The organism is Streptomyces zaomyceticus, from assembly GCF_014656215.1.
In the GTDB taxonomy this organism is placed as follows: domain Bacteria; phylum Actinomycetota; class Actinomycetes; order Streptomycetales; family Streptomycetaceae; genus Streptomyces; species Streptomyces zaomyceticus.
The window spans coordinates 1-230686 of record NZ_BNBZ01000002.1 but is presented as its reverse complement, the minus strand read 5'-3'; the positions used below and the strand labels follow the sequence as shown (position 1 = coordinate 230686).

General features: G+C 73.1%; 165 protein-coding genes, 1 tRNA gene and 2 pseudogenes. 88 read left to right on the top strand and 80 right to left on the bottom strand.

Features of this window, described 5'->3' with window-relative positions; genetic code table 11:
* Nucleotides 1-80 precede the first annotated feature (80 nt).
* Nucleotides 81-1082, top strand: coding sequence for an adenosine kinase (locus IE311_RS03875; RefSeq protein WP_189830090.1), 1002 nt, complete (start codon nucleotides 81-83; stop codon nucleotides 1080-1082).
* 44 nt (nucleotides 1083-1126) lie between these two features.
* Here IE311_RS03875 and IE311_RS03870 read toward each other — a convergent pair whose 3' ends face one another.
* The 3 genes from IE311_RS03870 to IE311_RS03860 form a co-directional block, all read right to left on the bottom strand.
* Nucleotides 1127-2023, bottom strand: a complete 897-nt coding sequence (locus tag IE311_RS03870; RefSeq protein ID WP_189830089.1) for a geranyl diphosphate 2-C-methyltransferase — start codon at nucleotides 2021-2023, stop codon at nucleotides 1127-1129.
* A 3-nt stretch (nucleotides 2024-2026) separates the two neighbouring features.
* Nucleotides 2027-3325, bottom strand: coding sequence for a family 2 encapsulin nanocompartment cargo protein terpene cyclase (locus tag IE311_RS03865; RefSeq protein ID WP_189830088.1), 1299 nt, complete (start codon nucleotides 3323-3325; stop codon nucleotides 2027-2029).
* Nucleotides 3326-3451: 126 nt separating this feature from the next.
* Nucleotides 3452-4861 (bottom strand): family 2B encapsulin nanocompartment shell protein, encoded by a 1410-nt coding sequence (locus IE311_RS03860; protein ID WP_189830087.1) that lies wholly within the window; start codon nucleotides 4859-4861, stop codon nucleotides 3452-3454.
* Nucleotides 4862-5246: 385 nt separating this feature from the next.
* On the opposite strand from IE311_RS03860, the gene IE311_RS03855 reads away from it, so the two are divergent.
* Together IE311_RS03855 and IE311_RS03850 are read left to right on the top strand one after the other, a co-directional pair.
* A complete protein-coding gene (locus tag IE311_RS03855) occupies nucleotides 5247-6707 on the top strand; it encodes a basic amino acid/polyamine antiporter (RefSeq protein WP_189830086.1) in 1461 nt (486 codons plus the stop codon).
* Nucleotides 6708-6831: 124 nt separating this feature from the next.
* Complete coding sequence (locus IE311_RS03850) at nucleotides 6832-8094, top strand: arginine deiminase (RefSeq protein ID WP_189830085.1); 1263 nt, start codon at nucleotides 6832-6834, stop codon at nucleotides 8092-8094.
* A gap of 89 nt (nucleotides 8095-8183) precedes the next feature.
* Here IE311_RS03850 and IE311_RS03845 read toward each other — a convergent pair whose 3' ends face one another.
* The 13 genes from IE311_RS03845 to IE311_RS03785 form a co-directional block, all read right to left on the bottom strand.
* A complete protein-coding gene (locus IE311_RS03845) occupies nucleotides 8184-8687 on the bottom strand; it encodes a DUF1269 domain-containing protein (protein ID WP_189830084.1) in 504 nt (167 codons plus the stop codon).
* Between the two features lie 16 nt (nucleotides 8688-8703).
* On the bottom strand, nucleotides 8704-9345 hold the full coding sequence (locus IE311_RS03840; protein WP_189830083.1) for an FxLYD domain-containing protein: 642 nt from the start codon (nucleotides 9343-9345) through the stop codon (nucleotides 8704-8706).
* Nucleotides 9346-9457: 112 nt separating this feature from the next.
* Nucleotides 9458-10552, bottom strand: a complete 1095-nt coding sequence (locus tag IE311_RS03835; RefSeq protein WP_189830082.1) for a baeRF3 domain-containing protein — start codon at nucleotides 10550-10552, stop codon at nucleotides 9458-9460.
* A 61-nt stretch (nucleotides 10553-10613) separates the two neighbouring features.
* A complete protein-coding gene (locus IE311_RS03830; protein WP_189830081.1) occupies nucleotides 10614-11102 on the bottom strand; it encodes a DUF1269 domain-containing protein in 489 nt (162 codons plus the stop codon).
* 280 nt (nucleotides 11103-11382) lie between these two features.
* Entirely contained in the window at nucleotides 11383-12546 is a 1164-nt protein-coding gene (locus IE311_RS03825) for an agmatine deiminase family protein (RefSeq protein WP_189830080.1), read from the bottom strand.
* Nucleotides 12533-13384 carry an ABC transporter ATP-binding protein gene (locus IE311_RS03820; RefSeq protein WP_189830079.1) on the bottom strand — a complete coding sequence of 284 codons (852 nt, stop codon included), beginning with the start codon at nucleotides 13382-13384 and terminating at the stop codon, nucleotides 12533-12535. The genes IE311_RS03825 and IE311_RS03820 overlap by 14 nt, the downstream gene beginning before the upstream one ends.
* Nucleotides 13377-14456, bottom strand: coding sequence for an ABC transporter ATP-binding protein (locus IE311_RS03815; RefSeq protein ID WP_229901703.1), 1080 nt, complete (start codon nucleotides 14454-14456; stop codon nucleotides 13377-13379). The genes IE311_RS03820 and IE311_RS03815 overlap by 8 nt, the downstream gene beginning before the upstream one ends.
* A complete protein-coding gene (locus IE311_RS03810; RefSeq protein WP_189830078.1) occupies nucleotides 14453-15313 on the bottom strand; it encodes an ABC transporter permease in 861 nt (286 codons plus the stop codon). Before IE311_RS03810 ends, IE311_RS03815 begins: the two co-directional genes overlap by 4 nt.
* Nucleotides 15310-16269, bottom strand: coding sequence for an ABC transporter permease (locus IE311_RS03805; protein WP_189830077.1), 960 nt, complete (start codon nucleotides 16267-16269; stop codon nucleotides 15310-15312). Before IE311_RS03805 ends, IE311_RS03810 begins: the two co-directional genes overlap by 4 nt.
* Nucleotides 16266-17930 carry an ABC transporter substrate-binding protein gene (locus tag IE311_RS03800; RefSeq protein ID WP_229901702.1) on the bottom strand — a complete coding sequence of 555 codons (1665 nt, stop codon included), beginning with the start codon at nucleotides 17928-17930 and terminating at the stop codon, nucleotides 16266-16268. The genes IE311_RS03805 and IE311_RS03800 overlap by 4 nt, the downstream gene beginning before the upstream one ends.
* A gap of 231 nt (nucleotides 17931-18161) precedes the next feature.
* Nucleotides 18162-19175, bottom strand: a complete 1014-nt coding sequence (locus tag IE311_RS03795; protein WP_189830075.1) for an agmatine deiminase family protein — start codon at nucleotides 19173-19175, stop codon at nucleotides 18162-18164.
* Nucleotides 19176-19808: 633 nt separating this feature from the next.
* Nucleotides 19809-20390 carry a TetR/AcrR family transcriptional regulator gene (locus tag IE311_RS03790; protein ID WP_189830074.1) on the bottom strand — a complete coding sequence of 194 codons (582 nt, stop codon included), beginning with the start codon at nucleotides 20388-20390 and terminating at the stop codon, nucleotides 19809-19811.
* 123 nt (nucleotides 20391-20513) lie between these two features.
* Complete coding sequence (locus tag IE311_RS03785; protein ID WP_189830073.1) at nucleotides 20514-22196, bottom strand: serine/threonine-protein kinase; 1683 nt, start codon at nucleotides 22194-22196, stop codon at nucleotides 20514-20516.
* A 177-nt stretch (nucleotides 22197-22373) separates the two neighbouring features.
* Between IE311_RS03785 and IE311_RS37190 the strand changes: the two are divergent.
* The 8 genes and pseudogenes from IE311_RS37190 to IE311_RS03745 all read left to right on the top strand — a co-directional run.
* Nucleotides 22374-22580, top strand: a pseudogene (locus IE311_RS37190) (helix-turn-helix domain-containing protein); the annotation flags it as partial.
* A gap of 30 nt (nucleotides 22581-22610) precedes the next feature.
* Nucleotides 22611-23180, top strand: coding sequence for a TetR family transcriptional regulator C-terminal domain-containing protein (locus IE311_RS03775; protein WP_189830329.1), 570 nt, complete (start codon nucleotides 22611-22613; stop codon nucleotides 23178-23180).
* Nucleotides 23181-23497: 317 nt separating this feature from the next.
* On the top strand, nucleotides 23498-24679 hold the full coding sequence (locus IE311_RS03770) for an agmatine deiminase family protein (protein WP_189830072.1): 1182 nt from the start codon (nucleotides 23498-23500) through the stop codon (nucleotides 24677-24679).
* 53 nt (nucleotides 24680-24732) lie between these two features.
* The gene (locus IE311_RS03765) at nucleotides 24733-25614 is read left to right on the top strand and encodes a DUF4436 domain-containing protein (protein ID WP_189830071.1); all 882 of its coding nucleotides are present in this window, start codon (nucleotides 24733-24735) and stop codon (nucleotides 25612-25614) included.
* 103 nt (nucleotides 25615-25717) lie between these two features.
* Nucleotides 25718-26968: a serine hydrolase domain-containing protein gene (locus tag IE311_RS03760; protein ID WP_189830070.1), complete on the top strand. Its 1251-nt coding sequence runs from the start codon at nucleotides 25718-25720 to the stop codon at nucleotides 26966-26968.
* A 132-nt stretch (nucleotides 26969-27100) separates the two neighbouring features.
* Nucleotides 27101-27559: an Lrp/AsnC family transcriptional regulator gene (locus IE311_RS03755; RefSeq protein WP_229901700.1), complete on the top strand. Its 459-nt coding sequence runs from the start codon at nucleotides 27101-27103 to the stop codon at nucleotides 27557-27559.
* 167 nt (nucleotides 27560-27726) lie between these two features.
* Nucleotides 27727-28518, top strand: a complete 792-nt coding sequence (locus IE311_RS03750) for a hypothetical protein (RefSeq protein WP_189830069.1) — start codon at nucleotides 27727-27729, stop codon at nucleotides 28516-28518.
* A 231-nt stretch (nucleotides 28519-28749) separates the two neighbouring features.
* Entirely contained in the window at nucleotides 28750-32883 is a 4134-nt protein-coding gene (locus IE311_RS03745; RefSeq protein WP_229901738.1) for a molybdopterin-dependent oxidoreductase, read from the top strand.
* A gap of 57 nt (nucleotides 32884-32940) precedes the next feature.
* Here the strand turns inward: IE311_RS03745 and IE311_RS03740 are convergent, their stop codons facing one another.
* Nucleotides 32941-33705, bottom strand: a complete 765-nt coding sequence (locus tag IE311_RS03740; RefSeq protein ID WP_189830067.1) for an ankyrin repeat domain-containing protein — start codon at nucleotides 33703-33705, stop codon at nucleotides 32941-32943.
* A gap of 256 nt (nucleotides 33706-33961) precedes the next feature.
* On the opposite strand from IE311_RS03740, the gene IE311_RS03735 reads away from it, so the two are divergent.
* The 3 genes from IE311_RS03735 (at nucleotide 33962) to IE311_RS03725 (ending at nucleotide 37225) form a co-directional block, all read left to right on the top strand.
* Complete coding sequence (locus tag IE311_RS03735; RefSeq protein ID WP_189830066.1) at nucleotides 33962-35047, top strand: substrate-binding domain-containing protein; 1086 nt, start codon at nucleotides 33962-33964, stop codon at nucleotides 35045-35047.
* Between the two features lie 112 nt (nucleotides 35048-35159).
* Nucleotides 35160-35939, top strand: coding sequence for an ATP-binding cassette domain-containing protein (locus IE311_RS03730; RefSeq protein WP_189830065.1), 780 nt, complete (start codon nucleotides 35160-35162; stop codon nucleotides 35937-35939).
* Nucleotides 35936-37225, top strand: coding sequence for a sugar ABC transporter permease (locus IE311_RS03725; protein WP_189830064.1), 1290 nt, complete (start codon nucleotides 35936-35938; stop codon nucleotides 37223-37225). Before IE311_RS03730 ends, IE311_RS03725 begins: the two co-directional genes overlap by 4 nt.
* A 31-nt stretch (nucleotides 37226-37256) precedes the next feature.
* On the opposite strand, the gene IE311_RS03720 is transcribed toward IE311_RS03725, so the two are convergent.
* Entirely contained in the window at nucleotides 37257-38924 is a 1668-nt protein-coding gene (locus IE311_RS03720; protein ID WP_189830327.1) for a BCCT family transporter, read from the bottom strand.
* Between the two features lie 361 nt (nucleotides 38925-39285).
* Between IE311_RS03720 and IE311_RS03715 the strand changes: the two genes are divergently transcribed.
* The 3 genes from IE311_RS03715 (at nucleotide 39286) to IE311_RS03705 (ending at nucleotide 42914) form a co-directional block, all read left to right on the top strand.
* A complete protein-coding gene (locus tag IE311_RS03715) occupies nucleotides 39286-39927 on the top strand; it encodes a GntR family transcriptional regulator (protein WP_189830063.1) in 642 nt (213 codons plus the stop codon).
* A 160-nt stretch (nucleotides 39928-40087) separates the two neighbouring features.
* Complete coding sequence (locus IE311_RS03710) at nucleotides 40088-41380, top strand: amidohydrolase family protein (protein ID WP_189830062.1); 1293 nt, start codon at nucleotides 40088-40090, stop codon at nucleotides 41378-41380.
* 139 nt (nucleotides 41381-41519) lie between these two features.
* Nucleotides 41520-42914, top strand: a complete 1395-nt coding sequence (locus IE311_RS03705; RefSeq protein ID WP_189830061.1) for an amidohydrolase — start codon at nucleotides 41520-41522, stop codon at nucleotides 42912-42914.
* Nucleotides 42915-42987: 73 nt separating this feature from the next.
* Here IE311_RS03705 and IE311_RS03700 read toward each other — a convergent pair whose 3' ends face one another.
* The gene (locus IE311_RS03700; protein WP_327165746.1) at nucleotides 42988-43362 is read right to left on the bottom strand and encodes a VOC family protein; all 375 of its coding nucleotides are present in this window, start codon (nucleotides 43360-43362) and stop codon (nucleotides 42988-42990) included.
* A gap of 444 nt (nucleotides 43363-43806) precedes the next feature.
* Between IE311_RS03700 and IE311_RS03695 the strand changes: the two genes are divergently transcribed.
* The gene (locus IE311_RS03695; RefSeq protein WP_189830060.1) at nucleotides 43807-45375 is read left to right on the top strand and encodes a pectate lyase family protein; all 1569 of its coding nucleotides are present in this window, start codon (nucleotides 43807-43809) and stop codon (nucleotides 45373-45375) included.
* Between the two features lie 227 nt (nucleotides 45376-45602).
* On the opposite strand, the gene IE311_RS03690 is transcribed toward IE311_RS03695, so the two are convergent.
* Together IE311_RS03690 and IE311_RS03685 are read right to left on the bottom strand one after the other, a co-directional pair.
* Complete coding sequence (locus tag IE311_RS03690) at nucleotides 45603-46325, bottom strand: TetR/AcrR family transcriptional regulator (protein ID WP_189830059.1); 723 nt, start codon at nucleotides 46323-46325, stop codon at nucleotides 45603-45605.
* Between the two features lie 16 nt (nucleotides 46326-46341).
* Entirely contained in the window at nucleotides 46342-48051 is a 1710-nt protein-coding gene (locus tag IE311_RS03685) for an FAD-dependent monooxygenase (protein WP_229901698.1), read from the bottom strand.
* 332 nt (nucleotides 48052-48383) lie between these two features.
* Between IE311_RS03685 and IE311_RS03680 the strand changes: the two genes are divergently transcribed.
* The 6 genes from IE311_RS03680 (at nucleotide 48384) to IE311_RS03655 (ending at nucleotide 54767) form a co-directional block, all read left to right on the top strand.
* Nucleotides 48384-49025, top strand: a complete 642-nt coding sequence (locus tag IE311_RS03680) for a LamG domain-containing protein (protein ID WP_229901737.1) — start codon at nucleotides 48384-48386, stop codon at nucleotides 49023-49025.
* A 269-nt stretch (nucleotides 49026-49294) separates the two neighbouring features.
* On the top strand, nucleotides 49295-50032 hold the full coding sequence (locus IE311_RS03675) for a hypothetical protein (protein ID WP_189830058.1): 738 nt from the start codon (nucleotides 49295-49297) through the stop codon (nucleotides 50030-50032).
* 301 nt (nucleotides 50033-50333) lie between these two features.
* Nucleotides 50334-51374, top strand: a complete 1041-nt coding sequence (argC, locus tag IE311_RS03670; protein WP_189830057.1) for an N-acetyl-gamma-glutamyl-phosphate reductase — start codon at nucleotides 50334-50336, stop codon at nucleotides 51372-51374.
* The gene (gene argJ, locus IE311_RS03665) at nucleotides 51371-52522 is read left to right on the top strand and encodes a bifunctional glutamate N-acetyltransferase/amino-acid acetyltransferase ArgJ (RefSeq protein ID WP_189830056.1); all 1152 of its coding nucleotides are present in this window, start codon (nucleotides 51371-51373) and stop codon (nucleotides 52520-52522) included. Before argC ends, argJ begins: the two co-directional genes overlap by 4 nt.
* A 17-nt stretch (nucleotides 52523-52539) precedes the next feature.
* Complete coding sequence (argB, locus tag IE311_RS03660) at nucleotides 52540-53499, top strand: acetylglutamate kinase (RefSeq protein ID WP_229901697.1); 960 nt, start codon at nucleotides 52540-52542, stop codon at nucleotides 53497-53499.
* Nucleotides 53496-54767 (top strand): acetylornithine transaminase, encoded by a 1272-nt coding sequence (locus IE311_RS03655; RefSeq protein WP_189830055.1) that lies wholly within the window; start codon nucleotides 53496-53498, stop codon nucleotides 54765-54767. The genes argB and IE311_RS03655 overlap by 4 nt, the downstream gene beginning before the upstream one ends.
* Nucleotides 54768-54849: 82 nt before the next feature.
* Here IE311_RS03655 and IE311_RS03650 read toward each other — a convergent pair whose 3' ends face one another.
* From IE311_RS03650 to IE311_RS03630, 5 genes are all read right to left on the bottom strand, one after another.
* Nucleotides 54850-55077 carry a hypothetical protein gene (locus tag IE311_RS03650; RefSeq protein WP_189830054.1) on the bottom strand — a complete coding sequence of 76 codons (228 nt, stop codon included), beginning with the start codon at nucleotides 55075-55077 and terminating at the stop codon, nucleotides 54850-54852.
* Nucleotides 55074-56648, bottom strand: coding sequence for an amidohydrolase (locus IE311_RS03645; RefSeq protein ID WP_189830053.1), 1575 nt, complete (start codon nucleotides 56646-56648; stop codon nucleotides 55074-55076). Before IE311_RS03645 ends, IE311_RS03650 begins: the two co-directional genes overlap by 4 nt.
* A gap of 67 nt (nucleotides 56649-56715) precedes the next feature.
* Entirely contained in the window at nucleotides 56716-57642 is a 927-nt protein-coding gene (locus IE311_RS03640) for an ABC transporter ATP-binding protein (RefSeq protein ID WP_229901696.1), read from the bottom strand.
* Nucleotides 57639-58769: a FecCD family ABC transporter permease gene (locus IE311_RS03635; protein WP_189830052.1), complete on the bottom strand. Its 1131-nt coding sequence runs from the start codon at nucleotides 58767-58769 to the stop codon at nucleotides 57639-57641. Before IE311_RS03635 ends, IE311_RS03640 begins: the two co-directional genes overlap by 4 nt.
* Complete coding sequence (locus IE311_RS03630) at nucleotides 58766-59863, bottom strand: FecCD family ABC transporter permease (protein WP_189830051.1); 1098 nt, start codon at nucleotides 59861-59863, stop codon at nucleotides 58766-58768. Before IE311_RS03630 ends, IE311_RS03635 begins: the two co-directional genes overlap by 4 nt.
* A gap of 238 nt (nucleotides 59864-60101) precedes the next feature.
* On the opposite strand from IE311_RS03630, the gene IE311_RS03625 reads away from it, so the two are divergent.
* Both IE311_RS03625 and IE311_RS03620 read left to right on the top strand, forming a co-directional pair.
* Nucleotides 60102-61799, top strand: a complete 1698-nt coding sequence (locus IE311_RS03625) for an ABC transporter ATP-binding protein (RefSeq protein ID WP_189830050.1) — start codon at nucleotides 60102-60104, stop codon at nucleotides 61797-61799.
* Between the two features lie 74 nt (nucleotides 61800-61873).
* The gene (locus IE311_RS03620; RefSeq protein ID WP_229901695.1) at nucleotides 61874-63703 is read left to right on the top strand and encodes an ABC transporter ATP-binding protein; all 1830 of its coding nucleotides are present in this window, start codon (nucleotides 61874-61876) and stop codon (nucleotides 63701-63703) included.
* A gap of 218 nt (nucleotides 63704-63921) precedes the next feature.
* Here the strand turns inward: IE311_RS03620 and IE311_RS03615 are convergent, their stop codons facing one another.
* From IE311_RS03615 to IE311_RS03600, 4 genes are all read right to left on the bottom strand, one after another.
* Nucleotides 63922-64131: an MbtH family protein gene (locus IE311_RS03615; RefSeq protein WP_189830048.1), complete on the bottom strand. Its 210-nt coding sequence runs from the start codon at nucleotides 64129-64131 to the stop codon at nucleotides 63922-63924.
* Nucleotides 64128-78425, bottom strand: a complete 14298-nt coding sequence (locus tag IE311_RS03610) for a non-ribosomal peptide synthetase (RefSeq protein ID WP_189830047.1) — start codon at nucleotides 78423-78425, stop codon at nucleotides 64128-64130. The genes IE311_RS03615 and IE311_RS03610 overlap by 4 nt, the downstream gene beginning before the upstream one ends.
* A gap of 131 nt (nucleotides 78426-78556) precedes the next feature.
* Nucleotides 78557-79618 carry an iron-siderophore ABC transporter substrate-binding protein gene (locus IE311_RS03605; RefSeq protein ID WP_229901694.1) on the bottom strand — a complete coding sequence of 354 codons (1062 nt, stop codon included), beginning with the start codon at nucleotides 79616-79618 and terminating at the stop codon, nucleotides 78557-78559.
* 111 nt (nucleotides 79619-79729) lie between these two features.
* Entirely contained in the window at nucleotides 79730-81127 is a 1398-nt protein-coding gene (locus tag IE311_RS03600) for a lysine N(6)-hydroxylase/L-ornithine N(5)-oxygenase family protein (RefSeq protein ID WP_189830046.1), read from the bottom strand.
* 240 nt (nucleotides 81128-81367) lie between these two features.
* On the opposite strand from IE311_RS03600, the gene IE311_RS03595 reads away from it, so the two are divergent.
* Nucleotides 81368-82315, top strand: coding sequence for a methionyl-tRNA formyltransferase (locus IE311_RS03595; RefSeq protein ID WP_189830045.1), 948 nt, complete (start codon nucleotides 81368-81370; stop codon nucleotides 82313-82315).
* A 145-nt stretch (nucleotides 82316-82460) separates the two neighbouring features.
* Entirely contained in the window at nucleotides 82461-83555 is a 1095-nt protein-coding gene (locus IE311_RS03590; RefSeq protein WP_189830044.1) for a winged helix DNA-binding protein, read from the top strand.
* A 68-nt stretch (nucleotides 83556-83623) separates the two neighbouring features.
* Here the strand turns inward: IE311_RS03590 and IE311_RS03585 are convergent, their stop codons facing one another.
* From IE311_RS03585 to IE311_RS03565, 5 genes are all read right to left on the bottom strand, one after another.
* The gene (locus IE311_RS03585; protein WP_189830043.1) at nucleotides 83624-85492 is read right to left on the bottom strand and encodes an SIP domain-containing protein; all 1869 of its coding nucleotides are present in this window, start codon (nucleotides 85490-85492) and stop codon (nucleotides 83624-83626) included.
* A 133-nt stretch (nucleotides 85493-85625) separates the two neighbouring features.
* Nucleotides 85626-86708, bottom strand: coding sequence for an ABC transporter substrate-binding protein (locus IE311_RS03580; protein WP_229901693.1), 1083 nt, complete (start codon nucleotides 86706-86708; stop codon nucleotides 85626-85628).
* Nucleotides 86709-86710: 2 nt separating this feature from the next.
* Nucleotides 86711-87514, bottom strand: a complete 804-nt coding sequence (locus IE311_RS03575) for an ABC transporter ATP-binding protein (protein WP_189830321.1) — start codon at nucleotides 87512-87514, stop codon at nucleotides 86711-86713.
* Between the two features lie 38 nt (nucleotides 87515-87552).
* Nucleotides 87553-88629, bottom strand: coding sequence for a FecCD family ABC transporter permease (locus IE311_RS03570; protein WP_189830042.1), 1077 nt, complete (start codon nucleotides 88627-88629; stop codon nucleotides 87553-87555).
* A complete protein-coding gene (locus IE311_RS03565; protein ID WP_189830041.1) occupies nucleotides 88629-89675 on the bottom strand; it encodes a FecCD family ABC transporter permease in 1047 nt (348 codons plus the stop codon). The genes IE311_RS03570 and IE311_RS03565 overlap by 1 nt, the downstream gene beginning before the upstream one ends.
* Nucleotides 89676-89814: 139 nt before the next feature.
* On the opposite strand from IE311_RS03565, the gene IE311_RS03560 reads away from it, so the two are divergent.
* Nucleotides 89815-90606, top strand: coding sequence for a helix-turn-helix transcriptional regulator (locus tag IE311_RS03560; RefSeq protein ID WP_189830040.1), 792 nt, complete (start codon nucleotides 89815-89817; stop codon nucleotides 90604-90606).
* Between the two features lie 200 nt (nucleotides 90607-90806).
* A complete protein-coding gene (locus tag IE311_RS03555) occupies nucleotides 90807-91016 on the top strand; it encodes an MbtH family protein (RefSeq protein ID WP_189830039.1) in 210 nt (69 codons plus the stop codon).
* 110 nt (nucleotides 91017-91126) lie between these two features.
* Here the strand turns inward: IE311_RS03555 and IE311_RS03550 are convergent, their stop codons facing one another.
* On the bottom strand, nucleotides 91127-91630 hold the full coding sequence (locus IE311_RS03550; RefSeq protein ID WP_229901692.1) for a GNAT family N-acetyltransferase: 504 nt from the start codon (nucleotides 91628-91630) through the stop codon (nucleotides 91127-91129).
* A gap of 147 nt (nucleotides 91631-91777) precedes the next feature.
* Here IE311_RS03550 and IE311_RS03545 point away from each other — a divergent pair, with 147 nt between their 5' ends.
* The 9 genes from IE311_RS03545 to IE311_RS03505 all read left to right on the top strand — a co-directional run bounded on the left by IE311_RS03545 (nucleotide 91778) and on the right by IE311_RS03505 (nucleotide 120491).
* Entirely contained in the window at nucleotides 91778-92047 is a 270-nt protein-coding gene (locus IE311_RS03545) for a phosphopantetheine-binding protein (protein WP_189830038.1), read from the top strand.
* Nucleotides 92034-93452 carry an enterobactin transporter EntS gene (gene entS, locus IE311_RS03540; protein ID WP_189830037.1) on the top strand — a complete coding sequence of 473 codons (1419 nt, stop codon included), beginning with the start codon at nucleotides 92034-92036 and terminating at the stop codon, nucleotides 93450-93452. The genes IE311_RS03545 and entS overlap by 14 nt, the downstream gene beginning before the upstream one ends.
* 169 nt (nucleotides 93453-93621) lie before the next feature.
* Complete coding sequence (locus IE311_RS03535) at nucleotides 93622-107931, top strand: non-ribosomal peptide synthetase (RefSeq protein ID WP_189830036.1); 14310 nt, start codon at nucleotides 93622-93624, stop codon at nucleotides 107929-107931.
* Between the two features lie 20 nt (nucleotides 107932-107951).
* The gene (locus IE311_RS03530; protein WP_189830319.1) at nucleotides 107952-115172 is read left to right on the top strand and encodes an amino acid adenylation domain-containing protein; all 7221 of its coding nucleotides are present in this window, start codon (nucleotides 107952-107954) and stop codon (nucleotides 115170-115172) included.
* A 113-nt stretch (nucleotides 115173-115285) separates the two neighbouring features.
* Nucleotides 115286-116095, top strand: a complete 810-nt coding sequence (locus IE311_RS03525) for a 2,3-dihydro-2,3-dihydroxybenzoate dehydrogenase (RefSeq protein WP_189830035.1) — start codon at nucleotides 115286-115288, stop codon at nucleotides 116093-116095.
* Nucleotides 116096-116178: 83 nt separating this feature from the next.
* Nucleotides 116179-117384 carry an isochorismate synthase DhbC gene (gene dhbC / locus IE311_RS03520; RefSeq protein WP_189830034.1) on the top strand — a complete coding sequence of 402 codons (1206 nt, stop codon included), beginning with the start codon at nucleotides 116179-116181 and terminating at the stop codon, nucleotides 117382-117384.
* Complete coding sequence (locus IE311_RS03515) at nucleotides 117381-119033, top strand: (2,3-dihydroxybenzoyl)adenylate synthase (RefSeq protein WP_189830033.1); 1653 nt, start codon at nucleotides 117381-117383, stop codon at nucleotides 119031-119033. Before dhbC ends, IE311_RS03515 begins: the two co-directional genes overlap by 4 nt.
* Nucleotides 119034-119124: 91 nt before the next feature.
* Complete coding sequence (locus IE311_RS03510; protein ID WP_189830032.1) at nucleotides 119125-119748, top strand: isochorismatase family protein; 624 nt, start codon at nucleotides 119125-119127, stop codon at nucleotides 119746-119748.
* An 8-nt stretch (nucleotides 119749-119756) separates the two neighbouring features.
* Nucleotides 119757-120491 carry a 4'-phosphopantetheinyl transferase family protein gene (locus IE311_RS03505; RefSeq protein WP_229901690.1) on the top strand — a complete coding sequence of 245 codons (735 nt, stop codon included), beginning with the start codon at nucleotides 119757-119759 and terminating at the stop codon, nucleotides 120489-120491.
* Here IE311_RS03505 and IE311_RS03500 read toward each other — a convergent pair.
* Nucleotides 120425-122188, bottom strand: a complete 1764-nt coding sequence (locus IE311_RS03500) for an ABC transporter ATP-binding protein (protein ID WP_189830031.1) — start codon at nucleotides 122186-122188, stop codon at nucleotides 120425-120427. The genes IE311_RS03505 and IE311_RS03500 overlap by 67 nt on opposite strands.
* A gap of 74 nt (nucleotides 122189-122262) precedes the next feature.
* Between IE311_RS03500 and IE311_RS03495 the strand changes: the two genes are divergently transcribed.
* The 4 genes from IE311_RS03495 to IE311_RS03480 all read left to right on the top strand — a co-directional run bounded on the left by IE311_RS03495 (nucleotide 122263) and on the right by IE311_RS03480 (nucleotide 126235).
* Nucleotides 122263-122853 carry a TetR/AcrR family transcriptional regulator gene (locus IE311_RS03495; RefSeq protein ID WP_189830030.1) on the top strand — a complete coding sequence of 197 codons (591 nt, stop codon included), beginning with the start codon at nucleotides 122263-122265 and terminating at the stop codon, nucleotides 122851-122853.
* 172 nt (nucleotides 122854-123025) lie between these two features.
* A complete protein-coding gene (locus IE311_RS03490) occupies nucleotides 123026-124078 on the top strand; it encodes an iron-siderophore ABC transporter substrate-binding protein (protein ID WP_189830029.1) in 1053 nt (350 codons plus the stop codon).
* A gap of 13 nt (nucleotides 124079-124091) precedes the next feature.
* Nucleotides 124092-125126, top strand: a complete 1035-nt coding sequence (locus tag IE311_RS03485; protein ID WP_189830028.1) for a FecCD family ABC transporter permease — start codon at nucleotides 124092-124094, stop codon at nucleotides 125124-125126.
* Nucleotides 125123-126235, top strand: coding sequence for a FecCD family ABC transporter permease (locus IE311_RS03480; protein WP_229901688.1), 1113 nt, complete (start codon nucleotides 125123-125125; stop codon nucleotides 126233-126235). Before IE311_RS03485 ends, IE311_RS03480 begins: the two co-directional genes overlap by 4 nt.
* A 64-nt stretch (nucleotides 126236-126299) precedes the next feature.
* Here the strand turns inward: IE311_RS03480 and IE311_RS03475 are convergent, their stop codons facing one another.
* Nucleotides 126300-126872 carry a histidine phosphatase family protein gene (locus IE311_RS03475; RefSeq protein WP_189830027.1) on the bottom strand — a complete coding sequence of 191 codons (573 nt, stop codon included), beginning with the start codon at nucleotides 126870-126872 and terminating at the stop codon, nucleotides 126300-126302.
* A gap of 309 nt (nucleotides 126873-127181) precedes the next feature.
* Here IE311_RS03475 and IE311_RS03470 point away from each other — a divergent pair, with 309 nt between their 5' ends.
* From IE311_RS03470 to IE311_RS03390, 17 genes are all read left to right on the top strand, one after another.
* Entirely contained in the window at nucleotides 127182-127409 is a 228-nt protein-coding gene (locus tag IE311_RS03470) for a CbtB domain-containing protein (RefSeq protein ID WP_189830026.1), read from the top strand.
* 14 nt (nucleotides 127410-127423) lie between these two features.
* Nucleotides 127424-128236, top strand: coding sequence for a CbtA family protein (locus IE311_RS03465; protein WP_189830025.1), 813 nt, complete (start codon nucleotides 127424-127426; stop codon nucleotides 128234-128236).
* A 169-nt stretch (nucleotides 128237-128405) separates the two neighbouring features.
* Entirely contained in the window at nucleotides 128406-132614 is a 4209-nt protein-coding gene (locus tag IE311_RS03460; RefSeq protein WP_189830024.1) for a DEAD/DEAH box helicase, read from the top strand.
* Nucleotides 132611-133351: a hypothetical protein gene (locus IE311_RS03455; protein WP_189830023.1), complete on the top strand. Its 741-nt coding sequence runs from the start codon at nucleotides 132611-132613 to the stop codon at nucleotides 133349-133351. Before IE311_RS03460 ends, IE311_RS03455 begins: the two co-directional genes overlap by 4 nt.
* 258 nt (nucleotides 133352-133609) lie before the next feature.
* A complete protein-coding gene (locus tag IE311_RS03450) occupies nucleotides 133610-134764 on the top strand; it encodes a DUF6421 family protein (RefSeq protein ID WP_229901687.1) in 1155 nt (384 codons plus the stop codon).
* Nucleotides 134757-135884 (top strand): branched-chain amino acid aminotransferase, encoded by a 1128-nt coding sequence (locus IE311_RS03445; RefSeq protein ID WP_189830021.1) that lies wholly within the window; start codon nucleotides 134757-134759, stop codon nucleotides 135882-135884. Before IE311_RS03450 ends, IE311_RS03445 begins: the two co-directional genes overlap by 8 nt.
* The gene (locus IE311_RS03440) at nucleotides 135881-136465 is read left to right on the top strand and encodes a type 2 periplasmic-binding domain-containing protein (protein ID WP_189830020.1); all 585 of its coding nucleotides are present in this window, start codon (nucleotides 135881-135883) and stop codon (nucleotides 136463-136465) included. Before IE311_RS03445 ends, IE311_RS03440 begins: the two co-directional genes overlap by 4 nt.
* Nucleotides 136465-137721: an MFS transporter gene (locus IE311_RS03435; RefSeq protein WP_189830019.1), complete on the top strand. Its 1257-nt coding sequence runs from the start codon at nucleotides 136465-136467 to the stop codon at nucleotides 137719-137721. The genes IE311_RS03440 and IE311_RS03435 overlap by 1 nt, the downstream gene beginning before the upstream one ends.
* Nucleotides 137706-138866 (top strand): GNAT family N-acetyltransferase, encoded by a 1161-nt coding sequence (locus IE311_RS03430; protein ID WP_189830018.1) that lies wholly within the window; start codon nucleotides 137706-137708, stop codon nucleotides 138864-138866. Before IE311_RS03435 ends, IE311_RS03430 begins: the two co-directional genes overlap by 16 nt.
* Nucleotides 138860-140098: an ATP-grasp domain-containing protein gene (locus IE311_RS03425; protein WP_189830017.1), complete on the top strand. Its 1239-nt coding sequence runs from the start codon at nucleotides 138860-138862 to the stop codon at nucleotides 140096-140098. The genes IE311_RS03430 and IE311_RS03425 overlap by 7 nt, the downstream gene beginning before the upstream one ends.
* Entirely contained in the window at nucleotides 140095-141183 is a 1089-nt protein-coding gene (locus tag IE311_RS03420; protein WP_189830016.1) for an aminotransferase class IV, read from the top strand. Before IE311_RS03425 ends, IE311_RS03420 begins: the two co-directional genes overlap by 4 nt.
* 81 nt (nucleotides 141184-141264) lie before the next feature.
* Nucleotides 141265-141558 carry a ferredoxin family protein gene (locus IE311_RS03415; RefSeq protein WP_189830015.1) on the top strand — a complete coding sequence of 98 codons (294 nt, stop codon included), beginning with the start codon at nucleotides 141265-141267 and terminating at the stop codon, nucleotides 141556-141558.
* Nucleotides 141559-141580: 22 nt separating this feature from the next.
* On the top strand, nucleotides 141581-143128 hold the full coding sequence (locus tag IE311_RS03410) for a coproporphyrinogen-III oxidase family protein (RefSeq protein ID WP_189830014.1): 1548 nt from the start codon (nucleotides 141581-141583) through the stop codon (nucleotides 143126-143128).
* A gap of 7 nt (nucleotides 143129-143135) precedes the next feature.
* Nucleotides 143136-143417 (top strand): acyl carrier protein, encoded by a 282-nt coding sequence (locus IE311_RS03405; RefSeq protein ID WP_189830013.1) that lies wholly within the window; start codon nucleotides 143136-143138, stop codon nucleotides 143415-143417.
* A 1-nt stretch (nucleotide 143418) separates the two neighbouring features.
* Entirely contained in the window at nucleotides 143419-144054 is a 636-nt protein-coding gene (locus IE311_RS03400) for an RBBP9/YdeN family alpha/beta hydrolase (RefSeq protein WP_308439794.1), read from the top strand.
* Nucleotides 144051-145622 carry an amino acid adenylation domain-containing protein gene (locus tag IE311_RS03395; RefSeq protein WP_189830012.1) on the top strand — a complete coding sequence of 524 codons (1572 nt, stop codon included), beginning with the start codon at nucleotides 144051-144053 and terminating at the stop codon, nucleotides 145620-145622. Before IE311_RS03400 ends, IE311_RS03395 begins: the two co-directional genes overlap by 4 nt.
* Before the next feature lie 14 nt (nucleotides 145623-145636).
* Nucleotides 145637-147010 carry a S8 family serine peptidase gene (locus IE311_RS03390; protein WP_189830011.1) on the top strand — a complete coding sequence of 458 codons (1374 nt, stop codon included), beginning with the start codon at nucleotides 145637-145639 and terminating at the stop codon, nucleotides 147008-147010.
* Nucleotides 147011-147229: 219 nt separating this feature from the next.
* Here IE311_RS03390 and IE311_RS03385 read toward each other — a convergent pair whose 3' ends face one another.
* Nucleotides 147230-148315, bottom strand: a complete 1086-nt coding sequence (locus IE311_RS03385) for a branched-chain amino acid aminotransferase (RefSeq protein WP_189830010.1) — start codon at nucleotides 148313-148315, stop codon at nucleotides 147230-147232.
* Nucleotides 148316-148430: 115 nt separating this feature from the next.
* On the opposite strand from IE311_RS03385, the gene acpS reads away from it, so the two are divergent.
* Nucleotides 148431-148928 carry a holo-ACP synthase gene (gene acpS / locus IE311_RS03380; RefSeq protein ID WP_229901686.1) on the top strand — a complete coding sequence of 166 codons (498 nt, stop codon included), beginning with the start codon at nucleotides 148431-148433 and terminating at the stop codon, nucleotides 148926-148928.
* Nucleotides 148929-149039: 111 nt separating this feature from the next.
* On the opposite strand, the gene IE311_RS03375 is transcribed toward acpS, so the two are convergent.
* The 3 genes from IE311_RS03375 to IE311_RS03365 all read right to left on the bottom strand — a co-directional run bounded on the left by IE311_RS03375 (nucleotide 149040) and on the right by IE311_RS03365 (nucleotide 156495).
* On the bottom strand, nucleotides 149040-153905 hold the full coding sequence (locus tag IE311_RS03375; RefSeq protein WP_189830009.1) for a hypothetical protein: 4866 nt from the start codon (nucleotides 153903-153905) through the stop codon (nucleotides 149040-149042).
* A 187-nt stretch (nucleotides 153906-154092) separates the two neighbouring features.
* The gene (locus tag IE311_RS03370) at nucleotides 154093-156420 is read right to left on the bottom strand and encodes a hypothetical protein (protein WP_189830008.1); all 2328 of its coding nucleotides are present in this window, start codon (nucleotides 156418-156420) and stop codon (nucleotides 154093-154095) included.
* Between the two features lie 3 nt (nucleotides 156421-156423).
* Nucleotides 156424-156495 (bottom strand) — tRNA-Pro (locus IE311_RS03365).
* A gap of 233 nt (nucleotides 156496-156728) precedes the next feature.
* Between IE311_RS03365 and IE311_RS03360 the strand changes: the two genes are divergently transcribed.
* Complete coding sequence (locus tag IE311_RS03360; RefSeq protein ID WP_189830007.1) at nucleotides 156729-157754, top strand: LacI family DNA-binding transcriptional regulator; 1026 nt, start codon at nucleotides 156729-156731, stop codon at nucleotides 157752-157754.
* Between the two features lie 138 nt (nucleotides 157755-157892).
* Here the strand turns inward: IE311_RS03360 and IE311_RS03355 are convergent, their stop codons facing one another.
* The gene (locus tag IE311_RS03355) at nucleotides 157893-160670 is read right to left on the bottom strand and encodes a glycosyl hydrolase (protein ID WP_189830006.1); all 2778 of its coding nucleotides are present in this window, start codon (nucleotides 160668-160670) and stop codon (nucleotides 157893-157895) included.
* Nucleotides 160671-160950: 280 nt separating this feature from the next.
* Between IE311_RS03355 and IE311_RS03350 the strand changes: the two genes are divergently transcribed.
* The 4 genes from IE311_RS03350 to IE311_RS03335 all read left to right on the top strand — a co-directional run bounded on the left by IE311_RS03350 (nucleotide 160951) and on the right by IE311_RS03335 (nucleotide 165732).
* Nucleotides 160951-162273 (top strand): ABC transporter substrate-binding protein, encoded by a 1323-nt coding sequence (locus IE311_RS03350; protein ID WP_189830005.1) that lies wholly within the window; start codon nucleotides 160951-160953, stop codon nucleotides 162271-162273.
* 99 nt (nucleotides 162274-162372) lie between these two features.
* Nucleotides 162373-163338: a carbohydrate ABC transporter permease gene (locus IE311_RS03345; RefSeq protein WP_189830004.1), complete on the top strand. Its 966-nt coding sequence runs from the start codon at nucleotides 162373-162375 to the stop codon at nucleotides 163336-163338.
* A complete protein-coding gene (locus IE311_RS03340; protein ID WP_189830003.1) occupies nucleotides 163335-164273 on the top strand; it encodes a carbohydrate ABC transporter permease in 939 nt (312 codons plus the stop codon). Before IE311_RS03345 ends, IE311_RS03340 begins: the two co-directional genes overlap by 4 nt.
* A gap of 52 nt (nucleotides 164274-164325) precedes the next feature.
* Nucleotides 164326-165732, top strand: a complete 1407-nt coding sequence (locus IE311_RS03335; RefSeq protein WP_189830002.1) for a GH1 family beta-glucosidase — start codon at nucleotides 164326-164328, stop codon at nucleotides 165730-165732.
* Between the two features lie 183 nt (nucleotides 165733-165915).
* Here IE311_RS03335 and IE311_RS03330 read toward each other — a convergent pair whose 3' ends face one another.
* Nucleotides 165916-167286 carry a carbohydrate-binding protein gene (locus IE311_RS03330; RefSeq protein ID WP_189830001.1) on the bottom strand — a complete coding sequence of 457 codons (1371 nt, stop codon included), beginning with the start codon at nucleotides 167284-167286 and terminating at the stop codon, nucleotides 165916-165918.
* Between the two features lie 207 nt (nucleotides 167287-167493).
* Nucleotides 167494-168480, bottom strand: coding sequence for a LysR family transcriptional regulator (locus IE311_RS03325; RefSeq protein WP_229901685.1), 987 nt, complete (start codon nucleotides 168478-168480; stop codon nucleotides 167494-167496).
* Between the two features lie 258 nt (nucleotides 168481-168738).
* On the opposite strand from IE311_RS03325, the gene IE311_RS03320 reads away from it, so the two are divergent.
* The 3 genes from IE311_RS03320 to IE311_RS03310 all read left to right on the top strand — a co-directional run bounded on the left by IE311_RS03320 (nucleotide 168739) and on the right by IE311_RS03310 (nucleotide 171242).
* Nucleotides 168739-169404, top strand: coding sequence for a GOLPH3/VPS74 family protein (locus IE311_RS03320; protein ID WP_189830000.1), 666 nt, complete (start codon nucleotides 168739-168741; stop codon nucleotides 169402-169404).
* A gap of 252 nt (nucleotides 169405-169656) precedes the next feature.
* Nucleotides 169657-170379, top strand: coding sequence for a hypothetical protein (locus IE311_RS03315; protein ID WP_189829999.1), 723 nt, complete (start codon nucleotides 169657-169659; stop codon nucleotides 170377-170379).
* A 191-nt stretch (nucleotides 170380-170570) separates the two neighbouring features.
* Complete coding sequence (locus tag IE311_RS03310) at nucleotides 170571-171242, top strand: hypothetical protein (RefSeq protein WP_189829998.1); 672 nt, start codon at nucleotides 170571-170573, stop codon at nucleotides 171240-171242.
* A 94-nt stretch (nucleotides 171243-171336) separates the two neighbouring features.
* On the opposite strand, the gene IE311_RS03305 is transcribed toward IE311_RS03310, so the two are convergent.
* Together IE311_RS03305 and IE311_RS03300 are read right to left on the bottom strand one after the other, a co-directional pair.
* A complete protein-coding gene (locus IE311_RS03305; protein ID WP_189829997.1) occupies nucleotides 171337-172104 on the bottom strand; it encodes a TetR/AcrR family transcriptional regulator in 768 nt (255 codons plus the stop codon).
* A gap of 99 nt (nucleotides 172105-172203) precedes the next feature.
* Nucleotides 172204-173868: an alpha/beta hydrolase gene (locus IE311_RS03300; protein WP_189829996.1), complete on the bottom strand. Its 1665-nt coding sequence runs from the start codon at nucleotides 173866-173868 to the stop codon at nucleotides 172204-172206.
* Between the two features lie 104 nt (nucleotides 173869-173972).
* On the opposite strand from IE311_RS03300, the gene IE311_RS03295 reads away from it, so the two are divergent.
* The 7 genes from IE311_RS03295 (at nucleotide 173973) to IE311_RS03265 (ending at nucleotide 182204) form a co-directional block, all read left to right on the top strand.
* The gene (locus IE311_RS03295) at nucleotides 173973-174893 is read left to right on the top strand and encodes a helix-turn-helix domain-containing protein (RefSeq protein ID WP_189829995.1); all 921 of its coding nucleotides are present in this window, start codon (nucleotides 173973-173975) and stop codon (nucleotides 174891-174893) included.
* A 340-nt stretch (nucleotides 174894-175233) separates the two neighbouring features.
* Nucleotides 175234-176001, top strand: a complete 768-nt coding sequence (locus IE311_RS03290) for a GntR family transcriptional regulator (protein WP_189829994.1) — start codon at nucleotides 175234-175236, stop codon at nucleotides 175999-176001.
* Nucleotides 176002-176078: 77 nt separating this feature from the next.
* A complete protein-coding gene (locus tag IE311_RS03285) occupies nucleotides 176079-176306 on the top strand; it encodes an indolepyruvate ferredoxin oxidoreductase subunit alpha (RefSeq protein WP_189829993.1) in 228 nt (75 codons plus the stop codon).
* Nucleotides 176307-176320: 14 nt separating this feature from the next.
* Entirely contained in the window at nucleotides 176321-177688 is a 1368-nt protein-coding gene (locus tag IE311_RS03280) for an ABC transporter substrate-binding protein (protein ID WP_189829992.1), read from the top strand.
* Nucleotides 177685-178593 (top strand): ABC transporter permease, encoded by a 909-nt coding sequence (locus IE311_RS03275; protein WP_189829991.1) that lies wholly within the window; start codon nucleotides 177685-177687, stop codon nucleotides 178591-178593. The genes IE311_RS03280 and IE311_RS03275 overlap by 4 nt, the downstream gene beginning before the upstream one ends.
* Nucleotides 178590-179411 carry an ABC transporter ATP-binding protein gene (locus IE311_RS03270; RefSeq protein ID WP_189829990.1) on the top strand — a complete coding sequence of 274 codons (822 nt, stop codon included), beginning with the start codon at nucleotides 178590-178592 and terminating at the stop codon, nucleotides 179409-179411. The genes IE311_RS03275 and IE311_RS03270 overlap by 4 nt, the downstream gene beginning before the upstream one ends.
* Nucleotides 179412-179462: 51 nt before the next feature.
* The gene (locus IE311_RS03265; protein WP_189829989.1) at nucleotides 179463-182204 is read left to right on the top strand and encodes a fumarate reductase/succinate dehydrogenase flavoprotein subunit; all 2742 of its coding nucleotides are present in this window, start codon (nucleotides 179463-179465) and stop codon (nucleotides 182202-182204) included.
* Here IE311_RS03265 and IE311_RS03260 read toward each other — a convergent pair.
* Complete coding sequence (locus IE311_RS03260) at nucleotides 182180-182788, bottom strand: GNAT family N-acetyltransferase (RefSeq protein WP_189829988.1); 609 nt, start codon at nucleotides 182786-182788, stop codon at nucleotides 182180-182182. The two genes, IE311_RS03265 and IE311_RS03260, sit on opposite strands and share 25 nt — an antisense overlap.
* A gap of 151 nt (nucleotides 182789-182939) precedes the next feature.
* On the opposite strand from IE311_RS03260, the gene IE311_RS03255 reads away from it, so the two are divergent.
* Nucleotides 182940-183758 (top strand): VOC family protein, encoded by an 819-nt coding sequence (locus IE311_RS03255; RefSeq protein WP_308439788.1) that lies wholly within the window; start codon nucleotides 182940-182942, stop codon nucleotides 183756-183758.
* Nucleotides 183759-184038: 280 nt separating this feature from the next.
* Here IE311_RS03255 and IE311_RS03250 read toward each other — a convergent pair whose 3' ends face one another.
* Complete coding sequence (locus tag IE311_RS03250; protein WP_189829986.1) at nucleotides 184039-185505, bottom strand: MFS transporter; 1467 nt, start codon at nucleotides 185503-185505, stop codon at nucleotides 184039-184041.
* Between the two features lie 123 nt (nucleotides 185506-185628).
* Between IE311_RS03250 and IE311_RS03245 the strand changes: the two genes are divergently transcribed.
* Nucleotides 185629-186096, top strand: a complete 468-nt coding sequence (locus IE311_RS03245; RefSeq protein WP_189829985.1) for a MarR family winged helix-turn-helix transcriptional regulator — start codon at nucleotides 185629-185631, stop codon at nucleotides 186094-186096.
* A gap of 7 nt (nucleotides 186097-186103) precedes the next feature.
* On the opposite strand, the gene IE311_RS03240 is transcribed toward IE311_RS03245, so the two are convergent.
* A complete protein-coding gene (locus tag IE311_RS03240) occupies nucleotides 186104-186478 on the bottom strand; it encodes a YrdB family protein (protein ID WP_189829984.1) in 375 nt (124 codons plus the stop codon).
* Nucleotides 186479-186702: 224 nt separating this feature from the next.
* Here IE311_RS03240 and IE311_RS03235 point away from each other — a divergent pair, with 224 nt between their 5' ends.
* Nucleotides 186703-189714: a carbohydrate binding domain-containing protein gene (locus tag IE311_RS03235; protein WP_189829983.1), complete on the top strand. Its 3012-nt coding sequence runs from the start codon at nucleotides 186703-186705 to the stop codon at nucleotides 189712-189714.
* A 72-nt stretch (nucleotides 189715-189786) separates the two neighbouring features.
* Here the strand turns inward: IE311_RS03235 and IE311_RS03230 are convergent, their stop codons facing one another.
* Both IE311_RS03230 and IE311_RS03225 read right to left on the bottom strand, forming a co-directional pair.
* Nucleotides 189787-190353 carry a TetR/AcrR family transcriptional regulator gene (locus tag IE311_RS03230; RefSeq protein ID WP_189829982.1) on the bottom strand — a complete coding sequence of 189 codons (567 nt, stop codon included), beginning with the start codon at nucleotides 190351-190353 and terminating at the stop codon, nucleotides 189787-189789.
* A gap of 7 nt (nucleotides 190354-190360) precedes the next feature.
* Nucleotides 190361-190723: a DUF1304 domain-containing protein gene (locus IE311_RS03225; RefSeq protein ID WP_189830314.1), complete on the bottom strand. Its 363-nt coding sequence runs from the start codon at nucleotides 190721-190723 to the stop codon at nucleotides 190361-190363.
* A 266-nt stretch (nucleotides 190724-190989) separates the two neighbouring features.
* Here IE311_RS03225 and IE311_RS03220 point away from each other — a divergent pair, with 266 nt between their 5' ends.
* The 3 genes from IE311_RS03220 to IE311_RS03210 all read left to right on the top strand — a co-directional run bounded on the left by IE311_RS03220 (nucleotide 190990) and on the right by IE311_RS03210 (nucleotide 195578).
* Nucleotides 190990-192777, top strand: coding sequence for a S8 family peptidase (locus IE311_RS03220; protein ID WP_373313749.1), 1788 nt, complete (start codon nucleotides 190990-190992; stop codon nucleotides 192775-192777).
* A 206-nt stretch (nucleotides 192778-192983) separates the two neighbouring features.
* Nucleotides 192984-193886, top strand: a complete 903-nt coding sequence (locus IE311_RS03215) for an AurF N-oxygenase family protein (protein ID WP_189829980.1) — start codon at nucleotides 192984-192986, stop codon at nucleotides 193884-193886.
* 33 nt (nucleotides 193887-193919) lie between these two features.
* The gene (locus tag IE311_RS03210; RefSeq protein WP_189829979.1) at nucleotides 193920-195578 is read left to right on the top strand and encodes an FAD-dependent oxidoreductase; all 1659 of its coding nucleotides are present in this window, start codon (nucleotides 193920-193922) and stop codon (nucleotides 195576-195578) included.
* 66 nt (nucleotides 195579-195644) lie between these two features.
* Here IE311_RS03210 and IE311_RS03205 read toward each other — a convergent pair whose 3' ends face one another.
* Nucleotides 195645-196223, bottom strand: coding sequence for a Type-2Aa cytolytic delta-endotoxin (locus IE311_RS03205; RefSeq protein WP_189829978.1), 579 nt, complete (start codon nucleotides 196221-196223; stop codon nucleotides 195645-195647).
* A 217-nt stretch (nucleotides 196224-196440) separates the two neighbouring features.
* Nucleotides 196441-197259, bottom strand: coding sequence for a LysR family substrate-binding domain-containing protein (locus IE311_RS03200; protein ID WP_189829977.1), 819 nt, complete (start codon nucleotides 197257-197259; stop codon nucleotides 196441-196443).
* 64 nt (nucleotides 197260-197323) lie between these two features.
* Here IE311_RS03200 and IE311_RS03195 point away from each other — a divergent pair, with 64 nt between their 5' ends.
* Both IE311_RS03195 and IE311_RS03190 read left to right on the top strand, forming a co-directional pair.
* A complete protein-coding gene (locus IE311_RS03195; RefSeq protein WP_189829976.1) occupies nucleotides 197324-197722 on the top strand; it encodes a DUF5997 family protein in 399 nt (132 codons plus the stop codon).
* Between the two features lie 162 nt (nucleotides 197723-197884).
* A complete protein-coding gene (locus IE311_RS03190) occupies nucleotides 197885-198826 on the top strand; it encodes a universal stress protein (RefSeq protein ID WP_189829975.1) in 942 nt (313 codons plus the stop codon).
* A 127-nt stretch (nucleotides 198827-198953) separates the two neighbouring features.
* On the opposite strand, the gene IE311_RS03185 is transcribed toward IE311_RS03190, so the two are convergent.
* On the bottom strand, nucleotides 198954-199631 hold the full coding sequence (locus IE311_RS03185) for a formylglycine-generating enzyme family protein (RefSeq protein ID WP_189829974.1): 678 nt from the start codon (nucleotides 199629-199631) through the stop codon (nucleotides 198954-198956).
* 119 nt (nucleotides 199632-199750) lie between these two features.
* Here IE311_RS03185 and IE311_RS03180 point away from each other — a divergent pair, with 119 nt between their 5' ends.
* Nucleotides 199751-200548 (top strand): VOC family protein, encoded by a 798-nt coding sequence (locus IE311_RS03180; RefSeq protein ID WP_189829973.1) that lies wholly within the window; start codon nucleotides 199751-199753, stop codon nucleotides 200546-200548.
* Between the two features lie 59 nt (nucleotides 200549-200607).
* On the opposite strand, the gene IE311_RS03175 is transcribed toward IE311_RS03180, so the two are convergent.
* The 12 genes from IE311_RS03175 to IE311_RS03120 form a co-directional block, all read right to left on the bottom strand.
* Complete coding sequence (locus tag IE311_RS03175) at nucleotides 200608-202197, bottom strand: hypothetical protein (protein WP_189829972.1); 1590 nt, start codon at nucleotides 202195-202197, stop codon at nucleotides 200608-200610.
* Between the two features lie 116 nt (nucleotides 202198-202313).
* On the bottom strand, nucleotides 202314-202508 hold the full coding sequence (locus IE311_RS03170) for a hypothetical protein (RefSeq protein WP_189830313.1): 195 nt from the start codon (nucleotides 202506-202508) through the stop codon (nucleotides 202314-202316).
* Nucleotides 202509-202627: 119 nt separating this feature from the next.
* The gene (locus tag IE311_RS03165; protein ID WP_189829971.1) at nucleotides 202628-203260 is read right to left on the bottom strand and encodes a hypothetical protein; all 633 of its coding nucleotides are present in this window, start codon (nucleotides 203258-203260) and stop codon (nucleotides 202628-202630) included.
* Entirely contained in the window at nucleotides 203257-203928 is a 672-nt protein-coding gene (locus IE311_RS03160) for an ABC transporter ATP-binding protein (protein WP_189829970.1), read from the bottom strand. Before IE311_RS03160 ends, IE311_RS03165 begins: the two co-directional genes overlap by 4 nt.
* On the bottom strand, nucleotides 203921-204919 hold the full coding sequence (locus tag IE311_RS03155; RefSeq protein ID WP_189830312.1) for an ABC transporter ATP-binding protein: 999 nt from the start codon (nucleotides 204917-204919) through the stop codon (nucleotides 203921-203923). Before IE311_RS03155 ends, IE311_RS03160 begins: the two co-directional genes overlap by 8 nt.
* An 11-nt stretch (nucleotides 204920-204930) precedes the next feature.
* A complete protein-coding gene (locus IE311_RS03150) occupies nucleotides 204931-205767 on the bottom strand; it encodes an ABC transporter permease (protein ID WP_189829969.1) in 837 nt (278 codons plus the stop codon).
* Nucleotides 205760-206752: an ABC transporter permease gene (locus IE311_RS03145; RefSeq protein ID WP_189829968.1), complete on the bottom strand. Its 993-nt coding sequence runs from the start codon at nucleotides 206750-206752 to the stop codon at nucleotides 205760-205762. Before IE311_RS03145 ends, IE311_RS03150 begins: the two co-directional genes overlap by 8 nt.
* A complete protein-coding gene (locus IE311_RS03140; protein WP_189829967.1) occupies nucleotides 206749-208365 on the bottom strand; it encodes an ABC transporter substrate-binding protein in 1617 nt (538 codons plus the stop codon). Before IE311_RS03140 ends, IE311_RS03145 begins: the two co-directional genes overlap by 4 nt.
* Before the next feature lie 154 nt (nucleotides 208366-208519).
* Nucleotides 208520-209626, bottom strand: coding sequence for an acyl-CoA dehydrogenase family protein (locus IE311_RS03135; RefSeq protein ID WP_189829966.1), 1107 nt, complete (start codon nucleotides 209624-209626; stop codon nucleotides 208520-208522).
* On the bottom strand, nucleotides 209623-210804 hold the full coding sequence (locus tag IE311_RS03130; RefSeq protein WP_189829965.1) for an acyl-CoA dehydrogenase family protein: 1182 nt from the start codon (nucleotides 210802-210804) through the stop codon (nucleotides 209623-209625). Before IE311_RS03130 ends, IE311_RS03135 begins: the two co-directional genes overlap by 4 nt.
* A complete protein-coding gene (locus tag IE311_RS03125) occupies nucleotides 210801-211769 on the bottom strand; it encodes an NADPH:quinone oxidoreductase family protein (protein WP_189829964.1) in 969 nt (322 codons plus the stop codon). The genes IE311_RS03130 and IE311_RS03125 overlap by 4 nt, the downstream gene beginning before the upstream one ends.
* A 159-nt stretch (nucleotides 211770-211928) precedes the next feature.
* Nucleotides 211929-212519 carry a helix-turn-helix domain-containing protein gene (locus tag IE311_RS03120; RefSeq protein ID WP_189829963.1) on the bottom strand — a complete coding sequence of 197 codons (591 nt, stop codon included), beginning with the start codon at nucleotides 212517-212519 and terminating at the stop codon, nucleotides 211929-211931.
* A 67-nt stretch (nucleotides 212520-212586) separates the two neighbouring features.
* On the opposite strand from IE311_RS03120, the gene IE311_RS03115 reads away from it, so the two are divergent.
* The 3 genes from IE311_RS03115 (at nucleotide 212587) to IE311_RS03105 (ending at nucleotide 215055) form a co-directional block, all read left to right on the top strand.
* Nucleotides 212587-213555: an NAD(P)/FAD-dependent oxidoreductase gene (locus IE311_RS03115; protein WP_189829962.1), complete on the top strand. Its 969-nt coding sequence runs from the start codon at nucleotides 212587-212589 to the stop codon at nucleotides 213553-213555.
* Nucleotides 213556-213653: 98 nt separating this feature from the next.
* On the top strand, nucleotides 213654-214433 hold the full coding sequence (locus tag IE311_RS03110; protein WP_189829961.1) for a VOC family protein: 780 nt from the start codon (nucleotides 213654-213656) through the stop codon (nucleotides 214431-214433).
* 121 nt (nucleotides 214434-214554) lie between these two features.
* Complete coding sequence (locus IE311_RS03105) at nucleotides 214555-215055, top strand: GNAT family N-acetyltransferase (protein ID WP_189829960.1); 501 nt, start codon at nucleotides 214555-214557, stop codon at nucleotides 215053-215055.
* Between the two features lie 128 nt (nucleotides 215056-215183).
* Here IE311_RS03105 and IE311_RS03100 read toward each other — a convergent pair whose 3' ends face one another.
* From IE311_RS03100 to IE311_RS03040, 13 genes and pseudogenes are all read right to left on the bottom strand, one after another.
* Nucleotides 215184-215936, bottom strand: coding sequence for a PIG-L deacetylase family protein (locus IE311_RS03100; protein ID WP_189829959.1), 753 nt, complete (start codon nucleotides 215934-215936; stop codon nucleotides 215184-215186).
* Nucleotides 215933-216865, bottom strand: coding sequence for an SIS domain-containing protein (locus tag IE311_RS03095; RefSeq protein ID WP_189829958.1), 933 nt, complete (start codon nucleotides 216863-216865; stop codon nucleotides 215933-215935). Before IE311_RS03095 ends, IE311_RS03100 begins: the two co-directional genes overlap by 4 nt.
* A 91-nt stretch (nucleotides 216866-216956) precedes the next feature.
* Nucleotides 216957-218126 (bottom strand): GntR family transcriptional regulator, encoded by a 1170-nt coding sequence (locus IE311_RS03090; protein ID WP_189829957.1) that lies wholly within the window; start codon nucleotides 218124-218126, stop codon nucleotides 216957-216959.
* Between the two features lie 68 nt (nucleotides 218127-218194).
* Nucleotides 218195-219501 (bottom strand): annotated as a pseudogene (locus tag IE311_RS03085) (alpha/beta fold hydrolase).
* A gap of 77 nt (nucleotides 219502-219578) precedes the next feature.
* A complete protein-coding gene (locus tag IE311_RS03080) occupies nucleotides 219579-221048 on the bottom strand; it encodes a cellulase family glycosylhydrolase (protein ID WP_189829956.1) in 1470 nt (489 codons plus the stop codon).
* A gap of 198 nt (nucleotides 221049-221246) precedes the next feature.
* Nucleotides 221247-222164 (bottom strand): ABC transporter substrate-binding protein, encoded by a 918-nt coding sequence (locus tag IE311_RS03075; protein WP_189830311.1) that lies wholly within the window; start codon nucleotides 222162-222164, stop codon nucleotides 221247-221249.
* Between the two features lie 50 nt (nucleotides 222165-222214).
* The gene (locus IE311_RS03070; RefSeq protein WP_189829955.1) at nucleotides 222215-222889 is read right to left on the bottom strand and encodes an ABC transporter permease; all 675 of its coding nucleotides are present in this window, start codon (nucleotides 222887-222889) and stop codon (nucleotides 222215-222217) included.
* The gene (locus tag IE311_RS03065) at nucleotides 222886-223566 is read right to left on the bottom strand and encodes an ABC transporter permease (protein WP_189829954.1); all 681 of its coding nucleotides are present in this window, start codon (nucleotides 223564-223566) and stop codon (nucleotides 222886-222888) included. The genes IE311_RS03070 and IE311_RS03065 overlap by 4 nt, the downstream gene beginning before the upstream one ends.
* Before the next feature lie 191 nt (nucleotides 223567-223757).
* Nucleotides 223758-224144, bottom strand: a complete 387-nt coding sequence (locus IE311_RS03060; protein WP_189829953.1) for a VOC family protein — start codon at nucleotides 224142-224144, stop codon at nucleotides 223758-223760.
* A 130-nt stretch (nucleotides 224145-224274) separates the two neighbouring features.
* A complete protein-coding gene (gene nadE, locus IE311_RS03055) occupies nucleotides 224275-225105 on the bottom strand; it encodes an ammonia-dependent NAD(+) synthetase (RefSeq protein ID WP_189829952.1) in 831 nt (276 codons plus the stop codon).
* Between the two features lie 149 nt (nucleotides 225106-225254).
* Nucleotides 225255-226403 (bottom strand): sulfite oxidase, encoded by a 1149-nt coding sequence (locus IE311_RS03050; protein WP_189829951.1) that lies wholly within the window; start codon nucleotides 226401-226403, stop codon nucleotides 225255-225257.
* Between the two features lie 54 nt (nucleotides 226404-226457).
* Nucleotides 226458-228608, bottom strand: a complete 2151-nt coding sequence (locus IE311_RS03045) for an ATP-binding protein (RefSeq protein WP_229901683.1) — start codon at nucleotides 228606-228608, stop codon at nucleotides 226458-226460.
* A gap of 240 nt (nucleotides 228609-228848) precedes the next feature.
* Nucleotides 228849-230438 carry a molybdopterin-dependent oxidoreductase gene (locus IE311_RS03040; protein ID WP_189829949.1) on the bottom strand — a complete coding sequence of 530 codons (1590 nt, stop codon included), beginning with the start codon at nucleotides 230436-230438 and terminating at the stop codon, nucleotides 228849-228851.
* Between the last annotated feature and the right edge of the window lie 248 nt (nucleotides 230439-230686).

The window sequence follows — 230686 nt, the reverse complement described above, 5'->3', positions numbered from 1 at the left end:
GACTCACCAGCGGCCACAGGCAGTTGCCGGCCCACCGCTCAGCGGCCGGCCGCCCTCTTTCGCGCAGGAGAGGCACATCGATGAGCAGCAGGTACGACGTCCTCGTCCTGGGAGGATCGGGCGTCGACACGATCGTGTACGTGCCCGAGCTCCCCCTGCCGTACGCGGACAGCTACATGATCCGGCCCGGCATCGAGACCCGCGCCGGGCAGACCGGCGACTTCGTGACCCTGGGCCTGAGCACCCTCGGCCTGCGGACGCACCACCTCGACATGATCGGCGACGACCCCTCCGGCGACCTCGTCAGGGCCTTCCACCGCGACCGGGGCATCGACTTCACCGAAGTGCCCCTGCCCGGCGGGACGAAGCGGGCCGTCAATCTCGTCGGACCCGACGGCCGACGGCTCTCGCTCTACGACGACAGCCGCTCCCGGGAGTCCGACCGGCTGCCCGAGGAAGTGGTCCGCTCCCTTGCGTCGGCGAGTCGCCACGCGCATGTCTCCCTCACGTACCCCTGCGCGTTCACCCTCCCGCTGCTGCGCGAGGCGGGCCTCGGCATCTCCACGGACCTCCACGACTGGGACGGCGAGAACCCCTACCACGAGCCCTTCGCCCTCGGCTCGGACATCGTCTTCGTCTCGACGACGGCCCTGCCGGACCCGGAGCGGACCATGCGGCTGATCCTGGAGCGGGGCCGGGCCGAGATCGTCGTCGCCACCGCGGGAGCCGAGGGCGCGTACGTACTGACCGGCGACGGGCTCGTCCATGTCCCGGCCGTCGCGCCCCGCGCACCGGTCATCGACTCCAACGGCGCGGGCGACGCCTTCGCCGCCGGCTTCCTCTTCGGCCGGCTGACCGGAGAGAGCCTCGACCGCTGCGCCCTGTACGGCGCGGTGGCCGGAGCGTACGCGTGCACCGTGCCCGCCACCGGGAGCGACGCCATCGACCGCGCCGGGCTCCTCGACGAGGTCGCCGCACTCACGGGCTCCCCGGCGCCCGGCGGCGAAGCCGAGAGGGCCGGGTCCGTCGTACGACGGACCCGGCCCCTTGCCCGGCCACCGGCCGCGGACCCACGGCCCTGACCTGTCGGCCGTCGGACGTCAGCCGTCGGACGTGTGCGGGCGGATCAGACGCGGTCGGCCGCGATCAGCACGTACTGGAAGGAACCGTCCTTGTAGGAGTTGATGAACGCCTCCTCGATACCGGTGACCAGGGACGAGGTGGCGCGCAGCTCCCAGTAGGGCAGGGTGTCGGGCGTGAGGTCGATGACGGCCTGCGGCACGAGACGGTTGTCGGCCATCGCACGGAGGTACTCGCGACGCGAGTGGATGTTGCACTCGAAGTGGGCGTTGATCTGGGAGACCCACTTCGAGGGCTGGCCGTAACGCGGGTTCCAGCAGCCGGTGATGGTCACGTAGCGGCCGCCGACCTTGAGGAAGCGGGAGTGCTCGGCGAAGAGGTCGTCGAGGTCGACGTACATGCTCGACTCGTTGTTCCACGAGGCGGCGATGCTGCCCTTCTCGAACGGGGTGTCCAGCATGTTGCACACCTGGGCGTGGACGTGGTCGTCGATGCCGAGTTCCTTCGCGCGCCTGTTGCCGAAGTCGGCCTGCGTGGAGGAGAGGGTGACTCCCTCGACCTTGCAGCCGAAGCGCTGGTGGGCCATGACGCTCGAACCGCCGCGACCGCAGCCGGCGTCCACGAGCGTGTCCTCCCGCCCGATGGCTCCCAGGTTGTCCAGGAGGACCTCGGCCTGCGCGGACTCCAGCCGGTGCAGCTCCGCGATCAGCTTCTTCTCGTACGCGCTGTCCTCGGTGCTGCCGAGGGCCGCGTGGTCGACGTCGCCGATGCCGTAGTGGTGGTGGTAGAGCCCGTCGACGTCACCCAGGCGCAGGTTCACCGGCCTGGCCTCGTCGTTCCAGTAGCGGGCGATGTCGCCCTGGTACGGCGTCGCCGGGGACGGGACGAACGCGGAGGTGCCGTTGAGGGTGGTGAACTCGGTGCTGGTCACAGATAATTCCATTTCTTACCAGAAATCGGGCAGGCTGTAGCGATAGGTGTTGGTCTGGTGCCAGTAGTGGTTGCCGTCGACCCACACGGCCACTCCCTTGAGGAAGCGGAGCACGGTCGGGACGGGGCAGGCGGCGGCGAGGGCCGCGGCCTCGGCCTCGAAGTCACGCATCAGGTCGTTGTGGACCTCGACCGCCTTCAGATAGCCCTCGCGGTCGGATACGCCCTCCCGCTCGGCGAGCACCACGGGCAGGTTGAGGTGTTTGCCGGGGGTGGCGAGTTCCTTCGTGTACGAGTAGAGGTCGTTCACGATGGTGGTGGCGTTCCCGGCGAGCGCGAGGACGCGCTGCATGGCCGGCTGGGCGTGCAGGTCCGCCGGGAGTTCGTAGCCGCCGACGGTGTCGGTGATGGTCGGGCAGGGGCGGAAGTTGTTGAACTGCCGCATCGCCAGGTACTCCCAGACCTCCGGCACGTGGTCCGTCTCGGTCCAGGCGGCCTCGGCGAGGTAGCCCATGTGCAGCCGGGCCATGTCGTGCCGGAACCGGTCGGCCTGGGAGGGGGTGGCCTGGCCGACGAAGTACTCCATGGCGGAGCGGTAGGCGCGCCGCGGGGCGTCCGCGTGGAGCGACTCCGCCCACTGCGGCGCGTACTCCTTCGTCGTGTGCAGCGGGTCGAGGGCGGTGTGGGCGAGGAGGAGGCGGCCGCCGAGGCCGACGGGTGATCCGCCGTGGTTCTCGCAGTAGCAGTCGTCCACGGCGTTCTCGGCGACCATCAGACGCGTCGCGAGCATCAGGTGCTCGACGGTCGGCGCGTCCGGGTGGCAGGCCACCATGTAGCGCCCGACGGAGAAGCCGTCGAACTCGCCCTCCCAGTCCTCGGGGTACAGCTGGACCTCGTCGAGCGCCCAGGACTTGATCCTTCGGCTGACCTCGTCGACCCGCACGGGGTCGGGTTCGGGGACCGGGTGGAAGTAGAGGCCGGGGATCGGCCGGCCCTCCACCGGGGCGGGCGCCGTAGGTTCCGGCGTGGCGGGGACCTCCTCGCGCCGGGCCAGGGACAGGGCCGCCGTGCCGAGACCGGTGGGACCGCGAGGGATCCATCCGGGGTCGGGGCGGGGCGGCGCGGCCACGACGTCGGCGTGCGGCGGCGTGGCCACGACGTCGGCGTGCGGCGGCGCGGCCACGACGGCCGTTCCGACCCCGGCGGCCGGGGAGGTGGCGGCGGGGGCCGCGGCCCGGGCCAGGACATGGGTCCCGAAGTGGGCGGCGGCGGTGGGCAGGCTCGACTGCAGAGGGGAGAGCCCGGGTTCGGGCATCCGTGACTCCTCGGTGAGGGGGTGGGCCGTCCGGGGTCCCGGGCACGCTCGGCCGGCCCGGGAGGTTCCGGTCTCTTCGTGGCCGCCGCGGCGGCCGTGGGTCAGGCAGGATCCGGAAGAGACGGCCTAGTGCCTACGGGCGATCTCCACGTTCTCGAGCACGCCCAGCGCGTTGGGTACGAGGATGGCGGCGGAGTAGTACGTGGTGACGAGGTACGACATGATCGCCTGCTCGCTGATGCCCATGAACCGGACCGAGAGACCGGGCTCGTACTCCTCGGGCAGACCGGTCTGGCGCAGACCGATGACGCCCTGGTTGTCCTCGCCGAGACGCATGGCGAGGATCGAGCTGGTGTTCTCCTTGGTGATGGGGATCTTGTTGCAGGGCAGCAGCGGGACACCGCGCCAGCTCAGGACCTGCTGCCCGTCGAGGTCGACGGTGCCCGGGTTGAGCCCGCGGGCGTTCCACTCGCGCCCGATGGCCGCGATCGTCCTGGGGTGGGCGAGCAGGAGCCTGGTGCCGCGGCGGCGACAGAGCAGCTCGTCGAGGTCGTCCGGGGTGGGCGGGCCCGAGTGGGTCTGGATCCGCTGCTTGAAGTCGGCGTTGTGGAGGAGGCCGAACTCACGGTTGTTGATCAGCTCGTGCTCCTGGCGCTCGCGCAGCGCCTCGATGGTGAGCCTGAGCTGCTCCTCGGTCTGGTTCATTGGCCCGTTGTAGAGGTCGGCGACCCTGGTGTGGACCCGGAGGACGGTCTGCGCGACGGAGAGCTCGTACTCGCGCGGCTTGAGCTCGTAGTCGACGAAGGCGCCCGGCAGGGCGACCTCGCCGACATGGCCGGCCGACATCGCGATCTCGGCCTCGCCGTGCTTGTTCTGCCGCTGGAGCGGGAGCGAGCTGAACGCCTCGATGTGGGCCTGGAGGCCCGGCGCCGAGGCCATCACGGCGGCGAACTCGGCGCGCGAGAGGGTGAGCAGGGTGCCGGAGGTCTCGGCGGTGGCGGTGTAGTCCCATCGGGCGTCGGCGTCCAGAAGGGCGTTCTCACCGAACCGGTCGCCGTCGGCGAGCACCGCGACGGCCACGTCGTCACCGTACTTGCCGAGGGAGATCTGGTTGATCCGGCCGTGCGCGACCAGGTGGATCTCCCCGGCGGGGGTGCCGCGCTCCACCAGCACCTCGCCGGCGCTGAAGTCGCGCTGGACGCACCGCCCGGCCAGCGCGTTCAGCACCTCCTCGTCCTCGTAGCCCCGCAGCAGTGCGAGTTCGCCGAGCTCACGGGGGATCACCCGGACGTGGGCACCGTCCTGGACGAACTCGATGCGCCCGTCGCCGACGGTGTAGCTCAGCCGGCGGTTCACCCGGTAGGCACCGCCCTTGGTCTCCACCCAGGGGAGCATCCGCAGCAGCCAGCGGGAGCTGATCTCCTGCATCTGCGGGGCGGACTTGGTGGTGGTGGCGAGGTTCCGGGCAGCCGCGGTGCTCAGGCTGGACTGCTTCGGCTGGTCCAGCTGTGCGTCCGGGCTCGTGTCTACGGTCATGGGGCGGGCTCTCCTTCGCAGGGGGGTGGTGACCGGCGCACGGGTGCATCGGTCGGTGAAAGAGGAGAAAGAGGAAAAGGGAGGAGGAATCTCTGGGAATCCGTCCAGATCCCGGGGAACAGTAACGGCCGGTAGACCCGGCGCACCCCATCGGACCGGAGGCATTACCTCGAAACGGCGATCTTGGTTCGTACGAGGTTTAAGCGGGCTGAGGACGGTATTCGGTCGACCTGGCCGAGAGCCCATGGCCGCAGGACGCCGAGAGCGACGACCCCACGGGACGAAGCCCTTTCACCAATGCGACAAACCGTCAGATTCCGGTTAGATTCCGCTGGGGGTGCCGTGTCGCCCGAGGACCCCACCGAGTCGCAGCCGAGGTAGGTCAATGTCGAACGCCGATACCGGTAAGGACGCCGCCACGGCCGGGGCACCGCCCGCGGCCAAACTGACCCTCGTCACCCTCACCGCGATGGTCGTCGGATCCATGGTGGGCGCCGGCGTGTTCTCGCTGCCCCGGCGGTTCGCACAGGAGACAGGTGTCGCGGGAGCGCTGATCGCCTGGGCGATCGCCGGCTTCGGCATGCTGATGCTCGCGTTCGTCTTCCAGACCCTCGCGGTACGCCGCCCGGACCTGGACGCCGGTGTCTACGCGTACGCCAAGGCCGGTTTCGGCGAGTACCTCGGCTTCTTCTCCGCCTTCGGCTACTGGGCGAGCGCCTGCGTCGGCAACGTGACGTACTGGGTGCTCATCATGTCCACGATCGGCGCGATCGCCCCGGCGCTCGGCGACGGCGACACCGCGCTCTCGATCATCCTTTCCTCCGCCGGACTGTGGGCCTTCTTCCTGCTCATCCGGCGCGGGGTGAAGGAGGCCGCCGCGATCAACCGGATCGTGACCGTGGCCAAGGTCGTGCCCATCATCGTCTTCGTCATCCTGGCCCTCTTCTGCTTCGACGCGTCCGTCTTCGCCGACAACTGGGGCGGCGCCGACTACGCGGGCTCACTCTTCAACCAGGTCCGCGGCACCATGCTCGCCACCGTCTTCGTCTTCCTCGGCGTCGAGGGCGCCAGCGTCTACTCCCGGCACGCCAAGCGCCGCGAGGACGTGGGCCGGGCCACGATCCTGGGCTTCCTCAGCGTCTTCGCCGTCTTCGCCTCGGTGACCATCGTGTCGTACGGGATCCTCCCGATGAGCGAGATCGCCGAGCTGCGCCAGCCCTCCATGGCGGGCGTCCTCGAGGCCGCCGTCGGCACCTGGGGCAAGGTCTTCGTCAGCGTCGGTCTCATCATCTCCGTCCTCGGCGCCTACCTCGCCTGGACCCTGATGGCCGCCGAGGTGCTCTTCGTGGCGGCCAAGGACGACGACATGCCGCGGTTCCTGGGGCGCTCCACCGGCGACGACGTCCCCGTCCCGGCCCTGCTGATGACCACGGCCCTCAGCCAGATCGTCCTGGTCGTCACGGCCTTCTCCGACGACGCCTTCAACTTCGCCCTCGACCTGACCAGCGCGCTGAGCCTCATCCCGTTCCTGCTCGCCGCCGCTTTCGCGGTGAAGATCGCCCTGAGACCCGCGCGGGAGAACGTCACGGGCGAGAGCACCCGGCGGGAGCTGGCCTTCGGCGTCCTCGCCACCGTGTACACGGCGTTTCTGCTGTTCGCGGCCGGGCTCAAGTTCGTCCTGGTCTCGTTCATCATCTACGCGCCCGCGACCTTCCTGTTCGTCAAGGCGCGGCGAGAACAGGGCAGGCGGCTCTTCTCCCCGCGCGAGCTGGTGATCCTCGTGGTCTCGATCGCCGGCGCCGTCATGGGGATCGTGGCGCTCGCGGCCGGCTGGATCAGCCTCTGAGCCCTCCCCGTCCGGCGCTCCCGGTCGGCCCTCGAAGCCCTCCCCGTCCGGCGCTCCCGACCGGCCCCGAGCCGCTCCGCTCCCCCTCCCCCGCCCCTTCGCCCTCCGCACCGAAAGGCCCCGCATGACCAGCAACGACGCTTCCGTCGAGCCCGCGCTCGGCGTGTACTCCGAGGTCGGACGGCTCCGCAAGGTCCTTGTCTGCGCCCCGGGGCTCGCCCACCGCCGGCTGACCCCGACCAATTCGGACGACCTGCTCTTCGACGACGTGATGTGGGTGGAGAACGCGCAGCGCGACCACGCCGACTTCGTCAACAAGCTGACCCAGCGGGGCGTCGAGGTCGTGGAGCTGCACGAGCTGCTCGGCGAGACCATGGCGATCCCCGAGGCGCGGGCGTGGCTCCTCGACCGGAAGATCGTCGCCAACGAGGTCGGCCTCGGCCTCATCGAGGACACCCGTGCCTTCCTGGACGCCCTGGCACCGCGCGACCTGGCCGAGTACCTCATCGGCGGTCTCTCGACGGCCGACCTGCCCGAGGAGTTCCGCTCGGGGTACGTCGCCCTCGCCCGCGAGGCCACCGGGGCACGCGAGTACCTGATGCCCCCGCTGCCGAACACGCTCTACACCCGCGACACCACCTGCTGGCTGTACGGCGGCGTCACCCTGAACCCGCTGTACTGGCCCGCCCGGCACGGCGAGACCCTCCTCATGAAGGCGATCTACGGCTTCCACCCCGACTACCGGGACGCCACGGTCTGGTGGGGCGACCCGGAACAGGACTGGGGCCAGGCCACCTTCGAGGGCGGCGACATCATGCCCGTCGGCAACGGCGTCGTCCTGATGGGCATGAGCGAACGCACCTCCCGGCAGGCCATCACCCAGGTCGCGGCCTCCCTGTTCAGGCAGGGCGCCGCCGAGCGGGTCGTCGTCGCGGGCATGCCGAAGCTGCGCTCCGCCATGCACCTGGACACCGTCTTCACCTTCGCCGACCGCGACATCGTCACGCTCTACCCGAAGATCATGGACGCGGTCCACACCTTCACGCTGCGGCCCGGCGACAAGGCCCCCGGGGTCGAGATCACCGACGAGGGCGGCACTCCGTTCGTGGACGTGGTCGCCAAGAGCCTCGGCCTGCCGAAGCTCCGGGTAATCGAGACCGGCGGCGACGTGTACGCCTCCGAGCGGCAGCAGTGGGACAGCGGCAACAACGCCGTCGCCCTGGAGCCCGGCGTCGTCTTCACGTACGACCGGAACACCCAGACCAACACGCTGCTGCGCAAGGCGGGCGTCGAGGTCGTCACCATCGTCGGCGCCGAGCTCGGCCGGGGCCGCGGCGGCGGCCACTGCATGACCTGCCCGCTGATCCGCGACGCGGTCGAGTTCTGAGCCCTCGCGTACACATCGAACCGGCCCCCCCGTCACGGGGGGGCCGGTTCGATGTGTACGGGTCGCCCGGATCGGTCCGTGGAGCCCGCTCAGTCCGTGGAGTCCGCGCCCGCCAGCTGCTCGGCGAGCTCCCGCTCGCTCTCCTCGGGAAGCGAGGTCTTGAGCACGGTGCCGCCGAACTCCTCCATGGCGGCGGCGAACCTGTCCTCGGTGACCTTCGAGGCCATGATCACGACGGCCGACGAGCCGGGGGCGAGCAACGACCGGACCTTGTCGCGGAACTTGTTGTCGACGCCCATCTGGCTCAGCTTGCCGATGAGGCCGCCGACGGCCGCGCCCACCACGCCGATCCCCGGGGTGAGGATGATCATGCCGAAGACCATGCCCCAGAGGGCGCCGGCGGTGGCCGAGAGGGCGACCCTGCCCTCTCTCCGGGCCGGGGTGTCCACATGGGTCTCGCCGTCGGCGTCCACCGAGACGATGGCGATGCCGGTCAGTTCGACGACATGGTTGTCCTCGAGCTTCTGCACCGCGGCGAAGGCTCTGTTCGCGACGGCGCGATCCTCGTAGCCGATGACGATGAGTTCGGACATACCGCTCTCCTCCTTTTCAGTACCGCTGCGCCTTGGTGAGCCTCGGGGTGAGCACCGGCTCGGGAGGCTGTCTGCTGATGACCAAGGGCTGTTCGCGCTTGCCCGGTTCGAGGTCCTCGACGCCGACGTACTGCGTCTCGACGACCTTGCCCGAGGGGTCGAGGAAGTCGACCTGGACGGCGTAGGAGGCGTCCTCGTCCGTGTTGTTGGTGATGGTGAGGACCACGGCCAGCACGCCTCCGGTGTCGGCCCGGGGTTTACCGGTCATCGCGACGTCACCCCTCGCGTTGCCCTGGCCCTGCACGCCCTTCAGGACGTCCTCGGCCTGTTGGCGCGAGCGCTCGATCTCCGCCCCGATCGACGCCTTGCGCTCGGCCTCCCGCGCGGACGCCGAGGCGGCCGCGGAGGAGGCGGAGGCGCGGGCGGATTCGACGACCGCGGCCGCCGACGAGGCGACGGAGGAGGGGAGTTCGCCCGTGAAGCCGGACGCGTCGGGGGCCGTGGGGCGTTCGCTGAAGGTGGGGGCGCCGGTGTCGTCGTTCCCGGTGTCGCAGGACACGAGGGCCGTCGCGCCGAGAGCGGTGAGGACGACGGCGGCGGCCGCGCTCACGGCCCGTGTGCGGACCGGCCTCCTCGTCCGCGCCGATGTGGGGTTCACAGGATGTGTCCTCTTCCGTCTCTGTGGTGCGGTCGTGGTCGTCGGTCGCGGATGTGCGTCGCGGGCCGTGGGTCGTGGGGCGTGGGTCGTGGGTCGTGGGTCGTGGGTCGTGTCAGTAGCGCAGGACACCCGCGATGCGGTCCATGTCGAGGAGTGCGTCGTCGCGGACGAACTGGACCTCGGCCCCGGTGTCGAGGGCCCGCTCGACGATCTCGTCGACCATGTCGTCCCGCGACTCGGCCTCGGAGGGCTCCGCGGGTTCCAGGTGGCCGCCCACGTCCCGTACGACGGTCCGGTAGTGGTCCTCGACCGCGAGCAGCCGGACCCGGCCCTCCTTCACCGCCTGCCAGACCTCGTCGATGCCGCCGGCGAACTCACGGCGCCCGCGGGCGGCGTCGAGCTCGGCCAGGACGGTGGTCGCCGCCGCGGCCTCGCGGGCGGTCCGGGCGGGCTCGACGGCCTCCCGCACGGCCGCGGCCGGGCCCCGCGCGAGCCCTCCACGGTGGACGGGTGTCGAGCCCTGCCGGAGCGGGCCGGTCTCCTCCAGGAGGGCGAGGGCGGCGGGCTCTCCGATCACGTACAGCGGGCGCGGCTCGGAGGCGAGGACGGTGCGCAGGGCGGTGTGCGCCTCGCGCAGGAACTGGCGGGTGGCCTCGTCCTGGAAGGTGCTGGGCAGGTCGCCGACGCGTTCCTTGCGCTCCGCGTCGGGGTCTTCGAGGCTGCGCGTGAGGGGGAAGCCGTCCCCGGTGTGTTCGACGACCCGTTCGGGGCTGCCGCTCCACAGCGAGACCCGGTCGGCCGAGACCGCGAGCGCCCAGGAGGGCTGCTCGGCGGCGTGGGCGGCGACGAGGTTCCGGGTGAGGAAGGTGTCGGCGAGGACGATGCGTTCCGGCACCGTCCTGGCGACCGTCCACACATAGTGCTCCCCCGCGGCGACGAAGATCACCAGGCCGTCCTCGGCGTGCGCGAGGTCGATCTCGGACACCGCGCGGCGCAACTGGTCCAGGACGTCGTCCCGCCGCTCGCGGGTCACCGCCGGATCGTCCTGGAGGGCCTTCTCCGCCCCGGCCACGAGGTTGCGGAGGCGCACGGGGTCCTGGGCGTTGTCGGGTTCGCGGCGGTGTGTGGGCATCACGAGGGAGACGGCGGGGTACGGGCGGGGCTGTCGCAGCTTCGCGAGCACGTCGCTGCTGAGTGCGGGGTCCATGGAGAAGCCTTCCTGGCGGATTCCTGCGGTGCGGCGGGACGGGCCGCTGGTGGGGGGCCGGCTACTGGGGGCCGGCGAGCTGCTCGGCCAGCTCCTTCTCGTCCTCGTCGCTGAGCGAGGTCTTGAGGACGGTGCCGCCGTGCGGCTGCATGGCCAGGGTGAACTTGTCCTCGGTGACCTTCGAGGCCATGATCACGACGGCGGCCGAACCGGGTGTGAGGAGGTCCTCCACCTGCTGGCGGAAGCGGTCGTCGACGCCGGATTTGCTGAGCTTGCCGACGAGGCCGCCGAGGGCCGCCCCGGTAAGGAGTCCGACGCCGGGCAGCAGGAAGAGGATGCCGAAGATCGCTCCCCACAGGGCCCCGGAGGCGGCGGAGACGCCGACGACGCGGCTGCTGGTGTCGACATGCGTCCGGCCCTCGGCGTCCACGGAGACGACCGCGAGGCCGTTCAGGTGCACGACGTAGTCCCGTTGCAGATCCTGCACCGTCGCGAACGCCTGCTCGGCGACCCGGGGGTCGTCGTATCCGATGACGATCAGCTCAGCCATTCCCGCCTCCTCGGAGAAGGGACACCTCGAGGTCTCCCTTCCTGCGGAGAGTCCCGGACGGCCTCTCCGGGGCCATGGAATGTCATCTTGTCCCGATATATACCGGGTCGCGAATCGGTGGTCCCCTCAATGGGCGCACGGACGGCGTGCCCCGTGCGCGGGGCCCGCCGTGGCGGGCTCCGGCCCGGGACGTGAAAGCGCCCCGTACCGGCTGGACCGAAGCCCGGTACGGGGCGCCCGCGGCGGCACCTGGACGCAGGTGGACCGCCCTGCCTCTCGGCTACGCCACCGGCTGCTGCTGGGTGACGCAGTGGATACCGCCGCCGCCCGTGCCCAGGCGGTCGATGTTCAGCTGTTCGATGACCCGGTCCGGGTAGAGCCGGGCCAGGGTGGCCTTCGCCGCCTGGTCCGCACGGGTGTCGCCGAAGTGGGCGCTGATGACGGCACCGTTGCAGAGGTAGAAGTTGGCGTACGAGGCGAGGAACGCCTGGTTGGTGGAGCGGATCTTGTTGTAGTCCGGGCCCTGGAGCCGCATCGTGTCCATCGGGATGCCGGTGGAGGTGGTGGAGGCGGAGAGGATGCTGAACTGCTGACGCGCGTCCCGGGCGTAGGCGTCGTTCTCGGACGCGAGGGGCATCTGTACCAGGGCCTCGCCGGGCGAGAGGAAGCGGGACGTGGCGTCGACGTGGTCGTCGGTGATGTCCTGGCCCCGGACGCCGTCGAACCAGATGACCTTGGAGGCGCCGTAGGCCTCGCACATGGCCGACTCCAGCTGGCGCTCCGACATCCCGGGGTTGCGGTTGCGGTTCACGAGACTGCTGCGCGTGGCCATGAGGGTGCCCGCACCGTCCTGCTCGATCGCGCCGCCCTCGCCGACCAGGTCGGCGTAGGTGATCGGCACGCCCACGTAGGAGGCGATCCGGCCGGCGACGAGGGCGTCCTTCGCGTGGGCCTGCTTGTTGCCCCAGCCGTTGAAGTTGAGGCCGACGGCGTCCAGACCGCCCGCCCCGTCGGTACGGAAGACCGGACCGGTGTCACGCATCCAGCAGTCGTCGACGGGGATGGAGCCGATGACGGTGACCGTGGAACCGCACAGCTGGCGGGCCTTGGCGGCGCTTCCGGAGTTGGCGCACATCACGACCGGTTCGTACTTCGCGATCGTGCGGGCGATCAGGGCGATGTCCGCCTGGACGCCGCTCAGCTTGTTGCCCCAGATCGAGGTGCTGTCGGGCCAGGCCATCCAGGTCCGGGTGTGCCGGACGTCCTCGATCGGCGCCCGGAAGGTGCCCGCGTTCGCGGTGGCGCGTGCGTTGCCCTGGGTGGTCGTCGCGAGGGCCGCGCCCGCGGCCGTGGCACCGGCCGCGATGAGGAATGCCCGCCTGTTCAGGCCCGGTCGGGCGTGTCGCCGGTTGCTGCCGGCGGGGTTCGCCTCAGGTCGGTTCACTTCTGCCTCCTGTGTGCTGGGTGGGCTGTGCGAGAGGGGACGTGAGCTCCTGGCGGGCCGCCGCGATCCGGTCCGGGTTCCAGCCGGGGTGCGGGACGGAGTCCAGGAGCAGCCGGGTGTACGGGTGCTGCGGCGCGGCGAGCACCTCGGCGGTGGCGCCGGCCTCGACGACGCTGCCGTGGCGCATGACGATGACCTCGTCGGTGACGCACCGGACCACGCCGAGATCGTGGGTGATGAAGAGGTAGCCGATCGGGGTCTGCTCGCGGATGTCGGCGAGCAGGTTGAGGATCTGGGCCTGCACGGAGACGTCGAGGGCGGCGACGGCCTCGTCGAGGACGAGGACCGCCGGTTCCACGGCGAGGGCGCGGGCGATGGCGACGCGCTGTCGCTGGCCGCCGGAGAGCTGCCGGGGCAGGGCGTCGGCGGCACGCGTGCCGAGGCCCACCTGGTCGAGGAGCTCGCGGATACGGGGCTCGGGGTCCCGGTCGGGGAAGTGCAGGCGCAGGGTCTCGCGCAGGACCTGGTCGACGCCGGTCCTCGGGTCGAGGGACAGATAGGGGTCCTGGAAGACCATCTGCACCTCGCGGGCCCTGGCCAGGCGCTGCTCCCGGCCGCGTGCGCGGGAGGGCCGGGCCCTGCCCCGTACCCGTACCTCACCGGCGTCCGCGTGTTCCAGACCGACGACGATGCGGGCGGTGGTGGTCTTCCCCGAGCCGGAGCCGCCGACGATACCGAGCGAGCCTCCCTCGGGGAGGGTGAAGGACACCCCGTCCACGGCGTGGACGGTTCCGAAGCTGCGCCGCAGGTCCACGGCCTGCAACAGGGGCTCAGGCATCGACGGCACTCCCTTCGCCGACCAGACGGTCGCTGTGGTGGCAGGCGGCGAGGTGGACCGGCCCCTCGGAGACCTGGAGCGGTGCGGGGGCGTGCTCGTCGCACACCTCGGTGGCGAGCGGGCAGCGGGCCGCGAAGGCGCAGCCGGTGACGGGCGTGCGGAGGTCCGGCGGCTGCCCCGGGATGGCGGCCAGCCGGCCGCCGGGGGTGGTGAGCCGGGGTGTGGAGGCGAGCAGGGCCGCCGTGTACGGGTGGCGGGGGCGCGCGAAGAGGGTCTCGGCGGGGCCGGTCTCGACGATGCGGCCGGCGTACATCACGTACACGCGGTCACTGATCGCCGCGGCCAGGTCGAGGTCGTGGGTGACGAAGAGGAGCCCGGTGCCGAAGCGCTCCCGCAGCCGGGCGAGCAGGGCGATCACCTCCGCCTGCGTGGTGACGTCGAGCGCGGTGGTGGGCTCGTCGGCGAGCAGCAGTGCGGGGTCGCCCATGAGCGCGGCGGCGATCATGACCCGCTGGAGCATGCCGCCGGACACCTGGCTCGGGTACTTCTTCAGGGCGCTGTCGTCCAGCCCGACCGCGTCGAGCAGCTCGACGGCGCGGGCGGTGGCCGCGGACCGGCCCATGGCCCGGTCCCCGGTCCGGGCCGAGCACACGCTCTCGGTGAGGAAGTCGCCGATGCGGCGCAGCGGATTGAGGGCGGCGCGCGGATCCTGGAAGATCATGGCGACGGTGTCGGTGCGCAGGGCGCGCAGCCGGTCGGCGTCCATGGCGAGGACGTCGTGCCCTTCCACGAGCACCGTGCCCTCGGTGGTGGCGCCGGGCGGCAGGAGGCCGAGGGCGCTGCGCGAGGTGAGGGTCTTCCCGGAGCCGGACTCGCCGACGAGGGCGACGGTCTCGCCGCTGCCGACGGTGAGATCGATGCCGTCGAGGACGGGGCGGGCGGTGCCGGGAAGGGTGACCCTCAGGCCTCGGACGTCCAGCGTCGTGGTGGATCCGGTGGATCCGTTCGCCGATGCGGTGGATCCGTTCGCCGATGCGGGGCGGGGCGGTCGGGTCATGGGGCCTCGTGTCATCGGTCTCTCCTCGCGACGCGGTCGGCCCAGCGCTCGCCGACCACGTTGAACGCGACGACGGTCAGGACGACGAAGAGGCACGGCAGGATCGCGGAGAGCGGGTATCCGTGCTGCACGGCCGTCTGGCCGTCGAAGACCATGCGGCCCCAGTCCGGGGTGAGCGGCGGTACGCCGAGGCCCAGGAAGGACAGGCCGGCCAGGTCCATGAGGGCGTACCCGAAGTTGATCGTCGACTGGGCGAGGACGACGGGGGCGATGTTGGGGAGGATGTGGCGCAGACAGATCTGGAGCGCCGAGTGGCCCTGGACCCGGTAGGCGCTGACGTAGGGGCGGGCCCGTTCCGCCAGGACCAGGGAGCGGGTGAGCCTGCTGACGTACGGCAGGTAGGCCAGGCCGAGGGCGACGACGGGGGCGAGCAGTCCCTCGCCGTACACCGAGATCACGAGGACGGCCAGGAGCATCCCGGGGAAGGCGAAGACGAGCTCGGTGGCCCGGGAGAGGAGCGAGTCGAGCCAGCCGCCGCGCCAGGCGGCGGCGGTGCCGATGGCGACCCCCGCGAGGGTGGAGAAGGCGACGACGCCGAGCGGGCCGAGCAGGGAGGTGCGGGCGCCGAGGAGCAGCCGCGAGAGGGTGTCGCGGCCGGCGGCGTCGACGCCGAAGGGATGCTCGGCGGAGGGCCCGGCGAGCGCGGCGCCGAGATCGACGGCGTTGGGGTCGTGCGGGGCGATCCAGGGCGCGAGGAGCGCGGCCAGGACGACGCTCGCCACGAGTCCGAGGCAGACGAGGTGGAGCGGGGAACGGCCGGAACGGACGCGCAGTTTCGCGAGGCCGGGCCGCCGGGTGAGGACGGTGCTCATGCGTTCGCCCCTCTCGTTCCGAGGGTGATCCTGGGGTCGACCAGCGGCAGCAGCAGGTCGACGATCAGGTTCACCGCCATGAACAGGGCGACGATGATGAGGGAGATGGCCTGGACGGTCGGGAAGTCCTTGGTCGTGGTGGACAGTTCGAGGAGCTGTCCGATGCCGCCGATGCTGAAGGCTGTCTCGACGAGGATCGTGCAGACCAGCAGGGTGGAGACGATCAGGCCGCCGGTGGTGAGCACGGTGCCGAGCGAGTTGCGCAGCACGTGCCGGCGGATGACCTGGCGCTCGGGGATTCCCCGGCTGCGGGCGACGGTGACGTGCTCGCCGGCGAGTGCTTCGAGCATGGCGGAGCGGGTGACCCGGGCGAGCATCCCGATGAGGTAGAGCGCGAGGGCGATCGCGGGCAGGGTCAGGTGCCAGACCTGGTCGAGGAACCCGCCGCCGGCGCCGCCGCTGGGGAACCAGCCGAGCTTGACCGCGAAGAGGCCCTGGAGCAGGACGGCGGCGACGAAGGACGGGGTTCCGACGGCCAGGGTGGTGGCGACGAGGACGGCGGAGTCGGTGGCTCCGCCGCGTACGGCCGAGATCCGGCCGAGCAGCAGGCCGACGGTGACCACCACGATCAGCGCCATGGTGATCAGCAGCAGGGTGGTGGGCAGGCGGTCGGCCAGGAGCCGGGAGACATCGGTGCGGTAGGTGAGGGAGCGGCCGAAGTCGCCCTGGACCATGTCGCCGAGCCAGCGCAGATAGCGGACGGCGAACGGGTCGTCCAGGTGGTACTGGGCGTTGACGGCGGCGAGTGCCTCGGGCGAGGCCGAGCGGCCGGAGAGCAGGAAGCTCGCCGGACTGCCGGGCGCCAGGTACATCGCGCCGAAGACGACGAACGACGCCACGAGGAGGGTGGCCGCCATCTCGGCGGCCCGCCGGACGGCGAATCTCACGAAGTTCACGGCGCGGCCCCCACGTCGGCGGCCCACGGGTAGTACATGTACGCGATGGTCGTGGGGGCGCCGGTGATCCTCTTGTTGAGGAAGAGGGCGGTGGGCCACTCCGCGACCGGGATCCACGGCAGTTGTTCGGCGGCCCGCTTCTGGAGCTCGGTCTCGATCCTGAGCCGGCTGTCCCGGTCGTAGGTGGCGGTGGCCCTGTCGACGAGTTCGTCGTACCGCTTGTCGCTGTAGCCGGCGAAGTTCAGGTAGGCGCCGGTCCTGAAGTTGGTGAGGAGGTCCAGCGGGTCGGTGATGGAGTCGTAGTAGGTGAGCGGGAACATGTCGATGCGCTCGCGCGCCTCGGGGTCGGTGAAGAGGGCCGTGAAGGCGTTGGGGGCGACGGACTTGAGGTTGATGTTCAGTCCGATGCGGCTGCCGGCGGCCTGGACGGCGGTGGCGAGGAGGGAGACGTCCTGGCCGATCGAGCTGGTGGCGACGGTCAGGGTCTTGCCGGTGGCCCCGGCCTGTTCGACCAGCGCGCGTGCCTTCTCGATGTCCCGCTCGGTGGGCGGCAGTCCGGCGAAGGCGGCCTTGCGGGTCTCCTCCGAGGCTCCGGCCCAGGCGGCGCGGGTGGTCAGGGAGTTGGTGACGGTGCCGGCGCCGCCGAGTCCCGCCTTCACGAACCCGGTGCGGTCCAGGGCCAGGGAGAGCGCCTGCCGGACGCGTACGTCTCCGAGCGGGCCCTTGATGTTCGTGATGTTGACGTTGACGGTGCTGAGGCCCTCGCCGAAGTAGAGGGTTCCCGCACCGCTTCCCTTGAGGCGCGCGTAGCTCTCGGTCGGGATGAGGTAGCCGCCGTCCGCCTCCCCGCTGAGCAGGGCGTTGGTCCGGGCGGAGGGGTCGGTGAGGAACCGGAAGACGACCTTGCCCGCCTTGGCCCGCTTGCCCCAGTAGCCGTCGAAGCGGTCGAGTTCGAGCGACTGCCCCTTCTGCCAGGTCCCGAGCTCGAACGGTCCGGTGCAGGCGAGGCCGCCGGAGGTGCCGTAGTCCTTGCCCGCGGCGGTGACGCCGGCCTTGGAGGCGACGACACCGGCGGCGGTCGCCATGTACTGGGGGAACTGGGAGTCGGGCTTCTTGAGCTTGACGGTGACCTGGAGCGGGCCCGTCTTCCGTACGGAGGCGACGTTCTGGAAGTTCTGCGCCCAGGCCGCCGCGTTGTTCGGGTCGGTCTGACGGCCGAGACTGAAGACGACGTCGTCGGCGGTCATGGTCCGCCCGTCGTGGAAGCGCACCCCGCTCCGCAGGTCGTACACCCAGGTCTTCGGGTCGGGGTTGGTGGCCTTCTCGGCGAGACCGGGTTCGAGGGTGAGGCCCGGCGTCCAGCGCATCAGGCTCTCGCACACGTTGGAGAGGATCGTGTTCTGCGGGTAGTCGAAGGCCACGGTGTAGTCGAGCGTCGGCGGCTCGGCGTACACGGCCCAGGTGAAGGAGTCGATGTCACCCTTGGGCTTCGGCGTTCCGGCGGAGAGCGCGTAGGACGCACCGGGGGCGCCGGTCCCGGTGCCGGGCGGCCCCGCGCAGGCGGCGAGCACGGCGACCGAGGACAGGACCGCGATCGTGACCCGTGTGGCCGTCGCGGGGACGGACCGGCCGCGCAGCGGGCCGGGACGGCGTCTGGACACGCGGGGTGGGGGTGCGGAGGTCATCGTCGCGCTCTCTTTCGGTACGGCGGGCAGGGCGTCGTTCTGGGGTGAGGGCCGGAGATCGTTTCGCTGCGTCTGGGGTGAGGGCCTGGGATCGTTTCGCTGCGTCGTGAGGGACGGCGTCGCGTCGGGCGGCGACCCGGGTCGTGAAGCGGTGGCGTGACGCCGTGGGGTGACCCGGGTCGCTCCGCGGCTTGGCGGGCCGGGTCGTTACGCGCTGCGGCGGGCCGCCGGGATCTGCTGGGTGATGCAGTGCACGCCGCCACCGCCGTACGCGATGACCGGCGCCGGCACGCCGACGACCTTGCGGTCCGGGTAGGCGGCGGCGATGACCTCGAGGGCGGCCATGTCCTGCGGCACGCCGGCCACCGGGACGACGACGCCGCCGTTGGCGACGTAGTAGTTCAGGTACGAGACCTCGACCCGGCCGCCGGCGACCTCGGCGAAGGCGACCTGGGGGACGTCGACGATCTCCAGGGCGCGGCCCCGGGCGTCGGTGGAGGCCTCCAGGACGGCACGGTTGGCGCGCATCCGGGCGTAGTCGGGGTGCTCGGGGTCGGTCGGCAGGGAGACGACGACCTTGCCGGGGGCGGCGAAGGCGCAGACACCGTCCACATGGCCGTCGGTCTCGGTGTCGAGCAGCCCGCCGTACGGGAGCCAGATCACCTTGTCGACGCCCAGCCGGCTCTTGAGCTCGGCCTCGATCTGGTCGCGGTTCAGGTCCGGGTTGCGGTTGGTGTGCAGAAGACACTGTTCGGTGGTGATGAGGGTGCCCTCACCGTCGACGGTGATGGCGCCGCCCTCAAGGATCATCTCGGAGGCGATGCGGTCGATGCCGAGGTGCTCCAGGAGCAGGGCACTGATCCGGTCGTCGGAGTCGTACGGGTGGTGCTTGCGGCCCCAGGCGTTGAAGCGGAAGTCGACGCCCGCGCGGTGTCCGTCGCCGTCCAGGACGAACAGGGGCGCGGAGTCGCGGAACCAGGAGTCGTCGAGGGGCAGTTCCACGACGGTGACGTCCTCGCCGCAGTGGGCACGGGCGTCGTCGCCGAAGCCGGGCGGGGCGACCATGGTGACGGGCTCGAACCGTGCGACGGCGCGGGCGACGTCCGCGTACTCGTGCTTCACGGCGTCCAGGACGTCGTTCCACAGGTCCTTGCGGGTGGGCCAGGCCATCAGACAGCCCTCGTGCTCGGACCATTCGGCGGGCATACGGAACGTGGTCATCGGTGTCTCATTTCGATCGGTGGGAAGGATCGTGGCCTTAACTGAATTTTCAGTCAAGGCTTTGGGTGTGAAAAAGCCGGAGGAGGTCAGAGGAAAGAGGGACGTCGGCGACCATGGAGCCGCGGAGCGCGCGCGGCGGGCACGGGCGAGCCCGGCGCCGGTGAACGGTGGCGGGCGGTCCCGCCCTGCGGGCGTCGACACATGTCGGCCTCGCGCACATCACGCACATGGGGCTGCTTCCTTCCTCCCCTCCGTGGAGGCAGGGAGAGCGAGGGGCGGGCGCTGCGCCTCGGGCCGCGCCCGGCACCGCGGGGGTGGGCGGCACCGGCGGAGCCCGGCGATGCCCACACTGTGGCACTGACTGAAAAATCAGTCAAGAGATGAAGCATGTGTGAACACCGTGCGGACGAAAGGGCCGCCGGCGACTCTCCCGCGGGCCCGTACCGAGGCCCGGATCAGGCGCCCACCAGGCGTGATGCCGGACGGCGCGACCCACGAGCGCCGGGCGGCAAGCCGAATCCGGCCGCCGCCCCCAGGGCCCTGGGACACTCCTCTTCCGGCCACCGCCGCAGGGCGCGGCTGTCCCGGTGGCGTGTCCCCCGCGCCTCGGGGCGCGGCCGCCCCAGTACCGGTCTACGGCTTCCGCAGGGCGGTCAGCTCCACCTCGACGGCTTCCCGCAGGAGGTCGCGCGCGTGCTCTATCGCCAGGCCTCCGCTCAGCCAGCGCATGCTCAGCCCCTCCAGGAGGGCGGTGAGCCGTTCCGCTGCGGCGGCGAGGGTGGCGGCCGGAGCCATCGGCTGCACCTGGCCCAGCAGCGCGGCCACTTCCTGGACCCACACCAGGGTCGCCCGCGCCAGGTCCTCGCGCAGGATCGGATCGAAGACGGCGCTCGCCCTCAGCTCGCCCCAGGCCGAGCTGTTCTCCCGCACCTCCGGGGTGTCCTGGAGTTCCAGGAGGAGCACCTCGTCGAGCTCCTCGCGGGCCGTGAGCGGCTCGGCTTCGGGGTCCCGTTCGGTCGTGTACCGCTCGGCGCGGTCGTTGATGAACTCCAGCGTGTGCCGCAGGATCCCGGTGCGGTCCTTGAAGTGGTAGTAGATCAGGCCGGTGGAGACCCCCGCCTCCGCGGCGAGTTCCTCCACGCGAAGCCCGCGGACCCCGCGCCGGGCGATGACCCGGGCGGCCGCTTCGAGGATCTGAGTACTGCGAGACGCCATGCCGTGAACCCTATCCGGACGGCAGGGCGATGTGATCTCCACGGCCGTCCTTCCGTCCTCCCCCGCTTCCTGCCTGCCGGATTTCCGCCCGTTCCGGCCCCCTCGCCCCCCGGCTGCCGGCGCTCAACGGACCGTCAGGTGCTGGCTCAGCACCACGGTGACAGGACCGCCCGCGGGACCCGCCTCGACCAGTCGCGCGACGACGAGCCGCTCGCCGTCGGAACTGCGGACGCAGAACGGCCGCTCGTCGGCGAGGTCGTCGAGCGGGAGACGCGTCACCGGTTCCGAGTCGATCCCCCGCGCGCAGTCCGCGGGGCTCAGTCCGTAACCGGAGGCGACGAAGGCATCGGTGTCGTCGGGCACGACGAGTTCCTCGCCCTCGCGGGCGAGGAACCAGGTGGCGGTCTCGGCGGGTACCACCTTCCCGGCGGCCAGATCGAACTCGTAGTTGTTGTCCGGGGCGGTCAGTTCGACGTCGGAGAAGCCACGGGTGTACGTGGCACCGGGGGCCCCGCCGGACGGGGGCTCGGGCGGGCTCAGGTAGTACACCGCCCCGCCGCCCAGGGCGAGTACGGCGACGGCGGCCCCGGCGAGCAGGGCCGGGCGCCGGCCGCGGCGACCGCGTCGAGGGGTTCGCGGCGTCGTCGCCCGCGCGCCCCCGTCCGACGGGACCGCCGAGGCCCCCGGGACCGACGGACCCCCAGGGCCCACCGGGGCCTCCGGGACCCGTTGGGTGGGGAGCCGAACCGGTGCCGGGGTGGCCGCGCGCGTGGGCTGCTCGTACGAGGGCTGCGCGGGCGACGGGGAGGGACCGGAGGCCCCCGAGGCGTGCGAGGCGTGCGAGGCGTGCGAGGCGTGCGAGGCGTGCGAGGCGTGCGAGGGGGCCGTACCCGCTCCGCGGCCCGCGATCTCCCGTCTCACCGCCCCCGGCAACCAGCCCTCGGCGAACTCGGGCGAGGGGCCGACCGCCGGGTGCGCGTGCACGGCGGCGATCAGCTCGGCGGGGGTGGGCCGGTCCTCCGGCCGCTTGGCCAGACACCATCCGACGAGGGCGCGCAGCTCTCCCGGCACGTGGGAGAGGTCGGCCGGCTCGTGGACCACCCGGTACAGAGCGGCCGATTCGGGACCCGTACCGAACGGCAGCACTCCGCCGGCCACGTAGGCGGCGAGTGCCCCGAGGGCGAAGACATCGGTCGCGGACGTCACCGGCAGGCCGAGCGCCTGCTCGGGCGCCATGTACGCGGCGGTGCCGATGCGCAGCCCGGTGCCGGTGAGCCCGGTGGCGTCGGCCGCCCGCGCGATCCCGAAGTCGATCACACGGGGGCCGTCCTCGGCGACGAGGACGTTCGCGGGCTTGAGGTCCCGGTGGACGACGCCCGCCGCGTGGACCGCCTGGAGGGCCTCCGCCGTCCCCGCGACGAGAAGGAGGACGGTGCGCGCGGGAAGCGGTCCGTGCCGCTCGACCACCTGCTGGAGGGAGGGGCCCGGTACGTAGGCGGTGGCGAGCCAGGGGACGGCGTCGTCGACGCCGTGGTCCACGACCTGCGCCGTGAAGAGGCCGTGGATGAGGCGGGCGCTGGCGACCTCCTGGGCGAAGCGCCGGCGGAACTCGGGGTCGGCGGCGAAGTCCTCGCGTACGACCTTGACGGCGATGGGGCGGCCGCCCGGTGTGGAGGCGAGGTAGACGACGCCCATGCCGCCGGAGCCGAGGCGGGCGTGCACCCGGTAGCCGCCGATCTCACGGGGGTCGTCGAGCGACAGCGGCGCGTGGGCCTGCTGCGCCCCGGCGGGCTGGGTGGAGGGCATGGGCGGCTCTTTCGGCGGTGCGGAACGGCGCCCCGGGAGACGGGTCGGAGACACCGCCGCCCGGTGGCGCGCGTACGGGCGCACGGCGCGCCCTGCGCCCGATCGTGCCGTTGACTAAAGTTTCAGTCAACATGGACCGATCGTCGACCGAGAAACCAGAGGGAGAAGGAGGACGGGATGAAGGACCGGAGACGGACGATCCTGGAAGCCGCGGCCCGGGTGATCGCACGCCGCGGCGTGCGTGGGCTCCGGGTCGAGGAGCTGGCCGCGGAGGCGGGGGTCTCCAAGGCGCTCGTCTACTACCACTTCGAGGACCGCGCGGGGCTGCTGCGCAGCACGCTGGAGTTCATCGGCGACCGCGCGGAGCGGTACACCCACCGGGATCTCCCGGCCCCGCAGGGCCCGGGTGCGGCCGTGCGTGATCCGGCCCCTTCCGCGCACGGCCCGGGCCCCGTCGTGCGCGCCGCGGGCTCGGCCGCGCACGGTCCCGGCTCGGGCCCGGCGCGCCGGGAACCCGGCTCCACCCCCCACGCTCCGGGCCCGGGCCCGCACGGCCCCGGCTCCACCCCCCACGATCCCGGCACGGCCCCGCACCACCCGGGCTCGGCGCTCGGGGAGCTGGAGCGGCGGCTCCTGCTTGAGCTCCAGGACGTCCCCGAGATCCGGGAGAACAGCACCGCCTGGGGCGAGCTGCGGGCCGGCGCGGTCTTCGACCCCGAGCTGCGGGAGGACCTGGCGCGCGTGGGTGTCGCATGGGTCCGCGAGGTCGCGGACCTCCTGGGGCAGGGCTCCCCGGCGGTCCCCGACATCGAGCTCGTGGCGGCGGCGGAGCGGCTCACCGCCCTCCTGGAGGGCCTGAGCACCCGGTGGCTCGTCGGGATCCTGCCGGTGGGCCACGCGCGCGAGCTGATGCGGGAGGCGATCGCGGCGGAGGCGCGCCGGCTCGACCTGCCGGACCGGCACGCCGTGTGCGCGGCGGGGTAGGCCGCGGGGCGCGATCCCCGGCGCGCCTCACCTCGTCCCTCGCACCCGCTCGTGCCCGCCGGGCCCGGGCAGGACCGCGTGCCGATCGGGTGGGCGTGGGCCGCCGCGCCCCCGCGCGTCATTTGACTGAAAATCCAGTCAGTGTCAGAGTGACGCCACGGCCCACCCCCACTCACGTCTCGGGTGACCCGGCTCCGCACACCCCCTACGCCGGTCACCCGCGTGAAGCCCAGGCCCGCGAATCCCGGCACGCCGCGCGTCATCACGATCCGTCCGCGGCCGCTGGATAGTCTCGCCAGCCCATGATCGGAGCACACGTGTCCCACCTCCCTCCCTCCCGCCGTTCGACGCTGCGCGCCTTCGCCGGTATCGGCGGCGCCCTCGCCCTGGGCGCCGCGGCCTGTGGACCCGGTGAATCCACACCGGCCGCGTCCGGCGCCACGACCCGGCCCACCGCCGGCTCGTCCCGTCCCGCCTCCGAGGGCGGTGAGCGTCACTTCGGCGCCGAGTGGGACAGCCACACCCGTACGTTCATGTCGTGGCCCGCGCTCGCCTCCGTCTGGGAGGACGACCTGCCCTACGTACGCGAGGACATCGCCCGTATCGCCCGGGCGGTCGCCGAGTACGAGGCCGTCGTCATGATGGCCCGGCCCGAGCAGGTCGCGGCGGCGCAGCGGGCGTGCGGCTCGCAGGTCGAGGTGATCGCGCTGCCGGTCGACGACCTGTGGGCCCGTGACACCGTTCCCGTCTTCGTGGAGGACGGCGGCGAGCTCCTCGGGGTCGACTTCAACTTCAACGGCTGGGGCAACAAGCAGGAGCACACCAACGACGCCCAGGTGGGCCGGCTGCTGCTGCGCAAGTACGGCATCCCCCGCGAGCAGGCGCCGCTCGTCGCCGAGGGCGGCTCCTTCGAGACCGACGGCGAAGGCACCCTCCTCGTCACCGAGAGCTCGATCGTCAACGACAACCGCAACCGGGGGAAGACCCGGGACCAGATCGAGGACGAGCTCATCGAGACCCTCGGGGTGGAGAAGGTGGTCTGGCTGGCGGGTGTGCGCGGCGAGGACATCACCGACGCGCACGTGGACAGCCTCGTGCGGTTCACCGCGCCCGGCGTGGTCCTGCTGGACCAGGCGTTCCCCGGCTCGCCCGCCGACTCCTGGTCGCGCTCGGCGGACCAGGCCCGCTCGGTGCTCGAGAAGGCGACCGACGCGCAGGGGCGGCGCTTCGAGATCGTCGATCTCCCGCAGCCCGACCTCGACCGGATCACGGGCGAGGGCGACGACTTCGTGTCGACCTACGCCAACTTCTACGTCGCCAACGACTCCGTCTTCATGCCGAAGTTCGGTGACCGGAGGGCCGACGACCGGGCCCGGGGCATCCTCCAGGAGCACTTCCCGAAGCGGGACGTCGTGCAGATCCAGATCGACACCATCGCCTCCGGCGGCGGCGGCATCCACTGCGCGACCCACGAGCAGCCCGGCAAGCCCGCCGCCTGACCCGCCGCTCCCCTTCCGTCCCCTCCCCTCTCCCCCACCTCCGGAGTGCGGTCGTGTCCCTGAAGCGACGTCATCCACGGGCCCCCGGCGGGCCTCTGAGCACGGCCCTCGTGCTCCTCGCCGTCGCTGCGGCCGCCCTCTGCGGGCTGTGGCTCCAGTTCGGCGAACGCCAGGACCTGGACACCCGCTACACCGCCGGAGGCCAGGCTCCCGACCGGATCGACATCGACGCCTCCGTGCAGCGCGTCGACGCGGCCGGCCGGGAGCTGGTCCTGCGGGTCCTCGTGACCCCGCGCGGCGCCCTCGCGGAGGCCGGCGGCGTCTCCCCCGCCGAGGATCTGACCCTGCAGACCTCGTCCTCCGTGCGCGGGGACCTGACCTTCCCCGCCCACAGCCGGATCGCGACGGTCGACGTGCCCGTCGCGCTGACGGGCGGCGCGATCACGGACTACCCGTTCGACGCGTACGAGGCGGAGATGGAGTTCGGAGCCGTGCAGGGCGGCGAGAGCGTCCCCGTGCGCATGACGCTCGTCAACAGGGACGCCCTGTTCTCCCTGGGCGTGGACACCTCGGAGATCCGCGGTGCCGCCGTGTTCGCCGCGGAGGTGGCGCGGTCCCGGAGCGTCCTCGTCTTCTCCGTGTTCATGATGCTGGCGATGTGGGCGCTCGCCGTAGCGGTGCTGATGGGCGGCTGGCACCTGGTGCGCCGGCGTACGGGGCTGACCTGGCCGGCGCTCGGCTGGATGGCGGCCACGCTGTTCGCCCTGGCCGCCTTCCGCAACACCGCCCCGGGCGCGCCGCCCATCGGCAGCCTGCTCGACTATCTGGCGTTCTTCTGGGCCGAGACGCTCATCGCGTTCTGTGTGATCGTCGTGGTCGTCCGGGCCGTACGGTCGGAGGACCCGCCGCCCCCGCGCGGCGCGACCGCCCCGTGACACCTCCCGATGGCCCTGCCGTCTGCCCCACATGGGCGGCTCCGGCATGGACTGCGGAGTGTTCGGCGACAGGCACGCCTCGCGCCGCTCCATAGTGCGGGGCATGACAGACACCCCCCACTCCCCGCGCACCCGCCCGCGGACGCGGTCCCGCAGGGCTCTGCTCTGCGCCGCACTCCTCGCCCTCACGGTCCAGACGACCGCCGTCGCACCGGCCCTCGCCGAGGGACCGGGCGGCCGTGGCGGCTCCGACTGCGTACGGACCGAGGGCCGCCTCGACGGCACGGCGCGCAGGGTCCTCGCCATCACCCGCAAGGCCAAGGCCGACCTCGCCCTGAACTCCGTGCAGGTGCGGGTGACGATCGACGGACGCGAGGTCCTCACCGACGCGCTCGGTGAGTCCATGACCGGTGTCCCGGCCGAGCCGGACATGCACTTCCGTGCCGGGTCCGTGGCCTTCGCCCACATCTCGACGACCCTCCTCAGGCTGGTCGAGGAGCGGCGGGTGCGGCTCGACGACACCGTGGAGCGCTGGCTGCCCGACCTGCCCAAGGCCGACCGGATCACCCTGCGGATGCTGGCGAGCAACACCACCGGGCTCCACGACTACGTCACCGACCCGGACTTCCTCGCGGAACTGGTGGCGAACCCCTTCCGGGCGTGGACGCCCGCGGAACTGCTGGCCTTCCCGCTCCGCCACTCCTTCTGGTACGAGCCGGGCACGAGCTGGAGCTACTCGCACGCCAACTACGTCCTTCTGGTCGCCGCGCTCGAGAAGATCACCGGAGTGCGGATCGACCGGCTGGTGAAGGAGAAGGTCACGGGGCCGCTGGAGCTGCGGAACACCCGGAACGACTTCACGCCCGACATCCCGCGTCCGGCGCTGCACGCCTTCACCTCGGACCGCGGCCTGTACGAGGAGTCCACCTTCTGGAACCCGTCGTGGACCACCGCGCCCGGCGCGGTCATCACCACCCACATCTGTGACCTGGCCAGGTCCGCGGAGGCCATCGGCAGCGGCGAGCTCCTCTCCCCCCGCTCGTACCGCACCCTGCTCGACCCGGGCACGGTCGGCCTCGGCGGCGGGACCGCCACCTGCCCCGAGACGATCTGTCTGCAGCAGACCGAGGCGAAGCACTTCGGTCTCGGCGTCATCGTGGTCAACGGCTGGGTCCTGCAGAACCCGTCGTTCTCGGGGTACGCGGCCATCCAGGCGTACCTTCCCTCCAGGCGTCTCGCCATCGCGGTCAACGCGACCAAGACCGCGACCACGCCGGACGGCAACCAGGCGGAGGTGGTCGCCGGGCGGATCGCGGCCCTCCTCGCACCGGAGAGCCCGCTGGCGATCGACTGACGCCCGAACCGGGCCTCCGGGCCCGGCGGTGGGGCTCCGCGCCGTTCGGCGGCGGAGCCCCACCCGCGTCCGTCACGCTCCGAACGACATCCGGAACGATCTTGCCGTGACCGGACGAGGTACCGTCTCGGCATGGGAATGACGGAGGGGATCGTCGACGAGACGGACCGCGCGCTCATCGCCGAGCTCCAGCGGGACGCCACACAGGCCTACGCGGCCCTCGGCAAGGCGGTCGGCCTGTCGGCCGGAGCGGCGCACGAGCGGGTACGGAAGCTCCGGGAACGCGGGGTGATCCGGCGGACCACCGTGGACGTCGACCCCGCCGCGCTCGGCAGCGACGTGCTCGCCTTCGTCATGGTCGACTCCACCGTCTGGATGGGGGACTCCGCGGACGCGTTCGCCGCGATCCCCGAGATCCAGGAGGCCCACATCATCGCCGGCAGCGCCTCGGTCCTGGTGAAGGTGCGCACCTCCACCACGGTCCGGCTCCAGGACGTCCTGCGACGGCTGTACGCGATCGAGGGAGTGAGCGGCACGCAGGCCACGGTGTCCCTCGAGACCTTCTTCGAGCGGCCGGTCTCCACCGACTGAGCCCCTCCCCTCCCGGTCCACCCGTTCCGCTCCACCGCCCCGGCCCCCGTCTCGTCATCGCCTGCTCCGGTCGGGCCCCGCGGAGATCTGAGTAGCGGTACTCATGCCGGAAGCGGCCCCCGGCGGGACCATGTCGCCAAGGTGTGAACCGGCGCGGAGGGGGCGGCATGAGCAAGGTCGTGGGTGCGTTCGTGGTGGCGGGGCTCGCGGTCGGCGCGCTGGTGCTGGCGTACGCGGTGGGGGCACCGCCCGGGGCCGTGCTGGCCGTGGGGGCGGGAGTGCTCGGCCTGCTCTGGCTCCTGCTGCTGCTCACGGCCCCGTGGAATCTGTACTTCCGGGCCCATGCGGTGCTGGCCGAGATCGCGGTCAGCCGGGAGAAGGGCCTCGACGTCTCCGAGGAGCGGGACACCGAGGCACGGCGCATCGCGCGCGCGATGCTGCGGGTGGCCGTCGCCGGGCATGTGGTGACGGCCGGCGCGGCCCTCGCCGTCGCCACCGCGACCGGGCGCGAGGCGGGCTACTGGTTCGCCGGCTTCTTCCTCCTCAGCACGTTCTTCAGACCGGCCGGAGCCTACTTCGGGCAGTTGCGGCTCAGGCTCGGCGTGCTCCTGAAGGACGTGACGTTCCCGCGTGACGACGTGGTGGCGCTGACCGGGCGGGTGGCCGCCCTGGAGAGCGGGGCGACGGTGCTCGACGGGAAGGCCGAGGAGCAGTACCGGGCCCTCGCCGAGCTCCGCCGCACGGTGGACGCGGTCGGCCTCTCCGCGCATCGACGTGCCGACGAGACCGACCGGAAGATCGCCGCACTGGCGCGCGAGTTCGAGGCGACGGTCAACCGCCTCACCGACAACGAGGAGATCATCACCGGTCTGAAGGCCTTCCTGAGGCTCCTGCGCGCCACCGACGGCACCGACGCCACCAGGGGCGCCGACGCCGCCGGGCGCGCCGACGCCCTGTGACACGCGCGCGTACCCGGGGTTCTCACAGAGGGCCCCGGGCCACTGTGTGACCGGTGTTACGGACCATGATCGGCGCGGTTGACACAGGTGTAACGGGCATTTCGTACGGTCGGGGCTCGAACGGTTCCACAGAGAGGCGCCCCGGTGACCCCACAGGACACGCCGGCCCCCCGAGCCGGTACGCCCGACCAGGTGCGGACCGTCTGCTCGTACTGCGGTGTGGGATGCGGCATGCTCCTCGACATCGGCGCGGGTCCCGACGGACGCCGTACGGTCCTCAAGGCGACGGGCGACAAGGACCATCCCGCCAACCGGGGGCGCCTGTGCACCAAGGGCGCCACCACCGCCGATCTGCTCGCCGCCCCCGGCCGCCTCACCACCGCGCTGGTCCGGGAGGAGCGCGGCTCCGAGCCCGTGCCCACCGCCACCGACCGGGCCGTCGCCGAGACCGCCCGCCGTCTGCGGGCGATCGTCGACACCCACGGGCCCGACGCCGTCGCGCTGTACGTCTCCGGCCAGATGAGCCTGGAGGCGCAGTACCTCGCCAACAAGCTCGCCAAGGGCTTCATCGGCACCAACCGGATCGAGTCCAACTCACGGCTCTGCATGGCGAGCGCCGGTACCGGCTACAAGCTCTCCCTCGGCGCGGACGGCCCGCCCGGCTCCTACGACGACCTCGACACGGCGGACGTCTTCCTCGTCATCGGCTCCAACATGGCCGACTGCCATCCCATCCTGTTCCTCCGCATGATGGAGCGGGTCAAGGCCGGGGCGAAGCTGATCGTCGTCGACCCCCGCCGCACCGCCACCGCCGACAAGGCGGACCTCTTCCTGCGGATCAAGCCGGGAACGGACCTCGCTCTCCTCAACGGGCTGCTGCACCTGCTCCACGAGAACGGGCACACCGACCCCGGCTTCGTCGCCGCGCACACCGAGGGCTGGGAGGCGATGCCCCCGTTCCTCGCCGACTACCCGCCCGCCACCGTCGCCCGTATCACCGGGATACCCGAGGCCGACATCCGAACCGCCGCCGAGTGGATCGGCACGGCCGGCGAGTGGACCAGCTGCTGGACCATGGGTCTCAACCAGTCCACCCACGGCACCTGGAACACCAACGCCCTGGTCAATCTGCATCTGGCGACCGGCGCGATCTGCCGCCCAGGCTCCGGCCCCTTCTCCCTGACCGGCCAGCCCAACGCCATGGGCGGCCGCGAGATGGGCTACATGGGACCCGGTCTCCCCGGACAGCGCTCGGTCCTGGTCGCCGAGGACCGGTCCTTCACCGAGGAACTCTGGGGCCTCCCGCCCGGCACGATCCGCGAGGACGGTTCGGGGCAGGGCACCGTCGACCTCTTCCGGCGCATGGCGGACGGCGAGATCAAGGCCTGCTGGATCATCTGCACCAACCCGGTCGCCTCCGTCGGCAACCGTGCCACCGTCGTCGCGGCGCTGCGGGCCGCCGAACTCGTGATCACCCAGGACGCGTTCGCCGACACCGAGACCAACGCGTACGCGGACGTCGTCCTGCCCGCCGCCCTGTGGACGGAGACCGAGGGCGTACTGATCAACAGCGAGCGCACCCTCACCCTCGCCCGGCCGGCCGTGGACCCGCCGGGCGAGGCCCTCGCGGACTGGCGGATCATCGCCCGCGTCGCCTGCGCGATGGGGTACGAGAAGGGGTTCACGTACGACAGCGCCGAGGAGGTCTTCGAGGAGATCAGGCGCGCCGGGAACCCGAAGACGGGATACGACCTGACCGGGGTGTCGTACGAGCGGCTGCGCACCGCCCCCGTCCAGTGGCCCGCCGCCGCCGGAGGTCCCGCACGGAACCCGATCCGGTACGTGGCCGGCCAGGGCCCCGGATCCCCCACCGGCGAGGGCGCGGGGAGCGACGGCGGGGACGGCGAGGGGAGGCGGAAGGGGCGGAGGAACGGGCTGGTCTTCCCGACGGCGAGCGGGCGGGCCGTCTTCCACGCGCGGCCGCACATCGATCCCGCCGAGATGCCCGACGACTCCTATCCGTTCGTCCTCAACACCGGCCGTCTCCAGCACCAGTGGCACACCCTCACCAAGACCGGGAAGGTTCCCAAGCTCAACAGGCTCAACCCGGCGCCGTTCGTCGAACTGCACCCCGGGGACGCCGGGCGGCTCGGCATCGCGGAGGGCGACCCCGTGGAGATCGCCTCGCGGCGCGGGAAGGCCGTGCTCCCCGCGGTGGTCACCGACCGGGTCGCGCCCGGCAACTGCTTCGCCCCCTTCCACTGGAACGACCTCTTCGGCGCGGACCTGTCCGTCAACGCCGTGACCAGCGACGCCGTCGACCCGCTCTCCTTCCAGCCCGAGCTGAAGGTGTGCGCGGTGGCGCTGACGAAGTCGCCCGTCCCGGCCGCCGTCGTGAGGCCCCCCGCGGCGGCGCCCGCGAGCGTCACCGCGGTGGCGCCCTCGACCGTCGCGCCCTCGGTCGTGGTCCCGAAGGTGGTGATCCCCAGTGGCGGTCCGGCGGCCGGCCCCGCCGCCGCCTTCGGCCTCGAACCGGCCCCGCCGCCGGTCCTCACCGCCGAGGAGCGGCAGTACCTCGTCGGCTTCCTGGCCGGTCTGGAGACGGGTACGCCGGGTGTCCCGGTCCTGCCGCCCGGTGCCCCCTTCCGCGAGGACCACGCCCGCTGGGTGAACGGGGTCCTGGCCGGCATGTACTCCCGGGTGCCCCGGTCCCCCTCCACCGGCGGGGCGGCCACGGCGGGCCGCGAGGTCGTCGTGCTCTGGGCCTCGCAGACCGGCAACGCCGAGGACTTCGCCGCCGCCACCACCGAGCGGCTGCTGTCGGCCGGTCACCGGGCCGCGCTCGCGGGCATGGACGAGACCGATCTGACGGCGCTGCCGCCCGCCGCCGATCTGCTGCTGATCACCAGCACGTTCGGGGACGGTGACGCGCCCGACAACGGCTCCGGATTCTGGGACGCGCTCGCCGCGCCCGACACCCCGCGCCTCGACGGGCGCCGCTATGCCGTCCTCGCCCTCGGAGACTCCTCGTACGGCGACTTCTGCGGGCACGGGCGGCGCCTGGACGATCGGCTGGACGAGCTCGGAGGCGTCCGCCTGGCACCCCGTACCGACTGTGAACCCGACTACGAGCCCTCCGCCCTCGCCTGGCTCGACCAGGTCCTGGCCGGCCTCTCCGACACCGCGCAGGCGCTTCCGGCCCCACCGGCTCCCACCGCCCCCTCACCCGCCCGCCGCTCCGGGCCCGCCACCACCCCCGCCCGCCTCGTCGGCAACCGGCTCCTCAGCCTGCCGGGCGCGGGCAAGGAGGTGCGCCGCTTCACCTTCGACACGAGCGAGAGCGGCACCGGGGCCCCGCTGGGCTACGAGGCGGGCGACGCCCTCGGCGTGCAGCCCGTCAACTGCCCGGAGCTCGTGGCCGAATGGCTGGCCGTCACCGGTCTCGACGGAGACTCCCCCGTGGAGCTCCCCGGTCTCGGCCCCGTCGCCTTCGGCGAGGCCCTCCACCGGCACCTCGACATCACCCGCGTCGCCCCCGCCCTGCTCGGCTTCGTCACCGAACGGACCGGCGACCGGGACCTGAAGCGGCTCCTCCGCCCCGACAACAAGGACGGGCTCGCCCAGTGGACCTGGGGGCGGCAGGCCGTGGACGTCCTCGCCGAGCACTCCGTCCGCGCCGCCGCGCAGGACTGGGCCGAGGTGCTGGGCCGCCTCAGACCGCGGCTGTACTCGATCTCCTCCAGCCCGCTCACCGACCCCCACCAGGTCTCCCTCACGGTCTCGGTGGTCCGCTACGAGAACCTTCGCGGGCGCCCCCGCAAGGGCGTCTGCTCCCCGTTCCTCGCCGACGCGGAATCCGGCGCCCCCGTCCCGGTCTTCGTCCAGCGGGCCCCTCACTTCCGCCCTCCGGCCGATCCCACGACGCCGATGGTGATGGTCGGCCCCGGCACGGGCGTGGCCCCGTTCGTCGGTTTCCTCGACGAGCGCCGGGCACTCGGCCACCGGGCCCCCAACTGGCTCTTCTTCGGCGAGCAGCACCGTGCCACGGACTTCTACTACGAGGAGGAGCTGTCCGCGCTTCTCGCCGACGGCACCCTGGACCGCCTCGACACCGCCTTCTCCCGCGACCAGCGGGCCAAGGTCTACGTCCAGGACCGGATGCGGGAGCACGGCCCGCAGTTGTGGTCGTGGCTGCAGTCCGGCGCCCACTTCTACGTCTGCGGCGACGCCGCCCGGATGGCCAAGGACGTCGACCGGGCGCTGCGCGACATCGCCGTCGCCCACGGCGGCCTCGACGAGGAGGCGGCAGGGGTGTACGTCAAGCAACTGGCCGCCGACAAGCGGTACGTGAGGGACGTGTACTGAGGTTCCCGGGGCGGTGCGCGCGCTCGGCTCGCGTACCCGCCCCGGACGGCGACGGGCTCATGTGCGGTCGGCCGCCTCGCGTTCGGCACGGCTCCGCGCGCCCCGGTCCGTCAGCCAGGCGACGACCTCGTCCGCCTGCCCGGCGCGGGCGATGTCGAGCGGGGTGAGGCGGTCCCAGCCGATCCAGTCGATGTCCGCGCCGTGCTCCAGGAGTCGTGCGGCGGTGGGGAGTCGGCCGCCCTGGCAGGCGCCCCAGAACGCCTGGGTGATCTCCTCGGGCGAGGGCGGCGGGGCGGTCGCGAGGCGCGCCTCGACCCGGTCGAGGAGGCCGAGGGTCGCGGCGTCCTGGAAGGTCGGGCGGGCGCCCAGTTCGAGCAGGCGGCGGGCCGCGTTCCACTGTCCGAAGGCGCGGGCGTCGGTGAGGGGCGTGCCGCCCGCGATCACTGCCCCGTCGGCCTCGATGTCGGCGCCGGCGGCGACGAGCGCGTCGATCATCGGAACGTCGTCGTTGCTCGCGGCCCAGTGCAGGGGCGTCTCGCGGTGGGCGCCGGTGAAGCGGGCGCCGGGATCGACGCCCGCCCCGACCAGGACGGCGACGGTCTCGGGGCCGCGCGGTCGGTGACCTGGCCAGTCGGTGGCCAGGTGCAGCAGGCTCCGTCCGCCGGGGCCGCGTCCCTCGCGGTCCTCGACGACCCGGGCGCTCGCGAGCCACGGATGTCCGGCGAGGAGGTCGCGGAGCGCGTCGAGGTCGCCGGTGACGACGGCCCGGGTGACGGCGACGGCGATCGGGTCCCGGGAGTCCAGTGTCCGTGTGGTCGGCATGCCGCCAAGGGTGCCGCACCGGGGCGGCGGCGCGGGGCCCGGCCCCGCTCGCGATCCCGTGTCCGGAGCGGTCCCGGAGGGGTCCGCCCCGCCGGCGCTACCGCATCCGGGGCGGTCTCGCACGGCCCGGCGGCCACCGGTTCACCCGCTTGCCGGTCCCCAGCTTGACGCTAATGTCGATATATAGGCCACATGTGCATCCCTGCTCCCGCCTTCCCGAGGCGGCGGGAGGGCGGGAGTACGGAAGGAGCCTCCCATGACCCGTACATTGCGGGGCGCGATAGCCCTGGCGGGAGCCACGGCCCTCTGTCTGGGCGCGGTGGCGACCAGCGGGGCCGACCAGCCGGACGCCGAGGCGCGGCAGGACGTGAAGATCGGCCTGCTGCTGCCGGAGAGCAAGACCACGCGGTACGAGAAGTTCGACCGGCCGTACATCGAGGCCAAGATCAAGGAACTGGCGCCCGACGCCCAGATCGACTACTACAACGCCGCCGAGAGCGCCACCACCCAGCAGCAGCAGGTGAACACGGCGCTCGCCAAGGGCGACAAGGTCCTGATCCTGGACGCCGTGGACGCCAAGTCGATCCAGTCCTCGGTACAGAAGGCGCACGACGCGGGCGTGAAGGTCGTCGCCTACGACCGACTCGCGCAGGGCCCGGTCGACTCGTACGTCTCGTACGACAACCGCAAGGTGGGTGAGCTGCAGGGCCAGGCGCTCCTCGACGCACTCGGCGACAAGGCCGGGAGCGGCGTGATCGTGATGCACAACGGGTCGCCGACGGACCCGAACGCGGCGGAGTTCAAGGCCGGCGCGCACTCGGTCCTGGACGGCAAGGTGGAGATCGGCAAGGAGTACGACACACCGAACTGGGACCCGAACAACGCCAACCAGCAGATGTCCGGTGCCATCAGCGCCCTGGGCAAGGACAAGATCGTCGGTGTCTACTCGGCCAACGACGGACTGGCCGCCGGTATCGCCACCGCCCTGAAGGCGGCGGGCATCAACGTGCCGCTGACCGGCCAGGACGCCCAGCTCGACGCCATCCAGCGGATCCTGCTCGGCACCCAGACGATCACCGTCATGAAGCCGTACAAGCCGGAGGCGGACATCGCGGCCCAGATGGCCGTCGACTTCGCCGAGGGCAAGCCGCTCCCGTCGGACCTGGTGCCCACCACCGTCACCAGCGGCAGTGGCCAGAAGGTCCCGGCCAACCTGCTCACGCCGGTCGTGGTCGACAAGACCAACATCAAGGACACCGTCGTGAAGGACGGCCTGTACACGGTCGAGGAGATCTGCACCCCGACGTACGCCGCGGCCTGCAAGGAGGCCGGCCTCCAGTAGCGGCACGGCGTTTCCGTCCCGGGCGCTTCGGCCCGGGACGTCCCGCCCGGGCGACTGCCGCCCCGGCGGGGCTCGGACCCGCGCGAGCGGGCGAGCGGAGGAGGCGGTTCCTTTGCCGGAGTCACCCGTGCTCTCACTCCGGGGCATCTCCAAACGGTTCGGCGCGGTCCAGGCACTGAAGGACTTCGACCTGGACGTCCACCCCGGTGAGGTGGTCGCACTGGTCGGCGACAACGGCGCCGGCAAGTCCACCGCCGTCAAGTCGATCGCCGGGGTGAACCCGCCCGACGAGGGCGTCATCGCCTGGGAGGGGAAGCCGGTCTCGATCAGCAGGCCGCACGACGCCCAGAACCTGGGAATCGCCACCGTCTACCAGGACCTGGCCCTGTGCGACAACCTCGACGTGGTCGCCAACCTGTTCCTCGGCCGGGAGCTGCGCCGTTTCGGCATCCTCGACGAGGTCCGCATGGACCAGCGGGCGCGCGAGCTGCTCGACACCCTGTCCATCCGCATCCCGAGCGTCCGGATCCCCGTCGCCTCGCTGTCCGGCGGTCAGCGCCAGACGGTGGCGATCGCCCGTTCGCTGATCGGCGCGCCGAAGGTCGTCATCCTGGACGAGCCCACCGCCGCCCTGGGCGTGGAGCAGACCGCCGAGGTCCTCGACCTGGTGGAGCGGCTCCGGGAGCAGGGCCTCGGCACGATTCTGATCAGCCACAACATGGTGGACGTGATGGCGGTGGCCGACCGGATCGCGGTGATGCGTCTCGGCCGCAACAACGGCTTCTTCGACAAGCGCTCCACGACCACCGAGGAGATCATCTCCGCTATCACCGGGGCCAGCGACAGCGCCGTCACCCGGCGTCAGTCCCGCAAGCGCGAGGAGGAGCGATGAGAGGCGACCGAGGCCGCGGCCCCTCCGGCGGGGCGGGCGACGGGCAGGAGCCGGCACCCGGTGCCCTGCCCGCCGTCGACACCCGTCTCCTCGTCCGCGAGGAGGGGCTCAAGGGGTACGTGGGCGAGTTCCGGCGCAAGCTGCGGAGCGGAGAGCTGGGGTCGTTGCCCGTCGTGCTGGCCGTGATCATCATCTGGACGGTCTTCGGCAGTCTGAACAGCACCTTCCTCTCGGCCCAGAACCTCTCCGACCTCAGTCAGCAGATCGTCGGCACGGGCATGATCGCGGTCGGGATCGTCTTCGTCCTGCTGCTCGGCGAGATCGACCTCTCCGTGGGTTCGGTCAGTGGTCTGTGTGCCGCGATCTTCGCCGTACTCAACGTGCTGAACGGCATGAACGAGTGGCTGGCGCTGCTGGTCGCCATCGCGGGCGGCGCGGCCGTGGGCCTGATCCAGGGCTTCTTCTTCGCGAAAGTCGGGGTACCGGCGTTCGTGGTGACCCTGGCGGGCAATCTCGCCTGGAACGGGCTGATGCTGCAGGTGCTCGGCACCAGCGGCACGGTCAACATCCCCAGCGAGAGCATCGTCTCCAAGCTCTACTCGACGATCTACCACAGTCCGGCGGCCGCCTATGGGGCGGCGGCGGTCGGGGTCGGGCTGTTCCTGACGGCCTCACTGCTCGACGCCCAGCGCCGCAGGGCGGCCCGGGTGCCGTTCCGGCCGGTCACCGAGATCGTGCTGCGTACGGTCGTCATCGCGGCCATCGCCTTCGCCACCGCGTACATCCTCAACCAGTACCAGGGCCTGCCCCTGGCGCTGCTGATCTTCCTGATCCTGCTGGTGATCCTGGACTTCGTGCTCCGGCGCACCACGTACGGCCGCCGTGTCTTCGCGGTCGGCGGCAACATCGAGGGCGCGCGCAGGGCCGGCATCAGCGTGCCGTTCGTCCGGATGAGCGTCTTCTCCATCGCCGGGACCATGGCGGCGATCGGCGGCCTCTTCCTCGCGGGCCAGATCCAGTCCGCGAGTCAGACCTCCGGTGGCGGCAACCTCCTGATGAACGTGATCGCCGCCGCGGTCATCGGCGGCACCAGCCTGTTCGGCGGCCGCGGCACGGTGTGGTCCGCGCTGCTGGGCGCCCTGGTGATCGGGTCCATCCAGTCCGGCATGAACATCATGGGCGTCAGCAACGCCGTCCAGTTCATGATCACGGGTTCGGTCCTGCTGGCAGCCGTGGTGGTCGACTCCCTGTCCCGCCGCACCCAGAAGGCGGCGGGCAGGGCGTGACACGGGGACGCGCCACGGCTGCGTCCGTCGCTCAGCTCCCGTCGGAGTCCTGGGTACCGGGGCCGATGCGCAGTTCGAAGTCACCGTCGTACTGTTCGTGTCCCGCGATGACGGCGAGTTCGACGACCTCCACGCCCACCTCGCCCCGGACGATGAGCGGGTCCTTGCGGAGGTCCCGCATCAGTGCGACGCACATGCCGATCATCACCAGGACGAACGGTGCCGCCACCAGGATCGTGAGGTTCTGCAGACCGGCGAGGGCGTCGCCCTGGCCGTCGCCGATGAGCAGCATGATGGCGGCGACCGCGCCGGTCACCACGCCCCAGAACACCACCACCAGGCGGGTGGGGTCGAAGGCACCGCGCTGGGAGAGCGTGCCCATGACGATCGAGGCGGCGTCCGCGCCCGACACGAAGAAGATGCCGACGAGGATCATCACGAGCAGGCTCATGGTGCCGGTCAGGGGGAACTCCTGGAGCACTCCGAAGAGCTGGCCCTCCGGAGTCGTCTCGCCCGCCAGCTGACCCTGTTCGCTGAGCTTCATCGCCGTACCGCCGAAGATGGCGAACCACACCAGGCTGACGGTGCTGGGGACCAGGATGACCCCGCCGACGAACTGGCGGATGGTGCGTCCCCGGCTGATCCGGGCGATGAACATGCCGACGAACGGGGTCCACGAGATCCACCAGGCCCAGTAGAAGACCGTCCAGCTGCCGAGCCAGTCGTGGATCTCGGCCCCGCTGGTCGCCTCGGTGCGGCCGGCCAGCTGCGGCAGGTCGTCGATGTAGGCGGCGATCGAGGTGGGCAGCAGGTCCAGGACGATGATGGTGGGGCCCGCGACGAACACGAAGAGGGCGAGCACTCCGGCCAGCACCATGTTGATGTTGGAGAGCCACTGGATGCCCTTCTCCACGCCCGACACGGCGGAGAGGACGAAGGCCACGGTCAGTACGGCGATGATGGCGACGAGCAGTCCGGTGCCCGTCTTCTCCATCCAGCCCAGCTCCTCGAAGCCGCTGCCGATCTGGAGCGCGCCGAGACCGAGCGAGGCGGCGGAACCGAAGAGGGTGGCGAAGATGGCCAGGATGTCGATGACCCGGCCGGGTCCGCCGTACGCCGCCCGCTCGCCGATCAGCGGGACGAAGACGGCGCTGATGGTCTGCCGGCGGCGCCGCCGGAACGTGGAGTACGCGATGGCGAGTCCGACCACGGCGTAGATCGCCCACGGGTGCAGGGTCCAGTGGAAGAGCGTGGTGGCCATGGCGGTCTGCATCCGCTCGGCGGAGTCGACGGGGTGGGTGCCGGGCGGCGGGGTGCCGTAGTGGGCGAGCGGCTCGCTCACGCCGTAGAACATCAGGCCGATCCCCATACCGGCACTGAACATCATGGCGATCCATGACACCGTCCTGAACTCCGGTCCCTCGCTCTCCTGGCCGAGCGTGATCCGGCCGTAGCGGCTGATGGCCAGCCAGAGCGCGAACACGACGAAGCCGGAGGCGGCCAGCATGAACGCCCAGCCGCCGTTGCGGATCAGCCCGTCGAGCAGGGTGCTGGACGCGTCCTCCAGGCTCTCGGTGGCCGTGGCACCCCAGACGACGAAGGCCAGGGTGAGGACGGCGCTGACACCGAACACGATCCGGTCGGTGCGGGCACGTCTGTGGCTGTCGGGGCGGCCGGGCAGGTCCGCCGTCACCGACAGCCCTTCCCGGCCGCCCCCCTCGGTGCCGGCTCGGCGACCGTCCGGTCTCTGTTCTTCCTTCGACACAGATGGCACCTCTCATGGCAATACGGGTATTCATCGCAAACATGGCGATGTCTCTGTAAGGCAGTACCACAGCCGAGGCCCGACACAGCGGACCAACAGACCTCCACGCCTTGACCGATGGCCGTCGACGGCCCGACGTATCCTCGGGCCGGGCACCCCGAACGCACGACGGAAGAGGTCGGAACAGGTGACGGACAGACACGGGACCGACTCGGCCACGAAGCCCGGGGAGGACGGGTCCGACCCGGCGTCGGCTTCGACATCGGTGGCGGCACCGGCATCGGCGCCGCCACCGATGAGCACGCGCGCGCGTGAGGCCGTCCTCCAGCGGATCGTCGACCGGCGGTACGCGCAGGGCGCCCGCCTGGTCGAGCGCGAGGTCGCCGAGGAGCTGGGCATGTCCCGCGTTCCGGTACGCGAGGCCCTGCGCGCCCTGGTCACCGAGGGGCTCCTCGAACTGCTCCCGCACAGCGGCGTGCGCGTACGGCGTCTGGAACGGGCCGATGTGGAGCACCTGTACGAGGTGTGGGAACCGCTCACCGTCCAGGCGTCCCGGCTCGCGGCGCGGGCGCGCGCGGCGGGCGACACCGAAGGGCTCGCCGCCCTCGAGGCCACCCTGCGCCAGGCGGAGTCGGCGGCCGCCGCGGACGAGGGTCCACGCGAGGTGGCCGCCCACACGGCGTTCCACGAGGGCGTCGTGGCCATGTCGGGCAATCCCCTGCTGGCCCGCACGATGGAGCAGCTGAGCTGGCAGCTGCGGCTGGTGTTCGGTCTGCGCGAGGAGCCCGCGCACATGCGGGCCCAGCACGCCGAGATGTACCGGCACATCGCGGCCGGGGATCCGGAGGCGGCGGCGGCGAGCACCCTGCTGCACGTCCGGGACAGCAGGGCCGTCGCCCTGCGCTCCCTCTTCGGAGCGGATGACGAGAACGCCTGAGGTCATTCGTATACCAAGATGACCGATCGCGCACCCCTCCGATGAGCGACTACGGGACGGAACGGGTGTTTCCGGATGAGGTGATCACCACCCTTGTCCGTCGCCTTCGGCTTGGTATACAAAACGGGGAAGCCGTCGACCCACTCCCCAAGGAGCACCCATGTGCGTCGAAGCCGTCCCGCCGCCCTCGCGCTCGCTGACCCGCCGCGGCGTCCTCGCCGGAGCGGCCGCCCTCGCCGGCACCCTGGCCGCGGCCGGTCCGGTGGCCGCCGCCGGGAACGACACCACCGCCACCGATCGCCGCGCTCCCGGCGCCCCCGGGCGCCCGGGCCGGCTCGTGATCCGGGGCGGCACCCTCCTCGACCCGGCCACGGGTGAGGTCATCGAGAACGCCGTCGTCGTCATCGAGGACGGCACCGTCCGCGCCACCGGACGCCGGGGCGACGTCGCCGTCCCGCGGGGCGTCGAGGTGCTCGACGCGCACGGCCGCTGGATCCTGCCGGGCCTGGTGGACGCGCACATCCACCTCAGCACCGCCGCCGAGGCCCGCGACGCCGTCCGCAAGGGCGCGACCAGCGCACGCAGCGGATCGACCTCGTTCTACCAGGACATCGCCGTCCGCGAACTCGCCCGGCACAGCCCCGCCCTCGCACCCCGGCTGAGGGCGGCCGGAGTGTTCGTCACCCCGAACCTCGGCGACACCGTGCTCGCCGACCCCGACCTCACCCCGCTCGCCGGCCTCAAGGACGGCGTGCGCACGGCCGACGCCCTGCGCCGCGTCGTGGAGGTGAACGTCGCCCGGGGCGCGGACGTGATCAAGACCCGGGTCAACGAACGCGCCGGGCTCCCGGAGCAGGACCCGCTCGCCCAGGTCTACTCGCGCGAGCAGCTCGCCGAGATCGTCGCGGCCGCCGGGCGGCGCGGCAAGGGGGTGCTCTGCCACAGCTACAGCGAACAGGGCTGCCACGACGCCGTCATGGCGGGCGTCCGCTCCCTGGAGCACGGCGTGTTCGTCGGCGAGCGGACACTGCGCGAGATGCGCCGCCGGGGCACCTGCTTCACCCCCACCCTCACCGCCATCGCCGGACTCGCGGAGTCCTCCGACCCGATCCTCGCCGAGCGCGGACGCGCGTACCTCCCGGTCCTCGAACGCGCGGTCCTCGCCGCCCATGAACTCGGCGTCCCGCTCGCCGCCGGAACCGACTCGTCGGGCGGCGTGGTGGACCCGATCGGCGGAGAGGTCGAGCTGATGCACGCCGCCGGCCTGACGACCCTCGACGCGATCCGCACGGCGACCACCGGCGCCGCCCGCCTCCTGGGCCTCGAACGCACGGCGGGCCGTCTCACCCGCGGCTACGCCGGCGACGCGATCCTCCTGAACGGCGACCCGCTCACCGACCTCGGCGTGCTGAAGCAGCCGGTGGCGGTGGTACGCGCGGGCGTCCTGGTCTGAAGCCTCCGCCTCCTCTGCCTCCTCTGCTTCTGCTCCTTCTTCCGCCGCCGCCCCGCTGCTTCGTACGCAGGCCGTCGCCGCGAGCACGCCGTCGCCCGCACTTCCTCCCCGTATCGCCCTGTCTCCCGAAGGAGTTCCCATGCAGTCGTTCTCGTCCTCACCGTCCTCCCCCGGTGCGCTCTCCCGTCGCACGATGCTGGCCGGGGCCGCCGCTCTGGCGGGCGCCACCGCCACCGCCACCGCGACCGCCGCGCTCGCCCAGGCCACGCCCGCGGCCTCGGCAGCGTCCTCGGCAGCGTCCTCGGCAGCGTCGCCGTCCGCCGAGGCCGCGGCCGGCTCCGCGGGGCGCCGACCGCGGGCCGTGGTCTTCCGCAATGTGCGCCCGTTCGGCGCGGCGAAGCCCACGGACCTCGTCGTCGTCGACGGACGCGTCTCGGACCGTCCGGCGCCCCACGGCGCGAAGGTCGTGGACGGGGGCGGCCGCATCGCGCTGCCGTCGCTCGTGGACGCGCACATCCACCCCGACAAGACGACCTGGGAAGGGTCCTGGGTGTCGCGGCGGCCGGCGAGCGGCATCGCCGACTACGTCGCCCAGGACGTCGAACTGTTCCACAGCCAGCGCCGCCCGGTGGTGGAGCGGGCGTACGGACTGATGTCCCACGCCGTCTCCCGGGGCACGCGGGCGATGCGGGCCCACGCCGATGTCGCACCGGCCTACGGTCTGGCCGGGGTCGAGGGTGTGGCGGAGGCGCGCGAGCGGCTGCGCCACGCGCTCGACGTCCAGATCGTGGCCTTCCCGCAGCACGGCGTCATCCGCACCCCGGGCACGGCCGCGCTGCTGGAGAAGGCGGCGCGCGAGGGTGTCATCGACATGATCGGCGGCATCGACCCGATCGGCTTCGACCAGGCACTCGACGAGCAGCTCGATGTCGTCTTCGGCATCGCGGACCGTCACGGCGTCGGCGTGGACATCCATCTCCACGATCGCGGCGAGAAGGGCATGCGCGCCATGCGTGGCATCGTCGACCGCACGCGCGCGCTCTCCCTCGCCGGCAAGGTCACCGTCAGCCATGTCTTCTGCCTGCCCGGCCTGACGGACCGTGAGCTGGGTTCCATCGCGGCCGACCTGGGCGACCAGGACATCGCCCTGACCACCGTCGCGCCCTCGGACTCGCTGGTCCTGCCGATCGCCAGGCTGCGCGAGTACGGGGTGCGGGTCGGGCTCGGCTCCGACGGCGTGCGCGATGCGTGGAGTCCGTTCGGCAACGCCGACATGATGCACCGCGCGCACATCCTCGGGTGGGTGACGGACGTGCGCCTCGACCAGGAGCTGACGGACTGTTACGGCGTCGCGGCCCACGGGGGCGCGGACGTGATGGGTCTGCCGCACGCCGACTTCACGGCCGGGGCCCCGGCCGACTTCGTGCTCGTCCGGGGCGAGTGCCTGCCGCAGGTGGTCGTGGACATGCCTCGGCGCGACATGGTGGTGCACGGTGGTGTCGTCGTGGCCCGCGACGGCGAGTTCCTCGACTGAGCCCGCCGGCGGCCGGGGCGGACACCCGAGTGGGGTGCCCGACCGGCCGCCGACCGGCCCGAACGCCCGAACCCTAGAGGTACGGTCGCGTGATCAGCTCGAAGGCGTGCCCGGCGGGGTCCTTGAAGTAGACGCCGCGGCCGCCGTGTTCAGTGTTGGTCTCGCCGGGGCGCGTCATCTGCGGGTCGGCCCAGTGCTCGACCCCCTGGTCGCAGAGCCGCGCGTACGCCCGCTCGAAGAGCTCGTCGTCGACGAGGAAGGCGTAGTGCTGCATCTGGATGTCGAACGGGGGCGCGGCGAACTGGATGAGTACGCCGTCGGCGAGCTGGACGTTGACGAAGGGGCCCCAGGACGGTGCCTCGGGGAGTTCCAGCAACTCGCGGAAGAAGCGCGCCGACTCGTTGCTGTCCTTGGCCGCGATGATGGTGTGGTTGAACGTGACTGCCATGTGGATGACCTCGCTGTCGGTTCGGAACGAAGGGGACTCGCGGTGCTGGTGCACTGGGGGTCCGCGTGCCGAACCATGGGGGTGCTGGTGACGCACCCGCCGAGCGGTCAGTCGTCCACCGGATGGCCCGTCTGTGTATGGCGTCGAATCGCCGGTCCGGTGTTCACGTCGAAGAACGCTACTTGATCATCATCGCGGTGACAAGGGAATCGAACATCCCCTGGTGAGGCCGCCCATGGGGTGCGAACCGGCCGACGCCCGGGCCCGGCGCCCGTGCGGCAGCGGGTCCGGGCGGCCGGAGAGCCGTCGTGCGCGGAGCCTTGCCAGCCCCTCGGGGTGACCCTATTCTCCCGGCGGGAAAGCGCTTTCTTTCTGTGTTTTCTCCGGACTGAACGACGTTCCGCGAGCAATCCCCAGCGTTCGAAGACGAAAAGGACGGCGAGCATGAGACGACCAGTCGCACTTCGGCTCCACGCGGCCCTGGCCACCCTGGCCGTGGCGGCCGCGACCGGTGTGGTGCTGTCGATGCCCCAGGCATCGGCGGCGACCGGCGGCCCCACCGGCTACGCGACCCAGAACGGCGGGACCACCGGTGGCGCGGGCGGGCAGACGGTACGGGCCACCACGGGAACCGCGATCCACGCGGCCCTGTGCGGGCGGGCCAGCAGCAGCACCCCGATCACCATCGAGGTCGAGGGAACCGTCAACCACGCCAATACCGCCAAGGTGTCGGGCACCAGCTGCAACACCGCCGCAGGTGTGATCGAGCTCAAGCAGATCAGCAACGTCACCATCGTCGGGGTCGGCGCCGGTGCCGTCTTCGACCAACTCGGCATCCACATCCGCGAGTCCAGCAACATCATCATCCAGAACGTGACCGTCAAGAACGTCAAGAAGTCCGGCTCACCCACCTCCAACGGCGGCGACGCCATCGGCATGGAGAGCGACGTCCGCAACGTCTGGGTGGATCACGTCACGCTCGAGGCCTCGGGCGGCGAGTCGGAGGGCTACGACGGCCTGTTCGACATGAAGGACAACACCCAGTACGTGACCCTGTCGTACAGCACCCTGCGCAACTCCGGTCGCGGCGGCCTCGTCGGCTCCAGCGAGACCGAGCTCTCCAACGGCTTCATCACGTACCACCACAACCTGTACGAGAACATCGACTCGCGCGCCCCCCTCCTGCGCGGCGGCATCGCCCACATGTACAACAACCACTACCTGCGGATCAACGAGTCCGGTATCAACTCCCGCGCGGGGGCCCGTGCCAAGGTCGACAACAACTACTTCGAGGACTCCAAGGACGTCCTGGGCACCTTCTACACCGATGCCGCCGGATACTGGCAGGTCAGCGGCAACGTCTTCGACAACGTGACCTGGTCCGCCCGCGGTTCCGGGAACAACCCGGCCGGGCCGGACCCGCAGTCCAACACCACCGTCGCCGTTCCGTACGCGTTCACCCTCGACCCGGCCGGCTGCGTACCGGACGTGGTCGGCCGCACGGCGGGCGCCGGCAAGGGACTTCAGGTGTCGAACGGCAGTTGCTCGCCGCAGACGCCCACTCCGACACCCACGCCCACCACACCGCAGCCGACCACTCCGACCCCCACTCCCACCACCCCGACCCCCGAGCCGACCTCGCCCGGTGGGACCAACCTCAGCATCGGGGCCGGTGCCGACGGCACGAGCAAGGCCGACGGCACGAGCTACGGCAATGTGCGGGACGGCGACCTGGGCACCTACTGGTCGCCGGCCGGGTCGACCGGGTCGGTCTCCGTCAAGTGGGGCTCCGCCACCACCGTCTCCTCGATCACCATCCGGGAGGCGGCGGGCGCGACCGGCGCCATCGGGGCCTGGCGGGTCCTCAACGGCGACACCGGGGCCGTCCTCACCTCCGGCAGCGGGGCCGGGTCCATCACCGTTCCCCGCACCTCGCTCAAGAAGATCACCTTCGAGATCGTCGGCTCGAACGGGACCCCCCGGGTCGCCGAGTTCGAGACCTACGCCGGGTAGCCGACCGGTCCACCGGTCGGAGCGCCGGTCCTGGTACGGGGGTGTCTCCCCTGGGCCCGGACCGGCGTCCGCCCGCGCGCGCCGCCGGATCGGCTCACGAACTCCCGGTCGCCGTGGCGCACCCGGGCCTCGTTCCAGTCGGCGCCGGGCGAGTCCGTGAACTTCCGCGCCAGGGACAGCCCGTGCTCGCCCGGAGGAATCTCGCGACAGCAGGTCGGCGCGGCCCGTCACGTCCGGACGAGCGGTGCCAGGCCCTGGACGAGCAGAGTGAGGCCGAACTCGAACTCCTCGTCGACGGCGACGGAGGTGAGCGACCGGGCGGCCCGGAGGAGGGAGGGGTACGCGTCCGGATCGAGCCCGCCGTAGAAGGCGGCGAGTTCGGCGGCGTGGTCGGGGGTGGTGGCGGGGCCGCGCTGTTGGGCGGTGAAGCCGATCACGTAGTGCGTGACCGCGGTGAAGGCACGGGCGGCCAGGCCGGCCGGAAGGCCGTGCGCCAGGAGCGCGCCCAGCACGCGCTCGCGCCGGTCGAGACCGTGAGGGCCGACGGGGACGTACGCCATGAGCAGGGGCAGGGTGTGCGGGTGGCGGCTCAGGGTGGCGTGGAACCGCCGGGCCGTGACCGTGAGGGCCTCGCGCCAGTCGGTGGTGTCGGCGAGCGCGTCGAGGTCGACCTCGCCCAGGACGCGGTCGACGACGTACGCCAGGATCTCGTCCTTGCCGTCGAAGTGGCGGTAGAGGGTGGCCGTGCCGGAGTTGAGGGCCTCAGCGAGCATGCGCAGGGAGAACGCCTGGGTGCCGTGCTCGTCGACGAGGCGCAGGGCCGTGCCCACGATGTGCGCGGTGTCGAGCGAGGGGCGGCCCCGCCGGGGTTCGGCGGGGGCGGAGCGGGAGGGTGCGGGGCGTGCGGCCCACCAGGCGGGGCTGCCGGGAGGTGGCGGGGTGGCGGCCATGCGGTGGGGCCCTCTCTCACGGTGCCGGGTCGCCTCCGTCCTGATCCCGCACGGGGTGCACGACGGACTTCGGTGGTGCGGTGACACCGTACCGGTCGGGGGTCGGCAGACCATTCACGGGTGACTGCACCGGAGAGACGCCGCCGGCGGGCGTCGCGGCGGATTCGGCAGATCGGGCGGCCCCGGCGCATTCGTGGGAAGCGCCTCGGCCGTCGGCCGTGTCCCCGGTGCGCGCGGGATGCCCGATGTGACCCACGTAGCCGTCCGGACGGATCAGCAGGACCGTGTCCTCGGTGATTCCGTACGCCGTGAGGAGGGCGGCCTCGCGCGGCGTACGGGGTGTGGTGTGCGTCAGCACGGTGTGGCGGCGCAGCGGCACCCCGGTGCGCGGCCAGTCGAGGCGGTCCACGGCGACGGCGGCGCGGGCGCCGAACGCCAGGGCGGTGAAGTGCGGGCCTCGGTAGAGGTCGAAGAGGCGCCGGGCCGGGCCGGTGTCCTCGGGCAGGGCGGCGTCGGGGGCGCGGTCGCCACAGCGGAGGGTGGCGGTCCGGGGCGCGCCGGCGGGGGCGAGCGGTCCGCCGAAGTAGGAGATGCCGAGCTGGTGTTCGTCGGGGCCCCGGGTGAGCCCGCCGGGACGGGTGCGGCGCAGTCCTTCGTACAGCTCGGTGGAGCGTCCGAGGACCTGTGCGGCGACCGGGCGCCGCTCGTGCTCGTAGCTGTCCAGGAGTGCGTCGTCGGCCCCCGCGAGGACCTGCTGGAGCTTCCAGCCGAGGTTGTGGGCGTCCTGGACCCCGGTGTTGAGGCCCTGCGCCCCGGCGGGGGTGTGGACGTGGGCGGCGTCGCCGCAGAGCAGCAGCCTGCGGTCCCGGTAGCGCTCGGCGAGGCGGATGTTGGGGCGGAAGACCGAGGACCAGCTGATGTCGCGCGGGGTGAGGGAGGGGCCGACACGGCGGCGCAGGAGGGCGGTGAGGGCGGTCGCGGTGAGGTCGGCGGGGTCGCCGGGGCGGATGCGGATCATGATCTGGAAGCGGTTGCCGGGGCCGGGCAGGGGGCAGGCCGCGACGCTTCGGCCCCGGGGGCGGGGCCAGATGTGCCAGTGGTCGCGGGAGAGGCCGTCGACGCGGGCGTCCACGAGGATCGTCCGGTCGGTCTCGTCGGTGCTGCCCTCGAAGGCGATGCCCGCGGCCCTGCGGACGGTGCTGGAGCCGCCGTCGGCGCCCACGACGTACCGGCTCCTCAGCAGTCGGCCGTCCTCCAGGCGCACCGTGCACCCCTGCTCGTCCTGGGTGATCCCGACGGCGCGGGCGCCGAAGTCGACATGGACCCCGAGGCGTTCGACGGCGTCGTGGAGGAGGGCGGTGGTGGCGTACTGGGGGAGCAGGAGGACGTCGGGGTAGGGGGTGCCGATGGTCTCCGGGGCGGTGGCGTGCATGCGCCAGGCCTTGGTGAAGGGGCCGAGGTGGAGACCCATCGGGGGGTAGGCGCCGCCGGCCGCGCGGGCGGCGTCGGCCAGGCCCAGGTCGTCGAGGACTTCCAGGGTGCGGGGCTGGATGCCCTTGGCGCGCGAGCCCTCGAACCGCCGCGCGTCGCGTTCCACCAGGCGTACCGCGAGTCCTCGACGGGCCAGGTCGAGGGTGAGGGCGAGACCGACGGGTCCCGCGCCGATGACGGTGACGGCGGCGTCGACCGGTGTCTCCGCCCTGCCCGTGTCGTTCGATTCCGGCATGTCCGAGACTCCTCGCCGTCCCCCGGGTGCGCGCCCACCGCGCCCACCACGTTTTATGGATACACCGTAGCCGAAAATGTGGAGGGGTGGCGTGCGCGCCGGATTCCGGCCGCCGCGGAAAGGGCATGCGCACCCGATACGGCTCCTGTGACGACTTGTCGCCACATGGCGTCATTCCCGTGCGGCCTGGGCAGGTTACGGACATCGCTCGTGGGCGGCACCTGCCCGCGGGAAAGGAGCGTGCCGTGCTGTCCGACTTCTTCGACCGACTCCTGAGGCGCGGCAGCGGTTCCCCCGCGGGGACCGGAGCAGGTCCAGTGCGCCGGGGGACCCTGGTGTTCGACGCGGACTTCTCGTCCGAGGAACAGTGGATCGCGGGCCGCTCCTGGGCCTATCCCCACGGGGGCCCCACCAACCCCGGCGACAACAAGCTCGACCACCTCGTGGCGGACCCCTCGTACAGCAGGACCGGGGTGTTCCGGGCGACCCGCCGGCCCGACGGAAACTGGAACGCCGGACTGCTCACGACGGAGGGCAGCCCGCAGGGCTTCCTGGTGCGGGCGGGTGACGTGCTGGAGGCGCGGGTGCGGCTGCCCGTGGAGACGGGCGCGTGGCCGGCGATCTGGACCTGGCTCGACGGCGGGCAGGAGATCGACATCTTCGAGTACCACCCCGACAACCCGGACCTCCTGGAGCTGTCGAACCGGGTGCGGGGGCGCCACCTCTACTTCCGGAACCCGGCCGTCCGGCCTGGCGCGTGGGTCGACTTCCGGGTCGAGCTCGGCGCCCGGAGCGTGGTGTGGTGGGTCAACGGCGCGCGGGTGTTCGACGACCGGCGGGGGGTGGGGCGTTCCTGGCGGGCCCACCTCATCGTGAACCTCTCGGTGTGCGCCGGCCGCTACCACCCCGCGCCCGCGCCCGGGACGTCGGAGATGTCGTACGAGGTGGCGGAGTTGCGCGTGTACCGGGGCTGACGCGCGCACCGGGGCTGCCGGGTGTGGCCGGAACCGACCGGCGCACCGGGGCCGACGGGCAAGCGGCCGGTGCAGTGTGGTGCTGTGCGGTGCGAACGGCGATCCGCGGGAAGGTCCGGTCGTCCCGGGTCCGCGCCTCCCCTCGCAGCTCGGGCGACGCGCGCGACGGAGGGGGGATGCGGGCCTCGGGGGAACGGGCGTTGCGTAGGCTCGAACAGAGCGTTCCGCGCACGCGCACCGCGCCGCCCGTACGACGAGGAGGACCTCCCATGAACACCGCCGACGAGGGACGGCAGAGGCTCGACGCGGCCAGCGTCCTCAACGCCAAGAGCACGCTCCTCCAGCTGCTCGCCCGCGGAGGGGTCTACACCGGCGACGCGGAGGAGCTCATCGGGCTCGTGGAGGCCGGCGCCCTCGCCGGCGCGTACACGGAGATGGGGGCGACCCCGGGCCCGCGGACCGCTCCCGGCGAGAAGGGCGAGTCGTACGCGGCCGGCTGGTCGGACGGCGCCCTGGCCGTCGTCGAGGAACTCGGCGTGCTCGCCGAGCGGGCACTGGTCCGCGCCGTCGCCTCCGGACCCTCGGCCGAATCCCCCGACGAGCCCTCCCCCGTCAGAAGGGCGGAGATGGAACGGGCCAAGGTGGCGATCACACCGCTCTACCTCTCGTTCGCCGAGGTCTCCGACCTCGACCCGGAGGTGACCGACCAGGTGCTCGGGGCCGTCCTCCGCACGATGAGCCCACGACAGCGGGCCGGATATCCGGGGCGGCTGACCGCGTTCACCGAGGCCCACCACACCCATCTGGAGCGGCTGTACGCGGAGTACGGTCCGGGCAGCGCGATCGCGATCCACGGCCGCTACTCCCTCGTCCACTCCCCCACCAGCGTCGCCGTCCTCGAACGCCTCGCCGCGACGCCTTCGGCGCTGCACGAGGAGTGGGACGCGGCCGAGCTCCCTCCCGCGTGGCTGGACGGCCTGACGACGGCGTGGAGCTCCCCCTCCTGACCGCCCGACCCGGACCGCCCGACCGCCCGACCGGCGCGCCGGACCGCGTGACGATCCGGCCCTGGCTCTCGTGACCATCCGTCGCCGCCCGCCCGACCGGCGGGCCGGCGGTCGACAGGTCTCTCCAACTCGACCCACCCGTTGACCAGTTGCGAGCGTTCGCCCCGCGGGCGCGCGACATCGTAGCGATTCCGCACCAGAAATACTTAGGTTAGGCTAAGTTAAGTTTCGGTGCGCCGACTTGGGGTGTGTCGACCTGGGTACGCACCACGTCCCCACTCACCAGGAGAGACGGAAGAACATGACCTTGCGGGTCGCGGTGGCCGGAGCCAGTGGGTACGCCGGCGGGGAGATCCTCCGCCTGCTCGCCTCCCATCCCGGCGTCGAAGTCGGTGTCCTGGCCGCACACAGCAGTGCCGGGCTCACGCTCGGCCAGGTACAACCGCAGCTGACCTCACTCGCCGACCGGGTGCTGACGGAGACGTCGGCGACGACGCTCGACGGGCACGACGTGGTGTTCCTGGCCCTGCCCCACGGACAGTCGGGGGCACTCGCGGCACAGCTGGGCGGCGACACCCTGATCGTCGACTGCGGGGCCGACTTCCGATTGCGCGACCCGGGCGAGTGGAAACGCTTCTACGGCACCGAGCACGCCGGCACCTGGCCGTACGGACTCCCCGAGATGCCCGGCGCGCGGGACGAGTTGAAGGGCACCGACCGCATCGCCGTACCGGGCTGCTACCCGACCGCGGTCACCCTCGCCCTCGCCCCCGCGCACGCCGCCCGTCTGGTGGAACCCGAAGTGGTCGTCGTGGCGGCCAGCGGGACCTCGGGGGCGGGCCGCGCGGCCAAGCCCCATCTGCTGGGCTCCGAGGTGATGGGGTCGATGACTCCGTACGGCGTGGGTGGCGGCCACCGGCACACCCCCGAGATCACCCAGAACCTGTCCCTGGTGGCGGGCGAACCGGTGACCGTGTCGTTCACCCCGACCCTCGCGCCCATGCCCCGCGGCATCCTCGCCACCTGCTCCGCCCGCCTGCGCCCGCACGTGGCGGCCGACAGCGGTCTCGGCGAGGTCCGCGAGGTGTTCGAGGCCGCCTACGCCGACGAACCGTTCGTCCGGCTGCTACCGCAGGGCCAGTGGCCGTCCACGGCCTCGGTGCTCGGGTCCAACACGGTGCAGGTGCAGGTGGCCCTCGATCCGGCCGCCCGCCGCCTCGTCTGTGTGAGCGCCGTCGACAACCTGACGAAGGGCACCGCCGGTGGAGCGGTGCAGAGCATGAATGTCGCCCTCGGCCTGCCCGAAGGGCTCGGCCTGCCCATGAATGGAGTGGCTCCGTGACCGTGACCGCCGCCCGAGGATTCCTCGCCAGCGGGGTGACCGCCGGCATCAAGACGTCCGGCGATCCCGATCTCGCCCTGGTGGTGAACCGGGGCCCCGCACCGGCCGCCGCGGGAGTCTTCACCTCCAACCGGATCCAGGCGGCTCCGGTCCGCTGGTCCCGGCGGGCCCTCGCCCGCGGCAACGTCTCCGCCGTCGTCCTGAACTCCGGTGGCGCCAACGCGTGCACCGGACCGGCCGGCGCCGAGGACGCGCGGACCATGGCCGAACGGACAGCTCTCGCCGTCGGGGTGGCCCCGGACGACGTGGCCGTCTGCTCCACCGGGCTCATCGGTGTGCCGCTGCCCATGGACCGGGTCGTGGACGGGATCGAGTTCGCCGCGCGGCGGCTCACCGCCGACGGCGGCCGGGAAGCCGCCGTGGCGATCAAGACGACGGACTCCGTCCACAAGACCGCGGTCGTGACCCGGTCCGGCTGGACCGTCGGCGGTATGGCGAAGGGCGCGGGCATGCTCGCGCCCGGTCTCGCCACGATGCTCGTGGTCCTCACCACCGACGCCGTGGCCGACGGACCGCTGCTCGACTCCGCCCTGCGCGCGGCCGTACGGACCACGTTCGACCGGGTGGACTCGGACGGCTGCATGTCGACGAACGACACCGTCCTGCTGCTGGCCTCGGGCGCCTCCGGCGTGACCCCGGAGGACGGGGAGCTCACCGACGCGGTGCACGCCGTCTGCCTCGACCTGGCACGGCAGTTGATCGCGGACGCCGAGGGCGCGTCGAAGGAGATCGAGGTGGCGGTCGTCGGCGCCGCGTCCGAGGAGGACGCCGTGACCGTCGGCCGCTCGGTGGCCAGGAACAACCTCCTCAAGTGCGCGCTGCACGGCGAGGACCCCAACTGGGGCCGGGTGCTCTCGGCGATCGGCACCACCGACGCGGCCTTCGACCCCGACGGGCTCGACGTGGCCATCAACGGCGTCTGGGTCTGCCGGGACGGCGCGGCCGGGGAGCCGCGCGAGAAGGTCGACATGTCGGGCCGCCGGATCACCGTCACGGTGGACCTGCGCGCCGGACAGTCGTCGGCGGAGATCTGGACCAACGACCTGACGGCCGAGTACGTGCACGAGAACAGCGCCTACAGCTCATGAGCGGAGGGGGAACAGGGATGAGCACACCCATGGCGGCGCGACCGACTTCCCTCGGGCAGTCCGTCGGACAGCCCGTCGACCGGACCGTCGTGGCCCCCGTGGACCTGCCCGCCCGGGACGTCCCGTGGTCGGAGGAGCTCCAGGGCAGGACCGTCGTCCTCAAGTGCGGGGGCAGCACCCTGGTCGACCCGGCTCTGCGCCGGTCGTTCGCCCAGGACGTCGTCGAGCTGTGGCACGCGGGCCTGCACCCGGTCGTGGTGCACGGCGGCGGTCCCCAGATCAGCTCGATGCTCGACCGCCTCGCCCTGGAGGTCCGCTTCGAGGCGGGCATGCGGGTGACCACGCCGGAGGCCATGGACGTGGTCCGTATGGTGCTCACCGGACAGGTGCAGCGGGACCTCGTCGGCGCCATCAACGCCCACGGGCCCTTCGCCGTCGGCATGTCGGGCGAGGACGCCCACACGCTGACCGCCGAACGCCGCCCGGCCTGGGTGGACGGCCGGCCCGTCGACATCGGGCTCGTCGGCGACATCGTGACCGTGGCCCCGGACACCGTACGGAACCTCCTCGCCGGGGGCCGTATCCCGGTCGTCTCCCCCGTCGCGCGCGGCACCGACGGGCAGGTCTACAACGTGAACGCCGACCTCGCGGCCTCGGCGCTCGCCGTCGCCCTCGGCGCGGACCGGCTCGTGATGCTCACGGACGTCCCCGGGCTCTACGCGAACTGGCCGCACACCACCGAGGTCGTCCCGCGACTGACCGCGGGCGAACTGGACGCGCTGCTGCCCCGGCTCAAGGGCGGGATGCTGCCCAAGATGGAGGGCTGCCTGCGCGCGGTCCGGTCGGGGGTCGGGCGCGTCCACGTCCTCGACGGACGGACGCCGCACGCAGTCCTCCGGGGTGTCCTCACCGAGGAGAACCCCGGCACCACGGTCCTGCCCGACGCCGTGCGGGACGAAGAGGAGAGCACCGCATGACCCTTCCCGCCCCCGCCCCCGCGCAGGCACCGGCTCCGGCGCCCGCCCCGGGACCGACGCCGTCCCCGGCCCGGGTCCCCGCTCCCGCCCCCGCCGCACCCCCGCTCGCGGACCGCTGGCGTGCCGTGATGATGGACACCTACGGCACTCCCCCGCTGGCCCTGGTCCGCGGTGAGGGCTGCACGGTCTGGGACGAATCCGGTCGCGCGTACACGGACTTCACCGGCGGCATCGCGGTCAACACCCTCGGCCACGCCCATCCCGCGGTGGTCGCCGCCGTCACCGACCAGGTCGCGCGGCTCGGCCATGTCTCCAACCTCTTCGTCGCCGAGCCGCCGGTGGCCCTGGCGGAACGGCTGCTCGGGCTCCTCGGCCGACCGGGCCGGGTGTTCTTCTCCAACTCCGGTGCGGAGGCGGTCGAGGCGGCCTTCAAGGCCGTGCGCCGGACCGGACGCACCCGGGTCGTCGCGATGGACGGAGGCTTCCACGGCCGCACCATGGGCGCCCTGGCGCTCACGGGCCAGCCGGCGAAGCGCGAGCCCTTCCTGCCCCTGCCCGGCGAGGTGACACACGTGCCCTTCGGGGACGCCGAAGCCCTGCGCGCGGCCGTCCGCGAGGACACGGCGGCGGTGTTCGTCGAACCCGTGCAGGGGGAGGCGGGGGTGATCCCCGCACCCGACGGTTATCTGCGGGCAGCCCGGGACATCACCCGCGCCACGGGGAGTCTGCTCGTCCTCGACGAGGTGCAGACCGGGATCGGGCGCACCGGGCACTGGTTCGCGCATCAGGCGGAGACGGGTGTGGACCCGGACCTGGTGACCCTGGCCAAGGGACTGGGCGGCGGTCTGCCGATCGGGGCCACGGTGGCGTTCGGCGCCGCGGCAGAGCTGCTCGGCCCCGGCCAGCACGGTTCCACCTTCGGTGGCAATCCGGTGGCCTGCGCGGCCGGTTCGGCCGTCCTGGAGACCATCGCGGCGGAGGGGATCCTGGAGCACACCGTCCGCACGGGTGCGTTGCTCCGGTCGCGGGTGGAGGAGCTCGGGCATCCGCTGGTGGCCGGGGTACGGGGCGCGGGGCTGTTGCTCGGCGTCGTGCTGACCGAACCGGTCGCCGCCCGGGTCCAGGGGGCGGCGCAGCGGGCCGGGTTCCTCGTCAACGCCGCCGGTCCCACGACCGTGCGGCTGGCTCCGGCGCTGACGGTCTCCGCGCGTCAGGTCGGGGAGCTGGTGGAGGCGCTGCCCGCGATCCTCGACGAGGCGCTCGGCTAGGTGGTCCTCCGGCCCGGGCGGCGCGGGCCCGTTCCCTCCGTACGTACGAGGGCACGGGCCCGCACCGGTCCTCGCCTCGTCGTCAGCCGCAGGCTCGTCCCGGGTACTCCGCGCCCTCCGGTACGCCGGCCTCGCGCATCCGGCGCAGGACCTCGCCGAGGGACGCGTCGTCGACGTACACGGGAAGGTTGAGCTCCCGGTCGAAGACCATGGTGTCCGCGTCCGGGTGCCAGATCACCCATCGGGGCGGTGACGCGGGCGCGCCCCAGAGGGGCGCGAAGGTGTCGAGGTGGTTCTCTCCCGTGCTCACAGGTTCCCCTTCTCGGTGTGCCCGTCCACATAGGTCGCCAGGACCTCGATGTCCCCGATGCGTGAGGTGTCGACGCTCCGGGGGTCGTCGCCGAGGACCACCAGGTCGGCGCGCTTGCCGGGCGCGAGGCTTCCCGCGCTGTCGTCCCAGTGGCAGGCGTACGCGCCCGCGGTCGTGTAGGCGTGCAGGGCCTCGTCGACGGTGATGCCCTCGTCCGGCCCGATCGTCCGGCCGGAGGTGGAGGCGCGTTCCACCATGAACTGGATCGCCCGCAGCGGTGAGCCGTCCGTGACCGGCCGGTCGGAGCTGCCGACGAGGGTGACTCCGTGGTCGAGGAAGCCCCGGCCCCGGTACATCCAGGGCGCCCGGCGCTCCCCCATGACGTCCGCGTAGTCGTCGCCGAAGTAGCGCAGGAAGTTGGGCTGGACCACGGCGGCGACACCGAGCCGCGCGAACCGCGGCAGCTGGTCCGGGCGGATCAGTCCGGCGTGTTCCACGCGGTGCCGGGCGTCCGGCCGGGGCCGGAGCGACTGCGCCCGCTCCAGGGCGTCCAGGGCGAGGTCGGCGGCGCGGTCCCCGATCGCGTGGACGGCGAGCTGCCAGCCGGCGAGGTGGCCGTCGACGACGAGCTCCGCGATCCGCTCGGGGTCGTCCTGGAACTGTCCGGTGTGGGACATGCCCTCGTACGGTTCGGTGAGCGCCGCCGTACGGGCCATCATGCCGCCGTCGGTGTAGATCTTGAGGGCGCCGAGGGAGAGCCAGTCGTCGCCGAAGCCGGTCCGCAGACCGAGGTCGAGGGAGCGCGGGATGCCGTCGTTCCGGTGGGCGGCGAGCGGGCGGAGGGTGTCGCCGGCGGCCATGAGCTGGACGCGGAGCGGCAGTCGGCCCTGGTCCCGCAGGAGTTGGTAGGCGCCGAGTTCGACGGGGCTGTGTCCGAGGAGTCCGCCGCCGATGCCCGCCTCCGCGGCGGCCGTGATCCCTTCGGCGAGGCAGGCGCGGCCGGCGCGTTCGATCGCGTCGGCGAGCTCCTCCTGGGAGTACGGCAGCCGGAGCCGCCGTACGGCGGTCATGGCGCTCTCCGCGAGAAAGCCGTCCTGGTGCGGCACTTCGGCCGGGAGCAGGTCGAGGACGGCGCTGTTGACGACGCAGGCGTGCCCGGAGTCGTGCATGAGGAAGATCTTGTGACCCCGGCTGACGCGGTCGATCTCCGCGGCGGTGAGATGGCGGCCCAGGGCCCGTTGGTCGTATCCGGCGATGTCCACCCAGGTTCCGGGCTCGGCCTTCCGGGAGACGGCCTCCCCGATGACGGCGAGGATGTCCTCGACGCGCTCGCACGGGGCGATGCTCGGGGTGGCGGCCTTCAGGCCCGCCCAGGACAGGTGCACGTGGCTGTCGATGAAGCCGGGCAGCACGGTGGCCCCCTGGAGGTCGACGACCTCGCGGGCGGGGAGCGAGGTCACGGCCGCGTCGAGGCCCACGATCCGTCCCCGCCAGATGCCGAGGTCGTGGGCGACGGGGTGGTCCGGGTCCATGGTGAGAATGCGCGCGTTCGTCAGCCTCGTACAGAGCATGGGCAGTCCGTTCCGGTCGCTGTCGATGGGGCCGTCACCGTCGCTGTCGCGCTCGATGCCGGCGGCGTCAGGAGGTCTTGGCCATCGCCGGGTCGTGATCGGCCCCGTCGGCGGGTACGTCCCCCGTGTCGGTGTCGCCGGTCGTCGCCTCGGACGTCGCCTCGGACGTCGCCTCGGCGGGCGCGTACCACCTGGGTGCCGCGGGCACCATCAGCGGTGTTCCCGTCTCGGGGTCGGGGATGATCCGGCAGGGCAGCCCGAAGACGTCCTCGACCAGCTCGGCCGTCATGACCGTCCTGGGGTCGCCCTCGGCGGCGATGACGCCGCCCGGACGCATGACGATCAGATGGGTGGCGTAGCGGCAGGCCTGGTTGAGGTCGTGCAGGACCGCGACGACCGTGTGGCCCTTGTGGGCGTGGAGTTCGGCGCACAGGTCGAGGACCTCGACCTGGTGCGCGATGTCGAGGTACGTGGTCGGTTCGTCGAGCAGCAGGATCGAGGTCTGCTGGGCGAGGACCATGGAGAGCCAGACCCGCTGCCGCTGGCCGCCCGACAGGTCGTCGACGGGCCGGTCGGCGAGTTCCAGGACACCGGTCTGGCGCATGGCGTCGACGACGGCGTTCTCGTCCTCGGCGGACCACTGCTTCAGGATGCCCTGGTGGGGGTACCGGCCGCGGGCCACGAGGTCGCCGACCGTGATGCCGCCGGGCGCGGTCGACGTCTGCGGGAGCAGCCCGAGCCGGCGGGCGACCTCGCGGGAGCGGTACGAGGCGATGGCGGCGCCGTCGAGGTAGACCTGTCCCGCGCGCGGCTTGAGCATCCGGGCGAGGGCGGTGAGCAGGGTGGACTTGCCGCAGGCGTTGGGCCCGATGATCACCGTGAAGGAGTGGTCGGGGATGTCGACGGTGAGTTCGGTCGCCACCGTCCGCTGGTCGTAGGAGAGCGTGAGGCCTTCGGCGCGCAGGCGGGAGGCCGGACGGTTCGTTGCTGTCATGCGCGGCTCTTTCGCGACTCGGTGACCAGTAGCCAGATGAGGTAGAGCCCGCCGACGCAGCCGGTCGCGGTGCCCACCGGGAGAAGCGCGGGGGCGAAGAGGCGCTGCACGGCGAGGTCGCTCAGGGCGAGCATGACCGCGCCCATGAGGGCGGACGGCAGCAGCGCGGGCCCGGACGATCCGGTGATCCTGCGGGCCACCTGAGGGGCGGCCAGGGCGATGAACCAGATGGGGCCGGTGACGGCGGTGGCGAACGCCGCCAGGGCGACGCTGATCACGAGCAGCGTGGTCCGGGTGCGGGACACGTCGACGCCGAGGGCCATGGCGGTGGTGTCGCCCATCTCGACCATGGAGAGGCGGCGGGAGAGGAGGAAGGCGAGGGGCAGCAGCACGGCGACGGCGATGCCGATGGCCTGGGCGTGCGTCCAGAGCCGGTTGCCCAGGCTGCCGATCAGCCAGGCCTGCGCCTCCAGGGCCTCCTGGAAGGTGGCCCGGGTGATCAGGTACGAGTTGACGGCGAGGAGCAGGGAGCTGACGCCGATGCCGACGACGACCAGCCGGAAGCCCTGGATTCCCCGGCCGAGCATGAGGAGGTGGACGGCGAGGGCGGTGGCGAGGCCGCCGACCAGCGCGCCGAGCGCGATCTGCGTCATGCTGCCGTGCAGCACGACGATGACGACGAGCGCGCCCACGGCGGAGCCGTTGGTGAAGCCGATGATGTCGGGGCTGCCCAGGGGGTTGCCCGTGATGCTCTGCAGGATGGCCCCGCTGACGGCGAGGGCCGCGCCGACGCAGAGCGCGGTCACGAGGCGCGGCATCCGCAGGGTGTTGACGACGAAGTCGGCGATGCCGGATCCCTCGCCGGTGAGCGCCTTGAGGACCTCACCGACGGAGAGGTCGAAGTCGCCGGTGGTCAGGGTGACGCCGGCGACGGCGACGAGGGCGACGACGAGGGCCGTGGTGACGGCGACGGTCCGGCCCTGGACGCGCAGGGAGAGGCCTCCGGAGCGGGTACGGACGACCCGGCCGCTGATGACCCGGGGGCGGCCGGGGGCGGCCGCGGATCCGGGCGGCTTCCCGGGCGCCGGGTCGGGCGCGGAGGCCTTCGCCTCCCGTACGGCAGTCACAGCATGACCAGCTTTCGGCGTCGGCACAGGGCGATGAACAGGGGGGCTCCGATGAACGCCATGACGATGCCGACCTGCACCTCGCCGGGGGCTCCGAGCACCCGGCCGAGGATGTCCGAGCCGATGAGGAGGACGGGGGCGATCAGCATCGAGTACGCGAACACCCACCGCTGGTCGGGGCCGACGACGAAGCGGGCGATGTGCGGCACGGCGAGGCCCACGAAGCCGATCGGCCCGGCGGCGGCGGTGGCGGCTCCGCACAGGAGCATCACGGCGACGGCGCCGAGGGCGCGGGTCCGGCCGACGTTCACCCCGAGGGCCCGGCCCATCTGGTCGCCCATGGCCAGGGCGTTGAGCGAGGGGGCGAGGACGAGGGCGACGAGGAGGCCGACGCCGATGAACGGGAGGGCCATCAGGACGATGTCGTGGTAGCGGCCCGCGAGGGAGCCGACGGTCCAGAAGCGGAACTGGTCGAAGGCCCTCGGGTTGAGCAGCAGGATCGCCCAGTTGAAGGCGTACAGGACGGCGGTCACCGCGGCGCCTGCGACGACGAGCCGCTCGGGGGAGGCGAGTTTCCGTCCGGAGGAGCCGAGCAGATGGACGCCGACGGACGCGGCGGCGGCGCCGGCGAGGGCGAACCACACGTAGCCGAGCGGCGCCGCGACACCGAAGAAGGCGATGGCGATCACCACACCGGCGGAGGCGCCCAGGTTGACGCCGAGCATGCCGGGGTCGGCGAGCGGGTTGCGCGTCAGGGCCTGCATCAGGGCGCCGGCGAGGCCGAGCGCGGTGCCGACGAGGAGGCCGAGGAGCGTCCGGGGGATGCGGTAGTCGTGGATGATCACCGACGTCTCCGAACCGTCCGGGTTCCACAGGACGTTCCAGGTGGCGGTGAACGGAATGCCGCGGGTGCCCACCCAGATGCTGAGGAGCCCGACCAGGACGAGCGTGGCGAGGCCGACGACCAGTCCCAGTCCCCGGAACGCGGCCCCGGTACGGCCCGAGCCGCGCGCGCCGGGACCCGTGGTCCTGTCCGCGGGCCGCTCCTGGGCCCGCTGTCCCTGTACCACCCGGGATTCGACGGACAACGACAACTCCCCCTGGAGGCGGTACAGATGTACACGGGAACCTGGCGGCGCGAGACCGAAGGATCACGACTTAGGTGAGGCTAACCGAACCGTGTCGTGCGGTCAACGCGCCGGACAGGACCCGCCCGGCACCCCATCCGAGGCCTCCCCCGGGCCTCCCCACGGCCCGGCCGGACCCGCCCGACCCCGGTCGAACTCAGAGTAGGCTTACCTAACCAATCATCTGCTTCCGTGAAGGAGTCTCATGCCAACGGGCGGACCGACGGGGGGACTTGTCCTCCGCCAGGCGATCAGAGGACAACGCCGCCGAGTGATCACGGCGTCTCTGCTCGGTATGACCCACCAGGGCTGCGAGGCCCTGGTGCCGGTGGTCATCGGCGCCACCATCGACACGGCAGTCGCCACCGGCTCCTCCTCGGCGCTGCTGCGCCTGCTCATCGTCCTCGCGGTGCTCTTCCTGGTCCTGTCGACCTGCTACCGCGTCAGCGCCAGGATCACCGAGGGCAGCGGGGAACTCGCCGCGCACCGGCTCCGGCTCGACCTGGCCGCCCGGGTGCTCGACCCCCGGGGCGGCGCCGACGCGAACCGCCTCCCCGGCGCGCTGACCAGCATCGCCACCAACGACGCCCGACGCGTGGGCTCGGTGGCCACCGTCATCGCGTACGGGGTGTCGGCGGTCGCCGCCCTCGTGATCAGCGCCGTCGCGCTCCTCAGGATCTCCGTCCCCCTCGGCCTGCTCGTCCTCCTCGGCATCCCGCCGCTGCTGTGGCTCGGCCACCGCATCAGCCGGCCGCTCGAACAGCGCAGCGAGGCCGAGCAGGAGCGGGCCGCCCACGCCTCGGGCGTCGCCGCCGACCTCGTCTCCGGACTCCGCGTCCTCAAGGGCATGGGCGCCGAGTCGGCGGCCGTCGCCCGCTACCGCACCACGAGCCAGGACTCGCTGGCGGCCGCCCTGCGGGCCGCCCGCAGCCGGGCCGGACACGAGGGCGCGGTCCTCGCGCTGACCGGCGTCTTCATCGCCGTCATCGGTGTGGTGGGCGCCTATCTCGCCATGGACGGCACCATCAGCGTCGGCGACCTGGTCGCCGCCGTCGGCCTGGCGCAGTTCCTCCTCGGCCCGTTCCAGCTGCTCGGCTACGTGAACGCCGAGCTCGCCCAGGGGCGTGCCTCGGCCAAGCGGATCGCCGAAGTGCTCGCCTCGCCCGAGGCCGTCGGGAGCGGTCACGACGCGCCCGCCGACGGGGCCGCCGGACATGTCGCCCTGCGCGGAGTGACGCTCGGCGCGCTCCGGGGCGTCGACCTCGAACTGCCGGCCGGCAGCCTGACCGGGATCGTGGCCCGGGACGCCGCCGCCGCCAACGACCTCCTCGTCTGCCTGGCCCGTGAGGCGGACCCCTCCGAGGGCGCCGTCGATCTCGACGGCACGCCGCTGACCTCGCTCGACCCCGACGCGCTGCGCCGGGTCGTCCTGGTCGCCCACCACGACGCCGATCTCTTCGAGAGCACGCTGCTCGACAACGTCCGCGCCGGGGCCGCCGACGACACCTCGGCCGTCGAGCGGGCCCTCAAGGCCTCGGCGGCCGACGACGTCGCCCGGCTCCTGCCCGACGGCGGGGACACCCTCCTCGCCGAACGCGGCCGCTCGCTCTCCGGCGGTCAGCGCCAGCGCGTCGCCCTCGCCCGCGCGCTCGCCGCCGACCGGCCCGTACTCGTGCTGCACGACCCGACGACCGCGGTGGACACCGTCACCGAGTCCCACATCGCCGCCCGGCTGCGTGACGTCCGCCGCGACCGCACCACGGTCCTGGTCACCACCAGCCCCGCGCTCCTCGCCGTGACCGACCGGGTGATCGTCCTGGAGGACGGCGCCGTCCGGGCGACCGGCCGCCACACCGAACTCCTCGCGGCCGACGCGACGTACCGGGCGGCGGTGCTCGCATGACACCCGCCGACGAGACACGGACCGACAACCGGCCGCGGCGGGACGCAGGACGGACGAGAGAGACGGAGAAGACCATGAGCGGAACCAGCCCGGACCGCGTGCTCCTGCCGACCGCCACCGGCGCCGAGTCCGTCGCGGCGCTCCGCACCATGCTGCACGGCCATCGGCTCCTCGCCGTGGTCTCGATCGTCGTCCTCGCCGCCGGCACCGCCGTCGGACTGCTCACCGCTCCCCTGCTCGGGCACATCGTGGACCTCGTGGTCGACAAGAAGGGCGCGGCCGCGCTCACCCTCCCGCTGGTCCTGCTCGTCGTCGTCGCCGTCGCGCGGGGCGCGGCCGCGGCCGTCGGCAGCACGCTCGTGGCCCGGCTGGGCGAGACCGTCCTGGCCGCGCTGCGGGAGCAGTTCATCGAGCGGGCACTGCGGCTGCCGCTCGACCGGGTCGAGGCGGCCGGCTCGGGCGACCTGGTCTCCCGGGTCACCAGCGACGTGTCGATAATCGGCAAGTCGGTGCGCCAGGCACTGCCGGAGTTCAGCCGCTCCGCCCTGACGATCCTGCTGACCTTCGTCGGACTCGCCGTCCTCGACTGGCGCTTCCTGATCGCGGCGCTGCTCGCGTCCCCGGTCCAGGTGCTCTCGGTGCGCTGGTACATGCGCCGGGCCGCGCCCGTGTACGGCGAGCACCGGGTCGCCACCGGCGCCCTGCAGCACCAGCTGCTCGACAGCGTGGGCGGCGTCCGGACCGTACGGGCCTTCCGCCTGGACGACACCCACGCAGAGCTGCTGGAGCAGCGGTCCGCGGCCGCCCGTGACCTGGGCCTGCGCGGCATCCACATCGTCACCGGGTTCTTCTCCCGCCTCAACCTCGGCGAGTTCATCGGTCTCGCCGCGATGCTCGCGACCGGGTTCGTCCTGGTCGACAACGGCTCCGTCAGCATCGGTACGGCCACAGCCGCCGCGCTGTACTTCCACAGCCTCTTCAACCCGATCAACGCGACCCTGTACCTCCTGGACGACGCCCAGTCGGCGGGGGCGAGCTTCGCCCGCCTCGTCGGCGTGTCGAACCTCCCCGCGGAGCGTGCCGAGAGCGAGGCGTCCGACCTCGCCGACGGATCGGTCGAGGTGTCCGGGCTCAGCCACGCGTACGGCTCCGGCGCACCGGTCCTGCACGAGGTCGAGCTGCGGGTGCGGAGCGGTGAGCGGGTGGCCCTGGTGGGCGCGAGCGGCGCCGGCAAGACCACCCTGGCCAAGCTCGTCGCCGGCGTCCACAGCCCCACCGGGGGCTCGATCGCCCTCGGCGGGGTCGACACCGCGGAGCTCGGCCCGGCCGGGGTCCGGCGCGCGGTCGCGCTGATCAGCCAGGAGGTGCACGTCTTCGCCGGAACCCTCGCCGACGACCTGCGCCTCGCCCGGCCCGACGCCGACGACGAGCGGCTTCGCGCGGCGCTCGACCGTGTCGGCGCGCTGGAGTGGGCCGAGGCGCTGCCCGAGGGCCTCGCCACGGTCGTCGGGGAGGGCGGCCACCGGCTGACGGTGACGCAGGCGCAGCACCTGGCCCTGGCCCGGCTCGTGTTGGCGGATCCGCCGATCGCGATCCTCGACGAGGCCACCGCCGACGCGGGCAGCGCGGGCGCGCGGGTCCTCGAGGAGGCGGCGGCGCGGGCCCTGGAGGGCCGCACGGGGCTGCTCGTCGCGCACCGGCTGCCGCAGGCCGCGGCCGCCGACCGGGTGGTCGTCCTCGACCAGGGCCGGGTCGTGGAGACCGGCACGCACGAGGAGCTGGTGGCCGCGGGCGGCCGGTACGCCGTCCTGTGGGCCGCCTGGTCGGCCAGCCGCCAGGAACCCGGGGAGCAGGTGCCCCGTCCGGCACCGGACCCGGACGAGGCGGTCTCCCCGGTCGTCTGAGACCGGTGGCCCCGACCGGGGACCGAGGTCACGGCCGAAGGGGGCGGTACGAGGCGCGTCGTACCGCCCCCTTCGTGCTGCCCGCGCCGGTCCGAGGAGCCCGCACCGGTGGCGGGGCCTCGGCCCGCGCGGGAGCCGGGCAGTCACGTACGCCGCCGCCCGCGAGAGGGAATCCCCTCGCGGGCGGCGGCGGTGGTGGCGCGGGTGGAGCGGCCGGGTCAGTCCTGGACGGCGATCAGGCTCGCCGGGCGCAGGTCGGTCCAGTGGGACTCCACATAGGCCAGGCACCCCTCACGGGTGTCCTCGCCGAAGACGGTCCGCCATCCGGCGGGAACCTCGGCGAAGGAGGGCCACAGCGAGTGCTGGTTCTCGTCGTTGACCAGAACCAGGAAGCGGCCCTGCGGGTCCTCGAAGGGGTTGGTGCTCATGCGTTGTCACTCCTCTTGTGGGTCACGCCGAACAGCTGGGACAGGGGCTGTCCGGAGTCGTCCGTCACGGTGCGCAGCAGGGTCGTGAGTTCTTCGGCGAGCCGGTGCGCCTTGGCCGGGCCGAGCCGGTCGGTCGCGTGGATCAGGCCGCAGTGGACGGGTCCGTCGCCCCGGGGCTCGTAGAAGCTGAGGGTCAGCTCCGCGCGGGTCGAGCCGGTCGGTACGGCGACCAGGTCGCCGACACCGCCCTCCAGGCGTTCCAGGTCCGCCTGCTCGTGGTGGATCACCATCACCTGGGGCCCCTCGGGCCGCAGCCCGGCCGCCTCGACGACCTCGTCGAAGGGGACGTCCTGCCGGTCGAGGGCGCTCAGAGTGGTCTCCCGTACCCGGGTCAGGAGCTCCGCGAAGGTCGGGTCGCCGGCCGTGTCGGTGCGCAGCACCACCGTGTTGAAGAAGCACCCCACGAGGTCGGCGAGCTGGTCGTCGGCGCGTCCGGCGACCATCGTGCCGATCGGCAGGTCGGTGCCGGCGCCGTGGGCGGTGAGCAGGGACGCGAGGGCCGCGTGGAGCACCATGAACATGCTGGTGCCGGTGGCCCGGGCCAGCCGGTCGATGTCCGCGTGGAGCCGCTCGTCGAGGACGAACTCGACCACTCCGGCGGCCTGCCGGCTCCCGGGGAGGGTGTCGGAGGTGTGCGCCTCCGTCGGCAGGGCGAGTTCGCGCGGCGCGTCCTCGAGGGTCGTGCGCCAGTACGCCAGCTGCCGACCACCGCGGCTGTCCGGGTCGGCCGGGTCGCCGAGGACCTCACGGGCCCAGCGGGTGTAGTCGCCGTAGCCGACCGGGAGCGGGCGCCACTCGGGCGCCCGGCCCGCCGTCCGCGCGCCGTACGCCGTCGTGAGGTCGCGGAAGAGCGGCACCACCGACCACTCGTCGACGGCGAGGTAGTGCAGGGTGAGCAGCACCGCCTGGGCGCCGTCGGCGTCGGTGAGCAGCCGGGCCCGCAGCGGGGCCTCCCGCTCCAGGTCCGGTGCTCCGGCGGCCAGTTCGGCCAGGCGGGCGTCCAGGTCCGCGCACCGCTCCACGGCCAGGGCCGGAGCCGCGACGGCCCGTCGGACCGGCCTGCCGTCGACTTCGCCGAAGGCGGTGCGCAGGGGCTCGTGGCGGGCGGTCACGTCGGCGAGTGCCGCGCCGAGCGCCTCGGCGTCGAGGCCGCCGGCGGAGCGCAGGACGAGCGCGTGGTCGAAGCCGGGGTTCCGGCGGTACGCCTGCCACTGCCACTGCTGTACGGGGGCCACCGGCAGGTCCGTGCCGTCGGCGGCGCCGGGCTCGGCGGGGCGCAGGGCGGGCCGGGCGGCGCTCGCGCCGTCCAGCTTGCCGGCGATGCCGGCGACGGTCAGCGCGTCGAAGACGTCGCGGATGCTCAGCTCGACGCCGAACTCGGCGCGGATGCGGCCGAGGAGCCGCATGGAGGCCATGGAGTGACCACCGAGCGCGAAGAAGCTGTCGTGCACGCCGACGCCGTCGAGCTTGAGGATCTCGCAGAACAGCTCGGCGATCCGTGCCTGCGTCCCGGTCGCGGGCCGGGCGTCGCCGGTCATGGCCGACCAGTCGGGCGCGGGCAGCGCCTTGTGGTCCAGCTTGCCGTTCGGGGTGAGCGGCAGCGGGCCGTCGAGCGGGACGACGAGCGCGGGGACCATGTACTCGGGCAGCAGGGCGGCGACATGGGCGCGCAGCTCCTGCGGGTCGAGTTCCCGCTCCGCGCCCGTGCCCGGCTCGGGTACGGCGTATCCGACGAGGCGGACGATGTCGCCGTCGCGGTCGGGCAGGACGGCGGCCTGGGCGACCGACGGGTGGTCCACGAGGGCGGCCTCGATCTCGCCGAGTTCGATGCGGAAGCCCCGGATCTTCACCTGGGTGTCGACCCGGCCGAGGAAGTCGAGGTTCCCGTCGGCGCGCCAGCGGGCGCGGTCACCGGTGCGGTACATACGGCTGCCGGGTGCGCCGTAGGGGTCGGCGACGAACCGCTGCGAGCTGAGGCCGGCCTGTCCGAGGTAGCCGCGGGCGAGGCCGCGCCCCGCCACGTACAGCTCGCCGATCACGCCGGGCGGGACGGGGCGCAGGTGCTCGTCGAGGACGTAGCAGCGGGTGTTGGGGTCGGGACGGCCGATCGGCACCCGGCCGGTGGCACGGCCGCCGTGCTCGCGGGCCGGCCAGAGGGTCGAGTTGACGGTCGCCTCGGTGAGTCCGTACGCGCAGATCAGGTCGGCGGTGGCGCCGAAGCGTTCGAAGAGGTCCGGCGGCACGGTCTCGGTGCCGACGAGGACGGTCGATCCCTCGGGCAGGGTGCAGCCGGCCGGCAGGGCCGACACCAGCGACGGCGGCAGGATCATATGGGTGATCCGCTGGTCCGCGAGGAAGTCGGTGAGGGCGGGTCCGGCGACCCGGGCCTCGTCGGTGATGAGGACGAGCCGGCCGCCGTGGCAGAGCGCCATGGCCAGCTCGAAGGCGAAGACGTCGAAGCCGATGGACGCGAACTGGAGGACGCGGCTGTCGTGTTCCAGGCCCATCCGGTCGACGGCGGTGGCGACGAGGCTGGCGATGCCCTCGTGGGGGACGACGACGCCCTTGGGCCGGCCGGTCGAGCCGGAGGTGTAGATCACGTAGGCGGCCTGGTCGAGTCCGGCGGGACCGCCGGCCGGCGGGGTCTCCGGCAGGGCGGCCAGTTCGGCGGCGGTGTCGGGCGCGTCGAGCAGCACCACCGGGACTCCCGCGACGTCCGGGATCTTCCCGGCGACGGGCTCGGTGCCGACCACGACGGCGGCGCCCGAGTTCTCGATCATGTAGCTGAGCCGGTCGCCGGGGTGGACGAGGTCGAGCGGCAGGAACGCGGCGCCCAGCTTCAGGGCGGCGACGACCGTGGCGATCATGTCCACCGAGCGCGGTACGGCGACGCCGACGACGCTCTCGGCGCCGACCCCGCGGGCGGCGAGCAGCCGTGCGAGGCGGTTGGCACGGGCGTCGAGCCGGGCGTAGGTCACCGAGCGGGAGCGGTCGACGACGGCGACCGCGTCGGGGCGCTCGGTCACCCACCGGGCGAAGAGCGCCGGCAGGGTCTCCTCGTCGACCTCGCGGGGCGGACCGTTGAAGCCCTCGACGACGAGGCGCTGCTCCTCGTCGGTGAGGATCCGGGCCCGGGACAGCGGCTGGTCGGGGGCCTCGACGAGCGCCCCGACGAGTCGGCGGAGGCGGCCGGCGATGTGTTCGGCGGTCTCGTGGTCGAAGAGTTCGGTGGCGAACTCCAGGCGGCAGCCGAGGGAGTCGCCGGCGCCGTCGGCGGTCGTGTGCTCGGTGAAGCTGAACACGAGGTCGAACTTGGCGGTGCCCGTCCGGTGCGGCAGGTAGCCGGCCCGGAGTCCGGGGAGACGCAGCGCGTCGTCCGTGCGGGCGTGGTAGCCGACCATCACCTGGAACAGCGGGTTCCGGGAGAGGGAGCGGGTCGGGTTGAGCTTCTCGACGACCGCCTCGAAGGGCACGTCCGCGTGGGAGAAGGCGGCCAGGTCGGTTTCCCGGACCCGGCCGAGGAGCTCGGTGAAGCTGGGGTCCCCGCCGAGGTCGGTGCGGAGCACCAGCGTGTTGACGAAGAAGCCGACCAGTTCGTCCAGGGCCTCGTCGCCGCGGCCCGCGATGGGCGCGCCCAGGGGGATGTCGGTGCCGGCGCCGAGGCGGTTGAGCAGGGCGGCCACGGCCGCGTGCACGACCATGAACATGCTGGCGCCGGTGTCGCGGGCGAGTCGCCGCAGGCCCTCGTGGACCGTGGGGTCGAAGGTGAGGTCGAGTTCGGCGCCGGTGAACGCGGGGCGGGCGGGCCGCGGGCGGTCGGTGGGCAGCTCCAGTTCCTCGGGGGCTCCGGCCAGGGCCGTCCGCCAGTGCTCCAGCTGCCGGGCGGCGAGGCTGTCGGCGTCGGCCGGGTCGCCCAGCAGCTTCTGCTGCCAGAGGGCGTAGTCGGCGTACTGGACGGGCAGCGGCTCCCAGTCGGGCGCGGTGCCGCCGAGCCGGGCCGTGTAGGCGGTGGTCAGGTCCCGCAGGAACGGGCGGTCGGACCACTCGTCGGTGGTGATGTGGTGGAGCAGCAGGACGACGACGTGTGCGTCGGGCGCCACCTCCACGACCGTGGCGCGGATCGGCAGTTCGGCGGCGAGGTCGAACGGCCGCTGGACGGCGGCGTCGACGATGCCGGGGATCTCGTCCTCGGTGGCGCGCAGGTGTTCCACGACGGGGGCGGCCGAGCCCGCGGGCAGGATCCGCTGGTACGCCTGGCCGTCGCGCTCGGTGAAGAGGGTGCGCAGGGCCTCGTGGCGATCGGTCACGTCGGCGAGGGCGGTGCGCCACGCCTCGCGGTCGAAGGTGCCGTTCAGCCGCATGACCAGCGGGAAGTTGTACGCGGCCGAGGTGCACTCGATCTGCTGGATGACCCACAGGCGCTGCTGGGCGTGCGAGAGCGGCAGTTCGTCGGGGCGTTCGGCGGCGACGAGCGCCGGGCGGGCGACGCCGCGCGAGGCGGCCGCGCGCTCGACGAGCTCGGCGACGGTGGGTGCCTCGAACAGGTCGCGGATGGCGAGCTCGGCGTCGAGCGCGGTGCGGGCCCGGCTGACGAGCCGGGTCGCGAGGAGCGAGTGTCCGCCGAGCTCGAAGAAGTCGCTGTCGATCCCGACGCTTCCCCCGGGCAGCCCGAGGACCTCCGCGAAGAGCCCGCACAGGGTCTCCTCCCGCGGGGTGCGCGGGGCGCGGCTGGTGCCCGTGCCGGTGAGGTCGGGGGCGGGCAGGGCCTTGACGTCCAGCTTGCCGTTGACGGTCAGCGGCAGGGTGGTCACGGGGACCAGGGCGGACGGGACCATGTAGTCGGGCAGGCCGGCCTTGAGGTGCTCGCGCAGTCGCTGGACGAGGCTGTCGTCCTCCTCGGCGCCGGGTGTGCCGTCCTCCCGTGCGAAGTAGCCGACGAGGCGCTTGGTGCCGGCGGTCTCGTGGACGACCACGGCGGCGTGGGCGACCTCGGGGTGGTCGGACAGGGCCGTGGAGATCTCGCCGAGTTCGATGCGGTAGCCGCGGATCTTGACCTGGTCGTCGGTGCGTCCGAGGAAGTCGAGGAGGCCGTCGGGGCGCTGCCGTACGAGGTCGCCCGTGCGGTACATGCGCTCGCCGGGCTCGCCGAAGGGGTCGGCGACGAACCGTTCGGCGGTCAGCCCGGCCCGGTCGTGGTAGCCGCGGGCCAGGCCGGTGCCCGCGATGTACAGCTCGCCGGGGCAGCCCGGCGGAACGGGGCGCAGCATCGCGTCGAGGACATGGGCGCGGGTGTTGCGGATGGGCCTGCCGACGGTGGGTGTCGCGCTCTCGGTGGTGGAGCCGCCGAGGGTGTTGATCGTGTACTCGGTGGGGCCGTACAGGTTGTACCCGTATGTGCCCTCGGTGCGGCGCAGTTGCGTCCAGACCGTGTCGGATACGGCCTCGCCGCCGAGCAGGACGAGCGCCGGGCGGTGCTTGCCCGCGGCCTCGTCCTGATCGAGGAGACCCTCCTCGATCAGGAGCTGGGCGTAGGTGGGCGTCACGTTGACGACGTCGACGCGGTGTTCGTCGCAGTAGGCGACCAGGGCTTCCGCGTCGCGGCGGAGTTCCTCGTCGCAGACGTGGACCTCGTGCCCCTCGACGAGCCAGAGCAGCTCCTCCCACGACATGTCGAAGGCGAAGGAGACGGTGTGCGCGATGCGGAGACGCCGCCCGCCGGCCGAGGCGATGGCCGGGTCGAAGATCTCCTTCTGGTGGTTGAGCTGCATGTTCGTCAGGCCTCGGTAGGGCGTGACGACGCCCTTGGGGCGGCCGGTGGAGCCGGAGGTGTAGATGACGTACGCGGGGTACTCCAGCCGGTCCGGCACCCCGTGGGCGAACCCGGGCCGCTCGGCGTCGGTGATCCCGTCGCCGGACAGCGCGGCGAGCTCGGCGGTCACGTCCTCGTCGTCGAGGAGGAGTTCGAGGGCGACGGGGCCGTCCTCGCGCCGGAGCGTCGGGGCGACGGCGGTGGTGGACACCAGGCAGAGCGGTCCGGTGTCCTCGGCCATGAGCCGCAGCCGGTCGGCCGGGTGGTCGAGGTCGAGCGGCAGGTACGCGGCGCCGGTCCGCAGGACGGCGAACAGCGCGGCGACCATCTCGATGGACCGGGGCAGCGCGAGCGCCACGACCTTCTCGGGCCCGGCTCCCCGGGCGAGCAGCAGCCGGGCGAGCCGGTTGACCTGAGCGTCGAGTTCGGCGTACGTGAGGGCGCGCTCGCCGAAGACCAGTGCGACGGCGTCGGGGGTACGGGCGACCTGGGCGGTGAGCATGTCGGCGACGGTCTCGTCCGGCACCGGCTCACGGCTCGCCTCCCGGCCGGTGGCCAGGGCGGCGCGCTCGTCCGCGAGGAGCAGGTCGACGCCGACGGTGCGGGCGGACGCGGCGTACGGCCCGGCGAGGGCCTCGCCGAGGCGGTCGAGGACCGTGGTGAAGCGGCTGAGGATCGTACCGGCGGCCTCGGCGTCGAAGAGGTCGGGCCGGGCGGCGAGGGTGACCCGCAGCCGGGCTCCGGGCGTGACGATCAGCGTGAGCGGGAAGTGGGTTCCGTCCACGTTCGACACGTCGGTGATGCCGTGCCGCTCGCGGAGGGCGGCGGCCCGGTCCTCGCCGTCGGCCGAGCGGAGCACGAAGAGGGTGTCGAAGAGGCGGCGGTGGCCGGACTCCTGCTGGAGGGTGCCCAGTCCCACGTACTCGTACGGCATGACGGCCGCGCGCTCGGACTGCATGCGGCGCAGCAGGTCGAGCAGGGGCTCGTCGGGGGCGAAGGCGACCCGGGCGGGGATCGTGTTGAGGAACATGCCGATGATGCCGGCCACGTTCGGCACGTCCGCCGGGCGTCCGGCGACGGCCGTGCCGAAGGCGACGTCGCCGCGGCCCGTCATGGCCGAGAGGACCAGGGCCCAGGCCGCGTTGAGGACGGTGTTCAGGGTGAGTCCGTGCCGTCGGGCGACGGTCCGCAGCCGGTCGCCGGCCTCCTGGGTGAGGAGGGCGTCGAAGTCCACGGGTATGACGGGGCCGGTGTCGCGTCCGGAGGGGGCGAGCAGGGTCGGCTCGTCGAATCCGGAGAGCGCGCCGCGCCAGGCGTCGAGGGCGACGGTGGTGTCCTGCGCCTCCAGCCAGGCGAGGTGGTCGCGGTACGAGCCGGGCAGCGGCAGACCGGTGGGGTCGCCGGCCCGCTCGTACAGGGTGAAGAGCTCCTCCAGGAACAGCCAGGCGGACCAGCCGTCCCAGAGGATGAGGTGGTGGGTGACGACGAGCCGGTCGCGGCCGTCTCCGAGGCGGATCAGGAGCAGGCGGCAGAGCGGTGCCGCGGACAGGTCGAAGCGCTGCCTGCGGTCGGCGGCGAGGAGTTCCTCGGTGCGGGTCCGCTGTTCCTCGGCGGGCAGCCCGGAGAGGTCGGCCTCGACGAGCGGGATCTCGGCGCCGTCCACGATGAACTGCACGGGGCGGGGCAGGCCGTCGCTGGTGAACCCGGCGCGCAGACCCGTGTTGCGCTCCAGGAGGGTCCGGCAGGCCGCGCGGAGCCGGTCGGCGTCGATCCGGCGGTCGAGGTCCAGGGTCTCCTGGGACTGGTAGACGTCGAGTGCGTCGCCCGCGTCGTAGGTGGCGTGGAAGTACATGCCCTCCTGGAGCGGGGAGAGCGGCCAGACGTCCGCGACGGGAAGGCCGGCGACGGCGTGGACGCGCGCGGTCTCCTCGGCGGTCAGCTCGGGTCCGCCCAGGGGCGCGGGGGCCGGGGGCTCCGGGGCGGCCGGGGCGGCGGCGGTCAGCTGGTCGAGCAGGGCCCGGAGGGCGGGGTCGACGGCTGCGCCGGACTGCTGCTGGAGCGCCAGGACGGCCTGGAGGGCGGCGGCTGCCTGCCCGGCGTCGGAGGCGGAGACGGTCACACCGTCTGAGTGCACGGGTACCTCGGCTGTGTCGGGTGAGTCGGGGGTCGGGGGTGTTCCGGCGTCCCCGTGGGCGGCCGCGGCGGCGAGGGCGGCCGGGGTGCGGTGCTCGAACACGTCGCGGGGACTGAGCGTCAGACCCTTCTCCCGCGCGCGGGTGGCGACGGTGATCGAGCTGAGGCTGTCGCCGCCGAGCATGAAGAAGTCGTCGTCGGCGCTCGTCCCGGGGACGCCGAGGACCTCGCCGAAGATCTCGCAGAGCGCGCGTTCGCGGTCGTCGCGGGGAGCGCGGCCACCTGCCCGGGGGGCGGTCTCGGGTGCGGGCAGGGCGTTCTGGTCGAGCTTGCCGCTGGGTGTCAGCGGCAGTTCGGCGAGGACGACGACGGCGCTCGGCACCATCGCGGCGGGCAGCGCCTCGGTGAGCGCCGTGTGCAGGGCCTCGGAGCCGGGGGTGGTACCGGGGGCGGGGACGGCGTAGCCGACGAGGGCGCCGTCGCGGACGATCACGGCCGCGCGGGCCACGCCGGGCAGTGCGGCGAGGGCGGTCTCGATCTCGCCCAGCTCGACGCGGTTGCCCCGGATCTTGACCTGTCGGTCGGTGCGGCCGAGGTACTCGACGGCTCCGTCGGCGCGGCGGCGCACCAGGTCGCCGGTGCGGTACATCCGCTCCCCCGGTGCCCCGAACGGGTCGGCGACGAACCGGTCGGAGGTGAGACCGGGGCGGTCGTGGTAGGCGCGGGCGAGCTGGACGCCGGCGAGGTACAGCTCGCCGGGCACGCCGTCCGGGACGGGGCGCAGGAACGGGTCGAGGACGTGCAGCCGGGTGTTCCACACGGGCCGGCCGATCGGAACGGCCGGCTCGGTGCCGCCCTCGTACGGGAAGAAGGTGACGTCGACGGCCGCCTCGGTGGGGCCGTACAGGTTGTGCAGCGGTACGGCGGGGCGTCCGGAGCGGGAGGTCAGCTCCCACCAGCGCCGGGCGTCGGCGCCGGTGAGCGCCTCGCCGCTGCAGAACACCCGGCGCAGGCCTGCCGCCCAGTCGGGGGCGTCGGGGGTGGCCTCCATGACCTGGACGAACGCGGCCAGCATCGAGGGCACGAAGTGGGTGGTGGTGACGGCCTGTCCGGCGATGAGGCCGGCCAGGTACGCGGGGTCTCGGTGGCCGTCGGGGCGGGCGAGGACCACGGTGGCGCCCTCGGTGACCGCCCAGAAGAACTCCCACACCGACACGTCGAAGCTGGACGGGGTCTTCTGCAGGACCCGGTCGTCGGCGGTGAGTCCGTACGCGCTCTGCATCCAGGCGAGCCGGTTGACGACGGCCCGGTGGGTGACGGCGACGCCCTTGGGGCGGCCGGTGGAGCCGGAGGTGTAGATGAGGTACGCGGGGTGGTCGGGTCCCGCCGCTCGCACGGGCGTGTCGGGGAGGGTCTCCTCGGGCTCCCCCGCGCCGACGAGGAGGTGTTCGAGGCCGGGGGCGGCGGGGAGCCGTCCGGCGGACTCGGCGGTCGTCACGACGAGACGCGCGCCCGAGTCGGCGAGCATGAACGCCACCCGGTCGGCGGGGTAGTCGAGATCGACGGGCAGATAGGCGGCGCCCGCCTTGTGGACGCCGAGGAGCGCGACCATCAGTTCGGCCGAGCGCGGGACCGCGACGGCCACGTACCGCTCCGGTCCCGCGCCGCGGGCGCGGAGTCGCCGGGCCAGGGCCTCGGCCCGCCGGTCGAGTTCGGCGTAGCTGAGGGTGGTGTCGTCGAAGACGACGGCGGGGGCGTGCGGGGTGCGGGCCACCCATGCGGCGAAGAGCGAGGCCAGGGTGGCCTCGGGGACGGGGTGGGCGGTGGCGTTGAGCTCCGCGAGGTGCTCGCGCTCACGGGCCGAGAGCAGGTCGGTGCGGGCGACGAGGCGGCCGGGTTCGGTGACCACGGTCCGCAGCAGGGCCGTGAACCGGTTGGCGAGGACGGCCACCGCCACCTGGTCGAGGCGGGCCGCGTCGTGCTTGAAGCGGAGCCGGAGGCCGGCGTCGGTGGGCTCGACGACGAGTGCGAGCGGGTAGTGCACGGCGTCGAAGACCTCGGCGCCGGTGATGCGCATCGCGTCGGCCGCCCGTCCGGCCGACTGGTCGCCGGTCGGGAAGTTCTCGAACACCACGAGGGTGTCGAAGAGTTCGCCGCCGCCCGCGGTCCGCTGGATGTCGGCGAGGCCGAGGTGGTGGTGGTCGAGGAGGGCGGAGTGCTCGTCCTGGACGCGGCGGAGCAGCTCGGTGAGCGTCTCCTCGGGGCGCAGGGTGACGCGGGCGGGGACGGTGTTGATGAACAGGCCGACCGCGGAGTCGAGCGCCTCGACCTCCGTGGTCCGTCCGGACACGGTGGTGCCGAAGACGACGTCCCGGCCGCCGGTGAGGCCGCCGAGGAGCAGTCCCCACACACCGTGGAAGACGCTGCTCGGGGTCAGGCCGTTCGTCCTGGCGTACGCGGTCAGCGCGTCGGTGAGGTCGAGGGGCAGACGGGTGTCGACGTGTTCGGGGCGGGTGGGGGCCGCGCCGTCGCCCGGGGCGGCGAGGGCGGGGAGCCTGGTCGGGCCATCGAGGCCGGCGAGTGCCCGGCGCCAGGCCTCGCGGGCGGTGTCCCGGTCGCGGCCGGCGAGCCAGGAGAGGTACGGCTCGGGGGCCACCGGATCCGGCAGTGCGACGCCTCGGCAGGCATCGGTCAGTTCCCGGAGCAGGACCGCGACGGACCAGCCGTCGGCGACGATGTGGTGCAGGGTGAGCAGCAGCCGGTGGCGCTGTCCGTCCTTGACGAGCGTGGCGCGCAGGAGCGGCGGCCGCGCGAGGTCGAACTGCTCGGCGCGGTCGGCCCGGAGGATGTCGTCCAGGCCGGTCACGGCGGTGTCGGCCTCCCGCCAGGGGAGGGTCACCCGTTCGGCGAGCCGCTGGACGACCTCGCCGCCGGGCAGCTGGCGGAACGAGGCGCGCAGCAGCGGATGCCGGTCGAGGAGCAGTTGGAGCGCGGAGCGGAGGCGGTCCGGTTCGACGGTCCCCGTCAGGTCGAGGAGTTCCTGGACGAAGTAGAGGTCCGCGGCCCGGCTGTCGAACGCGGCGTGGAAGAAGAAGCCTTCCTGGAGCGGGGAGACGGGCAGCGCGTCCGCGTCGAGCTCCACCCGCCGCCGCACCGGGGCCGTGACGGTCTCGCCGGCGCTCCGGGCGAGGGCTGCCACGGTCCGGCTCCGGAACACGTCGCGCGGGGTGAGGGCGAGGCCTGCCTCGCGGGCGCGGTTCACCAGCTGGATGGCGACGATGCTGTCGCCGCCCAGTTCGAAGAAGCTGTCGTGGACCCCCACCGTCGGCAGACCGAGGACCTCGGCGAACAGTGCGGCGAGTGCGGTCTCGGCCGGGGTGCTCGGGGTGTCGGTGCCGGTCAGGGACGTCCAGCGGGGCTCGGGCAGGGCCTTCGCGTCGAGCTTGCCGTTGGGGGTGAGCGGGAGCGGGCCGTCGAGGACGACGACGGCGGACGGCACCATGTGGTCGGGCAGGGCGTCGGTCACGCGGGCGCGTGCGGCCGTCACCGCCGTGTCGGTGTCCGGGTGGGCGTGCTCGCCCTCGGGGACGAGGTAGGCGACGAGCCGCTTCGCGTTCCGGTGGTCCTCGCGGACGAGGACGGCGGCCTGGGCGATGCCCTCGCAGGCCATGAAGGCGCTCTCGACCTCGCCGGGCTCGACGCGGTGACCGCGGATCTTGATCTGGCCGTCCGCGCGGCCGAGGAACTCCAGGTTGCCGTCGGCGCCCCAGCGGACCCGGTCGCCGGTGCGGTACATCCGGCCGCCGGGCTCCCCGTACGGGTCGGCGACGAACCGCTCCGAGGTCAGCGCGTGGCGTCCCAGGTAGCCGCGGGCGAGGCCGCGCCCGGAGACGTAGAGCTCTCCCTCCGTGCCGACGGGGACGGGCCGCAGTGCCGTGTCGAGGACGTAGGCGCGGGTGTTGGGGTCGGGCTCGCCGATGGGGGCGGGGCCGGGGCGGTCGGGGTCGGCGAGCCAGAGGGTGGAGTTGACCGTCGCCTCGGTGAGTCCGTAGGCGACGACGACCCGGAGCCTGCCGCCCCAGCGGGCGATCAGCTCGCTGGGGACCGCTTCCGTGCCGACGATCAGCACCGCGCCCTGGGGGAGTTCGCACTCCTGCGGCAGCGCGGAGACGAGCGAGGGCGGAAGGATCATGTGGGTGGCACGGTGCCGCGCGATGTAGTCGGTGAGCGCGGGGCCCGCGACACGGCGCTCGGCGGGCACGACGATGATCCGTCCGCCGACGCACAGCGACATGATCAGGTCCCAGACCGTCACGTCGAAGCCGACGGAGGCGAACTGCACGACGCGGCTCTCGGCGGTGATGCCGATCCGCTCGGTGGCGGTGGCGACGAGGCTGCCGACGCCGTCGTGCGAGACCACGACGCCCTTGGGGCGGCCCGTCGAGCCGGAGGTGTAGATGACGTAGGCGGCCTGGTCGAGGGCGACCGGCGGGCCGGGTTCGGGGTCGGTCGCGGCGGCGAGGGCCTCGACGGTGGCCGGGTCGTCGAGCAGCAGCTGGGTGACCCCGGCCGTCTCCGGGAGTTCGCCCGCGAGTTCGCCCACGGTGACGACGGTGCGGGCCCCGGCGTCGGACAGCATGTAGGCGATGCGGTCCCGCGGGTGATCGGCGTCGAGCGGCAGATAGGCGGCGCCGGCCTTCATGACGGCGAGCAGCGCCACGACCAGTTCGGGCGAGCGGGGCAGGGCGACGCCCACGACGTCCTCGGTGCCGACGCCCCGGGAGCGGAGCAGCCTGGAGAGCCGGTCGGCCGCCTCGTCGAGTTCGGCGTACGTCAGCTCGCGGTCCTCGCAGACGAGTGCGACGGACTCGGGGGTGCGGCGGACCTGCTCCTCGAAGGCGGCGGGCCAGGACAGCTCGGGCGACTCGCACGGTGCGGAGCCGAACTCCTTGAGAAGGACGGCGCGTTCGCTGTCGGAGGTCAACTCGATCCGGCCGACGGGGAGGTCGAGGTCGCCGGCGAAGGTGTGGAGGAGCGCGAGGAAGCGGCGCTCGTGGCCGGCGAGGGTGGCCTCGTCGCAGACGTCGGCGTCCGCGTCGAGGTGGAGGGCGTGGCCCCGGCCGCCCGCGCGCTCGGCGAAGCTGAACGCGAGGTCGTTGACCGGGCCGAGCCAGACGGGCCGCAGTTCGGTCGCGTGGCCGCCGAAGTCCAGGTCCTCGGAGCGGGGCAGGACGTTGACGGTGGGGCCGACGAGTTCCGGTACCCCGTCGACGAGGCCGAGTTCCCTGGCGAGGTCCTCGGCGCGGTAGCGGCTGTGGCCGACGGCCTCGCGCACGGTCTCGCGGACCTGCGCGACGAGGGCGCCGCCGGTGGTGCCGGGGCGGACGTCGAGGCGCAGCGGGACGATGTTGGACACCATGCCGGGGACACGGGCGGAGACCTCGTCCTCGCGGGCGGCGACGGGCAGCCCGAGGACGAGGTCCTGCTCGCCGCTGACGCGGTGCAGATAGGCGGCGACCGCGGCGAGCAGGAGCCGGGAGACCCGGACGCCGGTGGTCGCGGCGGCGGTGTTCAGCCGCTCGACGGTCTCCGGGGGCAGCTCGGCGGTGCGGCGCAGCCGTCGGGTCATGGGGGTGGCGGCACGGTCGACGAGCCGTACGGGCTCGGTCCGGCCCGCCAGCCTCTCCAGCCACCAGGCGCGGTCGGAGGTGTGCTGTTCGGAGGCACGGTAGGCGCGGTCGGCGGCGACGAGGTCGGCGAGGGACCAGTCGTGGCGTGCGGGCACCTCCTCGGCGGAGGTGTAGTACTCGCCGGCGCGGCGGGTGATGAGGGCGACCGCCATCCCGTCGGCCACGATGTGGTGGTAGCGCTGGACCCAGAGGACCTGGTCGTCGGCGAGCCGCAGCAGGGCGTGGGCGAAGGGGGTGTCGTGGGCGAGGTCGACGGGCCGCTCGCGGTCGGCGGCCGTCCACGCGGCGGCGGCCTCCTCGGGGTCCTCGGCGGCGCGCAGGTCGACGACGGTGACGTCGACGGGGGCGGTACGGGAGGTCTGGCGGGGTCCGTCCTCACCGGGGGTGACGCGGATGTGCAGGCACTCGGCCTCTTCGACGGCCCGGCGGACGCCGGCCGTGAGGCGTTCGAGGTCGACGGCGCCGCGGAGGTGCAGCGCGAACACGATGTTGTAGGCGGAGCTGTCCGGTTCGAGCTGCTGGGCCAGCCAGATGCCGGATTGCCCGCCGGTGACGGGGAGGCCGGAGGTGGTGTTCCGGTCCGACGGCTCGACGTCAAACATCGTACGAAGTGGCCTTTCCCTGGGGGTGCGTGGCTGGCGGTGACGGCACAAGCGCCGACGGCGTGGCGAGAGGTTCCGCCACGCCGTCGGTCGGGCCAGCTCCTGGCTGGTGGCGCGTCAGCTGGTGGGCGTCACTTGACAGCCGCGAGAAGCGGCTCGATCTCGTCGATGGCGTACGGGATCGACAGAACGGTGTTGAAGGAGAACGCGGCGCCGATGTCCGGGTTCTGGTACGGCACGAACAGGTCGCGCTTCTCCTGGTTGACCTTGAGCTTCTTGTAGAGCGGCTCGGCCTTGATGCGGTCGTTGGCCTCGGTGCTGGAGGTCACCCAGACGAGCCGGTCGACGTCGAGGACGTTGAGCTTCTCGGCGCTGAGTTCGGCGACGTTGAAGCCCGGCTTGGCCAGGGTGTCGATCTCCGGCTTGAGCTTGAAGCCGAGCTCCTGGAAGAAGATCGACTTGGGGTCGGTCTTCGTGAACGCCGAGTACTTGCCTGCCTCGAAGCTGTCGGCGACCGCGAGGGTCTTGGTGGCCCACTCGGGGTGCTTGTCGCGGGCGGCCTTGAACCGGGCGTCGATGTCCGCGATCAGCTTGGTGGCCTCGGCGTCCTTGCCGAGCGCCTTGCCGATCTGCTGGGTCATCGTCTGCCAGGGGGCGCCGTAGTCCGGGTGGTCCTTGGGCTGGGCGACGACCTTGGTGAACTTGGAGAGCGTGTCGTACTGCTCCTTCTTCATCCCCGAGTACTGGGCGATGACCAGATCCGGCTTGAGCGCCGCGATCTTCTCGATGTTGTACTCGTCGCGCTCGCCGACGATCTGCGGCTTGTCCGAGCCCCACTTGTCCTTGGTCCAGGGCCACTTCCCGTACGGCGTCTCCTTGAACCAGTCGACCGCGCCGGCCGGCTTGACGCCGAGCGCGAGCACCGCGTCCTGGTCGGAGAGGCCGAGGGTGACGATCGTCTTCGGCTCCTTGTCGATCGTCGTGGAGCCGTACTTGTGCTCGACCGTGACGGGGAACGCGGCGGGCTTGGAACCGCCGTCGGACGCGGCCGAGGAGGTGGTGGCGGACGGCGACTCGGACTTCTCGGTCCCTCCGCCGCAGGCGGCGAGAGCGAGGGCCGCCACCGCGAGGACGGCCACACGGGGAGCGGATCTGGCGAACCGCGCCAGAGCGGGACGTGTACCAGCGGACACGGACGTTCCTTTCGGGGGATGCACGGTGCTGCCCTGCCCGCCGGGAGCGGACGGTGCCGCCGGGCGGGAAGTGGCTTTTCTTGCGTGGGGGGTGGGACGGGGGGGGTGACGCTAGCGGGGCGTGCCGACGCCGTCGACCAGGGCGGCGCTTTCGACGGGGGCGGCGGCGGTGCTGTCGGCGACCTCTTCGGACGCGGCGCCGGCGCCGGTCTCCCCGGCCCGGTCGAGGACCGAGGCGAGGATCTCACCGACCCTGATCGCGGTGTTGGAGAGCAGCGAGGACGTGATGCCGTGGGTGTGCTCGGTGCCGCCCTGGAGGTAGATCCCGCACCGGAGTTCGGGGTCGGTGGCGAGGCGGTAGTCCCGCTCGACCCGGACCCGGCCCCGCTCGTCGCGGTGGCAGCGGTCGCCGACCGGACCGAGGAGGCCGAGGGGTTCGGCGGGGGTGTAGCCCGTGGCGTAGACGACGACGTCGGCTTCGAGGACGGACTCCTCGCCGGTGACGAGGGAGGTCACGAAGGCACGGACCTTGTCCGGGCCGTCCTCCACGCCGGTGAGCCGGGAGATGTTGATGAAGCGCAGCCGCTCGGTGCCGAGGACCTTCTCCTGGTATGCCTGCCGGTACAGGTCGTCGATGAGGTCGATGTCCACCACGGAGTAGTTGGTGTTCCCGTGATAGTCCATCAGCTTGCGCTTGATGTCGTCGGGAGCCGTGAAGTACTCGTCGACGGCCTCGGGGTCGAAGATCCGGTTGGCGAAGGCGCTGTCGTCGGCGGGGCTGTATCCGTAGCGCGAGAAGACGGCGCAGATCTCGGCCTCGGGGAAGCGCCGGTGCAGATAGGCGACGTTCTCGGCGGCGCTTTGTCCGGCGCCCACGACGACGATCCGCTCGGGGTTCGTCCCCTCCAGGCCCTCGACCTTGGCGAGCAGGTCGGAGTTGTGCCAGACGCGGTCGCTCCGCTCGACGCCCTCGGGCATCTTCGGGCGAAGTCCCGTACCGAGGACGAGGTTTCGGGCGCGGTGGACGACCAGCTCGTCTCCGGAGCGGGCCGTCACGTCGAGGTACTCCACGACGCCGTCGCGCTCGACGGGCTCCACGGAGATGATCTCGTGGCCGTACGAGACCATGTCGTCGACCTTGGACGCGGCCCACTCGAAGTAGTCGTGGAACTCGACGCGCAGCGGGAAGAGGTTCTTGTGATTGACGAAGTCGATCAGCCGGCCCTTGCTCTGCAGGTAGCAGAGGAAGCTGTATTCGCTGGTCGGGTTGCGGAGCGTCACCAGGTCCTTGAGGAAGGACACCTGCATGGTCGCGTCGTCGATCAGCATGCCGCGGTGCCAGCCGAAACGCGGCTGACGCTCGAAGAAGTGGGCGGTGACCGCTTCCTGCCTTCCGACGCGTGCGTTGTGCTCGCTGAGCGCTATCGCCATGGCCACATTGGACGGCCCGAAGCCGATGCCTATGAGGTCGTGGACCAGAGGTGCGTCACCAGGAGGAACCTGCGACATGTCACTCCCATCGTGCGGGAAAGAGGCTGAGGGGGAAGGGGGCATCGGGCACACCGGTGGTGCCGGCAGCCGAGCAGAACTTAGGTAAAGCTAACCTGATCTGACGATGCTGTCGACGGGGCAAAGCGGACATGCCGAAGAAGTGCGGCCCGAACAAGCGCATAAATCAAGCCAGTTGCACTGTTAGGTAAGCCTTGCTTTACTTGCTGACGGTCAATCGCTCTTCCGAGGAGGAACCCGATGCGGGTCGTCATGTTCGGCTATCAGACCTGGGGCCATCGCACCCTCCAAGCGCTCCTGGACTCCGAACACGACGTCGTACTCGTCGTGACGCACCCCAAGAGCGAGCACGCCTACGAGAAGATCTGGAGCGACTCGGTCGCCGACCTGGCGGAGGAGCACGGCGTCCCCGTCGTCATCCGCAACAGGCCCGACGACGAGGAGCTGTTCGCGCGCCTCAAGGAGGCCGACCCGGACATCATCGTCGCCAACAACTGGCGTACGTGGATCCCGCCGCACATCTACAACCTGCCGCGCCACGGGACGCTGAACATCCATGACTCGCTGCTGCCCAAGTACGCCGGGTTCTCGCCCCTGATCTGGGCCCTCGTCAACGGCGAGTCCGAAGTCGGCGTCACCGCCCACATGATGGACGAGGTGCTCGACGCCGGCGACATCGTCCAGCAGCACGCCGTCCCCGTCGGCCCCACCGACACGACGACCGACCTCTTCCACAAGACGGTCGACCTCATCGCCCCGGTGACCATCGACGCCCTCGACCGGATCGCCTCCGGCACGGCCGAGTTCACCCGGCAGGACCGCTCCCGGGCCAGCTTCTTCCACAAGCGGGCCGAGGAGGACATCCGGATCGACTGGAACTGGCCCGCCGACGTCCTGGAGCGCCTGGTGCGCGCCCAGTCCGCGCCGTACCCGAGCGCCTTCACCTTCCACCGGGGCAAGCGACTCGAAGTCCTCTCCGCCGTGGTCTCCGAGGGCCGGTACGGCGGCACGCCCGGCCGGATCTTCTACCGCGAGGGCGAGGGCGTCGTCATCGTCGCCGGGGCCGACGCGCGCACCGGCCGCAACCACGGCCTGGCCATCACCCGGGTCCGTACGGAGGACGGCCGCGAGCTGCCCGCGACCGAGTACTTCACCTCCATGGGCGGCTACCTCACCGGCCGCCCCTGACGGGCCGGAGACAGCACACGTCGACCGGGGCCGCCGAACGCGCACGCGTGGCGGCCCCTCCGTGAGTGTTGGGTAGGTTAACCCAACCTAACTGCAGGGCAAGGCAGTTGATGCCACCGAGCCCAGGGGACAGCGAGGAACAGCGATGGAGCAACCGGTCGTCAACGGTGTCGCGCACGACCCGTCGGGCGCGACCTTCGCCATCGTCGGCATAGCGAACACGCCGACCGACTGGGCGAAGGTCTTCAGGTCCCTCGCGAACACGGACCTGACGTTCGACCCGGCCGTCGGCGCGGACCAGGCCGTGCTGCGCGCCGTCGCCGAGGCGACCGGCTCCACGGCGGCCCGCGAGGCGCCTCCCGCCCCCGTCACCGGCGCCCGCTCCATGAGCATGACGCCCCCCAGTGTGCTGAACCTCAACGCGTACCTCATGTACGCGCTCGGCAAGGTGGCCCGCCGGCGGCTCACGGACAAGCTGGAGGCCCGCGGGTTACGCCTCTGGCACCTGACCGTGATGACCCTGCTGGCCGACCTCGGCCCGCAGATGAAGACCGCTCTCGCGTCCCGGCTCGACATGAACGCGAGCGACCTGGTGAAGATCGTCAACGATCTCGCCCGCATCGGCCAGGTGGACTGCGTCCGCGACGCGACGGACCGCCGACGCGTCGTCGTCCGGCTCACCCCGGAAGGCAGGACGTACCTCGCCGACCTGAGCGCGGAGATCGCCTCGACGGACGACGAGATCCTGGCCCCGCTCGACGCCGGGGAGCGCGAGCAACTGGCCTCCCTGCTCCGCCGGGTGCACAGCCACCTCGAACCGGCACCGGCCGGCGTGGTGCACGAACGCCGTGGCGGCGGGACGCGGATCGCGCGCCCGGAGCCCGAACTCCCCGCCCAGGCTGACTCCTTCGAGGACGGCCGGGTCGACTGGACCCGCCCCGCCGAGGAGATCGCGCGGCTCGTCGCCGCCAGGCGACCGCGCCGCCCGCACGCCTACACCCACCACGAGGGGCGCAGGATCGAGATCCTCGCCGCCACGGTGACGAGGCGCCCCTACGCCGGCACTCCCGGCCTCGTGCTCCACTCCGAGGACGAGGGAGTCGTCATCGTCACCGGAGCCGACGCCCACACGGGCGGCAACCACGGACTCGTCCCCACCCTCGTCCGCACCGAGGAGGGCCGGGAGATCCCCGCGCGGGACCACTTCCGCGCCGCGGGTGTCCTCGTCGACCTGGACTGAGCACCATCCCGCCGAAGCGCCGGCTCCCGCACCCTGGTGGGTGCGGGCGTCGGCGCTTCGGCGGTGTGTCAGGCCTCGGAGGAACCCGGGCGGACGAGGACCCAGAGGCGATGGTCCCAGCCGATGTCCTTGCGGGACCTCACGGCCAGGCCCGCCCGCTCCGCGAGCGCGGACACCTCGTCGGCTCCCCGTACCCCCGAGCCGAAGGCGCACTTCAGGCGCAGGTGGTGCAGGACGGCGTCGACGTCGTCGGCGTCGGCCGCCGTGACCATCTCCACCAGGATCAGCGTGCCCCCCGGCGTCAGCGACTCCGCGGCCTCGGAGAGGACGTGGACGGCGTCCTCGTCGGCGAGCCATTCCAGTTGACGGGACATCAGCAGCGTGTCCGTACCGCCCGGAGCGGCCGCGGACCGGGCGACCAGCTCGACCCGCGGCAGGACATCGCTGTCGAGGATCCGGTCACGCAGCACACGCAGGGCCGACGGCATGGCCGCGATCCGGGCGCGCAGCGCGGGGAACTCCTTCACCAGCGCGTTGACGACGGTCGCCGAGCCGTGGCCGGTCGCGGTCAGCTCGGTGACGGCCGACCAGTCGTGGGCCCGGAGCACACCGGGGGCGATCCACCGGGCCTCCTCCTCGACGGCGGTGCGCGCGGTGGCGGCGAGCCTCGGCTCGTCCTCCATCGCGGCGGTCATGGTCCGGCCGGCGAGGGTGCGGTATCCCGCCTCGCCGGTGCGGACGGTGTGGAGCAGCCCCGAGAGCGAGGCGTCGAACGCCGCCTGGGCGCCCTCCAGGTGGTACTCGTCGGCGGAGTGGTCGTCCTCGACGAGCTCCTCGCTGATCGGGGTGAGACGGTAGCCGTCCTCCCCCGCCGCGAGCAGGTCGATCGAGACGAGGTAGTCGAGCAGCGCCTTGAGGGTGGGCGGGTGGGCCCGGGCCCGGCGGGCCAGCTCGCCCGCCTCGCGGACTCCGCCGTCGACGAGGTCGAACAGGCCGAGGGTGACGGCCGTCCGGATGGCGTAGCCGGGTGCGAGGTCCGTCAGCTCGTGCAGCCGCTCGTGCGCGTCGCCGTCCTCCTCTGCCTCGGCGGCCGTCGCGACGGTCCCGTCCGCCGGGGCGACCGGCGCCGGTTCCGTCCGGCGCCAGTATCCGGTGATGTGGGTCTGCTCACGGTGCACTTGACGCTCCGTCACGAGGTGTCGGCGGATGCCCTTGAGGGTGAGGGCCTCTCCCGCGACCCAGGCGAAGACGGTGCCCGGCAGCCACTCGGCGGTGCGGACCGCCTGTTCGAGGAGGTCCGTGGTGCCGGCCGGCGCGCCCTTGCGGGACAGCCAGACGATGTCGGCGTCCGCGCGGGTGGGCAGCTCCTGGCGGTGGCTGTCGTCCCCGATCTCGACGTAGACGCGGGCCCTGGTGCCCTCGGGCATCTCGGCCAGCCACCGGGCGATGGCGGGCAGGGCGGTCTCGTCGCCGACGACGAGGAGCCAGTCGGCGCCCTCGGGGTGGCTGTGCGACATCTTCGGTCCGGCGATCCACGCGCTGTCGCCCGGTTCGGCCCGCTCGGCCCAGGTGGAGGCGACACCGCCCTCGTGGCGGACGAAGTCGAAGTCGATCTCGCCGGCCTCGGTGTCGTGGCGGACCGGGGTGTAGTCCTTGGCGACGGGACGGCCGTCGGCGGGCCAGTCGAGGCTGCTGACGTTCTGGCCGGGGAGGACCAGCCGGCCGGTCTCGTCGGCGAAGAAGAACTTCACATGGTCGTCGAAGCCCTCCGTGCGCAGGGCGGGGAGTTCGAGTCCGTCCTTCTCGAAGGCGTCGAGCTGGGCTCCTCCGAGGGTGACGCGCCGCATCCCGGGGGTGAGGTTCACGGCGCGCAGGACGGTCAGTTCCCTCAGCACGATGGGGAAGGTGACGACCGAGCGGGGGCTGCGGGTGGGCATGGGGAGGGCTCCTTCTGGCACTGCGATGGTCCGGGAATCGCGGCCGGGCGGACCGGCGGCGTGGTGACGCCGTCCGGTCCGCCCGGCCCGCGCGGGTGGTGCGGGGCGATGTCGCTCCCTCGCGGAGCGGGGATCACTTGCCGGCGACGGCCTTGGCGAGGATGGGGGTCAGCTTCTCGACGATCCACGGGAAGCTGAGGGCGTCGGGGTAGGCGACGGCGGAGGAGAGGGTGTTCTCCGCCGGGATCACCGCGTAGTGCTCGCCCTTGACGACCGTGAGGGACCGGAAGAGCTTGTTGCTCTCCAGCTCGGAGGCGCTGAGCAGTCCGTTGTCGCCGAAGGGGTACGTCATCAGCAGGACGTCGGCCTCCAGCTCGTCGAGGTTCTCCAGGCTGACGGAGTTCTTGTCCGCGTTGTAGCTCGTGGCCTTGGCGGTCTTCCTCAGGCCGAGCTGCTCGAAGACCCCCGGGTCCTGGTCGGCGTAGGACATGAAGGTGAGCTGCTCGGGGTGGACGACCGCGTAGGTGTACGTCTTGCCCTTGAACTCGGGGTGCGCGGTGGCCGCGTCGGCGATGGCCTTGTCGTTCGCGGCGATCACCTTGTCGGCCTCCGCCGTCATGCCCAGCGCCTTGGCGGCGTTCTTCAGCCGCTCCTGCCAGGTCAGGGTGTCGGCGTGCTTCTTGTCGGTGTACGTGACGACCGGGGCGATGGGCGTGAGCTTGGCGTAGTCCGTGTCCATGGACCAGGTGTTCATGCCGAGGATGATGTCGGGGGCCTCGGCCGCGATGGCCTCGAAGTCGGTGCCGTCGGTGTCGTCGTAGGTCTTGAGCTTGCCGGCGCCGAGCTTGGTGAGGGCGCGCTGCTTGTACTCCGGGATCGGGCCGCCGTCCTCGGCGTCCGGGGTGATGACGGGGACGAGGCCGAGCGCGAGCGCGATGGAGGTGTCGCCGTCGGAGACGGTGGCCACCTTGAGCGGCTTCTTCTCCACCTCGGTCCTGCCCCACGCGTTGGTGAGCGTGACCGGGAAGGCGGCGGCGGGCGCGGCGCCGCCGGCCGGCTTCTCGGCGGCGGGCGCGGCGCCGCCGGCCGGCTTCTCGGCGCCGGCCTTGTCGTCCTTGGCGGCGCCGCAGCCGACGAGCAGGGTGGCGGCCGCGGCGGTGGCGATCAGGGTGCGGACGGCGGAGCGTCGTGCGGCGGGTCTTGCGAGGCGGTTCATGGTCAGTTCTCCTGCGAGTGGTGACGGCGGCCGAGGGGGAAGATCTGCGGCCTGCCCGTGAGGGGGTGGGGGACGACGACGCACCGGAGGCCGAAGACCTCGGCCACGGTCGCTTCGTCGAGCACCTCTTCGGGTGTGCCCTGCCGGACGACCGCTCCGTCGCGCAGGGCGACGATGGTCGAGGCGTACAGGGCAGCCTGGTTGAGGTCGTGGGAGACGAGCACGATGGTCTTGCCCGTCTGTTCGTTGAGTTCCGCGAGAAGGTCCATCACCTCGATCTGGTGCGCGACGTCCAGATAGGTGGTGGGCTCGTCGAGCAGCAGGGTCGGGGTGTCCTGGGCGAGGGCCAGGGCGATCCAGACCCGCTGCCGCTGTCCGCCGGAGAGCTGGTCGACGGGGCGGTCGACGAGTTCGGCGGTGCCGGTGGCCCGAAGGGCCTCGGCGATGACCGTGTCGTCGTGGGCGTCGCGGCGGCGGCCGAACTGCCGGTGCGGGTGGCGTCCGCGCCAGACCAGGTCGCCGACGGTGATGCTCTCCGGGGCGATCGGGGACTGCGGCAGTACGCCGAGCCGACGGGCCACCTCGCGGGTGGGCAGACGGTGGATGTCGGCGCCTTCGAGGAGGACCGACCCGGCGGCGAGGGGCAGCAGCCGCGCCATCGACTTGAGGAGGGTGGACTTGCCGCAGGCGTTCGGTCCGACGAGCGCGGTGATGCGGCCGGCCTCGATCCGTACGGAGAGGTTCTCGATGACGGGGGTGGCGCTGTATCCGGCGCTGATGCCACGGGCTTCGATCTGATGGGTCACGAGCTCCAGGCCCGGGGTCGGGGGTGTCACGGTGGGTGTCACGAGGCTCCCTGCCTGCGTCGAAGGATCAGCCAGACGAAGTAGGGGGCGCCGAGCAGCGCGGTCAGGACCCCGGTGGGCACCGGACTGATCACGGGTGCGTGCTGCGCGAGGACGTCGGCGCCGATGACGATGACGGCGCCGACGGCCGGGGCGACGGCGGTCGAGCGGTCGATGCCCACGAGCCGTACGGCGATGGGTCCGCCGATGAGGGAGACGAAGCCGATGGGTCCGACGACGCTGGTGGCGAGGGCCGCGGCGGCGGCACCGAGCAGCAGGACGCCGACACGGACCGATGTCACCCGGGTCCCGAGTCCGGCGGCGAATCCGTCGCCGAGGGCGAGGGTGCCGAGGGACCGGCCGACGAGGAGGGCGGCGATCAGGCAGACGCCGAGGCCGAGTGCGAGGGTGATGACCCCGTCCCAGTCGGCCGCGTTGGTGCTGCCGACGGTCCAGCGCATGGCGATGGCGATGCTCTGCTGGTCCGCCACGGTGAACAGGTAGTTGGTGTACGCGGTGCAGACGGCGCTCAGGCCGATGCCCACCAGGACCAGCCGGTACGTGTCGACCCCGTTCCGCCAACTGAGCAGTTGGACGGCGGCGACCAGGACGAACGAGCCGATGACCGCGGCGACCGGTACGCCGAGGGTGAAGGCCGCGGGCGCGTAGAGCAGCGCCGTCGCGGCGCCCGCTCCGGCGCCCGCCGAGATCCCCACGATGTCGGGGGTGGCGAGCGGGTTGCGGATGAGCCGCTGGTAGAGCGAGCCCGCCAGGCCGAAGAGGGCCCCGGCGAGGAGCGCGGCCAGCGCCCTCGGCATCCGCAACTGGAAGATCATGTAGTCGGCGAGACCGGTGCGCAGGCCGAACACGGCGGGAAGGACGTCGGCGGGGTCGACCCGTCCGATGCCGCCGAGGAGAACGGAGGCGGCCGTGAGCCCGAGCAGGGCGACGGCGAGCACGCAGGCGACCACGGTGGTGCGGCGGTTGCGGGCGCGGCGGCCGGCGCGCAGGTCCGCGACGACGGCGGGCGTGGCCGGTGTGTCCGGCCGCGTGGGCCGGGTGTCGATCGCGGTCATCACATCTTCACCAGGTCGCGGCGGCGGGCCAGCCAGACGAAGAAGGGGGTGCCGACGACGGCGGTCATGAGTCCCACCTGGATCTCCCCGTGGTCGAGGATCAGCCGCCCGGCGGTGTCGGAGGCCGTGAGCAGGACGGCGCCGACGGCCATGGAGATCGGCAGGGACCAGCGGTGGTCCGGCCCGGTCAGGAGCCGTGCGCAGTGGGCGGCGACCAGTCCGACGAAGGCGACCGGGCCGACGGCGGCGGTGGCCGCGGCGCAGAGCAGGACGGCGACGCCGGCGCTCGCCAGGCGGGCCCGCTCGACCCGTACGCCGAGGGCGCGGGCGGTGTCGTCTCCGAGGCCGAGGATGTTGAGCGTGCGGCCGAGCGGCAGCGCGAGCAGCAGCCCGCAGATCACGAAGGGCATGATCTCGCCCATGATCTCCGCGCGGCCGGTGAGCTGGCCGACCGACCAGAAGCGCAGGTGGGCGTAGACCTCCTTGTCGCGGACGACGAGGAGGGTGATGAGGGAGGACATCACGGCGGCGAGGGCGACGCCGGCGAGCACGAGTCCGACGGAGGAGCTGCCGGCGTCGGTGCGGGTACCGATGAGATAGACGAGGGCCGCGGCGAGGGCGGATCCCACGAGGGCGAGCCAGAAGTAGCCCCGTACGCCGGTGACTCCGAGGAACATGATGCCGAACACGACGCACATGGCGGCCCCTTGTTCGACTCCGAGGATGCCGGGATCGGCGAGCGGGTTGGCGGTGAGCGCCTGCATGATGAGTCCCGAGGCGCCCAGCGCCGCGCCGACGGCGATGCCGAGCAGGGTCCGGGGGATGCGTTCGGTCCACAGGACGTGCGAGTTGTACGCCTCTCCTCCCGGGTGGAGCAGGATGCGGACGACTTCCAGGGGGGAGATGTCCCGGGCGCCGAGCGCGATTCCGGCGATCAGGGTCGCGGCCAGTGCGGCGGTGGCGAGCACCGCGACGGTCGTGCCGCGTGAGAGCCGGGTCCGTACCGGTGGCAGCGGGGCTCTCACCGGTGGGGACGTTTCTGTCATGGGTTGTTCCTGTTCCTCACGGGTCGTGCGGTCAGTTAGGTTACCCTTACCTAACCTTCGGCGATCCAACCCGGAGGTCGACCGATCACACCGAGGGACCAGGACGTCGACCCGGTCCCCATGTCCCAGGGGGTGGGCCATGGCCCAGGGCAGTACGCGAGAGAAGACCGGGCGAACCCGCGCGTCGGCCGGCACGACGGCGGACGAGGACTTCATCACGGCGGGGGGACATCCCACCCACGTCCACGACTTCCACCAGCTGCTCTACGCGCCACTGGGACGGATCTCCGTCTCCACGCCGGGGAGCGACCACGAACTCTCCCCGTCCACGGCACTCTGGATCCCGGCGGGCACGCCGCACAGCGCGCGCTTCCACCCCGACTCCCTGGTGCTGGCCGAACCGTTCGACGCCGATGTCCACGAACTCCCTTACGCGGAGCCCACGGTGGTCCGGGTGGACGAGTCGCGGCGGAGGCTTCTGCTGGCCCGGACGCGCGACGCGGGGGCCGGGGCCGACGACGCGTCCACCTTCGCGGCCCTGACCGGGATCCCGTCCGCGGCACTGCCGCTGCCGCGCCCGACGAGCGCCACCGCCGCGACCGTGGCCGGGGCGCTGCTGCGCAGCCCGGAGGACCAACGGACAGCGACGGAATGGGCGGAGAGCCTCTACACCAGCTCGACCAGCCTGCGCCGCGCCTTCCGCAACGAGACGGGGCTCGCCTTCTCGGAGTGGCGCACCCGGGTCCGCCTGAACCGTTCGCTGGATCTGCTGGACCGGGGGCACCAGGTCGGCACCGCCGCCGCCCGGGTGGGTTTCGTCAGCACCAACGGCTACATCATGGCCTTCCGGCGGCACTTCGGCTGCACGCCCGGTGCATGGATCAAGGGCCGTCCGGGGCAGGGCAACCCGCGCCCGAACCAGTCCTCCTGACCGTATGTCAGGGAGTGCGGCGCCCCCGCGGCTCGCCCCGGGGGCGCTCTTGACAGTCGCTCACCCCTCAAGGATCTTAGGCTAGCCTTACCTAATCAACGAGGTGCCCGGGCTCCCGAGCCACCGACCCGCGAGTCGGCGGATCCCCTCGGAGCGCCTTCTCCGCACCGCACGCACAGCCCCCCGCAAGGAGAGCCAGCATGACCGCGACCAACCCCTTCGAGGACGACGACGCCCGCTACCTCGTGCTCGTCAACGCCGAGAACCAGCACTCGCTCTGGCCCGCGTTCGCCGAGGTCCCGAGCGGCTGGACCGTCGTGCACGGCGAGGACTCCCGGGAGGGCTGTGCACAGTACGTCGAGACCCACTGGACCGACATGCGCCCCGCGAGCCTCGCGGCCCGCGCATAGCGGTCCCACCGCACCCCCGCCGCCACTCCCCCGGCACCACCGGCATCGCCGACACCCCGGGGGACCACTCGGGGCCGGGGCGGACCGCGTCCGCCCCGGCCCTCACACGCTCACCTCAGGGCGCGCACCAGAACCCGGGAGCCCCGCGCCGGATCCAGCGAGGCGCGCCACTCCACGGGCGCCGCCGACTCGTCGGCCGCCGTGAACCCGTGACGCAGGAAGAGCAGTCCACTGCCGGCGGTCGCCGTGAACACCTGTGACGCACCCTGGGCCGCGGCCTCGGCGAGAGCGGCCCGCAGCAGTGCGGAACCGATACCGCGCCCCTGATTGCCCGGCGCCACACAGAAGTTGTAGAGCACGGCGGCCATCCCGCCGCACGCGTCCCGCCGACGACTCAGCGCCACACATCCCGCCAGTTCCCCGCGGGCGGTCTCGGCAAGCACGAAGTCCCCCGCGTCACGCGCGTACTGGGCGGCGGAGCGCTCGCGCAGGGCTCCCTCACGCGCGAAGGGGCCGGACAACCGGTGCACGGCATCGGCATCGGCCGTGCCGGCGGGGCGGAGCACCGCGACGGGCTCCCGGCGGAGGCCCGGGCGGGGCATGGCTGTGGTCAACGACTTCTCGCTCTCGGGGATTTGGGGGGGCGGCGGGCCACCTGGGGGGTCACGCCGACCGGCTTGACTCCACCACACCATAGAGAGTTAGGTAAGCCTTACCTAACTGGAACTACTTCGCATGTCGTACGGGAAGAGGACACGACGATGGCCGACACGACCGGACAGCAGGCGTTCACACGCGAACGGCTCACCCAGGACGTCGCCGACGTGCTCTACGTCGAGGCCGAGGAGATCGCGCCGGCGGAGAGCCTGCTCGACCAGGGACTGGACTCGATCCGCCTCATGACCCTGGTCGAGGCCTGGCGCGGGGAGGGCGTGGAGATCGGCTTCGTCGACCTCGCGGAACGCCCCACCCTCGACGAGTGGGCCGAGCTCCTCTGCTCGCCGCGGGGAGCGAACCGTGCGCGCGGCTGACCTCCTCATCGACATCGGCCCGCTGCGGACCAGCCGGGACTTCCGGGCGATCTTCATCGCCCGGGTGGTCTCGCTGTTCGGCCTCGGCATGGCCACCGTCGCCCTCTCGGCCCAGGTCTACGGACTGACCCGGTCCACCTTCGGCGTCGCCGTCTCCAGCATGATCATGAGTGTCACGGTCCTCGCCGGTTCCCTGTGGGGCGGCTGGATGGCCGACCGGACCGACCGCCGGACGCTGATCCTCTGGGCCCGCGCCTCCGCCGCCCTCGCCTTCGCGGGTCTCGCCGTCAACGCCTTCCTGCCCGAACCGCACCTGTGGGCGATCTACCTCTGCGTCGCCTGGGACGGACTGGCCACCGGAGTGAGCGTCACCGCGCTCATGGCGGTCGCGCCGACCCTGGTCCGTCCGGACCAACTGCCCGCCGCCGGCGCACTGATCTCCCTCACCGGCGAGATCGGCTCCGTCACCGCCCCCTTCATCGGCGGCATCCTGCTCGCCCTGTCCGGCCCCGGACCGGTCTTCGCCTTCACCGCGGTCACCACCGGAATCACCACCCTGCTGCTGCTCCGGCTCAGGCCGCTGCCGCCCTTCCGGGACGACGACGAGGACGAGACCGACGGCACCGAGGACTCCGGATCGCCGCTGGCCGCCTTCCGGTTCGCCGTGCGCAACCGCGTCGTCGGCGGCCTGGTGGCCCTCGGCGGTGTGACCGCGCTGTTCAACCTGCCGGTCGTACTCTTCCCCGAACTGGTCTACACCCGACTCGGCGGCGGCGAGGTCATGCTGGGCCTGCTCTACACCGCTCCGGCCGTGGGTGCGATCGCCGTCTCCGCGACGAGCGGCTGGATCACCCGCGCGGCCCGTCCCGGACGGCTGCTCCTGGGCGCCGCGTTCACGGGCGGTCTGGCCACCGTCGGATTCGGCCTGAGCGGCGATGTCACCGTCGCCTTCGTCATGCTCGCCGTGGGCGGCGCGGCCGGCGCGGTGTACGAGATCCTCGAGTACGCCCTCGTCCAGCACAACACGCCGGACCGGCTGAGGGGCCGGATCGTCAGCGTCATCACCGCCCAGGGCACCACGGGCGACGTCGTCGGCGATGTCGAAGTGGCCCTGGTCGCGCGGTGGTTCAGCCCTGCGGGGGCGGCGCTGGTGAACGGTGCCGTGTGCGCCGTCGCCGCCGTGGTGGTGGCGCTGGCGGTCCCCGGACTGCGCAAGGCCACCCTCCCCCGCGAGGATCCCGACAACGCGTCGGCATCCACCGGCGACCCCGACGGCTCGGCGCCGTCCGGGCGGGATCCCGACGACTCGCCTCCCTCCGCCGGGAGTTCCGACGGCTCGGCGCCGCCCACCGGGGAGAGCGCCGCCGCGCTCCCCGCCGGTGACGTCCGGTCGGCCACCGGCTGACCCGGCCGGGGAATCGCTCCACCGGACGCGCCCTCCCCGGGCCGGTGCCTCCCCGGCCCCGCTCCCCGCCCCGCCCCACCTGCATTCCTTCCTCATTCCTTCCTCTCCTCGCCTTTCCTTCCCGCGGCGGACACCCCGTCCGCCGCGGGTGACCCCTGGAGCAAGATCCATGACCGAGCGTGCTTTGCGGCGTCTCCCCCTCACCGGGGCCCAGACCGGTGTCTGGTACGGCCAGCGCCTCGCCCCCGACTCCCCGGTCTACAACGTCGGCCAGTACGTCGAGATCGACGGCGCCCTCGACGCGGACCTCTTCGAGGCGGCCGTGCGCCGCGTCGTCGACGAGTGCGAGGCCCTCACCGTCCGATTCGAGGAGGACGAGACGGGCGTCCCCTGCCAGGTCCTGGCCGACGAGCCCTTCCGCGGGCCGGTCCTCGACGTGGTGGACCACCGTGCGGAGCCCGACCCGAAGGCCGCCGCGCTCGCCCGGATGCGCGCCGACATGGGGAGGCCCGCCGACCCGGCCGAGGCTCCGCTCTTCGCGTTCGCCCTGCACACGGTGACCCCCGGCCGCACGCTCTGGTACCAGCGCGTCCACCACATCGCGCTCGACGCCTACGGCTTCTCGCTGGTCTCCCGCCGTACCGCCGAGGTCTACTCCTCGCTCGTCCGCGGCGAGGAACCCGGCCCGAGCCCGTTCGGACCGCTGGCCGCCGTACTCGACGAGGAGAGCGCCTACCGCGACGGCGAGCGGTACGCCGAGGACCGCGCGCACTGGCTGGGCCGGCTGGCGGGCCGTACCGAGCACGAGCCGCTCTCCGGCGCCTCGTTCCCCCCGGCGCCCGGCTTCCTGCGTGCCGGGGCCGTCCTCGGACCCGACACCACCGCCGGGGTGCTCGCCCTCGCCCGGGCGGCGCGCGGCACCTGGGCCGATGTGGTGACGGCCGCGTTCGCCGCCTTCCTGCACCGCTCGACCGGGCAGCGCGACGTGCTCCTGTCGCTGCCCGCGATGGCCCGGCTGGGCTCCGCCTCGCTGTCGGTCCCGGCGATGGTGGTCAACGTACTGCCGCTGCGGGTCCCCGTACGGCCCGGGCAGACGCCGGCCGAGCTGGTCGCCGAGGTCGCGGACGGTGTCCGTGAGCTGCGCCGCCACCAGCGCTACCGCGCCGAGGACATCCGCCGCGACCTCGGTCTCGTCGGCCGCGACCGGGGCCCGCTCGGCCCGATGGTCAACGTGAAGGCCTTCGACAACGCCCTGGACTTCGGCGGCGCACCGGGCACCGTGCACAACATCGCCGCCGGACCGGTGGACGACCTCACCCTCGCCGTCCACCACGACGCGGCCGAGGGCCGGATCCGCCTCGAGCTCGACGCCAATCCGCTGGCCTACGACGCCGCGCGGCTCGCGGCTCGCACCTCGGAGTTCGCCCGCTTCCTCACCGCGGTCGCGGCCGCCGGTCCCGGTGTGCCCGTCGGCCGCCCCGATCTGGTGGACGCGGAGCAGCTCCGCGCGCTGGCCGGGGCGGCCTCCGCGACGGACCACGCCGTCGAACCCGGCACCGTCGTGGACGCGTTCGCCGCACGGGCGCTCGCCCACCCCGACGAGACCGCCCTGATCGCGGGCCGGGACGAGCTCACGTACGCGGAGCTGGACGCCCGGGCGACCACGCTGGCCCGGCTGCTCGCCGCCCGGGGGGTCGGCCCGGAGACCTTCGTCGGCCTCGCCCTGCCGCGGGGCACCGACCTGGTGGTCGCCCTCCTCGCCGTGCTCAAGGCAGGCGGCGCCTATCTGCCGCTCGACCTGGACTACCCCGCCGACCGGCTGGAGTTCATGGTCCGCGACGCCCGCCCGGTGTGCGTGCTCACCAGCCTGGCGGGGGCACCGGACGCGCCGGACGTGCGCGGCACGGAGACCGTCGTGCTCGACGCGCCCGACACGCTGGCCGCGCTGGCGGACCTCGGTGCCACCCCGCCCGGTCCCGACGACGCGCTTCCCACCCCGTCCGGCGCCCACCCGGCGTACGTCATCCACACATCGGGCTCCACCGGCCGCCCCAAGGGTGTGGTCGTGCCGCACTCCGCGCTCGCCAACTTCCTTCGGATGCAGGCCCACGAGCTGGCCATGGTCCCCGGCGACCGGCTGGTCGCCGTCACCACGGTCTCCTTCGACATCGCCGCGCTCGAACTCCACGTACCGCTCGTCAGCGGTGCGACGGTGGTCCTCGCCGACCGTGACACCGTCCGCGACCCGGCGGCGCTCGCCGCGCTGGTCGACGCCCACGCGCCGACGGTCGTGCAGGCCACCCCCTCGCTGTGGCACGCCCTCCTGGAAGACGGGCGGCCGGCCTGCCTCGGCACCACGAAGGTCCTCGTCGGCGGCGAGGCGCTGCCCGCCGCGCTGGCCGAACGGCTGGCACGTACGGCCGCCTCGGTCACCAATGTGTACGGGCCGACCGAGGTCACCGTGTGGGCGACCTCCGCCGCCCTGTCCCCGGACCACACCGGCACCCCGGACATCGGCCTGCCCTTCTGGAACACCCGCGCCCATGTCCTCGACGGCGCCCTGCGCCCCGCCCCGGACGGTCGCCCCGGCGAGCTGTACCTCGCGGGCGCCCAGCTCGCCCGCGGCTATCTGGGCCGCTTCGCCCTGACCGCCGAACGCTTCGTCGCCGACCCGTACGGCCCGCCCGGCAGCCGGATGTACCGCACGGGCGACCTGGTCCGTCGCCGCCCCGACGGCCGGCTCGACTTCCTCGGCCGCGCCGACGACCAGGTCAAGGTCCGCGGCTTCCGCATCGAACTCGGCGAGATCGAGAGCGTTCTGACGAACCGTCCGGAGGTGGGTCGCGCGGTCGTCGTGGTCCGCGAGGACGTCCCCGGCTCGCAGCTCCTGGTCGGTTACGTGACCGCCGCCGACGCCGGCACCCCGGACCCCGACGCCCTGCGGCGGGCCACCGCCGAGCGGCTGCCCGGATACATGGTGCCGTCCGCCGTGGTGGTCCTGGACGCCTTCCCGCTCACCGCCAACGGCAAGGTCGACCGCCGGGCGCTGCCCGCGCCCGACCTGACCGGGCTCACCACGGCCGCCGGCCGGGCCCCGCGCGACGCCCGCGAGGAGATCCTCACCGGTGTCTTCGCCGACGTCCTGGACCTGGCCTCGGTCGGCCCCGACGACGACTTCTTCGACCTCGGCGGCCACTCCCTGCTCGCCGCCCGGGTGGCCGCCCGGGTCCGCGGCGCCCTGGGCACCGAGTGCGGAGTCAGGGACGTCTTCGAGGCACGCACCCCGGCGACGCTGGCCGACCGGCTCGGCACGCGCTCGGAGACCGCGAACCGGCCCGCGCTCACCGCCGGCGTCCGGCCCGAGGTGCTGCCGCTCTCCCACGCGCAGCGGCGGCTCTGGTTCCTGCACCAGTTGGAGGGGCCGAGCACCACGTACAACATCCCGTTCGTGGCACGCTTCGACGAGGCCCTCGACACGGACGCGCTCGACGCGGCGCTCGGGGACGTCGTGGCCCGCCACGAAGCCCTGCGCACGGTCTTCGCCGACCGTGCCGGCGAGCCGTACCAGCGGGTGCTGGCACCGGAGGACGCCGGTGTGCGTCTGCGGGTGGAGGAGGCCGGCCGGGAGCGGTTCGACACGGTCGTGGCGAACGCCCTCGGGCACCTCTTCGACCTCTCGGCCGAGGCGCCGGTGCGGGTGACGGTGGTACGCGACACCGAGGGCGGCACCGACGCCCTGGTCGTCGTACTGCACCACATCGCGAGCGACGAGTGGTCGATGGGCCCGTTCCTGAAGGGGCTGGAGCAGGCGTACGCCGCGCGCCGCGAAGGCCGCGCGCCCGACTTCGCCCGACCGGAGGCCCGACTGCCCGTCCAGTACGCCGACTTCGCGCTCTGGCAGCGGGACCTCCTCGGCGATCCGGCGGACCCCGCGTCCCTGACGGCCCGCCAGTCCGCCTACTGGCGGGCGGCGCTGGACGGACTCCCCGCCGAGCAGACCCTGCCCACCGACCGGCCCCGGCCGGCGGTGGCGAGCAACGCCGGCGGCATGGTCCACCGCGAGGTGCCGGCCGCGCTCGCCTCCCACCTGCGGGGGCTCGCCCGCGAGACCGGAAGCAGCGTCTTCATGGTCGTCCACGCGGCCGTCGCGGCCCTGCTGCACCGGCTGGGCCCGGGCGACGACATCCCGCTCGGCAGCCCCGTCGCAGGGCGCTCCGACCCGGCGCTCGACGACCTCGTCGGCTTCTTCGTCAACACGGTGGTCCTGCGCGCCGACCTCTCCGGCGACCCGTCGTTCACGACGCTCCTGGAGCGGGTGCGCACCGGGGACCTGGCCGCGCTCGACCACGCCGACCTGCCCTTCGACACGGTCGTGGAGACGGTCGACCCGGTCCGCTCCCTCACCCGGCACCCGCTCTTCCAGACCATGGTGTCGCACAGCACCGTCACCCAGGACGTGCGCGCCCTGTTCGGCCTCGACGCGCGCGTGGACCGGGTCGACCCGGGCGTCACCAAGTTCGACCTCGACATCACCTTCTCGGACACCGCGCACGGCGAGTCCCTCGACCTGGAGGTGTTCTACTCCGCCGCCCTGTTCGACCGGGACTCGGCCGACGTCCTCGCCGTACGGCTGCTCCGTCTCCTGGAGCAGGCCGTGGCCGACCCGGACGCGCCCGTCTCCTCGTACGAGCTGCGCTCCGACTCCGAGCGGGCGCTCCTGGAGAGCTGGAACGACACCTCCGTCCCCCACCCCGGCGACACGGTGGTCGAGGTCCTCGCCCGGCAGATCGCGCGTACCCCCGAAGAGACGGCCCTGGTCTGCGGCGACGAGCGGCTGACCTTCGCGGAGCTCGGCGACCGGGTGTCCCGGCTGGCGCTGCTCCTCGCCGAGGAGGGCGTGGGGCCCGACTCCGTCGTGGCGCTCGCCGTGCCCCGGTCGGCCGACTCGGCGGTGGCCGCCCTCGCCGTGCTGAAGGCCGGCGGCGCCTACCTTCCGCTCGACCTCGACCACCCCGCCGACCGTCTGGAGTTCATGCTGCGGGACGCGGGAGCCGTCTGCGCCGTCACCACGGCCGCCGTCGACGCGACCGTTCCGCGCCCCGCCGGGGTGGCCGGGCTGGTCCTGGACGACCCGGCGGTCCGGGCCCGGCTCGCCGCCGTCTCGGGTCCGGTGCCGAGCGCCCCGCGCCCCGCCGACCTGGCGTACGTCATCTACACGTCGGGCTCCACCGGCCGCCCCAAGGGTGTCGGGCTGCACCACGCCGGGCTCGCCAACCTGTACCGGGACCACGAGCGGGAGCTGTACCGCCCGGTGGCCGAGCGCCTCGGCCGGCGGGTCCGCGCCGTGCACACCGCGTCGTTCTCCTTCGACTCCTCCTGGGAACAGCTGCTGTGGCTGATCGCGGGGCACGAGCTGCACGTCCTCGACGAGTACGGGCGCCGTGACGCCGAGGCGGTGGTCGCCCATGTGCGCGAGCGGCGGATCGACGCCCTCGACGTCACCCCGTCGTACGGCCGGCAGCTGCTGGACGCCGGTCTCCTCACGGGCGCCTGGCGGCCCGGGCTCTTCCTCCTCGGCGGCGAGGCGGTGCCGCCCGCCCTGTGGACGGAGCTCCGGGACGTCCCCGGGGTGGAGACCGTCAACTACTACGGGCCGACCGAGTTCACGGTGGACGCGCTGATCGCCCGCGTCACGCAGAGCGCCTCACCCGTGGTCGGACGCCCCCTGGACAACACCCGGGCCCATGTCCTGGACTCCCGGCTGCGCCCCGTCCCGCCCGGTGTGCCGGGCGAGCTGTACCTCGCGGGCGTCCAGAACGCGCGCGGCTACCTGGGACGGGCCGCCCTCACGGCGGAGCGATTCGTCGCCGACCCCTACGGTCCGTCGGGCAGCCGCATGTACCGCACCGGCGACCTGGCCAGGCACCGCCCCGACGGACTGATCGAGTTCCTCGGCCGCGTCGACGACCAGGTGAAGATCCGCGGCTTCCGCATCGAGCTGGGCGAGGTCGAGGCGGCCCTCACGGCGCACCCGGGCGTGGCCTCGGCCGCCGCCCTCGTCCGCGAGGACACCCCCGGCGTGCCCCGACTGGTGGCGTACGTGACCGGCGGTGCGGACCCGGCGGCGGTGCGCCGCGCCCTCGCCGGGGAACTGCCGGAGTACCTGGTGCCGTCGGCGGTCGTCGCCCTCGACGTCCTGCCGGTGAACGTCAACGGCAAGCTGGACCGGACGGCCCTTCCCGCCCCCGCCCCCACGACGGCCGGTTCGTCCCGGGCCCCGCGCGGTGCGGCGGAGGAGCGCCTCGCGGCCGTCTACGCCGAGGTCCTCGGTCTCGCCTCCGTCGGCGCCGACGAGGACTTCTTCGCGCTCGGCGGGCACTCGCTCCTCGCGACCCGGGTCGTGGCCCGGGTCCGCGCGGCCGGTACGGCGTGCACCGTACGGGATGTGTTCGAGGCGCGTACGGTGGCGGAGCTCGCGACCCGGCTGGCGGAACGCGCGGCGCACAGCCGCCCGGTCCTGGCCCGGTCCACCGAACGCCCGGAGCCGCTCCCGCTGTCCTCCGCCCAGCGGCGGCTGTGGTTCCTGCACCGTGTGGAGGGGCCCAGCGCCACCTACAACATCCCGCTCGCCCTGCGGCTGCGGGGCACGGTGGACGCGCCCGCGCTGCGCGCGGCGCTCGGCGACGTGGTGGGCCGGCACGAGGTGCTGCGCACCCTGTTCACGGAGGTCGACGGGGAGCCGCACCTGCGGATCCTCCCGGCCGACGGTACCGAGGTGCCGTTCGCGGTCCGGCGCTCGCCGGCCGCCGACCTGCCGGACCTCGTGGAGGCTGCGGCGGCCGAGGTGTTCGACCTGACGGCCGAACTCCCGCTGCGCGCGATCCTCTTCGGCGTCGCCGCCGACAGTCTCTCCGACGGCAGCACCTCCGAGGACGAGCACGTGCTGCTGGTGCTGCTGCACCACATCGCGACCGACGAGTGGTCCACCGGCCCGTTCCTCGCCGACCTGGACACGGCCTACAGCGCGCGCGCCGCCGGCCACGCCCCGGAATTCTCCCCGCTGCCCGTGCAGTACACCGACTACGCCCTCTGGCAGCACGAACTCCTCGGCAACACCGGGGCCCCCGACTCCCTCGCCGCGCGCCAGGCCGCCTACTGGCAGGAAGCCCTCGCCGGACTTCCGGAAGAACTCGCCCTCCCCACCGACCGACCGCGTCCCGCCACACCCTCGTTCCGGGGCGACACGGTCACGGCGGAACTGCCCCCCGAGCTGGTGACGGCCCTCGACCGGCTCGTCGCGGAGTCCGGCGCGACGATGTTCATGGTGGTCCACGCCGCCGTCGCGGTCCTGCTGCACCGGCTCGGCGCGGGTGACGACATTCCCGTCGGCACGCCGGTCGCGGGCCGGGGCGACAGCGCCCTGGACGACCTCGTCGGCTTCTTCGTCAACACGGCCGTCCTGCGCACCGACCTCGGCGGCGGTCCCACCTTCGAGGAGCTGCTCCGCAGGGTGCGTTCCACCGACCTCGCCGCGCTCGACCACGCGGACCTGCCCTTCGAGGCCGTCGTGGAGACGGTCAATCCCGCCCGCTCCCTCTCCCGTCACCCCCTCTTCCAGACGATGGTGGCGTACGAGGGCGGCGGCCCGGACATCTCCCGCCTCCTCGGGACGGACACCGAGGCGTACGAAATACGGGGCGGGGCGGCCAAGTTCGACCTGGAGATCCTCTTCCGGCGCTCCGACCGGGCGGGCGTTCCCGGCATGACGTGCGGTCTGCGCTACGCCACGGACCTGTTCGAGCGGTCGGGTGCCGAGCGGCTGACGGAGCGTCTCATCAGGCTGCTCCGAGGGCTGGTGGCCGCACCGGACGCTCCGGTGGCCTCGATCGAGCTGATGGACGAGGCCGAGCGCCGGCGGGTGGTGCACGACTGGAACGACACCGCTCGTGTCCTGGACGGGCCGGCGAACCTCGCCGATCTGGTCGCCGCCGGAGCCGCCCGGGCGGACGGCCCCGCCCTCGTCTTCGAGAGCCAGGAATTGTCCCGTAGCGACTTCGACGCACGGGTCAACCGGCTCGCCCGGCTCCTCGTCCGCCGGGGTGTCGGACCGGAGTCCGTCGTGGGCGTGGCCCTGCCCCGCTCCTTCGACCTCCTCGTCGCGATCCACGCCGTCGTCCGCGCCGGCGGCGCCTACCTCCCGCTCGACCTCACCCTCCCCGCCGACCGCCTCACCCACATGACGGACACCGCCACGCCGGTGTGCGTCCTGACCGACCTCGGAGGGCTCGGAGGACTGCCCGTGGCGTGCGAGGCCGAGCCGGTCGTCCTCGACGCGCCCGAGGTCCGGGTGGAGCTGGAGGAGCTGTCGGATGCCGAGGTGACGGACGGGGAGCGGCTGGCGCCGCTGCTGCCCGACCACCCGGCGTACGTCATCTTCACCTCCGGCTCCACCGGACGGCCGAAGGGCGTCATGGTCGAGCACCGGGCCATCGTCAACCGCCTGGAATGGATGCAGCACGCGTACGGGCTCACCGGGTCCGACCGGGTCCTCCAGAAGACCCCCACCAGCTTCGACGTTTCCGTCTGGGAGCTCTTCTGGCCCCTCGCCCAGGGAATCCCGCTGGTCGTCGCACGACCGGAGGGCCACAAGGACCCCGAGTACCTCGCCGAGCTGATCCGCACCCAGCGGGTCACGGTGCTCCACTTCGTCCCGTCGATGCTCCAGGCCTTCCTGGACAGCGTCGACACGGAGTCCTGCCCGAGCCTGCGGGTCGTGGTGTGCAGCGGCGAGGCGCTGCCCGGCGATCTCGTCACCCGCTTCCACAGCTCCTCCGGCAGCCTCACGATCGCCCTGGAGAACCTGTACGGCCCCACCGAGGCCGCCGTCGACGTCACCGCCGCCTCCTGCCGTCCGGAGGGCTTCACCGGCGTCTCGGCCTCGATCGGCTCCCCGGTCTGGAACACCCGCGTCCACGTCCTCGACCAAGACCTCCGCCCCGTCCCCGTCGGCGTCCCCGGAGAGCTCTACCTCGCCGGCATCCAGCTCGCCCGCGGCTACCTCTCCCGACCCGACCTCACCGCCGAACGCTTCGTCGCCGACCCCCACGGACCCGCCGGCACACGCATGTACCGCACCGGCGACCTCGTCACCCGACGCCACGACGGCGCACTCGACTACCTCGGACGCACCGACGACCAGGTCAAACTCCGCGGCCTCCGCATCGAACTCGGCGATATCGACACCGTCCTCACCGCCGCTCCGGGCGTCACCCGCGCCGTCACCGTCATCCGCGAGGACCGGCCCGGGGTGCAGCGGCTCGTGACGTACGTCGTCGCCGACGCTCCGGCATCGGCGGAGGCGCTGCACGCCCACGCCGCCGCACGACTGCCCGAGTACATGGTGCCGAGCGTCTTCATCGACATCCCGGCCGTCCCCCTCTCCCCCAACGGCAAGCTCGACCGCCGCGCCCTCCCCGCCCCGCCGGACGCCGTGACCGGGCCCTCCCGGGCCCCGAGGGACGCACGCGAGGAGATCCTCTCGGGCGTCTTCGCAGCCGTGCTCGGGCTCGACACCGCCGGCGTCGAGGACGACTTCTTCGCCCTCGGCGGGCACTCCCTGCTCGCCGCCCGCGCGGCGGCCCGGGTCCGGGCCGCGCTCGGCGTGGAGTGCTCCGTACGGGACGTGTTCGAGGCGCGTACGGTCGAGGCGCTGGCCGCCCGGCTCGCCGCGCGGAGCGCGTCCGGCCGCCCCGCCCTCGCCAGGGCCGAGGCGCGTCCGGAGCCGACTCCCCTCTCGTACGCCCAGCGACGCCTGTGGCTGATCGACAACGTGCGGGGCCCGGGGACGGCGTACAACGTGCCGTTCGCCGTCCGGCTCGACGGCCCGGTGGACCCGACGGCCGTCCGTGCCGCGGTCCAGGACGTGGTGGCGCGGCACGAGGTGCTGCGGACCGTGTTCACGGAGATCGACGGGGAGCCGTACCAGCGCGTCCTGGCGCCCGGCGCGGCCGAGGTGGCGTTCGCGGTCCGGCGGGTCACCGCCGGGGCGCTCGGCGCGGAGGCGGAGGCCGCGTGCGGCCACGTCTTCGACCTGGAGCGGGAGATCCCGCTGCGGGTGACGCTGCTGAGCGCCTCGGACGAGGAGCACGTCCTGGTCGTGCTGCTGCACCACATCGCGACGGACGAGTGGTCCACGGGCCCGCTCCTCGCGGACCTGGACACCGCCTACGCGGCTCGCGCCGCCGGCCACGCGCCGGAGTTCACGGCTCTGCCCGTGCAGTACGCCGACTATGCCCTCTGGCAGCGCGAACTGCTCGGCGACACCGACGACCAGGACTCCCTGGCCGCACGCCAGGCCGCCTACTGGCGCGAGACCCTCGCCGGACTTCCCGAGGAACTGACCCTCCCCACCGACCGGCCGCGCCCCGCCACGCCCTCGTACCGGGGCGACGTGGTGCCGTTCGAGGTGGACGCGGCGACGGGCTCGGGGCTGGCGCGGATCGCCCGGTCCTCCGGCGCGACGATGTTCATGGTGGTCCACGCGGCCGTCACCGCCCTGCTGCACCGGCTCGGCGCCGGCGACGACATCGCGATCGGCACTCCGGCCTCCGGCCGGGGCGACGAGCAGCTGGACCCGATGGTCGGATTCTTCCTCAACACCCTCGTCCTGCGCGCCGACCTCACGGGCGAGCCGACCTTCACCGAGCTGGTCGGCCGGGTCCGGGACACCGGGCTCGCGGCCTTCTCGCACGCCGATCTGCCGCTGGAGGCGGTGGCGGTGGCGGAGGCGGTCGGCCGGACGCGGTCGCAGGCGCGCAATCCGCTCTTCCGGACGATGGTGACGTACCACTCGGTCGAGACCGGGGTGGCCGAACTGTTCGGGGTCCGGGCGAGCGAGCTTCCCGTGGAGATCGGCGGGTCGAAGTTCGACCTGGAGTTCGCCTTCGGCGGCTCGGAGGCCGACGGCGGGATCAGCGGCGGTCTGCGGTACGCGACGGATCTCTTCGAGCGGTCCGGTGCCGAGCGGCTGACGGAGCGCCTGCTCCGGCTGCTCGCGGCCGTGGTGGCGGCGCCGGACGCTCCCGTGGCCTCGATCGAGCTCATGGACGCGGCCGAGCTGCGTCGGCTGGATCGGTGGAACGACACCGCGCGCGTCCTGGACGGGCCGGCGAACCTCGCCGACCTCGTCGCCGCCGGAGCCGTGGATCCGAAGGGACCCGCCCTCGTCTTCGAGGGCGAGGACCTCTCCCGTACCGAGTTCGACGCACGCGTCAACCGCCTCGCCCGGCTCTTGATCGGGCGCGGTGTCGGACCGGAGTCCGTCGTGGGCGTGGCTCTCCCCCGCTCCTTCGACCTCCTCGTCGCGATCCACGCCGTCGTCCGCGCGGGCGGCGCCTACCTCCCCCTCGACCTCACCCTCCCCACCGACCGCCTCACCCACATGGCGGAGACGGCCCAGCCGGTCGCGATCCTCACGGATCGGGACTCGGAGAGTGCCCTTCCGGAGGGTGTCCGGGCGCCTCGGATCGTGCTCGACTCCCCCGCCGTGTCGGGTGAGTCGGCGGGGCTCGCCCCCGGCGCCGTCACGGACGCGGAGCGGATCGCGCCGCTGCTGCCACACCACCCGGCGTACGTCATCTTCACCTCCGGCTCCACCGGACGGCCGAAGGGCGTCATGGTCGAGCACCGGGCGATCGTCAACCGCCTGGAGTGGATGCAGCACGCCTATCGCCTGGACGCCACCGACCGGGTCCTGCAGAAGACGCCGACCAGTTTCGACGTCTCCGTCTGGGAACTCTTCTGGCCCCTCGCCCAGGGCGTGCCCCTGGTCGTCGCCCGCCCCGAGGGCCACAAGGACCCCGAATACCTCGCCGAGCTGATCCGCGCGCAGCGGGTCACGGTGCTCCACTTCGTCCCGTCCATGCTCGCGGCCTTCGTTTCCGAGGTGGAGGTCTCCTCCTGCCCGAGCCTGCGGGTCGTGGTGTGCAGCGGCGAGGCGCTGCCCGGCGATCTCGTGGCCCGTTTCCACGAGTCGGCCGGTGACCGGTCCGTCGCCCTGGAGAACCTGTACGGGCCGACCGAAGCGGCTGTGGACGTCACCGCGGCCTCCTGCCGTCCGGAGGGCTCCACCGGCGTCTCCGCCTCCATCGGCTCCCCGATCTGGAACACCCGCGTCCACGTCCTGGACGAACGCCTCCGGCCCGTCCCCGTCGGCGTCCCCGGAGAGCTCTACCTCGCCGGCGTCCAGCTCGCCCGCGGCTACCTCACCCGCCCCGACCTCACCGCCGAACGCTTCGTCGCCGACCCCTACGGGTCCCCCGGCACCCGCATGTACCGCACCGGCGACCTCGTCACCCGACGCCACGACGGCGCACTCGACTACCTCGGACGCACCGACGACCAGGTCAAACTCCGCGGCCTCCGCATCGAACTCGGCGATATCGACACCGTCCTCACCGCCCACCCGGACGTCGTCCGCGCCGTCACTGTCATCCGGGAGGACCGGCCGGGCAGCCGCAGGCTCGTGGCGTACGCCGTTCCCGCGGCGGGCGCGTCGTTCGACGCGGAGGCGCTGCGGGTGCACGCGGCCGCGCAGCTGCCCGAGTACATGGTGCCGAGCGTCTTCCTGGACATCGCGGCGATCCCCCTCTCGCCCAACGGCAAGCTCGACCGGCGGGCGCTGCCGGCGCCGCCGGAGCCACGGGTCTCCGCGCCGGCCCCCGTCTCGGGTCCCTTGCCCGACGAAGGCCCCGCCGAGCTGCTCGCGCGGCTCATGGCCGAGGTCCTGGGGCTGCCCGCAGTGGGCCCAGGGGACAACTTCTTCGAGCTGGGCGGCGACAGCATCGTCTCCATCCGGTTCGTGAGCCGGGCCCGCAAGGCGGGTCTCAAGGTGACGGCCCGCCAGGTGTTCCAGCACCCGACGCCCGCGGGGCTCGCCGCCGTCGCCGCGCCCACGGCGGACGCCACGGTCGCCGTGCGCCCCGCCGAGCAGGGAGTGGGGCCGCTCGTCCTGCCTCCGGTGGCACGGTGGTTCGCCGAGCGCGGCGGCCCGTTCCGCCGGTTCTGCCAGGCGCGTCTGATCCTGGTGCCCGCCGGTGTCCGGCACGCCGATCTCGTGACCGCTCTCCAGGCGGTGCTCGACCTCCACGACGGACTCCGGCAGGTGCTGACAGTGACGCGGCCCGGTGTGTGGAGCGCCGAGGTGGCCCCGGCCGGTGCGCTGTCGGCCGCGTCGGTGCTGCGTACCGTCGACGCGACCGGGATCACCAGCGAGGCGCTGAAGGAGCTGGTCTCCCTCGAATCGGACCGTGCCGCCGACGCGTTGGACCCGGAGTCCGGGGCGACCGTACGGGCCGTGCACCTGGACGCCGGTCCCGGTGAGCCCGGCAGGCTGCTGCTCGTCGCCCACCATCTGGTGGTGGACGAGGTGTCCTGGCAGATCCTTCTGCCCGACCTGCGGGCCGCCTGGGAGGCGGCGGCGGCCGGGAAGGCGCCCGCGCTCGAACCCGTACCGACGGCGCTGCGGACCTGGACGGCGGGGCTGCTCGCCGAGGCGCACAGCCCGCGCCGGGCTGCCGAGCTGGACCGGTGGCTGGAGGCTGCGGCGCCCGGCGCCCGGCTGCTGACCGAGCGTCCGCTCGACCCGGCGCGGGACACGGTGGCGACGGCCCGGCGGCTGACCGTACGGCTGTCGGCCGAGCGCACCGAGCCGCTCCTGTCGGCGGTGCCGCAAGCCTTCCACGGCACCGTCAACGACACGCTGCTCACCGCGCTCGCGATCGCCGTGGGCGACTGGGCGGCGCGGGCGGGACGTGCGACGGCCGGCCTCACCGTGGAGCTGGAGGGGCACGGCCGGGAGCAGGACCTGGTGCCGGGCGCCGACCTCACCCGTACGGTCGGCTGGCTGACCGGCGTCTATCCGCTGCGGCTCACCGCCGACGGCTACGACCCGGCCGCCGTGGCCGCCGGGACCCAGGACGCGGGGACCGCGCTGAAGGAGATCAAGGAGCGGGTCCGGGGAGTTCCGGACGGGGGCATCGGCGCGGGGCTGCTGCGGTACGCGAACGCGGCCACGGCGGGGTTCTTCGCGCCGGGCACCGGCCCGGAGATCCTGTGGAACTACCTCGGCCGGCAGACCGCGCGCACGCAGTCCGTGTGGGGTCCTGCGGCGGAGGCCGACGCGCTCGCCGTACGGCCCGATCCGGACCTGCCGCTCTCCCACCCCCTCGCGGTCGACGCGGAGATCGAGAACGGGCCGGACGGTCCCGAACTCGCCGCCACCTTCGTCTGGGCGGGCGAAGCCCTTTCCCGGAACACGGTGGGCGAGCTGACGGACGGCTGGCTCGCCGCCCTCGACCTGCTCGCCGCCTGGGCGGTCGGCGGCTCGTCCGCCGGTCGCACGCCGTCCGACCTCGACCTGCTCGACCTCGACCAGAACCAGATCACCATGCTCGAAGAAATGTGGAGGGCCCAGCAGTGACGCAGGCTCGTATCGAGGACATGCTGCCGCTGTCCCCCCTTCAGCAGGGCATGCTGTTCCATTCCGTGTACGACGGCGAGGGCGCCGACGTGTACACCGTGCAGGTGTCGGTCGGTCTGGCCGGGCCGGTGGACGCCGGACGGCTCGAGCGGGCCGCGGTGGCGCTACTGCGCCGGCACCCGAACCTGCGGGCCGGTTTCTGGCACGAGGGCGTTCCCCAGCCGGTGCAGTTCGTACCGGCGGAGGTGACGTTCGGGGTCGAGCGGATCGATCTGACGGTGCCGTCCGCGAAGGGCACCGACGGCACCCCCCTGACGGGTTCCTCGGCCGAGGAGCGGCTCGCCGGACTGCGGCGGGCCGAACTGGCCCGGCGGTTCGCGCTGCACCGGCCGCCGCTGCTGAGGCTGGTCCTCGCACGGCTGGCCGGCGACGACCACCGGCTGGTGATCACGGTCCATCACATCCTGGTCGACGGCTGGTCCATGCCCCTGCTCGTCGGTGACCTGCTCGCCCTGTACGCGGCCGACGGGGACGCCTCCGGTCTTCCGGCGGTACGCCCCTACCGCGCCTATCTGAAGTGGCTGAAGGAGCAGGACACTCCGGCGGCCGAGGCCGCCTGGCGGTCGGCGCTCGCCGGGGTCGAGGAGGCGTCGCTGGTGGCGGCGCCGGACCCGGCGCGGGCGCCGGTACGGCCGGGGGTGCACGCCCTGGAGCTGTCGGCGGCGGCCACGGACCGGCTGACGGCGGCGGCTCGGCGGCTCGGCACCACGCCGAGCACGCTGATCCAGTGCGCGTGGGGGCTGCTGCTCGGCGGCCTCACGGGGCGGCAGGACGTGGTGTTCGGTCTGACGGTGTCGGGGCGTCCGGACGAGATACCGGGTGTCGAGTCGATGCTCGGCCTGTTCATCACGACCGTGCCGGTCCGGCTCGCCACCCGGCCGGAGGAGACGGTGGAGGGGCTGCTGCGCCGCTTCCGTGACGAGCAGAACGCGCTCCTGGCCCATCACCACCTGGGGCTGCGGCTGATCCGGAAGCAGAGCGGCGGCGGGGAGCTGTTCGACACGCTCGTCGTGATCGAGAACTACCCCGTGGACCCCTCGGCGCGCGAGACGGTCGCCGGCGGGGTGCGGGTGACGGGTGTCGAGGCGGAGGACGCCACGCACTACCCGCTGACCCTCGCCGTGTCCCTGGACGCGCGGGCGGAACTGCGCCTGGAGTACCGGCCCGACGTCTTCGACGCACGGGCCGCGGGTCTCCTCGCGGACCGCCTCGCGCACGTCCTGGACCGGATCGCGGCGGAGCCCGGCACGGCGGTGGGCGCGCTCGCGCCGCTGCCGGCGGCCGAGCTGGAGCGGGTACGGAGCGCCTGGCCGGGGACGGTGCGGGACGTGCCGTCGGGGACGGTTGCGGACGTGTTCGCCGAGCGGGCCGCGCGCACTCCCGACGCGACTGCGGTGGTCTGCGGGGACACCGCGCTGACCTTCGCCGAGCTCGACGGGCGGGCCGCGCGGCTCGCGGGGCTCCTCGCGGAGCGGGGGGTGGGGCCGGAGTCGGTGGTGGCGCTCGCCGTGCCGCGTTCGGCGGAGACGGTGGTGGCGATCCTGGCGGTGCTGAAGGCGGGCGGTGCCTATCTGCCGCTGGACCTGGACCATCCGGCGGACCGGCTGGGTCTGATGATCGAGGACGCGGCGCCGGCGTTCGTGCTCACGACCGCGCGGGCTGTGCCGCTGCTGCCGCCGGCCGGGGACGGTCCGGAGCGGATCGTGCTCGACGCCCCGGAGACGGCCGCCGCGCTCGACGCCTTCCCGGCGGAGTGCGTTTCGCCGGAGATCGCGGACGGCCACCCGGCGTACATCATCTACACCTCCGGGTCGACCGGGCGTCCCAAGGGCGTGGTCCTCACTCACGGCGGTCTGTCGAACCTGTACGCCAACCACATCGCCGAGGTCCTCGGTCCGGTGGTGGACGCGACAGGCGGCCGTTCGCTGCGGGCGCTGCACACGGCGTCGTTCAGCTTCGACACCTCGTGGGAGCAGCTGTTCTGGCTGATCGCCGGGCACGAGCTGCACGTGCTCGACGAGGTGGGCCGCCGGGACGCCGAGTTCGTCGTCGGGTACGTCCGTGAGCACCGGGTGGACGCGATGGACGTCACCCCGACGTACGCGCTCGGGCTGCTCGACCGGGGGCTGCTCGACCCGGCCCGGCACCGTCCGGCGCTGCTGCTGCTCGGCGGCGAGGCGGTGCCGGAGGCGCTGTGGTCCGCGGTGCGGGCGGCGAGCGGTGTGATGTCGGTGAACCTCTACGGTCCGACCGAGTACACGGTGGACGCGCTCGCGGCGGATCTGGCCGGCAGTGCCACTCCGGTGGTGGGGCGGCCGATCGGCAACACGCGCGCGTACCTCCTGGACGCGGCGCTCCGGCCGGTCCCGGCGGGCACGACGGGTGAGCTGTATCTGGCGGGTCACGGTACGGCGCGCGGCTATCTGGGCAGGTTCGCGCTGACCGCCGAGCGGTTCGTGGCCGATCCGTTCGGGCCTCCCGGATCCCGGATGTACCGCACGGGCGACCTGGCGAGGCTGCGGGCCGACGGCGAGCTGGAGTACCTGGGCCGTGCCGACGACCAGGTGAAGATCCGGGGTTTCCGGATCGAGCCGGGCGAGGTGGAGGCCGCGCTCGCGGCGGTCGACGGGGTCGAGGCGGCGGCGGTCGTGGTCCGCGAGGACAGACCGGGGGTGAAGCGGCTCGTCGGCTATGTGACCGGCGGCGCGGAGCCGGCCGCGATCCGCGCGGAGCTGGCCGCGGTCCTGCCCGACTACATGGTTCCGGCCGCCGTGGTGGTGCTCGACGCGCTGCCGTTCAATGTGAACGGCAAGCTGGACCGGGCCGCGCTGCCCGCGCCGGTGCTCGGCGCGTCGCCCGCCTCCCGGGCTCCGAGCGGGGAGCGGGAGGAGGCCCTGTGCCGGGTGTTCGTCGAGGTCCTCGGCCTCCGTTCGGTCGGGGTGGACGACGACTTCTTCGCCCTGGGCGGTGACAGCATCGTCTCGATCCAGCTGGTGACCCGGGCGCGCAAGGAGGGTCTGGTCCTCACCCCGCGCGATGTGTTCGAGCGGCGGACGGTGGCCGGGCTCGCGGTCGCGGCCCGCACGCCGGACGGGCAGGCCGCGGCACCGAACGCCGCGGGCTCCGACGGGCCGCTGGTGGAGCTCGACGAGGCCGGGCGGGAGCTGCTCGGTCGGGTGTTCCCGGGAGCCGGGGAGGTGCTGCCGCTCGCGCCGCTCCAGGAGGGTCTGTACTTCCACGCGCAGTACGACGACCGCGCGCTCGACGTGTATCTGATGCAGAACTTCGTGGAGCTGCGGCACACCGTGGACACGACGGCGCTGCGGGCGGCGTTCGACGCGATGCTGCGCCGGCATCCGAACCTGAGGTCGGCGTTCTGGCACGAGGGCCTGGCGGGTCCGGTGCAGGTGGTGCCCGCCGCGTGGGACCTGCCCTGGGACGTGCGGGATCTGACGGAACTGGACCGGGCGGGGCAGGACGAGGCGCAGCGGGCGTTCTCGCTCGAGGACGCGGCGACACGGTTCGATCTGTCGGCACCGCCGCTGATGCGGGTGACGCTGCTGAAGTTCGCCGAGGACCGGTGGATGCTCTGTGTGACGCAGCACCACATCCTCACCGACGGCTGGTCGGAGTCGCTCTTCTTCGAGGAGCTGTTCCAGCTGTACGGGGCGGGGGGCCGCGCCGAGGTGCTGCCGCCGGTCACTCCGTACCGCGAGTACCTGCGGTGGCTGGCGGGCACGGACACGGAGGCGGCGGTGGCCGCCTGGCGGAACCATCTGTCGGGCCTGGACCAGGCGACGCTGGTCGCGCCCGCCGATCCGGCGCGGCGACCGGTGACCGCCGAGGTGGTGGACATCGCGCTCGGCGAGGAGACGAGTGACCGGCTCCGGGCGTTCGCCCGGGGTTGCGGCGTCACCCTGAACACGGTGCTGTCGGCGGCGTGGGCGCTGTCCCTGTCCGGGATGACCGGGCGGGACGACGTGGTGTTCGGCGCGACGGTCTCGGGGCGTCCGGCGGAGGTGCCGGGGGTCGACCGGATGATCGGCATGTTCATGAACACGCTGCCGTTCCGGGTCACGCTGCGTCCCTCGGAGACGCTGCGCGAGCTGCTGGTCCGGACGCAGGGCGAGCACGCGGAGCTGCTCCCCCACCACTACCTGGGCCTCGGTCGCATCCAGCAGGCCGCGGGCGTCGGGCAGCTCTTCGACACGCTGTACGTGTTCCGGAACACGCCCCTGGACGACACCGCGCGCGAGGAGGCGGTGGAGCGGCACCGGATCGGCTGGACGCACAGCGTGGACGGCACGCACTATCCGCTGACGCTCGCCGTGACGCCGGACCGCTCGCTCGAACTCAGCCTGGCCTACCGGCCCGACCTGTACGAGCGGGGGACGGCGGAGGAGCTGGCGGGCCGGCTGCGGCTGCTCGTCGAGCAGTTCGCGGCGGGCGGGGCGACGCCGGTGGGCCGGCTGCGCACCCTGGAGGGCGCCGAGGAGGCCGCTCTGCTGGCCCTCGGGGACGACCTGGGGCACGAGCTTCCGGACATCTCGCTGATCGAGCTGTTCGCCCGGCAGGTGGAGCGGACCCCGGACGCCACCGCGCTCGTCTTCGAGGACGAGCAGCTGAGCTACGCCGAGCTCGACGAGCGGGCGAACCGGCTGGCGCGCGTACTGATCGCGCGGGGTGCGGGCCCGGAGCGGACGGTGGCCCTGGGGCTGCCGCGCTCGGCGGACTTCGTGGTCGCGCTGTTCGCGGTGCTCAAGGCGGGGGCGGCGTATCTGCCGCTGGACCTGGACCACCCGGTCGACCGGCTGGCGGCGATGGTCGAGGACGCGGGCCCGCTCTGCCTGGTCACCGTCTCGGCGGTGGCGGGCCGGGTGCCGGTGGTGGCGGGCGTGCCGCCGCTGGTGCTTGACGATCCGGCGACGGTCGCGGAGCTGGCCGCGCTGCCGGACGGGCCGGTGGCCGATGAGGAGCTGTCGGCTCCGCGTGACGGCCGGCACCCGGCGTACCTGATCTACACCTCGGGTTCCACCGGGCGTCCCAAGGGCGTGGTGGTGCCCGGCTCGGGTCTGGTGAACATGCTGCTCAACCACCGGGAGCGGATCTTCGAGCCCGCGGTGAAGCTGGCGGGCGGTCGCCGGATGCGGGTCGCGCACACGGTGTCGTTCGCGTTCGACATGTCGTGGGAGGAGTTCTTCTGGCTGGTCGACGGGCACGAGGTGCACGTCATCGGTGAGGAGCTGCGGCTGGACCCGGCGGCGCTCACCGCGCACTACGACCGGGTCGGCATCGACGTCGTCAACGTCACCCCCTCCTACGGTCAGCAGCTGGTCGACGCGGGCCTTCTGGACGAGGGGCGGCACCGGCCCACCCTGGTCCTGCTCGGCGGCGAGGCCGTGCCCGACGGGCTCTGGTCGCTGATCGCGGGGACCGAGGGCACGATGGGCTACAACCTGTACGGGCCCACGGAGTACACGATCAACGCCCTCGGGGCCGACGTGGGGGAGAGCGTCACCTCCTGCGTGGGCCGGCCGATCTTCAACACCCGGGCGTACGTGCTGGACGGCGCGCTGCGGCCGGTGCCGCGCGGGGTACCGGGCGAGCTGTACCTGGCGGGCGCGGGTCTCGCACGCGGCTACTTCGCGCGGCCGGCGCTGACGGCGGAGCGGTTCGTCGCCGATCCGTTCGGCGCGCCGGGCACGCTGATGTACCGCACCGGCGACCTCGTGCGATGGCGCGAGGACGACGGGATCGACTACCTGGGCCGGGCGGACCACCAGGTCAAGATCCGTGGCTTCCGGATCGAGCTGGGCGAGATCGAGTCGGCGCTCGCCGAGGCGCCGGAGGTGTCGGCCGCGGCGGTGGTCGTGCACACGGCCGGCAACGGGGTGAAGCGTCTTGTCGCGTACACCGTGCCGGCCCCTGAGTCGGTTCCCACGGACCCGGAGGCGGCGACGGCCGCGCTGCGGGCCCGACTGGCCGCGACCCTGCCGGAGTTCATGGTGCCGTCCGCGTTCGTGGAGCTGCCCGCGCTGCCGCTGACGGTGAACGGCAAGGTGGACCGCGTCGCGCTGCCCGCCCCGGTGTTCGCGGACGCGGGCGGCGGGCGGCCACCGAAGGACGCCCGCGAGCAGCTGTTGTGCGGGATCTTCGCGGACGTGCTGGGTCTGGAGCGGGTCGGCGTCGAGGACAACTTCTTCGAGCTGGGCGGGCATTCGCTGCTCGCGATGCGGCTCGTCGGCCGCATCCGTGACGAGCTGGGCGTTCCCGTCCAGGTGGGCACGGTCATGTCGGCGCCGACGGTCGCGGACGTGGCGGCCCGGATCGGGTCGGACTCGCGCCGCGACGCGCTGCGGGTGCTGCTGCCGCTGCGGGAGCGGGGCGGCAGGGCACCGCTGTTCTGTTTCCATCCGGCCTCCGGGTTCGGCTGGCAGTACACGGGGCTGCTGCGGCATCTGGACGCGGACCGTCCGGTGTACGGCGTGCAGTCGCCCGGTCTGTCGGGGGACCTTCCGGAGGTGGCGGACGTCGCGGAGCTGTGCGAGCGGTACCTGACGGAGATCCGCACGGTGCAGCCGCAGGGGCCGTACCACTTCGCCGGGTACTCCTTCGGCGGGACGGTGGCGCACACGCTGGCCTCGATGCTCCAGGAGCGGGGCGAGGAGGTGGCGTTCCTCGCGCTGCTCGACGCCTATCCGCCGGAGCGGGACGACTGGTCGTACCTCGAGACGCCGGAGTGGCGCGAACGGCTCGAACAGGAGGAGAACGGCTTCCTGCTCTCCGTGGCGGGGCTGGGCGCGGAGGCCCCCGGGCGCGGGGACGTCTCCCGCGAGGAGGCCGTGGCCGCGATCCGGGACAGTCAGGGCCTGCTGGCCGGCTTCGACGACTCGCTGCTGCACGCGATCGTGGAGACCCATGTGCACTGTGTACGGCTGCTCTCGCGCAGCCGCACCCGGCGCTTCCGCGGCGATGTCCTGTTCTTCACCGCCGCGCGGACGACCCCGGCCGGGGAGACGCCGCGGGAGGTGTGGCCGGCGTACGTGGACGGCGTCCTCACCGAGCACGTGCTGGACCGGGGGCACGACGAGCTGATGGCGCCGGAGGCGCTCGAGGAGATCGGTCCGCGCCTGGACAGGGCGCTGCGGGCCGTCACGGACGGTCCGTCACCTCGGTTGTGAGCAGGGCCCGTTCGGTGTTCCGAAGTCGGCGGCGGCTCTCGGGCCGCCGCCGTGGCAGGACCATGGGTAATCCGTACAACTTAGGTTAGGCTTACCTAAGCAAAGGAGGTATTGTGTCTGAAAGCAGCAGCCCGCGCGGTGAGTTCGGGGGCCGCGTGGCACTCGTCACCGGCGCCGCGCAGGGCATAGGCGAGGCCGTGGTACGGGCACTCGCCGCGCGCGGCGCCACCGTCGCGGCGACCGACCGTGCCGCGGCCGCGCTCACCGAGAGCGTCGCGCGGCTCACCGGGGACCGGGACCCGGCCGGCGGACCGATCGTGCCCTACCCCCTGGACGTCACCGACGGGGACGACGTCACACGGACCGTGGACCGCGTCGAACGCGAACTCGGCCCCGTCGACATCCTCGTGAACGTCGCCGGGGTCCTCAGGACCGGACCCGCGCTCGACCTGACGGACCAGGACTGGTCGGACGTCTTCGCCGTCAACACCACCGGTGTCTTCCACCTCTCCCGGGCCGTGGTCACCGGAATGGCCGCCCGGGGCTCCGGCTCCGTCGTGACGGTCGCCTCCAACGCCGCCGGCATCCCCCGCTCGGGAATGAGCGCCTACGCCGCCTCCAAGGCCGCCGCCGTCGCCTTCACCAAGTGTCTGGGCCTCGAGGTCGCCGCCCGGGGCGTCCGCTGCAACGCCGTCTGCCCCGGCTCCACCGACACCCCCATGCAACGCGCGCTCTGGGACGGACCGTCCGGCCCCCGGCGTGTGATCGAGGGCGACGCCGCCGCCCACCGCACCGGCATCCCACTGGGCCGCATCGCCGACCCGGAGGACATCGCGGAGACCGTGGTCTTCCTCGCCTCCGACCGGGCCCGCCACATCACCATGCAGGACATCTACGTCGACGGCGGCGCCACCCTGCGCTGACGGCCCGGGCCCCACCGCCCCGCCACCCCGTACGGAACCGCCCGCCGAACCCCCACCCTCCGACCGAATCCAAGGAGCCTCCCGTGTCGACGGTCCATCAGGTCGCCGCTCACACGTCCGCGCCCGCAGACCCTTCCTCCGCCGTCGGAGCCGCCACCGGGCTGCTCGACGCCTTCCGCCGGGGCGACAGGTTCCTCGCCACGCCCACCCGGACCCTGCTCGCCCACGGCGTCCAACGGGAGGTCCCGCACGGCCCCGCCCCGGTCGCCGAGCGGGTGGTCGCGGCCCTGCGGGCGGCCCGCTCCGAAGGCCGCGCCGCCCCGGTCGTCATCGGCGCCCTCCCCTTCGAGCCGGACGCGCCGGCCGCGCTCGTCATACCGGAGGCCCTGCGCACCGGTCCCGCGCTCGCCTTCGACCCGCTCGTCGCGCTGCCCGCGGCCGAGCCCCCGGCCGTCGCCTGGGAGGTCCGGCCCGAACCCGACCCGGAGGTGTACGCCAAGGGGGTCGCCTCCGCCGTCGACCGCATGTGGAAGGGCGAGTTCAGCAAGGTGGTCCTCGCCCGCACCCTGGAACTGACCGGCCCCGACGAGCCGGACGTCCCCGCGATGCTCCAGCGGCTCGCCCGCCGGGACCCGGCCGGCTACACCTTCGCGCTGCCCACCGGCCCCGGCCGCACACTGCTCGGCGCCAGCCCCGAACTCCTGGTCTCCCGGCGCGGCGACCGGCTGGTGTCCAACCCGCTGGCCGGCTCCACCCCCCGCAGCGACGACCTCGCCGAGGACGTGCGCCGCGCCGCCGCCCTGCTCGAATCCGCCAAGGACCTGCACGAACACGCCGTCGTCATCGACGCCGTGCACCAGGCGATGGCTCCGTACTGCTCCGCCATCGAGGTCCCCGCCCGGCCGTCCCTGATCCGCACAGCCACCATGTGGCACCTCTCCACCACCGTCACCGGCACCCTCGCGCGCCCCGAGGTCTCGGCCCTGGAGATCGCCTCCGCCCTCCACCCCACTCCGGCGGTCTGCGGCACCCCGACCCCCCTCGCGAGACAGGTGATCCGCGAGACCGAGCCCTTCGACCGGGGCTTCTTCACCGGCATCGTGGGCTGGGGCGACGCGGAGGGCAACGGCGAATGGGTCGTCACCATCCGCTGCGCCGAGGCGGAGAACCGCACGCTGCGCCTGTACGCGGGCGCCGGCGTCGTCTCGGCCTCCGTGCCCGAGGACGAGACAGCCGAGACCGCCGCCAAGTTCCGTACGTTCCTGAACGCCGTGGGAGCCGAGCTGTGACCGCACCGACCCTGCCCCCGGCCCCGGACACCACGCCCACGTGGCCCGCCGACGCCGCCGCACGCTACCGCGCGGCCGGCTGGTGGCGGGGAGAGACCTTCGGGGCCGTGCTCCGCGAGCGCGCCGAGGCCCATCCCGACCGTGTGGCCGTCGTCGACCACGCCGGTCCGGGCGGCACCCGCCGTGCCTGGACCTACGGCGAGCTCGACCTCCGTGCCGACCGGCTGGCCGCCGGCCTCTCCGCGCGCGGTATCGGCACCGGCGACAAGGTCGTCGTGCAACTCCCCAACGTCGCCGAGTTCTTCGAGGTGATCTTCGCGCTCTTCCGGCTGGGCGCGCTGCCGGTCTTCGCGCTGCCCGCCCACCGGGAGTCGGAGATCTCCTACTTCTGCTCCTTCACCGAGGCGGTCGCCTATGTGATCCCGGGCGAGGAAGCGGGCTTCGACCACCGCGCCCTCGCGACCACCGTGCTCGCCAAGTCGCCCTCGCTGCGGCACGTGTTCGTCGCCGGTGCGGACGCCGGAGCCTTCGAGGCACTGGCCGACGTTCCGGCCGAGCCGGTGGCCCTCACCGGACCGGCGCCGTCCGACCTGGCGTTCCTCCAGCTTTCCGGCGGCAGTACCGGCGTGCCCAAGCTCATCCCCCGGACACACGACGACTACATCTACTCGCTGCGCGGGTCCAACGAGATCTGCGGGGTCGACGCCGACAGCGTGTACCTCTGCGCGCTGCCCGCCGCCCACAACTTCCCGCTCTCCTCACCGGGTTCGCTCGGCACCCTGTACGCCGGCGGCCGCGTGGTCATGTGCCCCAAGCCGGCGCCGGACGTGGCGTTCCCGCTGATCCAGGACGAGGGCGTCACCATCACCGGCCTCGTCCCCCCGCTCGCGCTCGTCTGGACCGACGCCGCCGCCGCGACCGCGTACGAGCTCTCCAGCCTCGACGTGCTGCTGGTGGGCGGGGCCAAGTTCGGCGAGGAGGCCGCGCGGCGCGTCAAGCCCGCGCTGGGCTGCACGCTCCAGCAGGTCTTCGGGATGGCCGAGGGGCTGGTCAACTACACCCGGCTCGACGACGACACGGAGACCGTCGTCACCACCCAGGGCCGGCCGATCTCCCCCGACGACGAGATCCGGGTCGTGGACGACGAGGACCAGGACGTGCCCGCGGGCACGACGGGCCATCTCCTGACCCGCGGCCCCTACACCATCCGCGGGTACTGGAACGCCCCCGAGCACAACGCCCGCGCCTTCACCCCGGACGGCTTCTACCGCACCGGCGACCTCGTCCGGGTCACCCCGAGCGGGCACCTGGTCGTCGAGGGACGGGCCAAGGACCAGATCAACCGGGGCGGCGAGAAGATCGCGGCCGAGGAGGTGGAGAACCATCTGCTCGCCCACCCGTCCGTGCACGACGCCACCGTGGTGGCCGAGCCCGACCCTTACCTCGGCGAGCGGAGCTGCGCGTACGTCATTCCGCGCGCCGACGCCCCGGCGGTCGGGGCGCTCGCGCTGAAGCGGTTCGTCCGGGACCGCGGTCTCGCCGCCTTCAAGGTCCCCGACCGGATCGTCTTCGTGGAGACCTTCCCCACGACCGGTGTCGGCAAGGTGTCCAAGAAGGACCTGCGCGCCCGGACGTCGCCGGCCGCCTGACCCCGACACCGCGCTCCCTGCCCGGCCCGCCCGGTCACAGCGACAGAACCAGCAACAGCACAGCACCAGCACCCGCCGAAACGGAACCGTCATGACCCTGCCCACCGTCGCGCCCTACCCCATGCCACGCCCCGGCGAACTCCCCGCCAACCGGGTGGACTGGACCGTCGACCCGGACCGCGCCGTGCTCCTCGTGCACGACCTGCAGAACCACTTCCTCACCCCGTTCGACGCCGAGGCGGAGCCGCTCACCGCCCTCCTCGCCAACCTCGGCCGGCTCCGCGCGGAGGCCGCCCGGCTCGGCGTGCCCGTCGTGTACACCGCCCAGCCCGGCGGCCAGAGCCCCGAGGAGCGCGGTCTCCAGCAGGACTTCTGGGGCCCCGGGGTCCCGGCCGACCCGCACGCCGTGGCCATCGCGGACGCCGTCGCCCCCCGTGACGGCGACATCCTGCTGACCAAGTGGAAGTACAGCGCCTTCGTCCGCACCGACCTTCTGGAGCGGCTGCGCGAGCAGGGGCGCGACCAGCTCGTGGTCACCGGTGTGTACGCGCACATCGGTGTCCTGATGACCGCCTGCGACGCCTGGATGCGGGACGTCCAGGCCTTCGTCGTCGCGGACGCCGTGGCCGACTTCTCCGAGCGCGAGCACCGGATGGCGCTGGAGTGGGCGGCCGGCCGGTGCGCCGTGGTCACGACGACCGACCGGGTCTTCTGAGGCGTCCGGTGCGCTACGAGGAACTGCCGGGGCATCCCGGGGTGGTGGCCGCGTCCGTGTATCCGAACAGGGCGTCCGCCCACGCCCTCGCCCCGCTGCTCGACTCCGGGGAGCGGGCGCGGGCCGGGGCGTTCGTGCGCACGCCGGACGCCGACCGGTACGTGGTCGCCCATGTGCTGCTGCGCATCGTCCTGGGCGCGTACGTGGACGAGCGTCCCGACCGGCTGGTGTTCGGCCGGCACCCGTGCGCCGGATGCGAGGGCCCCCACGGAAAGCCCTACCTCGCGGGTCACGACGGTGTGCACTTCTCGCTGTCCCACGCGGGCGACCGGGTGCTGGTGGCGTTCGCCTCCGTGCCGGTGGGGGTGGATGTGGAGACCGTGCCGGCCGACGGTCTCGTGCACGACGTGAGGTCCGCCCTCCACCCGCGGGAGCAGCGGGAGCTGGCGTCCCTTCCGGCGTCCGCGCGGGCGGGCGCCTTCGCCCGGTGCTGGTCCCGGAAGGAGGCCGTGCTCAAGGCGACGGGGGTGGCCCTGACCCGGGGCGCCGCCGAGCCGTATGTCGGCACGGCTCTCCAACCCGCCCAGGTCTCCGGTCTCCGTCTCGACGACGTGCTCCTCACCGACGGGCACGTCGCCGCCGTCGCCGTGGGCGTCGCCCGGCCCGCCGACCGTGCTCAGGTGGCACGGACGCCGGTGTCGGCGACGGCGGCCATCCGGAGGGACTCCACGAGATCGCGGTAGAGCGTGTCCGATACGAGCAGTTCCTCGTGCCGGCCCCTGGCCCGGACGCGCCCCGCCTCCATGACGACGATGGTGTCCGCGTCGACCACCGTCGACAGGCGGTGGGCGATCGTCACCACGGCGCCGGTCCCGGCGCGGGAGCGGACGCACTCCTGGACGGCCGCCTCGGTCAGGCCGTCCAGTTGCGCGGTGGCCTCGTCCAGGAGCAGGACGTCGGGGGCGGCGAGGAGCGCGCGGGCCAGCGCGATGCGCTGGCGCTCGCCGCCCGACACGTTCGCCGTCGCGAGGGGCGTGTCCAGTCCCTCGTCGAGGGAGTCGACCTTCTCGGCGAGCCGTACGTCCCGCAGGACGCCGCGGAGTTCCTCGGTGGTGGCCCCGGGGCGGGCGAGCAGCAGGTTGTCGCGGATCGTCCCGGGGACGACGGCGGTGTCCTGCTCGACATAGGCGAGGCGTGCCCGGATGTCGGCGTGCGCGTGCTCGCGGTACGGCCGGCCGTCGAGGAGCAGCTCTCCGCCGGTGGGTTCCAGGAACCTCAGGACCAGGGAGAGCAGGGTGGTCTTGCCCGCCCCGGAGGGGCCGACGACGGCGGTGTGCCCGCGCCGGGGGATCACGAGGTCGATGTCCCGTACGGCTGCCTCGGTGTCCGGGCCGTAGGCCGCGGTGACGTTCCTCAGCTCCAGGACGGGTACGTCGTCCCCGGCCGGCCCGGTGTGGACGCCCGAGCCGGCGGAGGCCGCCTCGGAGGGCAGGGCGTCGGCCTGGCGGATGCGTTCGGCGGCGGCGATGCCGGACTGCAGGGCGGTCACGTTCTGGCTCAGTTCGGTGATGGGATCCATGAGGGCGAAGGCGTAGAGGAGGAAGGCGATCAGACCGGACACGTCGAGCCTGCCCTCTCCGACGCGCCAGGCTCCGACGGCGAGGATCGCGATGATGGCGAGGTTGACGCCGGACCAGGCGATCGTCCAGGCCAGCGCCTCGCGGCGGACGGACCGGATCCCGTGCTCGGCCGAGGCGCGGGCGTCGGCCATGATCCGCTCGGTCATGCGCTCCTCCGCGCGGTTGACCTTGACGGTACGGATCGCCCGCAGCGTGCCTTCGAGTACGCCGCCGAGCCGTCCCATGTGCTCCTGGGCCTGCTGCTGCGACTGGGCGATCCCGGGCATCAGGAAGGCGAAGGCCAGGCCGACGAGGGCGACGGCGGCCATGGTGGTGGCGAGCAGGACGGGGTCGAGCACTCCCATGAGGACGAGGCTGCCCACCAGCATGACCGCCCCGTTGATCAGGCCGACGAAGGAGGAGGCGGCGGCCTCGCGGAGCAGCACGGTGTCGGAGGTGACGCGGGTGACGAGCTCACCCGTGGGGCTGCGGGTGACGCCGGGCACGGTGGCGTGCAGGAAGCGCCGCACGATCGACTCGCGGGCGTCGAGGACCACCCGCTCCCCCAGTGTCCCGAGCAGGGTCCACTGCCGGTAGGACACCGCGGAGCCGAGGACGAGCAGGACGACGAGCGCGGTCACGGGGCCGGTGAGGGAGGACGCGCTGCCCAGTGCGTCGAGCACCTGCTTGGTGACCATGGGCGTGGCGAGGCCGAGGGCGGAGGCGATCAGGGCGAGGAGCAGGCCGCGCAGGAGGGTGCGCCGGTGCGGGCGGGCGAAGGACCACAGGATGCTCAGACGGGGCACAAGGGAATCGCTCATACCCACAATGGAACATCTCTGTTCCAGAAAGGTCAAAGGGTTTCCCAAACGGCATCAAGGGTTACCGTGTGCGCATGGGGTCCGACGACACTCCCGCGCCAGGCGCGGCCACCCGCGAGAGCGCCACGCGCGCCCGCACCCGGCGCGCGATCCTCGACGCCGCCGTCTCCGTACTCACCGCCGACCACAGCGCATCGCTCGGCGATGTCGCCGAGGCGGCCGGGGTGGGACGGACCACCGTCCACCGCTACTTCCCCGAGCGCTCCGACCTGCTCGCCGCGATCGGCACGGACGTGCGGGACCGGGTCGCCGCCGCGTCCGAGCGGGCACGGCTCGACGAAGGGCCGGCGCCCGAGGCGATGGAGCGGCTCTGCCTGGAGTACTTCGAACTCGGCGACCGGATGCTCCTGTTGTACGACGTGCCGCAGTTCGTGGCCTGGTCCGGCATCGAGGAGGAGTCCGCGGCCGACCTGGCCCTGCTCGCCCTCGTCCGGCGCGGACAGCAGGACGGGACGCTCGACCCCGAGGTGGACGTCAGCTGGCTCCAGGACGTCATGTGGGCACTGCTGTACGCCGCCTGGATACAGGCGCGCGACCAGGGCACCCCCAAGCACACGGCCCTCTCCCTGTGCCTGCGGACCCTGCGGAAGGCCGTCGCGCCGTAGGGGGCGCCGTGTCGATCGCACCGGGACCGAACCCCCTGGTGCTCGAACACGGAAAGGAATAGGTTAGGCTCACCTAACAAGCTTCGAGTTGATCGCTGCCCCGCGGACACACGTCCGTGGGGCGCTCAGTCGGGGCCTCGCACATCCCCCTGCCCGGAGACAAGGATCCACCATGCCTTCTGTGTTCACCCCCCTTCGCCGTCGCGTCCTCGTGGCGGGCGCCGCCGCGGTCTCGCTCGGCCTGATGGTGACCGGGTGCGGCTCGGACGACAAAAAGGACGACGCGGCAGGGTCGGCGAGCAAGGCCCCGGCGGGCGCTTTCCCCGTCACCATCAAGAGCGCCCTCGGCGACGCCGTCATCAAGGACAAGCCGAAGCGCGTGGTGACCCTCGGTCAGGGCTCCGCCGAGACCGCCATCGCCCTCGGCAACGTCCCGGTCGGCATCGAGGAGTACCCCTGGGGCAGCGACAAGTCCGGCTACCTCCCCTGGATCCACGAGGCCGTGACCAAGTCCGGCGCCACGCTTCCCAAGCAGTTCAAGGGCGGTGAGGAGCTCGACATCGAGGCCATCACCGAGCTCGAGCCCGATGTCATCCTCGCCCCGTGGTCCGGTCTCACGCAGAAGCAGTACGACATCCTGAAGGACATCGCCCCGACCGTCGCCTACCCCGAGAAGGCGTGGAGCACGAACTGGGACCAGCAGATCGAGATCGTCGCCAAGGCGCTCGGTCAGCCGGAGAAGGCCAAGGAGCTGGAGTCGAAGATCGACAAGCAGCTCGCCGACGCGGCCGCGTCCCGCCCCCACTACAAGAACGTCACGTTCTCGTACATCTACAACACCGGCCCCGGCACCCTCGGCATCTTCAAGCCCGAGGAGCAGCGCGTGGCCATGGTCTCCAAGCTGGGCCTCAAGGTCGACCCGATCGTGAACACCTTCAAGGAGACCGAGGGCACCGACTCCGCCCTGATCGGCCTGGAGAACGCCAACAAGCTGGCGAAGAGCGACATCGCCTTCACCTTCTACATGGACGAGAAGTCCCGCAAGACCGTCGAGGCCCAGCCGCTGTACGCGGCCATCCCCGCCGTGAAGAAGAACGCGCTCGTCTACAGCCACGACACCCCCTTCGTCACCGCCTCGTCGATGATCAACCCGCTGACGGTGCCGTACAGCATCGAGCGCTACCTCCCGATGATCGACAAGGCCGTCGCCAAGGCCGGGAAGTAACAGCGGTCCCGAGGTGACCACACTCTCCAGCACCGGTCGAGGCCCCGCCGTGGTACGGCGGGGCCCTGCCCGGCATGTCATGGCCGCCGTCCTGTGCCTGGTGCTGCTCGCTCTCGCGCTGCTCGCCAGCGTGATGTTCGGCAGCAGGCCGACCTCCGCCGGTGACGTCCTGCGGGTCGTCACGGGCGGCGGCGACGAGTACACCCGTACCGTCATCGAGAGCCGCTACCCGCGCACCGCCCTCGGTGTGCTCGCCGGTCTCTGCCTCGCCGTCGCCGGCACCCTGATGCAGGGCATCACGCGCAATCCGCTCGCCGAGCCGGGACTTCTCGGCATCAACGCGGGCGCGTCCGCGAGCATCGTCGCCGCCACCGCCTTCCTCGGCGCCTCCGGGCAGCGGGAGACCATCTGGTGGGCCCTGATCGGCGCCCTGGTGACCGGTGTCGTCGTCCATGTCGTCGGCACCGCGGGCGGTGGCGGCGGAACGGTCCGCCTGGTGCTCGCCGGCGCGGTGCTCTCCGCCGTCCTCGCCGCGTTCATCCAGGCCGTCGCGCTGTCGAAGCCACAGGTCTTCGACACGTACCGCTACTGGGTGGTGGGCGCGCTCGGCGGCCGCGGGTTCGACGCCTTCTGGGCGGTCCTGCCCTTCGCCGCCGTGGGCCTCGCGCTCGCCCTGCTGCTCGCCCCGGGGCTCAACGCCATGGCGATGGGCGACGACAAGGCGGCCTCCCTCGGCATCAGCCCCGCCCGCGTCAAGGGCGCGGGGCTGCTCGCCGCGACCCTGCTCGCCGCCGCGGCGACGGCGGCCGTCGGACCCATCGCCTTCGTGGGCCTGGCCGTCCCGCACCTCGTCCGGGCGCTCGTGGGCGCCGACTTCCGGGCCCAGATCCTCCTCACCTCCCTCGCGGGACCCACGCTGCTGCTGTTCGCCGATGTCATCGGCCGGGTCGTGCTGCGCCCGCAGGAGCTGATGGTCGGGGTCGTCACCGCGTTCGTCGGTGCCCCCGCCCTGCTCTTCGCCGTCCGCCGTATGAGGGGAGCGGGATGAAGACCGCCGACCGGACCGACCTCCCGGACAGCGCTCCCGGCGGCACCGCGGAGCCGACGCCGCGCGCGGAACGGCCCGCGGGCCGTGGTGTGCTGAGGATCGGCCCCTGGGTCGCCGTACCCGTGCGCCGCACCTCCGTGATCGCCGCCGCGGTGACCCTGCTGCTGCTCTGCGGGGCGGCGGTGGCCACCCTGTCGATGGGCAGGCTCGGCATCGACCTGCCCGATCTGCCGTCGGCCCTCGCGGGGGACGCCACGGGCAAGAACGCCTTCGTCCTGAACAGGCTGCGCGGGCCGCGGCTCGTGGTGGCGATCGCCACCGGCGCGGCGTTCGGCCTGTCCGGCGCGCTGTTCCAGTCCGTGACCCGCAATCCGCTCGGCAGCCCCGATGTCATCGGGCTCGGCTCCGGCGCGGGTGCGGGAGCGGCGGCCGCCGCCCTGTTCCTGCCCGACGTCATGCCGGTGGCCGTCGGCTCCCTGCTCGGCGCGGTCCTCGCGATGGCGGTCGTCTTCCTCGCCACCGGGACCGGATTCCGCAGCCCGGGACGGCTCGTGGTCGCCGGTATCGGCGTGGCCGCGATGGCGACGGCACTGACCCAGTACGTGGTGTACGCCGTCGAGCGCGACAAGGCCAGCGCCCTGACCGCCTACATCAACGGCAGTCTCTCCGCCCGCTCCTGGGACGACGCGGCGACCATCTGGACCGTGCTGCTCGTCTCGGTGCCCCTCGCGGCGCTGCTGGCGCGCCCGCTGAGCATCGGCGAGATGGGCGACGACCTCTCCACCGGCCTGGGCGCCCGCCCCGGCCGGACCGCGACCTGGGCGATCGCGCTGTCGATCGTCCTGTCCGCGGGAGCCGTGAGCGTGGCCGGACCCATCGCGTTCGTCTCCCTGACGGCGCCGCAGATCGCCAAGCGCGTCACGCGCAGCGGCGGCCCGCACCTGGTCATGTCCACCCTCCTGGGGGCGCTGCTCCTGGTCCTCGCCGACCTCGCCGCCCAGCAGTTGCCGCTCTTCGACAACCTGCCGGTCGGTCTGTACACGATGGCCGTCGGCGGCGCCTATCTGGGCTATCTGCTGCTCCGCGAGTGGGGCGGGCGCCCCGCCTGACCGTGGGTCCCGCCCGGTCGTGGGGCTCCGGCCCGACCGGGCGGGACCTGTCGCCGGACGGGAGCTACGCGGGTCCGAGCGGGCCGCCGACACGCAGGTTCCAGCGCTCTGCGCGCCCGCTGAGGTGGACGGCGGTCAGGGGACGGACGTCCAGCCGCAGCACCGCCTCGTCCGGTGCCCCGAGGGCGTGGACCAGCGCGGCCCGGATCACGTCCGGTTCGGCGACGGCCGTGACGCGTCCGGAGCCGGAGAGCAGGGCGTCCAGCCAGGCTCCGACCCGTACCCGCAGATCGCGCAGGGACTCCCCGCCGTGCGGGGCGGCCGCCGGATCGGACATCCAGACACCGACCGCCGATTCCTCGGCGGCCGCCACCGCCGCGAGGGAACGCCCCTTCCACCGACCCATGGCGCAGCCCGCGAGTTCGGGCTCCGGCCGCGCCATGAGGCCGAGGGCCTCCGCCGTGGCCCGGCAGCGGACCGACGGCGAGGAGTACGCACGGGAGGACGGGTCGACGGCGGACGCCACGGCCCGCGCGCCGGCGATTCCGGCGGGGTCGAGCGGGCTGTCGTCGTCGAACGCGACGTCGTGCAGGGCTCCGCTCGGGGCGGGGGAGATCAGCGTCAGCCGGACGGTCATCGGCTTCCTTCTCGGTGGGCGCCTGGGGCGGCGCCCAGGGTATCCCCGGGCCGCGTCCCACCCGGGGGGCGCGCAAAGGTGATTCAGGCCTCACGCCCTTGGCGGCGGACCCGGTGCGCGGTACCTTCAGGCGACATTTGAACAGCGTGACGACGGCGAGACGGAAGTCCGGTGGAAATCCGGCACGGTCGCGCCACTGTGAGCCGGGCACCGCCCTCCCGATACGGAGCGGTGTCACGGCGAGTCAGACCCGCGGACCGTCGTCCTGCACCACCGTCAGGGACGCGAGTTCCCGCAGGAGGTTCCATCATGGCCGAGGCTGTCGTCTCCGCTGCCGTTTCCGCCCCTTCCGAGGCCGTTCCGGCTCCGCTGCCCGTATCCGCCGTCCTTCCCTGGGCGTTCTTCGTCGGTCTTCTCGCGCTCGTCGCGCTGTACTTCGTGGGCGCCGAGCAGGGCGCCACGTCCCTGATCGCGGGCTCCGACGTGCACGAGTGGGTGCACGACGGTCGCCATCTGCTCGGCTTCCCCTGCCACTGAGAGGCGATACGCACATGCACGCCTCGACTGTGAGATCCCTGCTGGTCCGCGGCATGCTCGCGGGCCTGGTCGCCGGCCTCTTCGCCTTCGCCGTCGCCTATGTGGTGGGTGAGCCCCCCGTGAACGGCTCCATCGCCGTGGAGGAGGCCCAGGCCGCCGCGCAGGAGACGCACGCCGGTCACGGCGCCGCGGCGGGCGCGGAGGCCGCCGAGGAAGAGGAGGAGGCGGTCAGCCGCCCCGTCCAGTCGACCTTCGGCCTGGCCACCGGTGTCCTCGTCTACGGAGTGGCGCTCGGCGGCATCGCCGCGCTCGCGTTCTCCTTCGCGCTCGGCCGCGTCGGCCGGTTCGGCCCCCGGGCGACCGCGGCGCTGACCGCGGCGGCGGCGTTCACCACCGTCTATCTGGTGCCGTTCCTGAAGTATCCGGCGACCCCGCCGGCCGTCGGCAACCCCGACACCATCGGGAAGCGCACCACGCTGTTCTTCCTGATGATCCTGCTCAGCGTGCTCCTCGGGCTCGCGGCCGTCATCATCGGGCGACGCCTGGCACCGCGCCTGGGCAACTGGAACGCGACCCTCGCCGCCGCGGCCGGGTTCCTCGTCGTCACGGCTGTCGCCTTCGTGCTGCTCCCGGCGAACGACGACGCGGTCCAGGCGGGCTTCCCCGCCGCGTTGCTCTGGGAGTTCAGGCTGGCCTCACTGGCCGTCCAGGCGGTCCTCTGGGCGGTGTTCGGCGTGGTCTTCGGCGTCCTCGCCCAGAAGGTCCTGGCCGGCCGGACGGCCGCGGCCGACGCCCGGGCCACGGCCGGGGCGCCGCTCCCCGGCTGATCCACGGGACGCCTCCCGACGCACCGCCCCGTACGCCCCGGCGTACGGGGCGGTGCCGCGTTCCGGGCAACTACGGCCGGTCCGAACACTGTTGGACGATCAAGGACCGCCCGGATCCGTATACTGAGCGCACACGAGTCATCACGTTACGCGTTCGAAGGGTCTCCTCTTGGGTGGTCGTCCTCCGCAGATCGACGGTGTCCGGCAGTCCGGCGACCTCAGGACGGCCGGTGCCCGGTCCGCGTGGCACGAGCGGGCCGGGAGAGCCGTCGTGACGGGCCGGTTCGACGCCGGGATCGTGTCCGAGGCCGAGGGGCTGGCGCGCTCGGGGAAGCTGACGCAGCGGGATCTGCGGATGCTGCTCCTGGTGACCGACGACCACCCGGCATGGCTGACCGCCCGCCGGCTCGCGGCCGAGGCCCTCGAGAACACGCCGGAGGTACCGCAGCAGGTTCTCCTGGCGCACGCGCAGCTCGAGTTCTGGCCACCGCCGACGTACGAGGAATCCTCGGAGCACCTGCCGAACGGCCACGTCCTGCACACGGCGGCGGTACGGATCGGGCCCGGCGACGCACAGGTGACCGGTCCCGCGCGCAGCGCGCCGACGGCGGCCCTGGCCCGCCGGTCCGCCGCCCGGGCGCTGCTGCGCCGGCTCGCCGGGGTCGAGGGGCCGGACGGGGAGCCCGGAGGCGGACGACGGCTGTCCCTGCCCGGCATGGGAACGGAGGCGTTCGCCGCGCTGCTGCACACCCGGGTGACGGCGGCGGGCGAACCGGGAGGGGAGCTCACGGCCGAGGTCGTCCGCCGGGCGGGGGCGGCGCGGCTCCGGCACCGGGACGTCCAACTGCTGCTGTTCGGCGCCCGGGGTCCCGGGTGGCGCGAGCTGCGTCTGTGCGCCCTTCGGCTCACCGCGCGCATGCAGTCGGCGGCGGCCACGCTGCTGCGCTGGCACGCGGACGCACAGGGCGCGGAGCCCCGGCACTCGGTCTTCGCCTCCACCGGGGGGTTCTCCTGCCGCTGGAGCTGGGTGGGCGGCGACGGCCGCACGGTCGACGGCGCCGAACGCACCGGCCACGACCGGCGGCAGGCCGTCCATCTCGGGGCGGTCGCCCTCCTGGCGGAGCTCACCGGTCTCCCCGAGCCCCGCGAGGAACGGGCCGCCGACAGCGGCGGACCGCCCCGGGCGGCGGCGCGGATCCAGCCGGTGCCGCCGGGCCAGGATCCGGTGAAGTACCTGAACAAGTACACCCAGCTGGAGGTCATCTCCAAGCCCGATTCGACGTTCGCGGCGGCCCCGAAGACCGTCTCCTGCTCCTACACCTGCACCCTCGTCCGCACCGGGGCGGAGGTGGGGGTCACCCGCCGGGCGAAGACCCGGGCGGAAGCGCGCCGCGCGGCGGCTTCGGCGCTGATGGAGGAGCTGGTCGCCCGCGACGCGGAGCGCACTCCCCCCACGCGTTCCGGGGATCCCTCCGTCACGCCGGGCACGCCGGCCGTCCCCCGCCCCCGCCCCGCTCCCTCCGCCCCGCCCCTCCCTCCCGACCGTTTCGCCGAGCCCGTCCCGGCGCCCTCGGCCCCCACTCCGCGGACCTCGGTCGCGGACCTCGTCGGAGAGGCCCTCGCCGCCGGGTGCGCCGTCGCCTTCCAACCGTGGGACGCACAGCCGGCCGGGCTGCTGCTCCACCGGGGCGACGGGGCTCCCATGCCGGACACCGGGCTCCCGGCACCGCTGTCCGTGGCGCGCCGGCAGCTGCTCCCGCGCCCGGCGGCCACGGCCGCTCCGGTGGTGGGGTGGCGGGTTCCGCTGGCCGACGCCCTGCCCGTACTGCTGCGGCAGGACCGCGCCGCCGGGTGGCATCCGACGGCGACGGAGTGGGAGCACGCGGCCCGTCTCGGGCTCCGGGCCGTCGCCGCGGGGCTCGTCCGTCCGGCGCTCACCGTGGACGGGGTGGACCGGTGGCGGCTGGGACCGCTGCCGGTCGCCACCGCGCGGGCGTTGGAGGAGCTCGCCGGCCGTCTGCCGCCGCCGGCCCACGCCGTGCCGGACCGGGGACGGCACCTGACCGCGCGGGAGGCCGTTGCCGCGTTCCTTGACGCCCTGGCCGACTCGCTGCTGAGGCCCCCCGCCGCGGTCCTCTTCGGCACCGGCCCGTTCCTCGCGCCGGCCGGCGGCCCGCTCCCCGAGGCGGAGGCCGAGCGGGTACGGCCCTGGCTGGACGCGGTCGAGGACAGGCTGCACACCGGGCCTCCGCCCGGACTCGTCGTCGAGTTCGCCGTACCGACCGAGGAGGAGGCCGAAGCCGGGCGGCTGACCGGCCGTCTGCTGGTGGAGCCGGTGGCGGACGTCGAGCCGTACCACCTGCGTGAGCGGGTGCGCGTCCTGCTGGAGCGCGCGGCCCGCCGGTGCGGGGTGCTGTCGGGGCTGCTCTCCTCGCCCGGGCGGCTGGTCGCGGACGCGGCGGGAATCCGAGGGATCCTCGATGCCGAACCCGCCCTGGCGGCCGCGGGGCTGGTGCTGCGCTGGCCGGCCGGACTGCGCGACCTGCTGTCCGCCCACACCGTGGTCGGCACGGAACCGGGCGGTGCGGCGGACCCCGGCACCGCCGGTGGTGCGCCCCGGTTCGGGCTGCGGGCGCTGCTCGACTTCCGGTGGCAGCTGGCGCTCGGCGAGGACGTGCTGAGCGAGGCCGAGATGGACGCGCTCGCGGAAGCCGCCCGGCCCCTGGTCCGGGTCCGGGGGCGGTGGGTGCTGCTCGATCCGGTCACGGTCGGCCGCGCACGCCGCCGGGAACTCGGCCGGCTCGCCGGCATCGACGCGCTCACCGCCGCCCTCACGGGCACCGTGACCGTCGACGGGCGGACGGTGCCGTGCCGCGCGGCCGGAGGTCTCGCCGAGGTCGTCGACATCCTCCGCCGGGGCGAGCACGCGGCCCCGGTCCCGGCGCCGAGGGAGCTCGACGCGACCCTCCGCGGCTACCAGGAACGGGCTCTCGCCTGGCTCGCGCACACCGGCGGGGTGGGGTTCGGCGCGGTCCTCGCCGACGACATGGGGCTCGGCAAGACCCTCACCGCCGTCGCGTACACCCTGCACCGGTACGAGAGCGGGCACAGCGGTCCGGTCCTCGTGGTCTGCCCCTCGTCGCTCGTGACCAACTGGGAGCGCGAGCTCCGCCGGTTCGCCCCGAAGCTCGACGTGACCGTCTACCACGGCACCCGGCGGAGCCTCGACCTCACCGGGGACCGGACCGTGGTCCTCACGACGTACGGCGTCCTGCGCCGTGACGCCGAACTCGCCTCCCGCACCTGGGACCTGGTCATCGCCGACGAGGCGCAGCACGCCAAGAACCACTCCTCCTCCACCGCCCGGAGCCTGCACGCGCTGACCGCCACGACCCGGCTGGCGCTGACCGGGACCCCCGTGGAGAACAACCTCTCCGAGCTGTGGACCCTGCTCGACTGGGCCAACCCGGGCCTCTTCGGGTCGCTGAAGGTCTTCCGGTCGCGGTACGCGGCCGCCGCCGAGCGCGAGCCGGACGGCCCCGCCGCGCGCGCCCTCGCCCGGCTGATCGCGCCGTTCCTGCTGCGCCGCCGGAAGAGCGACCCCCATGTCGCGCCCGAGCTGCCCGCGAAGGTCGAGAGCCGGCGGATCGTCGAGCTCACCGCCGAGCAGGTCGCCCTCTACGAGGCGGTCGTCCGCGAGACGATGGAGCAGCTCGCGCACTCCCCCTCACTCACGCGATCCGGCCTGGTGTTCAAGCTGATCACCGCCCTGAAGCAGATCACCAACCACCCGGCGCACTACTGGGGCGAGCAGCACCCCGGCGCCGCCCGGGCAGGGGAGTTCACCGCCCGTTCGGCCAAGCTGGAGGCTCTCGCCGAGCTCGTCGAGGCGATCACCGCGCGCGGGGAGGCGGCGCTCGTCTTCACCGGCTATGTGGCGATGGGCCGGCTGCTCACCGAGCATCTGGCGCATCTCGGGCACCGTCCGCTGTTCCTGCACGGAGGTCTCGACACCCGGCAGCGGCAGGAGCTCGTGGACGCCTTCCAGGCGGGCCGCTCGCCGTTGTTCGTGCTCTCCGTCAGGGCCGGCGGCACGGGGCTCACCCTGACCAGGGCCAGCCATGTCGTGCACTTCGACCGGAGCTGGAACGCCGCCGTCGAGGACCAGGCGTCGGACCGTGCCCACCGGATCGGGCAGCGGCGGACCGTCACCGTCCACCGGCTCGTCACGCGGGGCACGATCGAGGACCGGATCGATCAACTCCTCACGCACAAAAGGGCTTTGCAGGACACCGTCCTCGGCGGCGGCGGTACCGGTCTCGCCCGGCTGTCCGACCGTGAACTCGCCGATCTCGTCACCCTGGGAGGCCCGGCGTGAGCTCCTCGCACCCCGGTCCGTCGTCTCGTGGCGGCCCCCACCACGACGCCCCCGGGGCCGTGCCGGTCCTGGACTCCCTCACCGACCCTCCCCCGGCACCGCTCCCCGATCTGGCCACCCTCCGCGCGCTCACCGCCGACGCCGCGGCGCGCGCGGCCGAGCTCCTCGGCCGGCCGGGGGCCCCACCCGCCGGAGGCACTCCCGGCGAAGCCACCTCGAGCGCCGCCGCGGACCTGTCCGAAGCCACGGAACCACCCGAAACGGCAGGTCTCCCGCCCCGGGACCCGGGCCTCTCCGAGGCCGACGGCCCGGACGACACCACCGCCGACATCGTCCGCTTCATCGCCCGGAGCGGAGACACTCATCTGGAGCTCGCGGCAACCCAACTGGACCTCTCTGTAAGGGAGATGAGACTTCTGGCCATCGCGCACCGATTCGGCGGCCGGGCCGCCGTCGCCACCTGCCTCGCGCCGCGGCCCGCCGACCCCGACCTGCTCTCCGCCGCCGAGCACGCCGTCCAGCCGCTCCGCCCCTCCCCCACCGCCCCGGTGGAGCGCCATCACAACCACCTCACCGACGCACCCGCCCGCGTCCAGCTGCGCTACGGCCCGGACCGGCTCTGGCACCCGTACATCGAGCGTCACGGCGGCTGGCAGCCGGCCGCCGCCCCGCACCCGGACCCCGCCGAGGCGTACCGGGCGGCCCGTGCGGCACTGCGCGCTCCGGCGCGGAGGTGACGGTGCGTCGAACGGCGCGGCACCGGCGCGTCCCGGTGCGCCCCGGCGTATCTGCGCAGGTCGAGGCGGAGACACGCCGATCTTCGAACATCCATTGTTTCCTGTCGAGTTGGAGTGTTAGCGTCCCTGGCGACCGACCGAGCTGTGACGTAGGTGTGACGAGCGGGGCCCCGCGGCCCCGTTGATGGGGCCATTGCTGTGGGGGGTGGAGTGGGTCCGCGTACCGTTGCCGAGCTACTGGATTTCGAACGTCGGGTCGTGCCCGCCGTGAACCGTCTCCGCGAGGTGCGGAGCGGCGAGAGGGAGGGTGATCCGCTCGCCGCCCTCGCCGAGGTCCGCGCGACCGTGGAGGGGCTCTCCGGTCTACTGCCGGAGCGTCAGATATCGGCCACTCTTGCCGACTTGGACGACTGGGCGAAGCTGGGGTGCGAAGGCGTTCCCGACTTCGACGCCACCCGGGACACGGTGCCCGCGCCGGCGGACGGCGAGGCCGCCGCGTACATAGGCCCGGTGATCCTCCCCAACAGCGACCGTCACGAGATACACATCGAGGCGTTCTCGGTGGTCCGGCAGGACCCCGACTGCACGCCGTACCTCCAGGACGTCTATCCGCACCCGAAGGCCGTCTTCCAGTCGACCCGGCTGCTGTCCGCCTCGCGGGGGCTGCGGGAGGGCAACTGCGTGGTGTTCTTCCCCGAGAACATCCCGGCGGCGAGCAGGTGCACCCACCAGAACTTCGCCTGGTTCTTCTTCAACAGGCACGTGGACATCTACGCCCAGACCCTCGCGATCACCGAGCGCCTGTGCGGCCCCGGCTCCCCGTTCGCCGGTGACAGCGGCCTCGTCTCCCCCGGGATCGACCCCGAGGACGTGTACCAGGCGCGATGTGTCTGGGGCTATATGCACGACTACTTCCACCACACCGGCCCCCGGCCGCTCGACCAGCACCTGGCGCTGAAGACGAAGTGGCGTCCCGGGCTCCTGGAGGAGCTCAAGGTCGACATGAAGTCGGCCATCGCCTGCTTCGAGGAGGAAGTGCCGTTCGGCCCCGTCGTCTTCGAGTACATCCTGCTCGAACGGCTCTTCCGCTACCCGGCGCAGCCCGAGCCGCTGCGGAACTTCGACTCCGGGACGGGGTTCGCGCTCGGCACGTGGCTGGCCGCGCACGGGCTGTTCACGGACGACGGCCGCGGCCGGCGCGCTCTCGGTTCCAAGGCGGAGATCGTGGAGTGCGTCCGCGAACTCGTCCGGCGCATCGAGGAGATCGAGACGGTCGAGGACGACGACGCCTACCGTACGGGCGCCGTGGACTTCCTCTACGGGACGCTCCTGCGGCGCCCCGAGAGCAAGCCCGACCGGTACGGCGGCCCGCTGGCACCGATCGGTCTGTGGGGTTCCGAGGTCCATGTCTGAGACAGCGCCGCCCGAACGGCCCGCACCGTCCGATCTGGACCGGATCCTGCGGGACCCCGGCTTCTGCCGTCACTCCACCGGCCGTGTCGCCGTCGTGGAGTGGGAGGCCGGGAGCGGCTGGTCCGCGCCGCGGCTGGAGCCGTACGCCACACTGCCGACGGACCCCGCGACCCTGGGGCTCCACTACGGGCAGGCCGTCTTCGAGGGGATGAAGGCCTTCCGGGGCGCGGACGGGTCGGTCTCCCTGTTCCGGGCGGCCGACCACGGGCGTCGCCTCGGCCTCTCGGCCGCGCGGCTCGCGATGGCCGAGATGCCCACCGAGCTGTTCGTCCGGGCCTGCGTCGAGCTGGTCGCCGCGGACGAGCACTGGGTGCCCGGCGGCTACGGGCAGAGTCTGTACATCCGGCCGCTGCTGCTCGCCACGGAGGCCGAGATGGGCCTGCGGCCCTCGCGCAGTTACCGGTGCGTCTTCCTCGCCTACCCCGCCGACCCCTGTTTCGGTTCCGAGTTCCGTCCGCTCGCGGTCACCACCGCCACGGAGACGGTGCGCGCGGTACGGGGCGGCACGGGCGAGGCGAAGTGCGCGGGGAACTACGCGGCGAGCCTGCTGACCCGGACCGAGGCCCAGGCCGCCGGGTACGACGAGGCCCTCTGGCTCGACGGCGTCGAACGCCGCTGGGTCGAGGAGCTCAGCACCATGAACGTGTTCTTCGTGTGGCACGGCGAGGACGGGCCCCGGCTGACCACACCGCCGTGCGACGGGACGATCGTCCGGGGCATCACCCGCGACTCCCTCCTCGCCCTGGCCGAGGGCCTCGGTCTGCCGGCCGCGGAGGAGCCCACCGCGATCGACGCCGTCCGGGACGGGGTCCGCTCGGGCGCCCTGGCCGAGATGTTCGCGTGCGGGACGGCCGGCGCGGTCGTGGCCGTGGGCCGGCTCGGAACCGCGGGCGGCGACCTGGTCGTCGGGGACGGCAAGGAGGGCCCGGTGACCGAACGGCTCCGCGGCGCCCTCCTGGACGTCCAGCACGCACGTACACCTGACACGCACGGCTGGCTGCTGCCGGTCACCGGCGCAGCCGGAGCGGTCGCGATCGAGGGCGAGGGACGACAGGCATGAGCGAGAGCACGGCGCTGAAGACCGACCGTGACGGGGCGCTGTCGGGAGTCACCAGAATCCACACCCTCGGCCCCTCCGGCACCAATCTGGAGAAGGCCGCGCACCACTGGTTCGCCGAGCGCGGGGTCGCCGGCACCGTCCTGCTGCACTCCGAGGTGGAGGACGGGCTCGACGTCATGGGCTTCGACGGCAGCGAGGCCATCCTGGCGTGCGCCGTCTATCCCCGGCTGCACGACCTCGTCTTCGGCAACCTGCACCGTCTCGAAATGGTCGACAGCTTCATCCTGGACACCCACGACATGGTGCTCGCGGGCCGGTCGGACGACACCGTCGTCCGGACGATCGTCTCCCATCCCGCCCCGAGCTGCCTGGTGGCCGACCGGGGGACCCTCACCCTCGCCAGCAGCAACTCGCGGGCCGCCGCCCTCTGCGCGGCCGGGGAGTTCGACGCCTGTGTGACCACGGGCCGCGCGGCGCAGGCCGAGGGGCTGCGGGTCCTGGAGAACTTCGGGCCGGTCCCGATGGTGTTCACCCTGCACGTGGGCAAGCCCGTCGCCGGTTCCACCACCGGGACGGTGTGATGGGCAGGACCGCACGGGAGACGTCGTCACCGGCCGGGCGGGGCAGGCTTCCGGCCGCGTTCCGGGCGCTGATGGTGAGCGAGGCGGTGTCCTCGGCCGGATCCCAGCTGACCCTGGTCGCGCTGCCCGTCCTCGCCGCCGCCGACCTGGGGGCGTCTCCTTCGCAGATCGCCCTGCTGAGCGGCGCGCAGTTCGTACCCGTCCTTCTCGTCACCCCGTTCGCGGGCAGACTGGCGGACCTGCGGGACCGGGCGCCGCTCCTCTACGCGTCCCATTTCGCGCGGGCCGTCGTCCTGCTCCTGGTGGTGGCGCTGGCCGCGGCGGCGTGGCTGAACTACGCGACGCTGTTCGCGGCGGCGGTGCTGCTCGGCGCGTTCACCGCGCTGTTCGACACGGCGCTGCTCGCGTACGTCCCGGACACCGTCGAGACCGAGGACCTGACCCGCGGCAACGGTCAACTGGCGGCGGTCAACGCGGTCTCGGGGACCGCCGGGCCGGCCATCGGCGGTCTGGTCGTCTCCGGCCTCGGGCCGGGGCTCGCGCTCGCCCTGGACTCCGTCTCCTATCTGTTCGGCGGGGCCGCGCTGCGGGCCCGGCCGAAGCCCTCGCGGAACCGGGCCACCCGGGAGAACGCCTCCATCCGCGCCGGGTTCACGGCCGTGGCGGCGTCCGATCCGCTGCGTCGGCTGGTGGCGGCCGGTTCGCTGTTCAATCTGGCCGAACAGGTCGCGCTGAGCGTGCTCTTCATCGCCGTGGTGCAGGAGGCCGACCACTCGGTCGCGTTCCTCGGCTTCGGCTTCAGCGCGGCCGGGATCGGCAGTGTGATCGGTGCCCGGGCCACGGCCCGGTACGGCGCCGGGGACGGCGCCCGGTCCTGGGTGTGGGCCCTGCTCGTCTCCCAGGCCGCGCTGCTCGCGGCGCTCTGGTCGCTGGGCTTCGGCGTCCTGGGTGCGGTGGCCTTCCTGGCGAGCATGCTCGTGTACGGCGCGGCCATGGCCTTCTACAACGTGCACTCCCTGACGCGACGTCAACTGGTCTCGCCCGAGGGGATGCTGGGCCGGGTGAACGCCGTCTACCGGACGTTCGCCTTCGGAACCATTCCGATCGGCGCCGGCGCCGCCGCCCTGCTGCTCCTGTTCACCTCGGCCCCGGTGGCGGCGACGCTCGTCGCGGTGCTGAGCGTCGTCGCCACATGGGTGCTGGCCAGGGGGACGTACACGACCGAGAGGCAGGACGAGGCATGGACGGCACGCTGACACCCTTCGTGGTGGGAGAGCGGTCGCGGCTCGACCCCACCGGCACCGACGCGTCGTCGTGGCTCGACGAGGGCGGGTTCTACTCGTCCCGGCGCTGGACGGTCTCCCAGGAGGGCGACCGGGGCTTCGACACGGCCTATCTGGTCGGCCGGGACGAAGCGAGCGGGGCGACCGGGGGGCTCGTGCCCTTCCACACCGCTTCCGGCGGTGACAGCAATCCGCTCTACAACGAGACCACCCTGCTCGGGTACACCCCGGACGTGCAGGTCCTGGCGGGTTCGCGCACCGGGTACGACAACCGGCTGCTGCTCAGCCCCGGCCTGTCCGGCGCGGACCGCGGCCGGCTCCTCACCGCCCTCTGCGAGCGCCTCCTGGAGCGGGCGGAGGAGCGGGGTGCCGGGCACGTCTCCTGGTGGTACCTGCCGGAGGACGAGGCCGAGGCGCTGGCCGCGCTGCCCGGCTTCGCCACCGTCGCCACCCCCTGTCTGCCGACGGCGGTGGTCCGGCCGCGCGGCGCGAGCCTCGACGAGCACGTGGCGGCGCTGCCCTCCTCACGGCGTTCGCTGGTGCGCCGTGATCTGAAGCGGCTCGCCGGCGGCGGCTACCGCTCGCGGAGCGTGGTCGCCGACCCCTCGGACCTGGAGCGGTACGCGCCGCTCGTCGTCCAGGTGCAGGCCCGGCACGGCGAGGAGCTGAGCGAGGAGGGCGCGGTGCGCTATCTGCGCCGCTGTCTGAGCATCGGCGGCGGCGAGGGCGCGGCCGCCGACGACGTGGTGATCACCGAGGTGCTCGACGGGCGGGACCGCCCGGCCGCCTTCGCCCTCGGGATCGTGCACGGCGGCACGCTGCACATGCGGGTCTTCGGCTGCGACTACGCCGGCGGGCACGGTTCCTCCGGCGAGTACTTCGAGGCCACGGTCTACGGTCCGCTCCGGCTCGCCCTGGAGCGGGGTCTGGACACCGTCCACCTCGGTGTCACCTCGTACCGGGCGAAATCGTTGCGTGGCGCCGAACTCCACGCCCGCCGCACCCTGTTCATGTCCCGATCCGACCGGCGTCCGCCCGTTCCCGCTCCCGACTGGGGTTTCCTCGGGGACGACGAACGGTTCCTGGCCGGAGCGTCGTCGGAGGTCCTGCCGTGCTGATCGTCGTCCAACCGCTGTCGGCGGGGGTCCGGCTCGCCGCCCGAGTGGTGGAGTCCGGGGTGCCCTGTCTGATCCCCACCCAGTTCCCCGAGCTGCTGCCGCCGGAGGTCCTGGCGGGCGCGACCGTCGTCGACTGGCATCCCGACCGGGGCGTGCCGGAGCTGCTCCGTCTCGTCGAGGAGTCCGGTGTCCGGCCGACCGGTGTCGTCGCGGGCTTCGAGTACGTGGTGCCGGAGAGCGCGGAGCTCGCCAGGGCGCTCGGTCTTCCGGCGCTCGGCGCGGACGCGGCCGAGGCGGTGCGGCAGAAGGACGTGATGCGCCGGTGGTGTGCCGAGCGGGGTGTCGCCTTTCCCCGCTCGGTGCTCGTGGAGCCGGGGCCCGCGGCTCCGTGTCCGCTGCCGTTCCCGGTCGTGGTGAAGCCCGTCGACTGCGGCGGGAGCCTGATGGTGAGCCTCTGCCGTGACGAGGAGGAGTACGCGCGCGCCTGCGCGACCGTGCACGGCCCCGGCGAGGTGAAGTTCCATCCGAACCCGCGCCGGGCGGCCCTGGTGGAGGAGTACGTGGAGGGGCCGGAGTTCTCCCTGGACGGCTGGGTGGACGTCGACGGCCCCCGTCTCGCGAGCGTCACCACCAAGTTCCTCTCGGCGGAGCCCGACTTCTTCGAGATGGGCCATATCGCCACCGCGCCGGCCGAGTCGCCGCACGGGGTGCTCCTGGAGGAGTTCGCCCGGCGGGTCGTGAAGGCCTTCGAGCTGTCGGTGGGGCCCTTCCACATCGAGACCCGCGTCGACCGGGACCGGGGGCCGGTGCTGATCGAGGTCGGCGCCCGGCTCGCCGGCGACAACATCCCCGAACTCGTGCTCGCCGGGCCCGGAGTGGACCTGTGCGCCGCGGCGGCCGACGCCGCCCGGGGGATGCGGCACGAGCCGGGGCCGCTGTCCCCGGTGAGCGCGGGCCTCGCGTTCGTCACCACCGACCGGCCCGGACCGTTCGCCGGGACGCTGAGCGGTGCCGAGCCGTTCACCGGAGCCGCCGAGTTCCGCGAGTTCGTCCCGGAGGCGGAGCCGGGCACGGTTCTCGACCCGGGCGACATCTTCAGCAACAGGGTCGCCCGTATCCACTTCGAGGGAACCCTCGACCGCGTCGAGCGTCTGGTCGCCTCGGTCATCGCAGACGTAGAGGTCGACATCGAGGATGTCGACCTCGAGGACAAGGAAGGTGTCCGCGCATGAGCAACGAACTGGTGGTCACACCCACCGCCACCCCCCGACCGCGGCCGGAGGCGGACGGGTCGACCGTGCCGGTCCTCACCGATCACGCCTTCTTCATGCGGACGGGCAAGCGCCGTACCTGGCAGGGGCTGACCGTGGCCGACCGGGACACGATCCCGGCGCTGAGGCCCACCGCGGCCGCCGTCCTCGGCGGCCAGACCGTCGTGGACGCGTTCACGGCGTACCGCATGGCGGACGGCACGGTCGGCGTGTTCCGTCCCGACAGCCACATCAAGCGGCTCAACAACGGCGCCCGCCGTATGGCGCTGCCGCAGGTCGACTTCGACCGGGTGTGGACCTCCGTCCGCGCCCTGGTCGAGCTCGACCGGGAGTGGCTCCCCGAGGAGGCCGGTTCCGCGCTGCATCTGCGCGCGGTGCTCGCCGCCGACGGCAGGGGGCTCGCCCCCTCCCCCGCCGACGACTGCCTCTTCTATGTCCTCGCCGCGGTGGCGGACCCGGCCGGGTCCGCCGGGAAGCCGGTCCGCGCGATGACCCTCGACGGCTATGTACGGGCCTGGCCCGGCGGCACCGGCGACATCAACGACGCCGGCTCCCTGGCGGCGGGCGTGGTCCCGGGCGAGGTCGCCGCCAACTACGGCTACGACCACGTGCTGTGGCTCGACGGGCCGCAGGGCCGCTTCGTGCAGCAGATCGGGAATCTCAACGCCTTCTTCGTCGTCGACGGGGTCCTGACCACTCCGGCGCTGGACCGTTCGGTCCTTCCCGGTGTGACCCGTGACTCCGTCGTCAAGCTGGCGCGGGACTCCGGGACGCGGGTCGTGGAGCGGCCGGTGGAGCTGGCGGAGGTCCTCAAGGGCATCGCCGACGGCACCGTCACCGAGTGCTTCGCCACCGGCACCGAGGCGGGCGTGGTGCCGGTGACCGCGCTCGGCCACCAGGGCGAGGAGTACCGGCTCGCCGGCGAGGAGGCCGGTCCCGTGACCGCGCGCTTCCGCGACCTGCTCGACGGCATCCACCGGGGCGAGGCGGTCGACCGCTTCGGCTGGATGCGCCGGCTGACCGAGGTCGCGCCGGTCCACGCGTGAGGGCGTCACACCCCTTGTGACACGAGCCGCGGCGGGCACGTCGCAACCGCCGGGAAAACAGAGCGCGGAGGTACCGAGAACATGGCGTACGTCGTCACCGACGAGTGCATCGGCTGCAAGTACACGGACTGTGTGGACGTCTGTCCCGTGGCCTGTTTCCACGAGGGCCCCGAGATGCTCTACATCAACCCCGAGGAATGCATCGACTGCAACGCGTGCGTCGCCGAGTGCCCGCCCGAGGCCATCTGGGCGGACGTCGACCTGCCGGAGGAGAAGCTCCAGTGGATCGAGATCAATGGAGAGATGAGCGCCAAGTACCCGGTCCTCCACGAGAGCCGGGGTCCCCACGGGGAGCCCTCCAGCCAGTCTTCCTGATCAGAGAGCGGGATCCGAGGCCATGACGACCCAAGTCGAGAACCCCTTCATGCTCGGGCTCGACTCGAACTTCTATCTGAAGGACGAGTTCGAGAGCCCCGAGAAGCGCACCAACGTCACCTGGTTCTACCCCAAGATCTGCGCCTTCCAGGACGCCCTCGACGACGAGGCGCAGAAGGCGGAGTACTTCTCCTTCCTGGACCGGCAGTCGCACCCGGAGCAGACCGACATCCTGCTCTACTTCCACATCCCGTTCTGCGAAGCGTTCTGCAACTTCTGCGCGTGCTTCAAGGAGTCCGCGGCGAAGTACCAGGGCGAGCGGCAGAAGCGGTTCGTGCAGGCGATGGTGAAGGAGATCGAGCGGAACGCGCGCTCGAAGTACTTCCGGGGAACGAAGATCAAGTACGTCCAGTTCGGCGGCGGTACGCCCTCCGCGCTCGAACAGGACTCCATGGCGACCATCCTGGAGGCCGTGCACCGCGAGTTCGACCTCAGCGAGGTCGACGGCATCTCCCTGGAGGGCAGCCCGCTCGGGCTCTCCAAGGACGGCTACATCGAGATGCTGAAGTCGCTCGGCATCACCCGTATCTCCTTCGGCGTGCAGACGCTCGACCCGGAGATCCGCAAGAAGCTCACCATCAAGGCCACCGTCGAGCAGGTCCACCAGACGGCCGAGAACATCCGCAAGGCCGGCATCCGCACCTTCGCGCTCGACCTGATGTACAACCTGCCGGGGCAGGACGACGAGGTCCTCGCCAAGGACCTCCAGGGCATCTGTGCCGAGCTGCGTCCCAGCTTCGTGCAGACCTACCGCTTCAACCAGTGGGAGGGCACCCGGCTCGACCAGCAGATCCGCGCCGGCAAGGTCGCCGACGTCAAGCCGTCGGGCGCCATCGAGCGCGAGCAGTACCGGCAGATCAAGGACGGGCTCGCGGCGTACGGCTACGACAAGCAGCTGCTGATCAACTTCTTCACCCGGCTCGACGACCCGGGCGAGATCGGTCTCAACCACGCCTGCGGCGGCAACGGTTACCGCGCCAGCTACACACTCGGCATCGGTCCGGCCGCCGAGAACTACATGGGCGAGCGCAGCTACCGCAACCACACCGACGTCGAGCGGTGGATGCGCGAGGTCGAGGCCGGGATCATCCCGATCGAGCAGGGCCGCATCTGCAGCGAGGACGAGGTCGAGAACCGCGTCATGGTCTTCTTCCCGGTCTTCGGCACCGTGAAGAAGGCGGACGTGGCCAACCTGGAGAAGTACCGCCGGGAGATCGACTGGCTGGTCGAGGGCGGCTACGCCGTGGAGACCGACGAGGAGGTCACCCTCACCGAGGTCGGCCGGGAGAACGCCGGGAACATCGCCTTCCTCTTCTACTCCGACGAGGAGAAGGCTCGTGCCCGCCGCACCATGTACCTGTCGCTGAAGAACAAGCGCAACCCGTTCCACCAGGACGCGCAGAACATCCCGCGCACCCCGCTCTTCCTGCAGACCCGCCCGAAGACGGCGGAAGAGGTCACGGCCGCGAAGCCGCAGGACGAGGGTGCCGCGGCGCCCGAGAGGAGCTGAACCGAGGGTGAGCGACCGCAAGACCCGGGCGGACATCGAGGACGACCTCCGCAAGGTCATCGCCGAGATCTTCCCGCACCAGCGGGTCGAGCTCTCATCCGGGACCCCGCTGTTCAACGGCGGGCTCTCGCTGAACTCGACCCAGATGATCGAACTGACCCTGGCCTTCGAGACGTTCTACGACATCGAGCTCGAACCCGAGCTGCTGACCGTCGAGAACTTCGCGACCCTGGGTTCGCTGTCCGAGCTGCTCGAGGAGCTCCTGGACGACGAGGTGTCCCCTGTCTGAGATCTCCACGACGGGGCCGGACGCGGGAGCGGGGCCCGTCCGGCCCCGCTCCCGGGCGGACCTGCGGATCGTCCTGATCCACGGGAACGCCGGCGCGAGCGTCGAGGGCATCTGGTTCCCGTACCTCAGACGGGAGTTGGAGGCCCTCGGCCACCGGGTGGTGGCCGAGACCTTTCCGGACCCGATCAAGGGCCGGATGCGGTTCTGGCTGCCCTACCTCACGGATGTCGTCCGGCCCGACGAGAACACGGTGATCGTCGGCCACTCCTCCGGCGCGCTCGCCGCGTTCCGGTACGCGGAGACGGCGCCGCTGCTCGGTACCTTCGCCGTGGCCGGACACCACACCGACTGCGGCTTCGAACTGGAGCGCCGCAGCGGGTTCTTCGACCGGCCGTGGGACTGGGACGCCATCCGGGCCAACCAGCGCTTCATCGCACAGTTCCACTCCAAGGACGACCCCTGGGTCCCCTTCGAGATCGCCGAGGAACTGCACGAACTGACGGGCAGCGACTTCACGGCGATGGACGGCATGGGCCACTTCGGTTCGTACGAGCAGCAGATGGAGACGTTCCCCGAGCTGCTCGACGCGATCCGGCGGCGGCTCGAATCCCCTCTCACCTGGCAGGAGGACGGATGAACGCGTACCCGGAGGGGGGTGTGCCGACGCTCGCCGACCTGATCCTGGAACGCCGCCGCGAGAGCGACGTCACGGCCGTGGTGGCGCTCGACACCGGCGAGGTGGTCTCCTACCGGACCCTCGCCCGCCGGACGCAGGCGCTGGCCGACCTGCTGGCCGGACTCGGCGTCGGCCGGGGCTCCACGGTCGCGATGGTGATGGACAAGTCCGTCGCCTCGGTGACGGTGATGTGGGCGGCGCTGCGGCTCGGAGCCCGGTACGTGCCGGTGGACGAGTCGCTGCCCGCCGCCCGGGTCGCCGTGCTGCTCGGGCTGTGCGGTCCCACCGTCACCGTGGTCGAGCCCGGTCACCGGGGGCTGCTCGACGGCGCGCCGGCCGGCCGCGTGGTCACCGTCGGGGACGCTCCCGGGGACGGCGGGTGGAATCCGGCGGCCGAGAGCGAGGTACGTCCCGCGGACCCGGCGGACCGGAGCCCCGACGACCCCGCGTACGTGGTCTTCACCTCGGGATCGACCGGCTCGCCCAAGGGCGTCGTGATCAGCCACCGTGCCCTGTGCGCCCTGCTCGAAGGGGTGCAGAAGGTGGTCGGCTTCGAGGACGGCATGCGTTTCCTGAACGTGGCGCCGCTCTTCTTCGACGCCTCGGTCGTCGACCTCTGGTCGACCTTCCTGGTCGGCGGCAGCGTCCATCTGCTCCCCCGGCTGCGGATGGCCACCCAGATCACCCGGGCCGTCGAGGAGTGGCGGATCACCGACACACTGCTCATCCCCTCGGTGATCCGTATGCTGGTCGGCCGTTTCAGCGACGCCGGCCGGCGCGACCTGAGCTCCCTGCGGCGCCTCTGGTTCGGCGGCGAGGCGTGCCCGGTGCCGGTGCTGCGGGCCTTCGCCGCCTTCGCTCCGGGACTCACGTACGTCCACGGGTACGGGCCGACCGAGACCACCCACAGCGCGACGCTCTACCTGACCGACGACATCGCCGGGTACACGGAGGAGTTCCTGCCGATCGGCGGCCCGCTGCCGCACGTCGACCTCCTCGTCGTCGACGACGAGCTCCGGCCGGTCGCGAACGGCGCGACCGGGGAGCTGCTGATCGGCGGCCCGCAGGTGATGGTGGGCTACTGCGGCGAACCCGGACTCACCGCCCGGGCGGTGGTGGAGCTGCCGGGGCCCGACGGCGGCCGCTACTACCGTTCCGGCGACTACGTCCGGCGCCGGGACGACGGCGCGCTGGTGTTCCTCGGCCGCCGTGACGACGCCCTCAAGATCAACGGGAATCTGGTCCATCTGTCCGAGGTGGAGGCGGCCACCCTCGCCGTGGCCTGGGTGACGGACTGCTGCGCGGTGCCCGCCGAGCACCCCCTGACGGGCCGGGCCATCACCCTCTTCGTCCTGGGCCGGGGGGACGCTTCCGGTTCCGGTGAGACCGAGCTGCGGCGGGAGCTGGCGCTCCGGCTGCCGGACTACATGCTCCCGGCCCGGATCGACTTCCTGGCCGACGAGGACGTGAACCTGACACCGTCCGGCAAACTCGACCGGCACCGCCTGCGGGCACTCGCGAACAGCTGAAGGGAAGACTCCGCATGGTGGAGGAGGAGTTCGCCCGCTTCGAGCGGCGCGGCGTCGTCACCGTCGTCCCCCGCTCGGCCACCGGGCGACAGCTGGGGGACGAGCCGGCCCAGTTGTCGCGCGTGCCGGTGGAGGAGTTCCTGCCCGCCCCGGGCGTCGTCGACCGCCTGGCCGACGCGTTCACCCGCGAGGGGCTGGACGTCGAGGCGCGGACGGGCGTCGGCCTCACCGTCGCCGGGGACAACGCACGGATCGCGGAGGTCTTCGGCAGCCCCGTGGTCCCGGTGCGCAACAAGTACATCCGGGGATCCGTCCGCCATGAACTCACCGCCCCGCGCGAGCTGCGGTCACGGCTGCACCCCGAACTGATCGCCGAGATACGGGTCCCCCGGTCGGGCTTCGAGCTGACCGTCGACGCCGCCCCGCCGCTGCCCCGTACCGACCGCTGTCTGCGTCTGCCCGAGGACGCCGTGCGGGTCGCGGGCGCGGAGTCGCTCCACGCCGCCGGGATCCGGGGGGACGGGGTGCGGGTGGTCATGGTCGACACCGGACTGTACGCGCATCCGCATCACCGGGCGCACGGGTACACGACCTCCGTGGTACCCGCCGTCACCGGCCTCGACCCGGCCGCCGACGAGCGCGGGCACGGCACCGCGATGTCGGCGTTGCTCCTGGCTGTCGCCCCCCGGGCGGAGCTCACGATGGTCAAGATGGCGAACGAGGCGTTCTCCTTCCCGCTCGCCGCGTTCCAGCGGGCGGTGAGCCTCGAACCGGACGTCGTCTCGTGCAGCTGGGGCACCCTGCGGGAGGAGCCGCAGCTGCACCTGGAGGTCGCCGACGCGGTCCGGCGGGGCATCACCGTCCTGTTCGCCGCCGGCAACGGTTCCACCGATCGGCCCAGTGCCATGTTCCAGTCGGTGGCCACCCCGGGCGCTTTGACGGTCGGCGGCGTCCATGTCGGGCCGGACGGGCGGCGGCGCGCCTCCGACCTGGCGTCGAGCTACCGCTCGGCGGTCTTCCCCGGCCGGAGCGTCCCCGATCTGTCCGGGCCCTGCGGCATGCTGCCGAACGGTGACTACATCGTCTTCCCGACCCAGCCGGGCTGTCTCTTCGACCGGCGGAACAGCGCCTACGACGGGACGGCACCGGACGACGGCTGGCTGGTCTCCAGCGGGACGTCGGGTGCGACCGCGTACGCCGCCGGAGTGGTGGCGCTCGCCGTCCAGCGGGGTGTGGGCAGGGGCCGTGCCCTGCGCGCCGAGGATCTGGCGGACGCCTGCCTCCCGGTCACGGAGGGAGCCACGTCCACCGGCGACGAGTGCGGGGATGTGTGCCCGAACGGGGCGGTGGGTCTCGGCCTGCTGACGGCGGGGCCGCACGGGCCCTGAGGACGGGCCCCGCGGGCGGGCGCTGCGGGCGGGCGCTGCGGGCGGGCGCTGCGGGCGGGCGCTGCGGGCAGTCACCGAAGGCGCGGGCACCGCGGGCGGGCACTGTGGGCGAGGTGCCCGCGGGGCCCTCGGCGCGGGCGGCCCGCTCAGGCCTGCCCCGTCCTCCTGGGCCGCGCACGCTCCTTCGGCGGGCGCGGCCCCCGGTGCTCCGCCGTCGGATCAGACGAGGCGCCGCATCCAGCCGTGGGGGTCCTCCGCCCGGCCGAACTGGATGTCCACCAGGCGGCGGCGCAGGCGCATCGTCACCGAGTCGTCGGCGCCGGTGTCCGGGGCCACGACCTCGCCGTCGGTCCAGACGAGCCGGCCGACGGGCGTCACCACCGCACCGGTGCCGCAGGCGAAGACCTCGCGGATCGCGCCGCTCCGCGCGCCCTCCTGCCACTCGGTGATCTCGACGGCCCGTTCCTCCACGTCGAGCCCCATCTCCTTGGCGAGGGCGAGGATGGACGCGCGCGTGACCCCTTCCAGGATCGTGCCGAGCTCCGGGGTGACGAGACGGCCGTCGTCCGTGACGAAGTAGAGGTTCATGCCGCCGAGTTCCTCGACGTAGCGGCCCTCGGCGGCGTCCAGGAAGCAGACCTGGTCGCAGCCGTGCTCGCCGGCCTCCAGCATCGGCGCCAGGCTGGCCGCGTAGTTGCCGCCGCACTTGGCCGCGCCGGTCCCGCCGCGCCCGGCCCGGGTGTAGTCGGTGGAGAGCCAGATCGAGACCGGCTTCACGCCGCCGGAGAAGTACGGGCCGACCGGCGAGGCGATGACCATGTACGTGACCTCGGCGGCGGGCCGCACACCGAGGAAGGGCTCGGAGGCGAACATGAACGGCCGCAGGTAGAGGCTCTGTTCCCCGCCGGTGGGCACCCACACCCGGTCGGCCCGGACGAGTTCGGTGACCGAGTCGAGGAAGGCCGGCAGCGGGAGCTCGGGAAGGGCAAGCCGCCGGGCGGAGCGCACGAACCGCTCGCCGTTGGACTCCGGACGGAACGTCCAGACCGATCCGTCCGCGTGCCGGTAGGCCTTCATCCCCTCGAAGATCTCCTGCGCGTAGTGCAGGACCGCCGCCGCCGGGTGCATGGGGATCGGTGCGAACGGGACGACGGCGGCATCGCCCCATCCGCCGTCCGCCGTCCACACCGCGCGCGCCATGTGATCGGTGAAGTACTGGCCGAACCCCGGGTCGGCGAGGATCTCGGCGCGCCGCTCGGGGCTCGCGGGAGCGGGGTTGGACTGAAGCGTGAACCGCAGACTCATCGCGGGGACCCTCTCGGTCGGCGCTCGAATACGGCGCGCGCGTGCTCCATCATGGGTGACGGCACGGCACCTTATCGGCCGATCGCTCGACGGAGCAAGAGAGTTGGATCTTGGCATGATGATCGGTTCGGTGGACGGCGGACAGTCCGTCGAAAGGGTTTGCGAGGGATCGGGGGCGGACGACCGGGTCATCGCCGAGGCCGCCGCCTCCGCGGCGCACGGACTGGTCGGCAGACGGGTGCTGCGCGTGGGCACGGACCTGGTGGAGGTGGACGAGATGCGGGCCGTTCTCGATCGTCAACCACGCTTCGCCGCGCGGGTGTTCACCCCGGGAGAGCGTGCCTGGTGCGACATTCCCGCCGACTCCGCCGAGCGGTACGCCGTTCGCTTCGCCGCCAAGGAGGCGGTGCTCAAGGCACTGGGCGTGGGACTCAGCGGCTCGGTCCTCACCGAGATCGAGGTGGTGCGCGCCGCGTCGGGATGCCCGTCCCTCCGGCTGACGGGCCGCGCCGCCGCCCTGGCCGAGGAGGCGGGGGTGCGGTCGTGGCTGATCACCCTCACCCACACCCGGACTCTGGCCCACGCCTTCGTCGCCGCACTCCACGACGACTGACCGCGGATCCCCTGCGGGGTCCTCCGGGTACGTACGATCTCCGGGTACGTACGGACGACCTCCGGGTGCGGACGCGCTGTCGGCACCGCGCCCGGAGGCCGTCCCTCCTCGTCAGGCGCCCTGCCCCCGCTCCCGCTCCCACGCGTCGGCGAACATCTCGTGCAGGGGAGCCGTCGGCTGCAGGCGTACGAACGGGGAACGCACCTGGTTGCCGTACATCGGGCGCACCTGGTGGCTCGCCAGCTTCGCCTTCTCCAGGGGCAGGTGCGGGGACTTCAGTTCGGTCCAGTCGCCGGGCAGGAACAGGGTCCGGCCCGCCCGGGCCCGCTTGGCCTCGACGACCGCGCCGGTGGCGAGGAGCTCCGCCCGGACCTCGGCGTGCCGCTTGGTCGTCCAGCCGTTCCACCTGCGTACGTTCCGGTCGGTGGGCGCGGCGAGCGTCGCGAGCTGGAGGTACAGGGCGGCCGCGTCCGTCCCTGCGCCGAGCTCCGCCGCCGCACGGGCGACCAGTTCGGGGCAGGACCGCCGGGGATCGGCCTCGTACGCGCCGTCCGGTACGGCTCCCGATCCCGCCCGCCGCATCATGCGGTCGAGTCCGCCTCCGACGAGCAGCGGTGCCAGCCGGTCCAGTTCCTCCGCGAGGTCGGTCGTCCCGCGGACCCGGCGCCACACCTCGGGGTCGGCGACCTCGGCCGGCCGCAGGAAGGAGTCGCCGCCGGGCGCGCACACCACGAGGGGGCCGGAGTCGTACGCCGTCATGGCCGGCATCTCGCCCTCCTCCTGACGGCGGTCCAGGGACACCGGCAGGGTCGCGGGCCCGAAGCGCTCGGCGATCCGCGCCGAGGTGTCCCGGACCCGCCCGCCGGGCAGCTCGACGAGGAGCTCCGGACGGGACAGTTCGGCCCGCAGCCGCTCGTACAGCGCCGTCGCGCCGCTCACCGCCGGGTCACCGACGGGCCGGTCGGTGCACGCCCAGACCAGCGCGCTCGCGATCTGCTCGATCGCGAGGCCGACGGGGGTCCCGTAGGGCAGCTCGGGTCCCGCCGGCGGCAGCGCCCGCACCTCCACGCCCAGGCCGTACCGGGGTGCCGCGAGGTCCCAGCCGACCGCCGGGACGGTCGTGTCCTCGGCGGCCCCGTAGCCGCCCGCGAGGCGCCGGGCCCACACCTCGGAGAGGCCGAGGTCGGCCTCCAGGGCGTCGGCCGCCTCGTCGTGCACGGCGGGCAGCCCGCCGATCCGCTCCCGCCACTCGTCCGCCATCCGCTCCACGGCCGCCTCGATCCCGCCGGGCCGCCACAGCTCGGCCGGGTCCCCGGGCAGCGCGGCGGCCAGAACGGCCCTCCGGCCTTCGCCGCCGAGCCGTGCGCCGAGCTCCTCGTACGCCTCGGCCGTCATCGGGCTCGCCCGGTACGGTGCCTTGCGGACGAGGGAGCGCTGCGCCTCCTGGTCGAAACGGCCGACCAGACCGGCGAGCACGAGCCGGGCCACGGGGAGTCGGACGCCCGTCCGTTCGGCGAAGCGCACGGCGGCCGACTCCGGCACCGTGAGGGGGCCGTGCTCGACGATCGCCGCCAGGAGGGCGCGCAGACGGGCCGAGTCGTCCCGCTCGACCTCCACCTGCCGGGCCTCGGGAACGGCCCGCGGGACGGGGTCTCCGTCCCTCTCCCCGGCGGCGGGCGCCACGAACCATCGGGCCCTGCCACCGTCCCACACCGCGGCGGACGCCACGGGCGTACCGCTCTCCCGCAGCCCGTCCAGGATCGCGGGGTCGGAGGTGCGGCCCGTCCACCACCGGCTGCCCGGGCGGGCGAAGGGCTGGTCGGCCCAGGTCTCCAGGAGCGCGAGGAGCGCGGCCCGCTCCGGATCGGGAGTCGGCGCCACCGCGGCCCGCCAGGCGACCGCGTCGATCGCGCCGAGCAGCTGCGACCAGTCGTGCGGCGCGGCGGGCGGGGAGAGCCGCCGCACCTCCTCGACGATCGTGCCCGCCAGGCAGGCGCCGTCGGCGGCGAGCGCGCTCAGCGTCGCGGGCTGGGCGCCGTCCGGGGTGCGGCGCCAGGGGTCGCTCTCCCCGTCCACGACGAGGCCGAACAGGGCGGGCATCAGTTCCGTGTCGGGCACGGCGCGGCTCGGGAGGACCGGCGGCGCCTCGGAGAGCAGGCCGACGCGCCGGTGCAGGGCGCGTCGGCGCTCCTCCACGCGGGCGGCCCGCTCGGTCACCGCCACGACGGCGTCGACGAGCACCCGGTCGGTGACGTCCGGCAGCTCTCGTGCGACAGCGGCGCGCAGCGCCTCCCCGCCGTCGAGGGCGGCGGCCAGGAGCTTGTCCGCCGTGTGCCGTTCCACGGAGCGCAGCGCCTTGGAGCCGGCCGCGTCCCTGGTTCGCAGCAGGTACCAGAAGGCGGGCGGCAGGGCTACGCCCCGGGACACCGTGACCCGCCGTTCCGGCTTCGCCCAGTGGTGCCGGGGCGAGTGGTGCCCGTCCAGCTCCCACAGCAGGACGCCGTCGGCGGCGTAGGCGCGCACGCCGGTCGGGGTCCTGGCCTCGGCGAGGACGACGTCCTCGACGGCGCCCTCGGGCGGCGCCCAGAGGCCCCAGGGCTCCTGCCCCGGCCGGTCGATCTCGAAGCGGGCGGTGCGCCCGTCGATGCTCTCCACGAGGTAGTGGTCGGGAGCGTTGTCGCGGTACCGGGTGCGGAACAGGATCCGGGTCCCGACGAGCCCGTCCCGGCTGCCGAGCGGGGAGTCGGTCGTTCCCGCGGGAAGCGGTGCCAGCTGAAGGGCATCGCGGGCGAGGGTCAGGTCGGCCTCGGCCGGTCGCGCGGACGGATCGGGGCTCGCGGCGCGGCCGGGGAAGTCCGGCAGCGGCGCGGCGCCGGTGCGAACGCCGGTGACCGGGTCCACCTCCTCCCATCCCCGCCCGTAGACGGCGTTGGTCCAGATGCGCGAGCCGTCGCCGAGCTGGAGTTCCTCCCGGTCGATCCCCTCCCTGTCGCCCGGACGCGTCACGCGGAGACCCGCGTGGCGTCCTCCGCCGTCGGCGGTCTCGAACTGGAAGCCGTAGGCCCCGTCCAGACTGCCGCCGAAGGGCACCAGACCGCCGTCGTCCTCCGGGGTGAACACCTCGTCGGGCCGGTCGGCCCAGAAGGCCGTGTCGCAGTGGTACGGGTTCGGCTTGAGGGTCCAGCTCACCAGGAAGGAGCCGCCGACGTAGTGGACGGCGAACATCGTCGCGTCCTGCGGCACCGTGAAGCCGCAGGAGCCGCGCACCCCGTCGGGGGCGACGGCGACGGCCCGGTCGCGCCCGAACACCGTGAGCATTGGCCAGGTGGAGGTCACACCGGCCACTCCGGGGAGCCCGGCCGCACCGACCGACGCGGCCGCTCCGGTCGCCGCCGCGTCCTCGGCCGTCGTGACCGTGTCCTTCCGCGTCTGCCGTGCGGTGCCGTCCGCCGTCGCGCCGTGCCCGGCGGGGGCGTCTGCCGCCGCGCTCACGGCGCCCGTCGCGAACTCCTCGTACACCGCCTCCAGCGCGGGCCAGGCCAGTTCCTCGGGCAGACCGGCCGCCAGCGAGCGCCGCAGCGCGCCTCCGGCGGATGCGTCCGCGAGGGCGTCGCCGATGCCGCCGAGTGCGGTGACCGTGGGCCGGTCGAGGAGGGTCTCCAGCTCGGCGACGGCCTCCTCGGCTCCCGCCATGCCGCCGCCCCCGACGGTGTCGACGAGCTTGCCGACCCGCCCGGCCACCTCCTGGGCGATGCCGTCGTTGCCCGGGAGCAGCGTCACGGCCGAACCCGCCTTCCGTCCGGGCGCGCCGTACCAGTTCGGCATCATCCCGGCGTGCACGGTTCCTTCGAGACGGGGTCCGAACACCGGGTCGGCGGCGAGCGCGGCGAGGTCCCGCCGGGACTTCTCGCCCCAGAAACGCATCCGGATCTCGGGGCCCGGGTCGACCACCGCGACCCCGGCCGCCAGACAGGCGTCGAGGACGTCCGCGTCGAAGCCCTTGTAGTGGTGACGTGTGGTGTGCGCGGTCACGGGCTCGCCCGCCGCCCGCAGCCGCGGTCCCAGTCGGCCCACCAGGTCGAGGAACTCCGGCGGCAGTTGCTGTCGGCCCACTCCGCCGCGGGGCTGTTGCGCGTACTGGTACATGTGCGTGAAGTGACCGACCCAGTGGTGCAGTCCGCCCTCCGGGACGACCCGTCCGGCCTCCATCGCCTCCGTCGCGCCGCAGCCGATCAGCACCCGCAGCCAGGCCCCGCCGTCGGTGACGCTCTCGGGGAAGACCTCGACGAGCCCGGCCGCGATCTCCTCCGTCGGCGGATGGGCCGTCAGGAGCGGTTCGGCGGCGATGAGCAGGGCGTCCGGCACCGACTTCTTCCGGGTGGCCGAGACGACGGCGGCCACCACTCGGGCGATCTCGGCGTCGCCGTGTCCCGCGGCCTTGGCGGAGGCCCGCACCCGGCGCACCAGGTCCGCGGGCAGGTCCGCCTTCGAGCCCGCCCAGGCGGTCAGGAACGCTCCCAGGGCCGCGTACGCCTCGGCCGGTTCGAGGGTGTCGGCGAGCAGGCGCTGATGGGCCCCGAACTCCTTGGCCGGCATGGCCCCGCCCGCGGCGAACAGCAGCCCGTTCGCCCGGCGGTAGGCGGGATCCACCGGCAGCCCGTGCTCGGCCTCGGCCGCCCGCGCCGCCACGTACGCCCGGCCGCCCGGCCGGCTCCCGTAACCGATCAGCCGGTGGCCGACGGTGTCCCAGAACCACGGCAGGTGCGCCGCCGGGAGCTGCCGTGCCCGCCACGCCATCGCGTCGACGAACGCGCCGGGCTTGGTCCAGGACCGGTTGAGTTCGTCCCCCATGGCGTCGGTCAGGTCGCGCGCCGCCGCGGCGGCGTCCGGGTCATGGGCGGCGACCCAGTCCGCGTACGTGGTCGAGACGTGCGTCCGACCGGTGACGGGCAACAGGGCTTCGAGCGAGGCGATCATGTCCAGGATCGTCGCACGCGGCACTGACACCGCCCGAACCGGCGGGAATTCACCGCCGCCCCGCTCCGAACGGAAGCGCGGCCGCTCCGACGGAAGCCCCGGGTACGGCTGTGGCGGAAGTCCCGAGCCGCTCCGGCGGAGCCCGGGACGCTCACGCCGGAGCCCGGGCCGCTCCCGCCGGAGAAGGTCACCGCCGGAGAGGCGTCACCGCCGGCCCGGCGCACAGCCAGTGGTCGCCCGTCGTGGTCCAGCCGGTCAGCCTGCGGGCCCGGCCGGAGTCCGCCGTACCGTCGGCGGCGAAGGACCCCCCGTCGACGACCAGCCGCAGACCCGCGAGGGCGGGCGCCAGCCGCGCGGCCACCTGCGCGGGACGGTCCGCCACCTCGCCGCGCGTCCAGGACAGGACCCCGGCCACCTCCCCCGCTTCGCACAGGGACAGGTGGAACAGCATCTGCCGCCAGGCGTACGCCGCGTCCTTGACCGTGCCGAGCGGGCGCCGCTCGTGCTGCGCCCGCGCGGTCAGTCGGCACACCGTGACGAAGCACCGCCGGGCCAGGTCCGCCCAGCCGCGGTCGGGCGCGATGCCGACGCGGTGGACCAGGGTGGCGAGGTTGTGGGTCGTGAGGATCTGGGCCTGCTCGATCACCGTGCCGTTCTCCGCGACGCCGTAGGAATTGCGCGCACCGGCCCGCTCGTGGCACAGCGCGGCGAACTCGGGGGCGTCCCGGGCGGCCTTCCGTCCGGCCGCCCCGCGCCCGGTCCCGCCGTCGGCCGGGGCGCGGACGGCGGCGTAGTCGATGCCGTAGTACCGCTCGTACAGCGATCCGCCGCCGAGGAGCTCCCCGGCCACCGCCGCGGCGGCCTGGAACTTCGGGCTGAAGGTGCCCATGAAGATGTCCGCGGCCAGCTCCTCGACCAGCGGGGCGTCCAGTTCGGTCCGGCGGGCGAGCACGGCCAGTTCACGGACGAGCGGGTTGGGCAGCAGCGTGCCGGGGAAGCCGTCCACGGCGACCTCGGCGAGCCGGCGCAGCGTCGCGTGGGCGGAGGCACGCACGCGCGTGTCCGAGGCCTTCCGTCCCGACACCGCGCGGACCCACGGCAGTTCCTCGGGCCTGACCTGTCGTTCCAGGTCGAGCATCAGGAGGGAACGGCGGTTGCGGAACGCCCGGTAGTTCGCGGCGGCCAGGGTGCGCAGCGGCGCGTCCGGGTAGGCCTCGGCGGTCTCGGCGGCGACGAGCTGGGGCACCAGTTCGGCCATCACCTCGGCGGAGGGGACCACACCGAGCTCCACCAGCGTGCGGAGGGGCGCGCTCCGCGCCGCCTCGACCACCCGGCCGATCGCGGGGGGCACGACCGTGCCGGCGGGCAGGCCCGACCGCCGCTCCTCCGCCTCGGTCACCGGGGCGACGCAGGCGGCCGGGTCGATCGCGCCGGTCTCCTGCGGCAGGGCGGACAGCCGGTGGGCGACGAGGTGGGCGATGTCCCGGTGGGAGGGCAGGGCGGCCTGCGCCGCCTGGGCGCCGCGCACCGCCGTGTGCCGTGCCGAGCCGGGGAGCCCCCGCTTGCGGACCATGGAGGTGACGGCGTGCCGCAGCATCCCGAGCCGGCGCGCGTCCAGCGGGCGCCCGGCCGCGGTCTCCTCCAGGGCCCCGCGCAGGATCCCGGGATTGCCCTTGGGGTCGCGGTGACGACCGCACAGGGTGTGCTCCCGGGCCAGCAGCCGGTAGCGGGCGAGGAGGGCGGCGCCGCGCTCGTGCCACCCGCTGTCGGGTGCCCGGTCGAGGACCCGGTGGTCGGGGCCCGCCGTCTCCAGCCAGTGCCGGAGCAGTTCGTCCTCGAAGGGCCGCCAGACGGCCAGCGCCTCGCGCTGGGTCTCGACGGCGCCGTTCGGGCCGCGGCCGGCCAGGGTGGCTCCGGCCTCCGCGACCGTACGGCGGTGCACGGCGTCGGTGGCGGGCGCCGGAGAGGCGGTCGGGCGCGGGGTGAACCGCAGTGTCGCCGCGAACGGGGAGATCTCCCGGACGAGTTCCAGGGCCGCCTCGGACTCCCCGGCCCGTACGAGCCAGGCCACCGTGAGCAGCGCGGCCTCCTCGGGGAGGGTCACCTCGTAACAGGTGCTGTCGAGGAGGGCCCACAGCTCCGCCAGGCCCTGCTCGGTGAGGCAGTGGGCGAAGAGGGCTTCCCTGTCCTCCGGCACGCCCGCCTTCCGCGCCGCCTCCGCCTCGTACGGCAGCAGGGGGCCGCCGGCGCGGGCGGCGCCCGTGGCGAAGCCCCCGTGGAGCACTTCGAGGGTCACCCAGGCGGGCAGATCGCGTACCGGTGTGCGCGAGCCGACCTTCAGCGTGCCGGCGGCCATCCCGGTGAGCACGCGCCGCCAGCCGCCGGCCCGTGCCTCGGCACGCGCCCGCGTGGCGGGGTCCGTGTGGGTGAGCGCGGTGACGAAGGCACGGGCCAGCTGCCCCTCGGCGTAGGAGCCCGACACGATCGGTGGCTGCTTGTCAGCGTGTGTGTCCATAAGCCGACGTGGCGGGTTCCGCCCCCGCGCCCTCCGGGTCCCGAGCCCGGCGCTCTGCTGCTGAGCTACACGTCGTAGGGCCCCGACGGTAGTCAGCCAGCCGGAGGTGCGGCAACGGGTTTCCCGACGTCCTCGGCGGCCGGGCGAACGGTGCGAGGCCATTCCGGCTGGGAGCGCTCTCAGAGCATGGGGGCTACAGATATCCTGATCCACACAGGAACGCACACACCGCACACCGCACGCGCCGTGCACCGCTGCACCGCACACCCGACACCGCAGCCCACCCACACAGCCGAGGAGCGCCCGCCTTGCCCGAGCAGTCCACGGGGCCCCGCCCCACGCTGGAAGCCGTCGCCGCTCGCGCCGGCGTGTCCCGCGCCACGGCCTCCCGGGTCGTCAACGGTGGCGCGGGCGTGCGCCCTCCGCTGGTCGAGAAGGTGCGCAAGGCCGTCGACGAGCTCGGATACGTGCCGAACCACGCGGCCCGCACCCTGGTCACCCGGCGCAACGGCGCCGTGGCGGTGATCATCGCCGAGCCCGAGTTCCGGGTGTTCTCGGACCCGTTCTTCGAGCAGCAGGTACGGGGCATCAGCCGGGAGCTCACCGCGCACGACGCCCAGCTGGTGCTGCTGTGGGTCGAGGGGCCGGGCGACCACGACCGGATCGCCCGCTATCTGGGCGGCGGGCACGTCGACGGCGCGCTCGCCTTCTCGCTGCACAACGACGACGCGCTGCCGGCCGTCATCGACCGGACCCGTATCCCCGTGGTCTTCGGCGGCCGCCCCTCTCCCGGTACGAGTCCGGCCGTCCCCTTCGTCGACTGCGACAACCGCGGCGGCGCCCGGGAGGCCGTTCGCCACCTGGTGGACCTCGGCCGCCGGACCATCGCCCACATCTCCGGTCCCCAGGACCAGACGTCCGCGCTCGACCGGATCCACGGCTATCGCGACGTCCTCGTCGACGCCGACCCCGCCCTGCTGTGCCAGGGCGACTTCACAGAGGAGAGCGGCGCCCGCGCCATGGCGGAACTGCTCGACCGGCGTCCGGACGTCGACGGGGTGTTCGTCGCCAACGACCTGATGGCCTCGGGTGCGCTGCTGACCCTGCGGGAGCGTGGTGTGCGGGTGCCGGAGGACGTGGCGGTCGTCGGCTTCGACGACATGGACTCGGTGGTCCGCAGGACGTCCCCGTCCCTGACGACGGTGCACCAGGACATCGAGGGCATGGGCCGGCTGATGGTGAAGCTTCTGATGCGACTGCTCGAAGGGACCGGCCCGGAGATCCCGCCGTCGGTGATCACTCCGACGTCACTGGTGCGCCGCGACTCGGCCTGAGGCCGGAGCCCGGAGCCCGGAGCCCGATGCGGCAGGAGGATCACGAGGAACGGCGGGAGCACGCGGAACGGCGGGCCCGGGTGAGGAGGAACCCGGGCCCGCCGCCGTACCCCGAGGGAGTCCCCGAAGGGATCGGGGTCAGTCGAACGGGATGACGACCACGGACCGGTCCGTGCCGGTCTGGACGCGCGCGTCCCCGTTGCCGATCGCGCTCCAGACCTCCAGGCGTACCGTCCCGCCCGCCAGGTTGCCGAGCGTTCCGGTCGCGGACTTGAGCCCGCGGGACTGGGCGTACTCCTCCCAGCCGGTCACCGGGTCGGTCGCGAAGTAGTGGTAGGTCTCCGTCCGTTCGAAGGTGCCGTCACCGGTGAGGTCGTAGCTGATCCGGGCCTGCTGGCCGAGCCCGACGGCCGTACCGGCGTCGACCTGGAGCCGGAAGGCGGTGGAACCGCCGGACTTGAGCGTGCCGTTGACCCCCTTGACCTCGTAGACGAGCGGCCGGTTCGGGGTGCCGTCGTGGTTGCCGCCCTGCGCCGAGGCGATGGTGTCGCTGCCGGCCGTGGCACCGGTGGCCGTGGTGAGCGCCCCTCCGGTGCGGAGCTGGAAGGTGTTGCCGGTGCCCGGCTCGGGCTCCGGGTCCGGGTCGGTGCCGCCCGTTCCGGTGCCGGACGCGGTGGAACGCGCGGGCACGGAGAGGGACTTGCCGTCGGAGAAGGTGACGGTGCGGGCCGTGGAGCCGTGATTGTGGGCCACGTACGTCCGTGTGCCGTTCTTGGCGAAGACGGCCGAGGTGGGGATGGATCCGGTGACCGTCGTGTCGGGCGCGCCGAGCGTGTCGAGTGCGGTGAGCCAGTGGTAGGTGTGGGCCTTGGACTCGCCGGCCTCGGGGGTGTATCCGGCGTTGCCCGCGTCCCACTTGGCCTTGGCGGCGCCGGGGTCCGCGAAGGACTGGAACTCCCAGAGGATGTCGCGCCACTCGACGGCGGGTCCGCCGTTCTCGCGTTCCATCTCGGCGATGTTGCGCCGGACGGCGTCCTTGTGTCCGCCGAGGTGGAGCGAACCGCCGGTCACCGGGAGGACGTTGATGCCGTGGATCTCCTCGGGGTTGGCGGTCCACCAGGTGGAGTAGGCGGCGCCGCTGCCCCACACCATGCCGACGGTGTCGTGCTGGAAGGAGCCGGGGAAGACCTGCTGGTCGGCGTCGAACCAGTACTGGGCGATGGCCTCGCCCTCGGTGGTGAGCAGGTAGGTGCCGAGGTCGCGGAGCTGGGTGTTGCCGGTGGCGGAGCCCCAGAGGACGAGGGCGGCGCTGAGGTTGGTCGACTCGGAGGAGGACTCCTGGTTGTTGCCCGCGGCGAAGCCCTGGTGGCCGCTGGCCCAGCTGTGTCCGGCGTAGACGTCGAAGCCGCGGAGGAAGGGGAAGGCGGTGTCGGTGCGGCTGGGGTTGGCGGTGTCGCGGACCAGGGTCTTGACCATGGCGCCCCAGGCGGAGTCGGCGGCCCAGGCCGCGTCGTACTGGGCGACGATCGCGGCGGCGTACACGTAGTAGCCGTAGTGGAAGTGGTGGTCGTTGAGCTCGGTGTCGCTGCCGTACGAGGCCGGGTAGCCGGTGAGGGTCTTCCAGGCGTTGTCGTACGAGAACTCGGTGGCGCCGCCCGCCGTGAACCACTCCTGGAGGCGGCCCTTGATCTGGCCGAGGAGCTTGTCGCGGACCGCGGTGTCACCGATCTGGTCGGCGAGCGGTACCAGCTGGGCGAGCTTGCCGAGCGCCTTGCCGGTCCAGTAGGTGTCGACGGCTCCGGAGAAGGGGTCGGAGGAGTTCGCGACCTCGTTCAGGTAGCCGCGCAGCCGGGCGGTGTCCGCGCCGGTGTTGCCGGGCAGGGCGGGCAGGGTGGCGGCGGCCTTCTGGGTGGTGGTGAAGGAGGCCGACTCGCGGACCTTCATGGTGCCCCGGGGGGACACGTAGGTGTAGGGGGTCAGCGGGTCGGTGGTGTGGAGCCACTGGTGCCGGTAGAGGGCCTGGAGGGCGCCGCGCTCGGTTCCCTCCTTCGCCTCGGTGGTGAGGGAGTAGGTGGCGCGGACGGTGCCGGCGTCGTAGCTCCAGTTCACGGTGGAGCCGGTGACGAAGCTGAAGGCGTACTTCCGGTAGGTGGCGAGGGCGTCCGTGGAGGGCAGGACGGCGACGGAGAAGTAGTCCTTGCCGCCGAGGCCCGCGGTGACGGTGGAGCCGGAGATGTTCCAGTCGGTGCCGCTGGGCGAGAAGAGGGCGTAGTGGTGGCCGCCGACGGTGATGCCGAGGACGTTGCCCTGGTCGGCGAAGACGGTGGGCGCGGTGGCGGTGGTGATCCGGGCGTCGCCGCCGGTGCCCTTGGCGTATACGAAGGGCATGCCGTGGCCGATGGTGGTGCGCAGGGTGCGGGCACCGTCGGACCAGTAGGGGGTGACGGTCCAGTCGGACCAGGCGTCGGCCTTGGTGTCGGGCGAGTTGAGCCCGGTGAGGCCGAGGGTGAGGTCGCGCTTGTGGGCGAACTCGTACTGGCGCCCGTCGCCGACGACGGCGGGGCTGGTCGGGTAGCCGACCTCCAGGCCGCCGGCGACGGCCTGGTAGGTCAGCGGGTGACCGTACATCGGGGTGGAGTAGGGGTTGTCCCCGTAGCGCTGGAAGGCGAGGGAGGACCACCAGTCGTTGGTGGGGACGGGCTTGCCCTGGGCAGCGGCGGTGACCTTGGGGGTGACCGGTGCGCCGGTGTTGGTGGTGGGGCCCGAGGTCCCCGCTGGACGGGTGTCGGAGTAGCTTCCGGCGCCCGTGGGGACGGTGGCCGCTGCCGCGGGCGCGGCGGCGGGGCCGAGTCCCAGGGCGGCGAGGGCGGAGACCAGGACCAGCGCTGCGGCGGGCCTGGTGCGGGGGGCTGACATGTGTACGGCACCTCATGTCGTCGCGACGAGTGGGGGCACGGAGGGGATGCGTGGGGAGAGGGGTGGAGAGCCGCAAGAGAGCGCTCTCAAGACGCCGGAAACGTAAAACCGTCGAAACGACTGTGTCAAGAGATTGAACACAGGCGGGACTTGAGAGCTCTTCCCGTCCGTTACGCCTTCGAGCCTTGACGGATGACCTCGATCACGGGCACGCTCCGACCGCACGCTTGAGAGCGCTCTCAGCCGTTCTCTCTCGTTCCGGAGCCAAGGGAGGCTTCCCATGCCCATCACCCGAGCCGCCACCACCGCCGCCACCGCCAGGAGAACCGTCGTCCGCCTGGGAGCGGTCGCGCTCACCGGCGCCCTCCTCGCCGCCTGCGGGGGCACGTCGGCCGACACGTCCTCCGACGGCGCCGGCGGCAAGGTCACGATCACCGTCGACCTCTTCGGCTCCTTCGGGTACAAGGAGGCCGGCCTGTACGCCGAGTACGAGAAGCTCCACCCGGGCGTCACCATCAAGCAGACGGACACCGAGGACGAGGCCGACTACTGGAAGTCCCTCCAGACCCGGCTCGCCGGCGGCGGTGGGCTCGCCAATGTGCAGGGCATCGAGGTGGGCCGGATCGCCTCCGTCACCCAGCAGCAGGCCGAGCGCTTCGAGGACCTGCGGAAGTACGGCGCGGACAGCCTCAAGGAGCAGTTCGCCCCGGCCAAGTGGGCCGCCGCCACCGGCAAGAGCGGCGAGGTCCTCGGCCTCGGCACCGACGTCGGCCCGGAGGCCATGTGCTACCGCACCGACCTCTTCAAGCAGGCCGGTCTGCCGACCGACCGCGAGGAGCTGGCCAAGAAGTGGGCCACCTGGGACGGCTACCTGGCCCTCGGGAAGCAGTACAAGGCGAAGGCCCCCGGCAAGAGCGCCTGGCTCGACAGCGTCGGCAGCCTCTACTCGATCATGATCGGCCAGGAGAAGGAGCGCTACTACGACGCCTCCGGGAAGCTGATCTGGGAGAACAATCCCGCGCTGCGCACCGCCTGGGACCACGCCGTCCAGGCCGCCCAGGGCGGGCTGAGCGCCAAGCTCGACCAGTGGTCCCCGCAGTGGAACCAGGCGTTCGCGGCCGGCTCCTTCGCCACCATCCCCTGCCCCGCCTGGATGCTCGGCTACATCAAGGGCCAGGCCGGTGAGTCCGGCAAGGGCAAGTGGGACGTCGCCGCACTGCCCGGCGGCGCCGGCAACTGGGGCGGTTCCTACCTGGCGGTGCCGAAGGCCGCGAAGAACAAGAAGGAGGCGTACGAGCTGGTGAAGTGGCTCACCGCGCCCGAGCAGCAGACGAAGCTCTTCGAGAAGCAGGGCAACTTCCCCTCCGCCACGGGCGCGATCGCGAAGGTCTCCGGCGCGAAGGACCCGTTCTTCTCCGACGCCCCCATCGGCCAGATCTTCGGTGAGGCGGCCAAGGCGGCCCCGGTCCAGGTGCTCGGTGTGCACGACCAGAACATCGCGCAGCAGATCACCAACGCGCTGAGCGAGGTGGAGCGCAAGGGGACCTCGCCCGAGAAGGCCTGGTCGAACGCCAAGAAGGGCGTCGCGAACACCATCGGCTGACGCCGCGGCTCCGGCAGGCGACCGCGGCTCCGGCCGCGGTTCCTCCTCCTTCTCCCTCTCCCCCTTCATCGCCCCCGTTCCCCTCCGAAGGGCCGCACCGTGACCCTCACCGCATCCGAGACTCCGGCGCCGCCGCGGCCGGTCCCGCCGCCCGCGCGGCGGGGCTCCGCCCGGCGGGCCTGGCAGACGTTCTCGCCGTACGCCTACCTCGCCCCGTTCTTCACCCTGTTCGCCGCCTTCGGTCTCTTCCCGCTGATCTACACGGCCTTCGTCTCGCTGTACCGGGTGGAGCTCCAGACCCCCGGCGACATGGAGTGGCGCGGCCTCGGCAACTACACCGCCCTCTTCGGCGACGAGTACTTCTGGCTCTCGCTGCGCAACACCTTCACCATCGGTGTGCTGTCCACCGTGCCGCAGCTGGTCATGGCCCTCGGGCTCGCACACCTCCTGAACTACCGGATGCGCGGCCGCACCTTCCTGCGGACCGCCGTCCTCCTGCCGTACGCGACCTCCGTGGCCGCCGCCACCCTCGTCTTCGCCCAGCTCTTCGGGCGGGACTTCGGGCTGATCAACTACGCGCTCGGGCTGATCGGCATCGACCCCGTCGACTGGCAGAACGGCACGGTCGCCTCGCAGATCGCCGTGTCCACGGTCGTCATCTGGCGCTGGACCGGCTACAACGCGCTGATCTACCTGGCCGGCATGCAGTCGATCCCCCATGAGCTGTACGAGGCCGCCGCGATGGACGGGGCCTCGCGATGGCGCCAGTTCTTCCACGTCACGCTGCCGGGGCTGCGGCCGACGATCCTCTTCACCGTCATCGTCTCGACGATCGGCGCCACCCAGCTGTTCGGCGAACCGCTGCTGCTCGAAGGCTCCATCTCGGGCGGCATCTCGCACCAGTACCAGACGCTCGGCCTGTACATGTACGAGCAGGGCTGGGGCTTCTTCCATCTGGGCCGCGCCGCCGCCATCGCCTGGGTGATGTTCCTGCTCATCGTGGTGGTGGTCGGGGCCAACGCCCTGATCGCGCGCCGCCGTTCCCGCAAGGAGGCCGGCCGATGACCGCGCCGATCGCCCCCGCGACCACCTCGGCGTCGCCCGCCCCCGCGGACCCGCCGAGCACTCCCCCGGCCCCGGAAGGCGCGCGCGTGCCACGGCGCGGGTCCTCCCGGGCGGGCCGCACCCTGCACGCCGGTCCGCTCGCGTACGGCATCCTGATCGTCGCCGTACTGTTCTCCGCCTTCCCGTTCTACTGGACGATCGTCGCCGCGAGCCGTTCCAACGCCGATCTGGCGAAGGTCCCGCCGACCCTGCTGCCCGGCCCGAACCTGATACGCAACTTCGAGGCGGTCCTCGAAGAGGCGGACATCGGCAAGGCGCTGCTCAACTCCCTGATCGTCTCCGGCTCGATCACCCTCGGCACCGTGCTGTGCTGCACGCTCGCCGGGTTCGCCTTCGCCAAACTCCGCTTCCGCGGCCGGGGCGCGCTCCTCGCGATCACCATCGGCACCATGATGATCCCGCCGCAGCTGGGCGTGATCCCGCTGTTCATGCTCATCGCCGAGCTGGGCTGGGTGAACCAGCTGCAGGCCGTGATCCTGCCCGGCCTGGTGTCGGCGTTCGGGGTGTTCTTCATGCGCCAGTACCTGGTGCAGTCACTGCCGGACGAGCTGATCGAGGCCGCGCGGGTGGACGGCGCGTCCACCGCCCGGATCTTCTGGTCGATCGTGGTGCCGATCGCCCGGCCCGGCATGGCCGTGCTCGGTCTGCTGACCTTCATGGCCGCGTGGAACGACTTCTTCTGGCCGGTCGTCGCGCTGACCTCGTCCGAGCCCACCGTCCAGGTCGCCCTGCGCCAGCTCGGCGGCGGCTACGTCCACGACCAGTCCGTGATCATGGCGGGCACCCTGCTCGGCACGCTGCCCGTGCTGCTGGTCTTCGGTCTCCTCGGCCGGCAGATCGTCGGCGGCATCATGCAGGGCGCGGTCAAGGGCTGACCTGCCTCCGCTCCCCCACACAAGACGTCTCACTCCAGGGAGTTCCCACCCCATGACCGCGCTCGACGCCCGTACCGACACCACGACCGCCCTCCGGTTCCCCGAGGGTTTCCGCTGGGGCACCGCCACGGCCGCCTACCAGATCGAGGGGGCGGCGGCCGAGGGCGGCCGCACCCCCTCCATCTGGGACACCTTCAGCCGTACGCCCGGCAAGGTGCGCAACGGCGACACCGGCGACATCGCCGCCGACCACTACCACCGGGTCGACGAGGACGTCGCGCTGATGCGGCGGCTCGGGGTGACCGACTACCGCTTCTCGATCGCCTGGCCCCGTGTGCAGCCCACCGGGCGCGGTCCCGCCGTGCGCCAGGGTCTGGACTTCTACCGGCGTCTCGTCGACCGCCTCCTCGACGCCGGCATCCGGCCCGTGGCGACCCTCTACCACTGGGACCTGCCGCAGGAGCTGGAGGACGCGGGCGGCTGGCCGCACCGGGAGACGGCGTACCGGTTCGCCGAGTACGCCGGGATCATGGCGGACGCGCTCGGCGACCGGGTGGCGACCTGGACCACGCTCAACGAGCCCTGGTGCTCCGCCTTCCTCGGCTACGGCAACGGCGTCCACGCCCCGGGCCGCACCAGCGCCCTCGCCTCGCTGCGCGCCGCCCACCACCTCAACCTGGCGCACGGGCTCGGGGCCCGCACCCTGCGCGGCGCGCTGCCCGGCTCCGCGGAGGTGTCCCTGACCCTCAACCTCCATGCCGTACGGGCCTTCTCGGAGGCTCCCGAGGACGTGGACGCGGCCCGCCGGATCGACGCGGTCGGCAACCGGATCTTCCTCGACCCGGTGTTCCACGGCCGGCTCCCGGAGGACCTGGTCCGCGACACGGCGTCGATCACCGACTGGTCCTTCGTGGCCGACGGCGACCTGGCGACGGCGGCCGCGCCGATCGACTCCCTCGGCATCAACTACTACGCCCCCTCCGTCGCCGCGGCGGGCACCTCCGAGTCGCCCTCGCCGTGGGCGGGCGCGGAGCGGCACGTCCGCTTCGAGCCGCTTCCCGGGCCGCGGACCGCGATGGACTGGCCGGTGGACGCGGACGGCCTGCACGAGCTCCTGATCCGCCTCCGGGACGAACTGCCGGACACACCGCTGGTGATCACCGAGAACGGCGCCGCGTACGACGACTACGCGGATCCCTCGGGCCAGGTGAAGGACCCGGAGCGGGTGGCGTACCTCCACGCCCATCTGGCGGCGGTGCACCGCGCCCTCGCGGACGGCGCGGACGTCCGGGGGTACTTCCTGTGGTCGCTCCTGGACAACTTCGAGTGGGCGTACGGCTACGGCAAGCGGTTCGGCATCGTGCACGTGGACTTCGCCACGCAGCGCAGGACCCTCAAGGACAGCGCCCGCTGGTACGCGGAGGTCATCGCCCGAGGGGGGCTGCCGGAGGAGGCCTGAGGAACCGTACGGGCGGAGGCCTGGAGGAACCCGTACGGGCGGAGGCCCGAGGAACCCCGTACGGGCGGAGGCCGCCCGCCGGGGACGCCGGAAGGGGGTGCCGCGACACCCCCCTCGGGTACGCGGCACCCCCGGTCGACAACGGTCGGGACCGGTGGGCCTCCGGTCAGCGACCGGCGGGGATCACAGGCGCTGCCAGAGAGCGGGGACGTTCGGCGGCTGCCAGCCGGCCTGGGCCTGGTGGCCCTGGAGGCAGCGGTAGCTCGCGCCGCCGTAGGTGACGACGTCACCGGCCGCGTAGACCTTGCCCGCCGTCCAGCTGCCGCCCGGCTCGGGCTCGCCCGGGCCGGGGCCCGGGTCGACCCCGGTGGTCTTCAGGGTGAGCCCGTAGTTCTGCAGCAGCGGGTTCAGCGGCTGGAAGAAGGTGGTGCCGCCGCTGGAGCAGTTGCCGGAACCGCCGGAGGTCACCCCCTGCGCCTGGCTGCCGGAGATGTACGAGCCTCCGGAGTCGCCGGGTTCGGCGCAGACCGTCGTACGGGTCACCCCGGAGATGGTGCCCTCGGGGTAGGTGACGCTCGTGTTGTGCTGCTGCACGGTGCCGCAGTGCCAGCCGGTGGTCGAGCCGGAGCGGCACACGGAGGAGCCGACGGGCTGCAGGACCGAGCCGGTCACCTGGACGTTCGCTCCGCCGGAGCCCTTGATGTACGGGGTCGAGGTCCAGTTGGTGTTGGCGGCGACCCACGCCATGTCGTTGCCGGGGAAGACCGAGCCCTGGAAGCTGCCCTGGGCCACCTGGTTGAAGCCGCTGGTCGTGGTCCCGGCGCGACCGCAGTGACCGGCGGTGGCGAAGCCCTGGGTGGTGCCCCGCGTCACCGCGAAGCCGACCGAGCAACGGCCACCGCCCCCCATGTAGTACGCGTCGCCGCCCCGGATGTCGTGGAGCGGGCGCGGTGCCTCGCCGCCGCGGACGACCCGTACCAGCTCGCTCGGGACCCCGGTGGCCGTGACCAGCCGCGCCCCCGCGCCGGCCCTGGTCTCCTCGACGACCAGGACGTTGGCGCGTATGTCGACGTAGCGGACGGGTGCGTCGGTGGTGGCCGACCGGTCCAGGGCCGCCTTCGCGCGCTCCAGGGCGGTCAGGCTGTGCGTCACGATCCGGGCCCGCGCGCCCGTGGCCCGTATCGCGGCCGCGTCGTCGGCGCGGGTGGTGGCCACGGTCAGGGTGCCGGCCTCGGCGCCGTCCACCCACGCGCCGGCGAAGGCACCGCCCAGGTTTTGGTGGAGACGGGCGGCGGTGGCACCCGCATCGGCCTCGTTGGCGAGGCGGGTCAGGGCCTGGGAGCGGGTGAGTCCCAGATCGCGCCGCATGGCGTCGAGCAGTTCGGGGCGGGCGGAGTCGGTGCCGAGCGTCTGGGCGGCGGTTCTGACGGTCGGGGTGCGGTGCCCGTCCCGGTCGTCCGGGGCCGCGGCGGCGGAACCGGCCTGGAGCCCGGCCAGCGCCATTCCGGCGGCGGCAAGGGCGGTACACGCCGCGCGGGCGTGTCGTCGGAGCATGGGGGGTCTCCTCGGTCGTCGAGACTGGGTTCTGGGTGGGGATCTGCTGGAACCGTAGGGATCGCGACGAGGAGGCGGCAGCTGTCGGCCGGCCCCTGCCACGGCGTTATGCCGGGCCTTTGCTCCGTCGGGCCGTTGCTGCGTCGGGGCCGTTGTGTCTTTGTGCCGTTGTGCCGTTGTGCCGTTGTGCCGTTGTCAGTCGTGCCGTCAGGCCGGGGGTACCGCCCCCGGCGGGACGAGGGACGTGTCTCCGCGGGCGCCCTCCCCGGGCGTCGGGGCGGGCATCCGGCCCGCGCTGCTCGCCAGCGCCTCGGCGTGCGCGGCCCGGGTGTGGCCGAGGACCGCGCCGGACCGGCCCGCCGCACGGCCCTCGGGATGCCAGCCCAGCAGATGCCGCCACACCAGGGGTGCGCCGGCGAGCGGGCGGGTGACGAGGCCCGGGGTGACGGGGAAGGTGGCCCGGCACAGCCCGACGGCACGGCCGACCTGCACCAGATGCACACAGGAGGCGGTGTCCGTCTCGTACACGCAGGCGGGGGTGAACCCCGCCCGTACGCAGGCGGCCGCGAAACAGTCGCCGAAACAGCCGTCGCCGGGCACGTCGGTCCAGGCCTCCGCCGCCAGTTCCGCCAGGTCGATCTCGGTACGGGGAGCCAGCGGATGGTCGGCCGCCAGCATCACGTACACCGGGTCGCGGGCCACCTCCGTCCACGCGAGGCGACCCGCCTCGGGCGGGCCGCTCTCCCCGCAGACGCCGACGAGGGCGAAGTCGAGCCGTCCGTCGACGACCCCGCCGGCGATCTCACGCTCCGACCACGAGATGCAGGTGGTCACCGGGGACCCGGGGTCACTGCGCGCGATGCGGTCGACCAGGCCCCCGAGCAACGGCCCGTGCGTGCCTCCCAGCCGGTATCCCTCCGCTCCGTCGCGGGCGAACCGCACCGCCTCCTCCTGCAGCTCGCACACGGCGGGCAGCACCACCCGGGCCCGGTCGAGCACCAGGTCCCCGAGCGCCGTGGCCCGTACGCCCTCCCGCCCCCGCTCGAACAGGGCGCCGCCCAGGGCCCGTTCGATCCGTTTGAGCTGAGCACTGAGCGCCGGCTGCGCCAGCCCGAGCGCGGTCGCGGCACGCGTGAGGCTCCCCGCGTCCGCGATGGCCCGGATCGTCTTGAGGTGCCTCAACTCCAAGTCCATACCAAGAGCTTGACGTCCCCGCCCCCAGCGGTCCAGACCACGGGATGTACGGGACTGTCGCGGGCGACCGCGGGTCCCACGCTCCGCTCACCCGGAACGGCCCAGGTCACGAGGACAGCGGTCCCTTGATCCGGGGAACCGCCGCGGTACGCCCGTCGTCCTCAGGGACGAAGGACGCGTGGCCGGACGGACTTCCGGGCACGGGGGACGACGGCACGGGAACGCAGACGAACTGCGAACGGAAGGCAAGGGGTACGGGTGGCGGTCACGCTCGCGGAGGAGATCATGCTGCTGTCGCTGGACGACGAGTCCGGGGCGGCGAAGGAGCGGCAGTCCGCCGCATGGGCCGTCGCGGGCGGCATGCTGCTCGACCTCGTGCTGGCGGGGCGCGTCTCGGTGGACGACGGCCGCATCGGGGTGACGGACGCGACGCCCACCGAGATCCCGCTGCTCGACGAGCGGCTGCGGCGGCTCGACGCCTGGTGCGCCAAGAAGGGCAGGGCGCCGAAGGTCACCGACTGGCTGACCAAGGACCACACCAAGGCCGTGAAGGCCACGATCGGGAGCCTGCGCGAGCGCGGCCTGGTGCGCGAGGAGCAGCACAGGGTGCTGGGGCTCTTCCCCGTCACCCGCTATCCGGAGGCGGACGGCTCCGCCGAGCGCGAGCTGCGGGCCCGGCTGCGGACGGTGCTCCGTGACGGTCCCACCCATCACGCCCGCACCACGGGCCTCCTCGCACTGATCCACGGCGCCAAGCTGCACCGCCTGGCCTTTCCCGGCGTACCGCGCAAGGAACTCGTGCCGCGCCTGGAGGAACTCACGGCCGGCCAGTGGGCGGCGGAGGGCGTGCGCCGGGCGATCCGCGACATGCAGGCCGCGATGATCGCGGTCACGGCGGCGACGATGGTGACCGTCACGAGCTAGCGGTGTCCGGACAACCCCCGGGCGACCCGTCCGTTGCGGGGACCCGGGGCGGGCCCCCACGGCCCGCCCCGGGTCCGGTCTGTGCGGCGGTCGGACCTGCTCGTCCGCCACTTTCCCCGCCGCCGCTCACGTATCGCTCACGTTTCGCTAACGCGGCCCGCGGTCCAAGAGGCGTACGTCGCCCGCTTCTCCGGCATCCCACCCGCCCTCCGGCCCCACGGGGTAGTCTGCCAGGGCTTGTTCGATCTGCTCGTGTCGTTGCCGCGACGGCTCTTCGACGGCGACCTCGACCGGTACGCGACGGAGATCGGGATCGGCCCGGAGCTCGGGGCACTGCTCCGACGGGGCGGTTCCGGCGTCCCCGCCACGTTCGGCCGCGCCGACGCCTACCACGACGGCACCGCGTACTCCCGGACCGGCCCCGGCGGCAAACTCACTCTGGACGGCACCCCGCTCGACCTCGCGCTGCTCACCGATCCGCGCTGGAGCGGTTCCTTCGACGCCGAGGAGCGGGCGTTGGTGGACCGGGTGCTGCCATGGAGCCGTACGCTCCACGCCGCGGGTGCCTCGGCCGGCGGCGGCTCCCCTGCCCCCGCCGCCTCCGGACTCGCCGATCTCGTGGACCTCTGCCGGGAGCGGAGGGAGCGGCTCATCCTCAAACCGGGCGCCGGGTACGGCGGGCTGGACACGTTCGTCGGCCGGGAGTGCACCGACGCCGAGTGGGACAAGGTGCTGCGCGTCGCCGTCGAGCGCGGCGGCCATGTGGCGCAGGAGCGGGTCGTGCCACGGCCCGAGCCGGTGTACGACCCGGTGACCGGAACGGTCGATCCCTGGATCGCGGCGCTCGGGATCTTCCTCACCGACGAGGGGTACGCGGGCGCGCACCGGCGTGCCAACCGTGCCGACGGGGGCGCGATCGTCGGACTGAGCAGCAACCCGGACACCGGGATGGTGGGCGTCTTCTCCCACCCGTGACGAGGATTCCGGGCGGGCCCTCCCCGGCCGGTGTCGGTCGGCGTCGGCGGGTGTCTGCCGATGTCAGCCTGTGTCTGCCTGTGTCGGCCACAGAGCTCAGGAGTGGCTCAAGTCGCTTGTCCGGCAGTCCTCTCGGACGACAAGGTGGACGTGGCCATCGACCAATGGCCGGAGTTGTCAGGGGGACACACATGAAGATCAGAAGGACCTGCCTCGCCGCGTCCGCCGTCGCCGCGCTGCTCACGGGGGCGGTCGCCTGTACGTCCGACGCCGGCGGGCCGCCCGCGGCGGGCGGGGCGGCCGAGGGAGCCAAGCGTCCGCTCGACACGGTGTGCGCGGGCGGCAGCTACACATGGTTCAACGTCAGCGACCAGGACGTGCTGACGGGTGTCGCCGAGAAGCAGAAGATCGGCAAGGGGGGCGGTCCTCTGACGAACAAGCTGTCGCTGCTCCGCACACCGGTCACCGCCGTCACGTTCGAGAAGGGCCCCCGGGTCGACGCGGGGGCCACGCTCCGCTCGCTGCGCGCCCACGTCGCGGACACGCAGGCGCTCGACCTCGACGGCTTCGGGTTCGCCGACGTCCACAGGCCCGTGCCGAGGCTCGCCTCGAACACCACCACCGTCACCGCCGCCGGAACCTTCGTGGACTACGCCTGGGTTCGACAGGTCACCGCCGACTTCCAGTACACCTGCGGCGGCAAGCGGTCCGTGGGCCGCGCGATCGGCTGGGACATCGACGGCTCGGGTGTCCTGGAATGCTCCACGCCGGTCGGCGACGCGAAGGAGGCCGCGCCCGCCTCGGAGGCGGCGCGCCTGGCCTGCGGCCGCAACAGCCCCGCGGCCCGGGGGAAGAAGCCCTGACGGCCTCGTGCACGGCGGGTGGTGACGCGTGGGTCCGTCCTCACCTGCCGTGCACGACCTACTTCTCCCGAGGAGCGTGGCGGCGGCGCGCCGCCTACGGTCCGGGGACCGGCTGGACCGGTCCCGGTGACCGGGTCGGAGCAGGCGTCGGAGGCGTCTGCGTTCCGTCCGGGTGGAGCGTCGCCGCCGCCACCAGCAGGAGTTCCAGCGCGAAGGGGTAGCCGCTGTCGCGCATGTCCGCGGCGAGCAGCGGGAACGTCGCGGCGATGTGCGGATGGGTGTCGGGCGGAAGTTTGGCGTACACCGCGTGCCAGACCTCCGCGTCTCCCTCCCTCGCGGCCGGTGGCAGGGCGAGCGCGGCGGCGTCCTGGGCCGCGAAGGCGAGGGCCTGGTCGACGAAGGCGTGGTAGATCCGGACCGCGAGGGCGTCCTGGAAGCCCGCGGTCCGCAGCACGCCGAGGATGCGCTCGACGGCCCGGGTCTCGTGCGGGCGCCCCGTGGTGCGATGGGCCGCGAGCAGGGCGGCCTGCGGATGGGCGAGATAGCGGGCGTGGATCCGGAGACCCATCGAGCGGAGGTCGGCGCGCCAGTCACCGGTGGCCGTCCAGCCGTCCTGGGCCCGGCCGATGAGTTCGTCGGCGAGGGCGAGGAGCAGGGCGTCCGTGTTGCGGAAGTAGCGGTAGAGGGCGGTCGGGTCGGCGCCGAGCGCCGCGCCGAGGCGGCGTACCGAGAGTGCTTCCGCGCCGTGCTCCTCGATCAGCCGCAGGGCGGTTTCGACGATCAGGCGTTCCGAGAGGACGGCGCCCTGTTTGGTGGGGCGGCGGCGCCGGCGGCTGCCTTCGGGAATCACGCGTTCGACCATGCCCGGACCCTATGCCGGAACCGTACGTCAACACCATTGACGTGTTGCGGGACGGTACGGATCGCGCGGCGCCCGGCACTCGCACTCGGCGTTCCCGGGTCAGCTCCTCAGTCGTCCGAGGACGGCCCGCATCGCCCGCCGCACGGCCGCGCGGGACTCTTCGGTGGGATCGACCAGTTCGAAACCGTGGCGGCCGTGCGGGACGTCGACGACCTCCACGTCCGCGCCCTTCCTCGCCGCGGCGGTGCGGAACTCCTCGACCGTCGCCGCGAAGGTCGGATGCTCGCGTCCGGCCCGGGTCAGGACGATCGGCGGCCCGTCCGCCGCACCCACCGCGTCCACCGGCCGGAACCGGGACTCCACCGTCCCCCAGCCGGGCAGCGGCGCCAGGGCGGGGTAGGTCATCGCCACGCACCGCAGCCACGGCGGGGGTACGGCGAGCCAGTCGGCCGCGAGCAGCCCGCCCGCGGAGAAGAACCAGAGCGCGATCCGCTCCCCGTCGACACGAGGGTCGGCGCGCACGATGTCGACGGCCTCGGTGAGGTCCTCGGCGGCCAGGGGGAAGTCGGCGAGCCCGTACAGCCGGTGGTCCGGGGTCGCCCCGACCACGCCGAGGCTCGCCGCGTACCGCCCGTATCCGCGGAGGAAGGGGGTGTCCCGTGGGCTGGGCCGCTGATCGGGGGAGACCGGGCCTCCGTGCACGAAGACGACGGCCGGCCGGGGCCCGTCCGCGTCCGGCAGATGCAGGTCGACCCGGCCGTGCCGTGCGCGCGGCACCTCGGGTGTGTCCAGGAGGAAGGGCAGGAGATGGGCCGGCCGCTCCTCGGCGGCTTCGGGGACGGTCACCCGGTCGCCCTCCCCCGCCGCGGCCCGGCGCAGCAGCTCGGCCAGTTCCTCGGGAGCGGAGAGCATCGGCCAGTGCCCGGTGCCGAGGTCGAAGTAGCGCATCCGGTCGTCGGCGAGCGCGCGGAACCGCGGCGGACCCGATTCCACCAGCATCCGCACCACGTCGATGCCGGAGCCGCCGGCGGTGCACAGGATGCCGGTGGTCGGCAGCGTGGCGCCCGCGCCGGTCAGCCGGAGCGGCTGGGTGAGGGTGCCCGCCGGCTGTGGGGTCGCGAGGCGCTCGAGCCGTTCCAGCGCCTCGGCGGGGACGCCTTCGGTGCTGCCCCAGCGGGCCCACTCGCCCAGCCCCGGCGGCGGCACCCGTCCGCCGTCCGCTCCGCCCCCACCGACACGCTCGCCCCCGTCGCGCCCGCCGCTCCCTGCGGCCACGTCCGCGACGCGCGCCCGTACCTCCGGGTCCGGTACGGACCGCACGGCCGCCTCGCCGTCCTCGGGCAGGCTCGTGTCCAGGGAGACGATCCGGGCGACGCGCTCGGGGCGCCGGTCGGCGGCGCCCAGGACGGGGTGGAGCCCGTAGCCGTGTCCGACGAGTACGACCCGGGGCGTGTCGATGTCGTCGATCAGCCGCACCAGGTCGTCGATGTGGGTCTCCAGATCGACGGCGGATCCCGCCCCGTCGACCTGTCGGTCCCCGGTCCGTGACGGGTTCGGGTCTCCCGTGACTGTCGGGGTCCCGGCTCCCGTCCCCATGCCTGTCGGGGTCCCGGCTCCCGTCCCCATGACTGTCGGGGTCCCGGCTCCCATCCCCGTGAGGGTCACGGGGTACGCCTCCGAGCCCGCCGCCCGGAGCGGGGCCACGATCTCCTCCCACAGCCAGCCACCCGTGAAGGGGCCCGACACCAGCACGAACGCGGTCATGATCGTCTCCTTGCGCTTCCCGGGACTGTCGGCCGTCACGCTAGGAACTCCCCCTGCGGGAGGTTCAATGGGGAGACGGACGACCCGAGGAGGCGCACACCGTGATGTCCGACGGGCTGTGGAGCATCGGGGAGCTCGCCGAGCGGGCGGGCACCACGGTGAAGACGGTGCGGTACTACTCCGACCGGGGGCTGCTGCCGGAGGCGGGACGAAGCTCCGGCGGGCATCGCCGGTACGGGCCCGAGGCGCTGGACCGGCTGCGCCTGATCCGCTCCCTGCGCGTGCTCGACCTGCCGGTTCCGGAGGTGGAGCGGGCCCTGGAAGGGGACGATCTCCTGGAGGAGGTCGTCGCGGGGCAGCTGAGGGAGCTGGGATCCCGGCTGACCGCGCTCCGTTGGCGCGAGGCCTCCCTGCGGCTGCTCCAGGACTGTCAGGCCGGGGAGCGGGCCGAGCGGCTGCGGCTGATCGGCGCGATGTCCGTGCCGCCCGACACGACGGCGCTGGCCCGGTTCTGGCGTCGGATCCTGCCGTTACGACTGCCGCGGCGGGTGGTGTCCGCCGTCCTCGACTCGGTGGTGCCACAGCCGCCGGAGGAGCCGAGCCCCGCGCAGGTGCTGGACTTCGCCCGCCTGCACGCGCTGGTGTCCGATCCACGTGTGCACCGCCCGGGGTCGCGTCCGGCGCCGCCGCTGCCGGACGGGGAGTACCGTCCGGCGGTGCTGTACGACGGACTGGCGGAGGCGTACGCGCGGGCCGCGGCGGAGGTGCGGGCCGGACGCGCGCCACAGGACGGCGGGGCCCTGGACTGTTTCGTCGCGGCCTACGCCCACGCGCGAGGGGAGAGGGACTCCCCGGAGTTCCGGCGGCGGCTCGTCCCGCTGCTGGCCCTGGGCGACGGGCCCGTGATCAACCGTTACTGGAAGCTCGCGGGCGGTCTGTTCGCCCCGGACGAGCCGGTCCTCGGCGCCCTCCACCACCACCTCTCCGTCGCCCTCCACGTCCAGGTCGAGGCGGAGGCCGGCTGAGGCGGTGCGCCCCCGCCGGGTCCCCGGCCGCCCGAGTCGATCCGCCCGGTCGGGGCGGGGGCCCGTCGGCCTTCCCGCGCGGGTCGGGGCACAGGTCGACCGGTCCTTCCCGCGCCGGTCGGGGCACAGGTCGACCGGTCCCTCCCTCCCCGGTCGGAGCGCAGGCCGGCCGACCCTTCCCGCATGGTGGGCAACCTTTCGTCCACCAGGTGGGCAGCCGGGTGGCGGATCTCCGTACCCGTCCGACATCTCCGCAGGTCAGAGCAGTGCATTCAGGGCGCCGGGTGGCGCAATACTGCCGCAACACCAACCCGGCCACCCCGCCGCTACGTTCCTTCCCATGCCCGCCGAACCCGCTTCCGCCGCCCGCCCCGTCGCCGCCGCCCGCCGTCTGCGGCTGCGCGCGGACCGGGCACGGCAGCTCGCCGACCTGCTGCGCCACCAGATCCTGGCGGGTGGCTTCCCGGGCGGGATCCTGCCTCTCGAGGACGCCATCGCGGCGGACTACCGGGCCAGCAGGAACACCGTCCGGCAGGCTCTCGACCTGCTGCGCGGTGAGCAGCTCGTCGAACGGCAGCCGGGGGTCGGCACGGTGGTGGTGTGCGAGAAGTACCCGCACGGCCTGGACCGGCTCCAGGGTCTCGCCGAGACCCTGCGCGAGCACGGCCGGGTCACCAACGAGGTCCGGACGGTCGGGCCGGTCGCCGCTTCGGGGCCGGTGGCCCACCGGCTCGGGCTGCCGGAGCATTCCGACGTGCTCTGCGTCGAGCGGCTGCGGCGTCTCAACGGACTGCCGCTCTCCCTCGACCTGTCGTATCTCCCGATGGACATCGGTGGTCGACTCCTCGGCTGCGACCTGGAGAACACGGATGTGTTCCGGCTCCTGGAGCAGCTGACCGGCGGCCCGCTGGGGCACGCCGAGATCACCCTCGAGGCCGTCAACGCCGACGCGCACTCCGCCGCCGTGCTCCAGGCCCCGCGCGGAGCCGCCGTCCTGATGCTGGAGCGGCTGACCTGCCTGCCCGACGGGCGGCCGGTGGACCTGGAGTTCATCCGGTTCCGCGGTGACCGCATCACCATGGGCGGCGTCCTGCACCGCTCCCTCTGACACCCCCACCTCTGACGCCTTCCCTCTCTCCCTCTGCCCCCTCCCCCGCTCTGCTGAGCCCTTTCCTGGAGACAGCCATGCCTCTGGTCCCCCAGCGCGCCGACGTGCCCGTGACCATCGACGAGTCGAAGTGCATCGACGGGTGCACCCTCTGCGTCGACATGTGTCCGCTGGACTCGCTGGCGATCCGCCAGGAGGACGGCAAGGCGTACATGCATGTGGACGAGTGCTGGTACTGCGGCCCGTGCGCCGCCCGCTGTCCCACCGGCGCGGTGACCGTCAACATGCCCTACCTGCTCCGGTGAAAGGCCGAACTCCCATGTTCCGAGGAAGACTTCCGCTGCCCCGCGCGACCGCCCTCCCGATCGCGCTCCCCCTCGCGCTCCTCCTGCCCCTGGCCACCGCCTGCGGTGCCACCGGCGCCGGCGCGTCGTCGGACGGGAAGACGGTCACGGTGACCGTCGGCTACCAGTCGAAGACCATCAACACCGTGACCGCGGGCACCCTGCTCCGCTCCCTCGGCTACTTCGAGGAGGAGCTCGCGGCCCGGGGCCGGAAGGACGGTGCCGACTACCGGGTGGTCTGGCAGGACTACGCGACCGGGGCCCCGATCACCGCCCAGATGACGGCGGGGAAGATCGACATCGGTTCGATGGGCGACTTCCCGCTGCTGATCAACGCGGCGCGCGGCAAACAGCTCAAGGAGCCGACGCGGCTCGTCGCGGTCACCGGCTACAACCTGCGCGGCGGGCTCAACACCGTGGTCACCGAGCCCGGTTCACCTCTTCGGTCGCTCGCCGACCTGAAGGGCCGCAAGGTCTCCACCAGTGTCGGATCGGCCGCCGACGGCACGCTCGTACGGGCGCTGCGGCGGGCCGGGATCGACCCCGCGAAGGACGTCCGCAAGCTCAACCAGCAGCCGAGCGTCGGGGCTTCGGCCCTCGCGGCGGGCAGTGTCGACGCGTTGTCGCAGTTCGTCGCCTGGCCGGGTCTGCTCGCCTTCCAGGGCAGGGCCACGGCCCTGTACGACGGGGCCGAGCTGAACCTGCCGACCTTCCACGGAGTCACCGTCCGGGAGAAGTTCGCGGCGCGGCGGCCCGCCGTCCTCGACGCGTTCCTGCGCGCCCAGCGCCGGGCCACGGACCATCTGCGGACCCGGCCGGTCGCCGCCGCCGAGTCGGTGGCGAAGGAGACCGGGCTGCCCGCCGAGGTCGTCTACCTCTACAACGGCGCCCAGGGCATCGCCACCTTCGACCCGGCGCTCCGCCCGGAGCTGGTGGCCGCGCTCAAGGAGGACGTGCCGGTCCTGAAGGAGGCCGGTCTGGTCACGGACGTCGACGTCGACGCGTTCGTCGACACGGCTCCGCTGGGCCGGGCGGTGCCGGACCTCGCGTACCCGGAGGCGACCTCTCCGAAGTCGGAGCTGTGGCTGAAGGGGCAGGCTTCGACCCGTACCTTCGACAGCCCCGGCGCACTGCTGAAGGCGGTCGAGGGGGCCTCGGTACGGGCCGCCTACGTGCCCGACGCGGGGACGGGGACGCTCTGGTTCGCGGACCGGGCCGTGTGGGTCGCGGACGGCGGCGAGTGGCGGGCCTTCGTGACCCGGTCGGCGGCGGAGCGGTACGTCTCCGGGCACGCCGGTTCCCGGATCGTCGCCTACGCGGACGCCGTGAGGCTCGCGTCATGAGCACCGGCCGGCGTCTGGTCCGGGTGGCCTCGCCGCTCGCGGCCCTCGGTCTGTGGCAGCTGCTGACCTCCCTGGACGTCAATCTGTGGCTGCGGTTCGAGCAGTTCCCGACCGTCGTCGAGGTCGCCTCCGCCCTCGCCGACCGGGTCGGCACCGAGGTGTACTGGCAGGACCTCGGCCACAGTCTGCGCAGGATCTCGGTCGGCTTCCTCCTCGCCGCCGTCCTCGGCGTGGCGGCCGGGACGGCCGTCGCCCGGTCGCGATGGGCCGCCGACACCCTGGGGCCGCTGGTGGAGGTGGTGCGCCCGATCCCCGCCATCGCCCTCGTCCCGGTCGCGATCCTGCTGCTGCCCACCAACGAGCAGGGCATCGTCTTCATCACCTGCGCCGCGGCCCTGTTCCCCGTGCTCGTGTCGACCCGGCACGCGGTGCGGGCGCTGAACCCGGTGTGGGAGGAGGCCGTGCTCACGCTGGGCGGCGGGCGGGCCCGGGTGCTGTTCTCGGTGGTGCTGCCGGGCGCCCTGCCGGGGATCTTCGGCGGTCTCTCGGTGGGGATCGGCGTCTCGTGGATCTGTGTGATCTCGGCGGAGATGATCTCCGGCGAGTACGGGGTGGGGTACCGCACCTGGCAGGACTACACGATCGTCGACTACCCGGGGGTCTTCGTCGGCATGGCCACCATCGGGGCGCTCGGATGGCTCACGTCCACCGCGGTGGAATCGCTCGGCCGTCGCGTCACCGCCTGGCTGCCGCGCCCGACGGCCGGGGTCCCGGTCGGCGGGACCGTCCGCGCGGTCCGTGCCGCCGTGCCCCTCGCCCCGTCCGTCACCCCCTCCGGCACCTCCCGTGCCACCTCGTCCGACGCCTCCGCTGTCCTCCGACCCGAGAAGGAGCCGGTTCCATGAGCACCGTGAGCCCGTCCACCGTGTCCGCCGAGTCCGCCGAAAGCGCCGCCTCCGCGGGGTCCGCCGGGTCCGCGCCGGCGACGGCCGGGCCGGCATCGGCCGGCGCGGAACTCGCCCTGCACGGTGTGCGCCTCGGCCACCCCGACGGGGTCGCCGTACCGCGCCCCGTCGACCTGCGGATCGCGTCCGGCGAACTGCTGACCGTGGTCGGCCCCTCCGGCTGCGGCAAGACCACCCTGCTCCGCACACTCGCGGGGCTGCTGCCCCCGCTGGAAGGCCGGGTCACGCAGGACGGGGAGCCGGTCCGCCGGCCCGGCGCCGACCGGGCCCTGGTCTTCCAGCACGACGCCCTGCTGCCCTGGCGGTCGGTCCGGGCCAATGTGGAACTGCCCCTCGCGATCCGCCGCACGCCCCGGGCCGAGCGTCGCCGCTCCGCCGAGGACTGGCTGGAACGGGTCGGGCTCGGCGGCCACGCCGGGAAACTGCCGCACCAGCTGTCCGGCGGGCAGCGGCAGCGCGTCCAGCTGGCCCGCGCTCTCGCCGGGCGGCCCCGCGCCGTCCTGATGGACGAGCCCTTCGGCGCGCTCGACGCCCACACCCGCGCCGGGATGCAGGACCTTCTGGTGGAGATCCTGCGGGGCACGGGAGCGACCGTCGTCTTCGTGACCCACGACGTGGACGAGGCGCTCCATCTCGGCGACCGGGTCGCCCTGTTCGCCTCCGGGGAGGTCCTGGACGTGCCGCACCCGCGCTCCCGCGACGCCCGGCAGGCGCCGGAGACGGCCGCGCTGCGCCGACGGGTCCTCGACTCCCTCTGAGTGCCCGCCGAACCCCCCGCCGGCTCCCCACGCTTCCGAAAGGCGCGCCCCATGGACAGCCCCAGCCCCGACACCCCTCTGACCGTGCCCGATCCCGCCGACGCGACCGAGCTCTCCTGCGACGTGCTGGTCATCGGCGGCGGCACCGCCGGCACGATGGCCGCGCTGACCGCCGCCGAGCGCGGGGCGAACGTCCTGCTCCTGGAGAAGGCGCACGTCCGGCACTCCGGCGCCCTCGCCATGGGCATGGACGGCGTCAACAACGCGGTCGTACCGGGCCGCGCCGAGCCCGACGACTACGTCGCCGAGATCACGCGGGCCAACGACGGTCTCGTGGACCAGTCGACGGTCCGGCAGACGGCGACCCGGGGCTTCGCCATGGTCCGGCGTCTGGAGTCGTACGGCGTGAAGTTCGAGAAGGACGAGCACGGCGAGTACGCCGTCCGGCAGGTGCACCGGTCCGGCTCGTACGTGCTGCCCATGCCGGAGGGCAAGGACGTGAAGAAGGTGCTCTACCGGCAGCTGCGCCGCAGGGAGATGCGCGAGCGGATCCGTATCGAGAACCGGGTCATGCCGGTCCGGGTCCTCACCCACCCGGACGACGGGCGGGCCGTCGGCGCGGCCGGGTTCAACACGCGTACGGGCGAGTTCGTGGTGGTGCGTGCCGGGGCCGTGATCCTGGCCACCGGTCCGTGCGGACGGCTCGGGCTGCCCGCTTCCGGCTATCTGTACGGCACGTACGAGAACCCGACGAACGCGGGCGACGGCTACGCCATGGCGTACCACGCGGGCGCGGCGCTCACCGGGATCGAGTGCTTCCAGATCAACCCGCTGATCAAGGACTACAACGGCCCGGCCTGCGCCTATGTCGCCAATCCCTTCGGCGGCTACCAGGTGAACCGGCACGGCGAGCGGTTCGTGGAGTCGGACTACTGGTCGGGGCAGATGATGGCCGAGTTCGCGGCCGAGCTCGCCTCGGACCGGGCCCCGGTCTACCTCAAGCTGAGCCATCTTCCCGAGGAGACCGTCGGGGCGGTCGAGTCGATCCTGCACACCACGGAACGGCCGACCCGCGGCACCTTCCACGAGAACCGCGGGCACGACTACCGGACCCACGACATCGAGATGCACATCTCGGAGATCGGTCTGTGCGGTGGGCACTCGGCCTCGGGGGTGCGGGTGGACGCGCACGCCCGGACGACCGTGCCCCGGCTCTACGCGGCCGGCGACCTGGCCTCCGTACCGCACAACTACATGATCGGCGCGTTCGTCTTCGGCGACCTCGCCGGCGAGGACGCCTCGCAGTACACGGCGTACGAGGGCGAGTTGGAGCAGGAGCAGATCGCTGCCGCCCATGAACTCGTCTACCGTCCGCTGCGGCATCCCGAGGGCCCGCCGCAGCCCCAGGTCGAGTACAAGCTGCGGCGGTTCGTCAACGACTACGTGGCACCGCCGAAGACCGGGGCGAAACTCTCCCTGGCCGTCGAGGCGTTCGACCGGATGGCGGTGGAGATCGCCGGGATGGGGGCTCGGACGGCGCACGAGCTGATGCGGTGCGCCGAGGTGTCGTTCATCCGGGACTGCGCCGAGATGGCGGCGCGGGCCTCGCTCGCCCGGACGGAGTCGCGCTGGGGTCTCTACCATCAGCGGCTCGACCACCCGGAGCAGGACGACGCGGGGTGGCTGCACCACCTGGATCTGCGCAAGTCCCCTTCCGGGGCGATGGAGTTCACGGCCCGGCCGGTCGAACCGTATCTGGTTCCGGTACCGGAGTTCGCACCGCCGGGCGGTCCCGAACGGCACCTCGGCGAAGTGGAGCTGGTGCCGGTCGCCACAGCCGGTCCCCGGGACTCGGTGCCGGCCGCGCGTCCGCGGACGGACGCGCCGGTGACGGTCGAGGACCCGGTGGTCGCGACTCCCCACCCGCGCCTGCTCCAGCTGCTTTCGCTGGTCGAGGACTCCCCCGGTCTCGACGCCCTGGGCCCCTATCTGGACGACGCCGATCCCGCCGTCCGGGCCGCCGCCGTCACGGCCCTGGGCGAGACCGCGCCCGCCGGTACGGGTCCGGTGCTCGCCGCCCGCCTGCGGGACGACGCTCCTCCCGTACGGGCCGCGGCAGCGGCCGCACTGCGCGAGCTGGTCGAGGTGCTGCCCGCCGAGCCGGCGCTCGGGGACGGTCTGCGGGCGGCACTCGCCGTGCCCGACACGGCCGTGCGGTCCGCGGCGCTCGATGCCCTGCGGGCGCTGCGCCTCGGTGACGCCGCCCTGTACGCGGGTGCGCTCGCCGACGCCGCCGTGGAGGTCCGTGTCCAGGCGGTTCGCGCCCTGGTCTCGGTGGACGCGGTCGCTGAGCTGGCGGCGGCCGCCGCCGACCCGTCCCGCGAGGTGCGGGTCGCGGTGGCCCGCGGTCTCGCCGCGGTGCGGAATCCGGCACCGGAACCGCTCGGCCCGCTGCTCGACGATCCCGACCCGCTGGTGCGGGGCGCGGCCCTCGCCGCCCTGGCCGGAACCGGCTGCCCGGCCGGCTGGGCCGCACGCGCCGAGGCCGCCCTCGTCGATCCGGCCTGGCAGGTCCGCTCGGGCGCCGCGACCGCTCTGCGGGCCGCTCCGGCCGACCCGGCCGTCCCCGTGCTCGCGAAGGCGCTGGCCGACGCGAACGCGGACGTCCGGAAGGCCGCCGTCCTCTCGCTCCTCGTCCACCGGGCCGCCCCCGGGGCGCGGACGGCACTCGCCGGGGCGTCGGACGACCCCGACGCGGACGTGCGCGCCTACGCGGCCCGCGCGGCGCGCTGAGCCCGGGGCGGGGTCCGGGGGACGGGCGCTGTGTGGAGGTGCTGGGGGCGCGGCCGGGCGGGCGGGGCGGCGGGAAGGGTTCCGGTGAGGACGAAGCCGCAGGCGAGGGCGGTCCGGCACGATCCCTCGTTGCCGACGGCGTGCACGAGTTCCGGGGTGCGTCCGGCGAAGGGGCCGTCCTCGTCCGTGATCCAGCGGGCGACGCGGGTCAGCGCCCGGGAGGCGATCCCGCGCCCGCGTGCCCGCGGCGCGGTCCAGTAGCCGACGCGTACGGCCGCCGTTCCCCCGCCGGTGACGGCGATGTGACCGAGCGGGGCCGTACCGCCCGCCGCGGTGTCCTCGACGATCGCGAAGGCCGCCCGGGTCCCGGCGGCCCAGCCCGCGTTCTGGGCGTCCACCCACGCGCGTGCCTGCCGGAGGGTGTCCAGGTGGGTGGCGAGCCAGGCGCGCAGTTCCGGGTCCCGGTGATGGCGTACGAGCGGCTCGGCGTCCTCGTACGTCCAGGGCCGCAGCAGGAGCGGCGGGACGGACGGGGCGGTTCCGTTCCTGGGGGTGTCACGGAGCGGGGGCTGCGGGCTGCTCATGCCCGGACGGTATCCCCCGCGGTCGGCGGCCTCCACACCCGGGCGTGTGGTGTTCGGCGGCACTCGGGTGAGTGCGCGCATGCGGGGCGGCGGACCGGGGAAAGGGCGCACGACGCACGCAGCGAGCAGGACGGAACAGGAGGTGGTGCCGGTGTCGGGGCCGACGACCGGAGAGGTGGCGGGAGCGCCGTGCTGGCTGAGCCTGACCACGCGGGATCTCGACGCGGCGGAGGGCTTCTACGGTGCCGTGCTGGGCTGGACGTTCCGGCGTGACGACGGCGGGGACCGGGAGTACGCGGTGGGCCGGCTCGACGAGCAGCCCGTGGCCGTGATCGCCGCGGTGGCGGCCGAGCTGTCGGTGCGGTCGGCCTGGACGGCGTTCTTCACGGTGGACGACGTGGACCAGGCGGTGGCGCGGATCCGGGAGCGCGGCGGCACGGTCGGGGTGGGGCCGGTCGGCTACCCGCCGCACGGCCGGGCGGCGCTCGCCACCGATCGCGAGGGTGCGGGGTTCGGTGTCTGGGAGGGGCGGACGGAGAACCGTCTGCACCTCGGGATGCGCACGGCGCCCGCCTGGCTGGAGCTGCACACCCGGGACGCCTTCGAGGCGGCCGTGTTCTACGGGGAGGTTCTCCGCTGGGCGGACGGCGGTCCGGCCGGCTTCGAGGTGTCGTACGAGCAGGACAAGGTGGTGCTGCGGCGGGACGGGGAGGCGGTCGCCCGGCTGAACAGCGGTCCGGTCGAGGCCACCTCGCCCCAGCCGCAGCTGCGTCCGCGCTGGCTGGTGCGTTTTCGGGTGCCCGATCCGGAGGTGGCCGCCGCGGCGGTCGTGGCGCACGGCGGTTCGATCGTGCCGGGCGGGGACTGGGGCGGGGTGGGCGGCCCCGAGGAGACCGGGGGGCGCCGGGCGGTGGTGGCCCGGGACCCGGAGGGCGCGCTCTTCACCCTGGAGGCCGCCGAGGGCGTGTAGGGGTGCCCGGTCGCCGCGGGTTCCGGCCTCCGGCGCCCGGGCACCGTCGGATCCCGGCCTGCGGAGGCGACCGGGCACCGCGGATCCCGGCCTCCGGCGACCAGGCGCCGCAGGTCCCGGCCTCCGGCGACCGGGCACCCCGGGTCCCGGCCCCCGGCGCCTTGTCGCCGAGGGCCCCCGGGCTGATCGCCGGGACTCGCCCCGGCCCGACGGCCGAGCGGTTCGGGCCCGGGTCTCCTCCCGTGCTCGCTCCGCTCGGCGGTCGCAGAGCCGACGTCTGTCAGGCGGCGGCGCCGGACGCCTCGCGCGGTGCGGCCCCGGGCGCCGTGCCCGCCGCGTCGCCGGTGGGCACGGCGGCGGCCCGGCCGGGGATGAGGGCGGCGACCACGGCGGCGACCAGGCCGACCCCGCAGCCGATGACCATGGCGACGCGGAAGCCGCCCTCGGACGGCAGCGCGTGGCCGCCCAGGGTCGTGGTCATCTGGGCGAGGACGACTCCGATCACGGCGGCCGAGACGGAGGTGCCGATGGACCGCATCAGGGTGTTGAAGCTGTTGGCCGAGGCGGTCTCCTCCTGCGGTACCGCGCCCATGATGAGGGCCGGCATGGCGCCGTAGGCGAGTCCGACACCGGTGTTGCAGATGAGGGTCACGACGAGCAGGCCCCAGGTGGAGCCCATGAGGGCGAGCGAGGAGCCGTACCCGAGGGCGATGACCAGGGCGCCGACGGAGAGCGTGACCTTGGGACCGCGGGCGGCCGAGAGCTTGGCGCCGAGGGGGGCCAGGACCATCATCATCAGGCCCGCGGGGGCCATCCAGAGGCCCATGGCCATCATGGACTGGCCGAGTCCGTAGCCGGTGGCCTCGGGCAGCTGGAACAGCTGGGGGACCACCAGGGACTGCGCGTACATGGCGAATCCGACCAGGACCGACGCCAGGTTGGTCATCAGGACGACCGGGCGGGCGGTGACCCGCAGGTCGACGAGCGGGTCGTGGGTCCGCAGCTCCCACCGGCCCCAGGCGAGCAGGACGACGAGCGCGACGGCGAGGAGGCCGAGGGTGGTGGCGCTGCCCCAGCCCCAGGTGGCGCCCTTGGAGACGGCCAGCAGCAGGGCGACGAGCCCGGTGCCGAGGCCGAGTGCTCCCGGCAGGTCGAAGCGGCCGGGGGCGGCGGCGCGGTGCCCCGCGGGGGCGACCCGCCAGATCAGGAAGCCCACCACGAGGCTGAGTCCGGCGGCGACCCAGAAGAGGACGCGCCAGCTGGCGTTCTCGGCGACGGCGGCGGAGAAGGGCAGGCCGAGGGCGCCTCCGACGCCCATGGAGGCGCTCATCAGCGCGATGGAGCCGCCCAGCTTCTCGGGCGGGAGGATGTCGCGCAGCAGGCTGATGCCGAGGGGCACGACGCCCATGCCGAGGCCCTGGAGGCCGCGTCCGACGATCATCGGGACGACGGAGGAGGCGAGCGCGCAGACCACCGAGCCGGCGACGAGCGGGATCACGGAGACGAGGAGGACCCGTCGCTTGCCGAGGGTGTCGCCGAGCCGGCCGGCGACGGGGGTGGCGACGGCGCCCGCGAGCAGGGTGGCGGTGATCACCCAGGAGGCGTTGGACGCGGTGGTGTCGAGCAGCTTCGGGAGGTCGCCGATGAGCGGCACCACCAGGGTCTGCATGAGTGCGGCCACGATGCCCGCGAGCGCGAGGACGCCGACGACGCCTCCGGGTCGGGCGTCGGCCTTGGAGCCGTCCACGTGTTCTCCCTAGATCGTCCGTGGTGTCGTCCACCACGGGTCAATATGCATCATGCACACGAGTGGCCTCATACACAAACTATGCATGCTGCATATCCATCGGGAACGAGGGACAATGGCTCCATGGACAAGCCCGAGGACAAACCCCTCCACCTGGTCGAATTCGAGACCATGCTGCTCGGCCGGCACGCCCATCTGTACGCCCCCCGCTCCCGGGCCGCCGGCGGTCACCTCGACCGCAGCGCGTACGTCCTGCTGAGCCGCATCCGGATGCACGGGCCGATGTCCATCGGGCAGCTCAGCGAGGCCTTCGGGCTCGACGCCTCCACCCTCAACCGGCAGACCGCGGCGATGCTGCGCGCCGGGGTCGTGGAACGCATCTCCGACCCCGATGGCGGGATCGCCCGGAAGTTCCGCATCACCGAGGAGGGCGAGCGGCGCCTCGATGCCGACCGGACCTCGAACATCGAGGGCCTCGACCGGGTCATGGAGCACTGGTCACCCGAGGACGTGGCCCGCTTCGCGAGCTTCCTCGAACGCTTCAACCGGGACATCGAGCGCCTGGAGGGGCGCCCCTGGCCCCGCCCCTGAGGGGGCGTCACCCACGATTTCGGGCCGCCTCGCGAGCCCGCCGGTCCACCGTCGCCAGGGCGGTGTTGAACACGGCCACGACGGCGAGGACGACCGCCCCGCCGTGCCGCCCCAGCCCGTACAGCGCGACCGCCGCGGCACCGAACACCAGCGCCTTCACGGCCAGAACACCCACCAGGGGTAGGCGCACCCGGGCCTTCGGGGCGGCGAAGAGCCCCCACAGGACGATGGCCGACGCAGGTGCGGCGACGGCCAGGAGGAGGCGCGGAGCCCAGTCTTCCGCGCTCTCCCAGCCCCACCACCCGAGCAGGCCGAACGCCGCCAACTCCAGGATGAACGCCAGGCCTTCGTTGAGGACGTACAGAGGGGTGGGGAGCTTCATCCGATGTCTTCCTTCGCCGCCGGCGCGATCAACAGGGACGCTCACTTTTCCACACATGCGTACGTCCGCACTTCTGTCGAACCTCTTTACGCGGCAGTCCCGCGGCGATACGTTCCGGCCACGCAAGATGTTTCTGCAAGTTTCCGAGAGCGTTTCCAGAGGCTTCGATTCCCGTCCGGGGCAGAGGTCTGCCCGGTGACGCCTGGATCTGCCTGGAGATACGGATGACACGCACCCGCGGACTGACGCCCACTCAGAGACGGCTACCCCTGCGCCCGTTGGCCGCCCTGACGGTCGCCGCCGGCGTCCTCGGCCTGGTGACGGCCCCGTCCGGCGAGCCCGCCGCACCGCGCACCGCCCCGGTCGCGGCCGCCGCCGAGAACACGACGACGGTCTTCTACTGGACGAAGACGAAGAACTGGGCGCAGTACAAGCTCCATTGGGCGCCGGACGGCGGCGCCTGGACCGGCGTACCCGGCGTCACCATGGAGGCCGCCTGCACGGACTGGGTGAAGAAGACCGTCACCCTCGGCGCGGCCACGGGACTTCAGGCCACGTTCAACAACGGCAGCGGCACCTGGGACAACAACGGCGGCAAGAACTACGCCCTGGGGACCGGCGCCGTCACCGTCAAGGACGGGGTGATCGCCCACTCCGACCCCTGCGCCGGAACCGGACCCGAGCCGACCCCTGCACCGGGCGCCAAGGCCACCGTCTACTACTCGACCGAGGCCCTCGGCTGGTCGACGGCCAACATCCACTACCAGCCCGCGGGTGGCGCCTGGACCACGGTCCCCGGCGTCGGCATGCAGGCCGCCTGCGCCGGCTGGTGGAAGCGGGAGATCGACCTCGGAACGGCCGGCTCCCTCAAGGCCGCCTTCAACAACGGCAACGGCACCTGGGACAACAACGGCGGCGCCGACTACACCGTCGGCACCGGTGTCAGCACCGTACGGAACAACGCGGTGACGGCGAACGCGGCCGACCCCTGCGCCGCCGAGGTGCCCGACACCGAGGCCCCGACCGCCCCCACGAAGGTCAGCGCCGCCGCCGACGGCGTCTCCGTGCTGCTCACCTGGGACCCCGCCACCGACAACAAGGGCGTGACGAAGTACCAGGTCACCCGGGTCGGCAGCAGCGCCGGGACGGTCGTGACCGATGTCGGTTCCACCGTGTTCTCCGACACGGGTCTCGCCGAGCGGACCGCGTACACCTACACGGTCAGGGCCGTCGACGCCGCGGGCAACGTCTCCCCCGCCTCGGCGTCCGCGACCGCCACCACCGGGGACAGGCCGGCGAACCCCGGCACCGGGAAGCCGCTCGGCACCGACCCGCGCAAGGACCCGATCTACTTCGTCCTCACCGCCCGCTTCTACGACGGTGACGCGTCGAACAACCGCGGTGGCAGCCAGCACACCAAGTCCGGCAACGCGGCCAACGACGACCCCATGTTCCGGGGCGACTTCAAGGGCCTCGTCCAGAAGCTGGACTACGTCAAGGGCCTCGGGTTCTCGGCGATATGGGTGACCCCGGTGGTCCTCAACCGGTCCGACTACGACTACCACGGGTACCACGGCTACGACTTCTACAAGGTCGACCCCCGCCTGGAGTCGGCCGGCGCCTCCTACCAGGACCTGATCGACGCCGCCCACGCCAAGGGCATGAAGATCTACCAGGACGTCGTCTACAACCACTCCTCGCGCTGGGGCGCCAAGGGCCTGTTCACCCCCACCGTGTACGGGGTGCGGGACAGCCAGTGGAGCTGGTACTACGACGAGAAGCAGCCCGGTTTCGAGTACGACGGCCTGACGATCGACGCGAAGACCGGCAAGTCGTACTACAACGGCGACCTGTGGACGACGGCCGAGCCGACCGGCAACACCTGTCTCAACTGGGGCAAGCCCACCGGCGGCAAGAGCGCCGAGGGCTACACCGTCTACAACTGCCAGTGGCCGAGCCCGACGTCCGGGATGTTCCCGAAGGCGCTCTTCCACCAGTGCTGGATCGGCAACTGGGAGGGCGAGGACTCCCGTTCGTGCTGGCTGCACGAGGACCTCGCCGACTTCAACACCGAGAACCCGACCGTCCAGAACTATCTGATCGGCGCCTACAACAAGTACATCGACATGGGCGTCGACGGCTTCCGCGTCGACACCGCCGTGCACATCCCGCGCACCACCTGGAACCGCCGCTTCCTGCCCGCCATCCAGGAACGGGTGACGCAGAGCCACGGCGTCGAGGCCGCGAAGAACTTCTTCGTCTTCGGCGAGGTCGCCGCCTTCGTGAACGACAAGTGGAACCGCGGCTCGGTGAACCACTCGGCGCAGTTCTTCACGTGGAAGGAGCGCAAGGAGTACGACGCCGACGACGCCAGGGCCGCTCTGGAGATGTACGACTACGAGCAGCAGCAGGGCACCGGCAGTCAGCCCACCTCCACCAACGCCTTCCTGTCCGGGAACAGCTACCACACCCCCGACCACAGCCGCTTCTCGGGCATGAACGTCATCGACATGCGCATGCACATGAACTTCGGTGACGCGTCGAACGCCTTCCACAACGGCAAGGACTCGGACGACAGTTACAACGACGCCACGTACAACGTCGTCTACGTCGACAGCCACGACTACGGCCCCAACAAGTCGAGCGAGCGGTACGCGGGCGGCACCGACGCCTGGGCGGAGAACATGTCCCTGATGTGGACCTTCCGCGGCATCCCGACGCTGTACTACGGCTCCGAGATCGAGTTCCGGAAGGGGCAGAAGATCGACTGCGGTCCCTCCTGCCCGCTGGCCACGACCGGCCGCGCGTACTTCGGCGACCATGTCGCCGGCTCCGTCACGGCCTCCGACTTCTCCCAGGTCTCCGCGGCCTCGGGAGCGGTCGCCACCACGCTCGCCCAGCCCCTGGTGAAGCACGTCCAGCGGCTCAACCAGATCCGCCGGGCGATCCCCGCGCTCCAGATGGGGCAGTACTCCACGGAGGGCATCTCCGGCGACATGGCGTTCAAGCGCCGCTACACCAGCGGCGGGACGGACAGCTTCGCGCTCGTCACGGTCTCGGGCGGCGCGACCTACACGGGCATCCCCAACGGCACGTACACCGACGCCGTCACCGGTGACGTGAGGGCCGTCACCAACGGCACGCTCACGGTCGGCGCCCCCGGCAAGGGCAACCTGCGGGTGTACGTCCTGAACGGCCCCGGCAGGATCGGCGCGGCGGGCCCGTACCTGAAGTAGCCGACGCGCGCGCCACCGGAAGGGGGCGGGAGGCCCACCCTCCCGCCCCCTTTCCCGGGCGCCGGGGTCCGATCACTTCAGCGGCGTGCGGTGCAGGGTGACGAGGAGGCGCCAGATCTGGTGGGCGATCCGGTCGGAGTCGCCCTCCACGAGGCCGTGCAGCCAGTCGGCGAGCACCCCGGCGAAGGTCGCGGCCACGGCCGAGGCGATCAGTTCCGGTTCGGGGGCGCCGGCCAGGCTGCGTTCGTGGAAGCTGCGGGCCCGCAGGTCCTCGTGGAGGACCAGGCCGAGCGGTCCGCCGCCGCCCGGGCGCAGCAGCGCGCGGTAGAGGCCCGCGTGCGGGGCGAGTTCGGCGAGGAATTCGAGGAGCGCGGGCGGCGGGGACGCCGGGTCGGGGATGCCGCGCCAGGCGTGCAGGGCGTCCACCGCGTCGCGGACGACGTCGGCGCAGGCGTCGACGGCGAGCGCCTCCAGGTCGCCGTAGTGGACGTAGAAGGTGGCCCGGCCGACGCCGGCCCGTCGTACGAGCGTGGCGATGGTGACATCGGCCAGCGGACGTTCGGCGCACTCGTCGAAGAGGGCCCGGCGCAGCTTGGCCCGGGTCCTGGCCGCCCGGGGGTCTCCCGGTTCCGGGGTCACGGCCGGGTCACCGGCTCAGCAGGACGGCGCCGAGGGCGAGCGCTCCCGGGAGTGCCTGGGCGACGAGGATGCGACGGTTGGCGGTGAAGCCGCCGTAGAGACCGGCGATGACGACGCAGCCGAGGAAGAAGACCTGGACCCGGAAGCCGGTCGGGTCGTCGGCGATCAGGCCCCAGACGAGTCCGGCGGCGAGGAAGCCGTTGTAGAGGCCCTGGTTCGCGGCGAGCGGGGCGGTGGCGCGAGCCATGTCGGCGTCGAAGCCGGACAGTCCGCGCCCCGGCTTCTTCTGCCACAGGAACATCTCCAGAACCAGGATGTACACGTGCAGGGCGGCCACCAGGCCCACCAGCACGTTCGCCGTCGTCTCCACCGTCGTCTCCTCCGCGTTCGGTCGCATCCAGATTTCCTGGACAGGTGTCCAATATACATGGACGACCGTCCAGGAAGTCGGCACAATCGGTCAACAGTGCGTAACGCGAACGGGCTTCTCGGACAGAATGCTTCCTTCCGCCTCACGAGTCTGGGATCTTGCGTCCACCCCACACATCACAGGGCCCGGCGGGCGCCACCCGCGCCACCGGGTCATCGGAGGACGCATTGTTTTCCCTCATATCCAGCCGGTTGAGAACGTCGGCCATAGCCGTCGCGGCGCTCGGAACGACCGTGGCGCTCGCCGCTCCCGCGGGATTCGCCCAAGCAGCACCGACCGACACGGAGCCCGTCGCGGCCCGTTCGGCGGGGGCGACCCAGACCACCACCTCCACGAAGGCGGCGGCCGCTCCGGCCGCCTGGGCCGCGGGCACCCGCGCGTACCTGGTGATCACGGCTCCCGGCGGCACCTCCGCGGTCAGCGGCGCCGTGGCGAGCAGCGGCGGTTCGGCCTTCGCGACCTACGACGCGATCGGCGTGATCGTGGCGCACTCGACGTCCTCGTCGTTCGCCACCTCGATGCGCGCGGTCGGCGGCGTCCAGCAGGTCGGGGCGACCCGTACCTCGGACGTTCCCGCCGACGCGTACAACCCGGCGCTCCCGGCCAACCCCGCGCAGTCGACGACCACGCTCACGGAGTCGAACCGCTGGGACATGACGCAGATCAAGGCCGAGCAGGCCTGGGCGGTCACCACCGGTTCGGCGACGGTGAAGGTCGGTGTCCTCGACACCGGCGTCGACGACCAGCACCAGGACATCGCGCCCAACTTCAACGCCGCCGACTCGGCCTCCTGCGCCTACGGCAAGGTGGACACGCGCGCGGGTGCCTGGCGTGACGTCGGCACCCACGGCACGCATGTCGCGGGCACGATCGCGGCCGCCAAGAACGGCAAGGGCGTCATCGGCGTCGCGCCGGGCGTGAAGATCTCCTCCGTCCGCATCGCGGAGCCGACGAGCAGCCTGTTCTTCGCGGAGAACACGATCTGCGGCTTCATGTGGGCCGGCGACCACGGCTTCAAGGTCACCAACAACAGCTACTACACGGATCCGTGGCAGTTCAACTGCCCCGACAACGTGGACCAGGCCGCCATCATCGAGGGTGTCCGCCGGGCTCAGGTGTACGCCGAGGGCAAGGGTTCCCTCCAGGTGGCCGCCGCCGGCAACTCCAACTACGACCTGGCGAACAAGACGACCGACTCCGAGAGCCCGAACGACTCGACGCCGGTCACCCGCACGATCACCAACGCGTGCATCGACATCCCGACCGAGCTGCCGGGCGTCGTGACCGTCGCCGCGCAGGGCAACGGCGGCGCGAAGGCCTCGTACTCGAACTTCGGCAACGGGGTCGTCGACATCGCGGCCCCGGGCGGCGACGGCGCCTCGGGTGTCTACTCGACGCTCCCGGGCGGCAAGTACGGCAACATGAACGGCACCTCGATGGCCTCCCCGCACGTGGCGGGCGTCGCGGCGCTGATCGCGAGCGTGAACCCGACGTTCACCCCGGCGCAGATCCGTGACCAGCTGGGCGTCCAGGCGACCGACCGCGCGTGCCCCTCGGACACCCGCTGCAAGGGCACCACGACGAAGAACGGCTTCTTCGGCGAGGGTGCGGTCGACGCGCTCAAGGCGGTCGGCGGCAGCACCCCGCCGCCCGGCGCGTACTTCGAGAACCTCGCCGATGTCACCATCGCCGACAACGCCACGGTCGAGAGCTCGATCACGGTCGGCGGCGTGACGGGCAACGCGCCGGCCACGCTCAAGGTGGGCGTGGACATCAAGCACACCTACATCGGCGACCTGAAGGTCGATCTGGTGGCCCCGGACGGCACCGTGTACACGGTGCACAACCGGACCGGCAGCGGTACGGACAACATCGTCCAGACCTTCACGGTCAACGCCTCCTCGGAGGTCGCGAACGGTGTCTGGAAGCTTCGCGTGAACGACAACGCGAGCCAGGACACGGGCAAGATCGACGCCTGGAACCTGACCTTCTGACGCCACCGGCACGCCGGCGCGCGACCCCTTGACGGGGCCGGAACCCACCCGGGTTCCGGCCCCGTTCGCGTTCCCGCGGGAAAAAGTCCGTACCGGGGGGTAGGCCTGCCGGGAGCCCTTGCTATACGTTCCGTCTAACAAGCTTGCTAGACGCGAAGTCTAATAAGTGTCCGAACCGCCGATCGCGCGATCCAAGGAGCCGCACCATGGCAAGCAGCACCGTTCGCCCGGAGCCCGATGAGCAGGACGTCGCCGAACGGCTGCTCCGGTCGGCCGCGAAGCTGTCGTACGACCCCGCCGCCGACGTCGACTGGGACACCCCCCTCGACAAGGACTTCCACGGGCAGAGCCCCGAGTGGAACTCCCTCTACGGCACGGCGTACTGGCGCGAGATGACGGAGGAACAGCAGAAGGAGCTGACCCGTCAGGAGACCGCCTCGGTGGCCAGCACCGGCATCTGGTTCGAGATGATCCTCCAGCAGATGGTCCTCCGCGACATCTACCGCATGGACCACACCGACCCCCGGTTCCAGTGGGCCCTCACCGAGATCGCCGACGAGTGCCGGCACTCGATCATGTTCGCCCGCGGCTCCCAGAAGCTCGGCGCGCCCTCGTACCGCCCCAAGCGCGCCGTGCTGGAGCTCGGACGCTTCATGAAGACCGTGGGCTTCGGCGAAGCCGCGTACGCCGGCATCCTCGTCGCCGAGGAGGTCCTCGACGTCATGCAGCGCGACTGGATGCGCGACGAGCGCGTGGTGCCCTTCGTCCGCACCATCAGCAACATCCATGTCGTCGAGGAATCCCGGCACATGAAGTTCGCCCGGGACGAGACGCGCCGTCACCTCGCGCGCGCGGGCCGGACCCGCCGCCACTTCCAGGCCCTGGTGGTCGCCATCGCCGCGTACTACATCATCACCAGCCTGGTGAACCCGGAGGTGTACGTGCGGGCCGGACTCGACCCCGAGCGGGCCCGCCGCGAGGCGGCCGCCAACGAGCACTACAAGGCGCAGCTGCGCGCCAGTTGCTCCGGGCTCATGGAGTTCCTGGCCGACGTCGGGATGCTGACCCGGCCCGCGCTCTTCTTCTACCAGCGCGCCCACCTCGTCTGACCCCTCCGAGCCGAGCAGAGCAGAGCCGACGCCATGACCTACGCGATCACCCAGACCTGCTGCAGCGACGCGACCTGTGTCGCCGTCTGTCCCGTCAACTGCATCCATCCGACGCCCGAGGAGCCCGACTTCGGCAGCACGGACATGCTGTACGTCGATCCCCGGGCCTGCATCGACTGCGGTGCCTGCGCCGACGCCTGCCCCGTCGACGCGATCTTCCCCGTGGACCGGCTCACCGCGGGGCTGCGGGAGTACGAGGCGATCAACGCGGAGTACTACGCGGACCGCGCCCCCGCCCCGGCCGTCGCCTCACCCAACTTCCACACCTGGGGCGCGCCCGTCTTCGCCCGCTCGCTGCCCTCCGACTTCGCCCCGCTGCGGATCGCGGTCGTCGGCACCGGCCCCGCGGGCATGTACGCCGCCGAGGACCTGCTCCTGCACACCAACGCCGAGGTCACCCTCGTCGACCGGCTGCCGGTGGCCGGCGGGCTCCTGCGGTACGGAGTGGCGCCCGACCACCCGTCGACCAAGGGCGTCGGGGAGACCTTCGCCCGCTTCCACAGCCACCCCCGGGTCCGGATGCGGCTGGGCGTGAGCGTCGGCGAGGACGTCACCGTCGAGGAACTCGCGGCCCACCACGACGCGGTGATCTACGCGGTCGGCGCGCCCGCCGACCGGCGGCTCGGCATCCCCGGCGAGGACCTGCCGGGCAGCGTCTCGGCCACCTCCGTCGTCTCCTGGTACAACGCGCATCCGGAGACCGGGGCGGACGCCGTCCGGCTCGCCGCGGAACGGGTCGTCGTCGTCGGCAACGGCAACGTCGCGCTCGACGTCGCCCGAGTCCTCGTGATGGACCCCGACGACCTCGCCGGTACGGACATCGCCGACCACGCCCTCGCGGTCCTACGCGGACGCCGGGTGCGCGAAGTGGTGCTGCTCGGCCGTCGCGGACCCGAGCACGCGGCGTACACGAGTTCCGAACTGCTGGCCCTCAAGCACCTGCCGGGCGTCGACCTGGTCGTCGACGACCGGGACCCGCGGACCGGCGCGGCCGTCGACGCGGCGGGAGCGGGCGAGAAGGCGGCGCTGCTGCGGGACGTGGCCCGGGAGACGGTGGACTGGACGCGGGCACCCGCGCCGGACCGGCGCCGGATCGTGCTGCGCTTCCACTCGGCCCCGGTCGAGGCGCTCGGCACCGACGCCGTACGGGCGGTCCGGGTGACGGAGGACGGGGCGCCGTCCGGTGCCGAGATCGGGGCGGGGCTCCTGGTCCGGGCGATCGGCTACCGGGGGGTCCCGCTGGCGGGGCTGCCGTTCGACGAGACCACCGGCACCGTGCCGCACGAGGCGGGGCGGGTGACGGGGCTGCGGGGCGGCTATGTCGTGGGCTGGATCAAGCGCGGGCCCTCGGGTGGCATCGGGGCCAACCGGGCCTGCGCGGAGGAGACCGTCGGGACGCTGCTGGCGGACGCGGTCGCCGGGACGCTGCCGACGCCGACGGGCACGGCCCTGGACTTCCGGCGGCTGGCGCGGAGCCGCAGCGGGCATCTCGTCGACGCGCGCGGTCTCGCGGCCATCGACCGGACGGAACGGGCCAGGGGGCAGGCCGCGGGGCGTCCCCGGGTCAAGCTGGCGACGGTGCCGGAGCTCGTGGCGGCGGCGCGCGCCGGACGGCGGCGCCCGAAGCTCTGAGGGGAGGCACGGAGTCAGGGTTCCGGCCCGGGACGGCGGGCCGGCGGACTCGTACGACGGGGGACGTCAGGCCGCGAGACCCAGGGCCTGGCGGACCACGATCGCGTTGAGCCGCACCGCGAACGGCACCACGTCCGTCAGCTCCAGCGCGACGGTCTCCGCCTTCGGGAGCTCGACCGTCACGTCGACACAGAAGGCCAGGGCGTACATGTGCTCCCCGGTCTCCTCGTCCTGGAGGGCGAAGAAGAGGTCCCGGTAGAACCGGGTCCGCTCCCCGGTCTCCTCGTAGAAGGAGAGACCGGGCTGTCCCTCCTGCCCGGCGAGCCCGGTGAAGGCCCGGACGAGCTCCCGCTCCACGGTGGCCCAGAAACCGGCCTCCGAGCACTCCGGCGGGAGCGCCTGCCGGACGGCCTCCTTGAGGGAGAGCACCATGACCAGGACGGGGGCGTACTCCTGGAGCCCCCAGCCCCGCACCATCTTCACCACGGTGCTGTCCGGAACGGCCGCCGCGGCCTCCCGAATCGCCTCGAAGTCGAAGTTGACGGTCGCCGGGGCGATCGCCTCCTGGAACATCCGGTCGATGGACCGGGCCTGCGCGAGATGGTCGGGTCCCACCTCGACGACGGTCCTGAAACTGGCGGCCAAAGCTCCTCCTGCGTGATCTCGATGATCAGGAGGGGTCAGTATGCCGAGCGCCCGCCCACCGGAGTGAGCGGCGTCCGCCGTACGGACGGGTGCGGGTACGCGCCGGAGGACGGGGCCGCTGCGTGCCGGCGGACGAGAGCCGGTGCGTGCCGGCGGACGGGGCCCGGGTACGCCCCGGAGGCGTGGAGCCCGGTGGGTGCCGGCGGCCGGGAGCCGCTCAGCTCCTCTTGCGGGGCTTTCCGCCCGTGCGGCCCCGGCCGGAGCCCCCGGCGCCGCCGGTCTTGCGGGCCGTGGGCTTGCCCGTCGTGCGGGAGCCGGCGGCCGGCTTCCCCGACCTGGCGGGCTTGGCGGGCTTCCGCTCCTTCTGGTCCCTCGGCTGCTTCTGACCCTTCTGGGCCTCGGCGCGACGGCCCCGGGTGCTGTTCACCGTACGGCCCCGCACGATCCCGATGAACTCCTCCACCAGGTCCGGCGCCTCGTCGGCCGCCTGCCACGACAGGGCCACCCGCGACTGCGGAACCCCGGTCAGCGTCCGGTAGGTGAGGTCCTTGCGGTGGTGGAGCCGGGCGAGGGACTGGGGGACGGCGAGCAGACCGACGCCCGCCGCGACCAGCTCGATCGCGTCGGCGGTCGTCGCGGGCCGCTCGTTCGCCGGTCGCCCCGGCGGCCGCTCCTCCCAGCCGAGGGTGTCGTCGAGGGGATGCAGGACGAGCTCCTCGGCGAGGTCCTCGGCCGACACCTCCTCGGCCGCGGCCAGCAGGTGGTCCTTGGGAATGACGACGACGGTCGTCTCCGTGTAGAGCGGAATGGCGCTGAGGTCGTCCCGGTCCACGGGCAGCCGGACCAGACCGGCGTCGGCCGTGCCCTCCCTGAGAGCGCCGAAGGCCTCGGCGGGGGTCACCGCGAGAAGGCTGAGGGGCACGTCGGGCAGACGTTCGTTCCAGACCCGCACCCACTTCGAGGGCGTCACTCCGGGGACGTACGCGAGCCGGAACGAAGGGGAGGAATGCGAGGGGGAAGTGTCCGAGCCTGTCACCCCGCCAGGTTACCGGTAGCTGCCGTGGTCGGAACTCGCCCGCACGCTCGATACCCTTGACACCATGACGTCGCACCAGAACACCCAGACGATGAAGCCCGCCACCGCGGCGAAGAAGCTGGGTGTGTACCTCGAGGCCACCCCCGCAGACTTCCAGGAGGGTGTCGTCTCGCGCGCCGAGCTGAACGAGCTCCAGGCCAACCCGCCGGCCTGGCTCCAGGAGCTCCGCAAGAACGGTCCGCACCCCCGCCCGGTGGTCGCGCAGCGCCTCGGCATCTCCATCGCCGGCCTCGCGCGCGGTGGCATCACCGACCCGCTCACCACCGAGCAGATCGAGGAGCTCCGGCAGGAGCTCCCTGAGTGGCTGCAGAAGGAGCGCGCCACCCAGGCCGAGGTCCGCAAGGAGACGGTCCGCATCAAGGAGCGCGACGCGGAGCGCGCCCGTCGCGACCAGAACGCCTGATCGCTTCCCCACCGGTCCCCCGATCAGTTCCCTGGTCGGGGGACCGGTCGTTTCCCACCGGACCGGTCCCGGCGGCTTCCCGGCGGACCGGTCCGGTGTCGTCTCCCCGCGGCCCGGCGCCGTCCGGTGTGGCGCGGGACCCGACGCGGGAGTGATTCCCCCATGAGTGACACGAGCACCGCGCCCGAGCCGCCGGTCGTCGTCGGCGTGGACGGATCCGAGAACAGTCTGCGGGCCCTGGAATGGGCGCTCGGCGCCGCCGAGCGCCTGGGATCGCCGCTGGTCGTGGCCCATGTGCGCTCCGACGCCCTCCAGCTCGGCGCCGCCCGGATCGCCTCCCTGGGCCCGTCCCCGGAGCTCCCCGACACGGTCGTGGAGGGCGTACGGAACGTGGTCGAGAGGGGCGGGCACCGGATTCCGGTGCGGTACGAGTCGCTGGACGGCTCCGTGACCGACGCGCTGCCCGCGGCGGCCCGCGGGGCACGGATCCTGGTGACCGGCTCCCGTGGGCACGGCGGCTACGCGAGTCTGCTGCTCGGCTCGACCAGCCGCACGCTCGCCGGGACCGCGCCCTGCCCCCTGGTCGTCGTCCCGCACGAGGCGCGCGCGGTCGTCCTGGAGGGCGGGGCGGAGGCGGGCCGGGTACTGCTCGGCCTGCACACGGAGGAGACTCCGGACGAGGTGGTGGACTTCGCCTTCGAGGCGGCGCACCACCGGGGCGTCGCACTGGAGGCCGTGACGGCGTTCCGGCTGCCTCCCCAGCCGAGTGCCGTGGCCGTCGCCCCGGCCCCGGCGCTCCAGGTGCCTCCGCCGCTGCCCCTCGCGAACGAGGCGGAGGATCTCGTACGGGAGGTGAGGCGGCGGCAGGAGGAGCGGCTGCGGCCGTTCGCCGCGCGCCGGCCGGGGGTCCGGCTCGTTCCGACGGTGGTGCCGTCGGACGCCGCGGGGCTGCTGGTCGAGGGGTCGAGGGACGCCGGTCTGCTGGTCGTCGGCCGTCACCACCGGCATCGCCTCGGATCGCTGCTCGTCGGCTCGGTCGCCCACGCGGTCCTGCACCACGCGCACTGTCCCGTCGCCGTGGTGCCCCCCGTGCCCCGGCCGTGAGCGGGCCCGGACCCGGTGGTCCCCCGGCCGTGAGCGGGCCCGATCCTCGACGGACCCGGCGGTCCCCCGGTGGTCCCCCGGCCGTCCCCGCGGGATCGGCGCCGGTACGCGGGCCGTGGCACCGTCCTCAGCCCGGGAGGGTGCGGGCGAGGCGGAAGCCCACGTCGTCGATGCGGAGGGTGGGGTGGCTGCGGCGGCGGACCGAGGCGCGGCAGCTCCAGTGCTCGTCGAACCAGCCTCCGCCGCGCAGCACCCGGTAGCTGCCGTAGACCTCGGCGTCGTACACGTCCCAGCACCACTCCCAGACGTTGCCCAGCATGTCGTGGAGTCCCCAGTCGTTGGGTCGCCGGCCGGCGACCTCGTGGAGGCGTTCGCCGGAGTTGCCGCGGTGCCAGGCGATCTCGTCGAGCGGGCCGTAGCGCGCCTCCGTGGTGCCGGCGCGGCAGGCGTGCTCCCACTCGGCCTCGGTGGGAAGCCGGTATCCGTCGGCCGTCCTGTCCCACTCGGGCCCGTCGGACTCGTCCGCCGGGACGCGGTAGGCGGGGCGGAGCCCTTCGCGGGCCGAGAGGGCGTTGCAGAACCGGACCGCTTCGTCCCAGGACACCCCCTCCACCGGGAGCCGGTCACCGTGTGCGGTGCCCGGTCGCCCGCCGGTGACCGACTCGTACAGGTCCTGGGTCACGGGAACCGCGCCCATGGCACAGGGGCCGACCTCGACCGTCCAGCTTCGCTCCGTGCGCCGGTCCGACAGCGTGACCGTCCCGGCGGAGATCTCGATCATCGTGGTGCCCCCCTGTGTCCTCATGGCCTCGATGTTCTCAGCATTCGGGTCCCGTCACGCCGCGTCACCGAGCGGGCGGGCACGAGCGTGACTAGCGTGGCCCACAGGAACACGTCGTCGAATCGGAAGTGGGAGTCATCGTCATGGCTGCATCACCTGAAGGCACGCCTGTCTGGGCCGACGCGATGTTCAGCGACTTCGAGGGCGCCAAGACGTTCTACGGTGACGTCCTGGGCTGGACCTTCGGAGAGTCCTCCACGGAGTTCGGCAACTACACCCAGGCGTACAAGAACGGGAAGGCCGTCGCGGCCATCGTCCCGCCCATGCCCGGGCAGGACGCCGACCCGAAGTCGACCTGGTGTCTGTACTTCTCCTCGCCCGACGTCGCCGCCACGGCCGAGAAGATCCGCGACGCGGGCGGCACCGTGGTGATGGAGCCGATGCAGGTCGGCGACTTCGGGTCGATGTGCATCGCACAGGACCCGACGGGCGCCACGTTCGGCATCTGGCAGCCGGGACAGCACAAGGGCTTCGAGCTGGAGGGTGAGAGCGGCTCGTACGTCTGGGCCGAGGTCTTCACCCGGGAGCCGGCGAAGGCCGACCCGTTCTACACCACCGTCTTCGGCTACAACTCGAAGAAGATGCAGGACGAGGACATGGACTACCGGGTCTTCGACCTCGGCGCCGACCCGGTGCTCGGACGCATGGTGATGACGGCGGAGGACTTCCCGCCGGAGATTCCCTCCTACATCCAGCTGTACTTCGCCGTCGACAACTGCGACAAGGCCGTCGAGGCGGCCGAACGCCTCGACGGCCGGAAGGTGTTCGGGCCGATGGACAGCCCGTTCGGCCGCTTCGCGGTGATCCTGGACCCGCAGGGTGCCGCGTTCGCCGTGATCGACGTCCGCACCACCGTCGGGGAGATTCCCGAGATGGTCTGACCGGTCGGAGACACCGCGAGCCGCCCCGGGACCTCGGTCCCGGGGCGGCCGTGTGCGGGTCAGGCGCCGTCGCGGACGGCGACGATGCCGTTGAAGACTCCGATGTACGCGGTGCCGTCGGGGCCGAGGGTGATCGGGGCCCAGTTGTTGTCGTACGCCAGGCCGGTGCCGGTGAAGCGGCTGAAGACGCGCCGGCCGGTCCTGAAGTCGACGGCCGTCAGGTACCAGGCGTCGACGCCCCAGGAGTTGGGGCGCTTCTCGTAGAAGTAGAGGAGCCCGTTGGCGGTGGAGAGCTTCGGGACGGTCGAGGGCGAACGGACGTCGCTCTCCCAGACGATGTCGCAGCCGCTGCCGTCGGCCCGGACGTCGACGCGGGTCGCGCCGCCGACGACGCTGCGGCCGAGGGTGAGCGTACTCGGGTTCTCGTACCCGTAGTTGTTCTCGACGACAAGGCTGTTGCCCCAGCTGATCAGGGAGTTGTCGGTGGTGGACGCCCCGGATCCGAAGACCGGCACCTTGCAGACGAGCCGCTCGGAGGCCGGGACGTCGGCGCCCCTGCGGTAGACGAGGACGTTCATCCGGTCGTCGGCGTTGTCGGTGATCGCGACGTACTCGTCATGGAGACCGAAGAGGTCCGGGGTGGTGCCCGAACCCTGGTTCACGGATCCCGGCTTGGTGCCGGTCCCCCGGTCGTACGTCTCGCGCCAGATCACCCGCGGGACGCCGTCGGCATCGGCCCGGAAGCTGTACAGGGCGTGGTCGGTGACGAGGGAGACGCCGTCCTCGGCGACGGAGAAGGAGTTCTGGATCTCCTCGCCGTCGAGCCGGATCGCGCGGAGGGCGCCCGTCTCGGGGTCGACGGTGCCGACCCGGCCGAGGCGGGTGACCCACCAGATGCGCCCCTCCCAGTCCGGCATGACCGAGGTGACGGGGTCGCAGACACCGCTGGGGAAGAGGTTGGTCCAGGTGACGCAGTCGTGCGGGACGAGGGAGGTGAGGTCCCAGTCGTTCTCGACGACGAACTCCCAGGCCCCGTCCGGCTTCTGGCGGTGCGCGATGCGCTGGATGTGCTGCCGGGAGTCGGCGAGGACCACCCGGTCCCGGTCGTCGAGGAAGAAGTAGGCGCCGCCGGACGTGTCCTTGAAGATCTTCTCGAAGTCGAGACGGGTGATGGCCTCGACGGTGGAGGAGCGCTGCGGCAGCTTGTACTCGGCGAGGGTGTCGAGGGTGCGCGGGTCGAGCAGTTTCAGCAGGAAGCCGCTGAAGGTGCCGCACACGGTGACGAGCCGGCCTCCGGAGTCGAAGGTGACGGTGGCGCATTCACCGCCGACGGGCGCGATCTTCTCGCTGTCCACGCGCGGGTCGCGGCCGAGCGGCCCGGGGTAGGGGTGGGTGCCGCTGCCGGCCCCGTCGGCGTGCATCCCGCTGCGCCCGTTGGGGGCGAGGTACGGGTGCTGGGCCGTGCCCCTGCCGGGGACGGGGCGGGCGGTACCGGGGGCGCCCTCGTAGTGGTCGACGAGCCGGTGGCCGATGGCCAGGGGTATCTCGTCCGCCTGCGCGACGGGGGCGGCGCCCGCGAGGAGGGTCGCGCTCAGCGCGGCGATCAGCACCAGTGCGCGTGCTCGTCTTCGTGGCGGGTGGGTGGTCACTGCGGCTCCTCGGGTTGCCGGCTTCTGTCGCGCCGACGGCCGACGCTAGGCCCGAGTCCGTGAGATGTACATGCAACTGCCCTGTGTTTCACAGGCAGTTCACGATCACGCAATGGTCAGGGATTGAGGCTGGAGACCACGTTGGCGGTGGCGGCGACACCGTTGTGAATGGTCGGCGCCATGCTGGTGCCGGCGAGGAAGAAGCCGAGCAGGGCGCAGACCAGCGCGTGGGTGAGTTTGAGCCCGCCGCTGCGCAGGAAGATCACGGCCAGCACCAGCAGCAGCACCACGACAGAAATGGAAACGGCCATCGCGTTCACGTCCCTCCGTCGCCGCACCGGAATTGCGGCGTTCGGCCGACAGTGTGGCGGAATGGGCGGTCCGTCCGGGCGAATGGCGGGGCGGCCATACGGGTGAGATTCCGCCGCGATCAGTCGCCGAGGGTCTCGGCGATACCCGGTCGGCGGACGGCGTCGAGCTCCGGGTCGGCGAGCAGCCCCTCGATCAGAGCGGTGCTCCCGAAGACCTCGGTCGCGCTCAGGTCCACGTCGCTGAGGACGAGCCAACTCCCGTCGGCCGCCCACCAGGTGGCGGGGAACCGGAACTCGGGCATGGCGTCGTGATGGGCGAGCGCGTCACCGAGCCGGCCCCGCCGGGCAGCCGGCTCCTCACCCGGACGGTTCATCACGGGAGCCTGGGCGGCACCGCACGGAGTGTCGTGCCCCGACGGCCCGCTCTTGGCCAGATGCCCGACGAGCCGGGCGAGGGTGGCCCGATCCAGCTCCGCCGGATCCGGCCCCTCCAGCTCGTCCGCGCCCGTCACGCCCTCGAAGACCAGGTACGACAGGGTGCCCGGCCAGTCGGCGAGCCTCCGGCCCTCCCGGGCCAGGACCTGGTCCCAGCGGAGCCGTACACCCTCGTCGTACACGGGGTGGAGAATCCAGCAGTGGTCCTGGTGACCCGACCGCGGCTCGTAGCCGCAGGGGGCGGCGGCGAGGGCGGCACGCAGACCGTCCAGGGGGTCGTCGGCGGCGGCCGGCGTCCACGGGGACTCCACGGTCACGGGCCCTCCTCGGCGGGCAGGCAGTTCTTCCACTCCACCGTACGGTCGCACCAGCGGCTCAGCAGGACGCGGTCGTGGCCGACGGCGAGGAGGCCGGCTCCGGTGTCGGCGCGGTAGGCCTCGACGGCGGCGACGAGGGCGGCCGTGGTGGAGGCGTCGAGCATCGCGGTCATCTCGTCGCAGATCAGCCAGCGCGGGCGCAGGGCCAGGGCCCGGCCCAGACAGGCTCGTTGGAGCTGTCCGTCGCTGACCTCGTGCGGTCGGCGGCCGAGCAGGTCGGGGGTGAGGCCGACGGCCGGGGCGAGTTCGGCGAGCCGGGCGGGAGCCTCCGCGCGCCGGCCGGTGGCGCGGAGGGGCTCGACGAGGAGGTCGGCCAGGGTGAGCCGGGGGTCGGCGGCCATGCGGGGCTGCTGGAAGACGACGCCGACGGCGGTGCGGAGTTCGCGCGGGGCGCGGTGGCGCCAGGCCCGGACTTCGGTGCCGTCGAGCACGAACCGGCCCGCGTCGGGGCGGTGGAGGAGTGCCGCGACGCGGGCGAGGGTGGACTTTCCACAGCCGCTGGGGCCGAGGAGTCCGACGGACTCGCCGGGGGCGACGGTGAGCGAGGCGCCCCGGAAGACAGGGGCGCGGCGGTCGTATCCGGCGGTGACGCCGTCGAGTTCAAGCACGGGGGCGCTCCGGGTGGTGGCAGGCCAGGCCGGCGGTGAACTCCGGCCGGGTGGTGCAGAGTTCGCCGGCCAGCGGGCAGCGCGGGGCGAAGGCGCAGCCCTCGGGCAGCGCGGAGAGCTCCGGGGGCATGCCGGGGATCGGGGTGAACGCCCGGTCCGGCAGGGCGTCGAGGAGCCCGCGGGCGTACGGGTGGCGGGGTCCCGCAGCCCCGAAGAACCTCTGGGCGGGGGCGATTTCGACGATGCGGCCCGCGTACATCACGGCGACCCGGTCGGCGATGCGCGCGGCGGCGGCCAGGTCGTGGGTGATGAGGAGCAGGGCGCGGCCGTCGTCGGCGTGGCGCCGCAGTTCGTCCACGGTGCGGTCGACGAGGTCGCGGTCGAGTCCGGTGGTCGGCTCGTCGGCGAGCAGCAGCCCGGCGTCGCCGATGAGGGCGAGGGCGGTGGCGGCGCGCTGGGCGAGGCCTCCGGAGAGTTCGTGCGGGTAGCGGTCGAGGTGGCCGGCGGGGAAGGCGGCCCGGTCGGCGGCGTCCTCGGCCGCCTTCCGGCGGGCGCGGCGGGTGGTTCCGGCGAGGGCCCGTACGGTCTCCTCCAGCTGGGACCGTACGGTGCGGACGGGCGTGAGGTGCGCGGCGGGGCTCTGCGGTACGAGGCCGACGCGGCGGCCCCGTACGGTGCGGGCCAGGGTCTTCTCGTCGGCGGCGAGCAGGTCGGTGCCGTCCTGGCCCCCGGCCCCCGCGAGCAGGGCCGTACCCGAGGTCTCGGCGTTCGCGGGGAGCAGGCCGAGGAGGGCGGAGGCGAGGACCGACTTGCCGCAGCCGCTCTCGCCGACGAGGGCGAGGCACTCCCCCGCGCCGAGGTCGAAGTCGGCGTCGCTGACGGCGGCGACGGTCCGGCCGCCGCGCAGCCGGAAGCGGACGGTCAGACCGCGGACGCTGAGGACGGCGTCCTCCGCCCGCCCGGCGGAGACGGCGTCGAGGGCACGGAGCACGTTCTCGGCGGTCACAGCATCAGCTCCGATCGGCGGCGCGGGTTGAGCCGGTCGCGCCAGACACCGGCGAGGCCGGCGATGGCGAGGGTCGGCACGATGAGCAGCAGGCCGGGGAAGAGAGTGGGCCAGCCGTAGCCGGCGAGGAGCGAGGAGCGGGCGTTCTGCACGAGGTTGCCGAGGCTGGCCTGGTGGCTGGGGAGGCCGAGGCCGAGGAAGGACAGCGCGGACTCGTGCCACATGGCGTGCGGGACCATCAGGACGGCGGCGAGGCCTGCCTGCGGCAGGACGGCGGGGAGCAGATGCCGGACGGCGACGCGCCACCGGGTGGCGCCGCCGGACACGGCGGCGTCGACGAAGGGGCGGGTACGCAGGGAGAGGACCTCGGAGCGCACGATCCGGGCGGTGGAGAGCCAGTGGGTGACGGCCACGGAGGCGATCACCGGCCATACTCCGGGCCGGAACAGGGCGACCACGAAGATGCCGAGCAGCAGGTGCGGTACGGAGGAGAAGGCGTCGACGAGCCGCATGAGGGTGCGGTCGGTCCATCCCCCGAGCGCGCCGGCGGCCGCTCCGACGGCGGTGCCGACGACGGTCGCGACGAGCGCGGCCACCAGCCCGACGAGCAGCGAGATCCGCAGGCCGTAGACGCAGCGCAGCAGCAGGTCGCGGCCGAGGTCGTCGGTGCCGAAGGGGTGCTCCCAGGACGGCGGGAGGAGCTTTCGCGAGAGGTCGACCGCCTGCTCGTCGAGCTGGACGAGCGGCGGCACGAGCAGGACCGCGAGCAGGACGACGCCGACGACGAGGGCGGAGGTCCAGAGTCGCAGGCGGTGGGTGCGACGGTCAGCCATCGAAGCCCACCCTCGGGTCGGCGAGTCCGTACAGGAGGTCGGAGAGCAGATTGCCGAGGAGGACGGCCGCCGTGGCGAGGACCGTGAGCGCTGCCAGCAGCGGGAAGTCCACGGAGGTGGCGGCCTGGACGGTGGCGGCGGCGATGCCGGGCCAGCTGAAGACGGTCTCCACGAGCAGGGCTCCGGTGATCAGCTCGGGCACGCGTGAGCCGATGAGGGTGAGCATGGGCAGCATTCCCGAGCGGAGGGCGTGGCCGGTGAGGACGGTGCGTTCGCCCAGGCCGCGGGCGCGGGCGCCGCGCACGGGGTCCTCGTCGAGGGCGTCGCCGACGCCCTGGCGGACGTACAGGAAGAACCAGGGCAGCTGCGAGACGCCGAGGACGAGCGCGGGAAGCACCAGGTGACGGGCGACCTGGTCGAAGGTGACGGTGTCGCTCGCGGTGTCGGTGAGCCCGCCGGCGGGCAGCGCGCCGAGCCTCAGCGCGAAGAACCAGATGGCGAGGAGGCCGAGCCAGAAGGCCGGCGCGGCTTCCAGGGTGTAGGCGACGGAGCTGACGACGCGGTCGATCGCGCCGCCGCGGCGGCGCCCGGCGAGGACGCCGAGGAGGGTGCCGAGGGCGATGGCGACGAGGAAGGCGGTGACGGCGAGGAGGACGGACCAGCCGAGGCGTTCGCCGATGACCTCGGCGACGGGGCGGCGCATGACGGCGGAGTCGCCGAGGTCGCCGGTGAGTGCCGAGGTGAGCCACTCCCACCAGCGGGTGAGGAGGGGCCGGTCGACGCCGAGGTTGGCGCGGAGCTGGTCGAGGTTCTCCTGCGAGGCGGTGAGTCCGGCGGTGCCGGCGTAGGCCTTGACGGGGTCGAAGGGGGAGGCTTCGGCGACGGCGAACACCGCGAAGGTGACGGCGAGGAGGACGGGGACGGCGGCCAGGGCGCGCCGTCCCGTCATCCGCGCCATGGGCCCCCAGGGGAGGCTGCGCTTCACTTCTTCGTCGCTCCGGCGGGCTTCGGCTTCCAGCTCTCGACGTTCCACCAGGGGCCGGAGGCGAGACCGTGGTCGTGCGGCTCGGTCTGGGTGCTCGGACCGTCCCAGGCGTCGTCGACGACGTAGAGGTGGTCGATGTGGGTGAGGAAGGTGTAGCCGGGGTTCTTCACCAGTTCGCGCTGGACGGTGTCGTACGCGGCGCGGCGCTTGGTGAGGTCGTTGGTGCGGCGGCCCTCGTCGAGGGCGCGGTCGACGGTCTTGTTGTCGTACCGGGCCATGTTGTTGAAGCCGTCGCCGCCGAGGGTGGACTTCAGGAGCAGGTACTGGTCGAAGTCGGGGTCGCCGGGCGAGCCGCCGCCCGCGAGGACGGCGTCGGTCTTCATCCGGGGCTCGATGACCTCCCAGGTGCCGGCCTGGGCGGTGATGTCGATGCCGGCCTTCTTGGCGTCGGAGACGTAGGCCAGGGCGTGGTCCTGGCGGAGCTTGTCTCCGGACAGGTACCAGATCGGGAAGGCGGCGCGGACGCCGTTCCTGACGCGGACGCCGTCGGGGCCGGGCTTCCAGCCGGCCTCGTCGAGGATCTTCTGCGCGCCGGCGAGGTCGTGGCGGCGTTCGGTGCCCTTCGCGAACCAGGGGCTGTCGGTGGGGACGGGCCCGTAGGCGGGCTTCCCGGCGCCTTCGAGGATCTTGTCGACCATGGTCTGCCGGTCGACGGCGAGGTCGAGGGCGCGGCGGACGGCGGTGTCGCCGGTGACCTCGTGGTGGGTGGGGAGGGTGACCGTGCGGTAGTCGTAGGTCTTCGCCGTCCAGGTCTTCCTGGCCTTGTCGTCCTTGAATCCGGCGGCGAGGTTGGGCGGCAGGACGGCGCCGTCGAGGTCGCCGGCGCGGAGCCGGGTGGCGCGGACGTCGTCGTCCTTGATGATCGCCATGGTGAACTTCTTCACCGCGGGCGCGCCGTTCCAGTAGGTCGGGTTGGCCTTGAAGCTGAGCTTCTCGCCCTTGGACCAGCCGGTGAGCACGTAGGGACCGGTGCCGATCGGCCTGGTGGTGAAGGCGCCGGTGTTGACGTCCTGCTTCGCCGCGATGTGCTCGGGGGCGATGGCGTGGACGGTGCGCTCGGCGAAGGGCGCGTAGGGGTACTTCAGCCGGAAGACGACGGTGTCGTCGCCGATCGCCTCGACGCTCTCGAGGGCGTCGAGCTCGGTGCGGGAGGCGTTGTTCGTCCTCGGGTCGAGGATCGTCCGGTAGGTGAAGACGACGTCCTTCGCCGTGAAGGGGACGCCGTCGCTGAAGGTGACCCCGTCACGGAGGGTGTACGTGTACGTGAGCCCGCCGTCGGCGATGCGCGGGAGCGCGGTGGCGAGCGCCGGCTTCAGCTTCATGTCGGCGTCGAAGGCGAGCAGCCCGTCGAAGATCTTGGAGTTGCCGTCCTTGCCGTAGCCGAGGAGGGGGCTGAGGGTCTCGGGCTCGTAGGCGATGCCGACGACCGCGGAATCCTTGGGTCCGGCGGCGCCTCCGGCGGTGGAGCCGGGGTTCGTGCAGGCCGCCGCGGTGAGGGCCAGGGCCCCCGCGAGCGTCGCGGCGGCCGTGCCGCGGAGGAATCGGGCGGTCATCGTGTCCACACCCCTTTTGGAGATCAACTGTTATTGCGAACAGCATGCAATTAAACAGTATGTAAAGGGGTGTGGACGCGGCGGCCCCTTACAAGGGGCCGCCGGGCCTGCTACGAGGGCCCGCCGGGCCGGGCGCAGGGGGCCGCCGGGCCTGCTACGAGGGAGGCTCCAGGCCCACCAGGGCGGCGATCGTGTCCTGGTGCCGGCCCGCCGATCCCAGGGCGATCTGGTCGGACTTGGCACGCTTGAGAGCCAGATGGGCCGGGTGCTCCCAGGTCATTCCGATTCCGCCGTGCAGCTGGACGCACTCCTCGGCGGCCCGGACGGCGACCTTGGAGCAGTACGCCTGCGCCACGGCCACGATCAGCGGGGCGTCCGCGCTGCCGGTGGCGAGGGCGTCGGCGGCGGCACGGGCCGCCGCCCTGGCTCCGACGAGATCCAGCCAGAGCTGGGCCATACGGTGCTTCAGCGCCTGGAAGGAGCCGACCGGCCGGTTGAACTGGTGCCGCTCGCGGGTGTACCGGACGGTCTCCTCCAGGCACCACTCGGCGAGACCGAGCTGCTCGGAGGCGAGGAGACCGGCACCCGCGAGCAGTCCGCGCCGGACCGCCGCGCGAGCCGCGTCGGGGCCGGCGAGCCGGGTGCCGCTCCCGGCGCCGGTGGTGACCACGGCCAGCGGACGCGTGAGGTCGAGCGGGACCTGCCGCTCGACGGTCGCCTCGTCGGCGGGTACGGCGTACAGACCGTCGGCCCGCAGGACGAGGAACACATCGGCGGCCGTGGCGTCGGCGACCGCCGCGACCGGCTCGGCGAGCGGGAGCTCCGCGTCGGGCGCCGTCGACAGGGGCACGGCGAGGACCGCGACCGTGCGGCCGCCCGCGAGCTCCGCGAGCAGCGCCGCCGCCGCGTCGCTCTCGGCCGCCGGGGCGAGCAGGGTCTCGGTCGCCACCACCGCGCTCGTGAGGTACGGCAGCGGGGTCACCGCGCGGCCCAGTTCCTCCAGGACGACGGCGGCCTCGCGGTGGCTCGCCCCCTGGCCGCCGAGCTTCTCGGGGACGAGGAGGCCGGCGGCGCCGATGTCGGCGGCGAGGGACTTCCACAGACCGGGGACGTACGGGCTGTCCGTCTCGATCCGCCCGAGGACGGCCTGGGGGCCGGCCCGGTCGGTGAGCAGGGCGCGGACGGCCGCCCGCAGGTCGTCCTCGGTCTCGGAGTAGAGGAGGTCCAGCGGCTGTTCCGCCGGCGCGGTCGTCTCTGTCATCGGGCCAGGTCCTTCCAGGCGACGTCCTTGTCGTTGCGGGGCTCGGGCGGCAGGCCGAGGACCCGCTCGGCGACGATGTTGAGCAGCACCTCGCTGGTGCCGCCCTCGATCGAGTTGCCCTTGGACCGCAGATAGCGGTAGCCGGCGTCGCGGCCGGTGAAGTCGACGAGTTCGGGGCGGCGCATCTCCCATTCCCCGTACAGCAGGCCCTCGTCGCCGAGGAGTTCGACCTCGAGGCCGCTGATGGCCTGGTTGAGACCGGCGAAGGCGAGCTTCATCGCGCTGCCCTCGGGGCCGGGCCTGCCCGCGACGAGCTGCTGACGGAGCCGTTCCCCGGAGAGCCTGGCCACCTCGGCGTCGACCCACAGGTCGAGGAGGCGGCGGTGCAGGGCGTGGGTGCGGAGCCCGGGGCGCTCGCGCCAGGTCGTGGCGGCCTTCCCGATCATGCCGCCCTCACGGGGGATGCGGGCGCCTCCGATGGAGACCCGCTCGTTCATCAGGGTGGTCTGGGCGACCCGCCAGCCGTCGCCGACCTCGCCGAGGCGGTGGGCGTCGGGGATGCGGACGCCGGTGAGGAAGACCTCGTTGAACTCGGCCTCGCCGGTGATCTGGCGCAGCGGCCGGACCTCGACGCCGGGGTCGGTCATGTCGCAGACGAAGTAGGTGATGCCCCGGTGCTTGGGCGCGTCCGGGTCGGTGCGGGCGATGAGGATGGCCCAGCGGGCCGTGTGCGCGCTGGAGGTCCACACCTTCTGCCCGTCCACCACCCAGTCGTCGCCGTCCCGGACGGCCCTGGTGGCGAGCGCCGCGAGGTCGGATCCGGCCCCGGGCTCGCTGAACAGCTGGCACCAGACCTCCTCGCCGACCCACAGCGGACGGAGGAAACGCTCCTTGACCTCGTCGGAGCCGTGGGCGAGGACGGTGGGGGCGGCCATGCCGAGGCCGATGCCGATCTTGCGCGGGTCGTTGTCGGGGGCACCGGCGGCGGCGAGTTCGGCGTCGACGACGGTCTGGAGCGCCCGGGGCGCGTCGAGACCGCCGAGCCCGACCGGGTAGTGCACCCAGGCGAGTCCGGCGTCGAAGCGGGCGCGCAGGAAGTCGGTGCGGTCGGTGGTGGCGGGCGGGTGCTCGTCCAGCAGTTTCCGGGTGCGTACGCGGAGTTCCGCGGCGTCGGTCATGCGTGGGCTCCTTCCGGGAGGACGACCAGACGGCCGGTGGTGGTGCCGTCGGCGACCCGCTGGACGGCGTCCGCCGCTCCGGCGAAGGGCACGCGCTCGCCGATGAGGGGCTTGATGAGGCCCTTGGCCGCGTAGCTGGTGAGGGTCTCGTGGCAGCGGCCGATCGAGGCCGGGTCCTTCGCCGCGTACAGACCCCAGTGGAGGCCGAGGACCGAGTAGTTCTTCACCAGGGCGTGATTGAGGGCGGGCGCGGGGACCGTGCCGCTCGCGAAGCCGACGACCACGATCCGGCCCTCGAAGGCGACGCACTTCGCGGACTGCTGGTAGGCCTCGCCGCCGACCGGGTCGTAGATCACGTCGGCGCCGCGGCCGCCGGTCGCGGCCTTGACGGCGGCGACGACGTCCTCGGAGCGCCGGTCGATCACCACGTCGCAGCCGAGCGCGCGGGCGACGGCGGCCTTCTCCGGTCCGCCGACGACCCCGATGACGGTGGCGCCCGCGGCCTTGCCGAGCTGGACGGCGGCGCTGCCGACGCCGCCGGCCGCCGCGTGGACCAGGAGGGTCTCGCCCTCCTGGAGGGCGGCGCGGCGGTGCAGGCCGAACCACCCGGTCTGGTAGCCGATGTGGAGGGCGGCGGCCTCGGCGTCGTCGAGCGACTCGGGGGCCGGGAGCAGTCCGGCGGCGTCGGCGAGCACGTAGTCGGCGAAGCCGCCGTGCGGGAGGGCCGCGGTGGTGACCACCCTGCGGCCGTCCTCGGTCTCGGCGCAGACCTCCACGCCGGGGGTGAAGGGCAGTGGGGGGCGGATCTGGTAGTGGCCGCGGCAGAGCAGCGCGTCGGGGAAGTTGACGTTCGCGGCGCGGACCTTGAGCAGGACCTGTCCGTCGCCGGGCGTGGGCGGTTCCACCTCCTCGCGGCGCATCACCGCGCCCGGTTCCCCGTTCTCGTACACACGCCATGCCTGCATCCGGAAGCCTCCTCCGTACCGAGCGGTCGGTCGCATACTAAGCGGTCGCTTGCATCGGAGGGAACCGCCCGGCCCGACTTCTTCGGGCGGTCCGACCGGACGGCCGGGGCCCTCCGGCGGCGCCACGGCCCGTCGGACCTCTTCGGCCGGCGCGACCGGTCAGCCCGACTTCTTCGGCCGGGCCCGTACATGCATCCGCTCGCCCTGCGGGCCGAAGAGGCTCAGGAACTCCACCGGCCCGTCGCCCGCCGAACCGAACCAGTGCGGAACGCGCGTGTCGAACTCGGCCGCCTCGCCCGCGGCCAGGACGACATCGTGCTCGCCGAGGACCAGCCGGAGCCTCCCGGAGAGTACGTACAGCCACTCGTACCCCTCGTGGACGCGCGGATCCGGCTCCTCCCCCTGGGACTTCTCCTGGATCACCTTGTACGCCTGGAGGCCGCCGGGCTGCCGGGTCAGCGGGAACATCGTGCGGCCGTGACGCACGATCGGCTTCGCCCTGACCCGGGGGTCGCCCGTCGCGGGGGCGCCGACCAGCTCGTCGAGGGGGACCTGATGGGCGCGGGCGAGCGGCAGGAGCAGTTCGAGGCTGGGCTTGCGCTGCCCCGACTCCAGCCGGGAGAGGGTGCTCACGGATATGCCGGTGGCGGTGGAGAGCTCGGCCAGGGTCGCCCCCCGGTCGCGACGGATCCGGCGGAGCCGGGGGCCCACCTCGTTCAGTACGGCGTCGGTGCGGTCGTCTTCGGTCATCTGTCCAGTGTTGCAGAAACGGCAAGACAGCTTGCCGTTCCCAACGGGCCGGAGGCACGCTCGCCCCATGAACGCACAGCTGCGCAACACACCGGACAACACCTACGAGGCAGTGGTGGTCGGCGGGGGTGCCGCCGGGCTCAGCGCCGCCCTGATCCTGGGCCGCTCACTGCGCCGGACCCTGGTCGTCGACGCGGGCGAGCCGCGCAACGCCCCCGCCGCCCACATGCAGGGCGTCCTGTCCCGGGACGGCATGAGCCCGGCGGACTTCCTGGCCGCCGGACGGGCCGAGATCGCCGGGTACGGCGTCGAGCTGCGGGCCGGCGAGGTGACGGGCGCGGCGCCGGACGGACGGGGCGGCTTCACCCTCACCCTCGCGGACGGGGACACCGTCGGAGCGCGTCGGCTCGTCGTCACCACCGGGCTCGTCGACGAGCTCCCCTCGATCGACGGGCTCGCCGAGCGGTGGGGGCGGGACGTGCTGCACTGCCCGTACTGCCACGGCTGGGAGGTCCGCGACCAGGCCTTCGGGGTCGTCGCCCACCCGGCGATGCCCGCGCACCAGGCGCTGATGGTCGCGCACTGGTCGAAGGACGTGACCCTCTTCCTGCACACCGCCGGCGAGCTGTCGGAGCACGACGCGGCCCTCCTCGACGCGGCGGGCGTCCGCGTCGAGCGGGGCGAGGTGACGGGGCTGGCGGTGGAGGACGACCGGCTGACCGGTGTGCGGCTCGCCGACGGGCGGACCGTGCCCCGCTCGGTGCTCTTCGCCGCGGCCGCCCGTCTCGCGCCCCGGGACGGGGTGCTGCGGCAGCTCGGCGCGGAACTGCGCGCGACCCCGTTCGGCGAGTTCGTGGTCGTGGACGAGACGGGACGGACCACCGTGCCCGGCGTGTGGGCGGCCGGGAACGTGACGGGTCCGCAGGAGCAGGTGGTCAACGCGGTGAGCCGGGGGTACCGGGCCGGCGCCGCCCTCAACAACGAGCTGCTGTTCGCCGCCCTCGAGGAGAAGGCGGCCGGTCGGCCGGTCGGATGAACCGCGGCGGCCGGGGCTGCGCCGCGCGAACCGAGGGGTGAGGATCGGTCATGGTGGCCGGAAACGGCATACGACGACGAGAGGACGGGACACCTCCCATGCTCGGTACGCAGTACACCAAGGGCTCACCCTGCTGGATCGACCTCGGCAGCCCGGACACCGAGGCGGCGGCCGCGTTCTACGGCGCCGTCCTCGGCTGGGAGTGGCGCTCGGCGGGACCGGAGACCGGCGGCTACGGCTTCTTCCAGCAGGACGGCCTCACGGTCGCCGCGCTCGGGCCCCTCACCGAGGAGGGCGCGCACAGCGCCTGGACCGTGTACTTCCAGACCCCGGACGCGGAAGCGACACAGAAGGCCGCCGAGGCGGCGGGCGGAACCGTGCGCGTCGCGGCCCTCGACGTCATGGACGCGGGCCGCATGGCCGCCCTCACCGACCCGGGAAACGCCGAGTTCGCCGTCTGGCAGCCCGGCACCAACAAGGGCCTGGAGCGCACCTCGTCGGCGAACACCCTCGTCTGGGCGGAGCTCCATGTCACCGACCCGGAGGCCGTACTCCCCTTCTACCGGGCCCTGTTCGACTGGCGATGGGCGGAGATGGAGGCGCCCGGCATGATGTACCGGGTGATCTCCACCGCGGAGGGGGACCAGGAGGACGCCTCCTTCGGCGGCGCCGCCGAACTCCAGGACATGAGCGGGACGGCCCGCTGGATCCCCTACTTCGCGGTCGAGGACGCGGACGCGATCGCCGTCTCGACCCAGGGCAACGGTGGCTCGGTCCTGATGCCCGCGGCGGACGTCCCGGACGTCGGCCGCATCGCGTGGCTGGCCGACCCCTTCGGCGCGACCTTCGCCGTACTGAAGCCGGCACCGATGGGCTGAACACCCGCTCGCACACCGCCCGACCACCCGCCCCCGTGCGCGGATCGCCCCCTCGCCCCCCGTTTTCACGTCGGCGAAAGTGGTTTGCCGGGGCCGTGGCCGATGGGTAGCGTCCCCGCTCATGATCCCCGTGCTGCGCACCGAACGGCTCCTGCTCGAGCCCTACGTCCCCGAGGACGAGGAGGCCTTCACGGCGCTCTTCCAGGATCCCCGGGTGTCGCGGTGGATGGGCGACGGCCCGGTTCCCGAGGAGGACGACCGGGCCCTGTTCGGCCGGATCTTCACCAAGGTCTACGCCCGGGGCCTGTTCCCCGTCTGGGCGGTTCGCCGGGACGGCCTGCTGGTCGGGCACGCCGAGATCAAGCCGACCGAGCAGGTCGGGGGCCACGAGATCGTCTACGCGCTCGCCCCGGCGGCCTGGGGCGCCGGTCTGGGGACCGAGGTGGCCGAGACCCTCGTGGCCTACGGCTTCGACACGCTCGGACTGCCCGAGGTCCACGCCACCGTGGCCGAGGAGAACACCGCGTCGCTGGTCCTGCTGGGCAGGATCGGCTTCGAGCACGTGCGGGACATCACCGAGGAGGACGGCGGCATCACGCGGGTGCTGACCCGCCGCCCCTGACGACCGGGCCCCTGCTCCGGGGAGTACGCCCCGGAGCAGGCCACGGGTCCGTGCGCGGGTCCGTCACCGGCTCCGGTCCGCCGGCGGGGCCGCCACCGGGGCCGGCCCCAGGACCGGCCCCGGATCCGTCAGCGAGCGAAGAGTTCGAAGGTCACCGCCGGACGGTCGCCGAAGCGCTCGGCGGAGCGGCCGGTCGCCGCCGTGAGGAAGGAGCGGACGTACTGCTCCGGATCCTCGTCCGTCAGGGCCTCGATGTAGGCACGGTGACAGAGGAGCGAGCGGATCGCCCGCTCCAGGCCCGGGGCGGCGTCGACCGCGTGGGTCGGGGTGCTGGAGGCCGCGACCGCCACCCAGCGCACCCCGTCCCAGGGCTCCAGCCCCTCGTCGGCGAGCTCGGTGAAGATCCAGCGGTTTCCGGCGTCGGCCGCGGCGTCGAGCGTGGCCCGGCCGACGGCGAGATGGTCCGGGGTGTTCCAGGGGGCGCCGGGGCCCCCGCCCCAGGTGTCACGGTGGTTGAGGGTGATGACGAGCTCCGGCCGGTGCCGGCGGATCGCGGCCGCGATGTCACGCCGCAGCCCCAGCCCGTACTCGATCACCCCGTCGCGGTGGTCGAGGAAATCGACCGTGTCCACGCCGACGACGGCCGCGCTGTCCCGCTGCTCCTGCTCGCGCAGCGGACCGCAGACGTCCGGGGCGAGGCCGTCGATGCCCGCCTCACCGCGGGTGGCGAGGACGTAGACGACCTCCTTCCCGGCGTCCGTCCAGTCGGCGACGGCCGCGGCGCAGCCGTACTCCAGGTCGTCGGGGTGGGCGACGACGGCGAGGGCTCGCTGCCAGTCACCGGGCATCTCCGCGAGGTCCGTGACATCGGTTCCGTTCATGATCGCAGGATACGGGCCGCCTCCGAGGCGGTCGGGCGGAACCCTCCGGAGAGGATCACCGAGCGGGACACGTTCCGGGGCCGGTCGGGGTTGAGTCCGCGCCGGTCGGCGAGGGCGACCGCGAGCCGCTGGGCGCGGACGAGCGCGGCGACCGGGTCGATCGCGTCGGCGGCGAACAGCGCGCCCGTGGACTCCACTTCGTCCCTCAGGCCGGAGGGCGCGGGGCCGAGACACCAGACCAGGCTGGACCGGTCGCTGATGCTGATCGGGCCGTGGCGGTACTCCATCGCCGCGTACGACTCCGTCCAGGCGCGCGCCACCTCGCGCAGCTTGAGGGCCGCCTCGTCGGCGAGCCCGACGGTCCAGCCGGTGCCCAGGAAGGTGAACTGGCCGCGCCGCTCCCAGGCGGCGGGCAGCCGCTCGTACAGGACGAGTTCGGCGTCGGCGATCGCGGGACCGAGGTCCACCCCCAGTCCCGCGCGCAGGAGTTGGAGGGCGGTGGTCGCGAACCGGGTCTGCACGACGGAGCGTTCGTCGGCGAAGCCGAGGTCGACGACCCGGTCGGCGAGCTGCCCGGCGGGGCTGTCGGGCACGCCGGTGAGGACGAGCGCCGGGATCCTCCCGGCCGCGGCGGCGAGCAGCTGCACCACCTCCGTGGTGGTGCCGGAGCGGGTGAGGGCCACGATCCGGTCGTACCCGCGGCCGAGCGGCGTGGAGTCGGAGGCGGGGAAGGCGTCGGTCTCGCCCCCGCCGAGGGACTCGCGCAGTGCGGCGTAGGCACGTGCCACGAAGTACGAGGTGCCACAGCCGACCACCGCCACGCGCTCGCCGGGGGCGGGCAGCCGGCCGGCGTCGCGGTCGGCGATCTCGGCGGCCCGTCGCCAGCAGTCGGGCTGGCCGGCGATCTCCGCGCTGACGTGGGTGCTCATGTCCGGGTCCTCTCCTCGCAGGGGTCCCCGCGCGGGGTCCGGACCGAGTTCTACCGGCAGGTGCCGAGAGCACTCCATGAGCAATGGGAACTCACTCCTTGGACTTTTGGGCGCCGCCCGTGTCATGGCCTCCTGCCCCGGCGCCGCCCGCGCGGCCCCGTCCGCCGCCGCAGGAGGCGCGGACGACGAGCCGGGGCCGCAGCTGCACCTGGTGCAGCGGGGCGGCCTCGCCCTCGGCCAGGCGCCGGAGCAGGATCTGCGCGGCGAGCCGGCCGAGCTGGTACTTGGGCGGGGACACGGCGGTCAGCGGGGTCTCCGCGACATCGGCGAACTCGTTGTCGTAGCTGATCAGGGCGAGGTCGTCCGGGACGCCCACCCCGGCACGGCGCGCGGCCCCGAGGATCAGCGCGGCCTCCCGGTCGCCGAAGCAGAGCGCGGCGGTGACACCGGCGGCGCGCAGCGCGGCGAGCGCCCGGTCGGCGCGGTCCGGGTCCCAGCGGGCCATCACGTCCCGTTCGTACGGCGGGTCCCCGGGCAGTCCGAAGTCGTCGAGGGCGCGGGCGAAGCCCGACTCGATGGGGGCGGTGGTGGGTGCGTCGGTACGCGCGACGAGACCGATCCGCTCGTGGCCGAGGGCGCGCAGATGACGGACCGCGTCGTAGGCGCCGCCCTCGTGGTCGGTGCAGACGTGCTCGGTGGGGTCGCCGGGGCCGTGGGCGGCGAGGCGTCGCTCGACGAGTACGGCCGGGACGGGCAGGGCGAGGAGCTCCTCGGCCCGTCGGCCGGGGTCGGTGGCGGTGTGGAGGCTGGGGACGAGGAGGAGGCCGTGGACCCCGGCGGAGAGGAGACGTTCGACGGCGGCGTCCTCCTCGTCGGGGTCGTAGTGGGAGCAGGCGAGGACGAGGCGGGCCCCGGCCGCCGCGAGTTCCTTCTCGATGCCCTGGAGGACCCTCGGGTAGTAGAACGTGGTGTCGGGGACGAGGACGCCGACGATCCGCCGGCCGGTGTCGCCGCGTTCGGGCCGGTGGGCGGCGAACGTGCCCGCGCCCTGCCGGCGTTCGACGAGCCCGAGGGCGACGAGGTCCTCGTAGGCGCGGCGGACGGTCGTCACGGAGAGACCCGTCTCGGTGGCGAGGGCGCGTTCGGTGGGGAGCTTGCTGCCGGGCGGCCACGTGCCGTCGAGGATGCCGCGCCGCAGCTCGGCCATGAGGGCCCGGAACTTCAGCTCCCGGCCGGAGGCCGGTGTCTCGCGTCCCGTCATCCGGACCCCCTCGTGCGATGCGGCGCGCCGGCTCGTCCGACGGCGCGCCGCATCCTATGCCGTGATGATCAGATCTCGTCCCGGGAGAGTGCGAGCAGCCGGTCGAGGACCCGCGGTCCCCCGGCCCGTACGCCGTCGTGCTCGAACTCGTCCGTCACCCAGGTGCGCAGGCCGCGGATCGTGCGGGCGGTGTCGAGGGAATGGGCGGTGTCCACGTACATGTCGTCGTGGTAGACGGCGGCGGCGACCGGGACCGTGTTGGCGGCGAGCCGCTCGGGGTCGTAGAGCGGGGTCCAGTCGGTGCGGGCCGCCAGGAGTTCCGCGGTCTCGCGGAGCGGGCGCAGGGCGGGGTCGGTGGTGAAGTGCCAGGGGTGGACGGTCTCCCCGGTGAGGAGGAGGGGCCGGCCCTCGGCGAGCGCGGTGCGGGCGTCGAACTCGGGGTACTCGGCGCGGACCCGCTCGGCGGCCCAGTCGGTGGGGCCCCGGCCCTGGGCGTAGATGGCCTCGTGGAGCACGGCGTACAGCGGGTGTCCGGCGTACGACAGGTGGGCCTGGACCTGCTCCAGGAAGGCGTCGGAGAGCGCGGGTCCGCCCGGGTGGGGACGAAGGCGCCCTCCAGGAGCAGATGGAGCTGGTGGGTGCCGTCGCCGGAGCCGAGGAGGATGCCGAGGGACTGGAAGGCCTCGGGGGTGAGCCGGCCGCCGCCGGGGAGGGTGGTCTCGCGGTCGACGAGGTGGGCGACGACGGCGCGGGCCCGTTCGGCGTCCTGCGGGTAGCGGGCGAAGTGGGCCTCGTTCTTGCGCCGGATCCGGGGGTACGCGGCCCGGTAGACCTCGTCGGCGGTGGCGTCCAGCGAGGGCAGTCCGCCGGTGATCAGGACGCGCTCCAGGCCCTGGGGCGCGGTCGAGAGGTAGTGGGTGGCGCAGAAGCCGCCGAAGCTCTGGCCGAGGACGGTCCAGGGGGCGCCGCCGGTGAGCCGGCGGCGGATCGTCTCGCAGTCCTTGACGATGGAGTCGGCGCGGAAGTGGGCGAGGTAGTCGGCCTGCTCGGCCGGGGTGCCGCGGAGCGGCAGGGTCTGGCGGTTGGCGGGGGTGGAACGGCCGGTGCCCCGCTGGTCCAGGAGAAGGACGCGGAACTCCTTGACGGCCCGGCCCAGCCAGGCCTGCGGGCCGATGAAGCGGCGGGCACCGAAGCCCGGGCCGCCCTCCAGGTAGACCAGCCAGGGGAGCCGCTCCCGGTCGGCTCCGGCGTTGCCGCTCGCGACGACCTCACGGCCGAAGACCTCGATCCGCTCGCCGTCGGGGCGGGAGTGGTCGAGGGGGACGGGGAAGCGGTGGTCGGTGAGGACGAGTCCGGGGTGCCGGTAGGTGGTCACGCTGTTCCTGCTCCTGTTCGGTACGCCCCCGCGAGGACAGTGGATCACACGGCGGGGGCGTACCGGGGGCAGGGTCGTCAGGAGGTCGGGAAGTCGTCCGCGGTCCGGATGCGGTCCCGGATCCAGACACCGGCCGGCTTCAGGGAGCTCGTGCCGGTCCAGGTTCCGCCGGCGTTGCACGTGCCGGTCTTGAAGACGGCGCCGCTGCGCTCGTCGTCCGAGAAGTTCCAGTTGACCCAGCTGATCTTCTTCGCGGCCATGAGGTCGAGGAAGCGCTGCGACATCGCGAAGTCGTTGTCGCCCTCACCGGCGTAGTTCTGGGTGCCGAACTCGGTGACGAAGACGGGGAGCTTGTCGGCGGCGCGGGACAGGGTGTTCAGGTACTCGTCCCGGTGGGAGTACGCGTAGAAGTGGAAGGTGTACATGATGTTGGTGGCGTTCACCGGGCTGGACACGACCTCGGACTCGTTCGCGCCGTCGGAGACGCCGAGGGAGGACCACGCCCGGGTGCCGACGAGGATCGGGGTCTCGGCGTCCTTGGCGCGGACGACCGGGATGAGCTGTTCGGCGTAGCTCTTGATACGGGACCAGGCGACGCCGTTCGGCTCGTTGGCGATCTCGTACAGCAGGTTGGTCTTGGCGCCGTGGCGCTGGGCGATCTCGGTGAAGAAGGTCTTGGCGCGGGCGAGGTTGTAGTGCGGGTCGCCCGGGTCGAGCATGTGCCAGTCGACGATCACGTACATGCCGCGCGCGGTGGCCTGCTCGATGAGGGAGTGGGCGAGGTCGGTGTACTTGCGCGGGTCGGTCTCGTAGCCCTCCTCCTGGACGTAGGTGGAGACGCGCAGGACGTCGGCCTTCCAGTCCTTGGCGAGGGCGTCGAGCGAGCCGCCGGTCAGACACTGGCTGTACCACTGGGTGCCGTGGCTGGACATGCCGCGCAGCTGGATCGGCTTGTTGTACTGGTTGCAGAGCTTGGTGCCGCAGACCTTGAGCTGCCCGTTGATCGCGGCGGGGGTGCTGCCGGTGGTGGGCGGCGTGGTGGCGTTGTCGACGGTGAGGTGGTCGACGTTGGGGCCGCCGTTGGCGGTGGTGGCGGTGGCGCGGACGGTGTTGGCGCCGGCCTTGAGGGTGGTGGTGACGGTGGTGGTGGCCCAGTTCGTCCAGGCTCCGGTGCCGGCGAAGGCCTTTCCGGAGGCGGCGACGGCGCCGTTGACGGCGATGTCCATGGGGCGGTCGGTGGTGGTGCCGTTGGCGTAGCGCAGGGTGAGGGTGGCGGGGCCGGCCTGGGCGGCGTTGACGTTCCACTGGACGTAACTTCCGGTGGTGTTGTCGTAGTTGACGAATCCGTTGCCGGTGAATCCGGTGTGGTTGGACTCGACGAGACCCTGGGAGACGGTGGCCGTCTCGGCCTCGTGGGTGACGGGTGCGGCGCTCGCGGTGGGGGTCGTGGTGGCGAGGCCGAGGAGCAGGGCGCCGAGGGCGGTTCCCGCGACACCGAGGCGTCGGAGGCCGGGTCCTGCGGATCGTGCGGATCGTGCCGAAGTCATGGGGGTCTCCACGGAACGACGAACGAGGTCTGGGGACAGTGCGGTTGGTGCGGAGGGAAGGTCCTGACTGGAAGGAAACTTTCCTAACGGATGAATAGCAGGGCCGCGAACTCCCTCGCAAGGGTCAGGACAAGAGACGCTGTTCAGCGGGCTGACAGTCCGGCCCCGATGACGGCCGTGCCGGCGGCCGTCATGTCCTCAGCGCGGAATGAGCCCCTTGGCGACGAGATAGTTCCGCGCCACGTCCTCGGGAAGGCGCCGCCAACTGTCCACCTGCTCGTTGAGTCGGGCCAGATCGGCCGTGGTCAGGACCGTGTTGAGGCGGGAGAGGGCCCGGGTGACACCCGCGCTCCCGGACCTGGCCCGGTTGACGACGGGGACGATGTGATCGGCGTTCTGCAGGTGTTTGTCGTCGGCGAGCAGGACCAGCCCGAACTCGTCGAGCGTGGCGTCGGTGGTCGTGGTGAGCACCAGCTGGTCCTGCCCGCTCTGTACGGCCTGCTTGGCCGGGGTGGTACCGACGCCCTTGGGGTCGACGGCCGTCACGTCGATGCCGTAGACCTCCCGCAGACCGGGGGCGCAGTACGGCCGCCGGACGCACTCGTCACCCGCCGCGAGCCTGACGGGCAGGCCGCTGGCACCGAGGTCGCTGAGGGTCTTCAGCCGGTGCTCGGCGGCGAAGACGGTGGTCACGGCGAAGGCGTTCTGGTCGACGGCGCGGCCCGGGTCGAGGACGACGAGCCCGCGCGGGGCCGCGAGCGCCCGGAGCGCCGTCATGGTCTCGGCGAGGTCGGGCGAGCCGACGGTGGGTGCGTCGGGCCCGTTGGCCTTGGCGTTCAGCCAGTCGGCGAAGGTCGCCGCGTACTCGGCCACGACATCGATCTGGCCCCGCTCCAGGGCGGGTTCGTAGAGCTCGCGGTTGGTGACGGAGAGGATCCTCGTCCCGTAACCGGCCTCTTCGAGCAGCAGGGCGTACATCTGGGCGAGCAGGTCGCTCTCGGTGAACCCGGCCGATCCGACGGTCAGATGACGGCTGTCGCCCGGCGGAGCGGTGACCGCCCCCTGGGCCTCCAGGGACGGGCCGGTGGCACAGCCGCCGAGAACGCCGCAGCCCACGAGGACGAGAACGAGGGCGGCGGCGCGGCAGGACCCGCGGGGCGGTCTCCTCACGCGCCGCTCCCCCGCCCCCCGGTGTTCGCCAGGCGCTGGACGCCCTCGAAGGCCCCCTCCACGAGGAGCGCGAGCACGGCGACGAGACAGGCCCCCGCGACGACCTGCGGGGTGGAGGCGAGGTTGAACCCGGCGGTGATGATCCGGCCGAGCCCGCCGCCGCCGGCGAGCGCGGCCACGGTCGCGGTGGCGACCAGCTGGACCGCGGCGATCCTTACACCGGTGAGGATCAGTGGCATCGCGAGGGGCAGTTCGACCCGGGCGAGGGTCTGCCGGCCCGTCATACCCATGCCGCGGGCGGCCCGTACGACATCGGCGTCGACGCCCCGCACCCCCACGTACGCGTTGGTCAGCAGGGGCGGCACGGCGAACAGGACCAGGGCGACGATCGTCGGCCAGTCGCCGTACGAACCGATCGGGCTGAGCAGGAGCAGCACGAGCACCGCGAAGGTGGGGACGGCCCGGCCGGCGTTGGAGAGGTTCACGGCGAGCGCGCCGCCCTTGCCGAGGTGCCCGAGGACGAGGGCGACCGGCAGGGCGATCGCACAGCTGATGGCCAGGGAGACGACGGTGAGGAAGAGGTGCTCGCCGAGGCGGTTCCAGACACCGTCCTCGCCGGACCAGTGTGCGGCGGTGGTGAGCCAGGACCAGGCGTCGGCGAGGACGTTCACGCGGCCCGCCCCCGGGTCCAGGGGGTGAGCAGGTGCTGGGCGCCGAGCAGGAGCAGGTCGGCGGCGGCGGCGATCAGGACGCACAGCACGGAGGCGGTGAGGACCTGCGCCTTGAAGTACGTGTTCATCCCGGAGTAGATGAGGTTCCCCAGACCGCCGTGGCCGACGATCGCGCCGATCGTGACGAGGGAGACCGCGGAGACCGTGGCGATCCGCAGCCCGGCCATGGCGGCGGGCAGGGCGAGGGGCAGCTCGACCGCGAGGAGGAGCCGGAGCGGACCGTAGCCGAGGCCGCGCGCCGCCTGCCGGGTCTCCTCCGGGACGGCACGGAGCCCGGCGAGGATGTTCCGGACGAGGAGGGTCAGCGAGTACAGGACGAGGCCGGCCACAACCAGGGCGGCGGAGAGCCCGTACACCGGCAGGAGCAGCGAGAACATCGCGAGGGACGGGATCGTGTACAGCAGCGTGGTGACCCCCAGGACCGGCCCCGCCGCCCAGCGCCTGCGGCGGGCGAGCACCGCGAGGGGCAGCGCGAGCACCAGGCCGAGGGCGACGGAGACGAAGGTCAGCTGGAGGTGCTGGACGACGGCGTCGGTGAGGATCTCGCTCCGGGTGGAGAGATAGGCGCCGCAGATCCACTCGTTGCGGGCGAGGCAGTCGTCGGGCGGCGCGATCACCCTCCCATTCGAGGCGGTAGGGCGCTGCCGCGCACGTGGGCCGGTCCGTTCGGGGCGCACGGCGTGCGGGGGCGGCGGGCCGGACCGTACGGGAACGGGAGGCCCCGTACGGGAACGGGAGGCCGGTCAGCCGGACCGTACAGGGGCGGTGGGCGCCCCGGCGGGAGCGAGCGGGCCGGGATCGTGGTGGCTCAAGGCTCCTGAAGCACCGACAGGACGTTGCCCGCCGGGTCCGTGAACCAGGCGATGGCCGGTCCGCCCTCGACCCGCACGATTCCCTTGTCGTCGGCCTCGAAGCCCTCGTACCGCTCCAGGGTCACTCCGCGCCCCGTCAGCTCGTCCACGGCGCGGTCGATGTCGTCGACCGCGAAATTGAGGATCGTGAAGGTGGCGGGGGCGTGGTCGTCCTTGGGATAGACGAAGACCCTCGTCCCGCCCGCCAGGGTGAGGAAGAGCATCCGCATGTCGTCCTGACCCTCCTCGTCCACCTTCAGGCCGAGGGTCTCCCCGTAGAAGCGCCGGGCGGCGTCGAGGTCGTCGACCGAGAAGCCGCTGAATGCCGAGGTTTCGCCGAACATGACGTGCTCCTATCCGGGGGCCCGTCCTGGGCACCCCTTCCAGGATCCGCCGACTGTCCGCCGCCCGCCGCTCCGGCCGGGCCGGCGGGCGGGTGCGGGTGGGCGGGTGCGGCGGGCGGTGCGGCGTCGCTCAGGGCGCGATCGGCAGCTGACGCTTGTGCTCGGTGAGCTCGTACCGGCGCACGATCGAGGCGAAAGCGGCCTCGTCGACGGGCTTCCCCTCCAGGAAGTCGTCGATGTCGTCGTACGTGACGCCGAGGGCGTCCTCGTCGGGCTTGCCCGGGTCCAGGGTCTCCAGGTCGGCCGTCGGGGTCTTCCACACCAGCTCGGCCGGGGCGCCGAGCTCGGCGGCGACCGCGCGGACGCGCCGCTTGGTGAGGCCGGTGAGCGGCACGACGTCGGCGGCTCCGTCGCCGAACTTGGTGAAGAAGCCGGAGACGGCCTCGGCGGCGTGGTCGGTGCCGACGACGAGCCCGTCGTGGGCTCCGGCGACCGCGTACTGGGCGACCATCCGCTGCCGGGCCTTGATGTTGCCCTGCACGAAGTCCTGGTGGTGGGCGTCGCGGAAGGCCGTGCCACCGGCGAGGGCGGCGGCCAGGGCCGCGTCGCTCGCGGCCTTGACGTCCACGGTGAGGACGGAGTCGGCGCGGATGAAGGCGAGGGCCGTCTGCGCGTCCTTCTCGTCGGCCTGGACACCGTACGGCAGGCGCATCGCGTAGAAGGTGGCGTCGTGACCGGCGGCGCGGGCGCGCTCCACGGCGAGCTGGCAGAGCCGTCCGGCGGTGGTGGAGTCGACGCCGCCGCTGATGCCGAGGACGAGGGAGCGCAGACCGGTGGAGGTGAGCCGCTCGGTGAGGAAGGCCACGCGGCGCTCGATCTCGGCCCGCGGGTCGAAGGTCTCGGCCACCTGGAGGTCCCGGGCGATCTGCTGCTGGAGGGCGGTGGACGCCGGGTCGGTCACGGGGGTCTCCTCGTCAGGTCAGGGGCTACGGCAGTCGACTCTACGCACCCGGACCGGCGCGCGTCGCCCTGCCCCGTACCTCCTGACCTGCCGCTCGGCGGTGCGGCGACCCCAGCGGCCCCGCCGTCGGGCCCGCGGGGGGGTGTCGACTACGCCGCCCCACGCGCAGCGGTCGCGTCGGGGGTGCAGAGGACCTCGACCCGCTGGACGAGGTTGTTCGCGAAGCCGCCCCGGTTCCAGGCTTCGGCCAGGGGCTGGACGTTGCCCTCCGCGTCGGTGGCCCGCACCGTCAGATGGCGCAGCCCCGGGGTCGCCGTCCAGGTGGTGTGCCAGGCGGTCCAGGCCCAGGGGTGACCGGGGTCCGGGACGAGTTCGGCCCCGGTCCAGGCCGCCCCGCCGTCCTCGCTGACCTCGACGCGGGTGACCGGCCCGTGGCCCGACCAGGCGCGGCCGGAGAGCGGCACCGGACCGGGGCGGACGACGCGGGTGCGGGACAGGAAGTCGGGGAATCCCGGCGGCACCATCAGGGCACGGGGCGCGATGAGGGTGACCGGCTCCCCCGGGTCCTCGGCCGACTGCCGTACGCGGTAGGCCACGCTCTGCTGGAAGCCGGTGTACGGGGTGGCGGTGAGGGTGATGTCGTGGAGCCACTTCACGTGCGCCATGCCGTACCAACCGGGGACGACGAGCCGGAGCGGGCTGCCGTGCTGCGGGGGCAGGGGCGCCCCGTTCATCCCGTACGCGACGAGGACGTCCCGGGCCGGGTCGGCCGCCGTCGAGAGGGGGAGGCTGCGCCGGTAGTCCTGCTCGACGCCCCGCTCCACACCGTGGTCGGCGCCCGTGAACACCGCCTCGACGGCGTCCTCCGCGATCCCCGCCTCCGCGAGCAGCAGCGAGAGGGGGACACCCGTCCAGTCGGCGGTGCCGACGGCCTCGACCAGCCAGGGCTGGCTCACCGGGCGGGGATTCAGCCGGGCCCGGCCGTTCCCCGCGCACTCCAGGGTCACCCGGCGGGTGACGGCGGGCAGCGCGCGCAGCGCCTCCAGGTCGAGGGCGAAGGCCCTGAGCACCCGGCCGCCGACGGTGAGCCGCCAGCCGTCCGCGTCCGTCGCGGGGATGTCGTAGTGCACGAGGACGTAGTGGAGTCCGGGCGGGGTGACGTCGTACCGCAGCGCCTCCAGGGGAAGTCCGTGGTTGCGGGCGGCGAGGGCCAGCTCCTGCGTCGTGATGCCCTCGTCGGGGCCGGCCACGCGTCCCGGTGCGCTGATGTCGCCCAGCCCGCCCAGGGATCCGTCCATTCCCTCATGGTGCGCCGCCCCCGGGGACGGGGCACGTCGGCGCGGGAGGGGCGCTCAGGACTGCCGGGGGCCCCGCAGCGCCCGGTCCAGGCCGTCCTGGGGAAGCCCGGTCAGGGCGCGGACGAAGATCTCCTCGTAGGCGGGCTCGCCGATGCTCGCGCGGACGGTGTCCGTGTACTTCTCGTGCAGGGCCCGCAGGCCCGGCAGTCCGCGCCGGGGCTGTCCGGTGGAGCGCCAGTACGCCTCCCCGGTGCCGGAGACGTCGGCCGCGCGCTCGCCGTCACCGGCCGCCGCGAGGGCGGTGGCGAGGACGTCGAGCCCGAGGGCGACGCCGAGGCTCGCGCCGAGTCCGCGGGTGCCTTCGAGCATGGCCCGGGCGTGACCGGCGGCGGCCGACGGATCGCCCTCCAGGAGGCCGGTCAGGGCGAGCTGGTACTCCAGGGCGGTGCGGGTCCAGTGTTCGTCGAGCTCCTCGCAGAGGGCGCGCAGGGTGAGCGCCCGGTCCCGGGCCTCGGCGAGCCGGCCGAGGCCGGTGAGGGCGAAGACCCTCACGAGGTGGCAGCGGAGTCGGGCGGCGGAGTCGGCGGGGCCGCCGCGGGCGGCGTCGAGGACATGTCCCACCACGACGTACGCGGCCATCGGCCGGCCGGTGGTGAGGGCGAGGAGCCCGGCGAGGGCCGCGGCGTCGAGGGTCAGGTCCCCGGGGCGGTCCCGGTCGCCGGGATGTCCCGGGCCGTCGGCCGGATGCCGGTCCTCGCCGTACTCGGTGCCGTCCGGGCCCGGCGCGTGATCGGTGTCGGCCGCGCGCTCGTTGTACTCCGTGTACCGGGCCTCCCGGGCGCAGCGCTCGCTGACCTCCTGGGCGGGACCGAACTCGCCCTGGAGGACGAGGGTGACGCCGAGCGCCCACAGGGCACGGGCGCGGGTGCGACCGCGGGCGCCGCTGAGCAGCAGGGCCTGTTCGAGGCCGTCGCGGGCCTCGCGGAGCCGGCCCCGGCAGGACCAGGCGAAGGCGACGGAGCCGATGAGGTCGAGGGCGCCGTCGGGGTCGGTCCGCAGCAGCCGGTCGAGGGCGGTGCGCAGGTCGGTGTGGTGGGCGTCGACGGTCCGGTACCAGCGCAGCTGCCGGGCACCGTGCCACTCGGTCTCCGCCCGCCGCGCCAGGCCCCGGAAGTGGGCGGCGTGCCGGTCGGCGACGGTGCCGGTCTCGCCGGTGCGGTCCAGCCAGGTCGCTCCGTACGCGCGGATCGTGTCGAGCATCCGGAGCCGGCCGACCGCGTCCGGCGGGCGGACCACGGAGGCGCGGACGAGCCCGTCGAGGGCGTCGGGCAGCGTGGCCCGGTTCAGCGGTCCGCCGATGCAGACGGCGGTCGCCGACGCCAGGTCGAAGGGGCCACGGAAGACGGAGAGCCGGGCCCAGAGGAGGCGTTCGAGCGGGGCGCTCAGCTCGTGGCTCCAGCCGATGGCGGCGCGCAGGGTCTGGTGGCGGCTCGGCCACACCCGCTCGGTGTGGGCGAGCAGCTCGAAACGGGCGGAGGGCGGGGCGTCGAACCGGGTGCCGAGCTGGTCCCGGACGGCTTCGGCGCCCTGGAGGCGGATCTGTGCGGCGGCCAGTTCCAGGGCGAGCGGGATGCCTTCGAGACGGACGCAGATCTCCCCGGCGGGCCCGGCGGCGGGGAACCGTTCCCCGGCGGCCCTGCGGAGCAGCTCCAGGGCGTCCCGGCCGGCCGGCGGCAGCGGGTCGAGGGCGACGACCCGCTCCCCCTCGACACCGAGGGGGCTGCGGCTGGTGGCGAGGACGGTGAGCCCGGGGGCGGCGGCGAGGAGTTCGGCGACGAGCCGGGCACAGGGTTCGGCGAGGTGCTCGCAGGAGTCGAGGACGAGCAGCAGCCGGTCGTCGGCGAGCCGGCGGCAGAGCCCGGTGGCCGCCATGCCGGGGGTGTGGTCGGCGAGGTCGACGGAGTCGGCGACGAGCGCGACGAGGAGCCGCTCGCCGTCGAGCTGGCCGAGGTCGGTCCACCAGGCTCCGTCGGGGTACAGACCGGCGGCGCGGTGCGCGGCACGCAGTGCGAGCCGGGTCTTCCCGACTCCCCCGACGCCGGTCACGGTGACGAGGCGGTGCTCCGCCAACGCGGCGGAAACGCGCTTCAGTTCCGTGCGGCGCCCCACGAAACCGGGGTTCTCGTCCGGCAGATGTCCACGCACGGGAGCAGTCTCCCTCATGAGAGCGGTGAACGGGCGGGCGGCACCGGTTCGTTACGAGCCCGGACCGATCCGGCGATGCCTTTCCGACGGTCACGATGCCGCACGGACGACGCCACGGCTAGCCCCTGTTCGAACACCACGGTCACATGGCTCCCTCCTTCGCAGGTCAGGGCCGCTCGGCGCCCCTCCTTCGCCGGTCACGGCCATGCGGCCACCCCCTCGCTCGTCACGACCACTCCCCTACTCCCCTTCGACCGTCACGACGACCGAGTGCCATCCCTGCGCCCCGTCCGGCATGGTGCCGGTGCGCTCCTCCGGCTGGGTGGCGCCGGTGCCGTCGGTGGCGCGGACCGTGAGGGTGTGCCGGCCGGGGGTCGCCGGCCACGGGTACAGCCACTGCCTCCAGGTGTCGCTGCTGTCCTCGGCGCCGAGCTCGGCCCGCTGCCAGGGACCGTCGTCGACGCGTACCTCGACCCGTCGGATCCCCCGGTGCTGGGCCCAGGCGACCCCGGCGATCATCACGGTGCCGGCGGACGGGCGGGCGAAGGAACGGGGGGTGTCGATGCGGGACTGGGTCTTCACGGGCGCCTGGGCGGCCCAGCCGCGCGGGACCCAGTAGGCGTCGTAGGCGGCGAAGGTGGTGAGCTCGATCGAGGTGATCCACTTGCAGGCGGACACGTACCCGTACAGGCCGGGGACGACCATGCGGACCGGGAAACCGTGGGCGAAGGGCAGGGGTTCGCCGTTCATGCCGAAGGCGAGGAGGGCGTCACGGCCGTCCATGACCTGTTCGACGGGGGTGCCGATGGTCATGCCGTCCACGGACCGGGCGACCAGCTGATCGGCGGGGCCGCCCTCGGAGGGCGGGCGTACTCCGGCCTCGCGGAGGAGGTCGGCGAGGGATACGCCGAGCCAGCGGGCGTTGCCGACGTACGGGCCGCCGACCTCGTTCGAGACGCAGGCGAGCGTGATGTCCCGCTCCACGGTCCGCCGGGCCATGAGGTCCCGCAGGGTGAGGGTGAGCTCCTCGCGCACCCCGCTGCCGTGCAGGCGCAGCCGCCAGCGGCCGGCGTCGACCCGGGGCACGACCAGCGCCGTGTCGACCCGGTAGAAGTCGCGGTTGGGGGTGACGAAGGGGCCGATGCCGGGGACACGGAGCTGGGCTCCCGCGGGTACGGCCGGTGCGGGGGACGCGGGCCGGGGCAGCCGCAGGGCCGCCCGGGAGGCGACGGCGTTCTCCTCGACGGGGCTGCCGACCGCCCTGGCGACGGCGGCCGCGCCGGTCGCGGCCAGGCCGGCGGACGCGGCCACGACCAGGAAGTTGCGGCGGTCGGCGCGTGCGCCCCCCGAACCGGCCCGGGACCTCCGGGCGAAGAGGAGGCCGATCAGCCCGTAGAGCAGGACCGCGCCCACGACGGCACCCACCAGCGAGGGCACGGCGTCGAGGGCGGAGTCCGAGTCGGGGCGGGTGACGGCGGCCAGGGCCCCGAGGAGGCCGAAGGCACCGACCGCCGCCGAGCCGAGCAGGCGGTGTCGCAGGGCGAGCAGTCCGATGCCGACGGCGAGCAGTCCGAGGAGGACCAGGATGCCGAGCTGGAGGACGGCCTTGTCGCTCTCGCCGAACGTGCGGATCGCCCACTCCTTGACAGCGGCCGGTGTCCGGTCGACGACGGCTCCGCCGACGGCGGGCACGGGGCCGGCCTCGGGCCGCACCCAGAAGGCGGCGAGGTCGGCGACGGCCAGCGAGACGTATCCGGCGAGCAGACCGCCGACGGCGGCCAGGAGCCGGTCCGTGCGGGTCGCCTCGCGGGATGGGTCGGAGAGGGTCATGCTCCTCATTCGGCATCGACGGCGCTCCGGATGGGCGGATTCACCTGGAAGGTGGACAGGAACGGAACCCCGGGTGGGGCCACCTGGAGCCGGGGGGCGGGGGTCGGGCGTCGGGAGTCGGGCCACCGAGCGTCGGAGGTCGGACCCGCCGAGCTGCCGGGCCGCCGGGCTGCCGGACACCGGGTGTCGGACCCGCCGTGCGCCGCGCGGCGGGCGGCGGGGGGCGGGCGGCCGGGCGGTGGGCGGCC

Bases quoted from the DNA above. Each gene is read 5' to 3' on its own strand.
- IE311_RS03150 (WP_189829969.1), bottom strand. From the start codon at position 205,767: ATGGCTGACCGTCGCACCCACCGCCTGCGACTCTGGACCTCCGCCCTC.
- IE311_RS03820 (WP_189830079.1), bottom strand. From the start codon at position 13,384: ATGCCTGAGCCCCTGTTGCAGGCCGTGGACCTGCGGCGCAGCTTCGGA.
- IE311_RS03870 (WP_189830089.1), bottom strand. From the start codon at position 2,023: ATGGAATTATCTGTGACCAGCACCGAGTTCACCACCCTCAACGGCACC.
- IE311_RS03285 (WP_189829993.1), top strand. From the start codon at position 176,079: ATGCCTCTGGTCCCCCAGCGCGCCGACGTGCCCGTGACCATCGACGAG.
- IE311_RS03530 (WP_189830319.1), top strand. From the start codon at position 107,952: ATGCTGCCGCTGTCCCCCCTTCAGCAGGGCATGCTGTTCCATTCCGTG.
- IE311_RS03495 (WP_189830030.1), top strand. From the start codon at position 122,263: ATGGGGTCCGACGACACTCCCGCGCCAGGCGCGGCCACCCGCGAGAGC.
- IE311_RS03750 (WP_189830069.1), top strand. From the start codon at position 27,727: ATGAGCAAGGTCGTGGGTGCGTTCGTGGTGGCGGGGCTCGCGGTCGGC.
- IE311_RS03835 (WP_189830082.1), bottom strand. From the start codon at position 10,552: ATGGACCCCGCACTCAGCAGCGACGTGCTCGCGAAGCTGCGACAGCCC.
- IE311_RS03845 (WP_189830084.1), bottom strand. From the start codon at position 8,687: ATGTCCGAACTCATCGTCATCGGCTACGAGGATCGCGCCGTCGCGAAC.
- argB (WP_229901697.1), top strand. From the start codon at position 52,540: ATGAGCACACCCATGGCGGCGCGACCGACTTCCCTCGGGCAGTCCGTC.
- IE311_RS03240 (WP_189829984.1), bottom strand. From the start codon at position 186,478: ATGAAGCTCCCCACCCCTCTGTACGTCCTCAACGAAGGCCTGGCGTTC.
- IE311_RS03110 (WP_189829961.1), top strand. From the start codon at position 213,654: ATGCTCGGTACGCAGTACACCAAGGGCTCACCCTGCTGGATCGACCTC.
- IE311_RS03430 (WP_189830018.1), top strand. From the start codon at position 137,706: ATGGACGGCACGCTGACACCCTTCGTGGTGGGAGAGCGGTCGCGGCTC.
- IE311_RS03420 (WP_189830016.1), top strand. From the start codon at position 140,095: ATGAGCAACGAACTGGTGGTCACACCCACCGCCACCCCCCGACCGCGG.
- IE311_RS03105 (WP_189829960.1), top strand. From the start codon at position 214,555: ATGATCCCCGTGCTGCGCACCGAACGGCTCCTGCTCGAGCCCTACGTC.
- IE311_RS03215 (WP_189829980.1), top strand. From the start codon at position 192,984: ATGGCAAGCAGCACCGTTCGCCCGGAGCCCGATGAGCAGGACGTCGCC.
- IE311_RS03620 (WP_229901695.1), top strand. From the start codon at position 61,874: ATGAGCGGAACCAGCCCGGACCGCGTGCTCCTGCCGACCGCCACCGGC.
- IE311_RS03375 (WP_189830009.1), bottom strand. From the start codon at position 153,905: ATGATCGCCTCGCTCGAAGCCCTGTTGCCCGTCACCGGTCGGACGCAC.
- IE311_RS03510 (WP_189830032.1), top strand. From the start codon at position 119,125: ATGACCCTGCCCACCGTCGCGCCCTACCCCATGCCACGCCCCGGCGAA.
- IE311_RS03480 (WP_229901688.1), top strand. From the start codon at position 125,123: ATGAAGACCGCCGACCGGACCGACCTCCCGGACAGCGCTCCCGGCGGC.
- IE311_RS03190 (WP_189829975.1), top strand. From the start codon at position 197,885: ATGAGTGACACGAGCACCGCGCCCGAGCCGCCGGTCGTCGTCGGCGTG.
- IE311_RS03860 (WP_189830087.1), bottom strand. From the start codon at position 4,861: ATGACCGTAGACACGAGCCCGGACGCACAGCTGGACCAGCCGAAGCAG.
- IE311_RS03725 (WP_189830064.1), top strand. From the start codon at position 35,936: ATGAGAGGCGACCGAGGCCGCGGCCCCTCCGGCGGGGCGGGCGACGGG.
- IE311_RS03300 (WP_189829996.1), bottom strand. From the start codon at position 173,868: ATGACCGCGTTCGTGCTGGTGTCGGGCCCCTTCACGGGTGGCTGGCTG.
- IE311_RS03850 (WP_189830085.1), top strand. From the start codon at position 6,832: ATGACCAGCAACGACGCTTCCGTCGAGCCCGCGCTCGGCGTGTACTCC.
- IE311_RS03080 (WP_189829956.1), bottom strand. From the start codon at position 221,048: ATGACTTCGGCACGATCCGCACGATCCGCAGGACCCGGCCTCCGACGC.
- IE311_RS03275 (WP_189829991.1), top strand. From the start codon at position 177,685: ATGAGCACCGGCCGGCGTCTGGTCCGGGTGGCCTCGCCGCTCGCGGCC.
- IE311_RS03265 (WP_189829989.1), top strand. From the start codon at position 179,463: ATGGACAGCCCCAGCCCCGACACCCCTCTGACCGTGCCCGATCCCGCC.
- IE311_RS03335 (WP_189830002.1), top strand. From the start codon at position 164,326: ATGACCGCGCTCGACGCCCGTACCGACACCACGACCGCCCTCCGGTTC.
- IE311_RS03655 (WP_189830055.1), top strand. From the start codon at position 53,496: ATGACCCTTCCCGCCCCCGCCCCCGCGCAGGCACCGGCTCCGGCGCCC.
- IE311_RS03340 (WP_189830003.1), top strand. From the start codon at position 163,335: ATGACCGCGCCGATCGCCCCCGCGACCACCTCGGCGTCGCCCGCCCCC.
- IE311_RS03090 (WP_189829957.1), bottom strand. From the start codon at position 218,126: ATGACGGGACGCGAGACACCGGCCTCCGGCCGGGAGCTGAAGTTCCGG.
- IE311_RS03565 (WP_189830041.1), bottom strand. From the start codon at position 89,675: ATGACAGAAACGTCCCCACCGGTGAGAGCCCCGCTGCCACCGGTACGG.
- IE311_RS03555 (WP_189830039.1), top strand. From the start codon at position 90,807: ATGACCGCGACCAACCCCTTCGAGGACGACGACGCCCGCTACCTCGTG.
- IE311_RS03470 (WP_189830026.1), top strand. From the start codon at position 127,182: ATGGCCGAGGCTGTCGTCTCCGCTGCCGTTTCCGCCCCTTCCGAGGCC.
- IE311_RS03615 (WP_189830048.1), bottom strand. From the start codon at position 64,131: ATGAGCACCAACCCCTTCGAGGACCCGCAGGGCCGCTTCCTGGTTCTG.
- argC (WP_189830057.1), top strand. From the start codon at position 50,334: ATGACCTTGCGGGTCGCGGTGGCCGGAGCCAGTGGGTACGCCGGCGGG.
- IE311_RS03500 (WP_189830031.1), bottom strand. From the start codon at position 122,188: ATGAGCGATTCCCTTGTGCCCCGTCTGAGCATCCTGTGGTCCTTCGCC.
- IE311_RS03350 (WP_189830005.1), top strand. From the start codon at position 160,951: ATGCCCATCACCCGAGCCGCCACCACCGCCGCCACCGCCAGGAGAACC.
- IE311_RS03415 (WP_189830015.1), top strand. From the start codon at position 141,265: ATGGCGTACGTCGTCACCGACGAGTGCATCGGCTGCAAGTACACGGAC.
- IE311_RS03640 (WP_229901696.1), bottom strand. From the start codon at position 57,642: ATGACAGCAACGAACCGTCCGGCCTCCCGCCTGCGCGCCGAAGGCCTC.
- IE311_RS03130 (WP_189829965.1), bottom strand. From the start codon at position 210,804: ATGACCGACGCCGCGGAACTCCGCGTACGCACCCGGAAACTGCTGGAC.
- IE311_RS03140 (WP_189829967.1), bottom strand. From the start codon at position 208,365: ATGACCGCCCGATTCCTCCGCGGCACGGCCGCCGCGACGCTCGCGGGG.
- IE311_RS03280 (WP_189829992.1), top strand. From the start codon at position 176,321: ATGTTCCGAGGAAGACTTCCGCTGCCCCGCGCGACCGCCCTCCCGATC.
- IE311_RS03595 (WP_189830045.1), top strand. From the start codon at position 81,368: ATGCGGGTCGTCATGTTCGGCTATCAGACCTGGGGCCATCGCACCCTC.
- IE311_RS03855 (WP_189830086.1), top strand. From the start codon at position 5,247: ATGTCGAACGCCGATACCGGTAAGGACGCCGCCACGGCCGGGGCACCG.
- IE311_RS03245 (WP_189829985.1), top strand. From the start codon at position 185,629: ATGGACAAGCCCGAGGACAAACCCCTCCACCTGGTCGAATTCGAGACC.
- IE311_RS03435 (WP_189830019.1), top strand. From the start codon at position 136,465: ATGGGCAGGACCGCACGGGAGACGTCGTCACCGGCCGGGCGGGGCAGG.
- IE311_RS03625 (WP_189830050.1), top strand. From the start codon at position 60,102: ATGCCAACGGGCGGACCGACGGGGGGACTTGTCCTCCGCCAGGCGATC.
- IE311_RS03715 (WP_189830063.1), top strand. From the start codon at position 39,286: ATGAGCACGCGCGCGCGTGAGGCCGTCCTCCAGCGGATCGTCGACCGG.
- IE311_RS03810 (WP_189830078.1), bottom strand. From the start codon at position 15,313: ATGAGCACCGTCCTCACCCGGCGGCCCGGCCTCGCGAAACTGCGCGTC.
- IE311_RS03645 (WP_189830053.1), bottom strand. From the start codon at position 56,648: ATGCTCTGTACGAGGCTGACGAACGCGCGCATTCTCACCATGGACCCG.
- IE311_RS03830 (WP_189830081.1), bottom strand. From the start codon at position 11,102: ATGGCTGAGCTGATCGTCATCGGATACGACGACCCCCGGGTCGCCGAG.
- IE311_RS03445 (WP_189830021.1), top strand. From the start codon at position 134,757: ATGTCTGAGACAGCGCCGCCCGAACGGCCCGCACCGTCCGATCTGGAC.
- IE311_RS03685 (WP_229901698.1), bottom strand. From the start codon at position 48,051: ATGCCGGAATCGAACGACACGGGCAGGGCGGAGACACCGGTCGACGCC.
- IE311_RS03815 (WP_229901703.1), bottom strand. From the start codon at position 14,456: ATGACACGAGGCCCCATGACCCGACCGCCCCGCCCCGCATCGGCGAAC.
- IE311_RS03180 (WP_189829973.1), top strand. From the start codon at position 199,751: ATGGCTGCATCACCTGAAGGCACGCCTGTCTGGGCCGACGCGATGTTC.
- IE311_RS03210 (WP_189829979.1), top strand. From the start codon at position 193,920: ATGACCTACGCGATCACCCAGACCTGCTGCAGCGACGCGACCTGTGTC.
- IE311_RS03560 (WP_189830040.1), top strand. From the start codon at position 89,815: ATGGCCCAGGGCAGTACGCGAGAGAAGACCGGGCGAACCCGCGCGTCG.
- IE311_RS03535 (WP_189830036.1), top strand. From the start codon at position 93,622: ATGACCGAGCGTGCTTTGCGGCGTCTCCCCCTCACCGGGGCCCAGACC.
- IE311_RS03590 (WP_189830044.1), top strand. From the start codon at position 82,461: ATGGAGCAACCGGTCGTCAACGGTGTCGCGCACGACCCGTCGGGCGCG.
- IE311_RS03120 (WP_189829963.1), bottom strand. From the start codon at position 212,519: ATGACCGAAGACGACCGCACCGACGCCGTACTGAACGAGGTGGGCCCC.
- IE311_RS03570 (WP_189830042.1), bottom strand. From the start codon at position 88,629: ATGACCGCGATCGACACCCGGCCCACGCGGCCGGACACACCGGCCACG.
- IE311_RS03310 (WP_189829998.1), top strand. From the start codon at position 170,571: ATGAAGATCAGAAGGACCTGCCTCGCCGCGTCCGCCGTCGCCGCGCTG.
- acpS (WP_229901686.1), top strand. From the start codon at position 148,431: ATGATGATCGGTTCGGTGGACGGCGGACAGTCCGTCGAAAGGGTTTGC.
- IE311_RS03260 (WP_189829988.1), bottom strand. From the start codon at position 182,788: ATGAGCAGCCCGCAGCCCCCGCTCCGTGACACCCCCAGGAACGGAACC.
- IE311_RS03795 (WP_189830075.1), bottom strand. From the start codon at position 19,175: ATGACCACGTTCCGTATGCCCGCCGAATGGTCCGAGCACGAGGGCTGT.
- IE311_RS03135 (WP_189829966.1), bottom strand. From the start codon at position 209,626: ATGACAGAGACGACCGCGCCGGCGGAACAGCCGCTGGACCTCCTCTAC.
- IE311_RS03755 (WP_229901700.1), top strand. From the start codon at position 27,101: ATGGGAATGACGGAGGGGATCGTCGACGAGACGGACCGCGCGCTCATC.
- IE311_RS03355 (WP_189830006.1), bottom strand. From the start codon at position 160,670: ATGTCAGCCCCCCGCACCAGGCCCGCCGCAGCGCTGGTCCTGGTCTCC.
- IE311_RS03695 (WP_189830060.1), top strand. From the start codon at position 43,807: ATGAGACGACCAGTCGCACTTCGGCTCCACGCGGCCCTGGCCACCCTG.
- IE311_RS03865 (WP_189830088.1), bottom strand. From the start codon at position 3,325: ATGCCCGAACCCGGGCTCTCCCCTCTGCAGTCGAGCCTGCCCACCGCC.
- IE311_RS03785 (WP_189830073.1), bottom strand. From the start codon at position 22,196: ATGCCCTCCACCCAGCCCGCCGGGGCGCAGCAGGCCCACGCGCCGCTG.
- IE311_RS03675 (WP_189830058.1), top strand. From the start codon at position 49,295: ATGAACACCGCCGACGAGGGACGGCAGAGGCTCGACGCGGCCAGCGTC.
- IE311_RS03410 (WP_189830014.1), top strand. From the start codon at position 141,581: ATGACGACCCAAGTCGAGAACCCCTTCATGCTCGGGCTCGACTCGAAC.
- IE311_RS03600 (WP_189830046.1), bottom strand. From the start codon at position 81,127: ATGTCGCAGGTTCCTCCTGGTGACGCACCTCTGGTCCACGACCTCATA.
- IE311_RS03050 (WP_189829951.1), bottom strand. From the start codon at position 226,403: ATGGACGGATCCCTGGGCGGGCTGGGCGACATCAGCGCACCGGGACGC.
- IE311_RS03690 (WP_189830059.1), bottom strand. From the start codon at position 46,325: ATGGCCGCCACCCCGCCACCTCCCGGCAGCCCCGCCTGGTGGGCCGCA.
- IE311_RS03745 (WP_229901738.1), top strand. From the start codon at position 28,750: ATGCTCCTCGACATCGGCGCGGGTCCCGACGGACGCCGTACGGTCCTC.
- IE311_RS03370 (WP_189830008.1), bottom strand. From the start codon at position 156,420: ATGGACACACACGCTGACAAGCAGCCACCGATCGTGTCGGGCTCCTAC.
- IE311_RS03170 (WP_189830313.1), bottom strand. From the start codon at position 202,508: ATGGCCGTTTCCATTTCTGTCGTGGTGCTGCTGCTGGTGCTGGCCGTG.
- IE311_RS03040 (WP_189829949.1), bottom strand. From the start codon at position 230,438: ATGACCCTCTCCGACCCATCCCGCGAGGCGACCCGCACGGACCGGCTC.
- IE311_RS03330 (WP_189830001.1), bottom strand. From the start codon at position 167,286: ATGCTCCGACGACACGCCCGCGCGGCGTGTACCGCCCTTGCCGCCGCC.
- IE311_RS03545 (WP_189830038.1), top strand. From the start codon at position 91,778: ATGGCCGACACGACCGGACAGCAGGCGTTCACACGCGAACGGCTCACC.
- IE311_RS03295 (WP_189829995.1), top strand. From the start codon at position 173,973: ATGTCCGACGGGCTGTGGAGCATCGGGGAGCTCGCCGAGCGGGCGGGC.
- IE311_RS03490 (WP_189830029.1), top strand. From the start codon at position 123,026: ATGCCTTCTGTGTTCACCCCCCTTCGCCGTCGCGTCCTCGTGGCGGGC.
- IE311_RS03060 (WP_189829953.1), bottom strand. From the start codon at position 224,144: ATGTTCGGCGAAACCTCGGCATTCAGCGGCTTCTCGGTCGACGACCTC.
- IE311_RS03705 (WP_189830061.1), top strand. From the start codon at position 41,520: ATGCAGTCGTTCTCGTCCTCACCGTCCTCCCCCGGTGCGCTCTCCCGT.
- IE311_RS03875 (WP_189830090.1), top strand. From the start codon at position 81: ATGAGCAGCAGGTACGACGTCCTCGTCCTGGGAGGATCGGGCGTCGAC.
- IE311_RS03270 (WP_189829990.1), top strand. From the start codon at position 178,590: ATGAGCACCGTGAGCCCGTCCACCGTGTCCGCCGAGTCCGCCGAAAGC.
- IE311_RS03095 (WP_189829958.1), bottom strand. From the start codon at position 216,865: ATGAGCACCCACGTCAGCGCGGAGATCGCCGGCCAGCCCGACTGCTGG.
- IE311_RS03740 (WP_189830067.1), bottom strand. From the start codon at position 33,705: ATGCCGACCACACGGACACTGGACTCCCGGGACCCGATCGCCGTCGCC.
- IE311_RS03235 (WP_189829983.1), top strand. From the start codon at position 186,703: ATGACACGCACCCGCGGACTGACGCCCACTCAGAGACGGCTACCCCTG.
- IE311_RS03125 (WP_189829964.1), bottom strand. From the start codon at position 211,769: ATGCAGGCATGGCGTGTGTACGAGAACGGGGAACCGGGCGCGGTGATG.
- IE311_RS03790 (WP_189830074.1), bottom strand. From the start codon at position 20,390: ATGGCGTCTCGCAGTACTCAGATCCTCGAAGCGGCCGCCCGGGTCATC.
- IE311_RS03325 (WP_229901685.1), bottom strand. From the start codon at position 168,480: ATGGACTTGGAGTTGAGGCACCTCAAGACGATCCGGGCCATCGCGGAC.
- IE311_RS03195 (WP_189829976.1), top strand. From the start codon at position 197,324: ATGACGTCGCACCAGAACACCCAGACGATGAAGCCCGCCACCGCGGCG.
- IE311_RS03610 (WP_189830047.1), bottom strand. From the start codon at position 78,425: ATGTTTGACGTCGAGCCGTCGGACCGGAACACCACCTCCGGCCTCCCC.
- IE311_RS03390 (WP_189830011.1), top strand. From the start codon at position 145,637: ATGGTGGAGGAGGAGTTCGCCCGCTTCGAGCGGCGCGGCGTCGTCACC.
- IE311_RS03290 (WP_189829994.1), top strand. From the start codon at position 175,234: ATGCCCGCCGAACCCGCTTCCGCCGCCCGCCCCGTCGCCGCCGCCCGC.
- IE311_RS03100 (WP_189829959.1), bottom strand. From the start codon at position 215,936: ATGAACGGAACCGATGTCACGGACCTCGCGGAGATGCCCGGTGACTGG.
- IE311_RS03585 (WP_189830043.1), bottom strand. From the start codon at position 85,492: ATGCCCACCCGCAGCCCCCGCTCGGTCGTCACCTTCCCCATCGTGCTG.
- IE311_RS03475 (WP_189830027.1), bottom strand. From the start codon at position 126,872: ATGACCGTCCGGCTGACGCTGATCTCCCCCGCCCCGAGCGGAGCCCTG.
- IE311_RS03115 (WP_189829962.1), top strand. From the start codon at position 212,587: ATGAACGCACAGCTGCGCAACACACCGGACAACACCTACGAGGCAGTG.
- IE311_RS03700 (WP_327165746.1), bottom strand. From the start codon at position 43,362: ATGGCAGTCACGTTCAACCACACCATCATCGCGGCCAAGGACAGCAAC.
- IE311_RS03710 (WP_189830062.1), top strand. From the start codon at position 40,088: ATGTGCGTCGAAGCCGTCCCGCCGCCCTCGCGCTCGCTGACCCGCCGC.
- IE311_RS03735 (WP_189830066.1), top strand. From the start codon at position 33,962: ATGACCCGTACATTGCGGGGCGCGATAGCCCTGGCGGGAGCCACGGCC.
- IE311_RS03385 (WP_189830010.1), bottom strand. From the start codon at position 148,315: ATGAGTCTGCGGTTCACGCTTCAGTCCAACCCCGCTCCCGCGAGCCCC.
- IE311_RS03395 (WP_189830012.1), top strand. From the start codon at position 144,051: ATGAACGCGTACCCGGAGGGGGGTGTGCCGACGCTCGCCGACCTGATC.
- IE311_RS03185 (WP_189829974.1), bottom strand. From the start codon at position 199,631: ATGAGGACACAGGGGGGCACCACGATGATCGAGATCTCCGCCGGGACG.
- IE311_RS03440 (WP_189830020.1), top strand. From the start codon at position 135,881: ATGAGCGAGAGCACGGCGCTGAAGACCGACCGTGACGGGGCGCTGTCG.
- IE311_RS03465 (WP_189830025.1), top strand. From the start codon at position 127,424: ATGCACGCCTCGACTGTGAGATCCCTGCTGGTCCGCGGCATGCTCGCG.
- IE311_RS03580 (WP_229901693.1), bottom strand. From the start codon at position 86,708: ATGAACCGCCTCGCAAGACCCGCCGCACGACGCTCCGCCGTCCGCACC.
- IE311_RS03760 (WP_189830070.1), top strand. From the start codon at position 25,718: ATGACAGACACCCCCCACTCCCCGCGCACCCGCCCGCGGACGCGGTCC.
- IE311_RS03305 (WP_189829997.1), bottom strand. From the start codon at position 172,104: ATGGTCGAACGCGTGATTCCCGAAGGCAGCCGCCGGCGCCGCCGCCCC.